The sequence below is a fragment of the Phycisphaeraceae bacterium genome (assembly GCA_019454185.1).
Taxonomy (GTDB): domain Bacteria; phylum Planctomycetota; class Phycisphaerae; order Phycisphaerales; family UBA1924; genus JAHBWV01.
Genome location: CP075368.1, coordinates 1495971 through 1726656, shown reverse-complemented (window position 1 = coordinate 1726656; position 230686 = coordinate 1495971). Strand labels below are relative to the sequence as shown.

Annotated in this window: 184 protein-coding genes, 2 tRNA genes and 1 pseudogene (1 of these 187 running past the window's edge); 109 read left to right on the top strand and 78 right to left on the bottom strand. The window is 63.7% G+C overall.

Annotated features, from left to right (window positions below):
- Positions 1 to 154 precede the first annotated feature (154 nt).
- Positions 155 to 985 carry a zinc metalloprotease HtpX gene (locus KF838_07315; GenBank protein QYK49655.1) on the top strand — a complete coding sequence of 277 codons (831 nt, stop codon included), beginning with the start codon at positions 155 to 157 and terminating at the stop codon, positions 983 to 985.
- 21 nt (positions 986 to 1006) lie between these two features.
- Here KF838_07315 and KF838_07310 read toward each other — a convergent pair whose 3' ends face one another.
- A complete protein-coding gene (locus KF838_07310) occupies positions 1007 to 1303 on the bottom strand; it encodes a hypothetical protein (protein ID QYK49654.1) in 297 nt (98 codons plus the stop codon).
- Between the two features lie 23 nt (positions 1304 to 1326).
- Positions 1327 to 2046, bottom strand: coding sequence for a hypothetical protein (locus KF838_07305; protein ID QYK49653.1), 720 nt, complete (start codon positions 2044 to 2046; stop codon positions 1327 to 1329).
- A gap of 1081 nt (positions 2047 to 3127) precedes the next feature.
- Here KF838_07305 and KF838_07300 point away from each other — a divergent pair.
- Positions 3128 to 3496, top strand: coding sequence for a hypothetical protein (locus KF838_07300; GenBank protein ID QYK49652.1), 369 nt, complete (start codon positions 3128 to 3130; stop codon positions 3494 to 3496).
- 60 nt (positions 3497 to 3556) lie between these two features.
- Here the strand turns inward: KF838_07300 and KF838_07295 are convergent, their stop codons facing one another.
- Complete coding sequence (locus KF838_07295) at positions 3557 to 3736, bottom strand: hypothetical protein (GenBank protein ID QYK49651.1); 180 nt, start codon at positions 3734 to 3736, stop codon at positions 3557 to 3559.
- Between the two features lie 26 nt (positions 3737 to 3762).
- Here KF838_07295 and KF838_07290 point away from each other — a divergent pair, with 26 nt between their 5' ends.
- From KF838_07290 to KF838_07280, 3 genes are all read left to right on the top strand, one after another.
- On the top strand, positions 3763 to 5454 hold the full coding sequence (locus KF838_07290) for a type I 3-dehydroquinate dehydratase (protein QYK49650.1): 1692 nt from the start codon (positions 3763 to 3765) through the stop codon (positions 5452 to 5454).
- A gap of 88 nt (positions 5455 to 5542) precedes the next feature.
- Positions 5543 to 7027: a metallophosphoesterase gene (locus KF838_07285; protein QYK49649.1), complete on the top strand. Its 1485-nt coding sequence runs from the start codon at positions 5543 to 5545 to the stop codon at positions 7025 to 7027.
- A 140-nt stretch (positions 7028 to 7167) separates the two neighbouring features.
- Positions 7168 to 8016 carry a transposase gene (locus KF838_07280; GenBank protein QYK49648.1) on the top strand — a complete coding sequence of 283 codons (849 nt, stop codon included), beginning with the start codon at positions 7168 to 7170 and terminating at the stop codon, positions 8014 to 8016.
- Between the two features lie 525 nt (positions 8017 to 8541).
- On the opposite strand, the gene KF838_07275 is transcribed toward KF838_07280, so the two are convergent.
- Together KF838_07275 and hppD are read right to left on the bottom strand one after the other, a co-directional pair.
- The gene (locus tag KF838_07275; protein QYK49647.1) at positions 8542 to 9489 is read right to left on the bottom strand and encodes a hypothetical protein; all 948 of its coding nucleotides are present in this window, start codon (positions 9487 to 9489) and stop codon (positions 8542 to 8544) included.
- Positions 9490 to 9557: 68 nt separating this feature from the next.
- Positions 9558 to 10820 (bottom strand): 4-hydroxyphenylpyruvate dioxygenase, encoded by a 1263-nt coding sequence (gene hppD, locus KF838_07270; protein QYK49646.1) that lies wholly within the window; start codon positions 10818 to 10820, stop codon positions 9558 to 9560.
- 332 nt (positions 10821 to 11152) lie between these two features.
- On the opposite strand from hppD, the gene KF838_07265 reads away from it, so the two are divergent.
- Positions 11153 to 11965, top strand: coding sequence for a hypothetical protein (locus KF838_07265; GenBank protein QYK49645.1), 813 nt, complete (start codon positions 11153 to 11155; stop codon positions 11963 to 11965).
- A gap of 24 nt (positions 11966 to 11989) precedes the next feature.
- On the opposite strand, the gene KF838_07260 is transcribed toward KF838_07265, so the two are convergent.
- Entirely contained in the window at positions 11990 to 13768 is a 1779-nt protein-coding gene (locus KF838_07260; protein ID QYK49644.1) for a hypothetical protein, read from the bottom strand.
- Positions 13769 to 13885: 117 nt separating this feature from the next.
- Between KF838_07260 and KF838_07255 the strand changes: the two genes are divergently transcribed.
- Positions 13886 to 15274, top strand: coding sequence for a tetratricopeptide repeat protein (locus KF838_07255; GenBank protein QYK49643.1), 1389 nt, complete (start codon positions 13886 to 13888; stop codon positions 15272 to 15274).
- Between the two features lie 27 nt (positions 15275 to 15301).
- Here the strand turns inward: KF838_07255 and KF838_07250 are convergent, their stop codons facing one another.
- From KF838_07250 to KF838_07235, 4 genes are all read right to left on the bottom strand, one after another.
- Complete coding sequence (locus KF838_07250; GenBank protein ID QYK49642.1) at positions 15302 to 15760, bottom strand: hypothetical protein; 459 nt, start codon at positions 15758 to 15760, stop codon at positions 15302 to 15304.
- A gap of 105 nt (positions 15761 to 15865) precedes the next feature.
- The gene (gene ahcY / locus KF838_07245; protein ID QYK49641.1) at positions 15866 to 17371 is read right to left on the bottom strand and encodes an adenosylhomocysteinase; all 1506 of its coding nucleotides are present in this window, start codon (positions 17369 to 17371) and stop codon (positions 15866 to 15868) included.
- A 102-nt stretch (positions 17372 to 17473) separates the two neighbouring features.
- Positions 17474 to 18490 (bottom strand): methyltransferase domain-containing protein, encoded by a 1017-nt coding sequence (locus tag KF838_07240; protein ID QYK49640.1) that lies wholly within the window; start codon positions 18488 to 18490, stop codon positions 17474 to 17476.
- A gap of 55 nt (positions 18491 to 18545) precedes the next feature.
- Positions 18546 to 19223: a hypothetical protein gene (locus tag KF838_07235; GenBank protein ID QYK49639.1), complete on the bottom strand. Its 678-nt coding sequence runs from the start codon at positions 19221 to 19223 to the stop codon at positions 18546 to 18548.
- 631 nt (positions 19224 to 19854) lie between these two features.
- Here KF838_07235 and KF838_07230 point away from each other — a divergent pair.
- The 4 genes from KF838_07230 to KF838_07215 all read left to right on the top strand — a co-directional run bounded on the left by KF838_07230 (position 19855) and on the right by KF838_07215 (position 24796).
- On the top strand, positions 19855 to 20280 hold the full coding sequence (locus KF838_07230; protein ID QYK49638.1) for a hypothetical protein: 426 nt from the start codon (positions 19855 to 19857) through the stop codon (positions 20278 to 20280).
- Between the two features lie 374 nt (positions 20281 to 20654).
- Positions 20655 to 21794: a hypothetical protein gene (locus KF838_07225; protein ID QYK49637.1), complete on the top strand. Its 1140-nt coding sequence runs from the start codon at positions 20655 to 20657 to the stop codon at positions 21792 to 21794.
- A gap of 53 nt (positions 21795 to 21847) precedes the next feature.
- Positions 21848 to 23293: an aspartate ammonia-lyase gene (locus KF838_07220; protein ID QYK49636.1), complete on the top strand. Its 1446-nt coding sequence runs from the start codon at positions 21848 to 21850 to the stop codon at positions 23291 to 23293.
- Between the two features lie 39 nt (positions 23294 to 23332).
- Complete coding sequence (locus KF838_07215; GenBank protein ID QYK49635.1) at positions 23333 to 24796, top strand: anaerobic C4-dicarboxylate transporter; 1464 nt, start codon at positions 23333 to 23335, stop codon at positions 24794 to 24796.
- Positions 24797 to 24990: 194 nt separating this feature from the next.
- Here the strand turns inward: KF838_07215 and KF838_07210 are convergent.
- From KF838_07210 to lnt, 5 genes are all read right to left on the bottom strand, one after another.
- Positions 24991 to 25064: transfer RNA gene (locus KF838_07210), tRNA-Asp, on the bottom strand.
- Between the two features lie 243 nt (positions 25065 to 25307).
- A complete protein-coding gene (locus tag KF838_07205) occupies positions 25308 to 25508 on the bottom strand; it encodes a hypothetical protein (protein ID QYK49634.1) in 201 nt (66 codons plus the stop codon).
- Between the two features lie 79 nt (positions 25509 to 25587).
- Positions 25588 to 26451 carry a hypothetical protein gene (locus tag KF838_07200; protein ID QYK49633.1) on the bottom strand — a complete coding sequence of 288 codons (864 nt, stop codon included), beginning with the start codon at positions 26449 to 26451 and terminating at the stop codon, positions 25588 to 25590.
- Between the two features lie 347 nt (positions 26452 to 26798).
- On the bottom strand, positions 26799 to 27860 hold the full coding sequence (locus KF838_07195) for a HEAT repeat domain-containing protein (GenBank protein ID QYK49632.1): 1062 nt from the start codon (positions 27858 to 27860) through the stop codon (positions 26799 to 26801).
- Positions 27861 to 27899: 39 nt separating this feature from the next.
- The gene (gene lnt, locus KF838_07190; protein QYK49631.1) at positions 27900 to 29594 is read right to left on the bottom strand and encodes an apolipoprotein N-acyltransferase; all 1695 of its coding nucleotides are present in this window, start codon (positions 29592 to 29594) and stop codon (positions 27900 to 27902) included.
- A 152-nt stretch (positions 29595 to 29746) separates the two neighbouring features.
- Here lnt and KF838_07185 point away from each other — a divergent pair, with 152 nt between their 5' ends.
- From KF838_07185 to accD, 5 genes are all read left to right on the top strand, one after another.
- A complete protein-coding gene (locus KF838_07185) occupies positions 29747 to 30976 on the top strand; it encodes a hypothetical protein (protein QYK49630.1) in 1230 nt (409 codons plus the stop codon).
- Positions 30977 to 31033: 57 nt separating this feature from the next.
- Positions 31034 to 32293, top strand: coding sequence for a tryptophan synthase subunit beta (gene trpB / locus KF838_07180; protein ID QYK49629.1), 1260 nt, complete (start codon positions 31034 to 31036; stop codon positions 32291 to 32293).
- A gap of 124 nt (positions 32294 to 32417) precedes the next feature.
- On the top strand, positions 32418 to 33623 hold the full coding sequence (locus KF838_07175) for a hypothetical protein (protein ID QYK49628.1): 1206 nt from the start codon (positions 32418 to 32420) through the stop codon (positions 33621 to 33623).
- Between the two features lie 279 nt (positions 33624 to 33902).
- Positions 33903 to 34610 carry a histidine phosphatase family protein gene (locus tag KF838_07170; protein ID QYK49627.1) on the top strand — a complete coding sequence of 236 codons (708 nt, stop codon included), beginning with the start codon at positions 33903 to 33905 and terminating at the stop codon, positions 34608 to 34610.
- Between the two features lie 84 nt (positions 34611 to 34694).
- Positions 34695 to 35537 (top strand): acetyl-CoA carboxylase, carboxyltransferase subunit beta, encoded by an 843-nt coding sequence (gene accD, locus KF838_07165; GenBank protein ID QYK49626.1) that lies wholly within the window; start codon positions 34695 to 34697, stop codon positions 35535 to 35537.
- A gap of 126 nt (positions 35538 to 35663) precedes the next feature.
- Here accD and rplS read toward each other — a convergent pair whose 3' ends face one another.
- Complete coding sequence (rplS, locus tag KF838_07160; GenBank protein QYK49625.1) at positions 35664 to 36095, bottom strand: 50S ribosomal protein L19; 432 nt, start codon at positions 36093 to 36095, stop codon at positions 35664 to 35666.
- Positions 36096 to 36443: 348 nt separating this feature from the next.
- Between rplS and KF838_07155 the strand changes: the two genes are divergently transcribed.
- Complete coding sequence (locus tag KF838_07155; protein ID QYK49624.1) at positions 36444 to 37931, top strand: arylsulfatase; 1488 nt, start codon at positions 36444 to 36446, stop codon at positions 37929 to 37931.
- Between the two features lie 71 nt (positions 37932 to 38002).
- Positions 38003 to 39868, top strand: a complete 1866-nt coding sequence (gene asnB, locus KF838_07150; GenBank protein QYK49623.1) for an asparagine synthase (glutamine-hydrolyzing) — start codon at positions 38003 to 38005, stop codon at positions 39866 to 39868.
- A 17-nt stretch (positions 39869 to 39885) separates the two neighbouring features.
- On the opposite strand, the gene KF838_07145 is transcribed toward asnB, so the two are convergent.
- Positions 39886 to 40752 (bottom strand): ABC transporter ATP-binding protein, encoded by an 867-nt coding sequence (locus tag KF838_07145; GenBank protein ID QYK49622.1) that lies wholly within the window; start codon positions 40750 to 40752, stop codon positions 39886 to 39888.
- 119 nt (positions 40753 to 40871) lie between these two features.
- Here KF838_07145 and KF838_07140 point away from each other — a divergent pair.
- Positions 40872 to 40944, top strand: a tRNA-Phe gene (locus KF838_07140).
- A gap of 145 nt (positions 40945 to 41089) precedes the next feature.
- Here KF838_07140 and KF838_07135 read toward each other — a convergent pair.
- The 3 genes from KF838_07135 to KF838_07125 all read right to left on the bottom strand — a co-directional run bounded on the left by KF838_07135 (position 41090) and on the right by KF838_07125 (position 44098).
- Positions 41090 to 41590, bottom strand: coding sequence for a hypothetical protein (locus KF838_07135; protein QYK49621.1), 501 nt, complete (start codon positions 41588 to 41590; stop codon positions 41090 to 41092).
- The gene (locus KF838_07130) at positions 41587 to 43473 is read right to left on the bottom strand and encodes a hypothetical protein (GenBank protein QYK49620.1); all 1887 of its coding nucleotides are present in this window, start codon (positions 43471 to 43473) and stop codon (positions 41587 to 41589) included. Before KF838_07130 ends, KF838_07135 begins: the two co-directional genes overlap by 4 nt.
- A 64-nt stretch (positions 43474 to 43537) precedes the next feature.
- Entirely contained in the window at positions 43538 to 44098 is a 561-nt protein-coding gene (locus KF838_07125) for an NUDIX domain-containing protein (protein QYK49619.1), read from the bottom strand.
- A 145-nt stretch (positions 44099 to 44243) separates the two neighbouring features.
- On the opposite strand from KF838_07125, the gene murC reads away from it, so the two are divergent.
- The 6 genes from murC to KF838_07095 all read left to right on the top strand — a co-directional run bounded on the left by murC (position 44244) and on the right by KF838_07095 (position 50204).
- Entirely contained in the window at positions 44244 to 45824 is a 1581-nt protein-coding gene (gene murC / locus KF838_07120; GenBank protein ID QYK49618.1) for a UDP-N-acetylmuramate--L-alanine ligase, read from the top strand.
- Positions 45821 to 46744, top strand: coding sequence for a UDP-N-acetylmuramate dehydrogenase (gene murB, locus KF838_07115; protein ID QYK49617.1), 924 nt, complete (start codon positions 45821 to 45823; stop codon positions 46742 to 46744). Before murC ends, murB begins: the two co-directional genes overlap by 4 nt.
- On the top strand, positions 46741 to 47697 hold the full coding sequence (locus tag KF838_07110; protein QYK49616.1) for a D-alanine--D-alanine ligase: 957 nt from the start codon (positions 46741 to 46743) through the stop codon (positions 47695 to 47697). The genes murB and KF838_07110 overlap by 4 nt, the downstream gene beginning before the upstream one ends.
- 132 nt (positions 47698 to 47829) lie before the next feature.
- Positions 47830 to 48783, top strand: coding sequence for a hypothetical protein (locus KF838_07105; protein QYK49615.1), 954 nt, complete (start codon positions 47830 to 47832; stop codon positions 48781 to 48783).
- The gene (locus KF838_07100) at positions 48780 to 49643 is read left to right on the top strand and encodes a hypothetical protein (protein ID QYK49614.1); all 864 of its coding nucleotides are present in this window, start codon (positions 48780 to 48782) and stop codon (positions 49641 to 49643) included. Before KF838_07105 ends, KF838_07100 begins: the two co-directional genes overlap by 4 nt.
- A gap of 93 nt (positions 49644 to 49736) precedes the next feature.
- Entirely contained in the window at positions 49737 to 50204 is a 468-nt protein-coding gene (locus KF838_07095; protein QYK49613.1) for a transcription elongation factor GreA, read from the top strand.
- A gap of 40 nt (positions 50205 to 50244) precedes the next feature.
- Here KF838_07095 and KF838_07090 read toward each other — a convergent pair whose 3' ends face one another.
- Positions 50245 to 52290, bottom strand: coding sequence for a DUF5110 domain-containing protein (locus KF838_07090; protein ID QYK49612.1), 2046 nt, complete (start codon positions 52288 to 52290; stop codon positions 50245 to 50247).
- Positions 52291 to 52521: 231 nt separating this feature from the next.
- Here KF838_07090 and KF838_07085 point away from each other — a divergent pair, with 231 nt between their 5' ends.
- A complete protein-coding gene (locus KF838_07085; GenBank protein ID QYK49611.1) occupies positions 52522 to 53331 on the top strand; it encodes a DUF4097 family beta strand repeat protein in 810 nt (269 codons plus the stop codon).
- A 146-nt stretch (positions 53332 to 53477) separates the two neighbouring features.
- On the opposite strand, the gene KF838_07080 is transcribed toward KF838_07085, so the two are convergent.
- Positions 53478 to 55796 (bottom strand): choice-of-anchor B family protein, encoded by a 2319-nt coding sequence (locus KF838_07080; GenBank protein ID QYK49610.1) that lies wholly within the window; start codon positions 55794 to 55796, stop codon positions 53478 to 53480.
- Positions 55797 to 55984: 188 nt separating this feature from the next.
- Here KF838_07080 and KF838_07075 point away from each other — a divergent pair, with 188 nt between their 5' ends.
- From KF838_07075 to KF838_07055, 5 genes are all read left to right on the top strand, one after another.
- Positions 55985 to 56821, top strand: coding sequence for a hypothetical protein (locus tag KF838_07075; protein ID QYK49609.1), 837 nt, complete (start codon positions 55985 to 55987; stop codon positions 56819 to 56821).
- Positions 56822 to 57019: 198 nt separating this feature from the next.
- Complete coding sequence (locus KF838_07070) at positions 57020 to 57667, top strand: hypothetical protein (GenBank protein ID QYK49608.1); 648 nt, start codon at positions 57020 to 57022, stop codon at positions 57665 to 57667.
- Complete coding sequence (locus tag KF838_07065; GenBank protein ID QYK49607.1) at positions 57664 to 58152, top strand: hypothetical protein; 489 nt, start codon at positions 57664 to 57666, stop codon at positions 58150 to 58152. The genes KF838_07070 and KF838_07065 overlap by 4 nt, the downstream gene beginning before the upstream one ends.
- 123 nt (positions 58153 to 58275) lie before the next feature.
- Positions 58276 to 60354 carry a S46 family peptidase gene (locus KF838_07060; protein ID QYK49606.1) on the top strand — a complete coding sequence of 693 codons (2079 nt, stop codon included), beginning with the start codon at positions 58276 to 58278 and terminating at the stop codon, positions 60352 to 60354.
- Positions 60355 to 60404: 50 nt separating this feature from the next.
- Positions 60405 to 63113: a glucosidase gene (locus KF838_07055; GenBank protein ID QYK49605.1), complete on the top strand. Its 2709-nt coding sequence runs from the start codon at positions 60405 to 60407 to the stop codon at positions 63111 to 63113.
- A 27-nt stretch (positions 63114 to 63140) separates the two neighbouring features.
- On the opposite strand, the gene KF838_07050 is transcribed toward KF838_07055, so the two are convergent.
- A complete protein-coding gene (locus tag KF838_07050; protein ID QYK49604.1) occupies positions 63141 to 64610 on the bottom strand; it encodes a sulfotransferase in 1470 nt (489 codons plus the stop codon).
- A 159-nt stretch (positions 64611 to 64769) separates the two neighbouring features.
- Here KF838_07050 and KF838_07045 point away from each other — a divergent pair, with 159 nt between their 5' ends.
- Positions 64770 to 66872: a glycogen debranching enzyme family protein gene (locus tag KF838_07045; protein QYK49603.1), complete on the top strand. Its 2103-nt coding sequence runs from the start codon at positions 64770 to 64772 to the stop codon at positions 66870 to 66872.
- Between the two features lie 221 nt (positions 66873 to 67093).
- On the top strand, positions 67094 to 70393 hold the full coding sequence (gene lptD, locus KF838_07040; protein ID QYK49602.1) for an LPS assembly protein LptD: 3300 nt from the start codon (positions 67094 to 67096) through the stop codon (positions 70391 to 70393).
- A 60-nt stretch (positions 70394 to 70453) separates the two neighbouring features.
- Here the strand turns inward: lptD and KF838_07035 are convergent, their stop codons facing one another.
- The 4 genes from KF838_07035 to KF838_07020 all read right to left on the bottom strand — a co-directional run bounded on the left by KF838_07035 (position 70454) and on the right by KF838_07020 (position 75406).
- Positions 70454 to 71935 carry a homogentisate 1,2-dioxygenase gene (locus tag KF838_07035; GenBank protein ID QYK49601.1) on the bottom strand — a complete coding sequence of 494 codons (1482 nt, stop codon included), beginning with the start codon at positions 71933 to 71935 and terminating at the stop codon, positions 70454 to 70456.
- A gap of 73 nt (positions 71936 to 72008) precedes the next feature.
- On the bottom strand, positions 72009 to 72578 hold the full coding sequence (gmhA, locus tag KF838_07030) for a D-sedoheptulose 7-phosphate isomerase (GenBank protein ID QYK49600.1): 570 nt from the start codon (positions 72576 to 72578) through the stop codon (positions 72009 to 72011).
- 96 nt (positions 72579 to 72674) lie between these two features.
- Complete coding sequence (locus KF838_07025) at positions 72675 to 73331, bottom strand: response regulator transcription factor (GenBank protein ID QYK49599.1); 657 nt, start codon at positions 73329 to 73331, stop codon at positions 72675 to 72677.
- On the bottom strand, positions 73328 to 75406 hold the full coding sequence (locus tag KF838_07020) for a PAS domain S-box protein (protein ID QYK49598.1): 2079 nt from the start codon (positions 75404 to 75406) through the stop codon (positions 73328 to 73330). The genes KF838_07025 and KF838_07020 overlap by 4 nt, the downstream gene beginning before the upstream one ends.
- A 179-nt stretch (positions 75407 to 75585) precedes the next feature.
- On the opposite strand from KF838_07020, the gene KF838_07015 reads away from it, so the two are divergent.
- From KF838_07015 to KF838_07000, 4 genes are read left to right on the top strand one after another with little or no spacing between them, the layout of a single operon-like run.
- Positions 75586 to 76194 (top strand): hypothetical protein, encoded by a 609-nt coding sequence (locus KF838_07015; GenBank protein ID QYK49597.1) that lies wholly within the window; start codon positions 75586 to 75588, stop codon positions 76192 to 76194.
- Between the two features lie 29 nt (positions 76195 to 76223).
- Positions 76224 to 76802, top strand: coding sequence for a hypothetical protein (locus KF838_07010; GenBank protein ID QYK49596.1), 579 nt, complete (start codon positions 76224 to 76226; stop codon positions 76800 to 76802).
- A 25-nt stretch (positions 76803 to 76827) separates the two neighbouring features.
- A complete protein-coding gene (locus KF838_07005) occupies positions 76828 to 78528 on the top strand; it encodes a tetratricopeptide repeat protein (GenBank protein ID QYK49595.1) in 1701 nt (566 codons plus the stop codon).
- Between the two features lie 51 nt (positions 78529 to 78579).
- Positions 78580 to 79041 carry a DUF1425 domain-containing protein gene (locus tag KF838_07000; protein QYK49594.1) on the top strand — a complete coding sequence of 154 codons (462 nt, stop codon included), beginning with the start codon at positions 78580 to 78582 and terminating at the stop codon, positions 79039 to 79041.
- Here the strand turns inward: KF838_07000 and KF838_06995 are convergent.
- From KF838_06995 to KF838_06970, 6 genes are all read right to left on the bottom strand, one after another.
- Positions 78979 to 80151, bottom strand: coding sequence for an aminotransferase class I/II-fold pyridoxal phosphate-dependent enzyme (locus KF838_06995; protein ID QYK49593.1), 1173 nt, complete (start codon positions 80149 to 80151; stop codon positions 78979 to 78981). The two genes, KF838_07000 and KF838_06995, sit on opposite strands and share 63 nt — an antisense overlap.
- 83 nt (positions 80152 to 80234) lie before the next feature.
- Positions 80235 to 81275, bottom strand: coding sequence for a hypothetical protein (locus tag KF838_06990; protein QYK49592.1), 1041 nt, complete (start codon positions 81273 to 81275; stop codon positions 80235 to 80237).
- A gap of 40 nt (positions 81276 to 81315) precedes the next feature.
- Positions 81316 to 81768 carry a Dabb family protein gene (locus KF838_06985; protein QYK49591.1) on the bottom strand — a complete coding sequence of 151 codons (453 nt, stop codon included), beginning with the start codon at positions 81766 to 81768 and terminating at the stop codon, positions 81316 to 81318.
- 53 nt (positions 81769 to 81821) lie between these two features.
- Complete coding sequence (gene murQ / locus KF838_06980) at positions 81822 to 82760, bottom strand: N-acetylmuramic acid 6-phosphate etherase (GenBank protein QYK49590.1); 939 nt, start codon at positions 82758 to 82760, stop codon at positions 81822 to 81824.
- Positions 82757 to 83845 (bottom strand): anhydro-N-acetylmuramic acid kinase, encoded by a 1089-nt coding sequence (locus KF838_06975; GenBank protein ID QYK49589.1) that lies wholly within the window; start codon positions 83843 to 83845, stop codon positions 82757 to 82759. The genes murQ and KF838_06975 overlap by 4 nt, the downstream gene beginning before the upstream one ends.
- A 14-nt stretch (positions 83846 to 83859) precedes the next feature.
- Complete coding sequence (locus tag KF838_06970; GenBank protein QYK49588.1) at positions 83860 to 85530, bottom strand: hypothetical protein; 1671 nt, start codon at positions 85528 to 85530, stop codon at positions 83860 to 83862.
- A gap of 138 nt (positions 85531 to 85668) precedes the next feature.
- On the opposite strand from KF838_06970, the gene KF838_06965 reads away from it, so the two are divergent.
- Entirely contained in the window at positions 85669 to 87666 is a 1998-nt protein-coding gene (locus KF838_06965; GenBank protein QYK49587.1) for an OPT/YSL family transporter, read from the top strand.
- A 140-nt stretch (positions 87667 to 87806) separates the two neighbouring features.
- Here the strand turns inward: KF838_06965 and guaA are convergent, their stop codons facing one another.
- Entirely contained in the window at positions 87807 to 89369 is a 1563-nt protein-coding gene (gene guaA / locus KF838_06960) for a glutamine-hydrolyzing GMP synthase (GenBank protein QYK49586.1), read from the bottom strand.
- Positions 89370 to 89516: 147 nt separating this feature from the next.
- Between guaA and KF838_06955 the strand changes: the two genes are divergently transcribed.
- From KF838_06955 to KF838_06940, 4 genes are read left to right on the top strand one after another with little or no spacing between them, the layout of a single operon-like run.
- Positions 89517 to 89882 (top strand): HEAT repeat domain-containing protein, encoded by a 366-nt coding sequence (locus tag KF838_06955; protein QYK49585.1) that lies wholly within the window; start codon positions 89517 to 89519, stop codon positions 89880 to 89882.
- Between the two features lie 31 nt (positions 89883 to 89913).
- Positions 89914 to 90402 carry an ATP-binding protein gene (locus KF838_06950; GenBank protein ID QYK49584.1) on the top strand — a complete coding sequence of 163 codons (489 nt, stop codon included), beginning with the start codon at positions 89914 to 89916 and terminating at the stop codon, positions 90400 to 90402.
- Positions 90395 to 90742: an STAS domain-containing protein gene (locus KF838_06945; GenBank protein ID QYK49583.1), complete on the top strand. Its 348-nt coding sequence runs from the start codon at positions 90395 to 90397 to the stop codon at positions 90740 to 90742. Before KF838_06950 ends, KF838_06945 begins: the two co-directional genes overlap by 8 nt.
- A 31-nt stretch (positions 90743 to 90773) precedes the next feature.
- Positions 90774 to 91634 carry an ABC transporter permease gene (locus tag KF838_06940; protein QYK49582.1) on the top strand — a complete coding sequence of 287 codons (861 nt, stop codon included), beginning with the start codon at positions 90774 to 90776 and terminating at the stop codon, positions 91632 to 91634.
- A 27-nt stretch (positions 91635 to 91661) separates the two neighbouring features.
- On the opposite strand, the gene KF838_06935 is transcribed toward KF838_06940, so the two are convergent.
- Complete coding sequence (locus KF838_06935; protein QYK49581.1) at positions 91662 to 92648, bottom strand: UbiA family prenyltransferase; 987 nt, start codon at positions 92646 to 92648, stop codon at positions 91662 to 91664.
- Positions 92649 to 92725: 77 nt separating this feature from the next.
- Between KF838_06935 and KF838_06930 the strand changes: the two genes are divergently transcribed.
- Genes KF838_06930 through ftsY form a run of 3 tightly spaced genes read left to right on the top strand, consistent with a single transcriptional unit; the run spans position 92726 to position 94788 of the window.
- A complete protein-coding gene (locus tag KF838_06930; GenBank protein QYK49580.1) occupies positions 92726 to 93259 on the top strand; it encodes a 6,7-dimethyl-8-ribityllumazine synthase in 534 nt (177 codons plus the stop codon).
- 15 nt (positions 93260 to 93274) lie between these two features.
- Positions 93275 to 93850, top strand: a complete 576-nt coding sequence (nusB, locus tag KF838_06925) for a transcription antitermination factor NusB (protein ID QYK49579.1) — start codon at positions 93275 to 93277, stop codon at positions 93848 to 93850.
- Positions 93847 to 94788, top strand: a complete 942-nt coding sequence (gene ftsY / locus KF838_06920) for a signal recognition particle-docking protein FtsY (protein ID QYK49578.1) — start codon at positions 93847 to 93849, stop codon at positions 94786 to 94788. Before nusB ends, ftsY begins: the two co-directional genes overlap by 4 nt.
- Before the next feature lie 21 nt (positions 94789 to 94809).
- Here ftsY and argH read toward each other — a convergent pair whose 3' ends face one another.
- The 7 genes from argH to hrpA form a co-directional block, all read right to left on the bottom strand.
- Positions 94810 to 96216 (bottom strand): argininosuccinate lyase, encoded by a 1407-nt coding sequence (argH, locus tag KF838_06915; protein ID QYK49577.1) that lies wholly within the window; start codon positions 96214 to 96216, stop codon positions 94810 to 94812.
- On the bottom strand, positions 96213 to 97433 hold the full coding sequence (locus KF838_06910; GenBank protein ID QYK49576.1) for an argininosuccinate synthase: 1221 nt from the start codon (positions 97431 to 97433) through the stop codon (positions 96213 to 96215). Before KF838_06910 ends, argH begins: the two co-directional genes overlap by 4 nt.
- Before the next feature lie 100 nt (positions 97434 to 97533).
- Positions 97534 to 98487: an ornithine carbamoyltransferase gene (gene argF / locus KF838_06905; protein QYK49575.1), complete on the bottom strand. Its 954-nt coding sequence runs from the start codon at positions 98485 to 98487 to the stop codon at positions 97534 to 97536.
- Between the two features lie 136 nt (positions 98488 to 98623).
- Entirely contained in the window at positions 98624 to 99478 is an 855-nt protein-coding gene (argB, locus tag KF838_06900; GenBank protein ID QYK49574.1) for an acetylglutamate kinase, read from the bottom strand.
- A complete protein-coding gene (argC, locus tag KF838_06895; GenBank protein ID QYK49573.1) occupies positions 99478 to 100554 on the bottom strand; it encodes an N-acetyl-gamma-glutamyl-phosphate reductase in 1077 nt (358 codons plus the stop codon). Before argC ends, argB begins: the two co-directional genes overlap by 1 nt.
- Before the next feature lie 77 nt (positions 100555 to 100631).
- Positions 100632 to 101078, bottom strand: a complete 447-nt coding sequence (locus KF838_06890) for a hypothetical protein (protein ID QYK49572.1) — start codon at positions 101076 to 101078, stop codon at positions 100632 to 100634.
- 83 nt (positions 101079 to 101161) lie between these two features.
- Positions 101162 to 105040 (bottom strand): ATP-dependent RNA helicase HrpA, encoded by a 3879-nt coding sequence (gene hrpA / locus KF838_06885; GenBank protein QYK49571.1) that lies wholly within the window; start codon positions 105038 to 105040, stop codon positions 101162 to 101164.
- 184 nt (positions 105041 to 105224) lie between these two features.
- On the opposite strand from hrpA, the gene KF838_06880 reads away from it, so the two are divergent.
- From KF838_06880 to pstA, 10 genes are all read left to right on the top strand, one after another.
- Entirely contained in the window at positions 105225 to 105476 is a 252-nt protein-coding gene (locus KF838_06880; protein QYK49570.1) for a hypothetical protein, read from the top strand.
- A gap of 132 nt (positions 105477 to 105608) precedes the next feature.
- Positions 105609 to 106628 carry a zinc ABC transporter substrate-binding protein gene (locus KF838_06875; GenBank protein ID QYK49569.1) on the top strand — a complete coding sequence of 340 codons (1020 nt, stop codon included), beginning with the start codon at positions 105609 to 105611 and terminating at the stop codon, positions 106626 to 106628.
- 139 nt (positions 106629 to 106767) lie between these two features.
- Complete coding sequence (locus tag KF838_06870; protein ID QYK49568.1) at positions 106768 to 107505, top strand: metal ABC transporter ATP-binding protein; 738 nt, start codon at positions 106768 to 106770, stop codon at positions 107503 to 107505.
- A complete protein-coding gene (locus KF838_06865) occupies positions 107502 to 108809 on the top strand; it encodes a metal ABC transporter permease (GenBank protein QYK49567.1) in 1308 nt (435 codons plus the stop codon). Before KF838_06870 ends, KF838_06865 begins: the two co-directional genes overlap by 4 nt.
- Positions 108806 to 110149: a metal ABC transporter permease gene (locus tag KF838_06860; GenBank protein ID QYK49566.1), complete on the top strand. Its 1344-nt coding sequence runs from the start codon at positions 108806 to 108808 to the stop codon at positions 110147 to 110149. The genes KF838_06865 and KF838_06860 overlap by 4 nt, the downstream gene beginning before the upstream one ends.
- A 49-nt stretch (positions 110150 to 110198) precedes the next feature.
- The gene (locus KF838_06855; protein ID QYK49565.1) at positions 110199 to 111716 is read left to right on the top strand and encodes a hypothetical protein; all 1518 of its coding nucleotides are present in this window, start codon (positions 110199 to 110201) and stop codon (positions 111714 to 111716) included.
- 15 nt (positions 111717 to 111731) lie between these two features.
- Positions 111732 to 113132, top strand: a complete 1401-nt coding sequence (locus KF838_06850; GenBank protein ID QYK49564.1) for a M48 family metalloprotease — start codon at positions 111732 to 111734, stop codon at positions 113130 to 113132.
- A gap of 193 nt (positions 113133 to 113325) precedes the next feature.
- The gene (locus KF838_06845) at positions 113326 to 114291 is read left to right on the top strand and encodes a phosphate ABC transporter substrate-binding protein (protein QYK49563.1); all 966 of its coding nucleotides are present in this window, start codon (positions 113326 to 113328) and stop codon (positions 114289 to 114291) included.
- A gap of 139 nt (positions 114292 to 114430) precedes the next feature.
- On the top strand, positions 114431 to 117013 hold the full coding sequence (locus KF838_06840; GenBank protein QYK49562.1) for an ABC transporter permease subunit: 2583 nt from the start codon (positions 114431 to 114433) through the stop codon (positions 117011 to 117013).
- The gene (pstA, locus tag KF838_06835; protein ID QYK49561.1) at positions 117010 to 118755 is read left to right on the top strand and encodes a phosphate ABC transporter permease PstA; all 1746 of its coding nucleotides are present in this window, start codon (positions 117010 to 117012) and stop codon (positions 118753 to 118755) included. Before KF838_06840 ends, pstA begins: the two co-directional genes overlap by 4 nt.
- A gap of 48 nt (positions 118756 to 118803) precedes the next feature.
- Here pstA and KF838_06830 read toward each other — a convergent pair whose 3' ends face one another.
- Positions 118804 to 120207, bottom strand: a complete 1404-nt coding sequence (locus KF838_06830) for a hypothetical protein (GenBank protein QYK49560.1) — start codon at positions 120205 to 120207, stop codon at positions 118804 to 118806.
- A 109-nt stretch (positions 120208 to 120316) separates the two neighbouring features.
- On the opposite strand from KF838_06830, the gene KF838_06825 reads away from it, so the two are divergent.
- Complete coding sequence (locus KF838_06825) at positions 120317 to 121024, top strand: gamma-glutamyl-gamma-aminobutyrate hydrolase family protein (GenBank protein QYK49559.1); 708 nt, start codon at positions 120317 to 120319, stop codon at positions 121022 to 121024.
- Here KF838_06825 and KF838_06820 read toward each other — a convergent pair whose 3' ends face one another.
- Complete coding sequence (locus KF838_06820; GenBank protein ID QYK49558.1) at positions 121025 to 121750, bottom strand: CPBP family intramembrane metalloprotease; 726 nt, start codon at positions 121748 to 121750, stop codon at positions 121025 to 121027. It lies immediately after the preceding gene.
- 128 nt (positions 121751 to 121878) lie between these two features.
- Here KF838_06820 and KF838_06815 point away from each other — a divergent pair, with 128 nt between their 5' ends.
- A complete protein-coding gene (locus tag KF838_06815; protein ID QYK49557.1) occupies positions 121879 to 123060 on the top strand; it encodes a thiolase family protein in 1182 nt (393 codons plus the stop codon).
- A gap of 135 nt (positions 123061 to 123195) precedes the next feature.
- On the opposite strand, the gene KF838_06810 is transcribed toward KF838_06815, so the two are convergent.
- A complete protein-coding gene (locus tag KF838_06810; GenBank protein ID QYK49556.1) occupies positions 123196 to 124044 on the bottom strand; it encodes a transposase in 849 nt (282 codons plus the stop codon).
- A gap of 323 nt (positions 124045 to 124367) precedes the next feature.
- On the opposite strand from KF838_06810, the gene KF838_06805 reads away from it, so the two are divergent.
- The 4 genes from KF838_06805 (at position 124368) to KF838_06790 (ending at position 129560) form a co-directional block, all read left to right on the top strand.
- Positions 124368 to 125216, top strand: a complete 849-nt coding sequence (locus tag KF838_06805; protein ID QYK49555.1) for a transposase — start codon at positions 124368 to 124370, stop codon at positions 125214 to 125216.
- Between the two features lie 475 nt (positions 125217 to 125691).
- Positions 125692 to 126639: a hypothetical protein gene (locus KF838_06800; GenBank protein QYK49554.1), complete on the top strand. Its 948-nt coding sequence runs from the start codon at positions 125692 to 125694 to the stop codon at positions 126637 to 126639.
- A 214-nt stretch (positions 126640 to 126853) separates the two neighbouring features.
- A complete protein-coding gene (gene aspS / locus KF838_06795) occupies positions 126854 to 128719 on the top strand; it encodes an aspartate--tRNA ligase (protein QYK49553.1) in 1866 nt (621 codons plus the stop codon).
- Between the two features lie 40 nt (positions 128720 to 128759).
- Positions 128760 to 129560: a PhzF family phenazine biosynthesis protein gene (locus tag KF838_06790; GenBank protein ID QYK49552.1), complete on the top strand. Its 801-nt coding sequence runs from the start codon at positions 128760 to 128762 to the stop codon at positions 129558 to 129560.
- Between the two features lie 13 nt (positions 129561 to 129573).
- On the opposite strand, the gene KF838_06785 is transcribed toward KF838_06790, so the two are convergent.
- Entirely contained in the window at positions 129574 to 130284 is a 711-nt protein-coding gene (locus KF838_06785; protein ID QYK49551.1) for an SDR family oxidoreductase, read from the bottom strand.
- A gap of 74 nt (positions 130285 to 130358) precedes the next feature.
- Here KF838_06785 and KF838_06780 point away from each other — a divergent pair, with 74 nt between their 5' ends.
- From KF838_06780 to KF838_06770, 3 genes are read left to right on the top strand one after another with little or no spacing between them, the layout of a single operon-like run.
- The gene (locus KF838_06780; GenBank protein QYK49550.1) at positions 130359 to 131948 is read left to right on the top strand and encodes an extracellular solute-binding protein; all 1590 of its coding nucleotides are present in this window, start codon (positions 130359 to 130361) and stop codon (positions 131946 to 131948) included.
- 54 nt (positions 131949 to 132002) lie between these two features.
- The gene (gene pyk, locus KF838_06775) at positions 132003 to 133547 is read left to right on the top strand and encodes a pyruvate kinase (protein QYK49549.1); all 1545 of its coding nucleotides are present in this window, start codon (positions 132003 to 132005) and stop codon (positions 133545 to 133547) included.
- Between the two features lie 57 nt (positions 133548 to 133604).
- Positions 133605 to 134894 (top strand): competence/damage-inducible protein A, encoded by a 1290-nt coding sequence (locus KF838_06770; GenBank protein ID QYK49548.1) that lies wholly within the window; start codon positions 133605 to 133607, stop codon positions 134892 to 134894.
- A 6-nt stretch (positions 134895 to 134900) separates the two neighbouring features.
- Here the strand turns inward: KF838_06770 and def are convergent, their stop codons facing one another.
- The gene (gene def, locus KF838_06765; GenBank protein ID QYK49547.1) at positions 134901 to 135461 is read right to left on the bottom strand and encodes a peptide deformylase; all 561 of its coding nucleotides are present in this window, start codon (positions 135459 to 135461) and stop codon (positions 134901 to 134903) included.
- 129 nt (positions 135462 to 135590) lie between these two features.
- Between def and KF838_06760 the strand changes: the two genes are divergently transcribed.
- Genes KF838_06760 through KF838_06750 form a run of 3 tightly spaced genes read left to right on the top strand, consistent with a single transcriptional unit; the run spans position 135591 to position 139950 of the window.
- Positions 135591 to 137111, top strand: coding sequence for a tetratricopeptide repeat protein (locus KF838_06760; protein ID QYK49546.1), 1521 nt, complete (start codon positions 135591 to 135593; stop codon positions 137109 to 137111).
- Positions 137112 to 137150: 39 nt separating this feature from the next.
- Complete coding sequence (kdsB, locus tag KF838_06755) at positions 137151 to 137936, top strand: 3-deoxy-manno-octulosonate cytidylyltransferase (GenBank protein ID QYK49545.1); 786 nt, start codon at positions 137151 to 137153, stop codon at positions 137934 to 137936.
- 34 nt (positions 137937 to 137970) lie between these two features.
- Positions 137971 to 139950 carry a CTP synthase gene (locus tag KF838_06750; GenBank protein ID QYK49544.1) on the top strand — a complete coding sequence of 660 codons (1980 nt, stop codon included), beginning with the start codon at positions 137971 to 137973 and terminating at the stop codon, positions 139948 to 139950.
- Between the two features lie 38 nt (positions 139951 to 139988).
- Here KF838_06750 and KF838_06745 read toward each other — a convergent pair whose 3' ends face one another.
- Together KF838_06745 and KF838_06740 are read right to left on the bottom strand one after the other, a co-directional pair.
- Positions 139989 to 140666 (bottom strand): hypothetical protein, encoded by a 678-nt coding sequence (locus KF838_06745; protein QYK49543.1) that lies wholly within the window; start codon positions 140664 to 140666, stop codon positions 139989 to 139991.
- A 260-nt stretch (positions 140667 to 140926) separates the two neighbouring features.
- Positions 140927 to 141973 carry a hypothetical protein gene (locus tag KF838_06740; GenBank protein ID QYK49542.1) on the bottom strand — a complete coding sequence of 349 codons (1047 nt, stop codon included), beginning with the start codon at positions 141971 to 141973 and terminating at the stop codon, positions 140927 to 140929.
- Positions 141974 to 142074: 101 nt separating this feature from the next.
- On the opposite strand from KF838_06740, the gene KF838_06735 reads away from it, so the two are divergent.
- The 3 genes from KF838_06735 (at position 142075) to gcvT (ending at position 144739) form a co-directional block, all read left to right on the top strand.
- Positions 142075 to 142563 (top strand): hypothetical protein, encoded by a 489-nt coding sequence (locus KF838_06735; GenBank protein QYK49541.1) that lies wholly within the window; start codon positions 142075 to 142077, stop codon positions 142561 to 142563.
- 64 nt (positions 142564 to 142627) lie between these two features.
- The gene (gene panC / locus KF838_06730) at positions 142628 to 143503 is read left to right on the top strand and encodes a pantoate--beta-alanine ligase (GenBank protein QYK49540.1); all 876 of its coding nucleotides are present in this window, start codon (positions 142628 to 142630) and stop codon (positions 143501 to 143503) included.
- A gap of 108 nt (positions 143504 to 143611) precedes the next feature.
- On the top strand, positions 143612 to 144739 hold the full coding sequence (gene gcvT, locus KF838_06725; GenBank protein QYK49539.1) for a glycine cleavage system aminomethyltransferase GcvT: 1128 nt from the start codon (positions 143612 to 143614) through the stop codon (positions 144737 to 144739).
- Positions 144740 to 144761: 22 nt separating this feature from the next.
- Here gcvT and KF838_06720 read toward each other — a convergent pair whose 3' ends face one another.
- Positions 144762 to 145469 (bottom strand): hypothetical protein, encoded by a 708-nt coding sequence (locus KF838_06720; GenBank protein QYK49538.1) that lies wholly within the window; start codon positions 145467 to 145469, stop codon positions 144762 to 144764.
- A gap of 131 nt (positions 145470 to 145600) precedes the next feature.
- On the opposite strand from KF838_06720, the gene eno reads away from it, so the two are divergent.
- The 10 genes and pseudogenes from eno to KF838_06670 all read left to right on the top strand — a co-directional run bounded on the left by eno (position 145601) and on the right by KF838_06670 (position 157956).
- Positions 145601 to 146902, top strand: coding sequence for a phosphopyruvate hydratase (gene eno / locus KF838_06715; GenBank protein ID QYK49537.1), 1302 nt, complete (start codon positions 145601 to 145603; stop codon positions 146900 to 146902).
- 50 nt (positions 146903 to 146952) lie between these two features.
- On the top strand, positions 146953 to 147525 hold the full coding sequence (locus tag KF838_06710; protein QYK49536.1) for an NUDIX hydrolase: 573 nt from the start codon (positions 146953 to 146955) through the stop codon (positions 147523 to 147525).
- Between the two features lie 9 nt (positions 147526 to 147534).
- A complete protein-coding gene (locus KF838_06705; protein ID QYK49535.1) occupies positions 147535 to 148569 on the top strand; it encodes a hypothetical protein in 1035 nt (344 codons plus the stop codon).
- A 148-nt stretch (positions 148570 to 148717) separates the two neighbouring features.
- Positions 148718 to 149821, top strand: coding sequence for a rhomboid family intramembrane serine protease (locus KF838_06700; GenBank protein QYK49534.1), 1104 nt, complete (start codon positions 148718 to 148720; stop codon positions 149819 to 149821).
- Between the two features lie 53 nt (positions 149822 to 149874).
- Positions 149875 to 151092 (top strand): annotated as a pseudogene (locus KF838_06695) (queuine tRNA-ribosyltransferase).
- 53 nt (positions 151093 to 151145) lie between these two features.
- On the top strand, positions 151146 to 151646 hold the full coding sequence (gene yajC, locus KF838_06690) for a preprotein translocase subunit YajC (GenBank protein ID QYK49533.1): 501 nt from the start codon (positions 151146 to 151148) through the stop codon (positions 151644 to 151646).
- Between the two features lie 109 nt (positions 151647 to 151755).
- Positions 151756 to 155205, top strand: a complete 3450-nt coding sequence (secD, locus tag KF838_06685) for a protein translocase subunit SecD (GenBank protein ID QYK49532.1) — start codon at positions 151756 to 151758, stop codon at positions 155203 to 155205.
- A gap of 9 nt (positions 155206 to 155214) precedes the next feature.
- Positions 155215 to 155874, top strand: a complete 660-nt coding sequence (locus KF838_06680) for a LysM peptidoglycan-binding domain-containing protein (GenBank protein ID QYK49531.1) — start codon at positions 155215 to 155217, stop codon at positions 155872 to 155874.
- A gap of 31 nt (positions 155875 to 155905) precedes the next feature.
- Positions 155906 to 156940, top strand: a complete 1035-nt coding sequence (locus KF838_06675; protein QYK49530.1) for an NAD-dependent epimerase/dehydratase family protein — start codon at positions 155906 to 155908, stop codon at positions 156938 to 156940.
- Between the two features lie 29 nt (positions 156941 to 156969).
- Entirely contained in the window at positions 156970 to 157956 is a 987-nt protein-coding gene (locus KF838_06670) for an SDR family oxidoreductase (protein QYK49818.1), read from the top strand.
- 92 nt (positions 157957 to 158048) lie between these two features.
- On the opposite strand, the gene KF838_06665 is transcribed toward KF838_06670, so the two are convergent.
- Positions 158049 to 158756: a hypothetical protein gene (locus KF838_06665; GenBank protein QYK49529.1), complete on the bottom strand. Its 708-nt coding sequence runs from the start codon at positions 158754 to 158756 to the stop codon at positions 158049 to 158051.
- A gap of 205 nt (positions 158757 to 158961) precedes the next feature.
- On the opposite strand from KF838_06665, the gene KF838_06660 reads away from it, so the two are divergent.
- Positions 158962 to 160302: an amidohydrolase family protein gene (locus KF838_06660; protein QYK49528.1), complete on the top strand. Its 1341-nt coding sequence runs from the start codon at positions 158962 to 158964 to the stop codon at positions 160300 to 160302.
- A gap of 108 nt (positions 160303 to 160410) precedes the next feature.
- Complete coding sequence (locus KF838_06655) at positions 160411 to 164223, top strand: DPP IV N-terminal domain-containing protein (GenBank protein ID QYK49527.1); 3813 nt, start codon at positions 160411 to 160413, stop codon at positions 164221 to 164223.
- Positions 164224 to 164228: 5 nt separating this feature from the next.
- Here the strand turns inward: KF838_06655 and KF838_06650 are convergent, their stop codons facing one another.
- Positions 164229 to 166070, bottom strand: coding sequence for a peptidylprolyl isomerase (locus tag KF838_06650; protein ID QYK49526.1), 1842 nt, complete (start codon positions 166068 to 166070; stop codon positions 164229 to 164231).
- Positions 166071 to 166487: 417 nt separating this feature from the next.
- On the opposite strand from KF838_06650, the gene KF838_06645 reads away from it, so the two are divergent.
- Complete coding sequence (locus KF838_06645; GenBank protein QYK49525.1) at positions 166488 to 168701, top strand: hypothetical protein; 2214 nt, start codon at positions 166488 to 166490, stop codon at positions 168699 to 168701.
- Positions 168702 to 168704: 3 nt separating this feature from the next.
- Here KF838_06645 and KF838_06640 read toward each other — a convergent pair whose 3' ends face one another.
- The 13 genes from KF838_06640 to KF838_06580 all read right to left on the bottom strand — a co-directional run bounded on the left by KF838_06640 (position 168705) and on the right by KF838_06580 (position 185179).
- The gene (locus KF838_06640) at positions 168705 to 169559 is read right to left on the bottom strand and encodes a hypothetical protein (GenBank protein QYK49524.1); all 855 of its coding nucleotides are present in this window, start codon (positions 169557 to 169559) and stop codon (positions 168705 to 168707) included.
- The gene (locus KF838_06635; protein ID QYK49523.1) at positions 169556 to 171322 is read right to left on the bottom strand and encodes a BatD family protein; all 1767 of its coding nucleotides are present in this window, start codon (positions 171320 to 171322) and stop codon (positions 169556 to 169558) included. Before KF838_06635 ends, KF838_06640 begins: the two co-directional genes overlap by 4 nt.
- A 5-nt stretch (positions 171323 to 171327) precedes the next feature.
- Positions 171328 to 172530, bottom strand: a complete 1203-nt coding sequence (locus tag KF838_06630; protein QYK49522.1) for a hypothetical protein — start codon at positions 172528 to 172530, stop codon at positions 171328 to 171330.
- The gene (locus tag KF838_06625; GenBank protein ID QYK49521.1) at positions 172520 to 173521 is read right to left on the bottom strand and encodes a VWA domain-containing protein; all 1002 of its coding nucleotides are present in this window, start codon (positions 173519 to 173521) and stop codon (positions 172520 to 172522) included. Before KF838_06625 ends, KF838_06630 begins: the two co-directional genes overlap by 11 nt.
- Entirely contained in the window at positions 173518 to 174579 is a 1062-nt protein-coding gene (locus tag KF838_06620) for a VWA domain-containing protein (GenBank protein QYK49520.1), read from the bottom strand. Before KF838_06620 ends, KF838_06625 begins: the two co-directional genes overlap by 4 nt.
- Entirely contained in the window at positions 174576 to 175607 is a 1032-nt protein-coding gene (locus tag KF838_06615) for a hypothetical protein (GenBank protein QYK49519.1), read from the bottom strand. The genes KF838_06620 and KF838_06615 overlap by 4 nt, the downstream gene beginning before the upstream one ends.
- Positions 175604 to 176521 (bottom strand): DUF58 domain-containing protein, encoded by a 918-nt coding sequence (locus tag KF838_06610; protein QYK49518.1) that lies wholly within the window; start codon positions 176519 to 176521, stop codon positions 175604 to 175606. The genes KF838_06615 and KF838_06610 overlap by 4 nt, the downstream gene beginning before the upstream one ends.
- A complete protein-coding gene (locus tag KF838_06605) occupies positions 176505 to 177491 on the bottom strand; it encodes a MoxR family ATPase (protein QYK49517.1) in 987 nt (328 codons plus the stop codon). The genes KF838_06610 and KF838_06605 overlap by 17 nt, the downstream gene beginning before the upstream one ends.
- A gap of 145 nt (positions 177492 to 177636) precedes the next feature.
- A complete protein-coding gene (locus KF838_06600) occupies positions 177637 to 179649 on the bottom strand; it encodes a hypothetical protein (protein ID QYK49516.1) in 2013 nt (670 codons plus the stop codon).
- Positions 179646 to 181835 carry a PqqD family peptide modification chaperone gene (locus KF838_06595; GenBank protein QYK49515.1) on the bottom strand — a complete coding sequence of 730 codons (2190 nt, stop codon included), beginning with the start codon at positions 181833 to 181835 and terminating at the stop codon, positions 179646 to 179648. The genes KF838_06600 and KF838_06595 overlap by 4 nt, the downstream gene beginning before the upstream one ends.
- Before the next feature lie 6 nt (positions 181836 to 181841).
- Positions 181842 to 183755 carry an HlyD family efflux transporter periplasmic adaptor subunit gene (locus KF838_06590; GenBank protein QYK49514.1) on the bottom strand — a complete coding sequence of 638 codons (1914 nt, stop codon included), beginning with the start codon at positions 183753 to 183755 and terminating at the stop codon, positions 181842 to 181844.
- A 51-nt stretch (positions 183756 to 183806) separates the two neighbouring features.
- A complete protein-coding gene (locus KF838_06585) occupies positions 183807 to 184139 on the bottom strand; it encodes a DUF3467 domain-containing protein (GenBank protein ID QYK49513.1) in 333 nt (110 codons plus the stop codon).
- 152 nt (positions 184140 to 184291) lie between these two features.
- Positions 184292 to 185179, bottom strand: a complete 888-nt coding sequence (locus KF838_06580; GenBank protein ID QYK49512.1) for an efflux RND transporter periplasmic adaptor subunit — start codon at positions 185177 to 185179, stop codon at positions 184292 to 184294.
- A 216-nt stretch (positions 185180 to 185395) separates the two neighbouring features.
- Between KF838_06580 and KF838_06575 the strand changes: the two genes are divergently transcribed.
- Positions 185396 to 188011, top strand: a complete 2616-nt coding sequence (locus KF838_06575) for a CHAD domain-containing protein (protein ID QYK49511.1) — start codon at positions 185396 to 185398, stop codon at positions 188009 to 188011.
- A gap of 29 nt (positions 188012 to 188040) precedes the next feature.
- Here the strand turns inward: KF838_06575 and KF838_06570 are convergent, their stop codons facing one another.
- Positions 188041 to 188814: an EAL domain-containing protein gene (locus KF838_06570; GenBank protein QYK49510.1), complete on the bottom strand. Its 774-nt coding sequence runs from the start codon at positions 188812 to 188814 to the stop codon at positions 188041 to 188043.
- A gap of 268 nt (positions 188815 to 189082) precedes the next feature.
- Here KF838_06570 and KF838_06565 point away from each other — a divergent pair, with 268 nt between their 5' ends.
- From KF838_06565 to KF838_06545, 5 genes are all read left to right on the top strand, one after another.
- Positions 189083 to 189703, top strand: a complete 621-nt coding sequence (locus tag KF838_06565; GenBank protein QYK49509.1) for an RNA polymerase sigma factor — start codon at positions 189083 to 189085, stop codon at positions 189701 to 189703.
- Between the two features lie 15 nt (positions 189704 to 189718).
- On the top strand, positions 189719 to 190945 hold the full coding sequence (locus KF838_06560) for a hypothetical protein (GenBank protein ID QYK49508.1): 1227 nt from the start codon (positions 189719 to 189721) through the stop codon (positions 190943 to 190945).
- Between the two features lie 183 nt (positions 190946 to 191128).
- A complete protein-coding gene (locus KF838_06555; protein QYK49507.1) occupies positions 191129 to 191431 on the top strand; it encodes a 50S ribosomal protein L35 in 303 nt (100 codons plus the stop codon).
- 124 nt (positions 191432 to 191555) lie between these two features.
- A complete protein-coding gene (rplT, locus tag KF838_06550) occupies positions 191556 to 191930 on the top strand; it encodes a 50S ribosomal protein L20 (protein QYK49506.1) in 375 nt (124 codons plus the stop codon).
- 115 nt (positions 191931 to 192045) lie between these two features.
- Positions 192046 to 192753 (top strand): site-2 protease family protein, encoded by a 708-nt coding sequence (locus tag KF838_06545; GenBank protein ID QYK49505.1) that lies wholly within the window; start codon positions 192046 to 192048, stop codon positions 192751 to 192753.
- 27 nt (positions 192754 to 192780) lie between these two features.
- Here KF838_06545 and KF838_06540 read toward each other — a convergent pair whose 3' ends face one another.
- Positions 192781 to 193791 carry an agmatinase family protein gene (locus KF838_06540; protein ID QYK49504.1) on the bottom strand — a complete coding sequence of 337 codons (1011 nt, stop codon included), beginning with the start codon at positions 193789 to 193791 and terminating at the stop codon, positions 192781 to 192783.
- Between the two features lie 67 nt (positions 193792 to 193858).
- Between KF838_06540 and KF838_06535 the strand changes: the two genes are divergently transcribed.
- Genes KF838_06535 through KF838_06525 form a run of 3 tightly spaced genes read left to right on the top strand, consistent with a single transcriptional unit; the run spans position 193859 to position 197151 of the window.
- Positions 193859 to 195157, top strand: coding sequence for a cofactor-independent phosphoglycerate mutase (locus KF838_06535; GenBank protein ID QYK49503.1), 1299 nt, complete (start codon positions 193859 to 193861; stop codon positions 195155 to 195157).
- 9 nt (positions 195158 to 195166) lie between these two features.
- Positions 195167 to 195895, top strand: a complete 729-nt coding sequence (locus KF838_06530; protein QYK49502.1) for a hypothetical protein — start codon at positions 195167 to 195169, stop codon at positions 195893 to 195895.
- 32 nt (positions 195896 to 195927) lie between these two features.
- A complete protein-coding gene (locus tag KF838_06525; GenBank protein ID QYK49501.1) occupies positions 195928 to 197151 on the top strand; it encodes an amidohydrolase family protein in 1224 nt (407 codons plus the stop codon).
- 50 nt (positions 197152 to 197201) lie between these two features.
- Here the strand turns inward: KF838_06525 and KF838_06520 are convergent, their stop codons facing one another.
- Positions 197202 to 198644, bottom strand: coding sequence for a UDPGP type 1 family protein (locus KF838_06520; protein ID QYK49500.1), 1443 nt, complete (start codon positions 198642 to 198644; stop codon positions 197202 to 197204).
- A gap of 125 nt (positions 198645 to 198769) precedes the next feature.
- On the opposite strand from KF838_06520, the gene rpe reads away from it, so the two are divergent.
- Positions 198770 to 199504, top strand: coding sequence for a ribulose-phosphate 3-epimerase (gene rpe, locus KF838_06515; GenBank protein QYK49499.1), 735 nt, complete (start codon positions 198770 to 198772; stop codon positions 199502 to 199504).
- Positions 199505 to 199627: 123 nt separating this feature from the next.
- The gene (locus tag KF838_06510) at positions 199628 to 200944 is read left to right on the top strand and encodes a nucleotide sugar dehydrogenase (protein QYK49817.1); all 1317 of its coding nucleotides are present in this window, start codon (positions 199628 to 199630) and stop codon (positions 200942 to 200944) included.
- Here the strand turns inward: KF838_06510 and KF838_06505 are convergent.
- From KF838_06505 to serS, 3 genes are all read right to left on the bottom strand, one after another.
- On the bottom strand, positions 200934 to 201449 hold the full coding sequence (locus tag KF838_06505) for a hypothetical protein (protein QYK49498.1): 516 nt from the start codon (positions 201447 to 201449) through the stop codon (positions 200934 to 200936). The two genes, KF838_06510 and KF838_06505, sit on opposite strands and share 11 nt — an antisense overlap.
- Positions 201450 to 201553: 104 nt before the next feature.
- A complete protein-coding gene (gene fmt, locus KF838_06500; GenBank protein ID QYK49497.1) occupies positions 201554 to 202567 on the bottom strand; it encodes a methionyl-tRNA formyltransferase in 1014 nt (337 codons plus the stop codon).
- Between the two features lie 34 nt (positions 202568 to 202601).
- Positions 202602 to 204008, bottom strand: coding sequence for a serine--tRNA ligase (gene serS / locus KF838_06495; protein QYK49496.1), 1407 nt, complete (start codon positions 204006 to 204008; stop codon positions 202602 to 202604).
- A gap of 99 nt (positions 204009 to 204107) precedes the next feature.
- Between serS and tadA the strand changes: the two genes are divergently transcribed.
- The 3 genes from tadA to KF838_06480 all read left to right on the top strand — a co-directional run bounded on the left by tadA (position 204108) and on the right by KF838_06480 (position 208247).
- Entirely contained in the window at positions 204108 to 205814 is a 1707-nt protein-coding gene (gene tadA, locus KF838_06490; protein ID QYK49495.1) for a Flp pilus assembly complex ATPase component TadA, read from the top strand.
- Positions 205815 to 205842: 28 nt separating this feature from the next.
- Entirely contained in the window at positions 205843 to 207321 is a 1479-nt protein-coding gene (gene rfaE2, locus KF838_06485) for a D-glycero-beta-D-manno-heptose 1-phosphate adenylyltransferase (protein ID QYK49494.1), read from the top strand.
- Between the two features lie 122 nt (positions 207322 to 207443).
- Positions 207444 to 208247 (top strand): DUF899 domain-containing protein, encoded by an 804-nt coding sequence (locus KF838_06480; protein QYK49493.1) that lies wholly within the window; start codon positions 207444 to 207446, stop codon positions 208245 to 208247.
- 344 nt (positions 208248 to 208591) lie between these two features.
- Here the strand turns inward: KF838_06480 and KF838_06475 are convergent, their stop codons facing one another.
- Positions 208592 to 209842, bottom strand: coding sequence for an amidohydrolase family protein (locus KF838_06475; protein ID QYK49492.1), 1251 nt, complete (start codon positions 209840 to 209842; stop codon positions 208592 to 208594).
- A 5-nt stretch (positions 209843 to 209847) separates the two neighbouring features.
- Entirely contained in the window at positions 209848 to 211671 is a 1824-nt protein-coding gene (locus tag KF838_06470; GenBank protein ID QYK49491.1) for a M61 family metallopeptidase, read from the bottom strand.
- Positions 211672 to 211859: 188 nt separating this feature from the next.
- On the opposite strand from KF838_06470, the gene galK reads away from it, so the two are divergent.
- Positions 211860 to 213059 carry a galactokinase gene (gene galK / locus KF838_06465; protein QYK49490.1) on the top strand — a complete coding sequence of 400 codons (1200 nt, stop codon included), beginning with the start codon at positions 211860 to 211862 and terminating at the stop codon, positions 213057 to 213059.
- A gap of 10 nt (positions 213060 to 213069) precedes the next feature.
- Here the strand turns inward: galK and KF838_06460 are convergent, their stop codons facing one another.
- Positions 213070 to 215181 (bottom strand): peptide MFS transporter, encoded by a 2112-nt coding sequence (locus tag KF838_06460; protein ID QYK49489.1) that lies wholly within the window; start codon positions 215179 to 215181, stop codon positions 213070 to 213072.
- A 332-nt stretch (positions 215182 to 215513) separates the two neighbouring features.
- Between KF838_06460 and rpsP the strand changes: the two genes are divergently transcribed.
- On the top strand, positions 215514 to 215837 hold the full coding sequence (gene rpsP / locus KF838_06455; GenBank protein QYK49488.1) for a 30S ribosomal protein S16: 324 nt from the start codon (positions 215514 to 215516) through the stop codon (positions 215835 to 215837).
- A 110-nt stretch (positions 215838 to 215947) separates the two neighbouring features.
- Positions 215948 to 216682 (top strand): tRNA (guanosine(37)-N1)-methyltransferase TrmD, encoded by a 735-nt coding sequence (gene trmD / locus KF838_06450; GenBank protein QYK49487.1) that lies wholly within the window; start codon positions 215948 to 215950, stop codon positions 216680 to 216682.
- Here the strand turns inward: trmD and KF838_06445 are convergent.
- Together KF838_06445 and thiE are read right to left on the bottom strand one after the other, a co-directional pair.
- Positions 216679 to 217914: an insulinase family protein gene (locus KF838_06445; GenBank protein QYK49486.1), complete on the bottom strand. Its 1236-nt coding sequence runs from the start codon at positions 217912 to 217914 to the stop codon at positions 216679 to 216681. The genes trmD and KF838_06445 overlap by 4 nt on opposite strands.
- 8 nt (positions 217915 to 217922) lie before the next feature.
- Positions 217923 to 219029 carry a thiamine phosphate synthase gene (gene thiE, locus KF838_06440; GenBank protein QYK49485.1) on the bottom strand — a complete coding sequence of 369 codons (1107 nt, stop codon included), beginning with the start codon at positions 219027 to 219029 and terminating at the stop codon, positions 217923 to 217925.
- A gap of 92 nt (positions 219030 to 219121) precedes the next feature.
- Between thiE and zwf the strand changes: the two genes are divergently transcribed.
- The 6 genes from zwf (at position 219122) to KF838_06410 (ending at position 224708) form a co-directional block, all read left to right on the top strand.
- A complete protein-coding gene (gene zwf / locus KF838_06435; GenBank protein ID QYK49484.1) occupies positions 219122 to 220684 on the top strand; it encodes a glucose-6-phosphate dehydrogenase in 1563 nt (520 codons plus the stop codon).
- A gap of 81 nt (positions 220685 to 220765) precedes the next feature.
- Positions 220766 to 221593, top strand: a complete 828-nt coding sequence (gene pgl / locus KF838_06430; protein QYK49483.1) for a 6-phosphogluconolactonase — start codon at positions 220766 to 220768, stop codon at positions 221591 to 221593.
- Positions 221590 to 222333, top strand: coding sequence for an RluA family pseudouridine synthase (locus KF838_06425; GenBank protein QYK49482.1), 744 nt, complete (start codon positions 221590 to 221592; stop codon positions 222331 to 222333). The genes pgl and KF838_06425 overlap by 4 nt, the downstream gene beginning before the upstream one ends.
- A 449-nt stretch (positions 222334 to 222782) precedes the next feature.
- Positions 222783 to 222938, top strand: coding sequence for a hypothetical protein (locus KF838_06420; protein ID QYK49481.1), 156 nt, complete (start codon positions 222783 to 222785; stop codon positions 222936 to 222938).
- Between the two features lie 177 nt (positions 222939 to 223115).
- Complete coding sequence (locus KF838_06415; protein QYK49480.1) at positions 223116 to 224204, top strand: hypothetical protein; 1089 nt, start codon at positions 223116 to 223118, stop codon at positions 224202 to 224204.
- 96 nt (positions 224205 to 224300) lie between these two features.
- Complete coding sequence (locus KF838_06410) at positions 224301 to 224708, top strand: DUF1801 domain-containing protein (protein ID QYK49479.1); 408 nt, start codon at positions 224301 to 224303, stop codon at positions 224706 to 224708.
- Positions 224709 to 224731: 23 nt separating this feature from the next.
- Here KF838_06410 and KF838_06405 read toward each other — a convergent pair whose 3' ends face one another.
- The gene (locus KF838_06405; protein ID QYK49478.1) at positions 224732 to 226237 is read right to left on the bottom strand and encodes a hypothetical protein; all 1506 of its coding nucleotides are present in this window, start codon (positions 226235 to 226237) and stop codon (positions 224732 to 224734) included.
- Between the two features lie 62 nt (positions 226238 to 226299).
- On the bottom strand, positions 226300 to 227562 hold the full coding sequence (hemW, locus tag KF838_06400; protein ID QYK49477.1) for a radical SAM family heme chaperone HemW: 1263 nt from the start codon (positions 227560 to 227562) through the stop codon (positions 226300 to 226302).
- A 134-nt stretch (positions 227563 to 227696) separates the two neighbouring features.
- On the opposite strand from hemW, the gene KF838_06395 reads away from it, so the two are divergent.
- The 3 genes from KF838_06395 to uppS form a co-directional block, all read left to right on the top strand.
- Positions 227697 to 228143, top strand: coding sequence for an FHA domain-containing protein (locus KF838_06395; protein QYK49476.1), 447 nt, complete (start codon positions 227697 to 227699; stop codon positions 228141 to 228143).
- A gap of 414 nt (positions 228144 to 228557) precedes the next feature.
- A complete protein-coding gene (locus KF838_06390) occupies positions 228558 to 229913 on the top strand; it encodes an adenylosuccinate synthase (protein ID QYK49475.1) in 1356 nt (451 codons plus the stop codon).
- An 80-nt stretch (positions 229914 to 229993) separates the two neighbouring features.
- Positions 229994 to 230686: the 5' portion of a di-trans,poly-cis-decaprenylcistransferase gene (uppS, locus tag KF838_06385; GenBank protein QYK49474.1), read on the top strand. 12 nt of this gene lie beyond the right edge of the window; 693 of the gene's 705 nt are visible here — the first part of the coding sequence; it begins with the start codon at positions 229994 to 229996; the stop codon falls past the right edge of the window.

Sequence of the window (230686 nt, the reverse complement as noted above, 5' to 3'; positions counted from 1 at the left end):
CGCAACGCAATCCACCGCCCACTCATCCAACGAAGAGAACAGCGAACAATCGCGCCGCACAGGCGTACTGCAAACCGAACGGGCAACACGCCGACACCCGCGTTGCCCGGAGCATCCGAACACGGATCAATGGTGTCAAAGGACTCGAGCAGCCATGACCGTACTCACAAACAACTTCAAGACCGCCATCCTCCTCGGCGGCCTCATGGGCCTCTTCATCTTCGTCGGCTCCATGTGGGGCCAGCAGGGGATGATCACTGGCCTCATCTTCGGCGGCATGATGAACGTCATCGCATGGTTCTTCTCAGACAAAATCGCCATCGCCTCCATGCGCGCCCGCGAAGTCACCGCCGAAACCGGAGGCGACTACTACCGCATGGTCGATGAACTCCGCCGCCGCGCCGGCCTCCCCATGCCCAAGGTCTACATCTGCCCGCACGACGCCCCCAACGCCTTCGCAACCGGCCGCTCGCCGCGCAAGGCCGCCGTCGCCGTCACGCAAGGCCTCCTCCAGGTCCTCGACCGCGACGAGCTCGAAGGCGTCATCGCCCACGAACTCGCCCACATCAAGAACCGCGACACCCTCACCTCCTGCATCGCCGCAACACTCGCAGGCGTCCTTGCCTTCATCGCCCAGTGGGGCATGCTCCTCGGTGGCGGCCAGAACCGTGGCTCAAACCCCCTCGCCATGTTCCTCACCATCATCCTCGCCGCCGTCGGCGCCGCCCTCATCAAGGCCGCCATCAGCCGCTCACGCGAATACGTCGCCGATGCCCATGCCGCCCAGATCGTCGGCTCCCCACGCGGCCTCATCTCCGCCCTTCAGAAAATCGAGATGTACGCCAAACGCATCCCCCTCGTCCAGCCCAACCCCGCCCAGAACAACCTCTTCATCATCGAGCCCTTCGGCGGCAACGCCGCCATCCGCCTCTTCGCCACCCACCCGCCCACCGAGAGCCGCATCCGCGCCCTCATGAACGGGTGAAATCAAGCGAGCAGGAATTGGTCAGCGGTATGCTTCCACGGTGCGAATCGTACCTTGCACCAGCATCGATCCGGTCCAGAACTTCTTGAGTCCTGCCGGGGGATGTGTACCCGCGACGATCAACTGGGTCGTCGACGGCATGGGACGGTTGTTGTCTTCCTCGAACTCGGTGCGATTGACCACGATGTGGTTCCGATCCGTCGCGACGACGCAGTCACGAAACCACGAGAAAGATTTGGTCTCTTCGTGATTCACCTCCGCGCTTGTCTGCTGGATCGTGAATGTTGCGGACATATCGACGTAATAAGTGCTCATCATGGGCCTCCCTTGGCAGTGGTTGTTCAAGGCGCTATCAGGCCGTTCTCCTGAAACACATTGTGCAGCACTTCGAGCTTGTCATCGCTATCGTTCGCACGCCTCCAAGTGATGAACCAGTCCCGCGCGCCGATGCCGCTCGCATACGCCTCGGGCGGGATCGTTTCGCCGGAGGCCTGTGCGAAGGCATCCAGGACGGCCTTGAGGGCTGCCGCGTCAAGGTTGGGAACGCGGTTTGCGATCGCGACCGAGACGCGCTTGCTCTTCTCGATGGTACTCTCAGGGGTGGGAGTAACAAGCGAGGTGCGCACGTTGTCAATCTTGACCTGCGCCCTCGATTCCTTCTGCCCGGCGTCCTGCTGGATGGTCTGCAATCCGCCGAGGAAGGTGCCCGCGTGGTAGTAGTCGTCGAGGTCGGCGAGCGCTCTGGTCAGCGGATAGTCGTCGTAGTTCTCGCTCACCAGCCCCTCGAGAATTCTTGCCCGCACAACCTTTCGTTGCGCGTTCATGGCGGCATACAGCGCCTTGACCGTCTGCTCGTAATAGAAGTGCTTGTCGTACGACGCCTTGGACCCTGTGACTCCTGCCGAGATGCCTGCGAGGATCCGCGTGGTGCCGCTGGGATCGAGCAGGGCTCCGGCCGTGTTGAGTCCGATGACGGTGACATCCGCCGCGAGATCGCCCGACTGCTTCTGTACCACGAACTCACGAACAAAAATCTTATAGTTAGCGTCGATCAGCGCCATGCGACCGTTGACAATGTCGTCACGGTCCTTCTTTCGATCCGCTTCCGGTTTCGTGTAGTGATCCGTGATGCGCGTCGCGGGCGCGTATTGTGTCTCCAACGCTTTCAAGTCGGCGGACTCATTCTCCGACCGCTTCGGGAAACCGCCCCGGGCACTCGCGCATCCCTGCACCATGGTCAGCAGACACAACGCAACAGCAAAGAACGTCGTGACACGAGCGTATCGCACAGCAAGCCCCTTTCCGAGGAAGTGCCAGCGAAAACGCACTGCTGGCTACGAGCCAATGGATTCTTTGGAACAACAGCAGAAGCACTGAAAACAGCAGGCAGTGCAAACGATGACCATGAATGGTACATCCCATCGCTCTGCGTCGCAAGTCGGGTAACGATCGATGATCGCATGCGATCGCATGGCTTGTATCCCCTTCCCGGACACACATTTAGATTGCTTCTTCGAGCTGTCCCTTTCCAGAGAATGCTCTCCGCGATGAACGGACAATGCGAACGTGCCCGCGCACCAACAGGCCGCCTCATGATGCAGGTCGGAGCAGCGAGATCATGTACCGCCATACAGCAGTCCCTCCCCCAGTCTGCCATCTGGCCATTTGCGATCTGCCATTTTCCTCCCTTGACTCCCCCTCACTGACAGACTGTTGTCAGTGCAAACCGACAAAAAACTTGCGTCCCTCAAGCGGATTCGTACGCTGCCCCCATGGCCGCGTCCGCGCCCAACCTCTCCCCAACCCTCGCCGAGGCCCACGCCCTCGTCCGCGCCATCCTCACGCGCAAACTCCCCTTCGCCCCTCTCGCGCACGCGCTTGGCATCTCCTCCGCCGAACTCACCACCCTCCTCAACTCGCCCACCGTCCGCCGCGAGATCGACGCATACGAACAACTCGTCATCTTCCGCGACCGCCTCTGCGGCATCCGCGAGCCCTCCATCGCCTCCATCCTCTTCCCCCAACACCAACCACCCGCCCAAGACACCGCCGCGTCTCACGAGCCCTCCGCACGCGACGCCATCCCGACTCTGCCGCGCGCCACCACACGCCCATCGCCTTCCGAAACTCGGAGCGAACCCCATGACACCGACCCACTCGACCCGCTCGTTCTCCGCGCCGACGACTGGCTCATCGCCGCTGATCCATCTCCTCATCCCGATCCTCACGCTCCTGCTGCTCCTCTCAACAACATCGATCCCGAGCCATCACTCGATCATCGCCCACAACACCCGCTCACAGATCCTCCGCACCCCGCCGCGCCTCAACCCGGAGCCGGTCGCGTACCTCATGCGCCCGATCACGTCCCCTCAGCGCGAATGCATCTCCTTCCAAAGACCCGCACCTCTCCCGTCCACATCACGCACCCGCCCAGCCGAGGCCACTCAAGGTCCCTGCCTTCCTTCCGCCATTCTCTGTCATCGTTCTTGTGCCCACTCCTCGCTTTCGTGACACTGAGGCCGCTGGCCTCAGCCGGCCGTGATCTCGGCAAACGCCCTCGCAGACGCAACGTCAACTCCCGCGACGGGCCTCCGCCGCGCCCGCTCTCTCGATCAGGTGAACCCATCCCTTCTTACTCGCCACTCGATCCGCCCTCGCGATCGCGGTGCTGTCGCTGCGCACGTACAGCTCAAGCGCGTCCCCGATCGAGGTCTCATCCTCCGAGCCGCACACACTGACCAGACGCAGCAACCGCCGCCGACCATACACTCGGCCCGATGACCCTCCTCTGCGTCCCCATCATGGTCCATGAGATCGACGCCGCCCTCGCCGACTGCGCCGAGGCAAAGCGGCTCGGTGCCCAGATCGCCGAGTACCGCATCGACCACATGCTCTCCGGCAGCCCCGAGGGCACACCCCCCGACGACCCCGATTCCCGCCGCGAAACCGACGAGATCATCCGACTCGTCCGCTCCTCGCCCCTCCCCTGCATCGTCACCTGCCGACCGACCTTCGAGGGTGGCCACTACGACGGCGACGACGCCTCACGCGTCTCGCTCTACGAGCGTCTGGCAACCATCGACACCCCGCCCCGATACATCGACGTCGAGCACGCAACCATCTCCCGCTCCGCCAACATCCGCCAGAAGGTCCTCCTCGCCGTCAACCACCCCGGCCAACTGCGAGGCCTCGACACCGCCCTCATCCTCTCATCTCACGACTTCGAACGCCGCCCCGCTGACCTCACAAGACGCCTCCTCACCATGCGCGACGAGCCCGCCGCAAAGATCCTCAAGATCGCCTACCGCGCCCGCTCACTCCGAGACAACCTCGAACTCTTCGACATGCTCCGCCACACCGACCGCCCCATGATCGCCCTCGGCATGGGCGAGTTCGGACTCATGAGCCGCGTCCTCGCCCCCAAGTTCGGCGCATTCCTCACCTTCGCCTCCCTCCGAGACTCCTCAGCCACCGCCCCCGGACAACCCACCATCACAGAGATCCTCCAACGTTTCAGGTTCAGATCCATCAACCAGCAGACCCGCGTCTACGGCGTCCTCGGCTGGCCCGTCGGACACTCCCTCTCCCCGCTCATCCACAACGCCGGCTTCGAGGCCGTCGGGCACAACGGCGTCTACCTCCCCATGCCCATCGCCGCACCCGAGGGCAACGCCGACGACAACGGCGCGTACGAGTCCTTCAAGGCCACGGTCCTCGAACTCATCGAGCACGACGCCCTCGACCTCTCCGGCGCAAGCGTCACGATCCCCTACAAGCAAGCACTCGTCCGGCTCGCCGGCGAGATGGGCGAGTCCCGCAACTGGTTCCTGACCCCCGCAGCCGCCGCCATCGGCGCAGCCAACACCATCGTCGTCCGCCGCGACCCCGGCTCGCCCCCATCCCGCATCACCATCGACAACACCGACGCCCCAGCCATCGCCGCGTGCCTCGCTCAGCAAGCCGGTCCCGTCGCGGGCAGACACGTCGTGGTCCTCGGAGCGGGTGGCGTTGCCCGCGCCGCGGCATACGCCTGCGCCGCCGCCGGCGCGAACGTCACCGTCACCGCCCGCCGACCGGAAGAGGCCGACACGCTCGCCTCCGACCTGCGCCGCTCGGCCAACCTCGACATCCGCACCATGCCGTGGGAGAGCCGCCACGAGGCCGCCGCCGATGCCTTCATCAACTGCACACCCCTCGGCATGCAGGGCGGCCCCGCGCCCGACCGATCGCCGATCGAGCCCGACGCCCTCACCAACGCCGACCCCGCATCCGTCGTCTACTTCGACACGGTCTACGCCCCGCTCCGCACCCCGATGCTCGCACTCGCCGAGCGCGTAGGCGCGCCCACGATCGACGGCGCATCCATGTTCGTCAAGCAGGGCGCAATGCAGTTCCAGATGTGGACCGACCGACCCGCGCCCGAAGACCTCTTCGACGGACTCGTCCGCGCCCGCCTCAACGCGACCTGACCCCGCTCCGACAAACACCTGCGACACGCAAGCCCATCGAGCCGAAGCACACGCAACCCGCCGAACGAGAGAAAGCCGGGAGGACGACATGAAGCAGGTCCACGGGTTGCCGGAACAGACCAAGCAGATCACCCTCCGGCTCGATGCCGCGGGTCGAGCCACGAGCGCGGCCCACGCGCTGGTCCTCCTCCTGTCGGTCCTGCTCACCCTCGGGGCGCACGCGCAGCAGGCGTTGCCGTCGTATCAGGAATGGCGTCAGACCTGCGAAGCGCTCCCCACCAATCGCGAACTCAAGGGCAAACTTCCTGAGGGCCGAGCCCTCGCGCTGCCGACCTTCGCCGACTTCGAGGCCGCGCTCGACGGCTTTCTCGAGGCCACACGCTCGGGGCCGCTCGGCAATGAAAGTGCCTGGGTCGGCGAGCGCCCCGACCCTGCGGCTTTCTTCGACACCTCACGAAGCTGGTTTGGTGGCGAGGAGGTGCCGTTCCAGCCCTACGCCGCAAAGCTGGTATTGCCGCCGGATGCGACGGTGCTGGTGATGGGCGACCTGCACGGCGATGTCCGTTCGCTGATGCGCGTGCTCGATGAACTGAACGCGCGGGGGATCCTCGACGGGTTCACGCTCCGCGATCCGAAGTGCTGGTTCCTCTTCCTCGGCGACTTCACCGACCGCGGCGTGTACGGCGTCGAGGTGCTGTACACGCTGTTCCGTCTGAAGATCGCGAACCCTGAGCGGGTGCAGCTCGGGCGGGGGAACCACGAGGACTTCAACATCGTGGCGCGGTACGGGTTTCTGGATGAGATCCGGGGCAAGTACGGGGCGGATGCGGACATCACGAAGGTGATGCGTGCGTACGACCGGATGCCGGTGGTGATGTATGTCGGCACCACGACGGATGTGCTCCAGATGAACCACGGCGGGATGGAGCCGGGGTACGACCCGCGCGGGCTGCTCGAAGCGGAGGGCTCGCCGCGATTCCAGTTGCTCGGGGAGTTGCGGCAGCGGACGTACCACGCGGCCCGGCCGGGGTGGCTGGGCGAGGATGCGGGCGCGCTGGCGGCGGCGGAGAAGCACTTCGCAGACTTCACGCCGGTGTCGCCGACGAAGCCCCGTGCGATCGGGTTTATGTGGAATGACTTCACGGTCTTCGGCGACGAGCCGGAGCTTGGCTACAACCGATCGGTGGTGTACGGCGCGGGGGCGACGCGGCGCGTGCTGGCGGATGCGAGCACAGAGCGCGTGCGCGTGCGGGGCGTGTTCCGGGCGCATCAGCACTCGGGGTCGTTGAATCCGCTGATGAGCCGCCTGATCGCGAGCGACGGCGTCTTCAGGCACTGGCAGGAGAGCGAGCGCAGCGCGGACGCGGGGAGGACGGTGGATGCGATTCGTGAGGGGCTGAGCCCGGAGGAGCCGCGCGCAGTCCCGGAGGGTTCGGTGTGGACGTTCAATGTCTCGCCGGACAGCGTGTACGGCACCGGGTGCGGCTACGACTTCGCAACGGTGGGTATCCTCACGCTTGCTCGCGAGTTTGAAGGATGGAGGATCCGGGTGGTGAGGGTGGAGGTGTTCTAATGGTGTGCCGCAAAGAGGCCCGAGCGCGAGAGCATTTTGCGCCATGTGTTCCAAGTGTTTCCATTGTGGAGACTTGCGCGATCTGATGGCTCATGCCATGCTCGGTCCCACTGGTGGAGCTGCCAGACAGGAGACCGAGCATGGACAACGCGAGTTGGAGGGTGTTGGCGGCGAGCGTGCGGAAGCTGGATCGGAGCCCGCGTGGCGGTCGCTTCACCTTCACCGATGCGGACATCGTGCTGACCTTTCTCTGGGCCGTCTTGCACCGACGACCCACCTCCTGGGCGTGCCGACGCGATGCATGGCCGTTGTGGCGGCGTGGTCGATTGCCCTCGCCAAGCAGGATGAGCCGGCGGCTGAGAACCACCAGCGTCCAGGCGTTACTTGCCGCGGCGGAGGCGGAGAATCTGGTCTCTGCATCGGGAGCGTTGGTGCTGGCTCTTGACGGCAAGGCCCTGCGCGTCGCCTCGCACTCCGGAGACCGGACCGCGACCTTCGGCGCATGGGGACTGCGCGGCTACAAGCTCCATGCGATCTGCGATCTCGCGGGCTCGATCGTCTCCTGGCGTCTCACGCCCATGCACTGCCATGAAGCAGTGATGGCCAAGCGGATGATGCGAGACATGGAGTTGAACGGGTATGTGCTGGCCGACTCGAACTACGACAGCGTGAAGCTCTATGAACTCTGCGCGTGCAAGGGCGGACAACTGGTGGTTCCGCGGAAGGACTGCCGCGTGGGTCGCGGCGTGCGGCGGTCCGGAACGCATCCGGACCGCCGTCGAGCCATCGACATGCTGGAGCAGAGCATGACGGGCTTCGGCAGGGGCCTGCTGTCACTCCGGCGCGTGATCGAGCGTGTGTTTGCACGCCTGGAAATGACCCACCATGTGGGGCTTATCCCGCCGCACGTGCGCGGCATCGAGCGGGTCCGTCGATGGATCCAAGCCATCATCATCCTTGATCGACACACACAGGCAATGAAGCGATGACGCAAAAAGCTCGCGAGTGAGGGCGTCGATGGTGATCGACGTCTACGGGTCGTCGCGTGCGCGCACGCAATCACGCCCTCACCGGATATCCGTTTGCGCAGCTTCACATCTGGCCATCTGCCCAAGTGGAGACAGAGCCGGGCCCGTCCGGGCCACTCCACCAAGGATGCGCCCTTCGGGCGGGGGAAGCCGCTACGCGGCCACATGTACCCGGGGCGACGCTTGGGGCTTCGCCCCGTCGCCCCCCCACATTGCCCCGGGCTCCGGCGCTTGCGGCACTTTGGGCCTCAGGAATGAGGAAGGGAGCGAGCCGCGATCACGTCGTGGTTTGGCGGATGGCGACGAAGTCTGTTGTTCGAGTACGGAACTTCACCCAGAGCGGGGTATTGGTTTGTAGCACCGCGCAGAAAGAAACTGCAGCAACTTGCTGTACGATCGGTCGTCATACCGTCGGGGGACGCTTTGAAATGATCGTAGTGGTGTATGGCATTAGAGTTCCCTTTCCTTGTGGGCAGAACCCAACGGTCATTGTACGGCTGAATTAGCCTTGAGTTCAAGTAGTTTCTGCCTCACCGACGTCAGGTCCGGATCGTTGACCGCCAAGTCCCAGTTTGTCGGGTCGATATGTGCTGAAGCCGCAATATCGGCCAGCACATCGTCATCCGTGTACTTCTCGGACTTGCCTTGCGCTTTGCATGCAATTCGGTACGCTTGCTTCGTGCATGCGCGGTTGTAAATCGATTTTTCGTGCCTCGGATCGAGACCCAGTGCTTTATCGAAGAGTGCGATCGCGGTTTCGAGCGTGCTCAACTGCACCTTCTCGGGGGTGACTGGCGGATCCATTGAGTATGCAATCGCAGTCGCCAGGTTGCACAGGTCGTCGCCTGTCTCGCCGTACTTGTGAATGATGGCGCGAAAAACTGCTTCCGCCTGCTCAAACTTCCCGGCATCCAGATATGAGACGCCCTCTGCTCGCTGGCTCGCTCTTGCGGAATCAATGGCATCGGTCCGCCGCTTCTCGTCAAGCTGGGCTTTCAACCGCTCGCTTTCTTTGGTCAGCTGATTGAGGCGATTGAGCAGTTCCTGCGCCTGACGATCTAGGATGGCTGGACCGGCATATCCGGAGATGACCGAGATCGCGATCAGGCGAAAGAGATTGTTCTGATTTATCGAATTTACATTCCCGAGCACATTGTTGAGGTCGATCGCGAGCAAACTGGTGATCACGAATCCCACACACGCGGCGCTGAGAGCACCCAGGTAGCAATCCGCGATCCAGCCGATCTGAACTGGTTCGGACTTGCCATGGCCGCGGAGCTTGTGCACGGGCGGACTTGCGGACGCCATCGCGCGGCCAATGCCTCCCGCGCCGCCACTCACAAGCACTATCGCAAGAAGGAAGAGAGTGTCGACCATCGCACCATACCTGGTCAGGAGAATAAAAAGGAGCGATCCAAGCAGATCGAGGAGCATCGCCAGTTCATCCTATCAAAACTCTTCGTCAGGCACGCTGTTTGTGGATTGGTTCAGGAACAAATGTGTTACAGATTCCCCCGCTTCTCCTGCTCGAGTTCGAGAGCTTCGAAGAGGGCCTTGAAGTTGCCCTTGCCGAAGGACTGGGAGCCGCGGCGGCAGATGATCTCGAAGAAGAGCGTGGGGCGGTCCTGGAGGGGCTTGGTGAAGAGCTGGAGGAGGTATCCCTCATCGTCGGAGTCGACGAGGATGCCGAGCTTGCGGATCGCCTCGTGATCCTCGCGGACGGCCTCGTGCCCGTGCTGCTTGAGCATGCTGTTCACGCGGTCCCAGACCTTGTCGTAGTAGGCATCGGGGAGGGTGAGGAAGTCGACGCCTCGTGAGCGGAGGGCGGCGATGGAGTGGAGCTCATCATCGGTGCGGAGGGCAAGATGCTGGACGCCGGGGGTGTTCATGTGCCAGTCGAGGTATTCCTGGACCTGCGACTTCTTCTTGCCCTCGGCGGGCTCGTTGATCGGCATCTTGATGAGGTTGTTGCCGCTGGCCATGACCTTGGACATCAGGGCGGAGTACTCGGTGGAGATGTCCTTGTCGTCGAAGTGCTTGAACATGGAGAACTCGAGGACGTTCTCGTAGAAGGCGACCCAGTGGTTCATCTTGCCCATCTCGACGTTGCCGACGAGGTGGTCGACGTACTTGAGGCCGCACGGGTTCTTCTTGTTGTAGTCGTTGATGGCGAGGATGGAGGAGCCGGCGCCGAGCTGGGGGGCGCATGCACCGGCGGCGGCGCAGGAGCCGTCGATGTGGCGGAAGCGGGGCATGAACCTGGCGCCCTGCTTGACCTTTGTGAGCTCGTACGCGCCGGTTCGAGAGACGAAGGTGTGGACGCAGCGGCCGTAGGTACGGATGGAGGCGATGGTGACGGTGCCGTGCTCGTCGCGGAGGGTGCGGGGCTCGCCACCGGGCGCGGCGGTCGCGCCGTTCTTGATCGCGCGGTCGAAGGCCTTCTCCGCGTCGAAGACGGTGAAGGCGACGTCCTTGACGCCGTCGCCGTAGAGGGCGACCTCGGTGGAGGCGGGGTGCTCGTAGGTGAGGCCGCTGGTGAGCAGGAAGCGGATGTTGCCCTGGGTGAGGAGGTAGTGGGCGGCGTCGCGGGAGCCGGTGGTGAGATCGCAGACCTGCTCGATCTGGAAGCCGAAGCAGTGGGCGTAGAAGAACGCGGCCTGCTTGGCGTTGCCGACATGGAAGCGGACGTGATCGACATCGATCAACTGGAGGGGATCGGTCGAGGGGTTCACTTTGCCGGCGGGGGCGGGGGAGAGGGTGGTCATCGGAGGGGCTCCGGGAGCCCGGCCGCGGACGGCCAGGCAGGGGTGCTCTGGCAAATACAAGAGAATCGTATCCGAGCCAACGGGCATATCCCGCACCCCAGGTGCTCTATTCAAGAACTATTCCAATGTGGTAACAAGACTGGGGCGCATAAGGTGCCAGCCGCCTATCGGTTCCGGCTGCGTGCAACTCACGGGGAGGGCGGCTAGACTCATCACCCTGAACTTTTGACACTGGCTGGCGGATGTCAGGCGAGGATGCCGAAGATCCCTGGTTGGTGGGTTGGTCGGGCTCGCCGCATGATGCGTCGGACCCGGTACGAGGATTTGGATCGATGGGACAACCGAGCGAATCGCTCTACTTTGGTCCGTACCGGCTCGTGAGGCCTCTTGCTCCGAGCGCGTTGGCTGAGCGGTGGCTCGCGCTTCACGAGAAGAAGCAGAGCAGCCATGTCGTCCATCGGTTCCCTGTCTGTCGCGCGAAGCCGGAGCAGCGTCGCGTGCTCGCGGCACTTGAACAGGGCCAGACCCTCCATGCTCCCCACGTTCTTCCGATTGAGCTCTTCTCTCTTTCGATCACTCAGCAGCCGTGCGCGGTCACCCCTTATACGGGCAACCACGAGGGCATCCTGACCCTCTTGAACCTGCTGGAAGCCAAGGGTGGCCGGATGGCCGGTCCTGAGGCGGAGCGGGCGATGCGTCACCTGCTGGAGGCCAGCCGCTCAGCCCACAACGCCGGGCAGTTGCACGGGGAGTTGGGGTGGGCCGAGGTCTTGGTCGATCGGCACGGCTCGTGTTCGGTTGAGTTCTACGGCCTCAGGCGTCGCCTCGGTCTTGTCGCCGGCCCGGTGTCGGAGCTGCGCCGTGATGAGGTGCGTTCGATCATCGAGATGGGGTACCGCCTGATCACCGGGCTGAGCCCCGATGAGCCGAGGATCTCTCCGACGCGCCTGAGCAAGCGTCTTGAGTCCGCGTGGGACGCCTTCTTTGACACGGGCCTCAATGCCGCGGGCGGGTTCGAGACCGCCCAGGACGCGATCTCGGCACTGCCATCGAGCAGCCGTGACCGCGACCGTCAGCAGCAGCCGAGCACGGTTCGCGTTGTGCTGAGCAGGTTTGGTTGGGCCGGGTCCCAGCGTCAGGGCTGAATACCAAAGCCGAGAACCTCTGGCTTACCGCGGTCCGTCGCCCGTTGGGGAGACCGGGTTGGTTGGTGGAACGCTGTCCTCGCTGGGTGTCGGGCGAAGCAGCGGCCTCGGGCCGGTCAGCACACGGGCCTCGATCGCGGCGTAACGTGCCAACTGGTCGGACGAGAGCCCCGAGCCGAATCGCTTGAGGAACTCGTCGGAGATATCCGGCCCCTGCGGCTGCGCGCCGAGCAGGTCCAAGGCGTCGAGCCAGTGCTCGGGCGTGGACCCCGCAAGCCCGGGATCGTCGAGCCGATCGAGCCAGACGAGGGAGACGGTGCGGACTCTTCTCAGCCGCTCCTGATCCGGTTCAGGCAGCTCATTTTCGAGCGGATCGGCTCGATCGGCGAGGGAGAGGGCACGTCCTGGCCGTGAGAGGTTCAGTTGGGCCTCGGCGAGACGGACGAGCGAGCGAGCGTGCAGCACCGCCAGTTCCGGCTCTGTGGGCATGGGCGTGTTGGCGAACGAGCCGAGGAGGGCTTCGACAAACGGCGCGTTCCGTGAAGACTCGTCGGCGGCGAGGATCAGGGTGCGCGTGTCCATCCCGGCCGTGACCTGCGATGCCGCGGCGAGGCGTGCTTCTTCTGTGGCGAATGTGAGTGCTCTGAGGAGCAGCAACCCCTCGAGCGAAGCCCGGTGCGAGGCAATCGCACGCACGGCGATGTCTACGAGCGAGGTGTCCTCGATGGCTGCGAGCACGATGTCGTCAACGAAGGGCGGATGCCTGGAGAGGGCCTCGGCCGTCGCGATCCTGATCGCCGCTTCGGGCGAGCGGAGGAGTGGGATGAGAGTGCGGCGGTCGGCATCGGTGCCCACACGAGCGAGCAGCCGGACGCCGGGCGCGCTGAGCGTGTTCACAGCGCGGGCTCGGAGTCTGGATGCCGCTACCTCGCGATCTTCGGCAGAGAAGAGCTCCGCACGATCGAGCGCGAGGCCCGCCTGGGAGGCGGACTCGCGAGCGGCGGACTCAGCTCCGATCCACCTGAGGGTGGGCTGGACGAGGCGAGGTGTCGGGTAGCGTGACGCGGCAGAGAGCAGCTCTGCAACGACCGAGGCATCCGTTTCGAGTTCGAGCGCTTCGGCGATGCGATTCTCAAGCCCTGGTTGAGCGAGACGGTTCAGCAGGCGTGCCGCTGCGGCCCGAACCCGGCCATCGGGTGCGTTGAGGAGGTCGACCAGAGCAAAGCCAACTTCGGGCGCGATGCGCTCGGCATCGGCCAATTCCTGATCAACGAGGGTGAGGCCGAGCGTACGGAGTTCGGGCAGATCGTCGCGCAGCAAGCTGACCAGAAGATCGCCGTGCTGTTCCGGGGGGGTCGCGTCGAAGAGGCGGCGCATCGCCAAGACGAGACGCTCGATGAGTGCGGCACGATCGGCGCGAGCGGCATCCTGCTGTGCGGCGGGCGCCGCGCCCTGTTCCGGTCTGACGGGTTCGAGAGGCGCGGGTCGTGGCTGGGAGGCGTTCTCGGTTGCCTCGAAAGTTGTCTCTCTCAGTCCGTCCCGGAGAGCCGCCTGGTCATCATGCTGAGTGGTGGATGCTGAATCGAGGGGGGCGGCCGGGCGGTCCTGGCCTGGTTGCCCAGCACCAGCACCGTCGGGGCGGTTCGATTGCGGCGTGTGGGAATGGGGGTGGGCGGAATGGGGGTGGGCGGTGATCGCTGCGCAGGCGGGCTGGGTGGAAAGCAACAGGAGGGCCGCGATGCGGATGGGTGTGTGCCATCGCGATGGCCGCGAGGGGGTGAATGTGGGATCGGTTCGGTACATGCGTCGATATGGGAAGCGTGGCCAGCTCTTGATGGTACACTTTGATCGGAGCGATTCTCGCTTCGGCGTGAAGCGGAGTTCGTGTCTGTGTGGATGATGGTCAGCCCTTTGTAAGCCATGAGCGACTGGCAAGAGGCAGAGCAGCACGTCGAGCGTGCGCATGAGCATTACGAGGCCGGTCGTTGGGAAGACGCCGCGGCTGAGTTGCGTCGCGCGCTCGCGCTGAATCCATACCAAGCCGAGTGGCACTTCAATCTGGGTCTGACACTGGACGCCGCCGGTCGCCATTCTGATGCAGCGGTGAGTTTCGGGCGGGCGTCCGATCTCTCTCCTGAGGATGTGCGGCTGGCTGTGATGACTGGTTCCAGTCTGCTCAGGGCGGGCCAGGTCGAGCAGTCTTTGTCGTGGTTTGAGCGTGCGGCGAATGTCGATGGGGCGGACCCCGCCTCGTTCGTGCATCGGATCGAGGCGTATGCACGCCTCGGACGGTTCGACCAGGCCGAGTTGATGTTCTTTATGGGCCAGCAGACGGCACCGGACTGCGCGGAGTTGTACGCGTCGATGGCCGAGGCTTTGATGGATCAGGGGCAGTACGAGCGTGCGGTCTGGTGTCTCCGCGAGGCGGCGCGGCTCGAGCCCGAGATGCCGCGGGTCGAGGCGCGTCTGGCCGAGGCGTATGCCGCGACGGGTCGTCACGAGCGAGCGAGGCAGCTTTTCCTGAGAGAGCTGCGGCGTGATCCTGGCGATATCGAGACGCTGCTCGATCTTGGATCGTTGTTGGTCGAGATGAACCGGCTTCCGGACGCGGGCGAGAAGTTTCGGCGTGTCTTGGAGATCCAGCCCGATCATGCGGAGGCGCATTTCCGTCTCGGCGATCTCGCGGAGCTCATGGGGAACGCGGCCGAGGCCATGGTCCATTTCGACATCGTGCTGCGGCTGAACGATGGGTACCCGGGGGTGAGGCGTCGTCTCGCGTCGCTTATGCTCGATCGTGGTGATGACGGCGATGCCGACGAGGCGAGGCGGATGCTTGAAGCCGAGTTCACGGCGGCTGGACCGGGCGGTCCTGCGCCGGCCGACGGCGAGGACGACGTGTCGCGTGAGGCGTTCGGCACGCTCCTGCTCGATGCGGGTCTGCCGAATCAGGCATCGGAGATCTTCCGCTTGAGCACCGTTCGTTCTCCTCTCGCGGCCCGCTCGTGGCACCTGCTTGGTGTCGCGAGGATGGAGGCGGGAGAACTCGACGAAGGGATGGAGCATGCCAGGCGTGCGCTCCGGCTTGATCCGTCGCTGGTCGCGCCGATGCACAATCTCGCGATGGCGCATCTGCAACTTGGAAACTTCAGGCGAGCCCGATACTGGGTCAGGCAGGCGCTGAGGTCTGAGCCGGATGATTCGGCACTCAGGCGGCTTCGTCTGCGTCTGAATCTTCACAGCGTCGGTGAGGCGATCGTCGCGGCATGGCGTGTCGCGGTGAGGCGGCGTCCGGAATGGAATGCTGGCTGAAGCGTCGGGAAGATGCGATGCGTCGCCTCAGCGGCGTCTGGATCTGGCTCTGGTGAGGTACGCGTCGATTGAGAGCCGCCCTGCGCCCAGAGCCAAGAGCATGATTCCAACAACCAGGAGCGCGGCCGACCGGCTGGTCGAGTCGAGTGCGCGGGCGGTTCCGAGCGTGCCGACCATGTTCCAGCTGGCGAGCATGCTTCCGACAGCGATGAAGGCCGGGAGCACTGCGATGCGAGTGGCCAGACCGATGATGACAAGCACAGCGCAGCACGCTTGTGTCCATGCGAGCGCGTGCATGGTTTGTGAGGGGATGTATCCGCTGAAGAACGGGCTCAGGCAGCGCTCGATTCGTGAGACGCCGAGATGATGATTGACGCCCAAGGCCCGGATCGCGTCGAGCATCAGGTCGGCTCCGAGCCAGATGCGAGGGAGCAGCAGCAGCGCGTGGGCGCGTGTGTTCAGCAGCATGTTCCTTCGTCGAGCCATTCGGGGACATCGTAGAGCGAGGCGCATGACAAAGGCCCCGGCGCTGGTGCGTCGGGGCCTTTCTCTGGTCACGGTTCGAATCAAGCGGGTTTGGGACGCGGAGGATCAGTAGCGGTAGTGATCGGGCTTGTACGGCCCATCAACCGGGACGCCGATGTAGGCGGCCTGCTCGGGGGAGAGCTTGGTGAGTTTCACGCCGAGCTTGGCAAGGTGCAGGCGAGCGACCTCTTCATCGAGTTTCTTGGGGAGGACGTAGACCTTCTTCTCATACTGGCTGGTGTTGCAGTGGAGTTCGATCTGTGCAAGGATCTGGTTGGTGAACGAGGCGGACATGACGAAGGAGGGGTGTCCTGTCGCGCAGCCGAGATTGAGGAGGCGGCCTTCGGCGAGGATCAGCACCGAGCGAGCGGGCTTGTTGCCCGATGCGGGGAAGACCCACTCGTCGTACTGGGGCTTGATGTTCACTCGCTTCACGCCGGGGATCTTGGCGAGCCCGGCCATGTCGATCTCGTTGTCGAAGTGTCCGATGTTGCCGACGATGGCCTTGTCCTTCATCCTCGCCATGTGCTGGGCGGTGATGATGTCCTTGTTGCCGGTGGTGGTGATGAAGATGTCAGCGGTCTCGAGGAAGTCCTCAAGGGGCGCTACCTGGTAGCCCTCCATCGCGGCCTGTAGCGCGCAGATGGGGTCGATCTCGGTGACGATCACGCGGCAGCCCTGACCCTTGAGCGACTGGCAGCAGCCCTTGCCCACGTCGCCGTAGCCGCATACGACCGCGACCTTGCCGGAGAGCATGACGTCGGTGGCGCGATTGAGCCCGTCGAGGAGCGAGTGCCGGCAGCCGTAGAGGTTGTCGAACTTGCTCTTGGTGACGCTGTCGTTGACGTTGATGGCGGGGAAGAGGAGGGCGCCGGACTTGTGCATTTCGTAGAGGCGGTGGACGCCGGTGGTTGTCTCTTCGGAGACGCCCTTGATGGCCTTGCCGATGCGCGTCCAACGCTGGGGGTCGGCGGCGAGCGAGCGCCGGAGTGTGTCGAGGATGACGCCCCATTCGGCGGAGTCGGTCGCCGGGTTGAAGGCGGGGACCTTGCCGGCCTTCTCGTACTCGGTTCCCTTGTGGACGAGCAGGGTGGCATCGCCACCGTCGTCGAGGATGAGGTTCGGGCCGGAGCCATCGGGCCAGGCGAAGGCCTGCTCGGTGCACCACCAGTATTCCTCGAGCGTCTCACCCTTCCATGCGAAGACGGGCGTGCCCTTGGGATTGGCGACGGTGCCGCCCGTTTCGGGACGTCCGACGACAACCGCTGCTGCTGCGTGGTCCTGGGTGCTGAAGATGTTGCAGGAGACCCAGCGGACATCCGCGCCGAGAAGGGTCAGGGTCTCGATGAGGACCGCGGTCTGCACGGTCATGTGCAATGAGCCCATGATCTTGGCGCCCTTGAGGGGCTGCTTGCCGGCATAGCGCTCGCGGAGCGCCATGAGGCCCGGCATCTCGTGTTCGGCGAGACGGATCTCGTGGCGACCGAATTCGGCGAGGGAGAGGTCTTTGACCTTGAAGTCGAGTTTTGCGGCGGTGGGGGAGTTGGTCGGCTTGGTGAGAACTGCGGTCATGCGGGCCTCCGTGTGTGTTGCGTGTGAGTGGTTTCTCGCCGAAGTGAAGCGTGGATTCGATGGATCGGTTCCTGAAGCGGCTACTGATCCTTTCAAGCCGGGTCAGTCTGGTGAGACGCGAGCGACGGCGACGAACAGTCCGGGACCTTTCGCGTCGGGCTCGCTATCAAGGGGTCTGACGACGGTCGAGGCGAAGCCCGCATCCTTGCAGAGCTTGTGCATCGATCTGGGTGCAAAGCCCAGGTGCTTGTGCGCCATGGTGTGTCGGTACTCGGCCCGATCGTGCTCGAGCATGTCAACGATGAGCGCGACGCCGCCGGTTCCGGATGCGTGATCGCCACGGAGGATGCGGCGCATCTCCCGGAGCGCGTCGAGCGGCTCCGGCACGTGGTGGAGCACGAGCACGCTGACGATGGCATCGACAGAGGCGTCATCCAGCGGGATGTGTTCGAGCGTCCCTTGGTGGAACGAGACGTTCGAGAAGCCGGAGAGTCGCTTCTTCGCGGCGGTTAGCATCGGCAGCGACTGATCGACGGCGTGGACACGCTTGACGTTGGGTGCGAGTAGTTCTGCGGCGTTCCCCGTGCCGCACCCGAGGTCTGCGACAGTCCAGCCGCTCGGGATGAGCGAGAGCAACGCTGCGGGTGTGAACCGGTCTCCGAACCAGTCGGATCTGATCCTGTCCCACTCGCCGACGACGCGGCCGAAGAACGCCTGAGGGTCTGCATCTCGCTGGGCGAGCACGGCGCGGAGGCGTCGGGCGTCTTCGGCGAGGTCTCCACTCTCCGGCAACTGGTCACGGATAGCGAGCCAGAGGGATCGGGATTCCGCCGGAAGGTCGTCGAGAATGAGTCGGTAGAGCGTTGCGGTGCCCGCGGCCCGGCGGAGAAGCCACTGCCCGTCCGCGAGGATCTTGAGATGGCGGCTGACCGTCGACTGCGGCAACTGAACGATCTGGGCGATCTCGCCGACGGAGAGTTCTTCCTGCTCCAAGATCCGAAGCACGCGTAGGCGCACCAGTTCCGACACGTCGGAAAGCCGATCGGTAATCGATCGCGTCGGCGCGGGGCGTTGCGCTATGGTCTTGGGCTGGGTTGATCTCTGGCCGGAGCGTTTCATCCGTTTATCCGGATGAATGGTAGAAGGCCGACGGGCCGCGTCAAATCGGTTGTTCTCAGATGCGCTCTGCGGGTGGCAGGGCGTAGGACGGCCCGGGCACCTTGCCGAGTTCTCTGAGGCGGGCGGTCGCCTCGGGGTCGTTGGGTCGGAGCCAGAGGATCATCCTGAGCCTGTCTGTTTCTTTGTCAGCCGCGCCGATCGTGCGATAGAAGTTTGCGAGTTCCCACTGTGGGCCGAGGTTCTGTCCCCGATCGAGGCGTGCAGCGGCGAGGAAGGCGGCCTCGGCCTCGTCGGCGGTGCCGACGCGCGCGAGATATTGACCGAGCAGGATGTGGTCTGCGGGGCGCTGGCGGAGGGCGGCCTCGCTGCGGAGGAAGGCGAAGAGACCGTCAAGGTCGTTCGACTTGAGCATCGCCTCGGCGAGGGTGGCGGAGTAGTCTGTGTTGGCCGGATCGACATCGTGGCAGATCGACGCATTTTCGCGGGCCAACTGCGGATCACCGGAGGCCAGATACGCCTTGGCGAGCTTGTGGCGGACAACGGTGTCATAGGGCTTGCGGTCGAGGTATTCGCGATACTCGACGACGGCCTGCGAGTAGTTGCCACGGACATACGCCTCGTTCCCCGCGGCGTGTACCACCGGGAGCGCACGCTGATTCGAGCATCCGGCTGCAACCGAGAGGAGCAGGAGGCCGGCCGTGGCGAGGATTCGGGCTGAGGCGGTCTGACGCATGTGTCGGACTCCGAGTTCGGTGCCGCACCGGCACATCGTGCGCCGGCAACAGCGGGGGGCAGATGCTATCAGCATCGACCGATTCGGGCGATGGAACCCAGTCACGGGCAGGAATCGGCCCGGGTGGTACCCTCAGGGTATGAGCCGGATGGTTTTGCTCGAACACACGCAGCCGGACGGCGGCTTGCACTTCGACTGGCTTTTAGACAGGATCCATCCCGATTCTCTTCTGAGGCCTCCGGAGAGCCCTTTGGTCTCGTTCCGTCTGCGGTGGCGGGCCGACACTGTGATGCCGGCTGGGCAGTGCTTGCTCGAAGCGGAGCGAATGAAGGACCACAGACCGTTGTACCTTCACTATGAGGGGCCGCTCAGCGGGGGGCGCGGGAGCGTCAGGCGGATCGCAGAGGGGGAAGTAGTCTCGCTCATTGAGGGTGAGGGGTGGATCGAGTTTTCTTGTCGATGGAGTGATGGCGGTCCTGTTCACGGGTGGCGCGGGGATCTGGTCGGGGGGGATCTCTGGGTGTTCGAACGGTGCTGAGCGTCGGGTGGATTTCTGGTATCATGTCGTCGGCTTGAGATTCGATGTGTGGATTGACAACAGGAGCTGTGCGACGCGAAAGGGGGTCATTCGATGGACCAGTTGTCGTCGGGTTCCGGTGGGTCGGAGTCGCCGAGCGGCGATGGGCCGCAGCCGGTCATTCGCCCGGTCGTGCCGCAGCCCGTATCGAAGATTCAGCACGTGCCGCCTGCGGGATCGATTCCGGGCGCGGGTCCTGGGACGGCCCCGAGCAAGATCAAGGCGTTCGAGCAGAAGCTGATCAGCGGCAAGCACGAGGAATCCTGGCAGCGTTCGCCGAACGTGACGGGGACTGGCGCTATCCACGTCAAGAGCTTTCACTGCAAGCTGACGGAGGAGGCGCTTCACTATCTCGATCAGCAGATCAACGAGTGGCTGGATGCGCACCCGCAGTACGAGGTGAAGTTTGTGACGACGGCTGTGGGTGAGTGGACGGGCAAGTTGAAAGAACCGAACATGATCGTCCAGGTGTGGGTCTGACGCTTCCATGGTGCCGCTTTGCGAACAGAGACTGAATGGGCCATCGCTTCCGGATCGGCGCGAATCCGGCGTGTCTTTTCCCATCTTTGCGTGGTCGTCTTTGAAGCCAGTGACCGGTGGAGATGGGTGATGTCGAGTCGTCCTCGCCTTGCGATCTCGTCGGAGGTGCTGTCTTGGGCAGATCGACTGATCACTCTCTGTGCGGACCTGATGAGCAGAACGCATGAAGAGGCGGCCCGATGACACGCGAATTCGATTGTTCTGTGGTTCGCGGTGCCGGGAGGGTTGCGCTTTGTGTTGTCGCAGCGGTCGGCATTTGGTCGCGTGCTTCCGCGCAAGAGGCCGCTCCCGCAGAAGTGACACCCCCCGCGCGAGTGTCGACCAGGCCGACCGCATCGTCTGAAACGAGCGTCTTTGCACCGACCGCGATCGAGCAGGAGCTCGAGCAGATTCGGCCGGGGGTTCGCATCAAGCGTCGGTTCGACGAGATCGCCGAGGAGACCAACATCCGGCTCGGTCTTGCGCACACGATTCTCTTTCAGCAGGCGACGGGCGGGCCTGGTCGCCGCAGCGGCGCGGCGGGCGACCTCGACATTCTCGCCAAATGGACGCTGATCGGCGCGGGCACGAAGGACACCGGTATCCTCGCGTTCGCCTCCGAGTATCGATACCAGATCGGCGACATGCCCCCGGGCTCGCTCGGAGGCGAGATCGGCACGCTGGTGCCGACCACCAACGGTTTCGGTGAGCGACCATTCATCATCAAGGAACTCTACTGGGACCAGCGGCTGTTCGAGGATCGATTCCGTTTTGGGCTGGGACGGATCGACCCTGAGAATATCTTCGGCTCTCATCGGCTCCAGAGCGCGAACACGTTCTTCCTCAACAAGGCGTTCTCAGGGAACGTTGCCGTTCCTTATCCCGGCCCGGGGCTGACCGGCGCGGCACAGGTCAAACCGACAACGTGGTCTTTCGTCACTGCGGGGATCACCGATGCCAACGGCAAGGCGACGATCGGGAACTTCGAGGGGTTCTTTGAGGATGATGAGTTCATGTACTTCGTCGAGGGAGGACTGACGCCGACCTTTGATGGTCTCGGTCAGGGAAAGTACAAGCTCTCCCTCTGGCACATCGACGAGCGAGAAGATGCGAGTAAGCCGTCCGATGACGGCTTTACGCTTGCCATGGATCAGGACCTTGGGGAGCGATTCCTCGCCTTCGCGCGTTACGGCCATGCAGACGGCGATGCGACGGGGATCACGGATTCCGTGCAGGGTGGCGTCGGCATCAAGGACGTGCTCGGCAAGGAGAACATGCTCGGGATCGCGGCGGCGTGGTCAAAGCCGAAGGTTGATGACAAACGAGATGAGAAGGTTGTCGAGGTCTTCCAGAGGTTTCAGGTGACCGAATCGGCCCAGATCACGGTCGGCGTCGAGGTGATCTTCGATCCGAGCAACGCGCCGGACGATGACGTCGTCGGCGTCTTCTCGGCACGTCTGCGGCTCTCATTTTGAGCGAGCGACTCAAAGGCACGAACGCACGAAAGGTGCGAGGAAGGACGATGGAGATGGCTGCGAGAAAGAAGGCCGGTGCGAAACGGGGCGCGAGGCGAGGCGGCGGCAAGCGGATCGAGCACGATCTGCTCGGCAAGAAGGCGATCCCCGCCAACGCGTACTACGGCGTGCAGTCCGCGCGGGCGATGGAGAACTTCGCGATCTCAGGCGTCAAGGTCCACGCGTATCCGGTGTTCATCAAGGGGCTGGCCATGGTCAAGATGGCCGCGGCCAGGGCGAACCATGAGTGCGACCCGAAGGCGATGCCGCGACGTGTCCTGCGCGGGATCGAGGCGGCTTGCCAGGACCTGATCGACGGAAAGCTGCACGAGCAGTTCGATATCGACGTCTTCCAAGGCGGTGCGGGGACTTCGACGAACATGGCTGCGAATGAGGTGATCGCGAACCGAGCGCTCGAGCACATGGGCCATCGCAAGGGTCAGTACGAGTACTGCGACCCGCACGACCACGTGAATCTCGCGCAGTCGACAAACGACGCGTACCCGAGCGCGCTTCATGTCGCCATCATGCTCGGCAACGACGATCTCGTCGCCGAGATGGAGCGGCTTGTGGGCGCGTTCCGCAGGAAGGGGCGACAGTTCGCGAAGATCGTCAAGATGGGACGCACGCAGTTGCAGGACGCGGTGCCCATGACCCTCGGGCAGGAGTTCGACGCGTGGGCGGACAGTCTCACGGATGAGGTTCACACGCTCCGTGCGGTCGAGGCGATCCTCTGCGAGGTCAACATGGGGGGCACCGCGATCGGCACCGGGCTGAACGCGCCGAAGGGGTACGCTCGCAAGTGCGCCCGGCATCTGGCGCGCATCACGGGACGTCCGATCCGTCTTGCGGACGACCTGGTCGAGGCGACGCAGGACACGCAGTCTTATGTGCTGTACGCCTCGGTGCTCAAGAGCATGGCGATCAAGCTCTCCAAGATCTGCAACGACCTGCGTCTGCTCTCTTCCGGCCCGCGCGCGGGTCTGAATGAGATCAACCTTCCCGCGATGCAGCCCGGCTCCTCGATCATGCCCGGCAAGGTCAATCCGGTCATCCCGGAGGTCGTGAATCAGGTCTGTTTCCGGGTGATCGGCAACGACCTGACGGTCACGCTCGCCGCGGAGGCCGGGCAGTTGCAGCTGAACGTGATGGAGCCGGTGATCGCGGCGTGCATCTTCGAGTCGCAGGTGCTGTTCATCAACGCCGCGGCGTCCCTGCGCGTCAACTGCGTGGACGGCATCACGGCGAACGCCGACGTGTGCAAGCGGCTGGTGGAACAGAGCATCGGCATCGTCACCGCGCTCAACCCAGTGCTCGGCTACGACAAGTCCACCGAGCTCGCGGCCGAGGCGCTGGCGACCGGCAAGGGCGTGGTCGAGCTGGTCCGCGAGAAGAGGTTGCTGACCGAAGCGCAGATCCGCTCTGTGCTCGATCCGCGACGCATGGCGGGCACGATGTGACACAACCGGACGGAGCGTCGAGTCCCCAAGGGAGGCCGCATGATCTGGGCAGAGTTCCTCGTGGTGATCGGTGCGATCGTAATCGGGGCGCGCGTCGGCGGCGCGGGACTGGGAACCATGGCAGCCATCGGCCTCGCGGTCCTCGTCTTCGGCTTCGGGCTTCCTCCGTCCTCGCCGCCGGCGACGGTGCTGGCGATTGTGTTGTGCGTCGTGACTGCCGCGGCGACGATGCAGGCGGCGGGCGGGCTTGATCTGCTCGTCATGATCGCTGAGAAGGCCCTGCGTGCCAAGCCCAAGTACATCACGTTCATCGCGCCTGCCGTCGCCTATCTGTTCACGTTCTGCTCCGGCACGGGGCACGTCGCCTACGCGATCCTCCCCGTCATCGCCGAGGTCGCCCGCAAGGCCGGTATCCGCCCGGAGAGGCCGATGTCGATCAGCGTGATCGCATCGCAACAGGCGATCACGGCCAGCCCGCTTGCCGCCGCCACCGCCGCACTGCTGGCTCTCCTCTCGAAGAACGACACCATCGGGCTCGGACAGATCCTCATGATCTGCATCCCGTCGACGTTCATCGGGTGCATGCTCGGCGCCCTCTCCGTGTACAGGAAGGGCGTCGAACTGAAGGACGACCCGATCTACAAGGAGCGTCTGGAGAAGGGGCTTGTCGAGGAGCCGAAGGAGCAGAAGAAGCTCGAGGGCCGCGCGCGTCGGAACGCGATCGGGTCAGTCGCGACGTTCCTGTCTGCCGCGGCGATCATCGTCGTCTTCGGTCTCTTCTCCGACCTTCGCCCGACGTACACGGTGACGCCGCCGAAGGAGGCGGGGTTCAGCCCGACGCTGGTCTCGAGCGCGATCGCGAACCTGAGCGATCCCGAGCGCCTGGACGAGACCATCACGCGTGAGCAGCTCAAGGCGCGGCTGGAAGAGGTCCGCGCGGAAGAGGCCAAGCCCCGTGAGGTCAAGGTCGAGATGGCCGTGCTGATCCAGATCGTGATGCTCAGCGCCGCAGGGATCATGATGCTCGCGTTCGGGGCGCGGGCCGCCGATGCCGTGAAGACGCCCGTGGCCATCGCGGGTGTTGTGGCAGTCGTCTCCATCGCCGGGCTCGGTTGGATGGGCAACTGCTTCTTCGACGGGAACAAGGCCGAGATCATCGGCTCGATGTCGGAGATCATCAAGGCCCACCCGTGGGTCTTCGCGATCGGGCTGTTCGGGCTGTCCGTGGTGCTCTTCAGCCAGGCATCGACTGTCGCGGCGTTGATGCCGGTCGGCATTGCCCTCGGGCTTCCTGCGGGCACGCTGATCGCGATGTTCCCCGCCGTGAACGGTTACTTCTTCCTGCCGACCTATGGCACGATCGTCGCGGCGATCGCATTCGACCAGACCGGGACGACCCGTATCGGGAAGTTCGTGCTTGTCCACAGTTTCATGAGGCCGGGCCTCGTGGCGACGGTCTCCGCCGTCGGCATCGGGCTGGTGCTCTCAAAGGTCGTGATGTGAGAAGGAGGGGTGGGTACGGCACCGGTTGAGCCACATACTCGGGTGACCTGTAGATGGCCGTCTTCGACTTCTACCGCTGCGTGGCGGGACGCGATAACTTGCGAAACGCGCTCGCGTGATACCTTGACATGGGATTCCGGAAGAGATTGCCAAATGAAGAACGCCCCCGGCATCATGCCAGAGGCGTTTTCAAACGAGGCGGACGGGACTCGAACCCGCAACCACCGGATCGACAGTCCGGTACTCTAACCAATTGAGCTACCGCCCCAAACGCTTGTCCATCCGCGGCTGGCAGCCGCGAATGCAGGAATCAATGTAGGCCTCTGTTTCACGCTGTCAAGGTTCTTGCCTCGAAACATGGGCCGGTCCGAGAAAGTGCTGGCAACCGACACGAACGCTCTCAAGTCCCACGCCCTGGATGCGTTGCTCGCATGCCGATCCCGTCGGGTGGGGAACGGGGGAGGCGGCTCTTGGGGCGTGGCTTGGATCAGCCCGTTCCTCGGGCGGCCGGTTACTTGGGCAGTGAGATGCGGCCTTCTTCCTGGATCTTGAACGCGCTTCCATCGGGCCCGATCTTCGAGCCCTGCATGAAGACCATGACGCACGCCGCGAGCAACGCCGCACAGGAGAGGAACAGGAGGGCGGTGAAGACGTCGGGGCTTGCCCCGCGTCGCGACTTGCCTCCCGGCATTTGCATTCCGAACTGGTTCATCGAGCGTGTCTCCGATCCATCGCACGCGAGGGACGCGTGCATCCGCGAGTCTCGCGGTCGAAAGGGTCGTTGGTCGTACTCAACGCAGGCGGCTGATCACCGTGTCGCCGTTCATCACCTCGACCTTGCGTCCGAGGAGATCAACGCGACCGATGGCGTGGTTGAGATCGGTCTGGGTGATGACGATGTGGCCGATGAACTCGGTCCCGCGTCCGATGTACATCTGCATGTTGTCGCGGATACGGTCGTTGCTGCCGGCGTTGATCTTGGCGTAGATCGCGCCGGAAGAGGGATCCTTCTGGATCGACTCGATGCGAGCCGTGATCAGCGGGCCGGTATCGACGAAGGTCGTTGCGGACTCGCTGGAAGAGGAAGCGCCGACGCCGCCCTGAGCCGCGGCGAGCGAGGTCTTGACTTCCGTCAACTGCTCCTGGAGCGAGCGGAGGGTCTGCTCGAGCACCTCACGACGGGACTCAAGGTCGTTGATGCGATCTTCGAGTTCGAGCTCACGCCGGCGGAACTGGATCTCGTTGTCGCGGAGGGCGGTCACCTCGGTGCGGTATCCGTCGATTAGTTTCGACTGGGTTCGCGCGGTCTCTTCCAGCACCTTCGTCTTGTTGGAGATCTCGTCACGCTGGGCCATCGCCTCGCGACGGCCGGCGATCTCGCGGGCGTTCGAGGTCTGAAGCTCACGGATATCCGCATCCTTCGCGGCGACCGCGTTGGCCAGATCTGAGAGCTGCTGATTGAGCCGCCCGCGCTCGGCGCTGTAGGCAGACTGCTCCGACGCTGCGGAGTCCACCGCCGACTGGCGCCGGACCTGCTCGTTGGCGTAGTCGGCCTTGATCCGGTCCGCGTTGACCGCAAACGCCATGGTCAGGCCTGCGAGCAGGATGCTCAGGACCGCCGCGAACACGACAAAGATCTTCGAGAGAATGTGCACCTTCAACTCCTGTCAAGACACCTTCAACACACGACGAGTGCCGTGTGTTCTGTCCCGCCCCTCGGTCCGGAGACTCCGCGAGCGCGGAGGGGCATCAATATATGCCCGCTCTCTGCACGTGGACGACCCGAAGGGCCCGACAATCTCCTACATCTTACCGAACACGACGAACCACTGCTCAGGAACACCGAGACCCCCGACGAGCCGACTGTGATAACGCCCCGCCACGCGGCTGTCAACCGCAGAGCGAGGCCAGATACGCCTGCTACCCACGTTGGGATTCATCCAGACCGGAGACGGCAGCTGTTCCGGGGTCTTTGCCTCAGCCATGGCAACAGGAACCGGGGTCAGCGCGAGGTGATTTTGAGGATGGCTGCGGCGGCCGCGACTCGGACGTTTCCCTCCGGGTCGTCGAGCATCGACGCCAGGGTGGGGAGATTGTCGGGTTGTCCGGTCTCGCCGTAGACGGAAGCTGCCTGGGCGCGGATCGCGGGCACCTCATTGGCCTTGAACTCATCTGCGATGAAGGAGCCCTCGCGCCGCCCCATCTTTGCCATCGCGCTGGCGAGGGCGAGACGAACCTCGGCGGGCATCCGCTGCCCAGTCTCATCGCGATAGGCATCAAGGTAGATGAGTTGATCGATCGCCCCGCGGTCTCGCACCTCGCCGATGATCTGCACCGCGAGCGCGGCCGCCTCAAGCTCCTGGGGGCGAGAGGGGTAGAGCGCGGCACGGATCGTCTGAACCTGCGCGGTGTCGCCGAGTTTCACGAGTGCCTCAGCAATCTGGAGGTGCATCAGTCGCATCTCTTCAGCCGAGGCCAGTGGCATCTTTTCGAGCAAGGCCTGACGGAGCATCGCTGTGGCGGACTTGTTCCCCAGTTCGCCGAGCACATAGGCAGCGTGAGATCGAACGCGCGGCGATGGGTCAGCGAGGAGCGCCTCGGCGAGCATGCTCGGTGCCGCGGGCTCGCCCAACCGCATGAGCGCGTAGTTGGCGGAGAGGCGCACAAAGCCGGATTCATCTGTGAGAAGGGGGGCGACGGAGGACGCGAGTGAGCGGATCTTCGCCCTTCCGACGCACATGGCGGCGACGCTGCGGACACCGAGGTTCTCGTCTTTCAGCCCGAGCGCGACGAGCGGCTCCAGGCGTGTCGGTGCCTGCAGCATCCCCTCGATCGCGTTTGCTCTCATCTGCGGGAGGGGCGACTGCACCGCTTCGGTCAGCACATCGATCGCCTTCTCGCGAATCTCCGAGCGACTCACCGCCGTGACCACCGGCCTCGGCTCAGTCGTCGTCGATGGCCCGGTCGAGGCGGATCGATCGCCACACGATGCAAGTCCAAGTGAGGCAAGAGTGCCCGCGATGGCTGCCAGACCGCTGCACGCACGCTTCGAGAATGATCCCATGTGTCGTGGTCCCTTCCGATCATCCGAACCCTGAATGGCCTACTCCGGGCTGGCCTCGCGTTTGCTTCTACGCCCGAGTATTGCGGGCGCACAGATCAACACCAGGCACGCTGCGCCAACAACCCACGGCGCGACCCAGCCGCCCCGAGCATATACCGATACGCCCTCAACGATCGGCAGTTCGCCGCTCAGGACACCATCGATGTCGTGGGTCTTCGTTGAGTTGTTGACGCCTTTGGCGACCAATCTTCCCCGATGATCGATGAGTGCGGATGTTCCGGTGTTCGCCGCCCGGGCCATAGGGGTCGCCAGTTCGAGCGATCTCCACCGGGCTCCGAGCAGGTGCTGGCCCCGGGCCATCGCGAACGAGTTGAACCACCCGTCGTTCGTGCCGTTCACGATCACGTCGGCCCGGCGGTGGCCACTTTCGTAGACCAACCTGCGGCACGCGTTTGGCATGGTCGCTTCGAAGCAGATCGGTGCAACGAGTCTCAGGGAGCCCCCTTCGGCTCTGGGCGCGACAAGTACGGTTCGCTCCTTCCCCGCCGACAGGTTGAAGGGCATTCCGTATGCGCCGAGGGCCCTGACACGCGCCTGAAGCCAGGGCCAGTATCGGATGCCGGGCATGACCTCTCCGAACGGGGTGAGCACCATCTTGTCGTACACGCCCGCGACCTCGCCACCGACCACGAGAAAGACGCTGTTGAAGGTTTCGTCGGCGTCATAGGTGATCCCGCCTTCGGGCGAGTCCTTGATCCGCAGATTCGTGTAACGCTCCGAGCCCACCAGCAGCGGCACTCCCAGTTCGGACTGGAGTGACGCGGTTGCCTCGGCGAACTCCCACGCGCTGAGCGCGAACGGCTCGCCGACCGCAGCGGGAGGAACCACCTTGTAGTACACGCCGAAGTCTCGTTCGGCCTGGATCGTCGACGGCTGCATCGAACGCCCGGGCATCATGCTCTCCGGCCAGACGATGAAGGCGGGATTCTCCGCCGCCGCCTCGCGTGTCTGCTGCATGAGCGTTCGCATCAGCTCGACCATCTCCCACGGTGTGGTGGGGGTGCGATTGTCCTGGCGGCTGTTTGTCTGGATCACCGCGACCCTGATTGTTTCCGATGGCGATGGTGCCGGCAGCACGCTCAATCCGACCCATGCCAGCGAGGTTGCGCCGATGGCGATCGATGCCGCACGAGTCCGTCGCTTGATGACGGCGTCGCCGATGGCACCAGCCAGAACCGCGACGAGGCCGGAGACGCCGTATGCCCCGATCACGCCGCCCGGCGAAGCGAGCGAGGCCACATCGATGAGCGGGTGCGCGACGAGATGCCACGGATACCCACCCAACAGGATCTCGCCCCTGATCGTCTCGACGAGGCACCAGACGAGCCCGCACGACGCGCCGAGCCCGAGCCGCGGCATCCGGCGGACCAGACGGGCAAGCAGCCAGGTTGTGGCACCCGAGAATGAGGCGGAATACAGAACCAGGGGCGGAAAGCCGAGTTCTGAGACGTTGACAACCCAGGCATGCTGCATCGCCCAGGCGGGCAGTGTCCCGACGACAACGCCCAGAGATGCCGAGCCGACTCGGTCGATGCCCCGGCCGACCAGCATCACGATCGCCAGGGGCATCAGGATCGTCGCTGGCCAGAATCCGACCGGCGGAAACGCGAGGACAAGCCCGATCCCGAACGCCAGCCCACCCAGCACACCCGTTCGGAACTCTCGCCAGTCCATGCGCGCTCGTCGAGCGTTCACTGTTTCACCACCATCTGCGACTTCTCGTCGGCCCATGGGGGCGATGTTACGCCGGAGTCGTCGGCTGGCGTTGTTGGTCGAACGGCGTCAGAATACCCCGCCACGCTTCCGACTCGTGGACGGAGTTCAACATGCAGATTCTCAAGCCGCTGCTCGGCATCGCGATGCTCGCCGCTATCGCATGGGTCCTCTCTTCGGATCGCCGCCGTTTCCCGTGGCGACTTGCGGTGATCGGCTTCACGATCCAGATCGTGATCGCCGGGGCGTTTCTCTCGTTCCCCCCCCTGGTCACGCCCGTCGACTACGCCAGCCGATTCGTCGCGGGCGCGATCCGTCAGGCCGACCACGGCATTGTCTTTCTCTTCGGACCTGAACTCGCCCGGGCGGACGGACCGTGGGGGTTTATCTTCGCGATCAAGGTTCTGCCTGTGATCATCTTCTTCGCGGCATTGATGGCCGTGCTCTATCGCATCGGTCTTATGCCACGGATCGTCAACGCCATGGCGTGGCTGCTGCACCGCACGCTGGGCGTCTCCGGCTCTGAGGCGCTTGTTGCGGCGAGCAACGTGTTCGTCGGCCAGACCGAGGCCCCGCTCTGCGTCAGGCCCTACATCAACACCTTCACGAAGGCGCAGATCATGACGCTGATGACCACCGGCTTTGCGACCATAGCGGGGTCTGTGATGGCGGCATACATCGGCATGCTCGGCGGCGATTCGCAGGACTCGCAAGCCCTCTTCGCCAAGCACCTGATGACCGCGTCGCTGATGTCCGCGCCCGCCGCTCTCGTCATGGCGAGGATCATGGTGCCCGAGACGCAGACCGTGCAGGACACGCCGACCAGCATCCGACCCGAAACGCTCGGGACCGGCATCCTCGACGCCGCGGCCCTCGGGGCATCCGACGGCTTGAAGCTTGCCCTGAACGTCGCTGCGATGCTCGTCGCGTTCGTGTCACTGATCGCGCTGGTGAACTGGCCCTTGAACGCGATCGGCACGTCTCTTGAGCAGATCCTGGGTCATGCGCTTGCGCCCGCTGCGTGGCTGATGAGCATCGACGAGGGGCAGCGCATCCTTGTCGGATCGCTTCTTGGCAAGCAGATCGTCGCGACGGAGTTCGTCGCCTATGTCTCGCTTCACCAGGCGATGATCTCCGGGGAGATCGGTCCTCGGAGTGCCCAGATCGTGACGTATGCATTGTGCGGGTTCTGCAACCTGCCATCGATCGCGATACAGATTGGCGGGCTGACGGCTCTGGCACCCGAACGCAGGGCGGATTTCGTCTCCATCGGTCCCCGGGCCATGGTCGCGGGGGCCCTGGCCTGCTGGAGCACGGCCTGCGCTGCCGCGCTCTTTCTCTGACGACGCGATCTGAACGCCGGGGCCGGCGTGGCTCTTTGCGCTATCCTCTCTGACGCCATGAGCACGATCAGCAACGACCTCCAGACGCCTCGACCACCGCTCATCAGTGAGGTTCCCGACGAGCGGGGCCGATTCGGCCAGTTCGGCGGGGCGTATGTGCCCGAGACGCTCGTCTCCGCGCTCGAGCAGCTCATTGACGTGTACGACCGCGTCCGCAGCGACGAGCGATTCTGGGATGAGCTTCGCTCGCTTCTCACCACATACGTCGGCCGCCCGACGCCCCTCTACTTCGCGCAGCGGCTCACGAAGCACGCCCGCAAGGGTGCCGATCGCACCAAGGGTGCCGAGATCTGGTTCAAGCGCGAGGATCTGGCGCACACCGGTGCTCACAAGATCAACAACACCATCGGGCAGGGCCTCCTCACCAAGAAAATGGGCAAGCGCCGCATCATCGCGGAGACCGGCGCGGGGCAGCACGGCGTCGCGAGCGCAACAGCCGCGGCGTTTCTCGGCCTCGAGTGCGATGTCTACATGGGCTCCGAGGACGTGCGCCGCCAGAAACTGAACGTGACGCGCATGAAGATGCTCGGCGCCAACGTCATCGAGGTGAATTCCGGCTCGCGCACGCTCAAAGACGCGACCAACGAGGCGATGCGTGACTGGATGGGGTCTGTCGAGCACACGCACTACATCATCGGATCGGTCGTCGGGCCGCACCCCTTCCCGATGATTGTTCGCGACTTTCAGTCCATCATCGGGCGAGAGTGCAAGGGCCAGTCCATCCGGCAGCTCGGCAAACTACCCGAAGCGATCGTCGCCTGCGTCGGCGGGGGATCGAATGCCGCGGGCATCTTCTACGACTTTGCGGATGACAAGGGTGTCCGACTGATCGGCGTCGAGGCGGGCGGCAGATCGCGCGAGCCCGGGCAGCACGCCGCGCCGCTCTCGCTCGGTTCGCCCGGCATTCTCCACGGCTCGCTCTCGTATGTCCTTCAGGATGCGAACGGCCAGACCGCCGATGTTCACTCCTGCTCCGCCGGGCTCGACTATCCCGGCGTCGGGCCTGAGCACGCGTACTGGAAAGACAGCGGGCGCGTCGAGTACACCACCGCCACGGACGACGAAGCGCTCGACGCGTTCCTGCTCACCGCGAGGACCGAGGGGATCATCCCCGCGCTTGAGACATCGCACGCGATCGCGCACGCACTCAAACTCGCCGCGACGATGCCCGGCGAATCCCGGATCGTCGTGAACCTCTCGGGGCGAGGCGACAAGGATGTGGAAGAGGTCGGGCGACTGCTGGCGATGCGGTCCTGATCGATCGGCAGTATGAAGATTCCGCGGCAGGGTGTCCACCCCATTTATTTTGGTGAGGTGGTCGTGTTACCGTGATCTCACGTTGCTGTGTGTTGCAAAGTCACTTTGCTTCATGGAGGTTCGCATGCTGATGCTTCTGATGACGATCGCCTCGTTGTCCATGCCGCTCAAGAACGATGGGCATCTCGTGATCTACCCCAAGATCCCGGGTCTGACGTACGAGCAGTTGAGAACCCGGGACGACGGGACGGTCGTCGCGGCCTATATCCCGCCCCGTCCGGATTCTGTGGTCGATCTCGATGCGGCGTTTGCTGTCTTTGAGGGTGCGCCGTACGTCGATGTCGTCGAGGGTGTGACGTGGGAGATTGTCTCTACGGATCAAGAGCACGAGTTCGCCACGATCAACGAGTTGGGGGAGATCACCTTCACGGATTCCGGGCGAGTGCGTGTTCGAGCCACGTTTATGGGGATCGTCTCTGATGAGATGCGGGTCACATGGTCGCAGACGAGCAAGGTGGGGCCGTGGGATGAAGAAGGCCCCGGCGGCCCGAGTTCGCCAGGGCCAACCAACGAACAGACTGGTGCCGCTGTGCGCAACGGAGTTGGATCGCTTGAACAGCGGTATGGTCACATTATCTCACCATTATTTAGCAGTGTGGCATTGAGTACCAGCATCCAGACGAATAGCGGGACGGCATGGTACAGTGCTCTTCCCGGTAGTTATCTTGGCAGTTCGGGAGTTGCAGCTGCGTACGGCAACGGAGCACGTGAAACACCGGGTGGCGGCGTCTACGTCTCTGGACCTTTGATTGTCGTGGCTGACAGTGTCGCTGCCGCGATTGTTGCTGATGGCCTGACAGATGCGAACGGGCACTTGACCGAGAACGGACAGACGATCATCCACGAACTCCTCCACGCCGTTCTTGACCAGTTCGGCATCAAGATGTCCGAAGCACTGGAAGAAGCACTGGCGCACGCCTTCGGTGAGTTGCTTGCCAACAAACTCATGGACCTGACCGACAGACTGGAGAACGCCGCCCGCAACGGGGCGACGAAGTTGGATCAGAGTCGGATCGCCGCGCTCATCCAGAGCATCATCGAGGAACTGAGAAAGATCAGGGCGCAGGCCAAGAACGCGAAAGACAAGCGGGCACTCGATCTGGCATTCACGCTTCTGAACCTCGACGATCGTGATGGCGATGGTGTTCCCGACATCATCGAGGACATGATCGATCGTCTCTTCCCCGAGAGGCCCGAGTGGCTGGAAGAGATCCTCAGAAAGTCCGTCGTCGAGGATGCGGGCGATCCCATCGAGATCGTCCCGGATTGAAGTGGTTGCCTGTGCTTTCGACATCGTGAACACCACCCCCCTGCCGAGGGTGGTGTTGTTTCGCGGCTTTCTCGATTCAGTACGCCTGTGCCGCGCACACCTGCGGACCCTCCCCCTGTACAGCGCGTACTCAGACGAAGACGTGATCTCTTGTCCACAGTCGGGTTTCGTTGTTAGTGCTGACTTACGCTGGCTTTGCGATCGACACCAGTGGGGGGCTACACTCGGATCTCGCGTCGGGAAGCGGCGCGTGGGTGCGATGCTTGGCCGGGCGGCAGGATGCCGCGAAGACCGGGGGCATCGCGGGCGTCGGAGCCCGGTGAGTGCATCATCCTGATGGCGAAGGTCACCGACATCCAGATTCTGATTGCTCGCTGCGGGCCCACGGCATGGGACGAGGGGGGGCGCCTGTGCGGCGGTGGCACCGATCTCCCTGTCTGCCCGGCCGGTCACGAACACCTCCAATCCATCGGCGAGCGGCTCTCTGGATCGACGCTGGGTGTGGTGGTCTGCGGACCCGATGCCGCGAGCCATGAGACGGCGAGAGTCATCGCCGCGGCCACGGGGGCGCGGGTCAAATCTGCGGACGACCTCGGCGAGGTCAGTCTGGGGCTGTGGGAAGGTCTGCTCGTCGGCGAACTCGAAGAGCGATTCCCGACCGTCTACCGGCAATGGAAGGACGATCCGACAGGCGTTCTGGTTCCCCAGGGCGAGAGCGTCGATGAGGCCCGGGAGCGTCTGATCAGCGCACTTGCGCGCCTCCTGAACCGCACGAGGGGTGTCGGAAAGGGCGTCGGCGTTGTGCTGCGCCCGATCTCATACCTGATCGTTCGATCGTGGCTGCGCGGCGAGGGGCTTGCCGATTCGTGGCAGAACCCGTCGGAGGTTCCGCCGCTCGAATGGCATTGTGTGCCGAAACTCCGAATAAGGCGTGACGGTGCGGAGACGCTGCCGGGTCCTGCCGGCTCGCGTGCGAAGGCGTCCTAGGTCGATGTTGATGAGTGAGCAGGGATGGTCCTTGGTGTGCCCCGAGGGGCGGCCAGGGCTGAGAAGCAGGGAAAGAGCGGAACGATGACACGAGCGGCATCCAGAACGTGGAACGAGATCAAGACACCGAAGCGGTCGGCGATCCCCGAGGGGCTCTGGCTCCGTTGCCCGGGATGCAGCCGCATGATCTATCGCCGGCAGATGGAGGCAAACCTCCACGTCTGTCCGGAGTGCGCCCATCACTTTCGGATCGGCGCGGTGGAGCGCATCCGCCAGTTGACGGACCCCGGCTCCTTCCAGCCCATGTTCCGTGGCCTTGAGCCGACGGACCCGCTCGGCTTCCGCGATCTGAAGACCTACGCCGATCGCCTCCGCATCGAGCAGGAGAAGACCGGGCAGGTGGATGCTGTACAGGCCGGGTCGGGCTTCATCAAGGGCCGCGAAGCGATGGTCTGCTGCCTTGATCTCACGTTCATGATGGGGTCGATGGGCAGCGTGGTCGGCGAGACCATCACGCGCACGATCGAGACCGCGACGGAGCGGAACCTGCCGCTCATCGTCGTGAGTTGCTCCGGTGGTGCTCGCATGCAGGAGTCCGGGCTGTCGCTGATGCAGATGGCAAAGACGAGCGCGGCTCTCGCTCGCCACGACAACGCCGGCGGGCTCTTTATCAGCGTTCTCACCGATCCGACCACTGGCGGCGTCACGGCGTCGTTCGCGATGCTCGGCGATGTGATCCTCGCCGAACCCGGCGCGCTCATCGGCTTTGCAGGCCCCCGCGTCATCCAGCAGACGATCCGGCAGGAGCTCCCGGATGGCTTCCAGCGATCGGAGTTCCTCCTCAAGAGCGGGCTCGTCGATCGCGTGGTCGCTCGTGCCGAACTCCGGAGCGAGATCGCGCGGATCATCGACTACAGCGGCAAGTAAACCCGCGGGCGACTCGCTGCGCCGAGCCCATCGGATCAAGTCCACACAGTATGAAACAGGCCCGACGCTCGCGCCGGGCCTGTTCTGGTTTTGTGCTTTGTCGATTCGATCACGCTCGAGCGCGGATCACGCCTCGGCCGTTGCAGTGGCTTGTGCCACCGGCGGCTTGAATCCGATCACGCCCTCGGTGTGCTTGATGCCGCGGCGGCGATCACGCAGGCGACGGCTCTTGCCGACACGTTCACGCAGGTAGTACAGCTTGGAGCGTCTCGCGTCGCCGTGACGGATGACCTCGATCTTCGCGATCAGCGGCGAATTCAGGGGCCACACACGCTCAACGCCGAGATCGTCGACGATACGGCGGACCGTGATCATCTCATTGGTGCTGGAGCCCGAGCGTGCCATCAGCACGCCCTGGAACACCTGAACGCGCTCCTTGTCTCCCTCGACGATGCGGCAGTGAACGCTGACCGTGTCGCCGATGCTCAACGTCGGCAGGTTCTTCTTCAGACTCTCCGCCGTCAGTCCTTCGATGATCTTCTGGGTGCCGCCAAGCATGCTTGAGTCTCGCTTGATTCAGTGTCTGTTCGAATGAGCCGAGGCGACGCGTTGCACGCAGGCACACGCACCGCTCGACGTGGGACTGAAACGTTAGGACCATGTCCAAGCCGTTTCTAGCACCTACCCGAACCGAACACATCCCCACTCCGAAGCGGGGCAAGCCCCGTTCGAGACCCCGCCGATCAGATCGAGCTGGCGTACCCGGGACCAGCAGGTGCTCGCCTCCGAGTCATACCCAAGCTTTCGAGCAGACCGCCTCCCAACCCCGAAGCACGCCTCCGCAGCAATGACGCGATGGAATCGACTCCCACTGTACAATCGGGGCCCTTCATGGAGGTCCACCGAATGGTCAGATCTGTCGAGCTTTGTACCCCTCGCAAGTCGTTCGGATCTGCACTTGCGTACTTGGTCGGTTTGTTCGTGACCGGTCTGGTTGCGTCGTCGGCGCTCGCGGGCGGCGAGACCTCACAGGTGGCTCCCCGCCCTCACATCGTCCACATTGTTGCAGACGATCTGGGCTGGAAGGACGTCGGCTTCAACGGGTGTAGCGACATCAGGACGCCGAACATCGATCGGCTCGCCGGTGAGGGTGCCGTGCTCTCGCAGTTCTACACCCAGTCGATGTGCACGCCGACGCGTGCCGCGATGCTGACCGGGCGCTACCCCTATCGCTACGGGCTTCAAACCGCGGTGATCCCCTCCGTCTCCGCCTACGGGCTTGACACCGAAGAGTGGCTGATGCCCCAGGCCATGAAGGAAGCCGGGTACACCACCGCCATCATCGGGAAGTGGCACCTCGGGCACGCCGACAAGAAGTGGTGGCCCCGCCAGCGCGGCTTCGACTACCAGTACGGGGCGATGATCGGTGAACTCGACTACTTCACGCACGAGGAGCACGGCGTGCTCGACTGGTTCCGCGATAACGAACCCGTCGTCGAAGAGGGTTACACCACCACGCTCATCGGCAAGGACGCCGCACGCCTCATCGAGAATCACGACAAGTCCGTGCCGCTCTATCTCTACCTCACGTTCAACGCACCCCACACGCCGTACCAGGCCCCGCAGGAGTACATAGACCGATACCCCGACATCGCGGAGCCTACACGACGCATCTACGCAGGCATGATCTCATGCCTCGACGACGAGATCGGTCGGGTCGTCAACGCACTCGAACGCGCCGGCATGCGCGAACGCACCATCATCATCTTCCACAGCGACAACGGCGGCACCCGCAACGCCATGTTCAGCGGCGTCATGACCGACATGAGCAAGGTCGTCCTCCCGTGCGACAACGGGCCGTACCGCGAGGGGAAGGGGACGCTTTTCGAGGGCGGGAGCCGCGTCTGTGCGCTCGTCAACTGGCCGGGGAAGATCGCAAAGGGCCGTGTGGACGGGATGGTTCACGCCGTCGACCTCTTCCCCACGCTCGCGGCACTCGCCGGGGCACCCACGACCAGAAGCAAGCCCCTCGACGGCCTCAACGTCTGGGAAACCCTCTCACGCAACGCTCCCTCACCCCGCGACGAGATCGTCTACAACATCGAGCCGTTCCGGGCCGCGATCCGCCAGGGCGACTGGAAACTCATCTGGCGGACCACGCTCCCCCAGAGCGTCGATCTTTACAACCTCGCGGACGATCCTTCGGAGACGAACAATCTCGCCTCGAAGTATCCCGATATTGTCGAGCGGATGAAGGCCCGGATCGATGAGCTCTCGCGCGATGCCGCGAAGCCCCTCTTCCTCCTCGACCAGTTCAAGGTCATCCAGACCAACATGAAGGGCGAGCCCGTGATGCCCATCGACGATGGGTTCGGCACGGGCGACACGCGCTGAGTCACCTCGAATGTCGAACTTCGGTCCGTTGCCTCCATAAACAGGCCGCCGCACGCCGATGATGCTGCACGATGTGCGGCATCCTCGGAATCGTGCGCGGAGCCGGTGCCCCGGTCACACTGACCGACGCTCAGGTTGTTGCCATGCGCGATCGCATGGTGCATCGCGGGCCGGACGATGCGGGGCTTGAGCGTCTTGGCAGCGTCGTCCTCGCCCATCGACGGCTGAGCGTCATCGATCCTTCGCCCGCCGGGCACCAGCCGATGCGCTTCGACAGCCCTGCCGGGCGAACCCGGGGCTGGCTCGTCTACAACGGCGAGATCTACAACGATGCCGAGCTTCGTCGGGATCTCTCGCGCGAAGGTGTCGCGTTCGCGACTTCGTGCGACACCGAGACGCTCGGGCGATGCTGCGAGCAGTGGGGGCCGGGCATCGCCGCCGCTCGCGTCCGAGGCATGTTCGCATTCGCGTGGTACGACCCGCACGCAAGGACCCTGACCCTCGCCCGCGACCCGATCGGGATCAAGCCGCTGTACTACACGCTGCTCTCGGTCGCTGGCATCACCGAGCTCGTCTTTGCGAGCGAGATCGGTGCCATCCTCGCTCACCCCGGCGTCCGCGCCGCGCCCGATCCCATCACCGTCAGCGCCTACCTCACGACGATCCGAACCACGCTCGGACCGCGAACTCTCTACGAGGGCATCCGCGTTGTCCGCCCCGGCCAGGTCCTGACCTTCGACCTGAGCGGCGCGTCGCTCCCACTCGCACACGCCGCGATCGACACGCGTCAATGGAGCGCGAACGCCGATCCCGAAGACGGCACGACCGAACGCGTCGTCCGCGAGAGCGTTCGCGTCCACCTTCGCGCGGACGTCCCGACCTGCGCCCTGCTCTCCGGGGGCTTGGACAGCTCTATCGTCGTCTCGACTGCTCGTCGGCACGTCGACGTGCTCCGAACGTACTGCTCCGGCGCACCGGAGGCCGAGGGCGTCGGCGGCTCAGAGGACTTCGCCTTTGCGCGGCTCGTCGCTTCCCGGATCGGCGTCGTCCACACCGAGGCCCCCGTCACACGCCGGATGTTCCAGGAGCGATGGCCCGCGATGGTCGAGCGCATGCGCACGCCTCTGGGAACACCCAACGAGGTGGCGATCAACGAGGTCGCCAGAACCCTCCGCGCCGATGGCCACGTCGTCGCCCTCAGCGGCGAGGGTGCCGACGAGTTCTTCGCCGGATACGACACGCCGCTTTCCATGGCCCTCTTCCACGTCGAGCAGGGAGACCACGATCCCGGCCTCTTCCAGCTCAACGCCGCTGCCTGGGTCCCGCTCAACGCCAAGCCCGGCCTCCTCAACCCCGGCTGGTGGTCGAGTGCCGAGCGCGACGAGGAACTCGTCGCGGCGTACAGGTCCGAGTTCGCCGCCGTGAGCGACGAAGCCGCAGGCGAAGCCGAGTACCGCGGCCGCAATCTCGACCCCCTCGAGTGCCACCTGCGCTTCCATCAGCGGATCAACCTGGTCGGCCTGCTCCAGCGCCTGGACTCCGCCACGATGCTCGAGTCGGTCGAGGGTCGAACGCCCCTCGCCGACGTCGTCGTCCGCGCCCACGCGTGGTCGCTGCCGATGGCTCGGAAGTTCACGGAGACTCGCGCCGCGCCCGGCGCAAGCCCGCTGACCCGTACCAAGATCGCTCTGCGCGAGGCCTTCGCAGACGCCCTGCCCCCGGAGGTTGTCGAGCGTAAGAAGGCCAGCTTCCCGCTGCCGTTTCAGGCGTGGGTCTCGGATCAATCGGAGTCGATCAGACGGTCGGCGTTCCTGCGCGAGATCTTCACTGATGCCGCGATCATGACGGTCGCGGAGCGGCCGAGCGAGTTGTGGTCGCTGGCGTGGCCGATGGCGAACCTCGCGATATGGGGAGAGGCGATGTGGGGAGCGGCGTAGCGAAAGCTGCCAGAGAGTCATGAAGTCGCGAAGTCACGTGACGGGACCGCGCTCAGCAGGGCGCGGGTGTAGGGGTCGGCAGGGGAGTTCAGGACGGTGTCGGTCGGGCCGGACTCGATGATGCGTCCCTCGCGCATGACGGCGATGCGCGTGCAGAGGTGGGCGACGACCTCGATGTCATGGCTGATGAAGAGGTATGCGAGCCCGCGCTCGCGTTGCAGGTCCATGAGGAGGTTCAGGATCTGGGCCTGGACCGAGACATCCAGTGCGCTCGTCGGCTCATCGCAGACAATCAGCGAGGGTTCGAGTGCGATCGCTCGCGCGATCGCGACTCGCTGTCGCTGGCCGCCGCTCAGTTCGTGTGGGTATCTCTCCGCTGCGTCAGCGGGCATGCCGCAGCGTTCGAGGAGTGTGAGCGCGCGGTTCCGGCGTTCGGCACGGGATCCGACGCGATGGATCTCGAGTGGTTCGGCGACACAAGCGGCCACGGTCATGCGCGGGTTGAGAGAGCCGCCTGGGTCCTGGAACACGATCTGGGCTGAGCGGCGCAGGTGTCGAAGCCGTGATGGAGGGGCCTTGCTGATGTCGTGGCCGGAGAGGCGGATGCGCCCGTGGGTCGCGGGGATAAGGCCGAGTGCCGCGCGGCCGAGCGTTGTCTTCCCGGAGCCCGATTCTCCGACAACACCGAGTGCTTCGGCTCTGTCGAGCTGGAAGGAGACCCTGTCGATAGCACGATGGGCTTGACGCCCGGGGCCTCTGGCCGGGAATTCGACGACAAGATCTTCGACGGCGAGCAACGGACCTTCCGACCGGGCCTCGGCCCAGTCTCGGGTGTTCCCTATGTGAGAGGGCAGGTCCGAGATTGTCGGTTCGGTCCGGTGCATGTGCCTCAGATCGTATCGAGGGGGTGCAATCAGATAGGGAGCTCTCCGAATCGCCTTGACGGGGGGCGGGGGCGTGGTATCGTTGGGTCCTGCAAGCGACGCCCTTGGGCGTGCGCGGCGGGCAGATAGCTCAGTTGGTAGAGCACCGCACTGAAAATGCGGGGGTCGCCGGTTCAAGTCCGGCTCTGCCCATTGGTTCGGATTCCACGGTCTCTCATACGATGCGACAGCCAGCCAAGCCCGCAGGATTCTGCGGGTTTTTCGTTTGGGCGTGCTTGTGTTGCCGGATTTGTTGCCGCCTGTTCGCCGGTCGCCCGCGTCCAGTCTCCGTCGGTAATCAGATCTGGCGGACTTTGATCTGTGAACCGTCGGCGTGGGTGACGCGGACGGATGAGCCAGCCTTGATCCAGCCGCTCTCGGCGAGGACATCGAGGCGTCTGTCGCCGATGTGCGCCATGCCGACCGGGCGGAGGTCTGTGATGGCTTGCCCTTCCATGCCGATGATCGCGAGGCGTTCGGCCTGTTCGAGTTTCTGAGTCTCCTGGGCCTGCGCGATGTCCTCTTCAGAAGGGGAGCCGATGAGCCGCCTGCCGATCGGCGTGTTCGGCCAGATCTTGAGCATGAACCCGCCGAGGATGGGGCCGACAACAAGCACGGCGAGGGAGCCGATGAGTCCCCAGGTCGCGTCGTATCGGAAGAGGCAGACGATGCCCGCGACAGCGACGACGGCTGAGGTGACGGCGATGACGCCCGCGGAGGGGATAAAGACCTCGAGCACGAGGAGGAACGCGGCAACGACGAGCAGCACAATGCCCCAGATGAGCAACGCTTCGTTCATACGGTTTCGCCTTCTCCCCGGGGCGCATCATCCAGAGCGACAGCGATGCGGAATGGTGTTGCTTCGACGACTCGGACCTGGGTTCCTGATTCGAGGAATCCGAGATCGGAGACCACATCGACCACCCGGTCGCCGATCATGGCGCGTCCTGCCGGGCGGAGCGGTGTGAGCGTGCGACCCGTCTGGCCGATGCGGATGCCGATGCCATCGGTCGGATCCATGGCGAGGATCAGTTCGTCGGTGTCGCTGGTGTTGCTGAGGACGAGTTTCGAGACGATCGGGAGCGAGCCGAAGTGCTTCCCGATGAAGTACATCGCGACGACGGCGGAGAGGGATGAGAGGAGGATGGTCGCGACGCCGTAGAGCAGATCGTCACGCGCTCCGGGCGAGTCGGGGAAGAGGTGTCCCGGCTCTTGTCTGACGAATGTGCCGACGAGCCCGCCGAAGAGGCAGATGAGGCCGATCACGCCGAAGACCGTGAAGCCGGGGAGTACGAAGATCTCGATGGCGACGAGCCCGATGCCGACGATGATGGCGGCGACTTCCCACCAGCTGGCCATGCCGATCATGAGCGGGGGCCCGACGAGGCAGACGAGCGCGACCGCCGCGATAGCGCCGGGGAGGGCGACGCCGGGGTGCGTCAGCTCGATGAAGAGCGAGATGAGGAAGACGACGATGAAAAAGCCCCGTACTACGGGGTTGGTCATCCAGAAGACGATCCCTTCGGACCAGGTAGCGTTGAGGCGTTCGACGTTCGTGGCACCGAAGTAGGCCTTGAGTTGCGAGTCGGTCTTGATGGTCTGGTCGACGAAACCGAGGTGGACGAGGTCGCTGTGCTTCATGACGACGGGGCCGGCACCGTCGGAGACGTACTCCACGAGGGTGTATCGGCCTCTGTCGGACTCGCTGAAGAGAGGGCGGCGCGAGCCGAGGGTCTGAGGGTTCGAGACCTCCTTCGCGATCGCAGCGAGCGCGGGCGAGGCAGGGCGGTAACTTGTGTCGGGAGAAGCGAGGCCGGATGCGGGTCCTGATGTTGGGCCTGATGATGGGACTTGCGGAGTAGGGGACGCGGCATCGGGCGTGCCGGTCGGCGACTGGGGCGTCGGACCGGGGAACGAGGGCATCTTCTGGGGGTTCCCCGTCGCCTGGGCGGAGACGAGTCTCGGGCGTGATGTCGGAGGGGTGTCGTTGAACAGGATCGCGTATTCGGCGCGGTCGATGCAGAAGCGGGCTCCGGTCTGGGTGTCTTCGACGAGCCAGAGTTCGACGCCGCGGCTGACGATTCCCTGCACGAGGTACTCGTCGTAGCCGTTCCGGCGCGCGGAATCGACGACTTCGGCCATGAGCGGGGAGAGTATTTTCTGGCGTTCATGCTCGGGAAGCTGGTTGAGCATGCCGAGGGCGTTGATCGCGATGGGCAGCGCATCGCCGAGTGTCGCGGGGTCGCTTGCAACCATCGTCCGGCAGGCGAGAGCAATGATTGCGCCGCCGGAGTAGGCGTTGGGGCGCACCCATGCGACGGTGTTCGGGATGCTGGACGCCTTGATGGCATCGCAGATTTCGAGGACGGTGCCGACCTCGCCTCCGGGCGTGTCGAGTTCGACAACGAGGGCATCGGCTCCGGATGCCTCTGCTTCTGCCAGTCGCCTCTTGAAGCTCTCGGCGGTGATGCCGGAGCGGATCTCTCCCTTGATGGTGATGATCGCGACGTTCTTGGCCTGCCTGCTCGCGGGGATCGCGGTCGGCGATACCTCGGGGGAGGCGACCGGCTGGGCGTGGGTCAGGTGGATGCTCAGCAGGGAGAGCAGCAGGGCGATGGCTGCGACCATGTGCCTGAACGCGCGATGATGACCCGAGTTGGTGCGGCTCGTCCCGTTGAGCATGACAGACTATAGATCGGAGCGGAGCGAGACCGGTTGCAGAGATCGTGCGGCGATGTTGAGAAGATCAGCCATGCGGGGGGCGTTGCTGTTCGACCGTCCAGCTGAGTTGGGTGCCGGAGCAGTCGATGTGAACGGCAAAGAAGCCGGGCTCGGGGGCAGAGCCCGTTGGTTCTGCCTGCCGAACGAGTGGCCAGATGATGTGCCGATCGGTCTCTGGGATGGGCAGCGAGTCGATCTGATTCAATGCAAACCAGTCGAGACGGCCCTCGCGGATGTCCTGGGCGGGGACCTCGACGGGCCCCATGACGCGGTAGTAGAAGAGGAGCCAATGGCCGCGGCCCTCGAAGGCCCTTTCCGAGATCAGCCCGACCAGACGCAGACGATCGATGGGCACATCAATGCCCGCCTCTTCCATGATCTCTCGTTGGGCGCATTGGGCGGGTGATTCGCCGCTCTCGACGTCGAGTTTACCCCCAATGGGGGAGCAGAGACCGAGGTTCGGCGACTTCAGGCGTTTGAGGAGGAGGATTCTGCCCTGAGCATCGCGCAAGTCGCAGAGACAGGCGAGGCGATAGGGGAGGGGGTGAGCCCCTGCCTGGTCTGGTGCTGCTGCGTTCGGCGTCATTCGGGTGGTCTCGCGGGTCGTGGGAGGTAGGGAAGGAGAGGGTAGCGGCTGTGAGGGTGAGCGAGCGGGGCTGGTGGGGGCTGGCTGATGGGGCGAGGCGTGTCGCTCTTCACGCTGGGCCGACACGCGGGCCGATACCCTTGAGATGCGAACACTGCTTGCGAGAGAGACTCCTGGAACCAAGCCGATGCCTCCTTCACTTCCTGCCGATCGGCGTCAGCTGCCCCCGTTCGACGTGAAGGGGAAGCATGTGTACATGGTGGGGATCGGCGGGTGCGGGATGTCGGGCCTGGCGCGTCTGCTCGCCTCGCGGGGCGCGATCGTCAGCGGCTCGGACACAAGCCGATCCGATGTGACATCGGAGCTGGCGTCTGCGGGCATGGAGATCGGGTTTGACCAGCAGCGAGGCGCGCTGCCGGAGCGGTGCGATGTTGTGGTTCACTCCGCGGCGATCAAGCCGGCGCATCCTGAGCTGATCGCGGCTGTCGAGCGTGGGGTGGCGACGCTGTCGTATGCCGAGGCACTCGGCAGGTGCATGATCGGCAGGACGGGGGTTTCGGTGGCGGGGACGCACGGGAAGTCCACGACGACGGCGATGCTGGGGATCGCGTTGACGGATGCGGGGCTCGATCCGAGCGTGATTGTCGGGGCGGTGTCCTCGCAGCTTGGAGCGGGCGCGTGCTCGGCTCCGCAGCGTGCGATCGGGTTTCGTATCGGCGCGGAGCGCGTGCCCGATGGCGGGCTCCAGGGGCGGCCGGGGATTCTGGTCGCGGAGGCGTGCGAGTTCAATCGATCCTTCCATCACCACTTCCCGACGGTCGCGTCGATCAGTTCGGTCGAGGCGGATCACTTGGACGTCTACGGGACGCTCGATGCGGTGGTGGAGTCGTTTAGAGAGTTTGCGATGCTGCTGCCCCCGGCGGAAGAGGGCGGGCTGCTCTTGATTGCTGATGAGGGAGCGCACAGGCGCGAGATCACGGCGGGGCTGCGCTGCAAGGTGCAGACGATCGGTTTCTCTCCGGCGGCTGACTGGGTCGTCTGGCTCGATTCATCAACTGGGCAGGTGACGCTGTCGCGCGGGCGTGAACCTGTGGCGCAGTGGACGAATCGGGTGCCGGGCGCGCACAACGCGATGAACGCGGCGACCGCGTGCGCGATCGCGATCTCACTCGGAGCCGATCCGCGGAAGGTCGAGCGGTCGCTGTCGGAGTTTCGGGGGATCGATCGACGCATGCAGTTTCTGGGTGAGAAGCGATTCGATGGGCATGTTGGTACGGTGCGCGTCTATGACGACTATGGGCACCATCCGACCGAGGTCGAGGCGACGCTGCGGGCGATTCGCGATCACGAGAGGCCCCAGGAGCGAGGCGGGCGGCTTGTGTGTGTGTTCCAGCCCCACCAGCACTCGCGGACGCGATTCCTCCTTGAGGAGTTTGCGTCGGCGTTTGGTCAGGCGGACATCGTGATCGTGCCGCATATCTACTTTGTGCGAGACTCGGAGGTCGAGAAGTCGCGTGTCTCGTCGCAGGATCTGGTCGATCGCCTGAGGTCGAGGGGCGTGCACGCGATGCACCTGTACCCGTTCGACGCGATCGTTGAGCACTTGCAGAATCTTTGCAAGCCGAATGACCTAGTGATCGTCATGGGTGCTGGGCCGGTGTATCAGATCGCGCACGGCTTTCTCGGGAGCGGCCCCGCGGTGAGCGGCGGGGGGGCGGGTGCATGAGCGTGGCAACCGAAGACGCGAATACTGTTGTGATCGAGCGCGATGCGCCCTTGTCCACGTGGTTCGGGATCGGGGGGCGTGCCGATCGCCTCGCGCGCCCGGCGAGCGTTGAGGATCTGTTGCATTGTGTGAGGTTGGATCCTGCGCTGCGTGTGCTGGGTGACGGCGCGAATCTCCTGGTGCATGACGACGGCGTCTTGGAGCTGGTCGTGTGCCTGAGCGATCCGTGCTGGGAACGGATCGAGATCGATCAACGGACCGGGCGAGTCGTTGCGGGCGCGGGGGTGTCGCTGCCCCGACTGATCAAGGCGACGATCGAAGCGGGGCTGGCAGGCCTTGAGGGGCTCGGCGGTATTCCCGCGACAGTCGGCGGGGCCGTGATCATGAACGCGGGGGGGAAGTTCGGGCAGATCGGCGATGCGGTGCAGGCGGTGCACGCGGTTGATCGCGCGGGTATCGAGGTCGTGCGCGATCGGCGGGAGATTCGCTTTGATTACAGGCGTTCGGGGCTGAATGAGCTGATCGTGACGTCTGTCGAGTTCATGCTCTCGCCTTCGGATCCGGCGGCGTTGAAAGCGCGTCACAAGGAGGTCATGGAGTACAAGAAGGGGTCGCAGCCGCTGGCGGCGGATTCGGCGGGTTGCGTCTTCAAGAACCCGTTGCTTGATGCGGACCTTGAGGGGATCGGCGCGAGAGGGGCGCGTGTCTCTGCGGGGCGACTGATCGATCTTGCGGGGTGCAAGGGGATGAGCGTCGGCGGTGCATCGGTGAGCGAGAGGCACGGCAATTTCATCGTGACATCGCGTGGGTGCCTCGCTGCGGATGTGCTCGAACTGATGGAGCGGGTTCGGGCGCGTGTGGCAGATCGTTTCGGTGTTGTGATCGAGCCGGAGATCGTTGTGTGGAGGCGAGACCGGTGAAGCATGTTCTGGTGCTCGGTGGTGGGCCGGATCGCGAGCGAGAGGTGAGTCTCAACAGTTCGCGGGCGATTGCCGATGCGCTGGAGCGGTTCGGGTATCGCGTGCGCTATGAGGTGATCGAGCGGATCGGGGTTCGGGAGCTCCGTGCATTACCCGGCGATGTGGTCTTTCCCGCGTTGCATGGGGCGTTCGGTGAGGGCGGGCCCCTGCAAGAGATCATGGAACTGGATGGGCGTCCGTATGTCGGAAGCCGGGCTCGGGCGGCACGGGCCGCGATGGACAAGCTGGCATCGAAGCTGGAGGCGGCCCGGCTGGGCATCCCGACGGCGGAGGCGTGTGTGGTCAATCGGAGCGACTTCGGGCTCCCGATCCCGATTCCGCTGGTGATGAAGCCGGTGCATGACGGATCGAGCGTTGGCTTGCACTTGTGCGGGGATGATGCCGCGTATGAGCGTGCGCGGCGCGAAGTTGATCGTGATATCGATCAGAACCCTGGTCGGGCGTATCTCGCGGAGCGGATGATCCGCGGACGCGAGTTGACGCAGACGCTGATCGCAGCGGATGCTGACGGCGGGGATCTTGAGGCGATGGACGCGATCGAGATCATTCCGGCTGAGGGCGCGTATGACTACGACGCCAAGTATGTGCGCAACGACACGCGGTACGTGGTGAAGCCCGAGCTGCCGGGGGGGCTTGCGGGGGAGCTTCAGGCGTGGTCGATGCGGCTGGCCCGCAGCATGGGTGTGAGGCATGTCTGCCGCGTGGATTTCCTGCTCGAACCGGGCGAGGACGGTGTGCGTCCATGGTTCCTTGAGATCAACACGATGCCCGGCTTTACGGACCATTCGCTGGTGCCGAAGGCGGCGGCTCATCGCGGGATAGACATGGGTGCTCTCTGCGACCGCCTGGTCAGGGCGGCTTCTCGGGACCACAAGCCGAGTGGCGGGCGGTGAGGGCCGGGCTTTGGGCGGGTTGGTGGCGAGGTCGGCAGTGGGAGTTGGGGAGAAGCGAGCGACCTCGCCGATACACTGTTCCCCGGTTCGTCGTGTCCGGGTTCATGATCTGTCGGGGATGGAATCCTGCGCATGGGACGTCTTTCGAGCCAATCCGGCGGTCTTCTCGGGCGACTTGAGGCGCTGGCGCGTGCCGATTCGAAGGCATGGCTGCACATGGCGAGCGTCGTCGGCATGTTTGTCATCGGAGGAGCCCTCGGGCTCGCGGCCTTGATTGCTCTCGGCAAGATCGAGGGAATCGCGGTTGGCAAGCTGGCAACCAAGCCCCCTGCGCTCGCGTTTGAGTGGCCTCGGATCGAGGGTGGATCGACGGATGCCACGTGGATGCCTTCGGCTCTTCGCCAAGATCTTGAAGCGCTCGCGATCGGGCAGATCGCGCTGGATGACCCGTTGAGCGGAGCGTCGCTCGCGAGGATCGGATCGGCACTCTCGCAGACCGGGTGGTTTGAGGGCGCGCCGACGCTGAGGCGGAGCTTCAGAGGTGAGCAGCCGATTATCTCCATCAGCGGCACGTGGCGCACGCCTGTCGCGGTGGTCAGATACGACGGCCTTGATTATCTTGTCGGGAGCGGCGGCGTGTTGTTGCCCGCGCGGTATAGCCCGGGGACTTCGGGCATGCCGCTCGTGGTGGGTGTCTCCGAACCCCCGCCGACCCGGGAAGGCACTGGTGCTCTGGGTTTCGGCGCACCATGGCCGGGACGAGAGGTTGCGGATGGGCTTGAGTTGCTGAGACTCACGTCGATGATGCCGTTCTCGAACCAGATCGCGGCGGTCGACGTGGCCCGTCATCGTGAATCAAGTCAACTCGAGTTCATCACGGATCGCGGGACTCGTGTGCTCTGGGGCGGTGCGCCGTCGAGGCCGCTGCCCGGCGAGATCCAGACCGAGGCGAAGGTCGCGCTGCTACTCGATATCGTGAGGCGATTCGGGCGGGTGGATGCGGGTCAGAGCCGGATCGAGATCTTCAGCGATCGCGTCGTGATCGATCGGACCGCATCGGCCATCGCCACGGCGCCGCCGTCATGATCGATCCTCTGGACGGTCACGCGGCGGAGAGCCAGGATCGTTTTGAGCCGGGGGACGTTGACGAGAATCCTCCGGCTGAAGACGACCTTGCTGACGCTGACGCGTTGCAGAATGCGTACATCGCGCGAGCGAGATCCAGCGAACGGCCCTGGCCGCCCAAGCCGGGCGTGTTTGTCGCGCTCTGGCCTATCTACCTGCTGGTCGCGGGGTTCGCGGCGGCGTCTCCTTATCTGATGGCCCGATACGCGGACGACTCGATCGTCATGCCTGCGATCCGATTCATTCTCTGCGCGTACACGATCGGGCTCACGGTCATGCTACCGATGGTGCGGCTGACGCAGCATCGCTCGGCGGATCCGATCATTGAGGCGGGGATGGATGCGTTCTCTCTGATGCTGCCCTTGCAGCCGCTGATCTGGTTCACGGTTGCGCCGCCGGTGGGGATCGGGTACGCACGCGTGCTCGCCATCGATCTGACGATGGGTTTCTGGACAGCGATCATCGCTGCATGGGTGGCGATCACGCTGGCTCACGAGATCAAGCGGGGAGAGTCGCGGAACCACGTGAGGCGGTCCGCGGCGATGGCGGGGATTATCGGGGTTCAGATGCTTGTTCCGCTTGCGGCCGCGGTGTGTGCATCGCTGGGTCTGGCGGTGCATGCGGGCTTCTGGATGTTGTCGCCGGTGTCCGGCGTGCTGCATCTGGGGTCTGATCCGCGTTCACCGGTCGGCGGTGAGGAGTGGCTGGGGGTTTGCTCGATCGGGCTGGTGGCCGTTGGGGTATGGTGGATCGCGCTCGCCGAGCGTCGTAGTGTCCTGTGTCTTGGGAGGGGTCAGGAACCGACCCGGGACGCTGTCTAGTCGGATCCGTCCGTGAATGCGGCCGCCTGCCAGCCATGAGGCATCGGCCCCTGTCGTTTTTGGTGTTGCAGTCAATTCGTATCGGAGCAACGCATGGACATCATGACACCTGAAGAGCGTGTGCAACTCGAGGTGCGACTCAACGCGTTGCTCGCGAACAGGTCGGCGATCTCTGAGAGGATCGCGGAGGCGCGGGCGCTGGGCGACCTCAAGGAGAATGCCGAGTACCACGCGGCGCGTGAGCAGCAGGGCATGGAAGAGGCGGAGATCCGCCGGCTGGAAGAGCGTCTGGCGAAGGCGCATGTCATCAGCACCGACCTGGGTAAGACGACCGGGCAGGTGTTTCTCGGCAGCACCGTGAAGCTTCGTGAGGTCGATTCGGGCGAAGAAGAACTCTACAAGCTCGTCGGCGATGCGCAGGCGGGTCTCGACTCTGAGATCATCGAGGTCACGGTGACGAGCCCGATGGGTGAGGCGCTCTTCAAGGCGAACGTCGGCGAGACGATCAGGGTGCGCACACGGCGCGGGCTGAAGGCGTTTGTTGTCGTGGAACTGGTCTGAGCTGGTTCCGCGTTGCGAATCCGGTTCTTGAGAAGCCGATTCAGCAGAAGCGATCAAGCGGGATCGACCACGATTGGTCGCGGGCGTTGTCGCAGCGCACCTCGCACGTTCGCGCCTCGCCCGAGATGAACACCACAAGCCGCAGCGTACGGGGGTGTTGTTCCCACTCGCCCGCCGTGATACGCATGCTGACCTGTATGGCATCGCTTCTTCTGGTGGACTCGATACGAGTCATGCGGGATGCGCCCCGAGTGTGCTCGTGGCCGTCGCCGGCGTCTTCGTAGAGCGATCCGGAGGCGTTCCCGTGTTGATCGTGATGGATGAAGAGTGTGAGCGGATCGGCTGTGCGCTCGCCGGAGTGCTGCATCGCGGGCCCCACGGGCAGGATGTGCCCCTCGCGAAGATGCAGATCGGGCAGTTCCGGGTCTTCGCTCTCTATGACATCGAAGCGGGCCCACTCGCCCGCCGGGAAGGGTGAGACGCACGGGCCATCGTCTGTCACGGCGCAGCGAACGAGCACCGACGGCCCGAGCAGGAACGAATCATCGGCGGTGCGAAGTGCGGGGTCGGCCGGATCGGCAAAGAAGAGCGGGCGAACGATCGGGAGTCCGCACGCCGCGGATTCGTGTGCGAGCGTGTAGAGGTACGGGAGGAGGCGATATCGGCGCATGATCGCGCGTCGGCATGTTGCTTCGACCTGTGGTCCCCAGGACCACGGCTCGTGCTCTTTGGTCCAGACATCGGTGTGTGCGCGGCAGAAGGGGAGGAGCGAGCCGACACCCATCCATCGTGCGAAGAGTCTGCCGCTCGCGTTCCCTTCGAATCCGCCGATATCCGGCCCGACGAGTGGCTGTCCCGAGAGCCCGAGATTAAGGGCCATCGTGATGGACCAGCCCAGGTGCTCCCACGTTGAGGAGTTGTCGCCCGTCCATGTTGCGGCGTGGCGATGCGTGCCGAGGAAGCCGGAGCGTGTGAGGATGAACGGGCGGGAGTCGGGTCTCAGACGCTCGACACCTTCTCGCGTGGCACGGACCATGAGTGTGCCGTAGACGTTGTGGAGGCGTGCGTGCGTGGTCGGGCCGCCGAGCTCGGGATCGGCGAGATGCACGTTGTCCTCCGGCATGGTCCGGCCGGGGCCGTCGAAGATGGCGGGCTCGTTCATGTCGTTCCAGAAGCCGTCGGCTCCGAGTTCGATGAGCGGCGCGTACAACGATCCCCACCATTCACGCACGCGTGATCGCGAGAAGTCGGGGAATGCACAGGCGCCGGGCCAGACCTGGCCGTGGTACTCGTCTCCCGTTGAGGTTGAGACGAACATGCCCTGCTCATGGCCGGATGCGTAGGCGTGGTACTCGGGATCGACCTTGAGGCCCGGATCGATCATCAGCACGGTGCGTAGGGAGCGATCGTGGAGGTGGGAGATGAGCGAACGCGGATCAGGGAAGCGTTCCGGATCGAACGTGAAGCTGCGATTGCCGTTCATGTAGTGGATGTCGAGCCAGATCACATCGCAGGGGATGCGGCGGAGTCGCATCTCGTCGGCGATACGGCGCACCTCGGCGTCGGGGTAGTAGGAGTAGCGAGACTGGTGGTATCCAAGGGCCCAGAGCGGCGGGAGCGAGATCCGACCGATCAGGTGCGTGAGAATCGTGAGAACAGATTCTGGAGTGTCGCCCTCGATCGTGTAGACAGGAAACGCGGCGTCCTCGACGTGGACAATCAGCATTCCATCAGAAAGGGCGGCACGGGATCTTGCGGGAGTGTCCCAGAGGATGCCGAAGCACGTGCCATCGCGCCGGACACCCATGACCCACGGGTGGGATTGATAGAGGGATGGGGTCTTCTCGTCGTACGCGTAGTGATCGGCGTTCCAGAGTGTAACGCGTCTGCCGTTCCGTCGGAGAGGGCCGGCGTGCTCGCCGAGTCCGTACAGGTCGCAGCCAGCGGGGAGGGCGACGCGCAGCGTGCGGCGAGGCCGTCCCCGGCGTCTACTCGCCCTCCAATGGACTCGGAACGCCGATGCATCTCCCGAACTCTGCATCTCTTGCGCCGACCTGATGATGCAGTGTGAAACGCGCTGCGGCATCGGCCCTGCGTGCGGATCGAGGTGTCGATAGATACCTTTGCCCACGCTGTGGGAGGTCGAGACTGTGGCTCGGGATGCGGATCTGTGGGCGTCCATGCCGTGGATTCAGGTGTGTTCGACGAACGAATCATGATCCGGGTATCCTCACGCCGGACGCAACCGGGAAATCTCCGGGGGCGGAATCCGACAGAGGTGGACCGACGCTTGCTGTCGGTCTAGGGAGATCAGGTTATGCAGACTCTGACGCGAGCGGCCGGATTCGTGCTCGTTCCCCTTGCTCTGGCGCTTGGCGCGGGGTGCAATCCCCTGAGCCCATTGGTGGAGCGTCGGGCGACCTTTGAGCTTGCTCCTGCCGGAGAGGCCCCGCTCGAAGCGAGAACTGTCAACGGGGCGATCAAGGTCTCCGAGGGCACGGATCAGAAAATCGTCGTCCATGCCGTGATCAGGGCGCGTACCCAGGAACGAGCGGACGCGACAACGGTGATCGCGACGTCGGACTCGAACGGCTCGTTCGTGATCTCGCCCCAATGGCCGGGTGAGCGGATGACGAACGAGGGATGCTCGCTCGAGATCGTGACGCCGGACGTGAGTTCCATCGCACTTGTCACTTCAAACGGCGCGATCACGCTGGGCGGCTTGAGCGGATCGGCCCGCCTCAGCACCTCGAACGGCGCGATCAAGGTCGATGGCTTCACGGGTGCTGTCGATGCTTCGACATCGAACGGGAGCGTCACGATTGTCGGTGCAACCCACGGCGTTTCCGCCCGTTCGTCGAACGGCAATCTGAAGGTCACGATGGCAGATACGTCGCCGGGTCCGGTCGTGCTCTCTACTTCGAACGGATCGATCGAGCTCTCGGTCGGCAGTGCGTTCACAGGGAGTCTGTCGGCGACGACGAGCAACGGAACGGTGGGGATCTCGGCGCCGAATGCGAAGGACATAGTCACGAGCCGTGCCAAGGGCTCGGCACGGTTCGGCGATGGAGATGGCACCTCGGTGCTGAAGTCTTCCAACGGCTCGATCTCAGTCCGCGGGCGCTGACGACCATCGTGACGTGTTGGAATTCTTGGTCGGTAGTCTGCGGCCAAGTCCGATTGTGTTCCAGGGAAAGAAAGCGGGCGGGCACCCTGTGAAGGAGGCCCGCCCGTTCCGCAATCTGTGATGATTCTTCGAGGATTGGCCGCCGCTCAGCAGCCGGTGCCGAACGCGTCGAGGAAATCGAGGAAGTCGAGGATATCAACGAGGGTGTCACCGTTGAAGTCCGCGTCCGCGACGCCGCCGCACGGACCGGGCTGGCCCGAGCATGCGCCGAAGTCGTCGAAGAAGTCGAGGAAGTCGAGCACGTCGACCTCGTTGTCGCCGTTGTAGTCCGCGGGGCATGCCGGCGGCGGGACGCAGACGATGGTGCGGACGGTGAAGTCATCGACCGCGGCCTCAACGATCGAGCCGGGGTCGAGGTCCGACGCACGGAAGCGCATACGCACGGTCGAGGTCGGTGCGACAAAGTCACCGACGTTGAACTCGTGGAAGTTCCAGCCGCCGGAGGCCTGCGGACCCGTGGGGCCGACGGTCTCGACGGTTGTCCACGTCGAACCGTTGTTGTTGGAGATCTGGATGACGAAGGTGTCGGTGTTGGGTGCCGCGCCCTTGTCGTTGGAGTACCAGCGCCAGTATGAGATCTTTGCGGCGGTAGCACCGGCGAGATTGATGACGGGGCTGACGAGGGTGGTCGTGCCTCCATCAACGTCGTACGTGCCGATGCTGGAGCCCGCGCGACCATCGGTGACCCAGCAGTTCACGCCCGGTGCCGGGGTGGTGTCGTCTTCCGGCTGTGCTGCGGTTCCTTGTGGGTCCATGCGGTTCCAGATGCCTGCGGTGGCGTTGTCGCCGGCGGCACCGACGGTCCAGCCGCGGTTGATCTCCATGTCGTCCTCGAAGACGATGTCAACGCCGGTCGCGACGAGCGCGTCGACGGCGGCGGTGGTGTATGGGCTGTTATCGATGGCGCGGGCCGCGACGCGATAGGTCACTGCATCGAAGCAGGACTGCGCGGGGATCACGGCTCTCCAGGTGTCATCCGGCTGGAGTGTCATCGGGATCTCCAGTTGGGAGCCGCCGTTGACCTGATAGCGGAGGACCACGGTCGTTGGGTCGAGTTCTTCGGTGCCGACCTCTGTGATCACTGCCGTGATCGGCGTATTCTGGCCGGGTGAGAGCGTCGTCGGAGCACCCTGGAGCGCGATTTCGAGCTTGGGCAGGGGATCGTTGCCCTCTGCGAGCACGAAGAGGCCGCGCTCGATATCGGAGAGCACGATGATGCCGGAGGCGAAGTACGGGTAGTTCGTCCAGTTGCCGTTGAACTGGAAAGAGTCGGACCCGGGGTATGTGTCGAAGTACGCGATCTCGACGGGGCTGGTGCGGTTGCTGATGTCGAAGACGCGAAGGCCGGAGCGGTAGTTCGACTCGTAGAGCTTGTCGCCCTTGATGTACAGGTTGTGATCGATGACGCTCAGGCCGTTGCTGAACGTGCCGACGAGCACGGGGCTTGCGGGATTGCTAACGTTGAAGATGCGGGTGGTGCAGACGGAGACGGATGCGCCCTCGTCCAGCTCGTCGTTCATGTAGAGGTATTGCTTGTCGTCGGTGAGCCAACCCTGGTGGGAGTAACGCACGCCGGAGTAGTTGATGCCGCCGATGCGGGTCATGCTCGCCTTGTTGGTGACATCGATCACGTCGATACCGGCGGAGCCGGTGTAGCAGAAGGCGATCTCACGGCCGGCGTAGGGGCCGCTGGTGTAGGTGACGACCTGGGCCTCGTGGACGTATCTGGTAGACCACGAGCCGACGATGATCGGGTCGGCGGGATTTGCGAGGGAGACGGCGACGAGGCCGCCATTCGCGATGTTCGCGCCTGCGAGATAGAGGAATCCGGAGTCTTCGTTCGAGGCCAGCGTGTGGGTGGTCGTGTGTCCGAGCTGTGTCTTGTTCTGCACGAGCGTGACGACGCCGTTGTCGATCTGGCTCATGTCCATGACCTGGATGCCGGCTCCGCCCTCGCTGCCTCCGTAGGCGTAGTGGCCGATCACCTTCACGCAGTGCCAGAGACTGTTCGGGCCTGTGACATGACCGACGAGGACCGGCGCGCCGGGGTCGGTCACTTCAACGAAGCCGAAGCCGTTGGAGAGCCCGATGATCGCGTACTCGCGTCCGGACGGCGATGTGTAGCCCCAGATGTCGTTCGCTGAGGTGGGAGACCCCGGGAACAGATTGAGCGGCATCCAGGCGTACATCTGCATGTTGAGCTTGTCGAACGTATCGCGCGTGACCGCTCCGCCATCCCGCGACGCGAAATAGCCAGGGCCGTAAACGGGCGGCTGCACGTCCTGCAACTTCCGCCAATCCTCGTCTGCGTGAGCATTCGAGACGGTGACAAGACTGGCGCACGCGATGATCGCGAGATCTCTCGCGATGCGACCTTGGTGAGCGATGCCGATACGTTGTCTCATGGAACTCTCCGTGCCCCCACGTCGAGTTTCTTGGCGTCTGAAAATCGGTCCTTGAAAACCTGAATTCCAGACCAACGTACCAGAGAGGTACGTACCCTACAAGCGTGACGTGAAGTCGGACAGATACGGCTTCTATTCGAGTTGGTTCCTTGGAGCGGCCTGTGCAAGCACGATCCAAATCGAAAGTAATGCGTCTGATTCGATCGCTCTGCGGGTTCGCCGCGGCGGGTGTGCTGTTATCGAGCCACGCCGCAGGTCAGGTGACTGGCGGCGAGAATGCGGGATCTCAAGGCATCGGTCAGAACGTCGGTCCCGAAGTTCCCCAGCTTCACTTTCTCGTGATCAATGACAGGCATCTTCCCCGAGTCAGGGTGGAATGGGAGGGGGCGGGTTCGAAGCCGATCGTGATCGAACGGGAGCTGGAGTACACGGCTCCGGCGATGCGAACTGATGTCGGGCACAATCTGGAGGTCTTCGTCGCGCTCGGTGGTGCTCGCCTCGATCGCCAAGCGGGACATCCGGACGGTGCGATCGTGCGAGTGGGGCTCTACAAGGTTGATGCCGCCAAGCCGTTCTTCGAGGGGCTGGAACGAGACTCGGTGGTTGAGGTGAAGGTCACCAACGTGGTCTTTGACAAGCCAGCTGTCGCACGGCCCGAGAGTGGCGTGCAGCACATCAAATACTCGCCCGAGGGGCTCGCTGAATGTGGGCTGTCGGGGGCTGCGTTCGAGCTCTACAACACGGCGGACCCCTCCGATAACCTCAACGGAAGCATCACGGATGAGAACGGGCGGATGGGTGCGCTGGTCGACGGCGATTCCGAGTTCACGGTGACTCTGGAGCCCGACGGCTCGTACACGATGGTGGCACGGATCCGGTACAGCATGCTTCGGCACATCCTCGATCCGTGGCAGTTGACCAAGCCCGGAACTTTCCTCGAACCCGTCCACTTTCACCTTGAGTTCGAGGCGATTCCGCAGCTCCACGTGCCTGAGTCCCTCCGTCCGATACCCCTCGATGAGTAATGGCTTCCCCTGCTCGATTTTGCTAAGTCTCTGTGGCAAAGCGGCTTGGGTCGATTCTCGCGTTCGTGTACACTCTGCCGGATCGAGTACTTACGAATTCGCGCGCCGGGCGCGGTGTTCTCGATCTACCTGTCGCCGGACGCAGCCACCCACCGACCGATGACCCAGCAAACCAAACAAGATGTGTTTCCTCCGACCATGAGCACATGGATCGCACTTCGCATGAGCGACGGTGTCGAGGGTCGGAACGAGGTGAATCGTCACATCATGGCGGTCTACGACTGGCCCCTTCGGGTGTACTTCATGGGCACGTCCGAGCGGTGGCTCGGCGAGCCCGACGACATCGTCGGAGGGTTCTTCGCCGATCGACTGAGCCGATCGGAGTTCCTGCACGAGTGGCGAGCCAGCGGGATGCGTCTGAGGCGCTGGCTGATGAACGCTTTCTGTTTCTATCTCATGGAGATGCGTCGGGCGCGGGCTCGTGACCGACGGGCCGGCGAGCTCGAGCACGAGCCGATCGTCTTCAACGGCAGCCCCGAGGCGGCGGTGGATCGGGCCTTCCGGGTCTCGCTTGTTCGTGAGGCGCTGCGCGTGGCGCAGGAATCGTGCGAAGACAGCGGGCTGGCATCGCACTGGAACATCTTTGTCGCGCACTACCTGAGCGGAAGAGACTACGCCGATCTCTCGAGGGAGTTCGTGGTCACGCCCGAGCGTGCGGCCGTCATGGCCCGCACCGCGGCGCGGAAGTTCAGGGCTGCGGTTCGCGAGTTGCTCGCGGGCGACGGCACGCCAGACCAGGAAGTCGACCAGGAGATTCTGTCGCTCATCGAGGAGCCCACATCATGACATCCTCTGGACAGACATCGCACATCAGCGTGTACGACTCCATCGGCGAGTCGCAGGCGTCGACGCTGCTGAGACTCGGGCTCTTGGGGCCGCGTCGCCCGATCGATGATCTCGCCGACCGTCTCGCCGAGCCCGGAGCGGCGCACTGGCTTGACAGCGTGCTCGAGATCGGCACGACCGCCTCGATCGGGAAGCCGCGGTCGATCCTTCTCATGGGCGAGACCGCTCTGGCGGATCTCGTGAAGGTCAAGGACGAGGGGAAGCGGCGCTACAGGATGGCGGATACCGCCGACGGACGGCTCGGCGGGCTTGCGATTTACTTCGTGGCGATCGCCAGCGGGCTTGTCCACCACAAGCAGAATATCTGCAGCCGCCCTCCGGACGTGCTGCACGCGGCGTTGCTCGATCTCGCGGCCGCCGCAACCGGACACTGGAGCGACCTGCTCACGCGTGCTGCGGCGACAGCGCGAACGCTTGCAACCTGAGACGATCAAGCCGCGTTCAAGAGAGTCCACGGTTGGGGCCCCGCCATGACGGTCGGTGGCGGCAGTCCTAACCTACGGCCCCGGGCCTGCGAGGCGCGGGACCTTTCTCTCTGGAGTGCACGCATGCGGCGGTTCATCATCGGGTGTGTTGGGGCCATTGTCGGCTGTCTGGCATTGTCGTTCACGTCTCCTGCAGCCGCGGATGAGGGGATGTGGCTCCTCACCTCTCCTCCTATGGAGACCCTGCGCTCCAAGTACGGCTTCGAGCCGAGCGCTGCGTGGATGGAGAAGATGCAGAAGTCCGCTGTGCGGTTCTCGACCGGGGGCTCGGGCTCTCTCGTGTCGGCGAACGGCCTTGTGATGACCAACCATCATGTGGCATCCGACATGCTCTCGAAGTTGAGCGATAAGGATCGCGACATCATGCGGGATGGGTTCATGGCAGCGAGCGAGGCGGAGGAACTCGCGTGCCCGGATCTTGAGCTCAACGTCCTCTGGACGATCGAGGACGTGACCGAGCGCGTGAACGCGGGGACAGAGGGGATGTCCGCATCTGACGCGGGTGCGGCGCGCCGACGCGCGATCTCGGCGATCGAGCAGGAAGCGGGCGAGCGGAGCGGCCTGCTCTGCCAGGTTGTGACGCTCTATCAAGGGGCGAGGTACCACCTGTATGCGTACAAGCGATTCACCGATGTTCGACTTGTCTTTGCTCCGGAGGAGGGCATCGCGTTCTTCGGCGGCGACACCGACAACTTCGAGTACCCAAGGTACTGCCTCGACGTTGCCTTCTTCCGCATTTATGAGGATGGCAAGCCGTACAAGCCCCAACACTACCTTGCGTGGTCGCGCGATGGCATTGCGGAGAATGAGCTGGGCCTTGTCTTCGGGCATCCCGGGACGACTCGGCGCCTCTTCACTGTCGATCACCTCAAGTTCGTGAGAGACATGCAACTGCCGCGGCGACTGGCGCAGCTGTGGAGAAGAGAGGTCCAGCTGACGAATTTCTCGAACCGCAGCCCCGAGCACCGCAGGATCGCACGCGAGGATTTCACGGGTGTGCAGAACTCGAGGAAGGCCCTCGCCGGGCAGTTTGATGGTCTGCTCGATCCGGCCGTGATGAACGAGAAAGCCAGGGCAGAAGCCGCACTCAGGTCCTGGGTGCTGCAGGATCCTGATCGTACCGAGGCGTGGGGGAGCGCGTGGGACGAGATCGCTGAGGCGCAGAAGCGTCACGCGGCTTTCTTCAATGATCGCTCGATGGATCTCTCCAGCTCGACGCTGTTTCGCACTGCGCTGCACCTTGTCAGGATGAGCGATGAATTGCCGAAACCATCAGGCGATCGCCTGCGTGAGTACCGGGACTCGGGGCTTGAGTCACTGAGGTTCCAGCTCTTCTCGCCGGCACCGATCCATGAGGCGCTCGAGATCGACATCTTGAAGTCAGGTCTCGCGCTGATGGCCGAGACGCTCGGCGGCGACCACCCGGTCGTGCAGCTCGCGCTCGCTGGCAAGAGCCCGCGTGCAAGGGCAGAGGAACTCGTCTCGGGCACATCCCTCCTTGCTGTCGAGTCGCGCCAGAGATTGGCTTCCGGAGGCAGCGAGGCGATCGCGACCTCGACCAATCCGATGATCCGGCTCGCGGCCGCGCTCGACCCCGCCCTTCGGCGATACCGCACTCGGTTTGAGAACGAGGTCGAGTCGGTCGAGCGACAGGCGTATGCCAAGATCGCTGCGGCCAAGTTCGCCTTCCAGGGGGACAGCGTGTATCCCGATGCCACGTTCACCCTTCGCATGTCCTTCGGACCGGTGAAGTCGTACATCGAGGCGGGCGAACAGATTCCCGCCTTTACGCAGCTCAGCGGCACCTTTGAGCGTGCCGCGGCACGTGCCGGCGATCCGGCGTTCGCCCTCCCGCAGCGCTGGATCGACGCGCAGAAGCGGATGAAGGGCGACGTCCCGTTCAATTTCGTCATGTGTGCCGACATCATCGGCGGCAATTCCGGCTCGCCGGTCGTCAACACCAAGGGCGAGGTCGTCGGGCTGATCTTCGACGGCAATCTCCAGTCTCTGCCATGGGCTTTCGCCTACGACGAGCGTGAGGGCCGCGCGGTCAGCGTGGATTCACGCGGCATGATGGAATCGTTCAAGTCGGTCTACAAGGCGGATCGTTTGGTGAGCGAGTTGCTGGGCGGAGCGAAGTGAGGCGTTGACGGGTTGACGCGTACGGAGCGGCACGCCTGTACACTGCACGCATGAGTGACGCTTCGTTGTTCCAGGCGGAGTTCGATCGGCTCGCTGACGACGCGACGAGGAAGCGATTCTGGAAGCGATGGGGTCCGTACCTGGCGGAACGCCAGTGGGGCACCGTGCGCGAGGACTACTCGCCGGACGGGAACGTCTGGGGGTACTTCACGCACGATCACGCCCGCAGCAGGGCGTATCGGTGGGGTGAGGATGGCCTGCTCGGCTTCACGGACAGGCAGTGCCGGCTCTGCTTCGCGGTCGCGCTCTGGAACGGCAAGGATCCCATCCTGAAGGAACGGTTCTTCGGCCTGAATGGTCACGAGGGGAACCACGGCGAGGATGTCAAGGAGTTCTATTTCTACACCGACTCCTCGCCCACACACTCCTATTGCTCAGCGGTCTACAAGTATCCACAGGCCGAGTACCCGTACCAGCGGCTGATCGACGAGAATCGGGCAAGGTCACGCGAGGAGCCGGAGTTCAACATCGAGGACAGCGGGGTCTTTGACGAATCAAGGTACTTCGACGTGAAGATCGAGTACGCGAAGGACTCGCCGAACAGCATGCTCATCCGGGTTGTCGCAACCAATCGCGGCCCCGATCCGGCCCCGATCTGGCTCATCCCACAGCTCTGGTTCAGGAACACGTGGGCGTGGGGACCTACGAGCGACGGTGATCCTGTGCGCCCGACCCTGCGTGGTGAGGGGAGCGATCAGGTTGTGGCCGACCATCCGGAGCTCGGCATGTACCGCTGGGTGATCGAGGGGCCGAGTGAGCCGCGGATGATGTTCACGGAGAACGACACGAACATGCGACGTGTCTTCGGTGTTTCGGACGCGGGCGGCTACGCCAAGGACGCGTTCCATGAGCACGTGGTCTCCGGCAGGGCCGATGTGATCAATCCTGAAAGAGTGGGGACCAAGGCCGGCGCGATGTTCCAGCGCGTGCTGGCTGCGGGCGAGAGCGTCACCATCAAGATGCGGCTGTTCGACGAGTCCGAGCGAACACCGACACCGGGCCTAGGGGAGGATTTCGAGAGCACGTTCGCGCGTCGGATCGCAGAGTGCGATGCCTATTACGCGTCTCGTGTCTGGCAGGGGCAGACGCCGGAGGATGCGCTGGTCGTGCGTCAGGCGTATGCGGGGTTGTTCTGGTCGAAGCAGTACTACCACTACGTCGTCGCGGACTGGTTGAAGGGGGATCCGCTCCAACCCCCTCCGGATCCCCGGCGTGCGAGCGGGCGGAACTCCGATTGGTCGCACCTGTTCAATCGCGACATTATCTCGATGCCGGATACGTGGGAGTATCCGTGGTACGCCGCGTGGGATCTGGCGTTCCATTGCGTGGCTTTCGCGCGAGTGGATCCGCACTTTGCCAAGGACCAGTTGCTGCTCTTGCTGCGTGAGTGGTACATGCACCCGTCCGGGCAGATCCCGGCGTATGAGTTCGCGTTGGGCGACGTGAATCCGCCGGTTCACGCGTGGGCGTGCTGGCGTGTGTACAAGCTGACGGGGCCGAAGGGCGGTCGAGACCGGCTGTTTCTGGAGCGGGCATTCCAGAAACTGCTGATGAACTTCACATGGTGGGTGAATCGCAAGGACCCGCACGGGAAGCACCTTTTCTCAGGCGGTTTCCTGGGGCTAGACAACATCGGCGTGTTCGACCGATCCGCACCGCTGCCCGGAGGCGTGGTGCTCGAACAGGCCGACGCGACGGCCTGGATGGCGTTCTTCTGCACCACGATGCTCGCGATTGCGACCGAACTCGCGAAAGAGAATCCCGCGTACGAGGACATCGCATCGAAGTTCTTCGAGCACTTCGTGGCGATCACCGACGCGATGAACACACTGGGCGGCGATGGCCTCTGGGACGAGAAGGATGGGTTCTACTACGACCAGTTGAGACGCGACGATGAGACGCTGCCGCTCCGCGTGCGATCGCTTGTCGGGATCATCCCGATTCTGGCGGTTGAGGTGCTCTCAGACCGCGAACTCGATCGGCTTCCCGGCTTTCGGGCCAGGACCGCGTGGTTCCTCAAGCACAGGCCCGACCTCGCGCAGCATGTTGCGTGCATGGAGGCGTCGGATGGCGAGTCTGTTCTGCGGCTCCTGGCCATACCCAGCCGCGACCGGCTGAAGCGTGTGCTGCGGTATCTTCTCGACGAAGAGGAGTTTCTGTCACCATTCGGCATCCGCTCGATGTCGAGAGTGCACAAAGAGAACCCCTATGTCTTCGATCGCGGTGAGCATCATCTCACAGTCGCCTATGTTCCCGGCGAGTCGAGCACCTCGATGTTCGGGGGGAACTCAAACTGGCGCGGCCCGGTGTGGTTCCCTTTGAACTATCTCATCATCGAGTCTCTCGAGCGTTACCACTACTTCTATGGCGAGACGCTGAAAGTCGAGTTTCCGACGGGATCGGGCAGAGTCTGCGATCTGCGAGAGGTGGCCGATCACTTGCGAGCCAGGATGATCTCGCTCTTCCTCCCCGACAAATCCGGTAAACGCCCATGCCACGGCGATGACGAGAGATTCCGGAGCGATCCGCACTGGAAGGACCTGCTCCTGTACCACGAGTATTTCCACGCAGAAACAGGCAAGGGGCTTGGCGCGAACCACCAGACTGGCTGGACCGCTCTGGTGGCGCAGATGTACCAGGATCTCGCGAAGAAACTCGCCAAGCGCGGGAGTGTCGCTGCGATGCCGGGTCAGGCGTGAGGCCGTTGCACGGCCCAACGGGGCCTCTCATGGAGTGGGCTGTTGGTCTAATGTCTCGAGCAGCGGCTTCAAATGGCTCTCGTAGTGCTTCCAACGGCCGATGGATGAGGTGAAGAGCGGCCTGTGCACCTGGCCCGCGCTCGCGGTTCGGACGTGGCGCTTGAGGGCGTGGAAGTTGAGGACGCACGGCACCCACGGCACGCCGACGTGAGCGAGCATCAGACGTGACACACGCTCCAGATCTTCGACGAGTTCTTCGTAGCGTACCTCGAGCATCGAGATGCCGATCGTGGTGCTCCAATGCCTCATCAGTCGCTGGTAGGCGATGTGTTTCTGCCCGAGCGCGACCAGATCCCGCGTGTACGAGTGGCCGCTGCCGAAATTCTGGAAGTAGCAGGAGAGGCACGTGTCACGTGCATCGCGCACGCAATGGATGATCGTTGCACCGGGAAGCAGCTTGGTGATCGGTCCGAGAATGGTGTAATTGCCCGGGAGCTTGTCCACGACCCGTGCCTTGCCAGGAGATCGTGATCGCATCATCTCGAGGTACTGGCCGGCTGTGCGTCTGGCCTCGTCGAGCGGCCACGCGTTCTGGCGGAGGTGTTGCTCGATCCGCGGGAGCGCGGGGCTCTCACCGATAGTGCCGATCTCGGGATGCGATGTCAGGATCTGCTCAACAAGACTTGTGCCGCTGCGAGGCATGCCGACGACAAGCACTGGGAGTGGATCGGTGATCTCTGTCGAGGGTGTCGCGTTGTAGCGAGCTTTGTTCCACTGCGCGATCGTCTGGGCGAAGTCGTCCTGTGCCGGGATGGGGCCGCCGGCTTGCGCGCTCAGCATCGCATGCTCGAATGCTTCGTCATAGCGTCGCTCGGCGTCGAGCAGGTGAGCGAGCTGTGTGTGCGCTGCGCGAGCCAGCGGAGCGGGCACCGTTCCCCCACGGAGATGGCGGAGCAGCAGGTCGATCGCTTCGGCTGAACGTCCGAGTTCGCGGGAGATCGTCGCAAAGGCGAGCACGCACGAGACGTCTGTCGGATGCGCTTGCATCGCGGCATCGATGATCGGAGCCGCGTCTGCTGCGCGTCCCTGGGCATGGAGAAGCGTGACCTTGCCCCGCACCGCCGGGGGAAAGTGGGGGCGCAGGGAGAGGGCCTTGTCGAGGGCGTTGAGCGAGCCGTCGATATCTTCGAGTGCCCGCAGCCCGTTTGCGAGGTCGCACCACGCCTCCGGATGAAGGCAGCCGCCCTGGCACAGTTTCCGCAGGATCTGCGTGCCCCGTTCGATTGACCCGATTCGGACGAGTGACGCGCCCAGGATGTGCAACAGCCCCTCGTTGGCGGGAGTTGCGCCCAGCGCAATCTGCGCGAAACGAGCGGCATCCTGGAAGCGTCCAGAGTTGTAGCACTCGATGGCTCGATCGCGGGCATCGGTGGGGCGCATCCCTGCGGGCTGCGTCTGGCGTGGCGTGTGGCCTTCCGGGTTGTTCTGTGTCACCATCCGGGCTCCGGCTTCCGCCCCGATCCCTGAGAAGACGAGTTCCAGGGGCGAAGCTCAGGCGTTGGCAGAGAATAGAATAGTCGCGACGCGGCGATGCGCGTCCGAGATGAGTTCGCAAGCGCGATCGGGTGTCGTTCCACTCCGCATGGAGGACCTTCGATGACCCGCAGAGAGAGTCCAGCCCGCCGAGCGAGCGAGGGCGTCGATGGCAAGACCACGATGCAGGGGCAATCGTGCGCGATCGACGACCGTTCGGAGTGGATCGAGCCGGATGGCTTGGGCGGGTATGCCTCTGGCACCGCGACCGGCATCAATACACGCCGATACCACGCGCTGCTCTTGGCATCGGCTCGACCGCCGGTTGATCGCTATGTACTCGTGAACACGCTCGAGGCGTGGATCGAGTGCGGCACATCGGTCTATCCGCTGACATCGCAGCGGTACGCGCCGGGTATCACCCACCCGCTTGGCACGACACCGATTCGGGGGTTCAGCATCGATCCGTGGCCGACGTGGGACATTCAGCCCGCGCCCGGAGTGCGCATCAGGCACGAGCGTTTGGTTCGCCACGGCGAGCCCACGACACTGCTGACATGGTCGCTCATCGACTCGGACTGTTCCGCCCAACTTGTCGTGAGACTGTTGATGAGCGGGCGCGACTATCACTCGCTTCACCATGCCAACGCCGCGTTCCGCTTCGATTCGGACATCTGGGGTGGCAGGATCCAGTGGGAGCCGTACGCTGGTATTCCGCCGATCGTGGCGATCACGAACGGTGACTATGAGCATCGACCCGATTGGTATCGCGGCTTTCAGTACGAAGAAGAGCGGTCGCGGGGCCAGGACTGCGTCGAGGATCTCGCTTCTCCGGGTGTGCTGCGCTGGGATCTGTCTCAAGGGCCTGCTGTGCTCGCGCTCTCGGCAAAGGTCGATGACGAGCCCCACGAGTGGACACCGAAGGCCGCTGTCCTGCTCGCTGATCGCATCAAGCAGGCGGAACGGACTCGCCGCGCAGCGTTCAACGGGTCGCTGCATCGAGCCGCGGACGCCTACATCGTTGTTCGACAGCCCTCACCCGAGGTTCGCGCCGGCAAGACGATCATCGCGGGGTATCCATGGTTCACGGACTGGGGTCGTGACACGTTCATCTCTTTGAGAGGGCTTTGCCTGGCGCGTGGCGCTGAGCGGCTCGACGATGCACGCGACATTCTGCTGACCTGGGCGGCTCTTGTCTCAGAGGGGATGCTGCCCAATCGCCTTCCCGACCACGGGACGGAGCCGGAGTACAACGCGGCGGACGCTTCGCTCTGGTTCGTTCTCGCGGCGGGTGCGTATCTCGGCGTTTCCAGAGAGCCGAAGCATGCCGGAGCGGAAAGCCGCAAGACGATCATCCGGGCGATCAGAGAGATCGTGGAGGGGTACTCAAAGGGCACACGGTACGGCATCGGGCTCGATCAAGACGGCCTCATCCGGGCAGGCGTCGCGGGCGTTCAACTGACGTGGATGGATGCGAAGGTGGGCGACTGGGTCGTGACGCCTCGTATCGGCAAGCCCGTCGAACTCCAGGCGCTCTGGCTCAACGCGCTGCGTGTCTATGCAGAGGTATCGGGCGCGGAACACCCCGCGTTCGCGAGTGGGATGGAGTCATTCGCCGAGCGGTACTGGGATGAGCAGCGGGGGTGGCTCTGCGATGTCGTCGATGTCGATCACAAGCCGGGTGCTCTGGACGAGTCGTTGAGGCCGAACCAGCTCTACGCGGTGGGGGGGCTCCCGCTCGCGCTCGTCGATGAGTCGATCTGCGCTCGCGTTGTAGAGCGCGTGGAACGCGCCCTGATGACGCCGAAAGGCCCTCGTTCCCTCGCTCCGGATGATCCGGGCTATCGGGGTCGGTACGAGGGAGACCTCTGGGCGCGCGACGGTGCCTACCACATGGGCACGGTCTGGCCCTATCTGATCGGGCCATTCGTCGACGCGTGGGTTCGTTCGAGGGGCGGCACGCCCGAATCCAAGCGCGAGGCGCGGGAGCGATTCCTCGATCCACTCCTCGCGAGCATGGCGTGCGACGGTCTGGGGCACATCAGCGAGATCGCCGATGGCGATCCTCCACACACCGGGCGTGGATGTCCTTTCCAGGCCTGGTCGGTTGCCGAGGCCCTCCGCCTTGATCGGGATGTGCTGTGCATTGAGGAGGCGGCTATCGGCAAGCGAGCGAAGGACGAGCGGAAAGTCCCTGAGAGACGGATAGTCCCTGAGAGACGGTGAGATGTGATGCCAGGGGCTGGCTTTGGTGCCTCGATCTTGCGAGAGTGCTGGCGGTTCACAGGTCCTGCTCGCGAGCCCACCACCGGCCTGTACCCGTATTCCGGGATGACCAAGTCTGGAATCGGGTCTGGAGTTGTGATTCCACCTCTGGCACCGTAGCATCCGCACCTCCCGAACCACCGCATCGGATGCGAACACGGCGGGATTGACTGAGGGTCGGTGTGCCTCCCCGTTCTCGATTGATCACAACGCTCGCCCGGTCTATGCCGCTCTTTGTCGGTCTGGCGGTCGGTCTTGAGATGGGTGTCGTTGCCCTCGCTCAGCCGATCGATGCTGCGGTGCCGCCGCAGGCGGATGGATCTCGCATCACCGGGCGCTCGTTCGCGGGGATTCGTCTGCCGCTCGCGGCGGTCTCTGGACCTGTCGAGTTCAGGGGGCAGCGGATCTGGACCTGGTCAGAGCCGAGCGAGTCAGCCGGTTTCGGCGAAGCGGGCTTGGGTCCGGTGACGCGGGTGCTGCTCAAGGGTGACGTCCGTGTCGTGCTCGGTACATACGAGTTCGACGCCAAGGGGGCCGCGGTCTGGATCCAGAAACTCCGCCCGGACAGCGTCACCCCCGAAGGGACGTATCAGGTTTATGTGTACTTCGACCATGTGCGCACGCCCGCGGCCGATGCCGTGTTCGCCGTCTCGGCGGATCGGCTTCCGGTTCGGGGCGTGATCACGACCGATGCCGTCTCCCTCAAGGGGGACCGGATCGATCGTTCCAGACCGAGTGATCTCCTGATCGCTGAGGGCGAGTCGACGCTGCGTGAGCAACTTGTCGCGATCGTCTCGCCGCCTCGCCCGATCCCGCCACCTCTGCGGAGGCCGGCGCGTGAGGGCGATGTTGTCGATGGTCCGGCAGAGCGGCTCGCGGGGGGCGACGATGCGCTTCTCCCTCCTCCTGGCGGTCGTGAGCCGGTCGAGCCGGACCCAAGCCGAGGTCAGGAGCCGTCCGGGGTTCCTGCGCCGCGGTCCCGCGTGCTGCCTCCGGCGCGTCAGGTCGCAGAGATACCTCCATCGGACATTGGTCCGGTCGTCGAGGCGGTCGATGCGCTCGGACCGGGGGAGCGGTCAGAGGCGATCGCGCCGGGCAAGGGGCTCATCACGTTTTCGACGGGGCGAGCAGGCGATGTGTCGATCGTCACGAGCGAAGAAGAGAATGTCGTTGTCTTCTCGTCGCCTCTCGTCGTGCAGTACACGGATCGGGCCGGGGGCAGGTCGATTCAGATCAGCGCGGATCGCGGCGTGGCGTTCCTGAAGCCGGGCCCGTTGACCCAACTCGCGACCGTTGACGCGGACACCGTCCGGGGCGTCTATCTCGAAGGGGGCGTGCAGGTGATCGGTGAACGCCCATCCGGGCGCGGGTCCGATCGCTACATGTTCCGCGGCCCGTCGATGTTCTACGACTTCCAGGCCGATCGCGCGATCACGCTCGACGCGATGTTCTGGACCTATGACTCGGAGCGTTCCTTGCCCTTGTATGTGCGGGCGAAGGCGCTCAAACAGGAATCTGCGAACCAGTGGAGCGTGCAGAGCGCGAAGGCCGCGAACACGGCGTTTCTGAATCCTCAGTTGTCGCTCGGCACGTCCAGCATCACCATCTCAAGACGCGAGACTCCGGCCGGCTCGGAGACGTATGCGGACGCGAGAAACATCACCGGCAACATCGGGTTCATGCCGGTCTTCTGGTTCCCTCGATACCGAGGTGATCCGTCCTCGATCCCGATCCGCGAGGTCGCGCTCGACGGCTCGTCTGGTTCCGGCGGCGCGATCAAGACGACATGGGACGCCTACGCGCTGCTCGGTCTCGAACGCACCTCGGGCGTGGATGCTGAGATCGCGCTCGATTACTACTTCGAGCGAGGCCCGGCGATCGGATCGACGATCGACTGGGACACCGCCTCGACCCAGGGCAGCATGTTCGGCTATCTCGTCGCGATGGACATGGGACAGGACACCCTCAAGGGAGGTGCGAAGAAGGACTTTGACGAAGAGACCCGCGGCATGCTCCTCATCGAGCATCGGTGGGAGATCAACGACCAGTGGTCGGTTCTGCTCGACGGCGCGTTCATCTCAGACGAGACGTTCATCGACGGGTACTTCGAGTCGATGGGCGAGACCCGGCGCGAGTTCGCATCCAGCGCGACCGCGCGACGCCTCGGAGAGAACTCGCTGCTCACGATCCAGGCCAAGGGCAACATCAACGACTTCATCGCGAACGAGTATCTCACGCAGAGCCAGGGGTACAACGTCAGCAAACTCCCTGAGGCGACGTATGTGCGTGTCGCCGACGACCTGCTGCCGAACATCGCTCCGGGCCTTCTCTCGTACCACTCCGAGTACCGTCTCGGGCGGATGTCGATGCGATTCAGCGAGTCCACCGGCAGAGACCTCGGTTACTCAACGGTGGCCAAGTCGCAGCGTGCGTTCGGGTTCGGGCCCGACGCCTCGTTCGCGGACACGCTCGAAGATGCCGGGTATACCGAGGACGCCGTGATGCGTCTCGATTCACGCCATGAGATCGACACACGCCTTCGCTTCGGCGCGATCAACGTGCAGCCGTTCATGGTCGGACGGGTGACCGCTTACGACGATTCGTTCGACGAGTTTTCGCCCGGCAACGACGATGAGACACGGCTCTGGGGCTCGGTCGGCGCTCGCGCATCGACCTCGTTCCAGCGGGTGAACAACAGGATCGACTCCGCGTTCTTCGACATCCACCGCGTGCGCCATATCGTCGAGCCGAAGGTCACGTTCTGGACCGCCGGAACGAACACCGAGGCCTCGAATCTGCCCGTCTACGACGGAACCGTCGAGGACCTTGCAAACGGCACCGCGATGCGGCTCGGGCTCGACCAGACCTGGCAGACGCAGCGGGGCGGCGCGGGTCGATGGCACACGGTCGATTTCCTGACGCTCGACGTCGAGTACGCGACGTTCTCGGATGATGCGGACAGGAAGAGCCCCATCCGACGGTTCATTGATTATCGTCCCGAGTACTCGCAGCCCGGAGAGTTCTTCCAGATCGATGCAACATGGCAGGTGACGAGTGCCGTGGGCATCGGCGGCAACATGATCTACGACCTCGAACTCAATCAGCCGGCGCGGGAGTCCGCCGGCGTGACGCTCCAGCACAACCCCGACCTTACCTCGTACCTCGAGATGCGATATATCAACGTCGAGGACACCACCTTCGTGAACGCCGGTGCGATCGCGAGGGTCACACAGAAGTACATGGTCGGTGTCAACGTTGCCTACGACACCGAGCGTGGCGATTTCCAGACCACATCCCTCACTGTCTACCGCGAGATGCAGTCGCTCATTCTCCAGGGCCGTATCGGCTACAACAACATCACCGGCGAAACCAGCGGCGGGATCAACATCTTCCCCGTAGGAACCAAGGGGCGAGGCCTGCCCGTGCAGGCCGTCGGCGCGACGGATGTCCGCTACCTCGAACGCGAGACGGTTGTCCGCTGACGGCACCAGCAAACTGTCGCGGCACCATCACACGTTCGCGGCGTTCTGATCGGCTGTCCGTCACTTTTTGGATGACGAGGCCTTCTTCGAGCCCTTGTTTGCGCCCGTCTTCGATGCGGGCTGCTTGGACTTTCCGTTGGCGAGCGTGTGCCCGTTTGTCTTGGTGAGAGACGAGGACGGCGTGTTGGGAGCCCACACGTTTGCTTCGGAGCGATGCTCGAAGACGGGCACCTTCTCGCCGCTTCCTGACGCGTGGCCGTTGGAAGACTCGGATGACGCGATCTTGATCTGCCCTGAGGTCAAGCCGGGGAAGTGCTCGCCCTGCCACGAGGCGGGGTACTTTTCATCGTCCATCTTCAGCGCGGCCTTGGTCGGATGGAGCGGCCGGAAGGTGTCGCACATCACCGCCAGTTCGCCCGTGTAGGTCGCGCTGAGCGAGGCCTCGATCGTGCCGGGGTGCGGGCCGTGCGGAATCCCCTGCGGATGCGCCGTCAGCGAGCCGACCTCGATCCCCTTGCGGCTGCCGAAGTTCCCCTCGACGTAGTAGAGCACTTCGTCCGAGTCGAGGTTCGAGTGGTTGTACGGCACCTTGATCGCCTGCGGGTGGTAGTCCAGCATCCGCGGACAGAACGAGCAGATGACGAAGTTGTGGGCCTCGAACGTCTGATGGATCGGCGGCGGCATGTGGAGCTTGCCGGTGATCGGCGCAAAGTCGTCGATGTTGAAGATGTAGGGGTAGTAGCATCCGTCCCACCCGACGACGTCGAGCGGGTGGTAGTGGTACATGTACGAGTGAACGAGGTCGCGGGCCTTGATCCGCACCTCGAACTCGCCCTTCTCGTCCCATGTCAGCGGGTACTCGGGGATCTTCAGATCACGCTCGCAGTAGGGCGAGTGCTCGAGAAACTGGGCGGTTTGCTTCGACACATACCTCGGGGGCGGGCCGATGTGCGATCCGTTCGCCGTCTCAATGAGCAGGACGCGACCGTATGGCGTGTTCTGGATCGATGGCCCGCCATCTGTCGGCTTTCCGTCCGGGCCGTTCTTCCGCTTGTCCCAGATGATCGTGTAGATCACGCCCTTGGGAATGATGATGTAGTCCTTCGGGCCGAACTTGAGTGTGCCCATCATGGTGTGGCAGACGCCGGAGCCGAAGTGAACGAAGAGGCACTCGTCGCCCTGGCCGTTCTTGTAGTGGTACTTCATCTGCTCGGCGGGATTGCAGACGGCCATCTCGCAGTCGCTGTTGCCATACAGCACCACGCGCCCCGTGACCCAGTCGCCCTTCGGGGCCATGCGCTGGCCGCCGGTCATGGTGTGACGCATCCGCATCACATCCTGCTCGACGTACTCAACGGCCGTCGAGTACAGCTTCTTCCAGCCGTAGACCTGCGTGGGCGGGTGGATGTGGTACATCGTGCTCGTCGGCCCCGTGAACCCCTCCGTGCCGAACAGCTCTTCGGAGTACAGCACCCCGTCAGGGCGTCGGAACTGGACGTGGCGCTTCTGCGGGAGCAGGCCGAGCTTGGTGTAGTACGCCATGGCGTTCTCCTCTGGACTCTGTCACGGACCGAATCGGACAATAAGGTATGCTATTCGCGAAGCACCCCGACTGTCACTTCCTCGCATAGCCGAGTTCGACCTCGACCAACTCAACCAGAATGTGCAAGACCAGCATATGGATCTCCTGGATCCGGTCTGCGGTCAAGCCGGGCGCGATGATCTCGTGGTCACACACGCCCTTCAGCCGTCCGCCACCCCGTCCCAGCAGAGCCACCGTCGCCATCTTCCGCGACCGCGCCGCCTCCACCGCGAGCACGATGTTTGCCGAGTTCCCGCTTGTCGAGAGCGCGATCAGAACATCACCCTCGCGGCCGAGAGCTTCTACCGCGCGGCTGAAAATCCGCTCGAACCCGTAGTCATTCGCTGTGCAGGTGATGTGACCTGGCTCGGCAATCGCGATCGCGGGGAGCGCGGGGCGATCGTCGCGGAACCTACCCGTGAGTTCTTCAGCGAAGTGGACCGCATCAGCGAGCGATCCGCCATTGCCGCAGATCAGGACCTTGCCACCCTCCCTGAAGCGTCCCGCGAGCAACCCCGCGATGCCGGAGATGCGCGCGGAATTCTCGCCGTCCGAGCAGAACTCTTGCAGCGTTCGTTGAGCAGATTTGAGGGATTCGAGCATCGCGAAAGCGTAGACCCGAACGCCTCGGAGCAGCAGCCGGAGCACCCCGGAAGCAGCGTGTCGTATCGGCGGATCGACGATCGGCCAGACCCTCTCTCAGGGTTCGGCCAGCCCTTCCCGGATCGCGAATCTGGCGAGCTCGACACGGTCGTGGATATCGAGTTTCATCATCAGGTTGGTGCAATGGTTGTCCACGGTCTTGACGCTCAGCGACATGGTTTGAGCGATCTCTTTCTTGGACATGCCACGCGCCAGGTAGCGAAGAATCTCGAGCTCACGGGGAGTGAGGGTCTCGACCCGGGTCTTCGTTCCGTCTCCGAGTCGGGCGCCTTCCTGCCCGATCACCATGCGAGTCTGCACCTGCTCCGAGAAGCAGACGCCGCCGCCCGCCGCGACACGGATCGCGGCTTCGACCGTCTGCGGGGGCTCCCCCTTGGTCAGGTATCCGGAGGCCTCGACGGCGAGCGCTTCCTGGATATAGCGATCGTGGAAGAACGCGCTCAGGAAGATGATGCGTGTCAGGGGGCAACGGGCTCGGATGGTGCGTGCCGCGTCGAAGCACGAGAGGCCGGGCATGTCGATATCCAGAACGAGCACGTGCGGCTCATGCTTGAGGCACGCCTCGATCGCTTCTTCGGCGTTTGTGACGTCGCCGAGGACGCCGATATCGTCCGTGGCGTTCAGCCACGCCGCGAGAGCACCTCTCACCATCGTGTGATCATCCGCGAGGACGACCCCGATCGGCTTGCTCATGGCATCCCTCCGAAATCTGCCTGTTCTGACATCATGGTTCGCACCGCTCCGCACAATGTCGTCACCGCGTACGGCTTTTGCAACTGTCGCGTGCATGGATCGGTCTCCACCGCGTGTCCCTCGCTGACCAGAAGCACGGGCCCGAGCCATCCGGATTGCCTGAGATCCGCGATGCTTGATGCTCCGAGCGTCTGCCCGAGGTCCACGACAACACCATGTACGCGGGAGGATGACGCGCGGACGCGTTGAATCAGGTCTTCTGCCGTTCCCACCTGTACAACGCTCAGCCCATCACCAGCGAGCGCGGTGGCGAGGATCTCGCGTATGTGCCTGCTCTGAAAGGCGAGAACCACCGTCTTACGCTCGGCCGAGCCGTCTGCATCCGATGGCACTAGGGTTGTTTCCTGGGGTGGCTTCACGAGCGGCAGTCTGATCATGAACTCCGCACCATGGCCTCGGACGGAGGTCGCGCGGATCGCTCCGCCATGATCCTCGATGATTCCCTTGATGATCGAGAGGCCGAGCCCCGTGCCCTGTCCCTTCGGCTTGGTCGTGAAGAACGGCTCGAAGACGCGTGCGAGGATCTCGGGCGGCATCCCGTGGCCCGTGTCGCGGACGATGAGCACTGCCTCGCCGGCACCCGCAGCGTTCCGCTCGACACTGACTTGGACCGCGAGGTTCCCTCCCGAGGGCATCGCGTCTCGTGCGTTCAGCGCGAGGTTGAGCAGCGCCTGCTGCAACTGCACGCTGTCCGCATACACCCACGCCACGCCGCGCTCGGGCACCAGGACGTCGAGCTCGATCGAACGGGGCAGCACACGGCGAAGCATCTGGCTCGCTCGCCCGACGAGCATCGCGAGGTCGACGTGCGATCGGTCCGCAGACCCCTTGCGTCCGAGAGACAGAAGGAACTTGGCAACGCCTCGTGCCTGCTGGGCCGTGAGATCGAGTTCCTCGATCACCTCTGTCGCGGGGTGGGCATCGCCCACGCGGATCCGCGCCACGGCGATCTGTGAGAACATCGCGGTCAAGAGGTTGTTGAAGTCGTGCGCGACACCGCTCGCCAACTGGCCGACAGCTTCCATCATCTGCACGTGCCGAAGCTCGGTCTCAAGTTTCAGCCGGTCGGTCTCGTCCGTGATCAACGCGACAAAGCCAGCCGCACGCGGTTCGGCCCACGGTTGCGAGATGATGTGTGGCTCAAGATCCACACGGATCCGGCGTTCGCCCAAGGTCGGATGATCGAACGACCGCATGAATGAGACGTGCTCGCACGAGAGCGCACCGTCGATCGACTCAGAGACCTCCGCGAGCGTCTGAGCGTCCAGCACCTGCTCCAGTGTGCGGCCGACGATCGTCGAGAGCGGACGCCCGAGCCATTCGGCGTGATGATGATTGGCGAACCGCACCAGGCGATCGGTATCCACATACGAGATCAGCACCGGCAGGGCGTCCGTCACCAGACGCAGCTGCGCCTCGCTCCGCTCCAGTTCTCGCTCGGTACGGATTCGCTCGGTGATGTCGGACGCCGTGCCCGTGGCACCGATCACACGTCCCTCTGAGTCGCGCAGGGCCGCGACGTTGAACGCAAGATCGACCAGAGACCCATCGGCGCGCCGATGCCTCCTGACGTGCCCGATGCACGGCTCGCCTCGCATCGCCCTGATCAGCATCTCAGCGTCCCCGTTGCCCTTTCCATCCTCCGCACGCTCCATCATCGTCGTGCCGATTAATTGAGCCGGGTCGACACCGTAGATCGTCCGTGCGGCGTCGTTGACGAAGGTCCACTCTCCCGAAGCATCCACCGACCAGATCAGATCCTGGGCCGTCTGCACCAGCGTTCGATAGCGTCGCTCGCTCTGGGCGAGGGCGGCGATTGCCCGGCGCTCACGTGCCAGAAGGCCGCCTGGAGCCACCATCACGATCCACACCAGACAGACAAGCCCCGCGCCGACCACGCCCAGCCCGATGTCGGGGCTCATTGCCTGTGCGACCACGATCGACATCACGACCGTCACGACGATCACGATCAATCCTGGCAGAAGCAGAGCGCGGGTTCTTCCCAGTGGTTCCATACGCGTCAGACTCGCCCCTCTGGCTACCGCAGTCCCATACTCTTCGAGATCGGTTCGGAGTCGGTTCTGTCCATCATGCCACTCTCGGTCCACCAGGGCAAGCGACAGCGTGCATGAGAAACTTTCTGACGGCTTATCCGTATCATTTAGTAGGTGCTAACAACAGACCGGAGGTCAACATGGCTGCCAGATTCACAGTCTCGATCACAACCGGCATGCTCGGCATGCTTCTCACGCTCTCAGGGTGTGCGTCGAACAACCCGCCACGCGGCACGCCGTCCGGGCGCGTCGATGTCGGGCAGTCTACCCCCGCCGAGGCCAGAGACGTACGCGTCCTCCCCGCCGACTACATGGAATTCGCGGACCAGTTGGCGAGCGCCCTCGTCGCCGATCTTCCGACCGTTCCGGCATTCAACCAGGGTGTTCGCTCGACCATCGTGTACGGCGACATCATGAACAAGACCGTCAACATCTCCTCCGCCGAGTTCGAGCTCGTGCGCGAGAAGATGAAGAACCGCCTGATGCAGTCACAGACCTTCCGCCAGAACTTCCGCTTCCTCATCTCCAAGGCCCAGCTCGAAGAGCTGCGCGCGATGGAGACCGGACCCGCGGGCGCCGCAGTGGGTGATCGCATCGACCAGGCCTCCACGTACTTTCTCAACGGCACGATGTACCGCGTCTCGCGCGGCGACACCTCGCTCTACCTGATGACCTTCCAGCTCGTCAGTTTCACGAGCGGCGAGATCGTGTGGACCAAGGACTACGAGAGCAAGCGGTGGGGCAGCTGAGCCCTCGCCCGTTCCTGGAGAGAGCGTTGATGCAATCCCGAACACTCCAGTTGAAGGCCATGGTCATCGTGTGCGCGTGCGCGGGGTTGCCGATGGGGTGCGCGACCATGCAGCAACGCTCCACGCGGCTCACAACGGAGGACGTCAAGGAGATGGCCGAGCAACTGGCGGCAAGCATGGCTTCAAGCGACTTCCTCCGTGATCGCAGCCCTCAGTCTCCCCGAATGGTCGTCGCCCTCGATCGCGTGGAGAATCTCTCCTCAGATGTCGTCCCTGTCTCGGAGCAGTGGTATCTCATGGAGCGCGTCCGTGCCTCCACGCCTCTCGCGTCGCTCGGGACACAGCGGAATATCGGTTTTGTGATCCCGGTCGAACACCTCAACCAGTTGCGAGATCGTGTCGGTGCGGAAGCCGCTCTTGCCGGTGCCGGCCGCGCGCCGACTCACGCCATGCGAGGCGTGCTCCGGAGCGTGACGCGGGCCTCGGGCGTCTACCGCACGGATCTCTACTCGTTCGAGACTCGCGTGATCGACCTCGAAACCGGCCGCATCGAGTGGTCGGACTCTTTCGAACTCAAGCGTGCGGCCGTCGGCCTCGCGTACGACTGACAGGAACCGCCGGATGCGCTGCCTCGTGCCGAGAGCAACCAGAACCGATGCGGGCCGCGTTGTCGCGTGCCTTGCCGCGATGCTTCTGGTTCTCTCGGGGTGTGCGGGGAACCGGGTGGATGAGTCATATGCCTTGCGGGTCGATCGGGGCGAGTTCGCCCGTGCACGGGGTTATCTCTACAACCGCAACGCCGCTGCTTCTCCGAGACTCTCGGACAAGCAGCACCTGCTCGATCGACAGCGGCTCCTGATGGTTACGCTCGCCGACGGTCTCCCTCGCCACGCCGAGTCGCTCGCCAATCGTGTGTACGAGGTGCTCCGCATCCAGGGGCTGAACGCCGACAAGACCGTGCCGAGCGTCGTGCTGCACGAGGGTGTGCGGATCTGGAAGGGCGAACCGTTCGAGCAGGCGATGGCGTACGCCTACGTTGCGATCCAGAAGGGCTCGATAGGTGATTGGGGGAACATGCGGGCCGCCGCGGAGAGTTCGCTGTTTCTGCTCCGCGACTTCGGTGTGAACGAGAAGGGCGAGCGCCTCTCGACGCTCGAGATCGCCCAGCGTGCCGCGGCGAAGGGCGACGGTGGAGACGAGTTCTTCGACAACGGCTATGTCGTCGGCGCTACCGACTTCGCGCTCGGGCACGCGCTCCTGGGCATCGCGGCGCACGCACTTGGGCGGACGGAAGAGGCGACGGATCACTTCCGAAGAGCCGTGGAGATCCGTCCCGACCTTGCCCCCGCCTTCGACGAGATCACGAGCGGCCGAGCCGACACGGTGCTGATCGTCGATGCCGGTCGTGGACCATCAAAGGTCGCGTACGGACCGGACGGCGCACTCGCAAAGTTCCAGCCGCGCACGCGCAGCGACACTAGGCCCCTCCATGTCTCCGGCGACGCACTCGGCGAGCGGCGGATCGCGCAGGCATCCGATCTCAACCTCATGGCTGCCGACCATATGTGGAACAACCTCGAAGACGCGCGCAGGGCAAAGAGCACGCTCGGCACCGCGCTCCTTCTCGGCGGCGTGATCGTGGCAGCGGGTGTCGATGACGACAGCGGGACCGCGCAGATCATCGGCATCTCCGCTGCCGCGCTCGGTGCTCTCATGAAGGCATCCGCCGCGGCTGACCTCCGCCATCTCGAGTCTCTCCCTCAGCGAACGTACATCGTGCCTCTCCAACTTCCGGATGAGGGCGCGACGGTGCGGGTTCGCGTCGGCGATCTCGGGCAGACCGAACTTGCCCTCGCGGGCCTTCGTCAGCCCGATCGCTCCCGGGCAGAGCGGCTTCAGATCCGTTACGTGCGACTGCCCACGGTCTCAACACCGCTCACGTGGATGGTCTCAGGCGAGATCCGGTACGGCAATGATGCGTGGCCAGGAGACGTGCCCGGCGACGATCTGCCGTTCATCCTCGGGGGGCGTTGCGTGCGAGTGCCCACGCACGAGACCATGGCCAGATACCACGCCAGAGGGCGGCTGCTCGGGCTCACGCTCGCCGACTTGCAGGAGTTGTATCGTGCCGAGGGAATCACCGTCGACCCCGACGATGAGCTCGAACGAGTCGGCGTCCACATCCTCGAAGGCGGACGCTCCCTCGCATGTCCGCAGGCAGGCACCGCCGGCTTCGCACGTCTCTTCGGTCAGGAGCATCCGGCATACACCCCACGGTCGCGCGAGGTCCGAGAGCTCGCCGCGAGAATCAGGAATCAGGGCACAGCACCCTGACATGAAGCGCAAGTCAGTGTGAGTCACACGATCATCAAAGGAGTTCACGCCATGCACGCTCATTCAATCAAGGACCACCAAGCCCCGGTGCGCCGCTCGGTCAGGGCGATCGCGCTCGGAGCCATCACCATCTCGGCTCTCTCACTCGCGTCCTGCAAGACTTCTGACAAGCCGCCGCCCGGCGCGATGGCCGATCCCGTGCTGATCGAGAACTACCCCTCGGTGGTCGCGCTCGAAGGGCTTCAGCCCTACATCGGTGTCTCCGCGCCGGTCGAGACCCGCACGCCCGGCCAGCCCCTCGCCGTGCAGGTGCCGGTCCGCGCGCTGACCAACGGAGCCGAACTCAACGTGCAGTACCGCTTCTTCTGGTTGAACGATCAGCAGGTGCCGGTGCAGGAGGATGGCGAATGGCGCTACATGCGCATGCCGGCCCGGTCGCAGGTCTTCATGTCAGGCAACGCCCTCGACACGCGGGCTACCCGTTGGAGACTCGAGATCCGTCCCGCCAGATAGACACGTCCCGTCCCCACGAGTGCCCGTAAGCCCCATCGCGGGCAGCCGTCTGGCGAAGGCGTCCGCCAGACGGTCGATCTGGTCGGTGGTGTGCGCCGCGTTGACGACGATGCGGAAGAACATATCCGCAGGGCCGTTCGGATAACGGATGAACGGAGCGAGGATGCCCTCGTCGAGCATCGAGCGATGCACGCTCTCCATTCGCTCATGCGTGTCGAGCACGAACGCGAAGATCGGGATCTGGGCGCTCCCATGATCCGCCCGCAACGGGAGCCCGATCGCTTCAAACGCTCCGCGGAGCCGGGCGGTATTCGATCTGAGCCGCTCGATCCTCTCGGGCTCTGCCAGGACGATGCGCAGGGCCTCATGCGCCGCCATGGCGATGGCTGGCGGGATAGGCGTCGAGCACCTGTAGATCCCCGACGCGCTGCGCGCCAGTTCCACGAACCACGCCGCTCCGGCGATGCACCCGCCGTATGAGCCGAGCCCCTTCGCCAGTGTCGTCGTGATGATGATCCGGGGGTCGGTCAGCTCGTAGTGCGAAACTGTGCCGCGGCCATCCGGCCCCAGCACGCACACGCCGTGGCAATCGTCCACAACCAGCAGCGAACGCTCGTTCGGCAAAGCCGCGAGCAACGCCGGAAGCTTTGCGATCGCGCCATCGCTTGTGAAGACCCCGTCAGTCAGGATCGCCACCGCGCCAGATGGGTCGGCATCTGCGTGTCGCCTGGCGAGCACAGCTGCGGCCTCCGTGTCCCCGTGCGGGAACGTGACCACAACCAGGCCCGCGCTCCGTGCGGCATCATGCACCGAGTGGTGGCTCTTGGCGTCGATCAGCACCGTGCGGAATCTCGTGGCCAGTGCCTGAGCCATCGCGATGTTGGCCGTGTACCCATCCGCGAGAAGGAGCGAGCGTTCGGTGCTCAGAAACTGGGAGAGCGCGGTCTCAAGATCGTCAAAGGCCGTGGTGTTCCCCGTCGTTTCGCGTGAGGCCGTCGTCGAGAGACCGTACCGATCAAGGCCCATCCGTACCGCCTGGAGCACACGCGGGTCGTTGGCCAGCCCGAGGTAATTGCAGCCGGCGAAGGCGAGCATGGTTCGGCCCTGCATGGTGGCGCCTGTGGCGGTTGAGCAATCGATCGGTAGTCGCGGCATCCGTGGCCTTCCAGATCTCTCAGTCGGTGGGTGCGAATTCAGGAAAGGATATGGTGAGCCGGACGCGAACCCGGCAACGGTGTTGTGGCAGATATCGCCCGCACAGGTCGCACCGTCGCCATGGTGTGCAGTCCGGGTGGGGCGTCGATGATGCACTGAAGCGAGTTGATCACGATATTCGTCGTTGCCAGGTCGCCGTGGACACCTCCGCGAAGCACCAGGTCGATCGGCGGCTCCGCGTCGATCCGGATCCGATCGTGCGGGTCCGGCTGGCCGATGGCCGCGATGAACTCAAGCCGGATGATGTCGCGCCCGTTCAGCATGCCCCGCGCGATCTGTTGGACTCCGGCGGCTTGCCCCGGCAGGATCTGTCCCAGTCCACATTCGAGCGGAGTGCCCGCGATCACCGGCTCGATCGACTCGGTCCACGCATCGATCCGCACTCCGAGGTAGTGAGCCACGAAGTGCAGAGATTCGCCGAGCCCGACGTGGCGCAGCGAACCGTCCGCGCACCGCTTGGCGAACTCCTGAGGCGAAAGCCCGGCTCCGATCTTCTTCTGGAACGGCACCCTTCGCGTGGTCGCGTCCTGCACTCGCTCGATCACCGCGCCGCGGACATCAGCGCACACCGCGCTCGCCACAACGGGCAGCGTGTCCATGAGGAACCCGGGGTTGACGCCTGTTCCGAGCAGTCTGCCGCCGGATTCTCTCGCCAGAGCGTCGAGTTCTGCCGCCAGCTCGCGGTGCCTCAGCCACGGAAAGAGCAACTCCTCGCACGTGCTGACGATCGCTGTGCCAAGCCCGAGCAACTGCCTGAAAGTTGGCGCACATGCAGCCAGCGACGATGAGGTCGAGACAATCGCAGCATCGAAGCCCTCATCCAGGGCGAGCTCGTCAATCGACCCGACAACGACCGGATCGATCGCCCCATGCTCACGCACCAGATCAGAGAGTCGCTTCCCTCGGATCGCGGGGTCCGGATCTATCGCGCCAGCAACAACGCCGACGCCCGAGCGGTGCAGAGCCTCAACGATCATCCGGCCCAAGGGGCCGACACCGACTTGCAGAACACGTCGCATGCGAGTCTCTTCTCCGCGTGCCGCGATGCCGCTGTGCCGATCACGGCGTTGGATCAACAACGTCAAAGATCCGCATCGACTCGACTCGCGGAGCCCATGATTTCACGAGTTCCACGTGTCCCTCGTGATCGATGTACGCCATGTACCCCTCGGCCGAATCGAACCCGACGTAGAGCCCAACGTGGTACGACCCGTCCACTGTCGAGCGCCCCGTGTCCAGGTGCGTGCCGCAGAAGTACGAGACCACAGAGGGGATAGTCGCCAGGAGGCGATCAGAGTCCGCGATCAACGCTTCAGCGTCCGACGCGTCCCGCAACGTGATCAGCACGATGTGGTTGATCACCGCGGGTCTGGGCGCTCGCGTGGCCTCGACCACTCTCGTGCCGCGTTCGGCCGAGGGCTGTGCAAACACGACAAGTGCAGACGCGAGCGGTGCCGCGAGCAACGCCACCATCGCCGTCACGACGCTCGGAGAATGACGTCGTTTGACCATGCACCACGCTCCAGAGTGCGAAGAATCGGCTCGCCGTATACCACAATCGACAATTACATTGATCGGATCGGCGGGGCCTCGGACAACACAACGTCGAGACGCCCCCCCGACACGCCGAGCATGGCTTCCGCAGCGGTCGAATCCACCCCCAACCGACCCATCACGATCGCAACCTTGGCCGAGCCCTGCGCCCGGTCGAGCAGCGTGATTGCGCCGTGACGATCGACCCCGGTCAGGGTCGAGACGATCCGTGCCGCTCGGTCGCGCAACTTGTCGTTGGAAGCCCGTAGGTCCACCATGAGATTCTCGTAGACCTTGCCCGACTGGATCATCACCGTGGTCGAGATGGTGTTCAACGCCAGCTTTGTCGCCGTTCCCGCTTTCATCCGCGTCGAGCCGGTCAGGACCTCCGCACCAGTCTCCAGCACGATCAGGTGGTCTGCACACGCTGGCTTTGGAACATCGGAACAGGTAATGAGTGATGCCAGCGATCCGGGTGCCGCGTGCTTCGCAAGTCCAATCGCTCCAAGCACATAAGGGGTCGTGCCTCCCGCCGCCAGCCCGACGACTGAATCGTCATCCGTCAGGTGGAGCTTCGCCAGCGAGTCCCTCGCCCCGTCGGGGTCGTCTTCCGCACCTTCAGACGACTTTCGTAACGCTGCGTCCCCGCCGGCGATGATCCCGACAATCCGCCCCGCATCGACCTGAAAGGTTGGCGGGGCCTCAGAGGCATCTAAGACGCCGAGCCGTCCTGATGTGCCCGCTCCCACATAGATGAGCCGCCCTCCCCGCCGAAAGCGTGGCACAATGTCCGCGATGAGCGCGGTCAACGCCGGCTTTGCCCGTGCCATCGCCTCGTGGATACGCCGGTCCTCGTTCGTGATGAGATCCACGCATCCGGCAATCGAGAGCGTGTGCAGCGACATCGAGTCCGGGTTTCGTTGTTCCGTCGATACCCATGACCTGTCCGGAGGGAGGCGAGCGTCGCTCATGGCAGCACCCAGCATCCCGAGATGGGGGGCGGCACCGAGCCACACCCAGTCACCTGGGGCAGTGTGATGGGAACCCGATCCTGGCAGAGCGCACCAAGCACCGCGATCGCCAGCGGCTCGCGGTAGGTGCTCGATATCCCAAGCTCGTCCGCGAATCTGACGGTAGAGGGCACCGCCGCCAGTCGGATCGCTCGAACCAGCGCCATGTTCTTTGCGCCCCCTCCCGCCAGCAGCACCGTCCCCGCGCCCCTGACCGATTCCGCGACCGCCCGCCCGATCGCGGCGCATGCGGTCGCGGCCATGTCCTGAGCCCGCACCCGCAGCCGGTGCGACTCGATCCACCCCATCACCTCATCGCCCGTGCCCAAAGAGCGCCCGGCCATCGATTGCTCGCTGAGGATCGCAAGGAGCCCGTCGAGGGCTTCGGGATCGATCGTTCCGGAGAGGGCACTCATCCCGCCCTCGTCGTACGCCTTGTCCATCGTCGCTCGTGCGATCGCATCGAGTATGTGGTTGCACGCGCACACGTCCCGACCCCCGATCCGCCCGATCTGCACCCCGCCTTCTCCGACGCCGGTCGTCACGTTGCAGAAACCTCCCAGGTTTACGACCGCCGCCGAGGTGGGGAACTCGCGCAGCAGGATCGCGTCAGAAAGAGGCGTGATCGGCGCACCCTGCCCGCCGCTCGCAAGGTCCGCCGCCCGCAGGTCGAACACCACGGGCACGCCGAAGGTGTGCGCGATCGGCGATGGATTGATCATCTGCCAAGAGAGCGGCGGCGCGTGGTACACCGTCTGGCCGTGCACCGCGATCAGGTCGCACTTGTCACCGCTCAGCAACTCGGTGATCGCACGAACGTGTGCCGCCGCCAGCCCCTGTGCCAGTTCGGTGAATCGCGCCGCGGAGAGTGGACGCTGCTCGGCCGCATCGCGAAGCCCCCTCGCAAGATCACCCATCGGCCGAGAGATCCCACGAACGATGAACGCCCGAAGGTCGAGCCCGCGTCCCTCGATCGCGACGAGTGCGGCATCGATCCCGTCGATGCTCGTCCCTGTCATGCACCCAACGACCAGACGACGCTCCATGCTCGCGTGCTCCCTCAGTTCGATGGAACGGTAGTGGGGGAGCTGCCATCATGCGGCTTCTCCGGTTGCCGCGTGCTCCGTCTCTTCCCGCTTATGCAGACCACAAACGAGGCCGCGAATCCGATCGTCAACTGCCAGGGAAAGGCGAGCTTGAGTTCGCCGAGTCGCCAGTCGTCGGCGATCTCCGGCGTCGGTCCCAGCCCGGGGACAAACGCTGTCCAAGCCCCGATCCACGCCGGCTGCAGTGCCGCGACCGCAACAAACCCGACAAGGATCGCCGCCAATGCGGACCCGGAGTTCCCGCGTCTGGTGAGGATCGCCGCAAGGAAGACGGCCAGAAGACCCGCGTAGGCAAAGGTCATCACACTCAGAGCAAGGTCGATGAGCAGCAAGCCCCCTGTCCGCTGCCACCACACGCAGAAGCAGGCGAAGCCCCCGACCAATAGCCCCGCGACCATCACGAACAACCGGCCCGTCCGCACCTCGCTCTTCGGCGAAGCGTCCGCCTTGCCAAGCCGCTTCCGGAGCGGCAGGTACAGATCCGCGTACAGCGACGCCCCCATCGCGTTCAATCCCGAGTTCAGCGTCGAGAGTGCCGCGGCGTACAAACCAGCGATCGTCAGCCCAGAGAGGCCCGCTGGGCCGTGATCCACAATAAACCTGATGAACACGCGGCTGCCCGCAGGAGGCCCCGCGCCACCCGTCTTGTCCCGTGCGCCTTCGGCCAGCATGTCGGGCCGATGGTGGAAGATCCAGAGCAACGAACCAATACCAAGAAACAGCGCGATCAGCGGCACCTGCAGGATCACCGCCGCGATCGCCGACCGCCCGCCCGACGCGGGTGTCTTGCACGTGAGCATCCGCTGCGCCATGTCGTGGTCTGTGCCATATGCCGCGAGGTACAGGAGCGTCATCCCGATGACCGATGCCCAGAGCGTGTACGCCGCCGCGGGGTCACCGGAAGCGGAGATGATGGTTGCCTTCGCCGTTCCGCGTGAGGTCGTCTGCTCGCCGAGCGTGCGCCAGATCTCCGGTATGGAGGCGTCGATCCGCGTAAGCAGGATGGCGACCACGATTCCCGCCGCTGTCACAAACACGGCGGTTTGTGCGATATCGGTCCAGATGACCGATCGCACGCCCCCGATCAAGGTGTAGACAATTCCGACTGCGGTCAGGGCACCGATCGACATCAAGAGGTGCGACAAGTTCCCTGAGTCTGGCGAGTCGCCCCAGATGATCATGGCCGCGGGGATCGCCGCGATGTAGAGCCGTGCCCCGGATGAGAAGACTCGCCCGACCAGGAACGCGATCGAGGCAGCCGTCCTCGCGCCGGGTCCGAGTCGCTGTTCGAGCAACCCGTAGACCGTCGTCACATTGGCCCGGTAGAAGGCGGGGATGAAGACGAACGCGACGACCAGAATCGCCAGGATCGCTCCGATGTTCGCCGCCAAATACGTCAGGTCCCCCGCATACGCCATCTCCGGCACACCGACAAAGGTCGCCGCGGAGATGGCCGTCGCCGCCGTGGAGACCGCCACCGCCCATGCCGGCATCGACCGCCCCGCAAGGAAATAGTCTGAACTCGACCGCTGCTTCTTGCGAGAGAACCACCACCCGGTCCCGATCAGGAGGGCCGCATACCCGGTGAGGCCGAGCCAGTCGAGCATGGTGAAGCGATCGGTCATTCGTATCCGGATTCAGTCGGTGTCCGCGTCACACCCCTCACTTCGCTCTATCGGTCCAAGTCCGGGGAGGGGCTACACCGGTTTCTCTCTGCCGATCGCGTTGCAGACCGGCCGCCCCTTTCCTAAACTGGCGACCCCATGGCAATGAAGCAACTCAGCGACGAACAGATTCGTGACTGGTCTCTCGAGCAGAAGGACCGCTGGTGGCTTGAGAACGTCTTCCGCGGCAACATGCCCCAGCTCACCATCCGATCCGCGTTGATGGGCTTCATGCTCGGCGGCATCCTCTCCGCCACGAACCTCTACGTCGGAGCCAAGACCGGCTGGTCGCTCGGTGTCGGCATCACCTCGGTCATCCTCTCATTCGCGTTCTTCAGGGTTCTCCAGAGAACCGGGCTCGCCAAAGAGTTCACGATTCTCGAGAACAACTGCGTCCAGTCAATCGCGACGAGCGCGGGATACATGACCGCGCCGCTCATCTCCTCCCTCGTCGCCTACATGATCGTCAGCGAGCACATCATCCCGTGGTGGCAGATGATGGCTTGGAACATCGTCGTCTCGGTCCTCGGCGTCCTCTTTGCCTTCCCGATGAAGCGACGCTTCATCAACGATGAGCAGCATCCCTTCCCTGAGGGCCGCGCGTGCGGCGTCGTTCTCGACGCCCTCCACTCCGCCGAGGCCGCCTCCGGCATGGTCAAGGCCCGCATCCTCGTCGTCACCGCCGCCGTCGCCGCGTTCCTCAAGTTCATCCAGGCGCACGCCATTCAGGAGTGGATCCAGCACCGCCTCCTGAAACTCAAGTCTGAGGTGGTCTCCTTCCCGGAACAGCTCGGCGACCTGATCGCCGCAGGATGGACAAAGGTCTTCGGTGCCGCACCATCCATTGGCGGCGTAGATCTCCGCCAACTCACCCTCAATCCGACGCTCGAGTTCGCCTTGATTGGCGCGGGCGGTCTGATGGGCATCAAGGCCGGCATGTCGCTGCTCATCGGGGGTCTGATCAACTACGCGATCCTCGCCCCCATCATGATCAACATGGGCGAGATCCCTCCCGCCCGCATCATCGCCGAGACCGGTGCGAGCGTCTACAACTTCCGCACCATCACCACCTGGGCCCTCTGGCCTGGCGTCGCCTGCATGGTGTTTGCCTCGTTCACCGCGCTCTTTGCGAAGCCCCAAGCTTTCGTGGCAGCCTTCTCTGCACTCACGGGAAAGAAGAAGAAGGCCGGCTCGGATGTCCTCGGGCACATCGAGCTCCCACTCTGGATATCGATCGTCGGCGTGCCGATCGTCAGTATCGTCGCCGCCTTCATGGCTCAGTACTTCTTCGGTGTGAAGTGGTGGGTCTGCCTGGTCGGGCTTCCGCTCGCCTTCATCCTCGCGCTCGTCGCCGCGAGTTCGACCGCACTCACGGGCACCACGCCCGTCGGCGCGACCAGCAAGGTCACGCAGCTCTTCTACGGCATGGTCGACAAGGGCAACATCCAGACCAACCTCGCAACGGCAAGTCTTACTGCAGAGGTCGTCTCGAACGCCTCCAACCTGCTGATGGACATCAAGCCCGGCTACATGCTCGGCGCGAAGCCGCGCCAGCAAGCCATCGGCCATGTCATCGGCATCATCGCCGGATCGGTCGCGAGTGTCCCGCTCTTCTTCATCCTCTTCGTGCGTGGCAACAAGGCCGTTGACACCTCAACCGCCGAAGCGACCGCCGCGACGATTGCCAACATCCAGAGCGATGCGTTCCCCATGCCCGCCGCCACAATCTGGAAGGCCGTCGCCGAGGCGCTTACGCAGGGAATCGGCTCGCTCCCGGTGAGCGTGCTCTGGGCCGCCATTGTCGGTTCCATCGTCGGGCTCACGCTCGAACTCGGGCGCATCTTCTCCAAAGGCAAGTTCCCGCTCTCACCCGTCGCCCTGGGGCTCGCATTCGTGATCAGCTTCGAGTACATCTTCGCGATGTCGCTCGGCGCCATCATCTTCTGGTTTCTCGGCGTCGGCAGAAAGCCGAAAGACCCGCTCGCACCCAAGTCCCTCTGGGTCGAGAATCACGAGCCGATCTGCGCGGGCGTGATCGCCGGAGCCGCCCTTATGGGCATCCTCGACGCCGTCATCGCCGCGTTTGTGTTGAACTGACGAAACTGAAATCGCTACCCGGAAACGAGACCGGATTCGAGATCAACCACTTGCGCCGGCCGATGTACTCGGCCGGCGTTTCTCCGTGATTCAACGTGCATGAGACCTTGGGGCACGAGCCACTTGGCTCGTGCAACTCTTTACTCCCACTCGATCGTCGCGGGCGGCTTGCTCGAGATGTCGTACACCACGCGATTCACGCCCCGCACCTCGTTGATGATCCGGTTCGAGATCGTCGCGAGCACATCAAACGGAATCCGCGCCCAGTCCGCCGTCATGAAGTCCTGGGTCTCCACGGCCCGGATCGCAACCACGCTGTCATACGTCCGCCCGTCACCCATGACGCCCACGCTCTTGACTGGCAGCAGCACCGCGAACACCTGGCTCGTCCGCCGGTACAACTCGTTGGCGACGATCTCCTCCAGCAGGATCTCATCGCAGTCACGCAGGATATCCAGCCGATCCCTCGTCACCTCGCCCAGCACCCGCACCGCAAGCCCCGGCCCGGGGAACGGATGCCTCCACACGATCTGAGACGGAATCCCCAGAACCTCACCCAGTTGTCTCACCTCGTCCTTGAAGAGGTTCCGCAGCGGCTCGATCAGCTTGAACCGCATGTCCGCCGGCAACCCGCCCACGTTATGGTGAAGCTTGATGTTCGCCGATTGCCCCGCGTGCCCGTGCCCGGACTCGATCACATCCGGATAGAGAGTCCCCTGCGCCAGATACTTCGCGTTGCCGACCGAATCCGAGGCCTCATCGAAGACCTTGATGAATCGCGCCCCGATCCGTTTCCGCTTCTCCTGCGGGTCTGTCACCCCGGCAAGATCCGAGAGGAATGCCTCCGACGCATCCGCCACGCGCAGGTCAATCTTGAAGTGATCCTTGAATGTCGCCTCGACCAGCTCCCGCTCATTCTTCCGCAGGAGACCGTTGTCCACGAAGACGCAGGTCAGTTGCTCGCCGATCGACTCGTGCAATAGCACCGCCGCAACCGAAGAGTCCACGCCACCCGAAAGCCCGCAGATCACGCGATCGTTCCCCACCTGCTCGCGGATCCTCGTGATCTCCTGTTTCGCGAAATCCGCCATCTTCCAGGTCCCGGAAGAGCGGCAGACCTCGAAGAGGAAATTGCGAATAATCTCCCCGCCGTGCGGCGTGTGCGTGACCTCCGGATGGAACTGCACGCCGTAAAAAGTTCTCCCGCCCTTCACAAGTCGCACCGCCGCCTGAGGGCAGGTCGGTGTGCTCGCGAGCGTCTCGAATCCCGCTTCGCCCAATCCGGTCACCTGATCCCCGTGCGACATCCACACGCTCGTCTTGCCGGGGATCGCCGCGAGAAGATCCGATTTGTCCGTCACCGTCAGGTTGGCCCGACCAAACTCGCGATGCCCCGCCGGCGACACCTTTCCGCCCATCGTCTGGCACGCCAGTTGCATCCCGTAGCAGATACCGAGCACGGGGATTCCAAGATCAAAGATCGCCGGATCACACCTCGGCGCGCCCGCCTCGTACACGCTCGAAGGACCACCCGACAGGATGATCCCCTTCGGGTTCATCGCGCGCACTTCCGCCAGCGAGATGTCCGGCCTCACCATCATGGAGAAGACCCCCGCCTCACGCACGCGCCGGGCGATCAACTGCGCCGTCTGCGAACCGAAATCGAGGACAATCACGAGTTCGTCATGAACACGCTGCGCCATCTGCGGGCTCCTTGACCGATCGCGGCCCCTGCCGCGGGAAGGGGCAAGGGTAGGAACCCAGAAGAGGAGGTCCAAGCCAACATTCTCGGACCTCCGATCAGGATTCGGCGAATCCGAGCCCGCGGGTGTACCATCCAAACGGTGAGAATGGAAATCGCGACTGCCCTTGGCCTCTCCCTTCTTCTCCCCGCCCTCGGTGCGTGCACGAAGCCCGTGCCCAAGGGCTTGGACTCGTACGACCCGACCGGGCGGATCGAAGCCATGCTCGAAGTCGCAGCCAAGAACGACACCTCAAAGATCCCCCAGTTGATCAGCGCACTGGATTCGGACGACAGCGCGGTACGCCTGACGGCCATCCGAACTCTGGAACGTATGACAGGACAGACACTTGGATATGATCACGCCGCTCCCGAACGCGAGCGTCGGGCGGCGACGGACCGATGGGTAGAGTGGTACCAGGGTCGAACCGCCGACGGTTCGATGCCTTCCGAAGCGCGGCGTCAAGGACTGTGAATCCCCGCCGAGCCCGATCCCGGGAGCCCGTATGAGCGACAAGCCCCATGTCCGCCTCGAGATCCTGAGCAACCCGCTCTATCTGTGCGGGGCTCGCGAGCTGGTCTCAGCGGTCGCCAAGCGTCTCTCGTTCGACGAAATGGCCTGCTGCCAGATCGCCCTCGCCGTCGATGAGGCCCTCTGCAACGTGATCCGCCACGGGTACAACCGACAATCGGATCGTCCGATCTGGCTCAGTCTCTATCCCGAGGGGCCGGTCGATCGGCCCGAAGTCCTGCGAATCGTCATCGAGGACGAGGCGAAGCAGGTCGAGCCCGACGTGATCAAGAGCCGTGACCTTGAAGACGTCCGCCCCGGCGGGCTCGGCGTCCACATCATCAAAGAGGTGATGGACGAGGTAAGATACGAGAAGCGAGGGGAAGCGGGAATGCGTCTCACGATGTCGAAAAAAGTCGTGCAGCCCAGCGGCACAGATGCGGGTGCTCCTTCAGCGTCGTGCACGGGGTGTCATCATGGCTGATGCAATGTCGATCGACATCCAGATTGAGAAGCGAGAGACCTCGATCGTCGTCTCTCCGCGTGGCGACCTCGACATGAGCCGCTCTCCCGCGCTGCGTAACACACTCAGAACCGCACAAGGCGACAAGCCCAAGACGCTCATCGTGAACCTCGCCAGCGTCGAGTACATGGACTCGTCGGGGCTTGCGACGCTCGTCGAGGCGATGAAGAACGCCAAGAACAATAGCACGAAGCTCGTTCTCTGCGCCATGAACCAGAAGGTCAAGGCCCTCTTCGAGATCGCGCGCCTCCACAACTACTTCAATATCGTGTCGTCGCTCGACGACGCGGTCGGCACATGATCCGCCGCATGAAGCAGCGTATCACACGAACATGACGCCACAGGAAACGGACACATCCACGCACCGACCGGCCCGGCTCAGCAGAGCCGCGGTCGCGACGCTCGACGCCGTAGGCAATCGTGTCCTGGGCACCCTCTCCCATATCGGCGACCTGCTCCTCCTCTTTCTCAACGCGATCTCGCTGTTCGCCAAGAGCGCGGCCGATCGCAAGGCAAAGCGAGGCAGTTCTGCCCTCGTCATCCAGATCGTGCGCGTCGGCGTCCGGTCGATCTTCATCGTCAGTCTCGTCTCCGGCTGCGTGGGGCTCATCCTCGCGCTGCAACTCGCCCCGCCTCTCGACGGCTTCGGCCAGCGCGACCTTGTCGCCAACATCGTCGGTGTCGCCGTCCTCCGCGAACTCGGCCCGCTCATCGGGGCGATCGTTCTCACCGGCTTCGCCGGCGCATCCATCGCCGCCGAGATCGGCACCATGGTCGTCAGCGAAGAAGTCGAAGCGCTCGAAGCCCACGCGCTCAACCCCATCCGATTCCTCGTAGTTCCGCGTGTCTTCGCTACGATCCTCAGCATGTCCGCGCTCGGGGTCATTGCCAGCCTCGTGTCGATCCTCGCATCCCTCGCCGTCTCGGTCATCGTCCTCGACATCCCTGTCAGCACCTACATCGACAACACGCTCAACCAGGCCAAACTCGTCGACTTCGTCACCGGCACCCTGAAAGCAACCGTGTTCGGTGCGCTCATCGGCGTCATCGCGTGCGGCAACGGCCTCAAGGTCACCGGCGGCGCGGCCGGCGTCGGAAACGCCACGACCAGCACCGTCGTCCAGTCGGTCGTCGCGATCGTCATCGCCGACCTCGTCTTCACCGCCATCTTCTACGCTCTCAAGCTCGTCTGAGACGCCCCGCACAATCAGCGTCCGCTCTCACCGCCGGTAGCCGATCGGCTGTTCGGCGAGACCGTACAACTCGCGAAGCACCGTCATCCCCACAAGACTCACGCCCGCAACGCCGACGAGCAGCCACGCGGAACTCGCCGCATGGGTGCTCCCATCTCCGAACAGCCACGCCGCCCCGTACAGCGGCATCCAGAGCGTGCCGTATCGAACCACACGCTCCGCCTGCCTCGCCGGCACGCCGGGCCGACGCAGCCGTGTCCACACGAACACGCCGAACGCCGCCGCAACCGGCACAACCCAGCCGAGTGAGCCCGGCTCGACCCAGTCGGGCCAGACCGATCCGTTGTTCCTCCGAGCGGCCCACCACGCCAGTGCCGCCGTCCAGAACAACCACCCCGCCCCGACGGCGATCACCGCCCGACGAGACAACGCGGGCACCTTCTTTCCCACGACGTGCGCCACCGCCGCAACACACAGCGCGTGTGTCATCACGACCCATACCGGCCACAGGAAACGCAGCCCGATGTTCGGCACCAGCATGTGACCCGCATAGACAAGCCCGAGCACAACCAGCCCGACCCCCGGCACGAACCGCGCCGCGAGCGTGTATACCAGCACCACGATCGTCAGCCCGAGCGTCAGGATCACCGCCGACGTGCCGAAAGCGGTCGAGCCCAGCAACGCCGCCGCAAGCGAGGCCGCGACGATCGCGATCCCGAGCGCGGGGCTGATCCGTCCCGCCGCCATCGGTCGCTCGGGCTTCAGCACCTTGTCGCGCCGCAGATCCACCAGATCGTTCAACGCCGCGCCGAACGCGTACAACCCGACGGCCGCCGCCGCCCCCCCCAGCAGCAGGAGCCACAGCGGCTCGTGCCGGACCGAGACCCCGCCCGTCTCCTCCCCGTTGGCCCGTGACCAGAGCACCACGAACCACACGTTGCCGATGGCCGCGAATCCCGACGTCACACGCGTGAGTCGGAGCACCGGAGAGACGGATGACAGGAGTGTTCGCACTTCCCCATCGTATCTTTCCTTCAGGACCCCGTGCCGCAGGGATGACCCTCGTTGGATGCTGCTCTACGATCGGCCTCATGACGCCCCAGCCCGCAAACGCCCTCACGCCCCGGATCGCGGTGGTGGTGAGCCGCTACAACGCGACCGTGACCGATCGATTGCTGGAAGGCGCGATCGCGGAGGCCGAACGCCGCACCGGGTTCATTACCGACATCTGGCACGCGCCCGGGTCTTTCGAACTCCCCGCCCTCGCCGACCGCGCTCTCGCAAGCGGGAAGTACGACGGCGCAGTGACGCTCGGTTGCATCATCAGGGGCGAGACAACCCACGACCAGCACATCGCAAACGCCGTCGCACAGGGCGTCGTCGAGGTCTCACTCAAGCACGGCATCCCCGTCACGCTCGGAGTCCTCACCGTCAACACCCCGGAGCAGGCATCCGAGCGTGCAGGCGGCAAGCACGGGAACAAGGGCGCGGACGCGATGGGGGCCCTCATCGACGTGCTGAGCGTCATCGGCCGGGCACGGTCCATTACTGCCCTCGAGAACCGACCGTCCCAGACCTTCGCTATCGCATCAACCATCAACGACAAGGCATCCGGCTCCGTCTGAGCCCAAGGAGTCCGAGTGAGCGTCAAGAAGGATCTGCGTCGGATGGCCATGGAGGACGTGCTCGTGCTGGGCGACGGCGATGCCTCGCTCGCGCAGGAAAGCACCGCCGAGGACGCTCTCGCCTCGCTCGCCCCCCAGGAGCGTGAACGCGTCCTCACGATCGCGGCTCGACGGCTCGCCTTCCAGGTCCTCTTCGAACTCGACAGCAGACGCGCCGAAGACGCCTCCGAGGCCGCATCCATCCTCTCCCGCGCCCGAGGCATCACCCCCGAGCAGGTCGAGGCCCTGATGGTCCTCGTCTCTGGCGCATACAAGTGTCGGAAAGAAGCGGACGACGCCTTCCAGAAGATCGCCCCTGAATGGCCCTCTCACCGCATGGCCCCGGTCGATCGGGCGATCCTCCGCCTCGCCCACTACGAGATGACAGCCACCGAGACCCATCCCCGCATCGTCATCAACGAGGCCGTCGAGCTGGCCAAGTCGTTCAGTTCGGAGAAGTCGCCCGCGTTCGTTAACGGGCTCCTCGACCGCGTGATGAAGGGAGCCGGGCTCAGCGACAAGAAGGGCACCTCGGAAGACGAACCGGCATGAAGTTCCTCAAGACCATCATCTCGAAACTCGGGCAAGGTCTCGCCAAAACGCGCGACACCTTCGTCTCCGGCCTGCGCTCCGTGCTGCTCGGTCGCAAGCTCGACGAAGAACTGATCCAGGAGATCGAACGCCGACTCCTCCAGGCCGATGTCGGCGTCCAGGCCACGACGAAGCTGATCGACTCCATCCGCGCCGACTACAAGGCGGGAACGCTGAGCAAGGGCGAAGACGTTCTCGAGCACCTGAAGCGTGAACTCAAGGCGATGTGGCCACCCGCCGATCGCGAGCTGCGCCTTGCCCCCGCGGGATCGCGCCCGACGGTGATCCTCGTCACCGGCGTCAACGGCGCGGGCAAGACCACGAGCATCGCCAAGCTCTGCCACACGCTCCGCTCGCAGGGAAACACCGTCCTCCTCGGCGCGTGCGACACCTTCCGCGCGGGCGCGGTCCGACAACTCGAGATCTGGGCCGAGCGTCTCGGTGTCGAAGTCGTCAAAGGGCAGCAGGGGGGGGATCCCGCCGCAGTCGCCTTCGATGCCTGCGCCGCAGCCAAAGCCCGGGGCGTCGACGTTCTCATCCTCGACACCGCGGGGCGCCTCCAGACACAAGACCCCCTCATGCGTCAACTCACGAAGATCCGCTCCGTGATCGGCAAGCAGATCGAGGGCGGGCCTCACGAGACGCTGCTCGTGCTCGACGCCACCGCGGGCCAGAACGCGCTCCGCCAGGCCCAGGAGTTCGACAAGGCAACCGGGCTCACGGGCATCTTCCTCTCGAAGCTCGACGGCACCGCCAAGGGTGGAATCGTCGTGGCGATCAAGGAAGCCACGTCGATCCCTGTCAAGTTCATCGGTGTCGGCGAGACACCCGAGGATGTCCAGCCCTTCGACCCGGACGCGTTCGTCGAAGCCATGTTCTCTGAGCAGTCACCCGGCTGATACACACGCCGCGAGCGTCGATCACGACACCCCGAGCGTCTTCCGCCACGCTTCAATCGCCTCACGCACGCGCGCCGGGGCCGTCCCCCCGAGCACGTCCCGGCGTGTCAGCACGGCGTCCAGTGTCAGACGCGCATACACATCGCTGTCGATCTGCGGATGATGTTTCTTGAACGTCTCTAGCGACAGATCCTCAAGCGAGCACCCGCTCGCCAGCGCCTCACGCACAAGCTTCCCCGCGACCTCGTGCGCATCCCGGAACGGAATCCCCTTCTCCACGAGATAATCCGCCAGCTCGGTCGAGTTGGCGTGTCCGCCCCTGGCCGCCCGCTCGCACGCATCGAGATTGAACGTCGTCCGCTCCACAACCCTCGCAGCGATCCGAAGGAGCAGCGACAGCCGGCGCATCGAATCGAACACCGGCGGCTTGTCCTCCTGCATGTCCTTGTTGTACGCCAGCGTCAAGCCCTTCAGCAGAGTCAGAAGATTCGTGTAGTTCCCGAGCGCACGCCCGACACCCGCCCGAATCAACTCGAGGGCATCCGGGTTCTTTTTCTGAGGCATGAGCGACGAGCCGCTCGTCACGGAATCATCCAGTGTGATGAACGCAAACTCGCCCGTCGCGAAGATGATCATCTCCTCCGCCAGACGCGACAGGTGCATCGAACACACCGAGGATGCGTGCATCAGGTCGAGCGCAAAGTCCCGGTCCGACACGGCATCGAGCGAGTTCCGCGTTGGTGCCGAGAAACCAAGCCGTTTCGCGAGTTCGCTCCGATCGACCGGGAACGTCGTGCCCGCAAGAGCCGCCGAACCCAGGGGCGAGCGTGCCGCCATCCCGCGAGCCGATTCGAGCCGCTCGATATCGCGTGCCAGCATCTCAACATACGCGAGCGCCCAGTGTCCGATGGTCACGGGCTGGGCCCGCTGAAGGTGCGTGTACCCGGGAATCGGGTCCGAAGCGTGCTTCGATCCGATCGCAACGAGCGATCTCTGCAGCCCCTTTACCTCGGTGATCCGATGCTCGCACTGCTCGACAACCCAGAGACGCAGGTCGGTCGCGACCTGATCGTTGCGGCTCCGCCCCGTGTGCAGCTTCTTTCCCAGCGAGCCCACCCGCTTCGTCAGTTCCTGCTCGACCCACGAGTGAACATCCTCCGCGCCGCTCGACAGCGGAGGCGACGGGATCGCCGCTGCCTCTCTTGAAAGCTCCTTCAGCGCCGCTTCGATCTTCGAGACTTCATCCGCGGACAGAACGCCCGCGCCGCCCAGCGCGTGCGCCCAGGCGATCGAGCCCCTGATGTCCTGCTGCACCAGTTCCCAATCCACACCGAGCGAGTCGTTCACGGCGCGGAACAGTTCATCCGCCTCACCCTCGAAGCGGCCGCCCCACATCGCGGCGGGTTTGCCGCCGGAGTCCTGGCTCAATGGACCGCCTCCGCCTGAAGCGCCTGCGAGCCGGCGATGCGTGCCGGAAGATGCCAGAGCCGGTTGAATCCCTCGGCGTGCTTCTGGTTGTACACCTCGTCGGCTCCGAACGTCGCATACTGCTCGGCGTAGAGCGAGTTGTCCGACTGACGCCTGATCGCCGTCGCCGATCCCTTGTAAAGACGCACGACGACCTTGCCCGTCAGACGCTGGGCGATGTTGTCCGCGGCCGCCCAGAGCGCCTCGCGCAGCGGCGTGAACCAGCGCCCGTTGTAGACCTGCTCGCCGAACAGCAGCCCCAGATGCTCACGGAAGTGGAGCGTCTCGCGATCGAGCACCAGGTGCTCCACGCCGCGCATCGCCTCGACAAGCACCGTGCCGCCCGGCGTCTCGTAAAGTCCGCGAGACTTCATCCCGACAAGCCGGTTCTCGACCAGATCGATGCGCCCGACACCGTGCCTGCCCGCAATCGTGTTGAGAGCCGCAACCATCTCCTCGCCCGCAAGGTGCTTCCCGTTGAGCGTCACCGGGCGCCCTTTCTCGATGCCGACCGTGACGTCCTCGGCCTTGTCCGGCGCCTGCTCAGGGGAAACGGTCATCGTCCACGCATCCTCGGGCGGCGCGTTCCACGGGTCCTCGATCCCCGCGCCCTCGTGCGACATGTGCCACAGATTCCTGTCGCGGCTGTAGATCTTCGTGAGCGATGCCGTCGTCGGGATGTTCCGCTTCGCAAGATACCCGAGCAGGTCCTCCCGCGAGCGGAGATCCCACTCCCGCCATGGCGCGATGATCTTCATGTCCGGCGCGAGCGCGGCATACGCGCCCTCGAACCGAACCTGATCGTTCCCCTTGCCCGTGCATCCGTGCGCGAGCGCGTCCGCGCCCACTTTCCTCGCACAATCGACCTGCCCCTTCGCAAGAATCGGCCGTGCGATCGCGGTGCCGAGCAGATACTTCCCCTCATACACCGCGCCGGTGATCATCGTCGGATAGACATAATCCTCAACGAACTCGCGACGCAGATCATCGATGTAGCACTCGCTCGCGCCGGTCCGGATCGCCTTCTCGCGGATCCCCTTCAACTCCTCTTCACCCTGGCCGACATCGCCCACATAAGCGATCACCTCGCACCCGTAGTTCTCAACAAGCCACGGGATGACAACGGTTGTATCAAGACCGCCCGAGTACGCAACCACGACCTTCTTCGCTTTGGACATTGCTCGCTCCTGCGCGGCTCATTCGCCGCGGTGCATCACTGCTGTCGCCATTCTCTGACGCCGAATCATTGGCATCGCATCACGCTGCCGCACGAACCACTTACGCCTGCTGACCCATGAGCTTGGCCAGAAGCGCCATCTGCACGTGCATCCGGTTCTCCGCCTGGTCGTACACAACCGACGAAGCCGAGTCGATGACCTCGTCCGTCACCTCGATGTTCCGGTTCGCCGGCAGGCAGTGCATGAAGTACGCGGGCCTGAGCCTCCCCTTGCTCGCGAGCGCCATCAACTCCGCATCGACCTGGTACCCCTGGAACGCCGCGAGACGGAAGGCCTGCTGCGACGCCTGTCCCATCGAGACCCAGACATCCGTGTACACCGCGTCGTGCCCCTCGACGGCCTCGACGTCGTTCGTCACGGTGATCTTCGCGCCGGACTTCTGCGCATGCGCCATGGCCCCCCGCAGCACGTCGAACTGCGGCTCAAACCCCGGAGGCGTGACGATCGTCAGATGCGCGCCGAGCATCGCGCCGGCAAGAACCAACGAGTGCGCCACGTTGTTCCCGTCGCCCACATACGCGAGCTTGAGGGCCTCGTCGGATCCGACGTGCTCCCTCAGCGTAAAGAAATCCGCCAGTGCCTGGCACGGATGGTGCATGTCCGAAAGGGCGTTCACAACCGGCTTCGACGAGTAGAAAGCCAGCTCATCGAGAATGCTGTGCTTGAACACACGCGCGACGATGCAATCGACCCACCGCTCGAGATTCTTGGCGTAGTCCTTCACCGACTCTCGCTCGCCGATCTTCACAGAGGCGTGGTCGTAAAACATCGCATGCCCGCCGAGGCGTGCCACGCCCACCTCGAACGACACCCGTGTCCGCAGCGACGGCTTCTCAAAAAGCATGATCACGCTCTTCCCGCTCAGCACGCCCCGGAACTCCCCGGGCGTGGCCTTCATCGCCGCCGCTGTCTCAAAGACCTGCCGAACACCCTCGCCGCCGAGTTCATCGAGTGTGAGCAGGTCCGTCGCCTTCGTTGCCGCAATCGTCGTCATGTGCCTTCGCCTTCTGTCTCGTGTTCGCCGCTCAAATCCGCGGCATGTTCATCTCGTTCGACGTCCCGCCCCGTCGTCATTCGGCGAGGGGGACCGCTGGTTCAATCTCGTGGTTGCTTCTGAGTTCAGGCCCGATCTACACCGAGCGCGTGCCCGCCGGCTCGGCAAACACCGGCCGTCGTCGCGGCAAGACGCACGTGCCCGCCTTCAACCCGCGTGCAAGATCCGAGATGATCTTCGGATTCTTCCAAGAGGCAATGACAGTGGGGGCGCCCGACCTGTCCGCCGCATCCACCGCCGCCCGCGCCTTGGCGATCATGCCGCCGGTGATCACGCCGCTCGTGATCAAATCACTGACGCCCTCTGTCGAGATCTCCGTCACAACCTCGCCGTCAGGGCCCTGAATTCCTGCGACATCGGTCAGCAGGATCAGTCGATCCGCGTTGAGATTCAGGGCGAGCCCCGAAGCCGCATCATCCGCGTTCACATTCAGGGGCACACCGTCATCGCCGATCCCGATGCACGATACCACGGGCAGGAATCCGCTCCGCAGCAGCGCGAGCAGCGCGGACCCATCCCCGCCGGAGACCTCGCCCACCCTCCCCGGATCGAAGCTGAACTTCTTCGTCTTCTTGCAGTCCGCAACGCCCGCAGAGCCGAGCGAAACGCCGACAGGCCTCGCGCCCGCCACACGTAGCGCGCCGACCAGCGCGACATTCACACGCCCCGCCAGCACCGCCGTTATCTCCCACACCTGCTCCGGAGGTGTGATGCGGATCCCCTCGCGCCGCTCGCTCGCCATGTTGAGGGCCGCCAGGTGCCGATCGACAAGCACGCCGCCGCCGTGGACAACGACCAGCCCACCCGGCGCGGACTTGGCGAGCTTCGCGACGGCCTCCCACAGCGTGCCGTTGGCCGCCGGTTCATCGATCGCAAGCCCGCCCAGTTTGAGAACGATCGGGCCGCCCCGCCCGCTGCTCTTGATGGTCATCACGCACCCCCCTTGCTCGCCAAAGCCGTCGCGCCCAGCCCGTCATCCAGCAGCCCGAGATGCTCGGGCAAACCGTGCATCACGTTCATCGCCTGAATCGCCTGACCCGACGCCCCCTTCACGAGGTTGTCGATCGCGCTCACAACGATCAGGTGCCCGTGGCACTCATCCACAGCCCAGTTCAGGTCGCAGAAGTTCGTCTGACGCACACCAGCGACCGAGGGCCACTCCCCCTGTGGAAGCAGACGCACAAACCGCTCGTGCGCGTACATCTCGCGATACAGCGAGTCGATCCGCGCAGCCGTCCAACCCGGCCCAAGCTCAACGTGGATGGTCGCGAGGATCCCTCGGTCGTATGCGCCGAGATGGGGCGTGAACACCACACCCGTGCCCGCGTGCAGTTCGATCTCCGGAGCATGGCGATGATTCAGCACGCCGTACGGCTGGAGACTCACCTCTCCGAACGTCGTCCTCGCGTTGGGGGTGCGCCCCGCGCCCGAAACACCGCTCGTCGCGTCGATGATCGGCCGCGTTCCGATCCGGATCGCGCCCGCCTTCACCAACGGGTGGATCGCCAGGATCGACGCCGTCGGATAGCACCCCGGGTTAGAGGCCAGCGAGGCGTCCCTCAGCTTCTCTCGGTTGATCTCGACCAGCGCGTACACCGCGTTCTCGAACCACTCGGGCCGATCGGTGGAGTGCCCGTAAGTCGTCTTGGTCAGGGCCGTGCTCCCGAGCCGCCACGCGCCCGAGAGGTCGATGACACGCTTCCCGGCGTCGATCAGCCGCGGAGCAAGGGCGATGCTCGTCTCGTGAGGCGTCGCCAGGAAGACCACGTCCACATCCGCGTCGCACAACTCGCGCTCATTCAGAGCCAAGATCGACATCCCGACCCGGCCGCGCAGGCGCGGAAAGAGTGTCTCGAAGGACCGCGGCTCCGCCTTCGCCCCCGACGCTCCCTCAGACCCGAGCAGCGACACAATCCGCGCATGAGGATGCCCGAGCAGCCGCTCAACGAGCTCGCCCCCGGTGTACCCGCTCGCGCCGACGATCGAGATGTTCAGGAAGTCCCTCAAGGTGCCGTCAACTCGCCGTTCAAAGTGCCGTACATGCCGCCAACCCACGCCGCTGAGATCTATCCCTCTGTCGCGTCCTACGCCAACCCGCCCAGCGACCGAAGCCGGTGGACGAGCTGCACCGCCGCACGCTCCGAGCGTGTCGCGATGAAAATCGTGTCATCCCCCGCAATCGTCCCGATCACCCCCTGGGGCGGCGAGCGATCCAGCTCCAGCGCCACCACGTTCGCGTGTCCAGGTCCGGTCTTGATCACCACCATCGTCGCCCCGCGATCGACGTTCTTCACAAACCCCCGCAGCGCACGCTCAAGCCCCAACTCGTTGCCCGTCGGATTCAGCACCGGAAGCACATACCCGTCCGGCCCCTTCACCGCCCCGATCTCACGCAGATCCCGCGAGATCGTCGCCTGCGTCGCCTTGATGCCGTGGCGCCCCAGCAGTTCCGCCAGTTTCTCCTGGCTCTCGATCGGCCCCCGCCCGAGCATGTCGTGGATGATCTCTCTGCGCCGGTGCTGCTCGTCCATGCATAAGTATACAATACGTGAATATCTGGGTCAAGCGTCCGGTCGGGTCGCGGCCTTCCGCATGCCCCTCGCCCCGCCTCCCGTCACGCCCGCACCTCTGCCCATGCCTGTTCCAGACGCTTCGGCGAGACCGTCTCCGCTGTCCCCAGTTCCTGCGCGAACAGCGACACCCGGAACTCCTCCAGCATCCAGCGAAACCGATCGAGCCTCATGTCAACGATCCCCCGTTCACGGTGCGTCAGCACACGCTCGACCAGCCGACGCTCATACGGAGCGATCTGCTCCGCCATCCGCGCGTCACGCTGAAGCCCGGCATTCCCGAGCTTCATCAGCCGGTGCTCGCCCGACCTGATATACCGAGGCAGATGCACGAGCCGCTCCCACGGCGTCATCACCAGAAATCCCTTATAGATCAGTGTCGTCTCCCAGCGATCGACCTCGGACACCACATGCCGAAGCAGCGGCGCGTTCATCCCCGCGATCCGCAGCCGGAGCGACTGATGAGCCCTCAGGATCGCCCCGACAGTCTCGACCACCTCCGATGCGACCGAGTCCACCCTCGAATAACCAGTCGCTACACGCTCCCGGAAATCCCGCTCTGTCCGCGCGATGTCGCCCGCCGGCATGAACGCCCGATACGCGATCAGCCACAGCAGATCCCGCTTCAACTCCTCCGCGTTCCCGATCGTCGCATACGCAAGCGCGAGCGTCTGCAACCCCGGAAGCAGCCGCTTTAAGTTCGAGAATGAGCCCGGCGTCTCCAGCATGTACAGCCGTGGGAGCGCGATGCGCATCGCCTCCGCGGCCGCGTCCGCGCTCGGCAGCACCCGCAGCGCAACGTTCTTCCCCTCATCCACAAGCGCGGGGAACGCCTCCGCCGCCACGCCCCCTCGCTGCACGCGCACCGAATCAGGCAGATCGCCGATGTCCCAACGCTCCACACGATCTCTGTTGAAGCTCCCCGACGCCATCGACGCCAGACTCTTCCGTACCCGATCCTGCAAACCACGCTTGAGCGCGACCGGATCACGCCCCTCTCCGATCGTCTCGCCGTTCGCATCGACCACACGGACGTTCATCCGAAGATAGTCGGGCAACGCCCGCTCGATCTCGTCCAGCGACGGCGCCGGAAACTCCGCCAACCTCGCCATCTCATCCCTCACCACATCCGCAAGCCGTCGCTTCCCCCGCCCCGGCGAAGCGAGCACACGCTCCGCGAGCGCGGGCGCGTCATAGAGCCGCCGCAACTGCTTCGGAAGCGCCTTCACGATCGCCAGAACCTTCTCACGAACCATCCCCGGCACGAGCCATTCCAGCCGCGCCTCATCCAATGCGCCAAGCGCCTCCAGCGGCACAGTCACAGTGACCCCGTCCTCCGTGTCCCCCGGTTGGTACACATAACTCAGTGGCAGCTCCAGCCCCTCTCCCGGCAGCCGCTCGGGGTACATCTCATCATCAACGCTCCCGGCATCCCGTCGCAGCACATCCTCATGCGACATGAACAGCCGGTTCTGATCCTCTCTCGCGCCCCGTGCCCACCAGCGTTCGAGCGACGGAACATCATGCACCGCCGCCGGCAGCCGCTCGTTGTAGAACCCGTACAGTGTGCCCGCATCGACCAATAGATCCCGCGTGCGCGCCCTCGCCTCAAGCCCCTTGGCGTCCTCGATCAACGCGCGGTTGCGGCGGATGAACGGCACGCCCGATCGAACCTCACCCTCCACCAGACCCTGCTGGATGAAGATCGCCCTTGCCTCTGGTGCATCGATCTTGCCGAAGTCCACACGCCGTCCCGACACCACCTCGAGCCCATACAGCGTCGCCTTCTCGTTCGCGAGCACACGCCCCTTCCGTCCATCCCACATCGGGTCGCTATGGCTCCGCTTGAGCAGGTGCCCGCCGAGTTCCTCGATCCACTCAGGATTGATCCTCGCGCACGTCCGGGCGAACAGCCGCGTCGTCTGCACAAGCTCCGCAGCCATGATCCACCCAGGACGACGCTTGCTGATCCCGGATCCCGGATGTATCACAAACTTCAGCCCGCGGCAGCCCGCATACTCCCGATCCTCCTCCTTCTTCCCCACACTCGTCAGCAATCCCGTCAGCAGCGCGCGGTGGATCAGGTCCGGCTTGTCCGGCGCGGAACTGTCCCTCACACCCATCTCCAGCACCAGCGAACGCAGCTGCTTGTGGATGTCCTCCCACTCGCGCAGGCGAACGAAGCTGATGAACTTCTCCTTGCACATCTTGCGAAACTTGCTGTGCGAGAGGTGCCGCTCCTGCTCGCGAGCAAACCTCCACAGCCCGAGGATGCCGAGAAAGTCCGACTCCTCATTGCGAAACTCAAGGTGCGCCGCGTCCGCCTTCTCCGCCAGTTCCATCGGACGCTCGCGCGGGTCCTGCACTGACAGAGCCGCAGCGATCACAAGCGCCTCCTCCAGACACCCCTCGTGCTCCGCCGCAAGGATCATCCGTCCGACGCGCGGATCGATCGGCATCTTCGAGAGCCGCACGCCGATCTGTGTCAACTCCCCGCGATCGTCCGTCGCTCCGAGTTCTCTCAGCGTCTCGTATCCGTCGCGAATCTGGCGTGAATCCGGCGGATCGATGAACGGAAACGCCTCGACCGAGCCGAGACCGAGCGCCTTCATCTGAAGAATCACGCTCGCAAGGTTCGCACGCTGGATCTCCGGGTCCGTGAACCTGTCGCGCCCGAGAAAGTCCTGCTCGCTGTACAGCCGGATCGCCACACCCTCGGCCACACGCCCACACCGTCCCGATCGCTGGTTCGCAGACGCCTGAGAAATCGCCTCAATCGGCAGACGCTGCACCTTCGACCGCGCGTTGTACCGGCTGATCCGCGCCTCTCCCGCATCCACCACATACCGGATACCCGGAACCGTCAGCGAAGTCTCCGCGACGTTCGTCGAGAGCACGATCCGACGCCCGCCGTGACGGTTGAAGACACGCATCTGCTCGTCCGCAGACAGCCGCGCATACAGCGGCAGGATCTCCGTCTGCGGCGGATGGTGCTTCCTCAGCGACTCCGCCAGATCGCGGATCTCGCGCTCGCCGCTCAGAAACACCAGAATGTCCCCCGGCCCCTCCTTCGCAAGCTCGTGCACCGCATGCAGCACGCCCGTCTCAAGGTCACGATCCTCCTGCACCGGCGCTCCATCCAGATCTGCGTGCGCCTCCGAGACCAGCGGGCGATACCGGATCTCAACAGGGAACGTCCGGCCCGAAACCTCGATGATCGGTGCTGGCGTCCCCTGCCCGTCCTTGAAGTGGATCGCAAACCGCTCTGGATCGATCGTCGCCGATGTGATGATCACCTTCAGGTCCGGCCTCCGCGGCAGCAGCCGCCGAAGGTACCCGAGAAGAAAATCAACATTCAGACTCCGCTCGTGTGCCTCATCGATAATCAGCGTGTCGTACCTGTCCAGCATCCGGTCGCCCTGCGTCTCCGCGAGCAGAATGCCGTCGGTCATCACCTTGATATACGTCTGAGGAGATGTCTTGTCACCGAAACGAACCTTGTACCCGACATCCGATCCCACAGCCGAGTTCAACTCCTCCGCAAGACGCGCCGCAACACTCCGCGCCGCGATCCGGCGCGGCTGCGTATGCCCGATATACCCATCGACCCCACGTCCCAGCGACAGGCAGATCTTCGGCAACTGCGTCGTCTTTCCCGACCCCGTCTCGCCGCACACGATCACAACCTGATGCCTCGAAATCGCCTCCGCGATCTCCTCTCGCTTTGCAAGCACCGGCAGGTCCATGTCGAATGAAGGGCGTGGGAGGCGCCTCGCCCGTTCCTGGCGTCGTGCGATCGCCAGATCGATCTCGTGCCCGAGCGATGCGATCGAATCCCTGGCCTGCCCCGGCGACCCCCCTCGTCTCTGTTCCCCTCGCTTGCCGCGTCCCCCCTCAGGGCGCTCAATCAGACGCAATCTCAAGCCCAGACGCCTCCTGTCCGCCCTCGTGCAGAGTTCAAGGTTGGCTTCAAGTTGGCGTAGGTGCTCCGACACGCAGCAGATTTGTAGCGTCCCGACCGACACTCTGCCGGTCCAATCCGTTGGCACTCGTGGTAGATCTTCTCACGCGACAGACTTCCACGCCCCGAGCGGCGAATGATCACCCATGACAGCCGCATCCAATCAAGGCGAGGCATCGAGCGTTGCGATCCCCCGGGAACTCTTCCACGAACTGAACAACCGACTCTTTGTCATCCGGCTCGGTGCGGCAACCCTTCTCGAAGCCGATGAAGCCGCGAACTCCTCCTTTACACGCGATCGGCTCAAAGCCATCGCAACAGCCGCTGAAGAGGCCGACGCATTCATCAAGCGACTCCAGGCCACTCTCCGCACTGCTGACGACACGCCGACTCCTTAGGACTGACCAACCAATCCAACACGGACCGAGCCGCTGGCCATCGCTCCTTGCACTCAACCGTAGCCAATGCTACAATTGGGCTCCGGGCCGCTCGTGGCCCGCTCCTCTCAATCCGAGAGGTAGGAGCAGCCCATGTACTCGACACCACGATTCCTCCACATACCTCTCCCCGCGATCACTCTCGCTCTTGTCGGATCCCTTCTCGCACTCGCCAACGCCGCACTCGCTTCCGCCCAAGCCGCCGAGCCGCAGCCGACGGTCGTCGCCACGACCGGCATGGTCGGCGACATGGTCCGCGAGATCGGTGGCGACCGCATCCGTCTCACAGTGCTCATCGGCGAGGGAGTGGATCCCCACCTCTACAAGCCCACCCGCACCGACATCGCCGCGCTCGCCCGTGCCGATGCGATCTTCACCAACGGCCTGCAACTGGAGGGCAAACTCGCCGACACCCTCAAGCGAATCGCCTCATCCGGCAAGCCCGTGCTCGCAGTCGCCGAGTCCCTGCCCCGTGAACGCCTCCTCTCGCCCGACGGCGCAGAAGATCATCCCGACCCGCACGTCTGGATGGATCCCGCCCTCTGGGCCGAGGCGATCCCCGCCGTGCGCGACACCCTCTCCACGCTCGATCCGGAAGGCCGCCTCCTCTACGAACAGCGAGCCGCCGTATACGCCTCGCGCCTCACCGCGCTCGACGCCTACGCCGCGCGTGCCATCGCAACCATCCCGGAGGCCTCGCGCGTCCTGCTCACCGCTCACGATGCCTTCGGCTATTTCGGCAGGGCCTACGGGCTCGAAGTCCGAGGCGTGCAGGGCATCTCAACCGAATCCGAAGCCGGCGTGCGAGACATCGAACGCCTTGTCGATCTCATCGCGTCGCGGAGCATCCGAGCGATCTTCGTCGAGTCCACCGTCTCCGAAAGAAACATCAACGCCATCATCGCGGGTGCAAGAGCACGTGGCCACACCGTCCGCGTCGGCGGCTCCCTCTTCTCCGACGCCATGGGCAAGCCCGGCACCTGGGAAGGGACATACATCGGCATGATCGATCACAACGTCCGCACCATTACCGAAGCCCTCGGAGGCACTGTCCCGGAAGGCGGACTCCGCGGCTCAGGCGAACCCTCTCCACGCAGCGACGATCCCCACTGACTTCAATCACCCGCCGAGCAAACGTTCCCACGCGCCCCGAGCAAGCCCAATGGCCAACGAGTATCGATCAAACTCACCCGGCTCTCTCCTGTTCGATCGTCCCGAACATTCGGCCGACAGCCCTCTTTCGGTCCATGCCATGACCGTCGCTTACCAGCGGAAGCCGGTCCTCTGGGATGTCGACTTCGACGCGCCCCCGGGCTCGATGATCGCCATCATCGGACCGAATGGTGCCGGAAAGAGCACATTCATCAAGGCCTGCCTCGGACTCGTCAAGCGTGCCTCCGGCATCGTCGAGTTCTGGGGAAGCCCGTACCGTGCCGCCCGATCACGCGTCGGCTACGTCCCGCAGCGCGAGGCCGTTGACTGGGACTTTCCCGTCACTGTCATGGATGTCGTCTGCATGGGGCGCTACGGTCGGGCCGGCTGGCTCAGACCCATCTCGCGTGCCGACAGGCAGGCCGCGTCCGAGTGCATCGATCGCGTCGGACTCTCCGGCTTCGAGTCGCGTCAGATCAGCCAACTTTCGGGTGGACAGCAGCAACGCGTCTTCCTCGCCCGCGCTCTCGCCCAGGAGGCCGATCTCTACTTCATGGACGAACCCTTCGCCGGCGTTGATGCCGCCACAGAGAGAGCGATCGTCCGGCTGCTCCACGACCTCCGAGCCCGCGGCACCACTGTCATCTGTGTCCACCACGATCTCCAGACCGTCGAGGCATACTTCGATCACGTCGTACTCATGAACATGCGCATCGTCGCCAGTGGCGCCGTCTCCGCCGCCTTCACTCCCGAAAACCTGCGACGCACCTACGGGGGACGGCTGACCCTGCTCGCCGAAGCGAGTGAGGCAGTCGCAAGGGCGGAGCGAGGCACGTGATCAGCCGGCCCGACAACTCAGGCACATGGGCCGCGATCATCGAAGCGGCCACATTCCGCGCGGGCCACAACACCACCCTCGTCCTCATCGGCGCGACACTGCTGGGAATCGCCGCCGGCCTGGTCGGCGTCTTCGTGATGCTCAGGCGACGCTCGCTCATCTCCGACGCCGTCGGACACGCCACGCTCCCAGGCATCGCGACCGCATTCATCATCGGAAACGCGATCGGCATGGACGGCCGATCCATGGCCGTGCTGCTCCCGGGCGCAGCCATCGGCGCGGCCACGGGTCTCCTCGCGATCCAGTGGATCGTGCGGGCCACACGCCTCACCGAAGATGCCGCCATCGGCGCGGTGCTCAGCGTCTGGTTCGGCGTGGGCGTCGTCCTGCTCAGCGTGATCCAGACCATGCAGGTCGGCAACCAGGGCGGATTGAAGACCTTTATCTTCGGGCAGACCGCCGCGATGAGCACGACAGACGCCAGACTGATGGGCGCCGTCGCCTTCGCCTCCATCGCGGTCGTGGCCCTGCTCTTCAGACGCCTGCGCGTCGTCGCCTTCGATGAGGCATACGCAAGGTCGCTCGGTGTGCGAGTCGGCCTCATCGATGCCGCCCTGATGGCGCTGGTCGTCACCGTCTGCGTCGTCGGTCTACAGGCCGTCGGACTCCTGCTCATCGTCGCGCTCCTCATCATCCCAGCCGCCGCCGCACGCTTCTGGACCGATCGCCTCCTCCCGCTCGCCGCGCTCAGTGCCGCTGCCGGCGGCGCGTCCGCCTTTGTGGGCTCAGCCATCTCCGCCTCATTCACGCGCGTCCCGGCCGGGCCCGCGATTGTCCTGGTCGCCGGCGCGATCTTCGTGCTCGGCATGCTGCTCGCGCCCAGCCGTGGACTCGTCGCAGGACTCATCCGACAACACAGCGTCCGCACACGCATCCAGGCCGATCACGCCATGCTCCACCTCGCAACCGTCGGCCCCATGCCCATCGAAGCGGCCCTTCCGCCCGGTCTCAGCGGGCTCCTCGCGCGGGGCATGCTCCAGCGCAGGGGCCTTGTCCGACGCGATGAACGCATGGTCGCCCTCACCGACGCAGGGCTCGCCGCCGCACGACTCGCCGATCGGCGCAGACGCCTCTGGCGCCTCTATCTCATCCGCCACGCCGATATCGCCGCATCCCACGTCGATCTCACCGCCGACGCCGTCGAGCACGTCGTCGACCCCGCTATTCTCGCCCGGCTCGAAGCCGAGATCGCCGCAGAAGACGCGCTCGATCCGCCGACCCAGTGGCCGGGGAGGGACACATGAGCCCCGCCCTCCACGAGTTCCTCTCGATCGATCTCGGCCCGATCCTCGCCGCGACGTTCGCCTGCGTCTCGTGCGCTCTGCTCGGCAACTTCCTCGTCCTCCGTCGAATCAGTCTCATGGGCGATGCCATCTCGCACGCCGTCCTCCCCGGGCTCGTGCTCGCGTTCATGATCACCGGCACGCGTGATCCCCTCGCGATGTTCATCGGAGCCGCCGCCGCAGGAATCCTCACCGTCGGGCTCGTCGAAGCGATGCGCAGATACACACGCATCGAACCCGGTGCCGCGATGGGCGTCGTCTTCAGCGTGCTCTTCGCCCTCGGCGTGCTCATGCTCGAACGCGGAGCCGGCAGACAGGTCGATCTCGATGCCGACTGCGTGCTCAACGGCGTGCTGGAAGCCATGATCTGGTTCGTGCCCGATCAGTGGTCCCAGGTTCTCACATGGAACGCCATCGCCTCGCTCCCGCGCCAGGTCTGGACACTCGCCATCGTCGCAGCGGTCGTCTCCATCCTCGTCGCGGCATTCTTCAAGGAACTCCGCATCGTCTGCTTCGATCCCGGACTGGCGACCTCGCTCGGCTTCCCCGCATCGGCTGTCAACGGCGCTTTCATGGTCCTCGTCGCGTGCGTGACCGTCGCCTCGTTCGAGGCGGTCGGCTCCATCCTCGTGATAGCCATGCTGATCTGTCCGCCCGCAGCAGCACGGATGCTCACCGATCGCCTCCGCTCACAGGTCCTCACCTCCGTGCTCATCGCCGCATGCTGCGCTGTCGGCGGCTACACGCTCGCAGCGTTCGGACCGGGCTGGATCGGCGCATCCGGCTCCGTCAGTGCATCCGGCATGATCGCCGTTGTCTCGGGCGTCGCGATGGCATCAGCCATGCTGCTCGGTCCGCGCCATGGTGTGATCGCTCGATCGGGCAGACGAGCAAGACTCGCCATCACCATCGCCTCAGAAGACCTTCTCGCATGGGTCTATCGCATGGAAGAGCGAGCCCGGCCCGCCAACATCCAGCGGGCCGCCGAAACCATCGGCTCAACGGGCATGACCCTGAAACTCGCCACGGCTCGCTCCACGCGGCTCGGCCTGCTGAAATCCGAGAACGGCAACCTGCGCCTCACCGACACAGGACGCCGAAGCGCCACAGAACTCGTCAGAACCCACCGACTCTGGGAGTCCTACCTCGTCGAACGAGGCGGCTTCGCGCCCGACCACGTCCACGATGCCGCCATGCGCCTCGAACACGCCGTCGATCCCGAGCGTGGCGTCCGTCTCGAACCCCCAGAGCCCAGCACGCCCCTCGATCCGCACCAGCGACCGATCCCGCCCCGGTCGTGACCGGCGCCAACGCGATCACTCCATCACAACGCTGCTAAACTCCGCCACCATGAAGCGATGCGCGAACCTCATGCTGTTCCTCGCCATACCGATGCTCCTCGTCGGCTCCCTCTCGCTCGGCGGATGCTCCTCCTCCGCGCAAGAGAACGACTCGCTCACACGCGTCCGCGATCCCAAACTCTCACCGCAGCGTCGCGCAGACGCCGCCGTCCTCGCATGGGCCGATAGCGACCCCGCCAGCGGCACCGGCCTTGAGCGAGACGCCGTCCGCAAGTCCTTCAAAGACCTCGCATGGTCCTCGAACGTGCCGTGGATTGTCCGCCTGGCTGTCATCGATCAGTTGATGAATGACACCGACCCGGAAGGCCTCGCAGACAGCCGCGCCATGGCCAGACTGCTCCTCCCCAACGAGCAGAGCCGACCGATCGCCACCTATTTATGCAACCTCAGCGCGGAACGCGGCTGGACCGATATGACCCCAGCCATCATCCGCCAATGGGCAACCGATCAGCCCGAAGAGCCCGAGCCAACCCGCGTCGAACGCCGAGCCATCGAGCGACTCCACCCCGGCGTCGATCCCGCCCGTGTCGCCTTCGATGTCTTCATGAATCCGCAGACCGATCCCGGTCCCTACAAACTCCGCTGGGATCTCCGAACCCGCGCCGCCGCGTGGGATGTCCTCGCGCGGCTCGATGCCGACGGCTCCCTCCGTGCCTCGCTCGTCTCCGCCCAGTCCGGCGTCGAGTTCCCGAAAGACGATCGAACCCTCAACGACCTCCGCGCCTGCTACACCGAGATGCGCGTCGTCCCCCGCAACGGCGAGGAACTCCGCTGGCTCGACAATCTCCGCGATCCCGCCAAGCGTGCAAACGCCGCGTGGTGGGGGAGCGCACGCTCCGCCGTCTCAACGCTCCGTGATGACCAGTTAAAAGGGCTCCGGCTCCTGCACCTCGAACACGTCCGCTGGGCCGCCGCCAAACGCCCCGACTGGCTGCGTGCCTCCCGAGAGGAACTCCTCTCCGAACTCCGCACACGCCTGCAGGGCCGCAAGATCTACGAACGCGCCGTCGGCGTCGATTACACCAAGCAGATCCCCGAACGCCTCGACCGCCAGGAAGCCAATCTCGTCTGGGGAGATGTCCTCGTCCTCCTCGTGCTCGACGATGCCATCCGTGAGACCGCCGTCCGCGACGCTCTCTATTCCCAGATCGCCATGGACAGAGCCGACACAACCACCGAGTACGGAGGCATGATCTCCGTCGCAGCGAGCGAGGCGTTCCTCGTCACGATGTACCCGCCCCGCCCCAGCAATCGCCTCGGTGATCGCAAGTTCGTCGCCTCCGAAGACCTTATCTCCGCCAGCGACCGCGCCCTCGCCCACTACCACTTCCACGTGCAGAGGTCTCAGAACCGCGAGTACGCCGGACCCAGCGAGGGCGACCTCGACTACGCCGCCCGCCTCGGCCGCGCCTGCATCGTCCTGACAAGCATCGACGAGAACACCCTCAACGTCGACGCGTACTTCCCCGGCGGCTATGTCGTTGATCTCGGCGAACTGACTCGGTAGCCGCCCGCACGCCCGATGATGATGTTCATCCCCATCCTCGTCCTGATCGCGATCATGTCGCGCATGGGACAGGGTTCGCCGGTCCTCTCCGAACGCATCGGAGACACCAACGCCGCCCTCCTCTCGATAGCACTCATCATCACACCTTCCATCCTCGCCGCGGCCATGACCGCGCTCTGGGTACGCACCCTCGATCGCACCGGTAGCTGGGCCATCATCTCACGCATCGCAAGGGCTCACTGGCTCGCGCAAACCGCGTGCGGCATCGCCACCGCCGCCGCCATCTCCTGGATCGGCTGGCTCGATGTCATCCGCGCCTCGATCGGCGACTGGATCCTCCTCGACGAGATCATCGCCGCATCCCCCTGGGCTCTCGCGACCGCGATCCTCGCCATCACCTCATACACCGTCGATCGCCGTCTCCGTGTCGCCGCGACGATCCGCGAACTCGACTCCGGCCAGAGCGTCTCGCGCCTCGTCGGGCTCGGCCCGTGGATCGTGATCCGGCTCCGCGAGGCCGTGCTCTGCAGCTTCCTCCCCGGACTCCTCTTCCTCGGCTGGCTCGAAGGCGCGGGCACCGCCATGCTCGCCATCGATCAGCTCTGGCCCGGCTCGATGCTCCTCCCCTCTGAGGTCGGCTCCCCCTCCCTCACGCCCTTCGCAGAGGGCATCATGATCGCCGGCGCGATCGCGCTCGCCGCGATGGCTCCGATGCTGCTCGCCAGAATCCTGCCGACCGTTCCTCTTCGATCCGGTCGCCTCGTAGAACTCGTGCGAGAGATCTGCCGCATCCACCGCGTCCGCCCGATCCCGCTGCGCCTCTGGCGTCCCAGCGCAGGCCAGGCAAACGCAATGGTGATGGGCATGATCCCCGGCTCACGCGCCATGCTCGTCTCAGAGCGCCTGATCGAAGGGATGCAAGAGCCCCTCCTCGCCGCCGTCATCGGTCACGAAATCGGCCACGTCCGCCGACGCCACATCCCCTGGCTCGCCGGCGCGGTCCTCGCGACCTCGATGTGCATGCAGTGGATCATCGGTGAGGGAATCGGCGCCTTCACGATCATGGCCATCGTCGCGGTCGCCGGTCTCACGAGCCGACGCTTCGAAGCCCAGGCCGACCTCCTCGCCGTCGAATCGCTCGAACGCATGGGCCTCCCGCGCGACGCCGCCTGCGCCGCAATGATCGCCGCACTCCATCGCGTCGCAGAACTCAACGGCATCTCCCCATCCCGACGCGACTTCCTCCACGGCTCGATCGAAGCCCGCATCACGCGCCTCGCCTCCATCCCCGCAGATCCCGCCGAAGCCCTCCGCATCCATCGCAACGCCGCATGGACGCGCCTCGCCATCGCCGCCGCACTCATCGCCTCCGCCGTGCTCTGGGCATTCGCCTCACACATACCGGGGATCGGATGACCACATGGATGAAGCGGAGGGGCCGGGAGGGCTGAATTGCCCGCATCCTTGTGAAGGACATCGCGCGTTCTTCGCGCGTCCTTAACCAACCCCCGCGACGACCTTCTTAACATTCGCCCGTCAACAAAGGCACATCGTCGGGGTGTCCGGCGGAGCCGACAAACTCGATCCAAGCGATCAAGGAGTGCGACCAATGAGGAAACTGTTAGGCCTGTTCGCGGCCATGGGAATGGTTGCCGGCATCGCCGCGGCACAGGGCGTCAAACTCGACCCCACCCTCCCCAAGTACACAAAGGTTGATGGCGTCTCGGGCACCGCCAAGAGCATCGGCTCCGACACCATGAACAACGAGATGGCCCTCTGGCTCGAGGGCTTCAAGAAGTACTACCCCAACGTCAACGTCGAGATCGAGGGCAAGGGCTCCTCCACCGCGCCCGCCGCCCTCATCGCCGGCACCGCCCAGTTCGGCCCCATGAGCCGCGCCATGAAGAGCAGCGAGATCGATGAGTTCGAGTCCAAGTTCGGCTACAAGCCGACCGAGATCGCGACCAGCATCGACATGCTCGCCGTCTACGTCCACAAGGACAACCCCATCAAGTCCCTCACCATGCAGCAGGTCGACGCCATCTTCTCCTCGACCCGCAAGGGTGGCTACGCCACCGACATCGTCACCTGGGGCGACCTCGGCCTCACCGGCGAGTGGGCAAACAAGCCCATCTCCCTCTACGGCCGCAACTCCGCCTCCGGCACCTACGGCTACTTCAAGGAAGTCGCGCTCTTCAAGGGCGACTACAAGCCCTCCGTCAAAGAGCAGCCCGGTTCTTCCTCAGTCGTCCAGGGCGTCGCCAGCGACAAGTTCGGCATCGGCTACAGCGGCATCGGTTACATGACCGCCGACGTCCGCGCCGTCCCCCTCGCGCCGGATACCTCCACCCCCGCCGTTGAGGCCTCTCCCGAGAACGCGTACTCCGGCGAGTACCCCCTCGCACGCTTCCTCTACCTCTACATCAACAAGAACCCCTCCGAGCCCCTCGATCCCCTCCGTCGCGAGTTCCTCCGTTACGTCCTCAGCTCCGAAGGCCAGGCAGACGTCATCAAGGACGGCTACTACCCCCTGACCGCCAACCTCGCCAAGCAGCAGGCCGAGAAGCTCAAGTAAGACATCCTGACGCTCGCTCTCCGCGGCAGCACCGCCGTCGCTGAAGCGAACGAACAGATCATGTACCATATCGAGCGGGCGGCTCTCGCTGGGCCGCCCGCTTCTTTCCAGCAGGAACGAGCCCTCCCCGGAGCGATCAATGCCTGATGACAACGGGAACCGGCCCCACAGCCGAAGACGCACGCACTGGAGCGTGCCGCTCATCGACAGGGCAGCGGGTTCCATCATCAGCATCGGCGGCTTCCTTGTCATCGCCGCCGTCCTCCTCGTCTGCGTCTTCCTCGCCCTTGTCGCCATCCCCCTCTTTGGCAGCAGCGATGTCGGGCGCGAGCGCCGCTTCGTCGTTCCGGGCCTCGGCTCCGATCCGCGCGCCGTCCGCGTCGATGAATACATGGCCATCGCCTGGGTCCTCGGCGAAGACTGGTCAGTCCGTCTCCTCCGTCCCGACACCGGCGAAATGATCGACCGTATAGAGCCCTTCGCCGACGCCATTCCCACCGCCGCTTCTATCGACGTTGAGCGATCAGACGCCGTCTTCGGCTACGCCGACGGCACCATCAGGCAGGCCCAGTTCCGATTCGCCTCCCAGATCCTCTTCAGAGACTCCATCCCCGATCAGGCCCGCGCTCTGAAACAGGGCGATCGGATCGCCGCCGACGGCGCGGTCTATGAAATGGTCGCCGGCGGACAGGTCCGTGCCCAGCGATTCGAAGCCGTCTTTGAAGAGCCCACCAAAGCCGCATCGTCCGGCATCCTCCTGATTGACGAAGCCCACATTCCCAGCGGCTACGTCATCGCCGCATTCACAGAGAACGGCGACCTCGTCACCAAGAGCGTGACCAAACGAACCAATCTCATGACCGGCGTCGTCACGACCCGGCTCACCGGCGCAGAGACTCCCATAGAACTCCCACCCGGCATGGGATCCCCCGAACGCCTCATGCTCACAGGCAACGGCGACTGTGTCTTCCTCATCTGGTCGGACGGAACCACACTCCGCATCGACACACGCGACATCAACAAGCCCGCGATCGCCGAGCGACTCGATCTCACACCCGACCCCGGCGTAGAGGTCACCTCCGCCGCATTCCTGCTCGGACGCTCCTCCCTCCTCGTCGGCGACTCCGCCGGACGCCTCTCCCTCTGGTTCCGCACCAAGCCCGCCGATGCGGGCACGATCGACGGCGTCATCCTCCGCCTCGCCAGGCACTTCGATGGCGATGGCACACCCGTCGTCGCCATCGGGCCATCTGCACGCAAGCGCCTCATCACCTTTGCCAGCCAGGGCGGCACGATCGCCGCATACTTCTCCACCAACGGCAAGCAACTCGCACGCATCTCCACACCCGGCGTCAGATACGACTCCGTCGGCATCGCACCCAAAGGCGATGCCGTCGTCGCAGTGGCGGGCGAAGAAGTCCGCGTCTGGCCCTTCCAGTCGAAGCACCCCGAAAGCTCCGTCGACGCGATGGCTGGGAAGATCTGGTACGAGGGCTACAACGAGCCGCAGCACATCTGGCAGTCCTCCAGCGGCACCGACGACTTCGAAGAGAAGTTCGGCCTCGTCCCGCTCGTCTTCGGCACCATCAAGGCCACCGTCTACTGCATGCTCTTCGGCCTCCCCGTCGCGATCCTCGCCGCCATCTACACCAGCGAGTTCATGCCCCGACGCACTCGCGCAACCGTCAAGCCCATGATCGAGATGATGGCCAGTCTCCCGAGCGTCGTGCTCGGCTTCCTCGCCGCGATCATCTTCGCCCCCTTCATCGAAGACGTCGTACCAGCCACCCTCGCCGCGCTCATCCTCGTCCCGATCTCCCTCGTCCTCGGCGCATGCCTCTGGCAGATGCTCCCCAGAACCATCGGAATCCGCCACGCATCCAAACGCCCACTCGCCATGATCGCCATGGCAGTTGTGGCCATCGCAGTCGCCAGCCGCCTCGGCCCGCTGGTCGAACGCCTCCTCTTCACCGGCGACCTCAAGGCGTGGCTCACAGGAAACGTCGGATCGCCCGCCCCCGGCTGGATCGTCCTCCTCTCTCCCCTCTGCATCATGAGCGGCCTGCTCCTCAAGGGGCGGATCCTCGAAGCGTGGGCAAGACGTCCCGGGGCCGCACGCACGCGCCGCCTCGTTGCCGCCATGGACTTCGCGCTCTTCTTCATCACCATCGTCGCCGGACTCCTCGCCGCATACGCCCTCGGAAGCGTCGTCGGCGCGCTCGGCTTCGACCTCCGGGGTTCCGTCGTCGGCACCTACGTCCAGCGAAACGCCATGATCGTCGGCTTCGTCATGGGCTTCGCCGTCATCCCCATCATCTACACCGTCGCCGAAGACGCCCTCAACGCCGTCCCGGAACACCTCCGCGCCGCTTCACTCGGCGCCGGCGCAACGCCCTGGCAGACCGCATGGCGCATCATCGTCCCCACCGCGATGAGCGGCCTCTTCTCCGCCACCATGATCGGGTTCGGACGAGCCGTCGGTGAAACCATGATCGTCCTCATGGCCGCAGGAAACACCTCCATCATCGAGTGGAACATCTTCAACGGCTTCAGAACCCTCTCCGCGAACATCGCCGTCGAACTCCCCGAAGCCGTGCAAGGCAGCACCCACTACCGCATGCTCTTCCTCGCCGCCCTCGTCCTCTTCATCATGACCTTCGTGGTCAACACCGTCGCCGAAGTCGTGCGCCAGCGATTCCGCAAGAGGGCGTTCCAGCTATGAGCACCACCGCCGACAACCCCACACCGCCCGCGCCCCTGGCAAGAGGAGGCCGAGACGGCCTCTCGCTGATCGCCGAGGGCCAGATGATGGTCTGGCTCACCGGAGGAGGCTTCGTCATCTCCCTCACCATGATCATCTGCCTGGTCGGCCTCATCATCTGGAAGGGATCGACCACATTCTGGCCCGCGCCCGTCACACAACTCTCCCTCCTCGACGGCCGTGTCTTCGCGGGCGAGGTCACCCGAGACGAGATCTACACGCCGCGCGAATCAGAGATCGAAGCCCTCGGATCCGACCACGCACCCGCCGCTCAAGCCGCGCTCAAGGAAGCAGGAGGGGAGTCCCGCCGCCGCCTTCTCAGAACCGGCAATTTCGATGTCTCAGGCAGCCACTTCAACTGGGTCAGCCAGTTCCAGATCAAAGAAGAAACCAAGCCGGAGTGGATGCTCGTCGTCGAGCGTCTCTCCTGGGGCCGCTTCTACGGCGAGCCCGCTCGCATGCTCATCGACGGTGTCGCCGTCGCCGAAACGCCCGAGAGCGTCTGGAGTGCCTTCCGCGAACATCACGACGCCCGTCGCGACGCCTGGCGCAAGCAGGTCCACATCGAACGCCACGCCCTCGGCGCACTCAACCGACAACTCGAGGCGGCCCGCCTCGAATCGCGCCGCATCGAATCAAAGCACGGCAGCGGCTCTCCCCAGCACACCGCCGCCCTCGCGAGCGCGCAGTCCCTCTCCGAAACACTCGCGCCCGAATACGCCGCCTTCCAGAGCCAGATCGACGCCATCAAGGCCGAGGATGCCCGCTTCGACCTCATCCTCCGCACCGCCGATGGAACCGAAAAATCATTCCGACTCTCCGAGATCGTCCGCATCTACCCCGCCAACCGCCTCGACCGCGCCGACAAACTCGGCATCTACATCTCCCGATGGAAAGAGTTCCTCTTCGACGAGCCCCGAGAGGCAAACAGCGAGGGAGGCGTCTTCCCCGCAATCTTCGGCACCGTCACCATGACGCTGCTCATGTCCGTAGCCGTCGTCCCCTTCGGCATCATGGCCGCTCTCTACATGCGCGAATACGCCCGGGGCGGCCTCGTCATCAGCGCGGTCCGCATCGCAGTCAACAACCTCGCCGGAGTCCCCAGCATCGTCTTCGGCGTCTTCGGACTCGGGTTCTTCTGCTACTTCGTCGGCGGAGGCATCGACAACCTCTTCTACAAAGAACGCCTCCCAAGCCCCACCTTCGGCACGGGCGGCATCATGTGGGCCTCGCTCACCCTCGCCCTCCTCACCCTCCCCGTCGTCATCGTCGCCACCGAAGAAGCCCTCGCCGCCGTCCCCAGATCCATGCGCGAGGGCTCCTACGGCTGCGGTGCCAGCAAGTGGCAGACCATCTGGCGCATCGTTCTCCCCCGAGCCATGCCCGGCATCATGACCGGAGCCATCCTCGCGATGGCACGCGGCGCGGGCGAGGTCGCCCCACTCATGCTCGTCGGCGCAGTCAAACTCGCCCCCGAACTCCCTATCGACGGGGTCTCCCCCTTCATCCACCCCGAGCGCAGCTTCATGCACCTCGGCTTCCACATCTACGACCTCGGGTTCCAGAGCCAGAACAGCGAGGCCGCAAAGCCCATGGTCTTCACGACCACGCTCCTGCTCATCCTCATCATCGTCACACTCAACCTCGCCGCGATATGGCTCCGCGCCCGCCTCAGCAGACGATTCAGAGCAAGCCAGTTCTGATCGGTCGAGCCCGGCAAAGCCGCATACACCCGCGGCCGCGCCGCAAACTCAAGACCCCGTCGCCGGGATCTGCGCGACCCACGAAGCCAGCCCCTCAGGAATCAGGTACGTCCGCGCGACCCGCCCCGATCGCATCACCAGCTGCGCCCGCTCCCCGCCCCTCTCAAGGAACACAAAGCACTCCTCGATCGTCTGCCCCGAAAGCCCGATCAGCCGCATCGGCAACCCGCCCGGCAGCGCATCGTCGCTCTCAAGAACTGTCGTCTTGTCGGCAACCACGCTCGACGCCAGCTCAACCAGCGACTCAACCCCGATCCGATCCCGCTCCGTCGCGGGCGCATCCGCGCCGCCCTCCGATCGCGTGCTCATCCACCCCGACGCGGCTCTCACAAACCCGCCCTCACCCGAACCCCCCGCAAAGAACACAACCCCCCCGACATCCGAACTCGGAATGTCGATCAGCGTCCTCGCCAGGTACGCCTCAACCGCCGCCGGAACGCTCGCCAGCCGCTCATTCGGAAGCTCAACGATCACCGGCCCGTGCACCACGCTCCTCCCTCCCGAGCCGTCGATCGCCTCTCTCCCGATCTTCGCAATAAACGATCCACCCTGCGGCGCGGCCCCGCCCAGTTCCAGCGACCACACGCTCCGCGACCGCTCACCCGTCTCCGGATCCAACGCCGACGTCTCGATCGTCAGCGCGACCTGGGGCTGCTCCGGGAACGCCCCCGGATCACTCGCCGCCGAATCGATGAACCGTGCCGCTTCCATCGACTGCAACGCCCGGATCACAGACGCGATGCTCCCGCTCTCCGCCCGCGCCTGGATCGGCGAACGCATCCCCCAGCGATTCCCGATCCGTGCGAGCTCAATCGTGTGCGTCGGCATCGCGATCCGGATCACCACCGGGTCCGGAGCCAACCCCGGAAACACCCGCTTATCCCGCCACCCCGCCGGTCCCGCGCCCGCCAACGCCCGACGCAGCGCATCGTCGATCAAGAGCCGCCTCCGCTCGCTCCCCTCTTCAACCTCCACTAGCGATCGCCCCGCCAGCGATGCCGTCTCGATCCGCAGCACCGCCGCCACACTGCCCCCACGGTTCCGCAGCTCGATGCTCGTCGCATCATCACCAATCGCGCCGCTCGGGGCTCGAACCCCCGTCGTTCCCGCCATCACGCGCAAGAGCGCAGGAATCCGCCCCGGCTCGATCGGCCACGGCGCAGAGCCCGCCTCCATCAACCGCCAGACCCCGGCATCCGCCCCCAGCACCAACTCCGGGCGCCCCGCACTCCGGATCGTGATCGTCCCGATCTCATCCAGCGATCCGCCCAGCAGCCGCACCGTCTCAGGCGCGACGACCGCACGCCCCGATGCAAGCCGATCCGTGATCGTCGCTCCCAACGCGAACACCGCGGCCAGCACCAACCAGATCACAGCCGCTCGAGTCGTCATGCGCGGAGTGTACGCAAAGACTCCCTCCCCGTGCACGCGCGCCAAGGGCCGTCGCACACGCAACAATCACGCCACCCTCGCGTCACAACGCGTGACAGGAGCCCTCGCGATGCGCGCCGCCGACACTCGCCCAAGCCCCCTCATCGGCGTCACCACCGATCTCATCGACCGCAACGGACGCGACACCTGCATCGCAACAATCGCATACGCACACGCCATCCGCCGCGCCGGCGCAACCCCCGTCATGCTCGCCCCAGACCACACACTCGTCGAGGCATACACCCACTCGCTCGACGGCCTCGTCCTCACCGGTGGCGACGATCCATCCATGGAGCCCTTCGGCGCCAAGACCCACCCCAAAGCCACGCCCCTCCACCCCGCTCGTCAACGCTTCGAAAGCGACCTCATCCGCGCGATCCGAGACACAAACCCCGGCCTCCCCGTGCTCGGCGTCTGCCTCGGCATGCAGATGCTCGCACTCCTCGCAGGCGGCACCATGGATCAACACCTCCCCGACTCCCGCGCCGACGCCTCACGCCATTGGGAAGGCACCCACGAGATCATCCCGACAGACCCCTCCCAACTCCCCCCCTGGGCAACACTCTCACGAGGTAGCGTCCTCAGCCGCCACAAACAAGCCGTCACCGACCCCGGATCCATGCGCGTCATCGCGACCAGCGACGATGGACTCATCGAAGCCATCGCCGATCCGAACCGCCCCTTCATGCTCGGCGTCCAGTGGCACCCCGAACGCACCGAAAGCGATCCCCTCGGCCACGATCTCTTCCGCCGCCTCGTAGACGCAGCACGCGCCTGATCACCCGTGCGCCGCCCCGCTGTAGAAGTACCTCCCGATCCCGATCGTGAAGACCAGGCATCCATACAGCGCGTGATCGATCCACGACGCGAGCGTCGACCGTGATCGATCAAACGTCCTCGCAAACAACACGCCCCCGATCACGCACAAACCCACCGCAAGCCAGTTGTGGAACACAACGTGCGCGTGCCCGAACGCCACCGCGCTCGCGCCGATCATCGCCCATCGCCCGCGAAACAGCGTGCGATACCGATGGAACATGAACGCCCGCCAGATCACCTCCTGCGGGTACACGCTCACCAGCGGATAGAAGACCATGATGATCAGCCACAGCGTCGGACGCTCCCGTGGCAGCGACAGAAAGATCGGCTCCCCATCCGTCACCACGTCGAACGCATACACCGCGCCCGCCAGCAACGCCCCCAGCACACCGAAAATCGCCAGCAAGCGGCCCAGCTCCCGCCTCATCGCGCCGAAGTTCCGGAGCGTCCGCCGCTCAAACGTCGGATCCAGAAGCAGCACCGCAAGCGTGTACGCAAAGAACGCCCACAACGCCGGAAACAGCAGCCCCGGGCTCCGCACCGCGAAGAAGTACACCAACGGGCCCACGAAAAAAAGCAGTCCCAGCTCCGCCGCCAGCACCCAGCGAGGCAACTCCCCCGCGCGACGCCACACGCCACGCCCGATCAAACTCTCTGTCGGCTCTCTTTCCATATCGTGCGGCATTCGTGCGGGGACAACTCTCCGATGCAGCCGCCTAGAGTACGTCAAGCCGGCCATACATCTCTTGTATCCACGACGGAATGGTTCGTCAGGTCCCGGCCGGTCGATTCCCATCGAGTTGGAGAACCGCAATGTCCAGGCAGCCCGTCATCGTCGCCGCGAAGCGCACCCCGATCGGCAAGTTCTTCGGCGGGCTCTCCAAGGTCCCCTCGCCCGTCCTCGGCTCATACGCGATCAAGGCCGTCTTCGACGCCACCCCCGCCCTCAAAGACAAAGTCGACGAGGTCATCATGGGCTGCGTCCTCCAGGCAGGGCTCGGCCAGAACCCCGCACGCCAGGCCGCCGTAAAGTCCGGCCTTCCGACCACCATCAGCGCCCAGACCATCAACAAAGTCTGCGGCTCCGGCCTCCAGGCCGTCATGCTCGCCGCACAGTCCATCAAGGCCGGTGACAACAACGTCGTCATCGCCGGCGGCTTTGAGAACATGACCGCCGCGCCCCACTTCGCCAATGTCCGCGAGGGCGTCAAGTTCGGCAACGCCGAGATGAAAGACCACATGCAGTTCGACGGGCTGACCTGCGCCTTCGAGGGCTGGGCCATGGGCAACGCCGCCGACCACATCGCCCAGAAATACGCCATCTCCCGCGAGGACCAGGACCGCTTCAGCGCCCAGAGCCACCAACGCGCCGCCGCCGCCACCAAAGAGGGCTGGTTCAAGAACGAGATCGTCGCCCTCACCGGCGAGCAGTGCATGGACAAGAAGTCCCCCGGCGTCTCCGCTGATGAGGGCATCCGCGCCGAGTCCACCGCCGACGGGCTCGCCAAACTCCGCGCTGTCTTCACCAAGGACGGCACCGTCACCGCCGGAAACGCCTCTCAGATCTCAGACGGAGCCGCCGCCATCGCCGTCTGCTCCGCTATCGCCGCTGAGGAAATGGGCCTCAAGCCCATCGCCAAGATCCTCTCATATCACACCCACGGCGTCGACCCGAAGGACATCTTCGCCGCCCCCATCGGCGGCATCAAGGGCGCTGTCGATCGCGCCGGACTCAACATGTCCGACATCGACCTCTTCGAGATCAACGAGGCCTTCGCCGCGCAGGTCCTCTGCAACATCAAGGAACTCAAGATCGACGAGTCCAAACTCAACATCTGCGGCGGCGGCATCGCCCTCGGACACCCCATCGGCGGCTCCGGCGCACGCGTCCTCACCACTCTCATCCACCAACTCCACCGCACCGGCAAGAAACGCGGCGTCGCCGCCCTCTGCCTCGGTGGTGGCAACGCCGTCGCCATGGTCGTTGAGGTCTGACCCGTCCCGCAACGGCCTCATCCCGCGCAGAGCTCTTCCCCTCTCCCCGCGTTGCTACCAACCTCCTACAAGCACCTTCCACTCAGCAAAAGCAACGCCCTCAAAAGGGAGCCCCGGGCGCAAGAGCTTTTTGCGTCATCGCTTCATTGCCTGTGTGTGTCGATCAAGGATGATGATGGCTTGGATCCATCGACGGACCCGCTCGATGCCGCGCACGTGCGGCGGGATAAGCCCCACATGGTGGGTCATTTCCAGGCGTGCAAACACACGCTCGATCACGCGCCGGAGTGACAGCAGGCCCCTGCCGAAGCCCGTCATGCTCTGCTCCAGCATGTCGATGGCTCGACGGCGGTCCGGATGCGTTCCGGACCGCCGCACGCCGCGACCCACGCGGCAGTCCTTCCGCGGAACCACCAGTTGTCCGCCCTTGCACGCGCAGAGTTCATAGAGCTTCACGCTGTCGTAGTTCGAGTCGGCCAGCACATACCCGTTCAACTCCATGTCTCGCATCATCCGCTTGGCCATCACTGCTTCATGGCAGTGCATGGGCGTGAGACGCCAGGAGACGATCGAGCCCGCGAGATCGCAGATCGCATGGAGCTTGTAGCCGCGCAGTCCCCATGCGCCGAAGGTCGCGGTCCGGTCTCCGGAGTGCGAGGCGACGCGCAGGGCCTTGCCGTCAAGAGCCAGCACCAACGCTCCCGATGCAGAGACCAGATTCTCCGCCTCCGCCGCGGCAAGTAACGCCTGGACGCTGGTGGTTCTCAGCCGCCGGCTCATCCTGCTTGGCGAGGGCAATCGACCACGCCGCCACAACGGCCATGCATCGCGTCGGCACGCCCAGGAGGTGGGTCGTCGGTGCAAGACGGCCCAGAGAAAGGTCAGCACGATGTCCGCATCGGTGAAGGTGAAGCGACCGCCACGCGGGCTCCGATCCAGCTTCCGCACGCTCGCCGCCAACACCCTCCAACTCGCGTTGTCCATGCTCGGTCTCCTGTCTGGCAGCTCCACCAGTGGGACCGAGCATGGCATGAGCCATCAGATCGCGCAAGTCTCCACAATGGAAACACTTGGAACACATGGCGCAAAATGCTCGCAAGCCCGGGGTGCTGCGTCTCAGCACCACAACGAACATCCGCTTCAGGCACCTTCCACTCAGCAAAAACAACGCCCTCAAAAGGGAGCCCCGGGCGCGAGAGCATTTTGCGCCATGTGTTCCAAGTGTTTCCATTGTGGAGACTTGCGCGATCTGATGGCTCATGCCATGCTCGGTCCCACTGGTGGAGCTGCCAGACAGGAGACCGAGCATGGACAACGCGAGTTGGAGGGTGTTGGCGGCGAGCGTGCGGAAGCTGGATCGGAGCCCGCGTGGCGGTCGCTTCACCTTCACCGATGCGGACATCGTGCTGACCTTTCTCTGGGCCGTCTTGCACCGACGACCCACCTCCTGGGCGTGCCGACGCGATGCATGGCCGTTGTGGCGGCGTGGTCGATTGCCCTCGCCAAGCAGGATGAGCCGGCGGCTGAGAACCACCAGCGTCCAGGCGTTACTTGCCGCGGCGGAGGCGGAGAATCTGGTCTCTGCATCGGGAGCGTTGGTGCTGGCTCTTGACGGCAAGGCCCTGCGCGTCGCCTCGCACTCCGGAGACCGGACCGCGACCTTCGGCGCATGGGGACTGCGCGGCTACAAGCTCCATGCGATCTGCGATCTCGCGGGCTCGATCGTCTCCTGGCGTCTCACGCCCATGCACTGCCATGAAGCAGTGATGGCCAAGCGGATGATGCGAGACATGGAGTTGAACGGGTATGTGCTGGCCGACTCGAACTACGACAGCGTGAAGCTCTATGAACTCTGCGCGTGCAAGGGCGGACAACTGGTGGTTCCGCGGAAGGACTGCCGCGTGGGTCGCGGCGTGCGGCGGTCCGGAACGCATCCGGACCGCCGTCGAGCCATCGACATGCTGGAGCAGAGCATGACGGGCTTCGGCAGGGGCCTGCTGTCACTCCGGCGCGTGATCGAGCGTGTGTTTGCACGCCTGGAAATGACCCACCATGTGGGGCTTATCCCGCCGCACGTGCGCGGCATCGAGCGGGTCCGTCGATGGATCCAAGCCATCATCATCCTTGATCGACACACACAGGCAATGAAGCGATGACGCAAAAAGCTCGCGAGCCCGGGGTGATGCATCTCCGCACCATAACGAACATCCGCCCTCTCGCTGCGAAGCAGCGTGCTGCGGTAGCCAGGGGTGCCGCGCAGTCCCGAAGGGACAAGCAAACCCCTGGAAGGCAGGCCGCGCAGCGGCATCCTTCATGGAGCGGCGCACGCCGCGGCTCTGTTTCTATTTGGCCCTTTGATGCTTTAACTCTTTCCTCCCCGAGGAGGTGCGGAGGGGTTGTGGGGGCTCCGCGCGTGCATCTCCTATTCGGCCCGTGTCTATTCGCTCATTTCTCCCCCTTGACTTTCTTCACTGACAGACTGTTGTCAGTGACATCACGCGCACTCACGCCATCTGCGCACCCAAACACCCTCACTCACAGATTTCTCTCACCAACCCCCTTGCATCACGCCGCCCAGCTCGTATCTTCCCAAGCATGGTCGCCCACACCGCGACAACTCACGCATCCCCCATGCCATCGAAGTCCGCTCCGGACTTCGATGCTGCATCGCCCACAGCACCCGATCATGATGCCGGCTCTCCTCTTGCTACTGACCCGCCTCGGATCAGTGCGCTCTCTCCCTCTGCCTCTTCCGGATCCCCCTCTTCCCCATTGCCTGCCCTCCTCCACGCCTTCATCGAGGCCCGTTTCAACATCGCAACGCTCCTCGCCGATCCCCGTTTCTCCTCAGACGAGATCATCGCCTTCATCTCCGCGCCCGAAACCCAGTCCAAACTCGCCGACATCGCCAAGGTCGCCCACCTCGGCCTGACCATCCGCGCTGCCGAGGCGCGCCAGACCGCCATCGCCACGCTCGAAGAGGTCGCGAAGAACGCCGAAGACCTCGTCGAGAAACGCCGCGCTGCCTCCGCACTCTTCCGCGCCACCGCATCACCCCTTGTCCCCCTCGCCGCCGCGCAGCCGCGCGACAAAGAGCCCGCCCCGGAAAAGCCCCGCCCCCGTCCGGTGCTCATCTCTCACCCCGAGATCCAGCCCCGCGCCGCCGCCATCGCCGTTGTCGAATCCCTCCGACGCGTCAACACGCCCGATCCCAACTCCGGCTATGCCACCCTCGCAGAGTTCTGCGAACGCAGGATCTCCCTCGATGGCCGCGTTGTCGAGGTTTCCAATCCCGATCAACTCCGCATCGATCTGAAAGACACATCCATCGCACATGTACCGGACGCACTGCACAGCGGCCCGTGGATCTGCGACCCCCTCCCGGAGCCGGGGGCGGTCCAGCACACCGAGCGATACTCGGTCAACGCCAAACAACGCCGCTTCAAACTCCACATCCACTTCCGACGCCACCCGCCCAGACAGCCATACCCCGAAACCCCCGAACCACTCCCCCCGCACCGCTCCCTCAGTCGCAACGAGTGCTGGCTGATTCACTCCATCACCACCGAGTCCGTGTAGCGGCGATGGGTTCCTGATCTCGCGCCAAGCCGATCCCTACCGATCGCGCCCGCCAGACACGCGCCCCGCGCTCCCGACGCACAACCTCACATCCCATCGCCGGTGACGGCCCACGTCCGTCCTACACTTTCGCCCGCGCGCAAACAGTGCGTTCCCCCATGGATGGGGACGACACACACCGCCGCGCAACACTCGGAAAGGCGATCGGCAACACATGCTCCGGCGAACCCACACGTGCGGCGAACTCCGCGAATCACACGTCGGCCAGACCGTCCGTCTCAACGGATGGGTAAACGGATACCGGGGACACGGCACCGGCCTCGTCTTCATCGACCTCCGAGACCGCTACGGACTCACCCAGGTCGTCTTCGACGGCGAAGACCTCCCCAAAGACGTGCTCGAGGTCGCCGACCACCTTCGCAACGAAGATGTCGTTGCGATCGAAGGTAAAGTCCGCATCCGCGTCGGAGGCGAGAACCCCAAACTCATCACCGGCAAGATCGAGGTCGTCGTCACATCCCTCGAAGTCCTCAACAAAACCGCCAACCCGCCCATCCTCCCCGACGACGGCACCTCCGGCGGCAAAATGGCCAACGAAGAACTCCGCCTCACGCACCGCTACATCGATCTCCGCCGCCCCCGCGCCCAGCAGATCCTCGGTGTCCGCCACAAGGTATATCAGACCACCCGCCGCTACTTCGATGAGAACGGCTTCCTCGAAGTCGAAACCCCGATCCTCTACAAGAGCACGCCCGAGGGCGCGCGCGAGTTCCTCGTCCCCAACCGCCACATTCCCGGCTCTTGGTACGCCCTCCCGCAGAGCCCCCAGCTCTTCAAGCAGATCCTCATGGTCGCCGGTTGCGACCGCTACATGCAGATCTGCCGCTGCTTCCGCGACGAAGACCCCCGCGCCGACCGCCAGGCCGAGTTCACCCAGATCGACTTGGAGATGTCCTTCGTCCGACGCGAACACGTCATGGAGATGATGGAGGGCTTCGTCCGCCGCCTCTGGAAAGAGATCGCCGGCGTCGAAATCCCCCCCATGCAGCGCATGACCTATCGCGAGGCATTGGAGCGTTTCGGCATCGACCGCCCCGACACACGCTACGGGCTTGAGATCACGGACATCTCCGACATCGCCGCCAAGACCGATGTCGGCTTCTTCAAGGATGTCCTCGCCAAGGGCGCGGACCGCCCCAAGTACAGCTCCCACCGAGGCGTCGTGAAGGCGATCCGCGTCCCCGGCGGTGGTGGGGGGGCCGAGAAGCTCACCCGCAAGATGACCGACGGCTACAACGAGTTCGCCCGCTCTTTCGGCGCGGGCGGCGTCGCCGTCGTCAAGGTCAACGCCCAGGGCGTGTTCGAGACCGGCATCGCCAAGTTCCTCGAACCCGTCAAGGCCGACCTCTTCGCCGCCCTCGGCCTCCAGCCCGGCGACACCGTCCTCTTCGTCTCCGACCTTTACAGCGTGGCCACCAAGGCACTCGGCGAGCTCCGCCAGAAGGTCGCCCGCGACATCGGCATCGTCCCCAAGCCAGGCGCGGAGGGCGGCCCCTGGAACTTCCTCTGGGTCATCGACTTCCCCATGTTCGAGCGTGACAAAGAGTCGGTGGGGGGGAGCCGCTGGGTCGCGATGCACCACCCCTTCACCAGCCCCAACGACGACCAGTTGGAAGCGTTCGTTAAGGCCGACGTCAACGATGAGGACACGATCGCACAGATCGTCTCCGCCGGCTACGACATCGTGCTCAACGGCCAGGAGATCGCGGGCGGCTCCGTCCGCATCCACGACCAGAAGGTCCAGAGCAAGGTCTTCCAATTGCTCGGACTCTCGCCCGAGTCCGCGAAGGAGAAGTTCAGCTTCCTGCTCGAAGCCCTCCAGTTCGGCGCGCCCCCGCACGCCGGCATCGCGTTCGGCCTCGACCGGCTCATCATGAACTTCGTCGGCACCGACAACATCCGCGATGTCATCGCCTTCCCCAAGACCCAGACCGGCCAGGACCTCATGACCAAGGCCCCCAGCCGCGTCACGGATGAGCAGTTGAAGGAATTGCACGTCAAGAGCACATGGAACGGCTGATCGCTGGCCAGCATCATCGACCAGCCCTGAGGAGCAACAGATGCACCTGCAGTTCTTTCAGGTCGATTCCTTCACCCGACGCGTCTTCCACGGCAACCCTGCCGGAGTCGTCCATCTGGAGAGTTGGCTGCCGGATGAACGCATGCAGCAGATCGCGGCGGAGGCCAACCTCTCCGAGACCGCCTTCGTCGTTCGCGCCGGCGGCCCCGGAAACGGCGAGGCACGCTACCACATCCGTTGGTTCACGCCCTCGGTTGAGGTCGAACTCTGCGGCCACGCAACCCTCGCCGCGGCACACGTCCTCTGGCATCACGTTGGCGAGCGTGCGCCCCGCATCGTCTTTGACAGCAAGAGCGGCCCGCTGCCCGTTCGGCGTGAGGGCGATCTGACCGTTCTCGACTTCCCCTCACGCCCCGGCGAGCCGATTCCCGTGACCGACGAGCTCACGGCGGCGTTCGGGCGTCGTCCGATCGAGGCCTTCGAGAGCCGCGACATCATGGCTGTCTTTGATACCAAGCGTGAGGTTCACGAGATGGTGCCGGACATGGCGAGAGTCGCCGCGTTCGACGCGGTCTGCCTGATCGCCACCGCGCCCGGCGCGGGACACGACTTTGTGAGCCGGGTCTTTGCGCCTCGTGTAGGCATTCCCGAGGATCCCGTGACCGGCTCTGCCCATTGCACGCTCGCGCCGTACTGGGCGAAGCGGCTCGGCAAGTCGAAGGTGACGGGTCATCAGGTGAGCAGGCGTGGCGGCGAGCTCTTCTGTGAGGTCGCCGGCGACCGCGTGAAGATCGGCGGACACTGCGTGATGTATCTTGAGGGCCGGATCTGCGTGTCTTGATGATCGAGGGCGATTACGGGCTGGGTACCAGGATGGTCCTGCCGTTGTCCGCGTCGCGGGTGCCCAGCACGCAGTCCGCGATGACTTGCGCGACCGTTTCGGGCGCAAGGGCTTTGGCCCGAGGGAGCGATCTTTCAGGGATGATCGAGCGGAGCATGTCGGTCTCAACCGCGCCGGGCGCCACAGCGAAGGCCTTGATCCCGACTGACGCACCCTCCTTTGCGATGGACTTGACCATCAACTCAACGGACGCCTTTGCAGCGGCGTACGCGAAGAATCCGGGGAAGGGATCGACCGTTGCGATCGATGACACGTTGACGATCCTGCCCGACTTTCGGGAGGCCATGTGGGGCCATGCCGCGAGGATGAGGTCGGCCGGGCCAATCGCGTTGATCTCGAAGGTCTGGCGGACAAGGTCAGGTGTGTGCTTGGCGATGGGGGTGAGCGGGGCGTAACCGGCGTTGTTGATGAGAGCGTCGATTCTGGATGTCGCACCAGCGACATGGCGGATAAGAGCGGCGCAGGACTCAGGTTCGCCCACGTCGGTCGGCACGCAGTGGTGCTGGCCGGGGGTGAGGGTGTCGCGGGCTTCGGTCAGCATCTGCTCGCGTCTGCCGGCGAGAACGATGGTCCAGCCGGCAGCGGCGAGGATTCGGGCGGTGGCGAGTCCGATGCCTGAGCCGGCTCCGGTGACGATCGCGACTGGGGATGACGATTCGGACATGGGTGCTCGCTTTGCATGAGGTTGGAAAGGGTGATTGTGCCTACGCGTTGGCTCCGCCTTAGACTTCACCCGATATGCTCGCCCGGATTCTTGTCATCCTCGCGTTTCTCGGGATTGTCGGCACGCCGATCGCGGTTCGCTTTGGTGCGAAGAACGCGCCGGATGATCGCAAGGATGCCGCACGCCTGATTGTGGTGACGCCTCACGTGCAGCAGATCATGATGGAGTTTGATCGGCTGTTCGACGAATGGCATACGGAGAAGTACGGCCAACGTGCACGAATCGAGACGCGGCGTCCTGGGGGGACGAGCGAGATCCTGAAGATTCTCGAGGCCCAGTTCGTGGCCGCAGGTCGCGCGGGGAAGATCAGGATCGGTGAGGATGGTTCTCCGGTTGTGGAGCGAGGGGCGATCGATTTCGATGTGATGTTCGGGGGCGGGAGTTATGACCACGGTCGGCTCAAGAGCGGGGTCAAGGTCCGGATCGGCGGCGGTGAGGATGTGATCGTTCCGATCTCGGAGCCGGTGGGCTTCGAGCAGGCGCGGCTCGATGAGTGGTTCGGTGAGAACCGGATCGGCTCGGGGTTTCTGTACGACCCGGAGCAGTACTGGATCGGGACCGCGCTCTCCAGTTTCGGCATCGTGTACAACCGAGAGGTGCTTGCTCGGTTGGGTGTGCCTGAGCCACAGAGTTTCGAGGACCTCTGCGATCCGAGACTGGCGGGGTGGATCGCGTTGTCGGATCCGCGTCAGTCGGGGAGCATGACGACGTCTCTTGACGCGATTCTGAACTATTACGGCTGGGAGCGTGGGTGGCGTGTGCTGATGGCGATGTCGGCGAATGCGAGGTCATTCACGAACATGTCCACGAAGCCGCCGATCGATGTTGCGCAGGGGGAGGCGGCGGCGGGGCTCGCGATTGATTTCTACGGAAGATCGCAGGCACAGGCGGTGATGCGTCCCGGGGAGACATCGGAAACGAGCCGCGTCGGGTTCAGCGACCCGGCCGGAGCGGTGTACATCGATGCGGATCCGGCGTCGGTGATGCGGGGTGGTCCGCAGCCGGAGATGGCCCGGAGGTTCATCGAGTTTTGTCTGACCGAAGAGGCGCAGGCGCTTTGGCAGTTTCACGCGACGGGGAGCGCGGCCGGGAAGACCAATCCCACGGGCTGGAACGGAGAACCGATGGGGCCCCGTCAGTACGAGCTGCGTCGGATGCCTGTCCGGCGCGTGATGTATGAGAAGCACATCCACTCGTTCGTTGATCGTGTGACGCCGTTTGAATCGGCCTCGTCGGTTGAGACGAGGGGGTGGAGGACGGCGATTCCGGTGATGATGGGTGCGTTCGGCATCGACTCCAGCCGCGAGCAGCGTGAGGCGTGGCGTGCGATCTCTCGGGCCAAGTCCGAGGGGAGCGAGGTTTCCCCTGAGACGATCGCGGAGATGGAGAGGTTGTTCTTTGCGATGCCGGACCATGAGATGCCGGACGGCAGCGTGCTTGCATTTGCTCCCGAGCATTACAGAGCGATCCGTGAGAGTTGGCGTGATCCGAACCATCCGGGTTGGCTGCAGCGTTCGGAGTTGTCGTATCGTCGGCAGTTCGTTGCGAACTATCGGCGTGTGGTTGAGTTGGGGACTTCGGGGCGAGTCGGCGATGGGCGTTGAGTTTCTGTGTGCGTGTCGGGGGGGTAGTGCGGGTGGGAGGGTGCGGAGTTGACTATGAACGCTACGCAGGAGTCACGCCAAGGGGGGGCTCGGCCAATCGCTGCGCGGATCGTCGCCACGCTCGGTCCGGCGAGCGAGTCGTCGGAGGTTGTTGCGAAGCTCATCCTGGCGGGAATCACGGTCTTTCGGCTGAACTTCTCGCATGGCGAGTTTGCGGCACATCTCGCGCGGCTTCAGACAGTGAGGAATGTCGCGCACCGGCTGGGGCGCCCGACTGCGGTGATGGGCGATCTGCAGGGGCCGAAGATACGTGTCGGGAAGGTCGCTGCTCCGGGGCTGATGCTGGAAGCGGGCCAGGATGTCGTGTTCCGGGTTGATATGAAAGAGGCGGCGGTAGAGAAGGGCGTTGTCGTGTTGCCGACGACGTATGCCGCGATGGTGGGAGAGGTGGCTCCGGGCCAGCGGGTGCTGATCAATGACGGTGCGATTCGGATGCTCGCGGTGGAGGCGGATCTCGGTCGTGGCGAGTTGCGGGCACGGGTGACGAATGGCGGGCTCGTGACGAGCGGGAAGGGGATCAATCTTCCGGAGAGCGATGTCAAGGCGCCGGCGATCACGGAGCGCGACTGGGTGTGTGTGGAGTGGGCGGTCGAGAACGGGTTGGACTTTCTCGCGCTGTCGTTCGTGCGAGAGGCGAGTGAGGTTCTGGAACTCAAGGAACGGCTGTCGGGCATGTGCTCCGTGCGGTACGACGTTGACAAGTCCGGGCAGGGGGCTTCGATCCCGGTGATCGCAAAGATTGAGAAGCCGCAGGCGGTCGCGAATCTCGATTCGATCGTGCAGGCGGCGGACGCGGTGATGGTCGCGAGAGGTGACCTCGGCGTAGAGATGGACATCGCGAAGGTGCCGGTGGTTCAGCACAGGATTCTCGCGGCGTGCGGGCAGTGGGGGAAGCCGTGCATCGTCGCGACCCAGATGCTCGAGACGATGACAGAGAACGCCTCGCCGACTCGCGCTGAGGCGAGCGATGTTGCGAACGCGATCTTCGACGGGGCGGATGCGGTGATGCTGTCTGGCGAGACGGCGGTGGGCAGGCATCCGGTGCTGGTTGTCGAGACGATGCGGAGGATCATCGAGGCGGCCGAGGAGCAGGTTCTCAGCGAGTTCCGCGATGCGAAGCCGCCGACACGGATGATCGAGCAGAGGTATCGGACGGCGGCGCTGGCGCACGGCGCCTGGTACCTTGCCCGTGACCTCCAGGCGAAGGCGATCGTCTGCTGGTCTGAGAGCGGCGGGAGCGCGCGTTACCTTTCGCAGACAGGGTTTGCGGTTCCGATTCTGGCGTACTCGTCGAGCGGACGATCGACGAGACGGATGGGGCTGCTCCGTGGGGTGACGGCGATCGAGTGCAAGCCGCCACCGACCGGGCGGCTCGGCGATTGGGCGACGCTGGTGGAGAAGGACCTGCTGGCTCGCGGATGGGTCAAGCCGGGTGATTCGGTGATTCTCATGGCGGGGAAGCCGCTGGGCGTCGCGCGAGTCGTTGATTCGATGGCGGTGATGACGATCGGGGATCCGACGAGCGGTTTCCGTGCGTGAGTTTGAGCATGGTGTAGATTGAATCTGCAGCTTGCCTGCGTGCGAGTACGCTTGTGCATGGCTGTGAAATCAGAGAGCGTGGCGATTGTGTCGATCGGCGACGAACTGGCGATCGGACAGTCGCTTGACACTAACTCGAAGTGGTTGAGCGGGAAGCTGACCGAACGCGGACTGACGGTTGTTGAGCATGTGACTGTGCCGGATGACCTGGAGCGGCTGGTCGCGACCCTCAGGCGTCTGACGCAGACGTGCTCGAAGATCGTGGTCACGGGGGGGCTCGGTCCGACAGAGGATGATCTGACGAGGGAGGCGGTGGGCTTGCTCCTCGGTGAGCGGTTGGTAGAGGATTCTGAGTCGCTGGAGGCGATCCGAGCGTGGTTCGCGGCGGCGAAGCGGACGATGCCGGAGCGGAACCGGGTGCAGGCGCTGAGGCCTGAGTCGGGCGTTCACCTCTCGAATCCGAATGGCACAGCTCCCGGGCTGCGAGTCTTGTTTGAAGGGACGACGATCTGGTGTCTTCCGGGGCCACCGGGAGAGATGCACCCGATGTTCGAGCGGGTTGTTGATACGGAGATTCAGCCGCCTGAAGGCCGGAAGATCCGGACGATGGTGTTTCAGACCATCGGCGTGGGTGAGTCGGATGTGGCGGGTCGGCTCGGTCCGCTCATGAGCAGGGGTCGCAATCCGCTGGTTGGAACGACGGCTTCAGCCGGGATTGTGAGCGTCAGGGTGAGGTATGAGGGTGGGGATACCGAGGATGAAGTGGCGCGGCTGCTCGATCAGACGTCGGCGGCGGTTCGCGACGCCGTGGGAGATCTGGTCTTTGCTGAGGGAGGGGGCTCACTGGCCGAGATTGCTCTGGAGAAGCTGCGGCGCGTGGGTGGTCGGCTGGCGACGGTTGAGAGTTGCACGGGTGGGATGCTGGGCCAGAGTCTGACGGCGGTCGCGGGCTCGTCGGATGTGTACGTCGGGGGGTGGGTGACTTACAGCAACGAGATGAAGAGTCGGCTTGTCGGGGTCGATCGGGGTGTGATCGAGAGGCACGGGGCGGTCAGCCGCGAGGTCGCTTGTGAGATGGCGATTGGTGGGCTGTCTCGGTCGGATGCGGATCATTGCCTGGCGATCACCGGGGTTGCCGGGCCTGGGGGTGGGACGGCGGAGAAGCCGGTCGGGACGGTGTGGATCGGGCTTGCATCGCGCGAGGGAGGAGTCGATTGTCGTCGATTCCAGATGCGGGGGGAGCGGGACTCTGTCCGTCAGTGGTCGGTGTCGAGCGCGCTCGGGATGCTGGTGCTCCGCCTTGATGGGCGGAGCGGGGTGCGGCTCTTGCGTCAGGCCGAGGCGTAGGTCTGGTCAGTGTGCGGCCCGTTCGAGGTCTTTGATGGCGCGGCGAGCGCGGAGCCGTGAGAGTTGTGACATCCGGTCGAGGATCAGGACGCCGTCGAGGTGGTCGGTTTCGTGCTGCCAGCAGCGTGCCAGGAGCCCTTCGGCCCGGACAGAGAACTGGCGTCCCTCAAGATCGAGTGCCGTGATCGTGATCCGGGGGGGGCGGAGGACTTCGCCAGAGATATTCGGGAGGGAGAGGCAGCCCTCGTCGTAGGGTTCGACGATCCCCTCGGGCTCGGAGAGGACGGGGTTGATGTAGACCGTGGGGCTTAGGGTCGCGGTGACTGGTGCGGCCGAGGCGGAGCGTCCGTCTTCGGGGTCCTCTGGTACATGGGCGACGAACATGCGCCAGGAGAGCCCGACCTGCGGCGCGGCGAGACCGATCCCCTCGGCCTCGTGCATGAGCGAGATCATCCTGCGTGCGACGTGGCGGACTTCGTCGGTAATGGAGGTGATTTCGGTGGCCCGGCGACGCAGCACGTCTGCCGGGTAGTTGACGATTGAGAGTGTTTCGGGATCAAGGGACATCGGCCGATCGTATGAAGCGAGAGGCGGTCCATCCGCCGGTAGGGATACGTTGTACAATCCGGGCCGGACTTTCGGGCGTGGACGCCTCGATACCTTGTTTGGCGCCTCAGGTGCCGTTGGACGTACAGCATGGGCTTGTTTGGGAAGAAGAAGGACGAGACGTCGCAGGCGTCGTCAGCGACGGGCACGAAGCCGGCCTCCGAGGGGGCTGCGGCTGGGTCTGGTACGGACCCTGAGCCGGAGAAGGCGCAGCGGTTCTTTGATCGGGCCAAGACGGTCCATCAGACCGGGAGCTACGAGTACGCGATGCAGCTGTGGCTGCAGGGGTTGCGGTTTGATCCTGGGAGCATGTCGGGGCTGGAGGGGTACTTTCAGTCGGCGACGCTGCACGCGGAGAAATCCGGGGGGAAGATCAGCAAGGAGACGGCGAAGGTCTTTGACGGGAAGTCCCCGGTTGAGAAGTTCCTATTGACGGTGCTGGCGTGGTCCATGAAGATCAAGGATGCGTCGTTGGCGGTGAAGTCGACGGAGGCCGCGGCGGGGCTTGAGCTTGCGGAGACGGCATTCTGGATCGGCGAGAAGGCGCTGGTGCTGAGCAAGGGGGAGGCGAAGCCGAAGAAGGAGAACTTCACGCGGCTGCTGGAAGCGTTCGCGAAGGTTGGGGCGTACGACAAAGCGGCCGAGGCGGGTGATGTTGCGCTACGGCTCGATCCGGGTGATGGAGATCTGTCCGGACGTGTGCGGAATATGTCTGCGCAGTCGACGATGGCGAAGGGTGGGTTCGATCAGACGGGGAAGGCGGGGGGATTCCGGGCGAACATCAGGGATCTCGACAAGCAGCGTCAGTTGGAGGATGCGGACCGCATCGTCAAGACAGAGGAGACGATCGATCGCCTGATCGCGGATTCGGAGGAGGCGTACGCAAAATCTCCGGGTGATCTGGCGGTGATCGGAACGTACGCCAAGCGTCTGCGTGAGCGTGGTCGTCCAGAGGATGAGGAGACCGCGTTCAGAGTGCTGAGCAAGGCGTTCGACGAGACGAAGCAGTTCAGGTTCCGCCAGGAGATGGGGGATATCCGTCTGCGCAGGGCGTCGCGTGCGCTGAGAAAGCATGAGGAGGCGGCGGCGGCGAATCCCGAGAACGCCGAGCTTGTAGAGAAGGCGAGTCAGGCGCGGACCCAGTTTCGCAAGATGGAGATCGAGGAGTACAAGCTCCGCGTCGCGTCATACCCCACGGATCTCGGCCTGAAGTATGATCTCGGGCGGAAGTACTTTGAATCAGGGCAGTATGAGGAGGCGATCGCGCTGTTTCAGGAGGCGCAGAGCGATCCGAAGCTGCGCGGGCAGGTTCTGGGCATGCTCGCGGAGTGCTTCCTGAAGATCGAGTGGCTGGATGAGGCGATCCAGACATATCGGCGCGCGATCGAGGTTCTGGGTGAGATGGGTTCGCCGACCGTCCTGCTTGAGCTGAGATATGGTCTGGTGATTGCTCTGCAGGAGAAGGCGACGAAGGAGCGAGACGCGGATTCGGCGGTCGAGGGGTTTCGGCTTGCGTCTACGATCGCGATCCAACAGATCAGCTATCGCGACGTGAGAGTCCGGCGCGAGCAGTTGAAAGCACTCGTGAGCGAGCTCGGCGGGAAGTTGTGAGCCGCCCTGCCGGGTGGTGAGTGATGTGCGGAGGGTGTGATGGGATCGGGAGCGGGTGCGGTTGTGTTGATTCCTGCCCGGCTCGGGTCGACGCGCTTTCCAGGGAAGGTGCTCGCGTCCAAGACCGGAAGGCCGCTGATCTGGCATGTCGCGACGAGGGCCGCGAGGGTTCAGGGTATCGCGAGGGTGGTTGTGGCGACGGACAGCGAGCAGGTGGCTGCGGTTGTTCGGTCGTTTGACATCGAGACGGTGCTGACGGGTGAACATCCCAACGGGACGAGCCGGCTGGCTGAGGCCGCGGCACGGCTGGGGCTTCCTGATGAGTCGCTGATCGTGAATGTCCAAGGGGATGAGCCGGAGATCGATCCGGAGACTATTCAAGCGGCTGCGGACGCGCTGGTTGGTACTGGGGCGGAAGTCGGCACGGTGGCATCGCCTCTCGGACCTGATGAGGATCCCGCGAACCCGAACATTGTGAAGGCGGTTGTGGGGTGTACGGGGCTTGCGCTGTATTTTTCGCGAGCATTGGTGCCGCATGATCGCGATGCAGGCCTGGGTGTGGCTGATGACGGGGGTGCTGCCCGTCCGCTGAAGCATGTGGGGATCTATGCGTATCGGGCGGGGTTTCTCCGGACGTATGCGACGCTTCCGTCGACGCCGCTTGAGCTGACAGAGAAACTAGAGCAGTTGCGGGTGCTTGAGCACGGGTACCGGATCGGGGTGGCGATCCGAGAGTGTCACTCACAGGGGATTGACACCCCGGAGCAGTACGAGGCATTTGTGCGGCGGTGGTGGTCGAAAGCGGAGAGTGATCCGGATTCGTGACTGGACGACTTGAGTCGGTTCGTTACGATGTCCTATGCCAAGCGGACGTGAGCGGATGAGCACTTCGTCGCAGGGACAGGGTTTGGGGCAGGGGGAATCGGGTCGATCCGAGCCGCCTGCCGAGAAGGGCTGGGGCGCGTCGCGTCGGAGTGGCAACGCCGGCGGAAAGGGCGACCTGCTCTCGTCGCTGGCTGAGACAACCACATCAACGGAGCTGTATTCACCGGTTCCGGACGGGTATCAGCGCGGGCGCCATCGGTACGTGGTGGTGCTTGGCACGGTGATGAGCGGTCTCGGCAAGGGGATCTTCGCGTCGAGCGTGGCGAAGATGCTGAAGGACAAGGGGCTGACGGTCGCACCGATCAAGATGGAGGGGTACCTGAACATCGATTCGGGGACGCTGAATCCGTATCGGCACGGCGAGGTGTTCGTGCTTGATGACGGCACCGAGTGCGACATGGACCTTGGCACGTATGAGCGGATGCTCGATCAGAACCTGACGCGGTGGAACTTCACGACGTCTGGGCAGATCTACTCGGAGATTCTCGATCGCGAGCGGCAGGGCGTGTACCTTGGACGTGATGTGCAGATGATCCCGCATGTCACCGGAGAGGTGAAGCGGAAGCTGCGCGAGCTTGCGATGCGCGGGGATGGAAAGAAGCCGGCGGATGTCGTGCTTGTTGAGGTGGGCGGGACGGTCGGCGACTATGAGAACGGTTTCTACATCGAGGCGCTGCGTGAGCTTGCGTTTGAGGAGGGGCCGGGCTCGACGTGCTTTGTCGCGTTGACGTACGTGATCGAGCCGAAGGCGCTGGGCGAGCAGAAGAGCAAGGCGGCGCAGCTGGGCATCAAGCGGCTGATGGAAGCGGGGATCCAGCCGCAGATGATCGCGTGCCGCGCAACGAACGAGGTCACGCACACGGTTCGCGAGAAGATCGCGATGTTCTCGAACGTGCCGATGCGTCGTGTGTTCTCGATGCACGATCGTCCGAGCATCTACACGATTCCCGAGGAGATGCGAGCGGACGGGCTGGACCGTGAGATTCTCTCGATCCTCGAGATGCACGACCGGGTTGATGTGGTGCAGGAGGATCGTTCGCGAGCGAGGTGGACGGCGTTCACGCACTCGCTGACCGCGTCGCACGATCGCAAGGTGACGATCGGTATCACGGGCAAGTACGCGGCGCTTCGGGATGCGTACGCATCGATCGACAAGGCGCTTGAGCATTGCTCCGCCCACCTGAAGTGCGACATCGAGCAGAAGTGGATCGACACGACGGAGATCTCGCCTTCGAATGTTGCGACGCAGCTCGCGGGTCTTGACGGTGTGATCGTGCCGGGCGGTTTCGGCGCGAGGGGGGTTGAGGGGAAGATCGCGTGTGTGCGGCACTGCCGCGAGAATCTGATCCCGTATCTTGGTATCTGCCTGGGATTCCAGGTCGCGGTGATCGAGTACACGCGGAACGTGCTGGGGCTCAAGGATGCGACGAGCACGGAGTTCGATCCTTCGAGCGACAATGCGGTGATCAGCGAGTTGCCGGACCAGAAGAAGATCGAGGGTCTCGGGGGAACGATGCGTCTTGGTGCGCAGGACGTGCAGGTGATGCCCGGAACGCTTGCGTCGTTCCTCTTCGGAGGGAAGACGAGCGTTCGTGAGCGTTTCCGGCACCGGTACGAGGTCGATCCGAAGTACATCGAGCGGCTTGAGGCGCACGGCATGGTCTTCTCGGGGCGTCACCCCAGTCAGCCGATCATGCAGATCATTGAGTTGGCGCAGCCGGGGACGGCGAGCACGCAGGGGCAGGAACAGAACACGCACCCATACTTCATCGGCGCCCAGTATCACCCGGAACTGACGAGCAGGCCTCTGACGCCTCAGCCGCTCTTCATGGGTCTGGTTGCTTCGGCGATCGGCAGGAAGATGGGTGATCAGCCGGAGTCGAGGGCGGTCCGAAAGACCCCCGAGCTCGTCCGCTGGTTGCGTGAAGGGCCTTCGTCGCTGCAGGGAAGCTGAGTTCGGGATACTGGGTTGGTGCGTGCTGAGCGAGCGGCTCAGCGTGCTCGATCGGCGTGCCGCATGACTTTGGCGCAGTGCAGCAGGATGAGCGCGGAGCGTTTGTCCGGGCGGCCACGTTGCACGCAGGCGTTGTGCACGAGTGTCTGTGCGTGCAATGCAGCGTCGGGGTGCTGGTCGGCGAAGAGGGCGAAGGCGTGGAGTGCCCAGGGGCGGTTCGTGCCGTTGTCGGGCTGCATGTTGTCGAGGTGCCAGAGGACCGATGAGAGGCAGCGGTTCATCACTTGCCCGTCGTTCCGCGTGACCGCGAACGCGGTGAGGGCGTGGAGTGATGAGAGTTCGACCTCGGTCCATGCCTCGATTCCCTGCTCGCGGAATGTCGGCGCGAACGGCCCGTCAGCGTCGATGAGGTCGGCAGGCAGCGGCGAGCCGGGTCGAGCGAGGGACTCCCAGATGGTGAGATCCGGACGAATAAACAGTGATTCGGCAAGGTTCTGGGTGAGCGTGGCCGGTGAGTCTGAGGGGGTGGGGATGTCGAGAAGATGGGCAATCAAGGGGAGATCGGTTGGAAGTCGGCTCTGGTTCTCGTCTCGGAAGGAGACGGCGAACGCGAGGCGCGCATGCGGCGTTGACTCCGGCGATTGAGGGAGTTCGGGAACAACGGGGTTCGCCAGAGATTCGAGATGTGTAGCCCAGATTCTGAAATCGATGCTCACGGGTGGAGGGTATGTCTCTGCAAAGATTCGGCTGTTCGCAGTACGGTCGTCTTTTGCCGGCGCGGGCGTGCTGGTAGATTACGACGCCGTGGAGAGAGTTCTTGAATGGTGGAGACGCTACACGCGTGCGCGATGCGTGATGTGTGGCGACATGGGCAGGGGGCTCCAGCGGCGGCGCTGGTGGGCAACGTATCAGTGCCCGTGTTGTGGGGGTGATCTGTACGCGCGGCCGCCTCGATCGCTCGCGAGCATGGAGGGGTTCAGGCCGAGTTGGGCTCTTTTGTTCGCGATGCGAAGTCTCGTGCGGTGTCTGTGGAGCGGGTGGGCGGTTCGTGACACGCGGCCGTCTCGAGTCCGGCGACCCGCCGCATTCTCGGCTGGGGCTGATCGATCGGGTTCTCGATCCCGCGAACGGCTCGGACAGGAAGATCGGGCCGACTGAATCTTGTGTATCCCTCGGCGCGGGTGGGGCTTGCGGGTGCCCTGGTCGGGTGCCAGAGGTGGAAGGCGGGGATCGATGCGACGGCGATTGCCCATCTGAGTCCGCCTCGCTGGTGGAGGCGGCGTGCGAGATCGTCGTCGTCGTAACCGTACCCCGTGTACTCCTCGTCGTAGCCGTTGATCTCGATGAGTGGGCCGAGGCGCACGGCGTGGTGGCCACCGAGGAGCTTGGGCTTGTGTCGCTTGCCGATCAGGGGCAGCCAACGCTTCTGCCAGAGTTGGCGTTTGTATCGGGCGTCGCGGGCTACGAGTGACTGTGCCTGCTCACTGTTCGGCGTCAGGAGGGCGGCGGCGTCCTGGGGTGTGTTCAGAAAGAGGTCGGCGGTAAGTAAGCCGGTTGCGTCCTCGGTGAGGTTGATTCTGTAGGGAACAACGACGTCGGCTTTGTTCTCAAGGTGCCGCTGGTAGGACTCGATCGCATCGGGGGCGAGGGCCATGTCGCCGTCGATGACGATGAGGAGGTCTTCGGATCGGCCTCCGTGAGAGAGGATGGCGCGCACCCCGTTGTTGCGCACCTGGTTCAGGCGAGCTCGGCCTTGGTGGGGGCGTGAGACATGGAAGAGCGGCGGGGGGGGGCGATTTGAACGGGCAATCGACGCGCAGACTCTCGGCCATACCTGGTCGAGGAGCTGTTCGATCTCGGTGCTGGAGACATCGCACGTGACTGTGACGGCGTCCGGGAGCGGGGAGAGGATGCTGAGAGACGCGAGGCAGGTGTCGAGGTGGCGTGTTGTGTGCGTGGCAATCAGGAGGTGTACCTGTGGTCCTCGTCGTCCGGTAACTTCGTTGTCGCCGCCACGGGTCATGCCTGCGCAGTGTAGGGAGGCGGGGTGCGATGGCTGATCGAGCGGTTTGGAGCATTGCGGATCCGCCGGTGTCGATATGTGATACATGGGAGTGATCCACCATGAAGCCCGCGGACTCTGAGAAGCAAGTCAGTTTCCTGGATGACGACGAGCCGGTCTCGTCGTGGGTTGCGCCGCCGCCTTCATCGAGTGAGGGGAGGCGCTCGGTTGAGGGGGAGGTCGCATCGAAGAAGCCCGGGAGTGGCCCTTCGCGTTCTCGAAAGGGGCATCGGTTCGAGGCGGAGCTGGATGTCGCGGAACTGGATGATCGAGGCCGCCCGGTGTCGACGTGGGGGGCCCGGGGGCGTGAGTTGGATCGCTCGGTGCTTACCTTCATGTCTCGGCGGATGTGCTATCCGGGGCGGCTGGTTGTTGTGGCGGTCCATCTGATCGATTCGACGCCGGTGCCTCTGTTCGGCAGGGTTCGGGCGTGCGAGTACGAGGGCGATGGGTTGTGCCGCGTGGAGCTGGATCTGCTTGAGGTTCCGGAGGATCGGCCGATCCGCGACTGGCTCGACGCGATCATCCGGCGGCTGAGCGCTGCTCGGTAAGGAATGCAGGCCAGTTTGGATGGGGGCTTGACTCCTGGGGTGATGGCCCCGGACTCTTGTGTGCATGCGTGTGCTCCGTACAGCGGGTGAGATGGAGAGCTGGCTTGACGGGCTCGGATGGGCGTCGTCGGGTGGTCCTGTTGTGGTTCCGACGATGGGTGCGCTGCACCTGGGGCACGCGAGTCTTGTGGAGCGTGGCGCGGCGATCGCGCGCGAGCGTGGGACACGGGCGGGGTGCGTCGTGTGGGTGTTCGTGAACCCGACGCAGTTCAATGACAGATCGGATCTTGACAGGTATCCGAGGACGCTCGAGAGTGATGTCGGTTTGAGCGAGCGTTGCGGCGCGTCGGCGGTGTTCGCTCCGGACGCCGATGTGGTGTATCCGCCCGGGGTAGAGATAGACATTCCGGCACTTCCCGCTGTGGCGACAGAGCCGGGGCTTGAGGATCGCTTCAGGCCGGGGCACTTCGCGGGTGTGTGCCAGGTCGTGAAGCGGTTCTTTGGATTGATGCGTCCATCGGTTGCGATCTTCGGGGAGAAGGATTGGCAGCAGTTGCAGGTCGTGAGGGCGATGGTTGCACAGGAGTGCTTGGATGTTGAGATCCGTCCTTCGCCTACGGTGAGGGAATCAGACGGGCTCGCGATGAGCAGCCGGAATCGATTTCTCGATCGAGCGGATCGCGACAAGGCCTTGTCGCTGCACGCGGCGCTCGTTGCGGCCTCTCAAGCGGAGTCGGTCGGGGACGCAGAGCACGCGATGCAGGATGTGCTTCGGTCTCGAGGGGTCGAGGTTGAGTACGCTGTCGTCAGAGAGGCGGAGACGTTGAAGGTCGAAGAGCCCTGGAAGAGGCGAGAGGCGGGCGGCTCACGCGCCTTGATCGCGGCGAGGGTGGGGGCGGTGCGGCTGATCGACAACTGCGACTGGCTTTCCGGCCCTTGATGCGGAATCCATGCGGGGGTGGCGATGCGGGGTCGGCCGGTGTAGCGTGTGGGCCACGCGTCGAGCGTTCTTCGGTCGTTGCCGTACGAAACCGTCAGGAGTGAGCCCTTGCAGCGGACACCATTGCATGACTTTCACGTTGAGTATGGCGCGAAGATGGTCGACTTCGCCGGCTGGGAGATGCCCATATACTACTCGGGCATCCACGAGGAGCACCACCAGGTGCGCAGCTCCGGCGGGTTGTTCGACGTCTCGCACATGGGGCGGCTGCGGTTTACGGGACGGCACGCCAGGCGGCTTCTCGAGCGGCTTTGTACGCGTCGGATCGGCGACATGAGCCAGGGGCAGTGCCGCTATTCGCTGATGTGCAACGAGAGTGGCGGTGTCCGTGACGATGTGATCGTGATGCGGGTCGAGGAGGATGACTTTCTCGTCGTGGTGAACGGCGCGAACCGCGAGAAGATTGTCGGGCACGTGGAGAAGGTTCGGGCTGCGGACAATCTCGTCGCGAAGGTCTCAGATGACACACTGTCGTCGGCGATGGTCGCGTTGCAGGGTCCGAAGGTGATGGAGCTGATCTCGCGGGTCAGTTCTGAGGTTCCGACGCTGAAGCGTTATCGATTTGCGATCAAGAACCTGGTTATCGCGAAGCTGATTGTGAGCCGCACGGGGTACACGGGAGAGGATGGCGTAGAGGTGATCCTGCCGGCGGGGATGGTGGGGCTTGCGATGAAGCTGCTGCTGAAAGACGTGAACATGAAGGAGGCGGAGGCGCGGGTGAAGCCGGCGGGGCTCGGGGCTCGCGACACGCTGCGTCTTGAGGCCTCGATGCCGCTGTATGGTCACGAGCTGGGCGAGGAGATCAACGCGCTCTCGTGCGGCGTTGACTTTGCGATCGCGATGGACAAGGACAAGGAAGAGGGCGGTCTGCCGTTCGTGGGCCAAGATGCCCTTCGGCGGACGCGCGACGAGGGGGGGCCGAGAAGCAAGCTGGTCGGGATTGAGATCGAGGGAAGGCGAACGGCGAGGCAGGGGAACGCGGTGCTCGTTGCTGGACGAGGCGTGGGCACGGTGACGAGCGCGTGCCTGAGCCCGACGCTCGGCAAGCCGATCGCGATGGCTTTCCTGGAAACGGCCGCCGTGGCCGATGGTGCGGGTGTGCAGATCGACACTGGCCGGGGCGTGCTTGAGGGCCGTTTGGTGCCGATGCCTTTCTACAAGGCGCCGAAGCAGTGAGATGATCGGCGGGGCGATGCGGTCAGTCTGATGCCGGTGGGATCTCGACCCAGTGGCCTTCCTGGTGGCGGACGATCGTGCCCGTGGCGAGGTAGAGGACCTGCTCGGCGATGTTGGTGCAGTGGTCGGCGATGTCTTCGCATCGGGTTGCCAGTTCGTGGATCACGAACGCGAAGTCAACGGACATCTTGCCAGAGGCGATCTGGTCTTCGGCGTTGCGGAGCAGCGCGGCCTTGAACGCGGCGACTGCGTCCTCGCTCTGGAGCACGACCTTGGCGAGGCGTGCGTCGGTGCGATCGACGGCGAGCCCGACATCTCGGACGATGCCGACGACGCTGTTGGTCATCACACGCAGTGTCGGGGGGCAGACCGGCATCGCGGCCGGCACACGGGAGACGGCTTCGGCGATGGCGACTCCGACATCGGCGATACGTTCGAGTTCGTTGTTGACCTTCACGATCGTCAGAACGTGGCGGAGCTGGAGTTGATCGAGCTGTGCGCCCTGGCTTGTCGCGTCGGCGAGGAGCGAGACCGATGCCCGCTCGAGCTCGACATCGATGCGATCGATCTCGTCGTCGAGCCGGGGGACGGAAGCGGCCCGCTGTTGATCGCGTGAGAAGAACGAATCGAACGCGCACTCGACCAATGCCTGTACGCGGCGTGCCTGTGCCGCAAGGTCTTGGCGGAGTCCGTCGATCCGATTCGCGAAACCTTCGGGTGTGGTTGGCATAGGGGTGTTCTGTAGCGTGATCTTACCCGTTTGCGAGCGATCGGGGCGCACCGGAAGTCGAGGAAGCGACCTAGTCTTGTCACTCGCTCGGCGTGCCGCTCTGTGCCGCGGGCATATCTGGAGGTTTTCACATGCCCTTTGACATCGAGTTTGTCCACGCACGCCAGATTCTCGACTCTCGAGGAAACCCGACGGTTGAGGTCGAGGTCGCGTTGAGCGGCGGCACGGTCGGTCGGGCCGCGGTGCCGTCCGGCGCGTCGACCGGCGAGAACGAGGCGGTCGAGCTGCGTGACGGTGTGGCTGGGGTGTACCTCGGCAAGGGTGTGCTGAAGGCCGTGGAGAACGTGAACGACCGGATCGCGGAGGCGGTCGAGGGGCTGGATGCGCGCGATCAGGAGGGGATCGATGCGTTGATGATCGAGATGGACGGGACGCCGAATAAATCGGAGCTTGGCGCGAACGCGATGCTCGGGGTTTCGATGGCGTGCGCCCGTGCCGCGGCGGATGCCTCGGACTTGCCGCTGTTCCGGTATCTCGGTGGGACTGGTGCGCGGACGTTGCCGGTTCCGATGCTGAACATTCTGAACGGCGGGAAGCACGCGGACAACACGGTGGATTTCCAGGAGTTCATGGTGCAGCCGTGGGGCTTTGAGACGTTCGATGAGGGGCTGCGGGCGGGTGTCGAGATTTATCACGCGCTGAAGAAGGTTCTGCACGGGCGTGGGCTTTCGACGGCGGTCGGCGATGAGGGCGGATTCGCGCCGAATCTCAAGGCCAACGAGGATGCGTTGAAGATCATTGAGGAGGCGGTGGGGAAGGCCGGCTATAAGTGGGGTGAGCAGGTGTTCGTCGCGCTCGATCCGGCGGCGAGCGAGTGCTGGACCGAAGCGGCGAAGGACGGCAAGCAGGGGTACAAGCTGTTCAAGAGCAGCCAGGAGATCCTGACCAGCGATCAGATGGTGGATATGTGGGCCGAGTGGTGCCGCAAGTATCCGATCCGGTCGATCGAGGACGGGCTTGCGGAGAACGACTGGGCGGGATGGAAGAAGCTGACGGAACGGCTCGGCAAGACGACGCAATTGGTCGGCGACGACTTGTTTGTGACGAATCCGAAGTTCCTCGAGCGTGGGCTTCGCGAGGGATGCGCGAACGCGATTCTCGTCAAGGTGAACCAGATCGGAACGTTGAGCGAGACGTTCGCGGCCGTAGATCTGGCGATGCGGAACGGCTATTCGGCGGTGCTCAGCCATCGATCGGGGGAAACCGAGGATTCGACGATCGCGGATATCTGCGTCGCGACGAACTGCGGGCAGATCAAGACCGGGGCTCCGTGCCGTTCGGACAGGAATGCGAAGTACAACCAGCTGATCCGGATTTCGGAGATCCTCGGGGATCAGGCGGTGTACGGCAGCCGGACCTGGCGGCGGGGTTGATACCCGGGGTGGATCGGCACCGTGAGACGGAGTCTCGGTACAATCCGGCAATGGAATCCACGGCACGCATGGATGGTTCGCCGGGTCGGGTTGTCTCTCGGGAGACCATCCACCAGACGCGCAAATTCTCGTATGAATCTGTCACTGTCGAGCGTGGCAGCGCGACCTATGAGGTTGCTGGCATCAAGCATCCGGGCGCGGTCGTGCTGCTTCCGATCATGGACACGCAGGACGGTCGGGTTGTGGTCATGATCCGCAACTATCGCCCGTTACTGGGTGAGCACGGCAAGGTGATCTGGGAGTTGCCGGCTGGCACGATTGAGCGGGGCGAGCCGGTCGAGGTGACAGCGCACAGGGAGTTGGTTGAGGAGACCGGCTATTCGGCGCAGCATCTGGCGCCGATCTGTCGCTTCTACACGACGCCAGGGATGACTGATGAGATCATGTGGGCCTACGCCGCGCACGGACTTGTCCATGTGGGCGCACGTCCGGAGCCGGATGAGTGGATGACGATTGAGCTCGTGCCCGTTGCGCGTGTGCTTGCGATGATCGAGAGCGGCGATCTGGCCGATGGGAAGTCGATTGTGTGTCTTCTGGCGGCGGCGCGTCGGGGCATGCTGTAGGAACGAGCCATGGGTTGGCAGGATCGGGACTATCAGCGGGGCGGCTCTGGCCGGGGGAACTGGCTGAGGCGTGTCTTTGGCGACGGAGAGAATCCGTTTTCGTGGGCGGTGCCGCTGTTCACGGCGTTCCAGATCCGCGTCAAGGTCCACGTCCTCTTCATTCTGCTGATCATCATGAAGCTGATCTGGTCGGCTTCGAGCGCGACCATGGGTGTCGGCCACATGCTGATGGGTATGGGGTTGCTGTTTGTGTTGGTTCTGCTGCATGAGTTCGGGCACTGCTTCGCGTGCCGCTGGGTTCAGGGTGAGGCGGATGAGATTCTGATGTGGCCACTTGGCGGGCTTGCGTCGTGTAACCCGCCGCGCCACTGGAGGGCGCACCTGGTGACGGCCGTGGGCGGGCCGCTGGTGAATGTGGTGCTTCTGCCGGTGCTTGGGGGCCTGCTGCTGGCGTTTGGTCAGGGGTGGGGGAGCGTGGTCTTCAACCCGTTCCAGCCGCGTGTTCCGCTGGGGATTCTCGACAGTTGGGGTATGGTTGCGCTGTGGTGGGCGTACTACACAAATCTGATTCTGCTCGCGTTCAACGTGCTGTGCCCGGTCTTCCCGCTGGATGGCGGGCGGATTCTTCAGTCGCTGCTGTGGGCGAGGATGGGGTACGAGCGTTCGATGGATATCGCGACGCGGATCGGGCTCGTCGGAGCCGCGGGCTTGTTTGTGCTCGGGATGGTGGGCGGCCAGACCACGTTGATGGCGATCGCTCTGTTCGGTGGGATGACATGCTGGGTCGAGCGGAAGCGGATGGCATTCATGGCTGATGGGGGGGGATATGCGATGGCCGGGATCCGGTCAGAGGCGAGCCGTAGGGAGCAGGCGGCGTTCGACAGAGCTGCGAAGAAGCAGGCGGCCCAGCGTGAAGAGCGGGCGCGGCTTCAGCAAGAGATCGACCGGATCCTCGGGAAGATCTCGCGGGAGGGGATGGCGAGTCTGACGAAGAAGGAGCGGCAGACGCTCGAGCGTGCGTCGAAGCCGGGTGCCGAGAGGTAGGACAGGTTTCGGCCTGAACGTGGGTTCTACGTCGGATCAGGGTCGATCGCCGATATCTGCTGAGGTCAGGGCACGCGATGCGGAACCCCGGTCAACAATTGGCCGACGCATCTCATGGTTGCTATTCGGAACGGAGGTCGGGATCGGCATGGGCATCAGCGATCGTGATTATGCACGCCATCCGGGGAGGGCTCGCGGCTCGACATCGGGCCGGATGCGTCTTGGCGTCGGGTCGCTGAGACTGTTGTCCTTCAACGCGTGGCTGATCGGTCTGAATGTCGCGATCTTCGTGCTGGGGATCCTGCTTGCTGGGAGGGGCGTGCCTGTCCTGATCGAGCGGAGTATCGATCCGAGCACCCCGCCGAAGGCGAAACTGGTGATTCTCGACCAGATGCTGACGACCGGTGGGCAGCCGGTTGCGCCGGGAACGCCGGTTCCTTCGTCGGGGTACTTTCGGCGTCCGATTCTGATCGAGGGTACGAATCAGATCGTCGGGACTGCGCTGTACCAGATGATGGATCCGCTGACGGCATTCGGGCACTTTTCAACATATCAGGGGTTTCAGCGGGTGGAGGTCTGGCGTCTCGTGACGTTCCAGTTCCTGCACGCGAACTTCGCGCACCTGCTGCTCAACATGCTCGGGTTATACTTTTTCGGTGGCACGGTCGAGAGGAATCTGGGGTTCAAGAAGTACGCCGCGTTCTACCTGGTGTGCGGTATTTTCGGCGGCTTGGCGTATCTCTTGCTGAATGTGCTGGGCAACGTCTTGCCGTTCCAGATTCCCGGGCTGCTGTTCCATGCGACGATGATGCCGCTGGTCGGAGCGTCCGCTGGGGTGTTCGGTGTGATCGTTGCGTGTGCGTATCTTGAGCCCCGCGAGAGCGTGCAGTTGCTGTTCATCCCGATCGGGATTCCGCTTCCGTGGTTCGCGTACGGGTATGTGCTGTTCTCGATTCTGAATCTGCTGTCGGGCGGGAAAAATGCGGGCGGCGATGCGGCGCATGTCGGTGGGGCGATCGCGGGGTATTACTTCATCCGCCATTCGCACCTGTTGAGGGATTTTTTCGATGTGTTCACTGATTCGCGAAGGCCTCAGGGGCAGCGAGGGCGAGGTGGGGCGGGTGTGGACGCGGAGCGCGAGATCGATCGGATACTTGCGAAGGTGAGGGCGACCGGTGCGGACAGTCTGACGGGTGCTGAGCGACGCACGCTGCGATCGGCGACTGCACGCGGGCGCGGGGCTGACGCGTGAGTTCCGGACCGCTGCGATTTCAGGTGCTCTCGCGTTGCGTTGAATCGCGTGCGCGTGTGGGGCGGGTTGAGACGCTGAACGGCGCGTTCGATACGCCGGCGTTCATGCCCGTCGGAACGCGGGGATCGGTGAAGGGCGTGCTGCCTCAGCAGGTCGCGGCGACGGGTGCTCAGATCTTGCTGAACAACACGTATCACCTGATGCTGCGTCCGGGTTCGGAGCTGATCTCACGGCGTGGAGGTGTGCACCGGTTCATGGGCTGGAACGCGCCGATCCTGACGGATTCGGGCGGGTATCAGGCGTACTCGCTGGCGGCGATGAATCGCGTGGATGATGACGGGGTGACGTTCAAGTCGATCGTTGACGGCTCCGAGGTGCGTCTGACTCCGGAGCGTGCGATCCACGTGCAGAACGAGTTGGGCGCGGACATCATCATGGCGTTCGATGACTGTCCGCCTTCGATCGATCCGGCGGTGGCTGCGCCGGAGCAGGAGCGTCTGTTGCAGGCGACGAGCCGGGATGAGCGAGCGCAGGGTGGGAAGAAGCGGGGCCGGGCGTACGACCACGCGGCGCGTCTGGATACTGCCAACGAGAGGACGATCCGTTGGCTTGAGAGATGCGCGAGGGCTCATGGGCGTGTATCTGAGCAAGCGCTCTTCGGCATTGTTCAAGGGGGCACGGACCTTGATCGGCGGACGTGGTCAGCCGAACGAGTCGCCCAGATCGACCTTCCGGGTTATGCGATCGGCGGCGTGGCGGTGGGCGAGTCTGGGGATCAGATCGCGAGGGTGGTACGGCACACCGCGCCGCTCTTGCCCGAGTCGAGGCCTCGATACCTGATGGGTGTGGGGTATGAGCGGGACATCGTGGAGGCGGTTCGTGCGGGCATCGACATGTTCGATTGTGTGCTGCCGACACGGAACGGTCGGAACGCAAACGCCTTCACGCGCGCCGGGCAGATCCGGCTCCGGAACCAGCGGTTCGCAGAGGATGACGGGCCGATTGAGGATGGGTGTGACTGCTACGCGTGCAGCCCCGGGGCGCATGGCTGGCCACTGCCAGGAGCGGTCGGTGGTGGAGGGGGCGTATTTTCTCGCGCGTACATACGGCATCTGTTCATGGCGGGGGAGATGCTGGGGCCGACGCTGGTGAGCATCCACAACCTAAGGCACTTCCAGCGTTTGATGGCGGATATTCGCTTCGCCATCGCAGGGGGCGGCTGGGCGGGATTTTTCGTTCGGTGGCCTGTGGCTGCCGCCAAGGTCGACTGATCGCCCCTAACATCGCTCTTGCGGAAGTTCATCCCGCAGGAAAGGTCTTCCACATGTCCGATGTGATCTCGATGTCTTGGGTTGGCCAGATCGGTTCGTCGCAGGCGATGGCGATGCAGGATGCAGCGGCTGGGCCGGGCTGGGCACCTTCGACGGCGGCTCCTGGCACTGGGGAGCAGCAGCCAGTCGGCCCCCGAACCGGGGCGGCCCAGCAGGGTGGCGGCTCGTTCTTCATGACCATGATCGTCCTGATGCTGGTCATGATGGTATTGATGACCGTTTTCTCGGGTCGGAAAGACCGGAAGCGGCGTGAGCAGCTGATCTCTTCGCTCAAGAAGAACGACAAGGTGCAGACCGTGGGCGGGATCATCGGGCATGTTGCCGAGGTCAGAAACGACGAGGTTGTGCTCCGAGTGGACGAGAACTCGAATGTGCGTCTGCGATTTGCGAAGGCGGCGATCACGGGTGTGATTCAGTCGTCCGGGGGCACGGATCGGGCTGTAGAAGAGAAGCCCAACGCCTTCCAGCGTGAGGCGACCGGGGCCGGTGCCTGACCGTTTGACAGCGCGTGCCACCGGGCGTTCGGTTGCCGGTGGGCTATCCTTTCTGCCCGGTCTTGAGGGGGTCCGTGTGGCCCTATACCTGTACACCTGAGCGGTCTCTATGCGTCACATTCTCCGCAACGCGATCTTCTCTCTTGCCATCCTTGTCATCGCCGTTTCGGCGATCTTTCCGGTTGATAAGAACATCCGTCTGGGCAAGGACCTGCGCGGCGGCGTGAGTCTTGTCTACGCGGTCCAGATCAGGCCCGGCGACGACGCCAGGGATGTGCTGAATCGGACGATTGAGGTTCTGAAGAACCGCGTCGATCCGAACGGCATGATGGAGATCTCGATGACCGCCCAGGGGCGGGATCGCATCGAGGTCACGATGCCGCTGCCGGGCGAGCGTGTCAAGCAGCTGGCCGCGGCGTATGAGGCGAAGCTCGCTGCGGTGCGGGCGAGGATGGTGACGGCGGCGGATGTTGATCGCCTTGCGCGGCTGGCACCGACTGAACGAGCGTCGGAGATCGCGAGACTCTCTGCCGGGGATTCGGCGCAGGCGGCGAGACTCGAGCGAGCGGCGGCGGCGTTTGACGCCGCTTCTACTTCGCGGGAGAGCTTGCGGCGTGCGGAGGCGGAGGGGCGTCCGGAGTCGGAGTTGGATGACCTCGCGGCAGGGGTCGCGGCCGGCGAGCGAGAGTACGAGTCGGCTCGTGCGGAGACGGTGCGGGCGAATCTGTCTGCGGAGGACATCCGGCAGGCGCTCTCGCTGAGCAACAGGACTCGCACGCTGCAGGGCGAGGATGGCACCTTTGTGACGCTTCCGAGCCCTCGGGCGCGTGCACTGACACGGATTCGAGAGCTTCACCCTGAAGCAGGGTCGCAGCTGGACGAGGTTCTGGCGGCTTACGCGACGCTCGAATCTGAGCGGCGCACCCTTGATGATTCGAGTGATCTCAAGCGTCTGCTTCGAGGTGCGGGCGTGCTCTCGTTCCGCATCGTGTGCGATGTCGGCGAGCACCCCTCCGAGCAGTCTCTGCGTGAGGAGTTGAGGAGGATCGGGCCTCGGAACGCGAAGGCACCCGATGCCGGTTGGTACAAGATCAACCAGTTGGAGAACTGGTATCAGAACATCGCGCAGCAGCGTGCGATGGAGCAGGACCCGGCGTCGTACTTCGCGATTCAGCGGGGGATGGTCGCGGAGGCGTACGACGGCGAGGTCTATGTTCTCTGCTGGAACACGCGGACGACTCGCCTCACGCAGGAGGATGGGCCCTGGGGCGTGGCGAGCGCGTACGCGAGCCAGGATGACATCGGTAAGCCGGCGATCAGTTTCGTGATGGACGCTCGGGGCGCGGTGCGACTCGGGGATCTGACACGAGACCATGTCGGCGACAAGATGGCGGTGCTTCTCGACGACGAGGTCTACACCGCGCCGGTTCTGAACAACCCGATCTCAAAGACCGGGATCATCATGGGTGATTTCTCCCAGGCGGAGATCACCTATATCGTGCGAGTGCTGACGGCTGGGTCGTTGACGGCTCGCCTCTCGCCGGAGCCAATCAGCGAGAACACGCTTGGTCCGGAGCTTGGCGCTGACAATCTGCGTCAGGGCGTGAGCGCGGGACGGATCGCTTTGGCTGCGATCGGCGTGTTCATGATCGTCTACTACTTCTTCTGCGGCGGTATCGCGGTCTTTGGTCTCTGCTGCACGGCCGTGATCGTTGTTGGTGCGATGGCGTTGAACAGGGCGGCGTTTACGCTTCCCGGTATCGCGGGCGTGATCCTGACGTTCGGCATGGCGGTCGACGCGAACGTGCTGATCTTCGAGCGTATCCGCGAGGAGCTGCAGCGTGGCGAGGACATGCGTACGGCTGTGAAGCTCGGCCATGCCAAGGCGTTCAGCTCGATCTTTGACGGCAACGTGACGAACCTGATCGTGTGCGTCGTGCTGGCGTACACGGGCACGCCGGAGATCAAGGGGTTCGCGATCACGCTGGGTATCGGCGTTGTGGCGACGCTCTTCTCTGCGTTGTTGATCACGCGGACGATCTTTGATGCCGCGGTCACGTACGGCGGGTGGCGGGCGACATCCATGTTGCCGATGGCGATCAAGCCGATCGGCCGGATACTCAGCCCGAATATTGACTGGATCCGCCTCCGGGGTATTTTCCTCGTCTTCTCAGTTGTGTATGTCGGGCTCGGGATCGTCATGATCGCGGTGCGAGGCGAGCGAATGCTCGACACCGAGTTCAGGGGCGGCGTGCAGGTCACGCTTCGGTTCGGGCTCGCTGATGAGCAGGTGTCAACACGTCACACGATGACCCGGCGCGAGGTCGAGGAGCGTGTGCGAGGTATAGGTGAGCGAGCGGGAGAACGCAGTTCTCTGGCGCAGATGCGATCCGCGGAGGTGCTTCCGATCAATGCGGAAGACGACGGCGTGACCTCCAGCACGTTCATCGTTCGAACGACCGTGACCGATCAGAACTCCGTTGTTGAATCTCTGACGACGGCGTTCCAGGATGTGCTCGACGTGCGTCCTTCTCTCTCGTTTGATCGCGATGAGGTCGCGGGCGTCAGAGATGCGCCGGTGTATCAGGTTCTGTTCCCGAGGTTGGGCGACAGCATCGATCGTCCGGGTCTTCTCGACGACGTCACTCCCTTCCTCGGCGGCGTTGCGATAGTTCTTGAGAACCTGAGCCCTCCTCAGTCGCTTGAGGACATCAAGGATCGTCTGGAATCACTCCGCGGTCAGCCGGACTTCTCGGACACGACGTCACGGAAGCGCGATGTGCTGGTTCTGGCGGGAACGCCCGACGCTGTGACGGGGGCGGTCGTGCTTGTGCATGATCCCGCGACGAGCGCGTTCGATAACCCCGACCAGTGGTGGACGACAGTCGCGACACGCGAGTGGCGGCTTGTTGTCGAGTCGCTGACAACGCCGACGACTCTCGCGGAAGTGCGGAGTTTCAGCGCCGCGGTCGCTGAGAATTTCAAGGCGAAGGCGGTTGCGTCGATCCTTCTGAGCATCCTGCTGATCGCGATCTATATCTGGGTGCGATTCGGATCTGCTTTGTACTCTGCGGCTGCGGTCGCGTGCCTTTTCCATGACGTGCTGACGTGCGTGGGATTTGTCGCGCTCGCCGAGGTCCTGTGGGATATTCCCTCGCTTCAGCCCGCGCTGCAGTCACTGGGCATCATGCCGTTCAAGATCGACCTGAACCTGATCGCCGCGCTGTTGACGATCATCGGGTACTCGCTGAACGACACGATCATCATTATGGACCGCATCCGTGAGAATCGAGGAAAGGTCGCGTTTGCGAGCCGCGACGCGATCAATAACGCGATCAATCAGACGATCAGCCGAACGGTGATCACATCGGGCACGACGCTGATGGCGATCGTGATTCTGTACGCTTTCGGCGGCCCAGGCGTGCGAGCGTTTGCGTTCACGATGCTTGTCGGCGTGGCGATCGGCACGTATTCATCGATCGCGGTCGGCGCACCGATTGTCTGGTCGAAGAAGTCCGAGCGTCTGAGCCAGAGGAGTCTGAGCGGCACCAAGTCGTGAGAGGTCGGCATGGACGCGATCCGGCGAGCGAGCATCGGGTTCGGCTTTCTTGTCGCGGTCTGGATACTTGTCTATTGGTGGTGGCAGCCCTCGTCGAGCAGGATCGCGTTCGATCCTGAGGCGAGTGCCGCGAAGCTTGTCGAGGGGCGGCCGACCGACGCGCCGTCTGCGGGGGAGCCGGTGCGATTGCCCGTGGTTCAGCAGACACCTGCGCCGCCCGTTGTTGCACAGCCCGCCCCCGAGCGGCGAGTAGAGCCGACGCAGGGTGTGCTAGCTCCTCGGTTCCGGCCCTACACGGTCCGCAGGGGCGACACGATGGAGTCGATCGCGTTGCGGCAGATGGGCTCGCGTGATCATGCGTCGGCACTATCGAGGGCCAACCCGCTTCAGGACCCGACTCGGCTGCGCGAGGGGATCACGATCCAGATTCCACTCGATCCTACGAATATTCAGGGGAGAGAGGTTCGGGCTGAGCCGCGTGCTCCTGCTGTGGGCGGGGGCACTGAGTATGTCGTGAAGCCGGGCGACACGCTTGCCGCCATTGCCCAACGGCATTACGGGTCGTCATCGCGATGGAAGGTGATCCTTGACGCGAATCGTGATCGTCTGAAGGATGAACGCTCATTGAGGCCCGGGCAGACGATCATTCTTCCGGCTCAGCCGCTCTGACGCGACGGTTCGGGCCTTCTAGGATCGTTCGATGGGCAACGCGAGTGCATACATCGTGACAGGCGGGGCTGGTTTTGTCGGCTCCAATCTTGTGGCTCGGCTGCTCCAGAACGAGCCCGGAGCTCGCGTGGTGGTCGTGGATGATTTTTCGTCGGGTTCTTACGCGAATCTCGTGGAGATGTGCCGCCGGCATGGTCAGCGTGTGTTCTCGGGCGAGGTGCTCGCGTCCGGGTGCGACGAGATCGATTGGGAGACACTGATCGAGGACACGTCGCCGTTGGCGGTCTTTCATCTCGCGGCGATCACGGACACGACAGTCGCGGACGAGCGTCGGATGATCGAGCAGAACTCTGAGGCGTTCCGCCCGATCCTTGGTGCGTGTCTCCAGACCGCGACGCGATTGGTGTACGCGTCGAGCGCGGCGACGTACGGCACGCCGGACGAGGCGTCTGAGCGGAAGGCGTTTCCGATCGAGGCCGCGGGTTGCCCGAATAACGTGTATGGATTCAGCAAGTGGTTGATGGAGTGTGACCACCGCGCCTGGGCGGAGACACACCGCGAGGAGGTCGGACAATCTCCATGGGTAGTCGGCCTTCGGTACTTCAATGTGTTCGGGCCGGGCGAGGCGAGGAAGGGACGGATGGCGTCGATGGCGTACCAGCTGTGGGCGCAGATCCATGCCGGTGGGCGGCCTCGGCTCTTCCGTGACGGAACGCAGGCGCGCGATCAGGTTCATGTTGATGACGTGGTTGGTTGCACGCTCGCCGCGGCGGGGCTCGGCGAGAAGAAGCGTCCTGTGCCGGGCGTCTACAACGTGGGGTCCGGAACGGCGACGGCGTTTGGAAGCGTTGCGGAGGCGGTTCGGAGGGGTTGCGGGCTCGGTGTGGATGAGCAGCCCGTCGAATTCTTCGACATGCCGGAGAACATACGGGCCTTTTATCAGGATTACACGTGTGCCGATCTGTCGGCCACGATATCGGGGCTCGGTTTTACTCCGAGCATCGACCCGATCGAGGGAGTCGAGGCGTACGCGCGTTGGTTGTGCGCGTCGTCGCGAAGGAACTGAGGCACGCATCGCCCGGTACTGCATGGGCGTTGGAGAGATCGCCAGTGAGTCTGAAACGAATTCTCGTGACCGGCGGTGCCGGCTTTCTCGGCTCGCATCTCTGCGAGCGTCTGGTCGATCAGGGTCACGATGTGATCTGCATCGATAACTTCTTCACGAGTCAGAAGTCGAACGTGGAGCATCTGCTCCCGCGAAAGAACTTCGAGCTGATCCGCCATGATGTGACGCATCCGCTCTGGCTGGAGGTGGACGAGATCTACAACCTCGCCTGCCCTGCGGCTCCCGGTCACTACCAGTACAACCCGATCAAGACGATGAAGACATCGGTGATGGGTGCGATCAACGTGCTGGGCATGGCAAAGCGGTGCCGCGCAAAGGTGCTCCAGGCGTCTACGAGCGAGGTGTACGGCGATCCGGACGTTCATCCTCAGCCGGAGAGTTATCGCGGGAATGTGAATCCGATCGGTCCTCGGGCGTGCTACGACGAGGGGAAGCGTGCGGCTGAGACGCTGTTCTTTGATTATCACCGATCGAATCGTGTGAACATCCGAGTGGTGAGGATCTTCAATACATATGGCCCGAGGATGCATCCATTCGATGGGCGGGTGGTCTCGAACTTCATCCGCCAAGCACTTGTCGGAGAGAGCATCACGCTGTTCGGCGATGGCCAGCAGTCTCGATCGTTCTGCTACGTAGACGATCTGATTGAGGCGATGATCCGCATGATGAACGGGCCGGACAGCTTTGTCGGGCCTGTGAACATCGGCAACCCGCACGAGTTCACGGTCCGCCAGCTCGCGGAGATGGTGATCGAGCTGACGGGTTCCTCATCGCAGCTTGAATTGAAGCCGCTTCCGGCGGACGACCCGCGCCAGAGGCAGCCGGATATCACGCTCGCGAGGCAGCATCTCGGCTGGGAGCCCGGTGTGTCGCTGCGAGAGGGCCTGAAGCGGACGATCGAGTACTTCCGCTCGATCCGCATGTCGGACTTCAGGGCTCCGACCCCGAATTTCTGACGGTCAAGCGCGGTTTCTCGCAAAGAGAAACGGCCCCCGGAGATCCGAGGGCCGCTTCGTCGTGTCATTCTCGTTTACCGATCGTTGGGCGATCAGCGACGGCGGCGTGCAGCGAGCATGCCGCAGAGGCCCGCGAGCATAGCGGTGCCGGGGGCGGGGACGATGGTGTAGGCGAGGAAACCGCCGGAAGCTGAGGGCATGCCCCAGTTGTCGGTGGCGTAGTCTGAGCGTGAGAGGTGGTCGATGCCGGGGTCGCCGCCGCCACCACCCGAAGTAACGACATCGAAGAGAACGACATCGCCAACGCCGAGACCGAGGGTTGCAAGGGAAACGGAGAAGCGTTGGTGGCCGGCTGCGTGCTGAGAGTCGTCAGAGCCGGAGAGGCCAGAGATCAGAGACCAAGAAGAGCCATCGTGTGACCAAACCTGACCACCGATGCCGGAGCCGCCGTCGTTAGCCCAGGTGCCGACCCAGTGGCTGATCGTGGTGCCCCAGTTGATGGGGCGTGGTCCCCAGGGGTTGTCGGTTGCGGTGCCCGCTCCGGTGTTCATGGCGACCATGTAGTTGCCCCATGAAGTTGCATCGAGATCCGCGTTAAGGCGGATGTCAAAGAACAGATCCGTCGCGTCGTTGGTGACTTCGACCGAGACGATGTCCAGGTGGTTGAAGCCCTGGCTGGCGAAGAAATTGTGGAGGTCTCCGCCACCGAGATGGTTCCCCACGTTGTCGTTGTACACATCGGCGGAGGCAACTCCGGCGATGGCGGCGATGGAAGCCGCAGCAAGCACACACTTCTTCATGTCACTCTCTCCGATTGGTGTCTGCCCTCGTCCGACACGGACTGAGGGTGTTCAACAGAGAAAGTACAGGTTTAGGGCGTAGAAAGCAACCTGTTGTGTGATAAAGAGATGAGGATTGGAAGGGTGTGATTCTGGACGTTTATGCAGTGGTGGCAGCAGCCGGCTCGGATCTGTTATGCTGGCTAGGGACGCAAGGAGTCTGTCAATGTCACGAAGTGTGGGCTGTTGGTTGGTGGGGGTACTCGCATCGATCATGTTCGGGTCATGGGGGGGTGCTCGTGCTGAGGGTGCGGACCAAGACGTGCTTGTGATACGGTGCGGTTGGCTTCTGGCTGAACCTGGCCAGCCACCGATCAAAGATGCGGTTGTCGTGGTGCGGGGTGGATTGATCGAGAACGTCGGGAGGGGTGGGGATTCGATCCCCCAGACTGCCCAGATTATCGATCTTGCCGATCAGTTTGTGCTGCCGGGCTTGATCGACTGCCACGTGCATCTTTCGACGGAGTTCACTGCTGACATCCGTTTGAGGATGCTGCAGGAATCCGATGCCGATCGAGCTTTTCGGGCGCTGGAGAATGCTCATAAGACTCTGCTGGCCGGATTCACGACGGTCCGTGACGTCGGCTCGTCTGGTGATGCAGTCTTTGCACTTCGGGATGCGATTGAATCGGGGAAGGTGAGTGGTCCCCGTGTGCTCGTCTCTGGAGAGGGGATCACGCCAACTGGGGGACACGGCGATGACACGAATGGATTCAGAGACGACCTGTTTCCGGTGCCGACTCCGGCGAACGGGGTTGTGGATGGCGTGGATGCGTGCCGCAGGGCGGTGCGTCATCAGGTGAAGCGGGGTGCGGATTGCATCAAGCTGACGGCGACGGGAGGGGTGCTATCGAACATCGGCGCGGGCACTGAACAGCAGCTCTTTGCCGATGAGTTGCGTGCGATTGTCGAGACGGCGCATCTTCTCGGGAAGCGGGTGGCGTGTCATGCGCATGGCACGCGAGGGATCAAGGCGGCGGTTCTGGCGGGTGTGGACTCGATTGAGCACGGGACGTTTTTGGATGATGAGGCGTTGGAGCTGATGCGAGAGCGCGGCACGTACCTCGTGCCGACGATCATCGCGGGCAAGACTGTGGAGGAGAACGCCGCGGTTCCAGGGTATTACCCAGCAGCCGTCGCTGCGAAGGCGAGGCAGGTGGGGCCCGTCATCCAGGAGGCGTTCGGGAGGGCCCATCGCGCGGGTGTGCGGATCGCTTTCGGGACGGATGCCGGTGTGTGTGCTCACGGGATCAACGCCCGGGAGTTTCTCTACATGACGGAGGCGGGGATGTCGGCGTCGGATGCGATCGTGAGCGCGACAGTGAATGCCGCGGATCTGTGTGGGCTGACCGGGGTGGTTGGTGCGATCAGGCCGGGAATGGCGGCGGATCTGATCGCGACGGCGACGAGCCCGCTCGATGATGTGCGCACGCTTCTCGACGTCAGGTTTGTGATGGTTGGGGGTGTGGTCGTGAAGCAGGGCGGGGCTTCACTGCTGCGTCCATGATGTGGGCGCGATCACATGTGCGGCCATGGTCAGCACAACGGATTCTTCGGCAGGCGGTATCCTCTACACACTCGACGCTCACGTCGGCGTCTGACGGAGACTTTCTCGATGCTTCGAACAATCACTGCGGTTACGGCTTCGGTCTTCCTCGGCTTGTTCGCGTGCCAGGCATATGCCCAGGCCGAGAGTGATGGGGGACTGGATCCTGCCTTGCTCACCGAGGCGGAGCGGAGCGGGTTTGAGCGCACGACGAAGCATGATGATGTGCTTGCGTTGATGCGTGCGATCGCTGAACAATCAGAGCGTGCGACGGTCATCACGATCGGCGAGACTGGAGAGGGTCGCGAGATCCCGATGCTGGTTCTGGGGAAGGAGCCGATAGCGGACGCGGCGGGCGCGAAGGGGGCAAATCGTCTTGTTGTGCTGCTTCTCGGCAACATCCACGCGGGAGAGGTGGAGGGTAAAGAGGCGCTGCTGATGCTCGCTCGCGAGCTTGCACTCGCTACAGAGCCGGGTGTGCTCGAGAATCTGGTCGTTCTCGTTATTCCGAACTACAACCCGGACGGCAACGAGCGAATCGATGCGAAGAACAGGGCGCATCAGGCAGGGCCGCCGGGCGGGGTCGGGATCCGTGAGAACGCGCTCGGGCTGGATCTCAACCGTGACTTTGTCAAAATGGATGCGCCAGAGACGAGAGCGCTCGTGCGTGTGTTCAACGAGTGGGATCCGGCGATCGTTGTGGATTGCCACACCACGAACGGCTCGTTCCATCGGTACACGCTGACCTATTCGTCGCCTCGCCACCCGGCTGTGGACGAGGGGATTCGCACGTATGCGTCGGATGTGCTGCTGCCTGCGGTCGATCAGCGTGTGCTTGAGACGACCGGGTATGAGACGTTCTGGTACGGCGATTTCGCGAACGAGCACACGGAGTGGCGGTCATACCCCGCGATTCCGCGTTACAACGAGGGATATGTCGGGATGCGGAACCGCATCGCGTTGCTCTCGGAGGCGTATGTCTATGCGCCGTTCAAGGATCGGATCTTGTGTACCAGGGCGTTCTGCGAGGAGATTCTGCGGTTTGCCTCGTCGAATCAGCGCAAGATCCGAGATCTCATCGCGAAGGCGGATGAGCGGACGATCAAGGCGGGCGAGTCGGGATCGGAGATCGTACTGAGGGCGGCAGCGGAGGCATTCGAGGAGCCCGTCACCGTCCTGGGATATGTGGAAGAGATGCGTGACGGGCGCAGCGAGCGCACGGATACACATCGGGAGTATGAGGTGCGACGGATCGATCGTTGGGTGCCGACGCTGACGACGCAGCGCGCGCCTGCGTATCTGCTGCCGCCCGCGATGACGGAGTTGGTGCAACGGCTTCAGCGGCATGGAATCAGGGTCGAGGAGACACGGGAAGATATCGAACTCGACGTGATCGTTCAGCGACTGGACCGGGTCGTCAAAGGAGCCAGGCCGTTCCAGGGGCGGACGCTGGTGGCGATCGACTCGGTGGAGGCGGAGGGGATGCAGCGTGTGCCTGCGGGGTGGTGGCTGGTCTCGACTGCGCAGCCGCTCGGTACGCTCGCGGCGTACCTGCTTGAGCCGATGGCGGAGGATGGGCTTGCGGCGTGGGGGTTGGTTGATGGAGTGGAGGAGGGGAACGAGTATCCTGTTCTGCGGGTTGCGAGCGCGACGCCGATCCTGAGTCTGGGGGCACCGGCGTTGCCCGAGGATCAACAGACTGATCTGCCTCTCACCTATGAGACGGTGTATGAGAAGCGTCCCGCTCCGGACCTGGCGGGTTCGCCGGTGGGCGGCTTGAACTGGCGGGATGATGGCGAGCACTTTCTTCAGCGGAAGGATGGGAAGACGTGGCGGGTTCATGCCGCGACCGGGCGGATGGAGTTGCATGCTGAGGATCGCGTGATGGCGGGGGCGCTCGCCAAGATTCCTGTTCTTGATGCGAGGACCGCGGACCGGTTGTCTACCAGCGGCTCTCGTCGATTCACGGCGTCACGCGACGCGTTCTTTGTCGAGCACGAGAACGACCTTTACTACTGCAAGATGGACGGATCCGTTGCGGTGCGGCTGACGAGTTCGCCTGAGCGTGAGGAGCTGGCGACTTTCAGTCCTGACGGACGCTTTGTGGCATTCGTTCGCGACAAGAACCTGTGGATGGTCGATGTCGAGACGCAGACGACTCGGCAATTGACGACTACAGGGGCGGGGTTGGTTGAGTGCGGCAAGGCCGGCTGGGTGTACTTCGAGGAGTTGTTCAACAGGAACTGGCAGGCGTATTGGTGGAGCCCTGACTCTTCACGCATCGCGTTTCTTGAGACGGACAGCACACGCGTGCCCGAGTTTGTCATTGTGGATGACAATCCTGAGCCGCAGAATGTGGAGCGGACGCGATATCCGCGTGTCGGCGAGCCGAATCCTGATGTGAGGGTGGGGATCGTGACGATTGCGGGAAGCGAGCCGCGTTGGGTGGATCTGAGCGCGTATGAGGCAGGCAACTACATCGTTCCTGGTGTGGCGTGGCTGCAGGGTGGTTCGCGATTGCTTGTGTGCATCCAGGATCGCTTTCAGACGTGGATGGATGTCACTGCGTGCTCGAACACGGGCGGCCGTCCCGAGACGCTTTGGAGAGAGACGACTGGTGCGTGGGTTGAATGGCAGGGCGAGCCCCGTTTCCTCAAGGATGGTTCGTTCCTGTGGATAAGCGAGCGGACTGGTTGGAAGCACGTGTACAAGGCCGATCGCGACGGCAAGCGGGTCGAGCCGGTGACGTCTGGGGACTGGGAGGTGCGTTCGATCGCTCGCGTTGATGAGGAATCGGGGTGGCTGTATTTCACAGGCACCGCCGATTCGCACATCGCCGAGAATCTCTACCGGGTTCGGTTCGATGGCACGGGGATGGAGCGGCTCACGCGGGAGCCGGGTCATCACAGCGTCTCGGTTGCGCCGAAAGGGGAGTACTTCATCGACACGTGGTCGACGCATGCGACGACTGCGCGGGTCGCCCTTCGAGGGATGGATGGGGAGATTGTCCGGATGCTCGACACGAATCCCGTGCGAGATCTCGTGAAGTACAGGCGGGGTGCGTATGAGCTTGTGCAGATCCCGGTCGAGCGGGAAGGGCGTGAGCCGTATGTGATGGAAGGGAGCATCCTGTATCCGCCGGGGTTTGATCCTGAGAAGGTATATCCGGTCTGGTTCCAGACTTACGGCGGCCCTCACGCTCCGACGGTGCGAGATGCGTGGGGTGCTTTGTTGTGGGAGCATGTGCTGGCACATGAGGGGTTTATTCTGTTCAGGGCCGATCCGTACTCGGCGAGCGGTAAGGGGGCGCGCTCGGCGTGGACGACGTACAAGCGCATGGGTGCTGCTGAGTTCGAAGATGTGCGGACAGCGATTGAATGGATCAAGTCTCGTCCGTATGTCGATGCGTCTCGGATCGGGATGCACGGGCACTCGTTCGGCGGCTATCTCACCGCGTACTGCATGACTCGCTCGGACTTGTTCGCAGCGGGAATCGCGGGCGCGCCGGTGACGGATTGGACGCTGTACGACACCATCTACACCGAGCGGTACATGCTCACGCCGCAAGCCAACCCGGATGGCTACAAGGAGACGAGCGTCGTTGAGGGTGCGAAGAACCTGAGCGGGCGTCTTCTCATCGCGCACGGCACGATGGATGACAATGTCCACATGCAGCACGCGATCCGCCTGATCGACGCGTTGCAGAAGGCGAAGAAGCAGTTTCGCGTGATGGTGATGCCCGGATACCGGCACGGGCTCTTCGGCGATTTCTACCGACGGATGATGTACGAGTTCATTATCGAGATGCGGGATAGCCGCCCGGCGGAACGCCCTGAGCGTTCATCGGAGTCTGATGGCGGAGTGGCGATCCGCTCTCGCTGAAGCGATCAGACGACAGTCGCGATGGAGGAGAGGTCCTCCATCGACCATGTCTGTCCGGTGACGGATCCGAAGTAGCGGACGACCTTGCCTCCGGGTCCTCGGCCGACGATGCTTGTGATGCCGTCGCCGCTGGCGGTCGCGCTGAGTTCGCCCGAGAGGGCCAGGGGCGTTGTGGAGGTTGAGACGATCGTGGTGACGTTCTGGACCCGCCAGAGATTTCCGGGTGCTCCCGGGACCCACCAGAAGACGACGACGTCGTTGTCGGTGGTTCGGGCAGCGATGTTCAGGCCGCCGGATGGCGTGTTGAAGGATGTGATCGACTCGCCGAAGACCGCGGGTGCCGAGATCGAGCTGGTCAGATTGGAGACGACCCACGTCCCTTCGAAGCGCGGAATCCACCAGGTGATCTGGAGGTTTCCGGAAGAGTCAACGCCGGCGAGGTTGATGCCCTTCCATGGCGTGAGATAGACGGAGAGTCCGCCGGAGAGAGCGGGGGCACCGGTGATGGTGCTGAGATTCGAGAGCACCCACTGGCTCATGCGAGGGCCGCGCCAGATGGTCTGGATCTGGCCTGCGGAGTCGAGTCCGGCGATGTGCCAGGCGTCCCACGCGGTGGAGTATGCGATGAGACGGCCCTGGAAGTCAGGTGTGGTGGCATTGATCGCACGGAGATCGTCGGAGAGGTTCTTGAAGTTCCAGCGATAGCCGCCGCCGGAGAGAACGGTCACGGTCTGCTCGTATTGAACAACATCGCCGTTCGCCATGACGCCGACGATGCGGAAGACGTTGTTGCGCGTGGCGTTGGTTTTCCACTGCGTGATCTCGGAATCGATGATGCCCGCGCCGGAGATCTCTGATGTGAGGTTGCGGGTTGTCCAGACGCCCGCGGCGGTGTTGGTGTAGAGGAGGAGGCCGCCCGATGTCGGGACGGCGGCGTAGAAGCGGCTGTCCTTGGGGTCACGCCATGTGACGAGGTTCTTGCTGGGCGTGGGGAGCGTCTGGTCGCGGTCGGGATCGACGGCGACCCATTGGGATGAGCCGCTGAGACGCTGGTAGATCGTGGTCTGCCCGAACTCGTTGAGCACGGCGACGACGGCGGTCCCGTTCGGGCCGGCCGATACGTTCGGAACGGCGTTGAGCAGGGAGGTCAGGACGCCCTGGGGGGTGTGGATCACGACCGCGTCGTTGATGTAGACAAACCATGATTCGTCGACGGCACCGGCTTGGGGATCAAAGTTCTCGGTGACGGGTGTGGTGGTAAAGGGATTGCCGAAGTTCACGATCTGAAGGCCCGCGATCGCCTGGACGACTGCCCATGAGTCGTCGTCGTAGACCTGGGCAAAGACCGTGAAGCCGCCGTTCTGATTGTTGAGATTGGAGGAGTTGTCTGAGAGGTTGAAGAAGAACTGGCTGGTGGCGGAGTTGGGGTCGCCGTCCTGCTTGGCCATGGCGAGCGTGCGGGCGAGGTTCGAGCGGCCGTACTCGTTCTGGATCTTGCCGTTGTGGACGACATCGCCGAGACCATCTTCGGCCGTGTATGAGTAACCGCCGCCCTGGATCACGAAGTTGGTTGCGTGGCGATGGAAGAAGGACCGGTCGTATCGATCGTTCTGGACGAGCGTCAGGAAGTTCTGCACGGTGCCTGGCGCGATGGTGTCGAAGAGCTCGATGCGGATGCTGCCCATCGTCGTCTGGAGTTCGACGATCGTGTTGTTCGGATCGAAGGCGAACGGCGCGGCGAGCACGACGCGCTGCTCGAGTGTTTCGAGTGTTTTTGCTTTGGCTTGCGAGTCGGAGAAGTTGCCGATGCGGCTCTTCGTCGCGCGCAGAATCAGATCGCGGGCCATCGTTCCCTCCGGTCATCACGCTGGGGACTCGTCGCGCCGGGGCGACCAAGCTGCCACTCTCGCCTGTCGAGCGGCACGTCCCCCCGTCTCTTCTGTATCCTTCCCTGTATTCGGCTGCCGAGTCAAGTTGGATGCCGTTCGGGGGTTGAGTTTCGTCTGTCGGCTTGTCGGATGATGGGATTGTTCGGCTGGGAGCATCCGGCTCTGATTCTCGGGCGTTCTAAGGGGGGATAGCTCGTAATGCGGTTTGTCTGCGAACGTTTGCTACTTCGGCGTGCTTATTCTGGTATGATGATGGGGGCTTGTGAGGGCGGGTACGCAACGAGACCGGGGAACTCATCCTGTACGCGCGCATCGGATCTCGCCCGATATCGGGTGGCGTGCGGGCGGCTGGATGAAAGCAGCAGGGAGTTCGAGATGTCAGGGGTTTCGAAGCACGAACGGTGTCGTGGGGCCGAGTCCACATTCGGGGTGGAGGGATTAGAGCCACGCCGCCTGCTTGCGGGGTTTGTCGGCATCGGGTTCGACCGTGCGGGCACAACTGTTGATGCGATCATCGTTGAGGGTGATGCGACCCCGAGCGGGCTTGCTACGGGGCAGCTCTTTGTATCCGGAACCTCCGGACGCTCACCCGGGACGGCCCTCACGCGGGAATGGGTGGAGCAACGGGATGGGGGGGGGCTCTTTCTCCGCCCGACGATCGGGACCGACGGCCGTGATATCGAGATCGGGGCGAACTTCTGGTCTGCCAATGGCTTTTCGGCCGGGTGGTATGCCGGGGTGGATACGGCTCCCGGCGTCGGTCAGCTTCAGTACATGATCTCCAGGCCGACGGCGGCGACGCAGGCGGATCTCGCGGGGAACTGGGCGTGGACCTCGTTCCAATGGAATCCCACGACCGGTGCTGCGACGGTTCTGAATGGAACGCTCTCGATCTCAGGGAACTTCATCGTCTGGTTCGCGACGGCGATCGGTGCCCCCCCGGTCGCACGAACCACAGAGATATCGACGTCGGACTCCAAGGGCGGGTTCCTGACGAGCCGCGGCGAGCATGTGTATCTCAGTGGTGACAAGTCGGTTTTGCTGACGGTGGATATGCGTGAGTCTGATGGCGACCTGTTCATCGGCATCGCTACGCGTGCCGATACGACCGCGACAGTTGCTGAGGTCGCCGGTGGGTATCGCTTCGGGATAGCCGCGGCGAGCGTCGCTGCTCAGCAGCTCTTCAATACGGGCACCGCCGGTATTGGAGCACAGTTCCTCGATTTGCGCGGGAACGGAACGGCGGTTGTTTACGGGCTTGCGGACTACGACGCGGGTGATTTGAGCGGGGGAGTCGCGGGAACATGGACGCTGAGCGGCAGCACGGTTATCCTGAGACTGACCGGCTCGCCTGCGGAGGTTCAGTTCACGGTCGCTCTCAATGGATCGACCTTGACACCGTTTGCAATGATCAGCCAGCAGGGCGTTCAGAGCCGCGTGGCTGGCGTGGCGACGCGTGCGGCGCCGGCATCGGCACCCGCGCAGACGCTCCTTGGGAGTGATGCGATCATCGCGGCGGGCAGCGGGCGTCCGTTTGCGTATGTGCTCCGCACAGACGGGGTGTGGCGGGCGATTGACCTGATTGCGGCGTCGGGCGGGAACGTTCCTCAGACGAAGCCGAGTACTCAGATCGTGATGTGGACCGATCCGAAGGACGGCCTGCAGTATGTCGCTTCCGCGACGCTGGACGGTCTGTATCTCTACCGCGAGGGTGCGGATCGGCAGTGGACGGTGCGGAACCTGACGACTGAGATCTCGGGCTCGCAGGTGATCCTGAGCGGGATCACGCAGTTTGTCTCTCGCGACAACGCGAGACAGGTGACGATCGCCGGACTGGCGGCGGATGGCGATCTTGTGATGTACCGCCAGACCGGCGCGTCGACAGGCGGGAACTATGCCTATTCGTTCAACGATGTTGCTGACGAGTTTCTGAGGCCGCTCGGTCGAGAGATGCCGGTCTTTGTCGGCGGGCTGGTCAGTTATGTGACGCCATGGAACGGCCAGAATATCGCGGGTCTGAATGCGAGCGGGCAGATCGAAGTGATCTGGAACAGCGCGAGGACTCAGGGGTACTGGGTGCTCTCCAACCTGAGCAACATCACAGGAGCCCCCCCGTTCACCGGCGGTCTGACGGTGTATCAGACACGCTGGAGCGGCATCAACATCGTCGGGGTCAACGAAACCGGGCAGGTCGTCACGACCTGGTGGATCCCTCGGTTCGCGGGTTTCTGGGCGACATCGAACCTGACCACGATCGCGACGGGGCCCTTGCTCGCGGGAGAGTCTGTGGTCGCGTTCCACACACCTGACGGCGGCCTGAACATCGCGGGCATCAAGAGCAACGGCGAGGTGACGCTCTATTGGTGGGTGCCGAACTCGGACAACACGTGGAAGATCCGGGAGTTGACGCAGGGTGACACGGATCTTGTACCGCGTCCGACTGGCGAGCTTCGCGCGCAGGTGCTTGCAGATGGATCGGTGAACATCTTCGGACGAGCGTCTGACAGGTCGCTGATCCGCACCTTCTGGGAGCCGACGCTGCACCCGGACAACTGGTTGATCCAGAATGTCAGCAGCATCTCGATCTGATCGTCAACCGGCTGAACGGATCTCGGGCGATCTCGAACGCTCTGGCGGGTGTGGCGGCTTGACGAGTTCGACGGCGTATGAGGGCAGCCATGTCTCGCGCCCGTCGGCGAGACGAACCCGCATCCATCCGTCGCGCTGTTCCAGCACGTTCAGTTCGACTCCGGGGCGCAAGGGTGTTGAGAACGTCGGCTCATAGACGACCACGCTCGGGCCGTTTCTGGCGGTGATACCATCGACAATCACAACGCCGGAGCGTTTGCCGTCGTGTGTGCCCTTTTCCAAGAGGATGAGGCCGCCAACGACTCCGGCGACCAGCCCGAGCGAGACACCAATCGGTCTGAGTATCTGGTTGGGTCTGATCACGTTCCAGCAAGCAACGATCCAGGCAGCGACGTAGAACCCGCCGAAGCAGAGCAGCATCACGGATGCGGGGACGAATGCACGCCACGAGGTCAGTGCGGCGGTGATGCGGGAACGGTTGGATGCTGGGACATGCACCTGCACCCGCTCCCTCGCTTCTGCCAGACCCGAACGCACGGCGTGATCATGGGGGCGGAGGAGATCGGCCCGGCGGAAGCAGAGCACTGCGCGGCCGATGTCGCCGCCGAGGAGGTAGGAGTTTCCTGCATCGATCAGGAGATTCGGATTGCTGACCCCGAGATTCGCGATCGATTCGTAGATTCGTGCCGCATCGAGAAAGGTCTCGCCGGCCATCGAACTTGCTGCCTCTCGCTCGCGGAGCCCGGTCTCGAATCGTGCGTCGGCGGTTCGCAGCAGTTGCTCGGCTTGATCGAGCCCCTGAGCCCGCGCCGTGAAGCTCAGCAGCGAGGCCAGCATGAGAACGATCAATCTGCTCATGATGCGGCCTCCGATCCTTTGCGTAGCGTGCGGCTGAGCGTCTGCATCGCTTCCCGGATTCCGGGAGTCGGTTCGACGCTTCTTCCGGTGTGCTCGAAGCCCTCGGCCTGCTTCATGCACGCCGTGAGAAGCGCCAGCTCAGGGGTGGAACTGCTGGTTCCGAGAGCCGCGAGGTCCGCGCTCGTGACTGCCTCTGGTGCGATGCCGGTGTGTGCAGCAACGAAGATGCGAACTGCGTCTGTCGCACGGGCGGGGTCGGATCCTGCTCGTCTGGCCAGTGAGAGCGACTTTGAGAGCATGCGACGCCTGCGTCGGGCATCTGGGCTCTCTCGGCGATGGATGGCAGTGCCCGCCCAGAGAAGTGCCCAGAGCGAGGGTGGGGCGATGAGGAGAGCTCGTCCTGCCTGAGATGACAGGAAGCCATCAAGGTCGGTGTCGTAGTTGGTGAGTCGGTCGGAGCTTGAGCGGTTGGCGTTCAGACGGAGCGGCGCGTCGCCCAGAGATTCTCTCGCTCCCGGTGTGAAACGCCCGACGGCGTCTGCGGCAGTGACCTCACGCGATGCCTCGATCTTCAAGGGGATCGCCCGGCTGAGACTCATCTTGTATGTGGCGCTGGAGGGATCGAACCAGTGGAGCCGAATGGGCGGGAACTCAGAGATCTCTGAGGACTGTGGGCGAACCGTGATGCTGTAGGTGCGGGAATCTCCGCTGACGCCACCGTCGACCCAGCCCTCTCTGCCGATCCTGAATTGTTCCGCGATGTCGTGCTGGAGTTCGATCCTGGGCGGGTGAAGCCGATCAGCGGGGAGTGCGCCGCTGAGACGAATGGTCAGATTGATCGGATCTCCTATGCGTGCGGTTGGTGTCGAGAGTGAGGCTTCGATGCGTCCCTCTCCGACGATGCCGCTGAATCCTGATGGGCGTCCTGCATCCGGGAGCGGGCGGATCTCGAGGTTGAGTGGATTGGATGCGACGGCGAGTCTCTCGTGTGGTCGGCTGCGATCGAGCGTGAGCATGAATGTGATAGGGCCGACGGTCCAAGTCCCTGCATTCTCGGCGATCAATTCCATCGGCATGGTGAAGGCGATTCCGGGGCCCGTGTAGCCCGGCAGATTGAAGGCGGTTCCGGTCGCTCCGAGAAGCGGTATAGACATCGTTCGGTCGTTCGGCGTGGGTCGGCGCTTTCCGGGAATCGCGATAATGCCACGCGGGAGTGAGTCACCGATGAACTCGCCCGTGTCGGGCATTCGGGAGCTCTCGAAGATGACATCGAGAGGAATCGCCTGTCCGACGTACGCTGTGATAGTGCGTGGCTCGATCCGGAGCGTCGCAAAGTCTGCGGTGGGCCGGGGTGAAACAAGGATCTGGACAGGGTTCGTGCGGTACTGTGCATTCCCTATCGTGATGCTCGCTGAGGGCACCGTCAGGGTGCCGGTACGAGTCGGCTGCATCTGATACTGGAATGAGGCCTGTTGACGCACGTCCCGGCGGATCACTCCGTTTGAGATCGTTTGCTCGGTGAACGAGCCCCGAGAGGCGAATGGTGTGCCGATGAGAAACTCGTCGGTCGGATCGAATTCGGGCGTGCGGGCCTCAAAGGCCTCGCCGAGTCTTTCGATCTTGATGACGACAGTGAGTGCAGTGTCGAGAAAGATCGACTGGGTATTGACCTGCACGGAGATGCTCGGTTCTTGCGCACGGGCACTCGTTGCGAGCAGCGAGGCGAGGGCAGCGATCAGGATGAAGATGGTTTGCTGGGTCATCGTGCTCACCAGTCTTTCTCTGTCGGGAGCGGCGGGCCGCGGCGGACGCGATTCGCTCTGTCACGGATCTCCTTCTCGATCAAGCGGCGAGCAATCGGGTCGCCATCCTGGTCGCCGAGCCGATCGACCTCGCGAGGCGGCGTGGGTTGGGGTTGCTGGTCCTGTCCTTCGCGATCGCTCTGTCCATCTGGCTCGTTCCCCTGCTCGCCACCCTGCTCTGACTGACGCTCGCGTGGCCGGCCTTGTTGGGATCCCTCGCCGTCCTGAGAAGACGCTTGCGTGAGCCGTTCGGCTGCCTCTTCCAGCTCATCGGCCGCATTCTCCTGTCGCGGAGCGGCACGCCCCGGTCTTATCTGCTCAAGATCTCGCTGGGCACCACCCTGGTTGTGCATGGCCTCTTCGATATCGGCTATGGCTTCCGACATCTCTGTCTGGCCCGGATCATCCCGAGGCGTTTGTGCGAGTTGGTTCATGAGTTCAGAGAGCAGCTCACGAGTTTCCTCTGACAACTGCTCCTGCTGGTCCTTTGCCTGACGAGTCGTTTCGGATCCAATCGAGCTGTCCTGCTGCATCTGCTCTTCAGCGGCACGGCTTCGTTCCGAGGCCTCGCGCTGGCGGTCTGCGAGATCTTTGAGTCGCTGCGCGAGCTCTTGGAGCTGCTCGTTGCGCTGCTGCCGTTCCTGGTCTTGCTGCTCGATCTGTTGACGCAGTTGCAGGGCCGCGAGGCGGGAGCGTTCGATGTTCTTGGCGGCCTCGACGTCGTCGGGGCGTACATCGAGGACGGACCTGTAGAGCCGCGCGGCATGTGTGAGCTTCGTGATCGCGGCTTGTGGGTCGCTCTCGGCTGTCGCCATCGCGTCGTCAAAGGCCAGACGCGCAAGGTTGAACCGGGCGTTTGCCCTGATCTCGTCAGACTTTGCGTTGATGTCCGCCATACGAAATGACTGTTTCGCACGTTCGAGATCGCCAAGCGCGACGTGGATCAACGCCTCGTTGTAGCAGATCTCTGCGGGGCGGTCCGGAGTCGGGGGGAGAGTTGAGTAGGTGTGTGCCGCCTCGTCGAAGTCCCTTCGCGCGTACGCGCGGTTTGCGCTCTTGATCGTTGAGCGAACGCGCGAGCTCGACGGAGGATCAGCGGCGGCTGGAGTGGGGGGCCAGCACGCGGCGATCAACCAGACTGCGAGCAGCATGTACCGTTCAGCGATCACGGATGAGCACCTCCAGCAGGAGCAGCAGGAACGCCGCGATGAGAGGTATCTGGAAGAGTTCTTCGTATGTGGTGGTCTTGTCGGCAACGATCTCTTGATTGCGGGCGGACAGAGAGAGGTCTCTGTAGACTCGATCGAGTTGGAGATCACCGGTTCCGACATTCAGGAAGACCCCGCCCGCGGATGCCGAGGCGATGTCGGCGAGCAGACGCGGCATGAGGCGCGAATACACCCGCTGTCCGCCGTATGTGACGAATTCGGGGCTGCCACGTTCGGATTCGGAGGGGATGGGCGCTCCATCAGACTCGCTGCCGATACCGATGGTGATGATCCGGATGCCTCTCGCGGCTGCGACTTCTGCCGCCTGGATGGGGAAGCTCTCCTGGTCCTCTCCGTCGGTGAAGAGCAGGATGTCCTTGTGACGGCCGGACTGCTCGACGAAGACTTCGTTGACGGTCTTCCGGATCGCGTCGCCGATCAGTGATCCGCCGCGCGGAACGGATCTAGGAGAGAGATCCTCGAGCTGCATGAGAAAGAAGGCGCGATCGAGCGTGAGCGGGCACTTGACGGATGCGCTGCCGGCGAATGCGACCAGCGCAACACGGTCGCCCTGCAGGGTGGCGAGCATGTCCTTGATCCACAGCTTGGTGCGTTCGAGACGATTCGGTGCCAGGTCCTGTGCGAGCATGCTCCGCGAGACATCGACCACGAAGACGATGTCCTTTCCTGATGCGGTTGTTTCCTGCTCGATCGGCTCGCCTCGGGGCCTTGCCATCGCGACCGCAAGACACGCCACCGCGCTAGAGACCAGGATGAGAGATGCGAGTCGCCGGCGTTTCAGGCCGGCCGGAACGATGCGTTTGACCAGGGATACATCGCCCATGCGCCGGAAAGCGGCGTGGCGCCTCCACGCGGCCCAGATGTAGAGGAGCACAATCGCAGGGACGAGCATGAGGAGCGACAGATGCTCCGGAGCGCCGATGGGTGTCATGGCAATCTCCTGAGAAGTGTGCTCGCGAGGAAGATCTCGATGCCGATGAGCCAGAGCGCGGCGTTGACAAGGGGAGGGAATCGTTCTTCGTAAACCGTGCGTCTCTGGGACGTGACCGAGACCTTTTCAAGGCGGTCGATCTCTTCGTAGATCTCTCTGAGAGACTCGGCGTTTCTAGCGTTCCAGTATCGGCCGCCCGTGCGGTTCGAGATCGTGGTGAGTGTTCGCTCATCGACGTGGTCTCGAATCGGAATAGGGCGTCCGTCCATTCCGGAGATGAAGACGACACCCCCGGTGCCGCCGATGCCGATGGAGTAAATCTTGATCCCCCATTCGGCGGCGAGCCGTGCCGCTGGCTCGGGGAGGATCTCGCCGCGGTTGTGCTCGCCGTCTGTCAGGAGGACGATGATCTTGCTCTTGATTCGGAACTCAGGGCTTCGGTTCGCATCGCTGAGGGCTTTGATCTGTTCCTCTGCTGATCTGAGTCGCGAGGCGGCGAGGGCGAGAGCGTCTCCGATGGCGGTGCCGCCTTCGGGGAGGGCTGGCGGAGCGAGCTGGGTGCTGTTTGCCAGATCGACAACGATCTGGTGGCTGTGCGACAGAGGGGCGAGCGTGTCAGCATATCCCGAGAAAACGATCAGCCCGATCAGGTCATCGGCACGGCCCTTGAGCTGCTTGCCATCGCCGAGGATGAAGTCTTTCAGGACTCGTTTGACAACTTCAAGCCGCTCGTAGGACCGTCCTTCGAAGGTCATGGGCGCGCCCATGCTGGCGGAGCGATCGATCACGAGTTGGATCGCTACGCCTTCCTTTGATGTCTCGATGCGGCCGGTGAGCGTCTGTGGGCGTGCGATCGCTACAGCGATCAGGCAGAGTGCAGCGAGGCGCAGAGCAAGCGGTGCCCAACGCAAGAACGATCGAAGGGAGCCGAGGCCGCGTAGCCCGGCCGCGCCCGGCATGACGATGGGTGGGGGGAGAGAGAAGGGACGGAGCGCGACGATGGCCGCTGCGAGCAGGATCAGGGCGAACGCCCAGGGTGAGTGGTAGATGGAGGTCATGCGGCCACCTCCGATTCGGTGAGGTATCGAGTGGGTACAAAGGTAGAGAGGTCGTCGAGAGCTCGGTCAGTTCGTGAAAGAACGTCGGTGACTCCGGCGTGTGATATGTCGGAGCCGGAGCAGAGCATGCGTTCGATATCAGCCATGAGATCGATGAGTCCCGGGATCTGCGAGAGCTGTGGGCAGCGATCGAGCAGTTCCAGTTCTGTCATGGCGTGCGCGGGGACCTCTGTTCGTTCTGAGATTCCGAGGCGGAGGAGACGAGCACATGTGCCGATCGCCCGCGATCGTTCGGTTGGGCTCATGCTTGGCGCCTGGAGCACGAGGGTTGCGATTGTCTTGCGTGAGCCGGCGATCCTCGGCGCACGGAGGCGTTTGCGGATGATGACGACCGCAGCTCCGGCAACCACCAAGATCACGATCAGGCCTGCGACTGCACCTGCAACTGCCGGTCGGACCTGGTGCCAGATCGGTTCTCCCGCTGGCGGGGGCATTGCTGCGGCACGAAGCTCCGTGACGGCGATGGGATCGTCCGGCTGTAGAACGGAGTTGATCGCGACGGGGATCGGATCAGTCGCGACGTAGCTCAGAGTGCCGGCGTTGGCGTCACGGATCGCGAGTTTGACTCCTGGAGCGAGTGCGGAGCCGGGTAGACCAGGCTCAAGAATGGCGGTCCAGCGTTGTTCAACGACGCCATCCAGGCGTTTGATGGCGGGCAGACGGACCACTTCGAGCACTTCGAGTGACTGATGGCCTGTGAGTTCGGGTGATGAGAGCACCAGACCCGCCTTGGCTGTTGTGCGGATATCGAGCTGAAGGAGCTCGCTCGTCGATGCCTCGCGTCTGTCGATGGTGGTAGAAAGGAGTATGCCGTCGCCCTCAGCAACCTGTGTCGGTGGCGTGGGTGTTGCTGGCTGGGCGGTGTCGGTCGGGCGCGAGCACGCCTGCGCCATGGAGAGACAGATTGCGGCGATTGCGACGGGAAAAAGACGGGTCCTGTGAACGAAGAAGTGGCGAGCGTCACTCATCGGCGTCGCTCCCTTCGACGAAAGTACGCCGCGAGTTCCGGGACGGCGGATCTCTCCGTAGAGAGCGTGACGCGATCGACCCCCGAAGAAGCGAGATGGGCTTCGCGTCTGTCGCGGTCCGCCAGGCGTTGCGCGGCGTATGCACGCGTGCCGCGTGAGCCGAGATCGATCGTTCGTGTTGCACCAGTTTCGGGATCGACGACATCGACGAGACCGACCGAGGGGAACTGGAACTCGCGGGGATCGTTGACGGAGATTGCTACAACATCGTGTCGCCTTGCGAGCACTGAGAGCTGGGTGTTGCAGGGTGGACAATCGAAATCGGAGATGAGGAAGATCACGCTACGCCTTCGCAGCATGTGGGCGAGATGGTCGAGCGCGGGACGGAGGTCCGTGCCTCGGCCGGCGGGAGCGTGCGCGAGGAGGTCGCGCATGAGGCGTTGGCAATGCGACGTGCCCTTCTTCGGAGGAACGAACTTCTCGACGCGATCCGTGAAGAGCAGCAGCCCGACACGGTCCTGATTCTGGCTCGCGGCCATGGCGAGGATGGCGGCGGACTCGATCTCGAGGCGGCGTTTGGTCTTTCCGGTGGTGCCGAACATGCCTGATCGCGAGAGGTCGACGCAGACCATGGCGGTGAGCTGGCGTTCTTCAACGAACCTCTTGATGAAGGTCTTGCCGGTTCTGGCGGTGACGTTCCAGTCGATCGAACGGACGTCATCGCCCGGCTCGTATTCTCTGACCTCGGCAAATTCGATTCCGTGCCCCTTGAACGCCGAGTGGTACTCGCCCGTGAACAGGTCGCTGACGCGTCGCCGGGTCATGACGTGGAGGCGTCGAACCTCCTTCGCCAGGTCGGCGGGAAGCGGCGCGGGCTCGGCGGCATCGATCGGGTGTCTATGGGAGCGGAACATGGTCAAAGATCCGCTGGACAATCTGTTCGGAGGAGATCTCTTCGGCCTGTGCCTCGTAGCTTGCGATCACTCGATGGCGGAGTACATCCATCCCGATCGACTTCACGTCGGCGGGGGTGGCGTACGGCCTGCCCTGGAGGAACGCGTGGGCGCGGGCCGCCATGGTGAGCGAGATCGAGGCACGGGGGGATGCGCCGAAGGAGATCAGGCGAGCGATGTCCAGCCCGTACTCCTTCGGACGGCGTGAGGCATGGACGATGCTGACGATGTACTCCTTCACGCGATCATCGACGTGGATCTGATCGACAAGGCGCCGGGCGGCGGCGATCTGATCAGTCGTGACCATTGCTTCAACTTTGGTCTTCGGCGCGCTGGAAGCCATGCGATCGACGATCTGTCGCTCGTCTTGTTTCGACGGGTAATCGACTCGAAGCTTGAGCATGAAGCGATCGACCTGCGCTTCGGGGAGGGTGTAGGTGCCCTCTTGCTCGATCGGGTTCTGCGTCGCGAGCACAAGGAAGGGATCGGGAAGCGGGTATGTCGTTTCTCCGATGGTGACGTGTCGCTCCTGCATCGCTTCCAGCAGCGCACTCTGGACCTTGGCTGGGGCTCGGTTGATCTCATCGGCCAGCACGATGTTGGCAAAGACAGGACCCTTGCGGGGCGTGAAGGTTGAGTCCCGCGGGTTGTAGATGAGAGTGCCCACCAGGTCCGCTGGCAGCAGATCGGGCGTGAACTGGATGCGGCTGAACTTCGCGTGGATCGCGTTCGCCAGCGTGCTCACTGTGAGGGTCTTGGCCAGACCCGGAACGCCTTCAAGCAGCACATGCCCATTGCATAGCAACCCGACGAAGAGGCGCTCGACCATCGTCTTCTGCCCGACGACGACCTGGGATATGGCGTCGGTCAGGGTCCGGATTGTCGTTGCATGTGCTTCGATTTGAGGTGTGAGGTCAACCGTGTTCGCCATTCGTCTGGCCTCCTGCCGCCAATGGTACCGTAGCCGGGCGGAATCGCTGCTCGGCGTCTGACTTTGTGATGACATTCTTGCCGGTTCCCGTCGCGATGGATGCACCATTGCGATGGAGAGTTTCTCAGACGGTCCGGGGGATATGTCAGCGGTTCTGTCCCTTGAGCGACATGTCCATGTTCGCCTCTGACTTTGCGAGTTCCATCCGAATCGTTGCGGACCTGCTGGCCGCGCTCGACTGTGACTGCCACCAGAGGAGCCGCCCGGCGATGTCACGGAAGGGAGGCGGTGCGGCACGGGTCATGGCGACCAGAGGACGAATCCCGAACCGTCTGATCACAGGGTCCTCGAGGCAGACGAAGGCCTGTGCGGAACCCGGATCGCCCTGTCGGCCGGAGCGTCCGAAGAGCTGTCGATCAACGCGTCGTTCATCGTGACGTTCTGTCGCGAGGACTGCCAGTCCTCCGGCTTCGCGGGATCGTTCGTCGAGGCGGATGTCGGTGCCGCGTCCTGCCATGTTCGTCGAGACGGTGATTGTCCCTGAGATACCGGCAAGAGCGACGATGTCTGCTTCCTCTGCTTCGCGGGTCGCGTTCAGAACGCGGCAGTCGACGCCGCGGGCTGCGAGCATCGATGCGAGCTGATCCGAGGTCTTGACAGCTCTGGTGCCGATGAGGACGGGCTGGCCTCGCTGTCTGAGAGCGATGGCATGATCAGCGACAGCGTCGAGCTTTGCTTGCTCGGCGAGGAAGACGCGGTCGGCCGATTCCTTTCTCGCGATAGGGCGATGGGTCGGGATACGAACGATTGGAAGGTGGTATGCACGCCAGATCTCGTGCCGGACCTCCCACATGGTGCCGCTCATCCCGCACAGGCGTGCGTAACGACGGAAGTAGCCGTGGTATGAGACTCGTGATGTGGTGCGCCGCGGCTCGGTCACCTCGATACCCTCCTTGGCCTCGATAGCTTGATGGAGTCCGAGTTGCCACTGCCGCCCCGGGAGGATGCGTCCGGTGGACGGGTCCACGATCTGCACCTCACCATTGGTCACGACGTAATCGTCGTCGCGATGGAAGAGGGCGAGGGCGGTGAGTGCCTGTACGACGAGTTCCTCTCGCCTTCTGGGCCCTCGCCAGAACTCCGGAAGGTCTCGGGCGAGCTCGTCAAGTCGCGTCCGGCCTTCGGGTCGCATGGTGACGCGGCGCAAGCGTCGATCGACGATGAAGTCGGAACCCTCATTCAGTTGGGTCGCGATATGGCGTGCGGCCTCGTAGATCTCCTGGCGTGAGGCGCGGACGTCCTGACTCTCGCTGGCGATGATCGCGGGAGTGACTGCCTCGTCGATCAGGATGCTGTCCGCCTCATCGACGATGCAGGCGTAATGCCCGCGTTGCACGATGGAACGGCTCCATGGGCCACTTGTGCAGGCGTGCTCGCCGAGCGACTCGAGAAGGTGCGGCACCATGCGGGGAGAGTGGGGCGATTTCAGGCGGTCTCGCAGATAGTCAAAGATCAGTTGTTTGTCTGCGACATAGGTGACGGACTTCGCGTATGCATCTCGCCGCTCATCTTCTTTCGAGGCGTCTTGAATCACACCGACATCAAGACCGAGCGATTCAAAGACCGGGCTGAGAGTCTCGGCGTCTCGTCTGGCGAGGTAGTCGTTGACGGTCGCGACGTGGACCCCGCGCCCTTGCCATGCGAGGATCGCGGCGGGAATGATCCCGGTAACGGTCTTGCCCTCGCCGGTGGCCATCTCCACGCAGTTGCCCGCACACATCGCGAGCCCACCCATGATCTGCTCCGGGTGGAGGGTCAGCCCGAGACGGCGGCGGATCGTTTCGACGATCGGAGCGGCTGCGCGATCGGTCGTCACTGCTGAGCGCGAGTGACGCAGAACTTCATCGCGTCGCTCTTCGAGCAATGCGAGCAGAGCGGCGTCGGAGTGTGTGCGAAGGGACTCGGCATCGAGGCGCACACGCTGCGCGCGGGCGGCAAGCCCGCGATCGGCTCTCATTCGGGCGATTCCACCTCTTACCCACTCCCCGACAGAGTCGAACCCCTTGGGCGGAGGGTCCCGCCGGATAGGGCGAGAGAGCGCGGACCAGAGGCGTGGATCGTCTCGAATCGGCTCGATCTGCAAGTTCGCGATGCTCATGCACCAAACCTGCTCATCCAGAACTGCGTGGCGCGTCGCAACCACTGGGTCATCAGCGGCGAGTCGCCTACGCCGAAGCGGACTCTGACTCGTTGGCCCGCCATCACGCCGTCGGGCAGGTCTGTGGAGGCGAGATCGACCCAGAACTGCGGGGTAAGAGCCGCGATGGAGTTCTCGCCGCTGCGTGTGGCAACGATCTCACCGCCTGCTGCGGAAGAGACCGCGGGGTTCTCGATCTCACGCGAGCCGATCGGAGAGACGCGGAGGAGCGTCGCTGACGCCACATGGGACGCCATGCCTCGGATCTTCACGGAGGCATTGATGCGTTCTTGTGCAGCGAAAGCGTGCCCGAACTCGCGGTCATCAACCAGTGTCCGTATCTGGAGTTGATCCAGCGAGGAGACATGTGCGAGCAGTGTTCCCTTCGATATGTAGCTGCCGAGGAGATCGTCCCAGTCCGCCCCGCTCGCGCCTGCCGCAAGGACAATCCCATCCGTCGGTGCGACGAGCGTGAGCGAGGCGACGCGTTCCTCGGCTCGGCGGAGGGCCTCGGTCGCGACCCGAACGTTTGCGTCGGCTGTTCTTGCTTCCGAAGGCGATTTCATGGCCGCTTCGTCGCGGGCAGTGATGGCCTGCGCGAGTTGAGCAGCAGCGATTGTGCGGGCCGCTTCGACCTCTGCGTTCTCGAGTCTCAGGAGCGGCTGGCCGGATCGTACATGGTCGCCCACACGGACCAGAATGTCTGAGACATATCCGCTTTCGAGGGTGCGTATGCCGCGGTGTTCGGTTGGCACGATCCATCCCGGGGCGTAGATGCGATCCTGAACCGGGATGATGCCCACGGCGACCGCTGCCACCACGAGTACTCCAATGACCACACCATTCGCCCTGGCCCGCCGTCCGAGCAATGCGGGTGACCATAGCAGGTAGCCGATCCCCTTCAGGACCGGCCACACAAGCATCAGCGAAGCGGCGAGGACAGCCAGAACCAATCCAAGGGAGGAGTACTGCGTGCTCACGGCCAGGCAGATGGAAGCAGCGATCAGTACTCGATAAGGAAGCGACAGAAGGCCGTATGCCAGAACGATCGCGGCTTCGCCCGGTGAGGTGACAGCTGGTGGCTTTGTGGTCTGCACGCTGAAGGCGTATCGAACGACTACGTACTTGAGCATCTCGACGGCGCGTTGGGCGAGGTTGGGGATGCCGAGCAGGTCGCTGAGAATGTAGTAACCGTCGTATCTGAGCAGCGGATTCAGATTGAACAGAAGCGTTGAGACGCCGGAGACGATCATCACGTTATAGCAGATCGAGCTCAGCACGCCGGGCTCAGAGTTGGCCCAGAGGATTGCGGCTCCAGCGGCGATCACGCTCTCGAAGAGGACGCCGGCCGCTGCGACGAGGATGCGGCGCCACGTCTCGGTGAACCGCCACGAGCTGGTTGCATCGCAATATGGAAGCGGAAGGACCAATGCGACGAGCATGAGCCCGATCTCGGTGCAGCGGCCGCCCATCGCCTTGCAAGCCATGGCATGGCCGAGCTCGTGGACCGCGCGAAGCACGATGAAGACACCGGCCAGGATTGCGAGGTTGCCGGGGTCGAGCAGGGAATCGAGGCGCAACTCTCGTGAGAATCGATCGACATTCGTGGCGAGCGACCAGATCGCAGCGACGGCGAGGGCGCACCAGAGGCCGAGCCCTGTCCAACTAAATGCCCACGCGTACAGGTGGCGGCTCTGTTCGAGCCAGCGGTCGGGATTGATCAAGGGGATACAAGCAAAGAGCCCGTTTCCGTGGCGCTTTCGCCTGCGGTTCTGCACTTCGCGTGCCTGTCGATGCTCGAGCATGTCAGCCCAGATCGGAACGTCGCCGATCAGCAGCCCTGAGCTGTCGAGCTGGGCGAGGAGCTCGATGCACTCTTTCTGCGTCGGGGATTCGTCCCCGAGTTGGGCAGCGCACGCTTCCCAAGCGTCATCGACGGTGCGGTTCCCGTCGAGCATGCCTGCGAACCGGTACGCGGGCTCGGACATTCTGTGGTATGTGCCCGTCGCGGGTTCTTCGAGGACGTACGCGATACCTCGCCCGAAACGCTGGCGTGTGACATGGACGTGGGGGCTCAGTCGGGGGCGGCTCTTCGCGACCCGGTACCAGGTGTCACAGAACGTTGGTGTGATCCGACGCTCGAACATGGCCAATCACCACCATAGCCGTAGGCGTATCTCATCGACAATCGGTCGAGTCAGCATCGTGAGGCCGGTCGTCCATCCGCTTTCGAGGCGCACATGCCCACGCATGCCCGGCTGAAGGAAGCGATCGTGCTCGAGCACATCCGCTTCGGCCGTGTAGATATTCGCGCCCTCGGTGGGCTCTGCGGATGGGTTGATTCGCACGATGCGGAGAGGGATGCGTGTGCCGGGCGAGGCAGAGGTTGTCATCCATCCGGATTGTCCCGGTCTGACCCGACCGATGTCGCGCTCGTCGATCTGTGTCACGACCATACGGTCCGGCGTGACGATCTCAAACAGAGCGGTTGTCGGCTCAACGCGGGCCCCGAGAAAGTCACGAAGATCGCCTCTGCTGATCTGTCCTGCGATCGGCGCGCGTATCTCGGATCGAGTGAGGTAGCTCCGCAGCAGGCCGATCTTTGCCTCGGTTTCTTCGACGCCTTTGGATGCGCGGCGCCATGCTGCGAGGTCGCCGGTGGCGTGTGCGCTGTCCCGCTCAGTGGCGAGCGTCTCGCGACGACCGATCTCCTGCTCAAGTTGCAGGGAGAGTTCCGTGGTGTCCATCCGGCCGATGACATCTCCCGCTTGGACAAAGTCGCCGGGGCGTACCAGGGTCTCGGAGAGGTAGCCGGAGAACGGAGGCGGGATCGTTCTCGTTGTGACCGCTCGCACCTCCGCGGTTGAACGGACCCGGTCTGGGATCGGTATCGCCGCCAATCCGGCGAGAATGAGCGCGAGCAACAGGCAGACGGCTTTCGCGGCCGTATGTCTCGGGCCGACGGCGGCTCGTGCCAGATCACCGACCCGGTCTCTTGCGACCGCGAAGACTCCCCGGTCTGCCAACCGTCTTGTGTGAACGCACGGGCCGATGAACTCTGCGAGCAGTCGCAGGAGCGAGATCGCACCAGCGGGGAAGGGATCGTTGCTCGCACGCTCCAGGACCAAGACGCCCACGAGATCGCCCTCGATACGTAGAGGCAAACTGACGATCGCGGATGGACCGGCCTTCATCGAGAGGAGTTCGTGCGAGCGAACGACCCGACGCGTCATGGGCGACTGCTCCGCGTGCTCGGGCTGCGGGTACTCGAGCTCGACATCTTGTGCCGCACACTCTTCCATCGCGGACTCGATGGGCTCTGCTGCCGGGGCCTTTCGATCGATCGTGTCGGTGCCGCTCATGCCGACAAGGCGGACGGAGTCGCCACGCACGAGTCCGAGGGAGACCCTGACGCAACCGAATCGGCGTCGCAGCTCGTGGCAGAGGATCGCGCAGACTGCACTGGTGCTCTGGCCCTGGATGGAAGCATCGAGGAGTTCGAGTGTTTCTCGCAGGCGAGCTCTGCCCTCGGCTTCGCGCAGGGCATTCTCTCGCCAGAGGTAGGTTTCGAACGCGCTCGCCGCGAGCGATGCCCTGAGGCCTGCCTCTGAGGCGGCCCGTCTGTCACTGCCTGCGATGACCAGCGCCGAGACGCCCTCCACAGCCCCCTCAGCGATCAGCGGGATGAGCACGGCCAGATGTCCGCGATCGGATCGGTAGACGGAATCATCTGGATCAACGCTGACTGGCTCGATCCGAACTCTTGGCGTGCCTTCCTCCATTGAGACGATGGAAGGCGCGTGCCGATCGATCACGTGTGAGACGGCCCGGGACCAGGCGCGGTGAAGCGGCCGCTCCGGGTCTTGGTGTATCGCGACAGTGCCGGCCTGCCGGCTCGGTGTCGCGAAGAGCCAGATCAGCCCCGCGTCTGCGTGTCCGAGCGCGATCTGGCGTTTGAGCAGCGAATCCAGGAACGACACGAGCGGAGCCACATCGGACGCCTCTCGAGGGGGGGCATCCGCATGGCTCCGCTCCGGTGATCCGACGGCCGGGGTCTCAGCGCTCATGCGCGAGCTCCTTGCCAGTGTCGTTTGATATCACGCCAGCTCGCTTCTCGCTCACTGAGAGAGCTTCGGGCCGTCGCCATCCTGACGGCTGACAGGGCCAATCTGGATCTGGCCGTTCCTGTCTTCGTACTGGCGCACGACCTGCCCGAGACTGATGGCCAGACGCTTTGCGCCGGCCCAGTTCATGATCACGCGGCTGCCCACGTTGAACATAATCGCCTGCTGGTTCTCGGCGACCTGCATGGGGAGGTTCATGCCGAAGTCCATCACAACCTCGTCCGCAGTTGTCGAGGTTCTGATCGTGTTCGCATAGGTCGTGTTCATCTTGGACTCGTCGATCCGGAGCTGAATCTGACGAGACTGGTCGTTGCCGGCTTCTGACATGGGACTGTCCTTTCCTGAGTGGATGAGATCGTAACGGTTTGTGTCCGGTGCTTCGGGCCAGCGTGAGCAAGGCCGCCGCTCGCAGCTCGACAGGGCGCACGGCCGAGTCGAGATCTGTCTCCGGGGTGGTCTGAACAGTAGACATCGCCTTCTCAGGGTCCAGCACGTTTTCCGCTTACCCCAGAGGGTGAAAGGAACATCACGTTTCCGTGCAGGCCGCTTGGAAGGTCACGGTCGTTCTCGATCTCGATCCTCACCTGGACCTGCCGCGCCCCCGCGTGCCCGGTAGGGGAGATGAAGATCACGCGTCCGGTCTGTTCGGCGTCTTCGGCGAGATCCTGCCAGAGCACACGGGCGGTGTCGCCGACCCTCAGGCGCATGGCCTCGCGTGTCGGCACGTTGACTTCGAGCCAGAGCGGGTCCGTCGCCACGATCGTCAGGACCTTGGTCTGCTCGTCGGCGGTCTCACCCTTTCGCTTGTGAACCTCAAGAACGACCCCTTTGATCGGTGAAACGACTCGCATCTCGTCGAGTCGTGCGAGTTCCCGTTCCAGTTCGATGCTCGCCTCGGTGAGTCTGAGCCGCGCAGAGTCGAGCGCGATCTCTGACTGTCCGAGTTTGAGTCTGGCGTCTCGAACCTCGTTCTCACTTGCGCCGCCCTGTTGATTCGAAGCGGTGGTCAAGCGAACCTCTTCCGCCCAGTGATCGCGCAAGAGCGACGCGTTTCGGACGTTCGAATCGTCGGTTGATGCGATCCTTGCCAGCTCGATCGTGCGTCGCTGGACGGCATCTTCGAGCATGAGCAGCTCGTCTCCGGGTGAGACCTCGTCACCTGGCTTCACCAAGACCCGATCCACTCTTCCGCGCACGGCAACGGCGAGTTCACGGAAGTCCGACGGGCGGGATATGGCTGGGAACGGCCCGAGCAGTTCTTCCGAGGGTTGGTGGGCGGCACGCGTCGTCGCGAGACAGCCCATGGCTGCAATGACTGGCAGAGTCCACAATCGCCACCGGATTCCCGGTCGCCCTTCGAGGTCCATCAGGATGGTCTCCATCGGTCCCCACTGGCATGCCTCGCACGCCCCTCGGACGCGCCGGCATGACACCACGCCGAACTATCTTCGCATCGTAGCGGGCTCTGTTCCACTCCCGTATGCGAATGCGTTCATTACCCAAACAAACCGTGAAGATCCTTCGCTGTTTCTTCAAGAGATGCACACAGGCATGTAGCATGTACTGTTCACAACGAGGCGTGCATGACCACGAAGCCCGGCCATCCGGCAGTCCAGATCGGTGCGGCATTCCCGGCTGAGATCGCGGCAGCCGCGATCATCAACTCGCACGGCACTTCGGTCATTGGGGCGGCGCGTGAGGCGAAAGCCGACCGGCTTGGTAGACGATCCACGCACGAACTCCGCACGGCGTGCCGCAGGATGGATGAAGCGGCCAGCGTCTTTCTTCCATGCCTGAATGACCGGGTTCTGCCGCGGCTGGCTCGCGAGGTCGTTGCGATCAGGAAGGCTGCCGGCAAGGTCCGAGATTGGGACATCTTTCTTGACGCGGTGAATGCTTCGGCGCGTCAGGGCGGCGTGCTGAAGCGGAAGGAGCGGCGTGCACTGGTTGATGCGGTCAAGCACATACGGCTTCGCAAGGTAGAGAACGCGGCAAAATCGATCGGCAAGGCCCGTTTGGCCGGAATCGAATCGCTGATCGGGCGACTGGAGAGAGACGCATTCCAGCCCGATGGCGAGTCGCGGCTTTACAGCGATGTAGCGGTCAATGCGATCACGCGCAGGAGCGAGGATGCGAAGGAGCATTTGGCGAGCGTTACCGGCGCGAGTGTTGAGTCGATCCACTCGCTCCGCATCGCTGCACGAGGGCTGCGTCATGTGCTTGAGATCACACGCGCATGCACTCCCGCGCATCTCTACGAGCGTGCGGCATCGGGGCTTGATGACGAGCTCGAGTCGCTCGGGCACCTCGCGGATCTCTCTTCGGCACGCGCAACCCTCGCGGCGAGTCGTCATCGCCTGGAGCGTTCGTGCGCGGAGGGTGTTGAAGCACTTGATGCCTGGTTGGTCGCTTCCGAGCAGTCGAGTCTTGAATCTGCACTGGCACGCATCGAGTCGGGCAATCTTGCTCGACTTGTCTCGGAGCTGCAATCGTGGGCGGATGAGGCCCGTGGAACACCCCTTTTCGCGAACGCAGATCCGGCGGCGAACGCGGTGGCGCTCGTTCCGACCCGGGCCGATCGATACGCGGTTATCGATGTCGGGAGCAACAGTGTCCGCTTGCTGGTGGGCGAGTTGCTCACGGATGGAACGTACCGCGTGCTCGACGACGAGAAGGAGAGCACCCGTCTGGGACAAGGGCTGATGTCCACGGGGATGCTCTCCGCGCAGTCGATGCTTCGCACGGCTGAGACAATCGCGAGGATGAGGGGGATCGCGCAGGGGTACGGGGTCTCTCGACTGCGGGTCTTCGGGACTTCAGCGACGCGTGATGCGACGAACCAGCGTGAGTTTCTCGCGCTCGTGCGAGAGCTGGCGGGTGTCTCCTTGGAAGTGCTGAGCGAGGAGGACGAGGCGAGGGCCGCTCATCGGAGTGTCGCGGCTGGCTTCGACATCGGTGAAACCCCGACTGCGGTGGTCGATATCGGGGGCGGGAGCACGGAGATCGTGCTCTCGACCAAGGGGGCGATAGAGCACCTCTGCTCGATCCGGATGGGAGCGGTCCGTCTGACAGAGATGTTTGTACCGCACGATCGAGAGAAAACGGTGCGTCGCATGCGCCGGTATGTGCGCCGAGCCCTTGAGCTCGCACTGCCGGAGGTGCCGTTTGCGCCGAATCTGGTCGTAGGCACCGGCGGGACCTTCACCTCTCTCGCTGCGATAGCGAGTGTGCGTTCTGAGTCTGTCGCCGGTGCCGAAGGAACGGAATTGAGACGATCCGAGGTCCGGCACCTGCTCGACCGCCTCGGTGATATGTCGCTGCGCGACCGCATGCGAGTTCCGCGTCTGAACCCTGAGCGGGCGGACATCATCGTTGCAGGAGCGGCGATCGCCGAGGGTGTGCTGAGGCATCTCAACGCGAATCGGCTTCGGGTTCATGATCGGGGGATCCGCGATGGGATCATGCTCGAAATGATCTCCGAGACGGAACGCCCGTCCGTGCCGGCAAGCGGCTCGCGTGCCATGTCCGCAGCAAGGCGGTTTGCCGAGGGGTGTCGTTACGAACGGGAGCACTCGGAGCATGTGGCGATGCTCTCCCTGCGGCTGTTCGATCATCTGCTGCGGGCGGATCTGCTTCCGCGAGGCGTATCGACGAACGAGTGCAGGACGCTTCTGGAAGCGGCTGCCGTGCTCCACGATGTCGGCTATCTGATCAATTACGCAGGGCACCACAAGCACAGCATGCGGCTGATTCTGAACAGCGCGATTCCGGGCTTTACGAAGAGGCAGATCGGCATCATCGCGAACATCGCACGGTATCACCGCCGGGCCGAACCGTCCGGACGTCATGGGTCGTACAAGTTGCTCTCGCGCCCTGATCGTCGGATCGTCAAGGCGTTGGCGGCGATTCTCCGTGTCGCAGACGGACTCGACCGCGCTCACACACAGCTTATCAGCGATATCTCCCTCCGCACGAGATCGGGTGCCGACGGCTCACGCGAAGCAACGCTGGTGGCCATCGCGAGCGAACGCCCGACCACAGACCTTTGGGGCGCAGAGCGAAAGGCCGCGCTGTTCGAGCGCGTCTACAGGGCCCGGCTGCGGTGTCTCTGGGAACCGGTCGAGTCCCAGCCGAAGAGCACCGTCGAACAGCCGACGGCCAAAGATCGTTCGCGCCAGGTTGCGTTGCGAATCGTGTGAGCGATCGCTCAGGGCCTTTCGGTGTGTCGTCATGCGTCGAATTGCAGTGTCTTCGCGTACCCCATGCTCATCGCACGCTCGAACTCGTCGATCGGTGTCGCCTTGCTCCAGTACCACCCCTGCCCATAGTCCACGCCGGCGGCGCGGAGGAAGAACGCTTGTTCTTTCGTCTCGACACCCTCGGCGGTCAACCGAACCCTGAGCGGTCCGGCCAGGGCGACGACGCCACGAAGAAGCCGCTCCGCCGTCACGCTCTTCAGCAGCGGCTGCACCTGAGAGCGATCGATCTTCAGAATGTCGAACTCAAGTCCCATCAGTTGAGCCAGACCGCTCTGGCCCGTTCCAAAGTCATCAACGGCCACGCGGATACCTGCTGCGCGCGACCTCGCGAGCGCATCTCGGCCGACATCGGTCAGCGCCTGGCGTTCGGTGATCTCCGCGACGAGGCGTGTCCTGTGCCGCTCCATCCCAGAGGCGGCCATGATCCGGGCGATGTGCCCTGTTCCAAGCACAGAGGGCGGCACGTTGACGCTCATATAGAAGCCGGGCACACGGTCGAAGAGAGGCGAAGCGTCTTTCACGAGGCAGTCGAACAGCCGTTCCATCATCTCAACAACCGCGATCGGATCGTTCTCGATGCGGTCGATCAGGCCGTCTTGAGCGGGCGAGACGAGCGAGCCGTCTGGAGCCACGAACCGCATCAACGCCTCCGCACCCGCGACCGCCCCCGTCTGCAGGTCAACAACCGGCTGGTAGTGCATAGTCAACGGGGGCACGACCACACGCATCTCGGCATCACTCATTTTCTCAGCGTACAGCATCTGGAACCCCGCTGCTGGGAGCCGATACCGCGGATCACCGGCCCTTTCCGATCTCATGCTCAGGAGGTGATCTGGGGTAAACCGTCACCCGACGTGGTCAACGGCGAGGGATGCGCCGTTGCCGAGCAACTTGCCTTGGTTTGGTTCGATCCCGAACAGTCTTGATCCCGTACACTCACCGTGCTGGGGTTGCCCGGGAGGCGGGGTTCCCGGCGATAGACCCCTAAAGACCTTTCCGGACCATGCCGCGGTGCCCAATCTGAACGCACAACCGACCGACGAAGCACTCTTTGAGCGGTACCGGGGTGGAGACACCCAGGCGTTTCGGACGCTCATCGAACGGCATCACGACGACTTACTGGCGTTTTTGTTCAGGTTAGTGGGGGATCGGCAGGCCGCGGAGGATGTCTTCCAGGAGGCCTGGGTCCAGGTCCACCTCTCTGCGGATACGTTCGACCGAGAACGCACATTCCGACCATGGCTTTTTACGATCGCCGCGAACAAGGGGCGGGACTACCTCCGTAAGAAGGGGCGGCGGCAGACGGTCGATCTGTCGGCGCCGGTTCGTCAGGACGGCGATGGGACGGCGACATTTGTGGATCTTCTGGAGGTGGATATACCTCCTCCTGATGCTTCGATGCAGGCGAGTGAGCGGGACGCCATGGTACAGCAGGCAATACAGAGCATGTCGCCGCAGCTCCGAGAGATTCTGCTACTTGCGTATTTCCAGCGTCTTTCCTACGCACAGATCGCTGAGGACCTTCAGATCCCGCTTGGAACGGTCAAATCGAGACTCCATGCGGCGGTTGCGTCCTTTGCGCAAAGGTTCGGGCAGGTCTCACGGAGCGCATCAGATCAAGAGCATTCCTAAAGGATGTTGAGCGGCATGAGCGACACGCATTCGCATGATGGCGTACTGCCGAGCGAGCCAGATCGGCTCGCGATCGACGCCCTCGTTGAAGCCGGCTGGGAGCCAGATCGAGTCGATCCGGTCCTGCGGACACGAGCCGCGAGAATCGCTCAGGCACTCGGCTTCCTCTCGTGCTCGAAAGTGCGATCTGACAACATTCTGGTGGACGTCGCCTTTGCCCGGGCCATGCGAGCGAAGGGGCATGCCGACGCTTCGGTTCCGACGCTGCACCCCGCAGATCAGGAGGCCATGGATGCGTGGGTGATCGCGGGCTATGACTCGACACGGGTTCCCGGCTCGCTCCGGTCTCGCGTTTCTCAGCATGAGAAGATCGGACGGCTGCTTGTTGATTCCGCTCCGGCGGGCACGAATGCATCCTCTTTGATCGAGCGGACCTTGCTCGCTGTTCAGGGAGCCGAGTCGCAGCGTGTCGGGCGTCTCCGTGTCGGCAGCGATATCGCGCCGCGTCGTGGGCGGCTGAGGATCAACGATCTGGTGACGGTCGCCGCGATGCTGCTGATCGGGGCCGCAGTTGCGATTCCCGTGATGTCGAGCACCCGTGCCCACATGCAGCAGACGCTCTGTCAGGCCAACCTTGGTTCCACAGCACTGGCGTTCTCTTCCTATGCCGCTGACAACCGCGATGTGTTGCCGATCGCCAATGCCGGATTTGGCGGCGGGAGTTGGTGGGATGTCGGCAAGGGGAGGGACAGGTCGAATTCCGCGAATCTGTTCTCGCTCGTCGCAGCCGGATATGTGGATCTCCGCGATTTGTCATGCCCTGGGAATCCGGAAGCACCGACGGAAACCGGCCAGACCTCGGGATTTGACTGGCGTCGTCTGGAGCAGGTCTCTTACTCGTATCGTCTGATTCCGGCCGGCGCGGCTCCAAGAGTCCACGACGATCCCCGCTCGGTCATTCTCGCCGACCGGTCGCCGGTGGTGTTGATGGCTGTTCGAGGCCAGCCGGTGCACCCTGAGGCAAATTCTCCGAACCACGACGACAGGGGGCAGCACCTGCTTCGTGGCGACGGGTCTGCGACCTGGGCCAAATCTCCTGTCCTCGCCGAGACGGTTGACAACATCTGGCTCCCCCGGTCGATCGAGGATCGAATCCGAGCGATCCGCGGGCGTTCCACGATCGAGCCCATCCGCGGCAATGAGCTCCCATCCCATGCGATGGATGTCTTTCTGGGGCCGTGAGCCGTTCAAAGGACACGGGTGTCCTCTGTGAGCGGTTGGGTCGTGTGAGGTCGGTCTGATCAAGTTGCCTTGCTGTTCGGGCTTGGGGTGTCTAACCTTCCCCTCCCCATCCCGGGTCGCCGGAGGGATTGTTGTCTTGTCGCAAGCACAACCGGGCCATTGCTCCGGTGAAGGATTGGCGCCATGTCCAAGAACAAAAGCCATAAGGGCTTGTTGAAGCGGATCCGGGTCTCCAAGACCGGGAAGATCCGTCACAAGTCTGCGAACTTCAAGCACCTTCGTTCTCACAAGTCGGGCAAGCGTCTCCGCAAGCTGCGCAAGGGCAGCTTCATGGCGAGCGCCGACAGCAAGCGGCTTGAGAAGCTGCTCTTCCGGCGTCTGCGTGGGCGTACACAGCCCCGGGCGGCGCTGCGTCGCAGCCCATCGCCCGCGGAGAGCAAGGCGAGGAAGGAAGCCCGGGCCGCTGAGGCATCCAAAGCGAAGTGATCTAACAGCATGAGCCCGAGCGTGTCGGGCTGTTGTCGTGGTTTCGGTGACTCACACCGGCCCGCCGGGCACAAGTCGTCGGCTTTCGTCGGCGCCCCGTCGGACAAAGAAGAGGAGTTTCGGCATGCCTCGCGTTCGCAAGGGTTCGGCCAAGACCAAGATGCGGAATCGGATTCTCCGGAAGGCCCGCGGGTACTACGGAGTCAAGAGCCACCACCTGTACCACGCCCGGAACGCGATCGTGCGTGCGGGTGTGTACGCGTATCGCGATCGTCGGGCCCGCAAGCGCGACATGCGCTCGCTGTGGATCACGCGTATCACCGCGGCCTGCCGCATGCGTGGTACCCGGTACTCGCTCTTCATCAACGGCCTGAAAATGGCTGGTATCAACCTGAACCGCAAGATGCTGAGCCAGATCGCGATCGAGGATCCCAAGCTCTTCGACACCATCGTTGAGAAGGCGGTCAAGGCCTCGCGGGCTGTGCCTGCCAAGTCCTGATGGATTTCATCGGTTTCTGAATCGACCAAGACGCTCGGCACATGCCGGGCGTCTTGTCATTCCTGACCACGTGCTATGCTGGGTCGTGGGGCGTTTCTGACACGGAGGTCACGGCATGGATTGGTGGTGGGCAGGGCGCATGCTGGAGAGCAACCCCGTTGCTCTGGTCTCATGGGTCGTCGTGGTGATCGGCTCAATCGTGCTGCACGAGCTCGCGCACGGCTGGGTGGCGACGCGGCTCGGGGACGACACGCCCCGGCTCAGCGGGCATCTCACGATCAACCCCCTTGTTCACATTCCGCCGATGGCATGGCTGCTCTTTGCCTTGTTCGGCTTCACCTGGGGCCAGATGCCGGTGAATTCTGCACGGCTTCGCGGACGGTATGGTGACGCGATCGTGTCGCTGGCTGGGCCGTTGATGAATCTGCTGATCGCGCTCGGAGCGATCGTCGCGCTGTGCCTGTGGATCGGCTTCGGTCAGGGGCATTGGGTGCAGGGTTTCAGATTCGAAGAGCCGCTGTTCACCAACACGGCGAGATTCTGGATGTACGCAGTCGTGCTGAACGTCATTCTCTGCCTGTTCAACCTGCTGCCGGTGCCGCCGCTGGACGGATTTCGCATTGCTGCGAGCGTCTTTCCGCCCGTTCGAAGGATGCTCGACACCGAACGGGGAGCGCAGTTCGGGCTGCTCGCGTTTGTGCTGCTCTTCTTCTTCGGCGCGAAGTATGTCGTTGGCTTTGGCGCGTCGATCGGCGGAGCGGCCATCGGCATCGCGATGGGGATTGTGCTTCCGAACGCGGATCTGCCCACGTTTCGGGTGTGAGTCGAACGCGTTGCGGGAGCGGCTCGGTTAAAGCATTCCGCACATGGGATAGAGCATCCTCGCTCCGACGTTCGCGTCCCACTCCGGCTCGTCTGGGCTGGGGGAGGGGCAGACCTCGACCAGGTCAAAGCCGACGACCCTGCGTCCGGATTCCTTGAGTTTCCAGAGCAGGTAGGTTGCCTCATTGAACGAGAGCCCGCCGGGCACTGGCGTGCCGGTATGCGGGCAGTAAGCGGGGCTGAGCCCGTCGATGTCGAACGACACGTGCACCTTCTCCGGGAGTGCATCGATGATGCGCTTGCACAACCCGTCGAAGGGAGTACCGGCCGCTCGTTCCTCGAACATGGCTTCGTCATAGAAGACGGCGCAGCGGGAGCCGTGGGCACGGGCGAACTCGACCTCGCCGAGGCCGAAATCGCGTATGCCGACCTGTACAAGTCGAGAGACGCCGGGGATTCGTGAGAGCACGTTGTGCATGATCGAGGCGTGTGACCACTGGAAGCCCTCGAACGCATCGCGAAGGTCCATGTGGGCATCCAATTGGAGGATGCCGATGTCCTTGTGCATCTCGGCCAGGGCCTTGATCATGCCGAACGGCGTGGAGTGGTCGCCACCGATGAGACCGATCTTCTTGCCTGCGGAGAGGAGCGATGTGGCTTGCTTGTAGACAAATACGTTCATTTCCTCGCTCGCCATGTTGACGCGTGCGACATCCTGCTCATCCCCGGGCTCTGCGCCACCCTTCTCGATGATGGGGACCGCGATCTCGCGTGCCTCGGCAGAGAGCCGCGCGATTCGCTCATCGGGACGGAGCATGTGGATCCCGCGCTCATAGATCTTCCCGAAGCGACGATGGAAGAGATCGACCTGCGATGAAGCGGCGAAGATCGCTTCCGGGCCGTGGGCGGTTCCGTTGCCGTAGGACGTGGTCGCGTCGAAAGGGACAGGCAGGAGAACGATCTCCGCATCATCAAAGAGGTGGGGGAGTCCGAAGATGCCGGAGCCGGGTTTGGCCGCTGCGTCGGGATCAAAGTGCATGGGTTGCTCCAGTCGGGCACTTGAGTGGGCGGGTGTCTCGCGAATCGGTTCAGCGTATCCTCTCGGCGTGAAGTATGTGATCGTCATTCCGGATGGGGGCGCGGACCTCCCGATCGACTCGCTCGGTGGCAAGACGCCCTTTGAGGCGGCACACATGCCCGTGCTCGCCGATCTGGCTCGGGCCGGACGCGTCGGGTGTGCAGCAACAACGCCGCCACGCTTCGAGGCGGGGTCCGACGTCTGCTCAATGTCTTTGCTCGGGTACGACCCCGACAAGTATCACACCGGTCGCGCCCCGATCGAGGCTGCGGCGTTGGGGCTCAATCTCGGGCAGAAAGACTGGATCTTCAGACTGAACCTTGTGACGACGGGCGACCCGGGGAGCGGCGACGCCGGGCTGATGCTGGACCATTCGGCCGGTGCGATCAGTGATGCCGAGGCAAGGACACTCGTAGCGGATCTGATGGAGCATTGGGGACGTGTGGCACCGTTGGATGTGGAAGGGCTTTCACTGACTCCGGGTGTCTCGTACAGGAACGTTCTGGTTGATCATGCAGGGCGGAGCTACAAGGGCGTCGAGACGACCCCGCCACACGAGATCCCGCGTCTGCCGTGGGCAAAGCACGTGCCGCGCGGTGGGAGTGAGTCGGGGCGGTTGTTGCGGCTGATGTTGGCTTCGGTCGATTTTCTCTCGACACATCGGGTGAATCTGGCAAGGCGGGAGAAGGGCCAGAGGCCTGCGACTATGGCCTGGATCTGGGGGCAGGGTACGGCTCCGTCGCTTCCTTCCTTTGAGTCACGTTTCGGGATCAGAGGTGCGATGATCACGTCCGTCGATCTGCTGGCAGGTATCGCGGCACTGATCGGATGGGATCGCCTGCACGTTCCGGGGCTCACGTCATACCACGACACTGATTATGCGGCACAGGGGAAGGCGACCTGCGAGGCACTCGATCGGTACGACGTTGTCTGCTGCCATGTTGAATCGCCCGACGAGCTCTCTCATCAGGGAGACTGGCAGTCGAAGGTCGCTGCACTGGAAGCGATCGACGAGCAGATCATGAAGCCACTCGTCGAGCACCTGCGGACGTTCGGCGATCCGGATGTTGATCCGAGTGCGCCGGGCTGGCGGCTCCTCTACATGCCCGACCATTACACGCTCGTAAGCACTCGAAAGCACGACGCGACACCCGTGCCGTTCCTTGTCGCCGGCGCATACGTGAAATCGGCGGTGTCGAGGCCTTTCACAGAGGCAGCGGCTCTTTCAAGTGATCTGAAGATCGAGAACGGCCACGACCTGATGGAGTACTTCCTGCACGGCGGCCTGGCGCGTGTGCGTCCGATCGGCACACGAACCACATCCTGAGGTATAGCAGTGGACGAGATCAGGAAGAGCGAGATTGGGTCCGGTGCGACTGGCGATGGCACTCACGAAGAGCGCGATGAACTTGTGCCCCTTGCCGATCCGGAGGAGCATGGCAGCATCAAGCCGCCGCCGGTCGCGACTGCGCCTCAAGGCGTTGAGGTGAGGACGCCGACGGTTGTGAAGGAGCGGTACGTCGGCGACGCTTCTGGTGCGGCTGTTGGAACGAACGCCGCGGCAACTGCGCCGGCTGATACGACAGAGATCCCGCCAATTGTCAGGCCCGGCTTCCCCGGGCCCAACACGCTCATTATCTCGGCAGGGGTTCTGACTCTCGGGGCGGTCGGAATGGCTGGGTACTTTGCGCCCTCCCACGCGATCGCACGTGGCCTTGCCACGCTCTATGACATCGCTGTTCACACGGGAACGGGTATCGTCGCCGTCATGATTGCCGCTGTGTTTACGGAGAGGCGATTCAGCGAAGCAAAGGTTGCGTCAGCGAGGATGTTCTTTGCGGTCTCGCTCCTGTACGCCGTAGTCAGTTCAAACATCCCGATCCCTACAAAGATCGACGAGTGGGTCCTCGGGCTTGCGGCATACACGCTCGCGCTGTGGGGGCTCTTCCGCTTGCCCAGGCATGAGCTGACCGTGATCGGCGTCACGCACGCGGGCCTCTGGTTGATTGTCAAGTTCGGTGCTGAGCTCAACGCGTTCATCGCCTCGCGTGCGGCGGCACCCTGATGAGTGAAGTCCGTACCATCTCCGGAACCTTGATGCTGCAGGATGGACGCGGGGGAGTCCGTCTCACGCGCGGCACGCTCCGAGTCGCCGACGGATTGATCCAGCGAGTCTCCGAGGGTGTTGTCGATCCGCGCCCTGATCTTGGCGGTGAGCATGCGATCATCATGCCCGGTTTCGTTGATGCACACATGCACCTGCCCCAGTTCGACTCGATCGGTATCGACGGGTTCACACTGCTGGACTGGCTGGAACGGGCGATCTTCCCGGCAGAGTGCGCTTGGGCGGACCCAGATGTCGCTGGTGAGGTCGCGACACGTGCGGCACAATCGTTGCTGTCGTTCGGGACCACATCGGTATGTGCTTATGGAACTGTGCACCACGACGGAACCAAGGCCGCGATCGAGGCGGTCGCTGCTACCGGGATGCGGGCGATGGTGGGACAGGTGCTCATGGATAGGAACGCCCCGCCTGAGCTGTGCCGCGGGGCGACGCAGTTGGTGCGAGAGGCAGCATCGTTGACGGAGTGGACGCGCGGTCTCGCGGCATCGAATGGGTTGCGGGTCGAGCACTCGATCAATCCACGGTTCGCGATCTCGTGTACGCCACAGTTGCTCACGGGGGCCGGGGAGGTGATAAGGCGACTCGATGCACCGATGCAGACTCACCTCTCCGAGAGTGTGCCAGAATGTGAGGCGATCGCACGCCTGTTCGATGAGCGGTCGTATGTCGGTGTCTATCAGGATGCCGGTTTGCTCGGACCCCGGTCCATTCTGGCGCATGGGGTATGGCTCGATGTAGATGAGCGGTCGATACTTGCCGCGACGCACTCCATCATCGCGCACTGTCCGACCGCAAACATGTTTCTTCAGTCCGGAGACTGTAATCTGGGGGCGCTCGGACGATCCGGCGTTCGACTGGCGGTGGGGTCGGATATCGCGGGGGGCAACGAGCGATCGATGGTGCGTGTAGCTCGTGCGATGATCGAGACTTCGAAGCGTGTTGCCGCGAGCACGGGCAAAGGTGGTGTGATCGCGCCGAGCCGGGCATGGTGGATGATCACATGCGGGAATGCGGATGCGATCGGCTGGCCGAGGACCTCGCGGCTCGAAACGGGTGCCGAAGCCGATGTGCTGGTAGTTAAGCCCGATGTTCGGTGGCAAGAAGCCGTCGATCCATTGGGTACTCTGCTCTACGCGTGGGACGATCGGTGGATCGAGCAGATACTCGTCGCGGGCGAGGGCGTGATACGCCGGTAAACCGCGCGCGGCAGCACAGGGTGCACTCCTGATGCCAGCACGAAGGGAGTTCAGAGTACAAGCGAAGTGCCGCGCGCAATCTTCGTGGGGAGACGTGCCGAACTCAAATCGGAGGGTTCGAGCGCGGTGCTTGCGGATATCTCGATCGTGCAGTCCGGCTCACCGGCGTCGTTGAGCGGGACATCGATTCCGACCGATCTGAGCCAACGTGTTGCTCTGAGCGTCTGGAGTTTCGTGCAACTCTCGGGGCTGTCGACACCGCTCGCGTTCTTGATCGGCGCAAACTCCTCGATGCGATCCGTCTCATAGACAATCGAGGCACGGCAGAGGGGTAGCGCGTCGAACACGAACCGCTCGAGTTTGATGCCGTTCGGGGATACAGGATCGATTCTCGCGCCGGTGGCCGGATCGATGCAAGGGACTTTCTTCTCTGCGCGGTGAAACGGGAGCGAGAATGCCGGATCGGTTGCCAGCCGTTCGATGAATGCAACTCCCATGACGTGAACAGCGATCGAACCCGCGAGGAATCGCAGCGAACCGTCGGGCATCCTCTCACGTTGAAGGTCCATCGGGAGGTCGGAGTATTCGATCACCTCGGTGCGCCCCCCGGACGAGCAGAAAAGCCCAAGCTTCTCCTCGGGATAGGCCTTCGGGATCATCTTGCTCGACATCTCTGCAGAAGAGTCGGCGGGCGATGAGTGGAGCCCGATGAAGACCGGATCGATCACGCGGACAGTGGCGTTGTCTACCTGGAAGTAAGACAGCGTGGTGATGCCCCGCCGTTTCATATCGGCGATCGCTCCAGACTTGTGCAGAGCGGTGATGGAGCCGCCGTGGCCATCCGGGTTCGTGGCAATCTCAGAGGGGGAGGACATCAGCACACGCCCGGTGGTCATGTCGAATGAGGGCATGACACCCTGCTGGAAGCACATGACGCTCTCAGCCGGAAGACCGAAGGAGTTGTGACGAGTGAAGAACGCGACCGTCGCGTCATGATTGAGCGGGCTGGTCATGATGTACCACGGGATGACGTGCCCGGATCGCTTCGACCACGCGGCAATCTGCTCCGCAAAGAGCTGGAAGAGGGGCTTGCGGCTCACGCCACCCGCCGGATAGCAACCCTTGGGTCCGTCGTATCCCAGACGTGTCCCCTGGCCGCCTGCGACGGTGAAACAGGCGACCGCCCCTGAATTGATGAGCTCAAGTCCGCGCGCCCGGGCGCCCGCCTGATCCCAGGGACGCGCCGAGCCCGTGGTGTTATTCGGAAAGTACGGTGCGGGTTGGAGATCGGCCGGAAGTGTGAATGATGGCTTGTGCATCACATAGTTCTCAATCAGCGAGGGGATCTCCTCAAGATTGAGTGACAGAAGCTGGGCAAGGAGCGAGGCACGCTCGGCATCGGAGAGTCGGTCATACGCCGCGAGGATGTGGGATTGACCGACCCGATCGATGCGTGAGACAAGTTCAGCAGGTAGTGCAATGGTGGCTGGCATGTCGCGGCTCTCCGTTTCTCCCACGGGGGGGGGGGGGGGGGGTGATCCACGCTCATCCTAGCGATTTCGAGGGATCGGTTCCGGACCAACGGCCCGGCTTCTCCGGTGGAGATACGCTCTGAGCGATGCCTCCACAGCCGCCATCATCGGGACAAACGGGTGCCTTCGGGCGTGGCTCTGTCACAAATCTCCTCACGCGCTCGTCGGGAAGCACGCTGGCGGCTCCGTCGATTCTCGCGGCGGACTTCGGACGTATGGCTGAGTGGTGCGGGCGAGCGGTCGGGGCGGGTGCGAAGGTGTTGCACGTCGATGTGATGGATGGGCACTTTGTTGACAATCTCACGATGGGGCCGGACATGGTCAGGGCGCTGCGAGCAGAACTGCCGCAGGTGTTTCTCGATGTCCATCTGATGGTTACGAATCCGGAGCGATTCGTGGAGCCATTCGCGAAGGCGGGTGCTGACCATATCACGTTCCACGTGGAGGTTGCGCCGCCCGGCGAGCTCCGCGCTCTGGCCGACGCCGTTCGTGCGATGGGGACGACGGCCGGGATTGCGATCAATCCGCCGACTCCCGTGGATCGGTTGTGGCCGGTGGCCGATGCGTTCGATCTGACGCTGGTCATGTCCGTGAACCCCGGCCGAGGTGGGCAGGCGTTTATTGCCAAGACACTCGAAAAGACACGCGCTGTGCGCGAGCGGTACGGGACGGGCATGCGGGTTGAGATGGACGGGGGAATCGGGCCGGGCACCGCCCGCCTTGTGCGGGATTCCGGGTGCGATGTCCTTGTCGCGGGCTCGTCGTTCTTCGGCCAGCCGCCCGAACGATGGGCGGGAATCCTCGACTCCCTTCAGGACTAAGTGACAGGCCCATGGTCCAATTGGTTGCACCGCGAGAGCGTCCCCGCATTACACTCTAGATCGGATGTCTGAGCTGCATCGCGGGAACCACCGGAGCCACAGCAGATGGAAACGCAAGCGGGCATGCCAGAGGCGGAGCGGCTGATCGCCCGCTTCAGCGCGAAGCAGGCGACGGTGGGCATTGTCGGGCTGGGGTATGTGGGTCTGCCTCTTGTGAGAGCGATGCACGGCGCCGGGCACCGGGTGGTCGGGTTCGATATCGATGAGTCAAAGGTGCGGATGCTCCGTCAGGGTCAGGCGTATCTGAAGCATCTCGGCGACGAGTTGGTTCAGATCCTGGCGTCCTCGGATCGATTCATGCCGACCTCGCGTCCCGGAGATCTTGCGGGGTGCGATGCGATCGTCCTGTGTGTGCCCACGCCGCTGGGAGAGCATCGCGAGCCGGATCTTTCATATGTCGAGCGATCGACCGAGATGGTCGCTAGCGTGCTGCAGAAGGGCATGCTCGTCTCGCTGGAATCAACGTCGTATCCCGGCACAACCCGGGAGATCTGCCAGACGATTCTTGAACGGGGCGGGCTTCGATGCGGGCGGGACTTCTTCCTTGTCTTCAGCCCTGAGCGAGAGGATCCCGGACGGAAAGACATGGAGACACACCAGATCCCGCGCCTCGTGGGCGGGATCGACGAGGTTTCCACCAGAGTCGGCGTCGCGCTGTACTCATCAGCCGTGGAACGCGTGATCGCGGTCGAGAGCGCGGAGGTTGCGGAGAGCGCGAAACTGCTTGAGAACATCTATCGGGCCGTGAACATCGCGCTCGTCAACGAGCTCAAACCCGTGCTGACGGACATGGGGATCGACATCTGGTCCGTCGTCAGGGCCGCTTCCACCAAGCCGTTCGGTTTCCACCCCTTCTACCCCGGCCCGGGGCTCGGGGGGCACTGCATCCCCATCGATCCCTACTACCTCTCATGGAAGGCGCGGGCGGCGGGCCATGTCACGCGGTTCATCGAACTCGCGGGAGAGATCAACTCCAGCATGCCTCGGCTGGTTGTCGAGCGGGCGTCTCGCGCCTTGAACGATCGCGGCAAGCCCGTTAAGGGCTCAAGGGTGCTGGTGCTTGGGATCGCGTACAAGCCCGATATCGACGATATCCGTGAGACTCCGGCCGCAGAAATCATCACGCTGCTCCAAGAACGTGGCGCCGTGGTCTCGTATCACGACCCGCATGTCGCCAGGTTCCCCTCGATGCGGAACTACACGCTGGATCTAGCGAGCGTGCCCCTGACGGCAGAGATGCTGGCGCACGCGGATTGTGTCATGATCGTGACGAACCACGCGGCTGTTGATTATGGGCTTGTCGCCAAGCACGCGACGCTGATCGTGGACACGCGTGATGCGATGCGGGATCATCCCGGGCCGAATGTGGTCAAGGGGTGATGACGATGGAGCTTTGCGGCGAGTATCTCTGCTGATACGGCTCAAGCTCAGCGGGCAACGCCTTCAGTCCTCGCCGCTTGGCTTTGTCCACGGCGTACTTCAGCGAGTTGTGCATGCGCCGACGGACGCTCTCGGTGACGTTGAGGCCATGAGCCTCCATCTCTCGAATGGCGTAGGCCCACGCGTGGTACTCCTCGAGGCAGCGGGGCTTGTACACGTTGAAGCCGATGGCGTGGTGTCCGATCTCGTGGAGGAAGACCGCCGCGGACATCGGTCCTTTGGGGCGCGGGGCCTCGATCAGGCGTGAGACTCGGCCGTCCCGATACTCGATCTGCCATGCGATACCGGACATACTGGTGCGCCACTTTCGAACGCGCACGCCGTAATGCGAGAGCTTGGCCTCGACCATCGCGTCGTACTTGGATTGCATCGTGTCGCGTCGTGAGACCGGCGCGGGCTTCGTCTCGCGCTTCGCGCGATTGTGTGCCGGTGCTTGCCTGGACACTGGCGAGGACGCATCAGAACGCGTACGAGACGCTGGCTTTCTGCGCTGCTTCTCTGGTTGTGTCAGCCCAAGCAGATCCCAGAGCGTCTCGAACATGCGCCCCATCATCCGGCCCCCATGTTGGAGCGAGTGAGGCGTTCGGCCCCTGAGAGACGGCGCCCGCGGGCGAAGTCGGGCCAGGCCATGATCCGCTTCCCCGCGGGCTGCACGTCGATCAGACGCACGGTGGACCCGCTGCCGCAGGCGACCACGCCAGTTTCGGGATCGAGAATCAACCCGGGTTCGACTGCGCAGCGGTCAACAGGCGTCACAACTCGTGATTCGGAGCGAGAAGCATCTGATTGCACCAACGCTCGGCAGAGCTTGAGTGATTCAATGGGTTTGCCCTCAGGGCCGAGGAGCGTCATGGTGACTCCCGGCCATGGGCTGAGCCCGTTGATCCGGCGGGCACACACGGCGGCATCTTGAGCAAAGTCCACGTATCCATCGGCGCGAGAGAGCTTGGGAGCGAGTGTGACAAGCGACTCGTCCTGGACTTTGCGGGAGAGTCTTCCGCTCCGAAAGTCACGAAGCACGCGAAGCACGAGTTCGGGACCTTCCGCGCTGAGCCGGTCGTGGAGTTCGCCGGCAGTTTCGGCGGAGCCGATCTCCGATCGAGACGAGGCGAGGACCTCGCCCGCATCCATGCGTTCCGCGAGGGTGATGACGCTGTTTCCCGAGTGTGTGTCACCTGCAAGGATCGCCGCGTTGATCGGGGCCGCTCCGCGCCAACGAGGCAGAATAGAGGCGTGCAGGTTGATAGCGAAGATGCCGTCGAGAAGGCCCGCGCCAAGTTTCTGCCCGAAAGCGATCACAACCCATGCGTCGGCGTTCCAGTTCCTGATCTCTGCAACGACTTCGGGCGCGTTGCATTTGGTGGGCTTCAGCAGGGGTACATTGGGGAGTTCCGCCGAAGCAGCCGCGCCGATCGGTGTCGGCGTGAGTGAGGTGCCGCGGCCTGCGGGTTTGTCGGGCTGTGTGACGACCCCTGCGAGTGTGTGCTCTCTGGCGAGTGCGCGGAGCGTCGGCAGCCCGAACTCACCGGAACCGAAGAACGCGATGCGCATGGGGTTGGTCATGTCGGCCTCCTCCATGAGGCGCTCGGGCGATCGCTCAACCGATGCGTGCCATGCCGTTCATGTAGGGGCGAAGAACATCCGGAATCGTGATCGAACCATCTGCGTTCTGGTACATCTCGAGGAGAGGAATGAGGATGCGAGGGCTCGCGGCGACGGTGTTGTTCAGCGAGTGGCAGACAACGGTGTCGCCCTTGCCTGCTGAGCCGCCGGGGCGATACCGCATGTTGAGGCGACGGCACTGAAAGTCGTAGAGACGGCTCGCCGAGTGCGTCTCTCCGAACTCGCCCGAGGGCGTGCCGTCGGAGGCGTCGCCTCTGCCGGGCATCCAAGACTCAATATCAACCATGTCCGCGTTCTTCACACCGAGATCGCCTGTGCAGCACTGGAGAAGGCGGTAGGGGAGCCCGAGGGATTGCAGGAGTTGCTCGACGTATCCGATCATCTTCTTGTGCCATTCGCGGCTCTCGGCCTCGTCGGCGCGGCAGATGACGACCTGCTCGACCTTATCGAACTGGTGGATGCGATAGAGGCCTGCGGTGTCCTTGCCCGCTGCCCCTGCCTCGCGTCTGAAGCATGTGCTGACGGTGACGTATCGCAGCGGGAGCGAGGCCTCGTCGAGAATCTCATCCATGTGCAGGCCCATGAGCCCGACCTCGCCGGTACCGGTCAGGTACGAGTCGCTTGAGCCGCCTCGGTTCTTCTCGTCGACGAGATAGGCCTGCTCGCGTCCGGCGGGGAAGAATCCGGTGCCGATCATCGCTTCCTCACGGACGAGCACGGGGACACTCATCGGGGTGAAGCCGTGTGAGTGGACCATCGTGTCGAAGGCGTAGCGGAGGATCGCATTGTGCAGGAGCATCCCCGCCCCCGTGAGAATGTACGAGCGTGTGCCCGCGAGCTTGACGCCCCGCTCGAACGACACGAGGTTGTGCTTCTCGATCAGTTGCAGGTGCGTCAGCGGCTTAAAGCCCCTATTCGCCTCGAACGACTTGCTCAGGTCGAATCCCGGAGGGCTCCAACGCTGTAGTTCGATGTTGTCCTCGCTGCCCTTGCCGACAGGGACATCTGGATCCGGCGGCAGCGGAACCTGGAGCAGGAGGTTCTGGAGTTCGGGATCGAGAGCCGTGATCTCTGCCTCGATCGCGTGCGATGCCGACTTCAGAGCAACGGGCTTGGCGGAGAGAGCGTCGATCTCTTTCTGGATCGCGTCCGCCTCGGCTCCGTGCTTGCCCTTGAGCGACCCCTTGAGCTTCCCGATCTGCGGCCCGATCTCTTTGGCCAGGCGGTTCTGCTCGGCCCGGAGCTTCTCGAACTCGGACTGAAGAGCACGTTTGCGTGCGTCGAGTTCGACGATCCTCTCGATGTCGATGAGAACGTTCTTGGCCTTGGCACCCAAGGCATAGTGGGCGGGATTCTCACGGAGTTGCTTCAGGTCGATCATGGGTCGGTCATGGTAGACGGGGGGAGGAGCATCTAGGAATTTCACTCCAGGGTACTGCAGGACCCGCTGAACACGGCCGGGGCATTCGTATACACTGGCATGCAGCGATCCCAGAAGACCAAGCCCACGGCGAAAGAGAGTGAGCGTGCGGCGATCCGCCGGATGCTCTCAGAGACCCCGACAGCACCCATGCCAACACCGGCCGCGAACACACTCCAGATCCGCCCCCTCACGACCCGGGGGCGTCCCGTGCCGCTCGGGGCTGAACCGATCTCGATCGGCAGGCATCCCGATAACACGTTTCCCCTTAAGGACGAGCGAGCGAGTCGCTTTCACTGCGTGATCGAACCCGAGAGCGGCGGTGCGTTACGGGTACGGGACCTTGGTTCCCGGAACGGGACGAAGGTCAACGGCGACCGGGTAGACGTGGCGACAATCGTCTCCGGGGACATCGTGAAGGTCGGAACGCACGAGTTCCGAATTGAGTCGATGGAGGCCGCAGCATCTGCCGATTCTCACGACGGGTCTGGCGCGGCGTGGGAGCGAACGCTCCGTGAGATGGTGAAGAACCTTGCGCCGGATCTCCCTGTTGAAGAGACGATCCAGGTTGTATCAGCAGACGGGAAGCCGTCGGACATCGTTCTCGGGGAGGCGGACGGGCCGAAGGCCGTTCGGCTGCTGCTCACGCTCTCAGGTCGGGCGCGGGCTACGGATATTCACCTTGAGCCGAAGGGAGAGACGTTCCACGTTCGCATGCGGATCGACGGCCAGATGACCTGGGTCGTCGAGTTGCCGAACAGGATCGGCGAGTTGGTTCAGGGCGTGATCAAGGCCGCGTGTCTGATGAAGACGCTCGGACGAGATGCCGTGATCGACGGCGCGTTCTCGGCACGCTATCCGGATCGGCGCGTGGACTATCGGGCATCGTTCACGCCGAGCATCCATGGTCAGAAGCTCGTGCTGCGAATTCTGGACCTGCGCGACATGCCGCGTTCCATCGCCGAACTTGGCATGGCTCCCTACATGCTCGATCGCATCCGGCGGACGTGCATGCAGGATGCGGGGTTGCTCCTGGTCTGCGGGCCGACCGGATCGGGTAAGACGACCACGCTCTACAACGCGATCCGAGAGATCGATCGCAACACCAGAAACGTCGTGACAATCGAGGATCCGGTCGAGTACCGGCTCGACGGCGTCACGCAGATCCCGATCGATGAGCATCGGGGCAACTCGTTCAACGGGTTGCTGCGTTCCGTGCTCCGGCAAGATCCTGACGTGATCTACGTCGGAGAGATCCGCGATGAAGAAACGGCACGCACAGCGATGCAGGCGGCCATGACCGGGCACGTCGTCTTCTCCACGGTACACGCGAAGGAAACGATCTCCGCCGTCTTCCGGCTGCTCGATCTCGGCGTCGAACCCTATCTCGTCGCAAACGCGCTCGATCTTGTCCTCGCTCAGCGTCTGTTGCGAGTCCTCTGCGACAACTGCAAGACGCCGGTGCCCCTCACGCCCGGCCAGATCACCCGAATGGGAAAGGGGCATATCCAGGGCGCCAAGCCGTTCCACGCGGTCGGGTGCGCAAGGTGCCTGAAGACCGGCTTCAAGGGGCGAAGGGCCATCTTCGAGCTTCTGGATTTCAACACGGAACTCAGGGACATCGTTCTCAAGGCACCCGGCGTACAGGCCATGCGCAAGGCGATCGAGGCGGGACACTTCACCACCCTCGCGCAATCCGCCTATCGCCTGGTCTGCGAGGGACATACCTCGATCGATGAGGCCGAGAAAGTCGCGGGCGGCGTCTGAGGGCTTGTGGTCCCTAACATCACCCCGCATGGATCTTCTGCTCGGGCACCTCGACCGCTGGAAGCCCTTCAACGCACTCGTTGTCGGCGACTTCATGCTGGACCAGCACCTCTATGGCGATGCCGAGCGGCTCTCGGCCGATGCCCCTGTACCGATCCTCCATGTGAGACGACAGACGAGCAACCCCGGTGGTGCGGCCAATGTCTGCCTCGATCTCGCGGCTCTCCGAGGCACTGTCCGCGCGTGCGGCGTGATCGGCACAGACCAGCACGGCGACATCCTCAGGCATGCCCTTGTCGAACGAGGTATCGACGCGTCCGGACTCGTCGCCGACTCGTCTCGGCCGACAACGGTCAAGCAGAATCTCATCGGGCTTGCTCAGGCCAGGCATCCGCAGAAAATGTTCCGCGTGGACTTTGAGTCGCGAGACCCCTTGTCCGCGGCAGCCGCAGAGTCACTGCTCGCCCGTGTGCGAGACTCGCTCGATTGGGCCGAGGTTATCTGCATCGAGGATTACGCCAAGGGAGTCTGCACAGAACAAGTCTGCCAGGGCGTGATCGAGATGGCGCGGCGTCTCGGAAAGCCCGTCTTCGTTGATCCTGCCCGGCTCGACTCCTATTCGCGTTACCGTGGCGCGACGGTGATCACACCGAACCGGACCGAGGCCGAGGTCGCGACCGGCCAGCGAACAGACGGCGAGGCAGACGTGGCGCACAACGCAACCCTTGCCCGAACGCTGCTTTCTGCCGTCGAGTTAGACGCTGTTGTCCTGACGCTCGATCGCCACGGGGCCCTTCTCCTTGAGAGGGATGGCGACCCCGTTTCCATACCTACCGTGGCGAGGAAGGTCTACGACGTCACTGGCGCTGGCGATATGTTTCTTGCGGGGCTGGCCGCGGCACGCGCAAACGGCTCCACATGGAGCGATGCGGTCCGCTTCGCGAACGCAGCGGCAGGGCTTGAGGTCGAGATCTTCGGCGTAGAGCCCATTCCCATCGAGCGCGTACACCACGCGGTCCTGGAGCAGGCCGCACGTACACGCGGCAAACTCCGAACCATCGAGCAGGCAGAGATCGAGGTGCGGGCGAGACGGGCATCCGGGCAGAAGATCGTCTTTACGAACGGATGCTTCGACCTGCTCCACGCGGGCCACGTCGATCTGCTCGACAAAGCCGCGACGCATGGTGACTTTCTCATTGTCGGGCTGAACAGCGATGCCTCGGTCAAGCGACTGAAGGGGGCGGCAAGGCCGGTCAATTCCGAGGAGGATCGTGCCCGAGTGCTCGGTGGCCTCGGGTGTGTCGGGGCCGTTGTCGTCTTCGATGAAGACACGCCTATCGACCTCATAAAGCGGCTCAAGCCAGACATCCTCGTGAAGGGCGCTGACTACACCAAGGACAAAGTGGTGGGGGGCTCCGATGTGGAATCCTGGGGCGGGAGCGTCGTCCTGATCGACCTTGTCGAAGGCAAGAGCACGACGGGCATGATCAAGCGCATGGGGGGGTAAATCGCCACGATCAGCGCAGTGCAGTGAAGGGAAGAGCCGCGGCTTGACATATGCCATAACAAGAATATATAGTCTGCCCGACGCTGCTCGTGCGATCATCGCGCAGCCGGAGGCGATACCAGATGCAGGCCGATTCCTCTTCAAGCACCGATAGCGGTTTCAAGTCCCAGCGGGTGGTGTCGCGTGACGAGTGGCTCCGGGAGCGTCTGTTACTCCTTGCCGAAGAGAAGGAACTGACACGCCGACGCGACAAGGTCGCCGCTCGGGTTCGATCGATGCCGTGGGTACGAGTGGATAAGCAGTACGTCTTTGACGCGACACCCGAATGGGGCAGCAGACTCTCGCTCGCGGATCTGTTTGGTGCGAGGTCGCAGCTCATCGTCTACCACTTCATGTTCGATCCGACGTGGTCGCAAGGGTGCAAGTCCTGCTCTTTCGTCGCCGACCACTACAACGGCATCGTCGTGCACCTTGCACACAGAGACATCTCATTCATCACAGTGTCGAAGGCGCCGATCGACATGATCGAAGCGTTCCGCGTACGCATGGGATGGTCCTTTCCCTGGGTTTCCGAGGCGAGAAACGGCTTCGGGCGAGACTTCGGTGTCTCCTTCACCGACAGCGAACTCGCCGATCCGACCAGTCTGTACAACTACAACGCCAGGCCATACCCGATTCGCGAGCTCCCGGGCGTCTCGGTCTTTACGAAGGACTCACGCGGCAGCATCTACCACACCTACTCAACCTTCGCGCGCGGACTTGAGGACTTCCTTACAGCATACCGCTACATCGATATCACACCCAAGGGGCGCGATGAGGCAGAGGGGGGAGGCATGGGATGGCTTCGGCACCATGACCGATACGACGGATCGGCTTTCGTCGATCCGTGGGCGGAGCGTCCGGGGATCACCGGCCCATCTCTTTGAAGCGAGGTCGTGATGTGTGGCCGTTGCGACTGTTCAGAGAAGAGCGTGACCAATGAACCCGCCGCTGAATCATCGGTACCCGGTCCGGAGCAACGCTCCTTGCCGTCTCGATTCTTCGCAGCTCTCGTGTGGGCGCTGCCACTGGCCGTCTTGGCGCTCGTTCCCAAGTGCCCGGCATGTATCGCGGCGTATGTGCTGGTGCTGACAGGTCTCGGGATCTCGCTCCCCGTTGCCGGAATTCTTCGTCTCACATTGATCACGCTCAGCATACTCGCGATCGTCTGGCTATTGGCAAGAGCCACACGATCAGCGATTCGTGGACGCGTATTGCTTGCACGATAGGGCTACGCAGGGTCGGACGCTGCGACTTCGTAGCCGTTCCTCAGCACAGCGAGAGGGCGAGGCCTGGTCCTGACCGCTTCCGCAGCTGACTCCACAGGCAACACCACAAGATTCGCACCACAGCCGGGTGAGACGCCGTAGCCGGATATTCCCATGATCCGTGCCGCATTCGCGCCTACGCAATCGAACGCGTACTCGATGTCATTGGGCAGCGAGAGGTGGTCTACATGGACCAGCATGTGCGCGATGTCGAGCATCTGCCCCGTTCCGAGCGGATAGAACGGATCCTTGATGCAATCCTGTCCAGCGCCGACGGTCACCCCACTCGTCCGAAGCTCCGAAACCCGGGTCATGCCGCGCCGCTTCGGGTACCGGTCAAACCGCCCCTGCAGATGCATATTGACGCACAGGTTGCAGACGACGTGCATGCCCGCATCTGCGATCATCGAGATAACCTTGGCCGCATGGACGTCGGAGTGCGACGCCAGCGAGCACACATGCGAAGCGGTGACTCGTCCTGCCCATCCCGGATTCGCGAGCGTCAACGCCGCGAGCTCCTCCACGCATCGCGACTCCGGAGCGTCTGTCTCGTCGATGTGGCAGTCGATCGGCGCATCAAACTCCTTCGCCAACTCGAACAGGATCTCGCAGTGCCGGCGAGAATCTGTTGTTGTACGCTCGTTGTGCGCGATGCCCCCGATCGCGTCGCACCCCATGCGCATAGCCGCAGCCATCTGCTCGCGAGCACCCGGATCTCTCAGGATGCCGTCCTGCGGAAAGACAACGATCTCGATCTCGCACAAGTGCTTTGTCGCCTCTCGAGCAGCCAGAACACCCTCAACAAGTCGAAGGCCCGCGTTTGTCGCAACATCCACGTGCGTGCGGATGAAACCCGTGCCGAAAGAGACTTCCTGGTTGATCGCCCGGATGGCCCGATCGCGGACATTCTCGGCCGTGACCGCTCGCTTCGCTTCCGACCAGAGCCCGATCGCCTCCACAAGCGTGCCGGATCGGTTCTCGGGCACCATATCGAGCGAATAGGCCAGATCCAGGTGCAGGTGTGGATCCACGAATGACGGACAAACGATGCCGCCCGAGGCATCGATTACCCCGCCCTCCACATCGTCTGCACGCTCTTTCCTGCCGCCATTTGAAGCAGTGATGTCAGATATCGCTGCGCCATCCAACGCGATATCGAAGAGGCCCTCGCGCCCCCGCAGCCGCGCATTGACGATCCGATCGATCTGACGCATCGCGTTCACTCCGATTCCTTCGCGCCAGGCACGGCGCCAGTCTCCTCTGTGTCGTTCTTCGATATCGTTGGCTTCTTCAGCCAAGCGTTGAACGCCGCCTGTTGTGCGTCGGATGGGTCTTTGACCTTCTTGATCTTGCGGGTGCCTACAGGCCTCTCTCCGGGCGTGATCCTGAACTCCATCAGCTCATCGCGGCGAAGCAGCGAGATTCTGGCTTCTGTGCCGAGTTCGAGAAGATCGACCCGTGAATCGAAGTCCGACGCCCTCACCCGCACGCCGTTGATCGCGATGATCTCATCCCCGGGAATAATGCCGGCATCGAACGCCGGGCCGTCTGTCAGGACGTTCGAGACCCTGGCCATGCCGGAGGCATCAGCCACTCGGATACCCACATACGGCCTCATCTCACGCACGCGTACGGGCTTAGGAGTCTCCGTGTCCGGCTTGGGCGGCTCGTGCATCTGTTCCAATCCAACGACTGCGAGAGCGCCAGAAATGTCCATCGCCTCAGTACCGAAGATGTGCGCATCAAACCACGGCTGCCACTCCAGCCCAGTCCGCTCCTCGATCAGCGCGACCATGTCCGCGCTCGAAAAGCCGCCGTTCGACAACGGGTAGCGGCGGTACATCTCCCGCATCATCTCGTCCAGATCCTGCGTGTTGTCGGTGCGGCGTCGGATCTCCATGTCCAGCACAAAGCTCGCAACCGCGCCGACCGTGTAGAAATTCACGGTCGAGTTCGGCGCATCCGGCGACGGCCTGTTGAACTTGATCCACGAATCGAATGAAGACATCTCGAGCGATTGCACACGTGATCCCGGCGTATCGATGTACGTGCCGATCTGGCCATTCAGAATCTCGAGGTAGTCGCTCTCTTTGATCTGTCCGACGCGTGCCGGAATCAGATCGTCGTAGTACGAGGTCGTTCCCTCCGCAACCCACAGCAGGTCTGTGTAGTTCTCACGCTGGTAGTCATACGGAACGAGTCCCTCGGGTCGTAGCTGCTTGACATTCCACGTGTGAAAGAACTCGTGCGCGGTCAGGCCGAGGAATCCTCGGTATGACCTTGCAGAGTCGAAAACAGCGGGACTCGCCTGCATGATCGTGCTATTCAGGTGCTCCGTGCCGCCTCCCGCGCCGGGTGCGATGTGAATCAGGAAGACGTACCGCTCATACGGAGTATCGCCGAAGATCGCGATGCACTCATCAACGATCTTCTTGAAATCATCCTTGAGTCGCTCAGGGTCGTATGACACGCCCCCCGCACCTTGTGCCCAGATCGCGATCTCGTGGGGTTTCCCGTCGCTCTCGAAAGACATGACCTCAATCTCGCCGATCTCGATCGGCGAATCCACCAGCACGTCATAGTCCGGCGCCAGCAGCACGCGTGGCTCGCCCTCGACGCTTCGAAGCCCGCATGCCACCCGCCAATGTTCCGGTGCATGCACCGTCACCTTGAGCGGCATGTGACGCATCTTCGGGCAGTAGAGAAAGACCGCCGACCCCGATAGAAAGGCGTGCGTGGCATCGACGTGTCGTGTTCGGTCCCCGAGCGAATTGCAGTACAGCCGATAGCGAACATGAACCTCTGTCGCGTCTGCGCTGGCAACGCGCCAGGTCGCTCGGTCATACTTCCGCATGGAAAGGGACGTTCCATTCCCGTCGGTCGCTTCGATGGCTTGAATCCCGCCCGCCAAATCCAGAATCTGGTAACGGCCCGGACGCCACACCGGCATCGCGACGTCGAGCTCGTTCCCCCAGACTTCGCGCCCGCCGCGCAGCACCATCGTGATGACGATCGTCTGCGTCTGCGGCTTCGAGATCTCCACGATGTACTCAACCAGAGGACGCCCGCTGGGCTCCGCTCTTCCCCAGGCTATTGGTGAGAATGAGGTACAGATCACGACGAGCCACGCGGCCATGAAAGGCCAAGCGGCACATGAAGTTCGTATGCAGTTCGCCATGAAAGCACTGTAGCGTTTACTGGCCGAGTTTGCTCCGCGATATCCTCCGTAGTATGGGTGAAGACACGTTCTCGACCGCAGTCGCCGCGTACTCCCGATGCTTTGGAGGCACGCCCTCGCACGCCGCCCGCGCGCCCGGCCGGGTTAATCTGATCGGCGAGCACACCGACTATTCAGAAGGGCTTGTTCTGCCCATGGCGATCGACCGGGGCTGCAACTGCGTGGGACGTGTCGCTTCAGTTCCCTCTCCCGCCGATTCCGCGAAGATCCGCATATGGTCGGAGAACGAGCAATCGCTCTTTACCTTTGATGCGAACAGCATCGGTCCCGGATCCTCATGGCGTGGCCGGGGCTGGTCTGCTTACGCCGCAGGTGTCATCGCGAGCATCCGCGATCTCGCCGCTCGTCCTCTCCCGTCCCTCGACATCGCAGTAGCGGGGGATGTGCCCTTGGGCGCAGGTCTCTCAAGCAGTGCGGCATTCGAGGTCTCACTCGCAACGATCATCTCGGAGCTCTGCGGTCTCGATCTCGATCCGACCGCCCTCGCACGGGTCGCCAGAGCCGCTGAGCGGGGCTATGCAGGCGTCCCGTGCGGCATCATGGACCAACTTGTTTCCGCGGTCGCTCGGCAGAATCACGCACTCCTGATCGATTGCCGTGATGAACAGACCACCCCGATCTCGCTTGGTACGCTCGGCGATGCCCGAGTGCTCGTGATCGACTCGACAGTGAAGCACGCTCTGGTCTCGGGCGAGTACAAACGCCGCGCAGATGGCTGCGCCGAGGCCGCTCGAATCCTCGGAGTCCGAGCGCTCCGCGATGCGTCGCTCGTCCTCATCGCGAGCCATACTGAAGCACTCGGTGACGAGCTCACTCGCTATGCTCGCCATGTGGCGACCGAGAACGCACGCGTCACCTCGTTCGTGACCGCCCTTGCCGCACGCGATCGTGCCGTGCTCGGCCCGCTCATGCTCGCCTCCCACGCTTCACTCCGCGACAACTACCGCGTGTCCTGCCCCGAACTCGATGCGATCGTTGAAGCGGCGATCGACGGATCGAGCGGCACGTCGGGAGTCCTCGGCTGCCGCATGACCGGGGGCGGCTTCGGCGGCTCCGCCGTCGCCCTCGTCGAGCCCCACGCCATCGATGCGTGCATCGAGCGAGTCGAAAGAACGACAAAGGACCGGTTCGGCATCGCGCCCCGGTCCTTCATCGTCACGCCGAGCGAGGGCGCCCGAGCGTGGTTGCTCTAGCAGAGAGCGATCAGTGCGCCGCTGCATCCGTTGCGCTGGATTCGCGACCGCCGATCAGTTTCTTGAGTATCGGAGAGAGGAGGAAGATCACAAGCGATGCTCCTATTGAGGAGACGACAAACAGCATGAAGAAATCTGCCTGCCCGCCGAAGCTCCACGGCATCTTAAGCTCGCCGCGTTCGATCCTCTCAACCTGTGCCGCGATGAGGCCACCTCCGAGATTCGCGATGAATGACGAGACGAACCAGATGCCCATGAGCAGCGACACAAACCGCGCTGGCGCTGCTTTCGTGACATAGGAAAGCCCCGTCGGCGACAGACAGAGCTCGCCCACCGTGTGCCAGAAGTAGGTCATGAATATCAGCATCATGGATGCCTTGGCTACGCCTCCCTTGGCTACCACGCCTGCCCAAAGCATGAACAGATAGCCGCATCCGAGGAAGAAGAGGCCCAGTGCGATCTTGACAGGCTGGCTCGGATTCATCTTCTTCTTGCCGAGTGTGGTCCAGATCCCCGCAAAGAGCGGGGCGAGCATGAAGATCAGTCCGGCGTTCACGGACTGGAACCAGGTCGCCGGGACCTCAAATCCTCCGACCTTCCGGTCGGTGTTCTGCTCGGTGAACACATTGATGCTCGATCCCGCCTGCTCGAACGCGAGCCAGAAGAAGGCATTGAAGAACATGAAAATGAAGATCGTGATGACGGGACCGCGGTCCGCGGGCTCGTTCCGGAGAGTAAAGTGGATGATCCAGCCCAGAATCCCGACGAGGACGACCGCGATCAAAACCAGAGAGAGTATCTGGTTCTTACGGATCGCCCCCATCGCCTCGTTCAGACTCGCCAACGCCCCGAAGTGATACGCCGCCGCGAACGCCGCGGACGCAACGAGAGAACCAATCAGGAACATTGGCGTGAGACTCGCGGTGCGGGTGCTCGGCGCATCGCCGATGCCGTGTAGGTACTTCGGCTTTCCGATGACATAGAGGGCAAGCCCGGCGAGCATGCCGACCGCCGCAGACCCGAATCCCCAGTGCCAGCCCACCTTCTCGCCGAGTGTGCCGCAGACAAACGCGCAGATGAACGCGCCGAGATTGATACCCATGTAGAAGATCGTGAACGCGCCGTCGCGTCGCGGATCCCCCTGCTTGTACAGCTGGCCCACCATCACCGAGACCGTTGGCTTGAAATGGCCGGTGCCGAGCACGATCACGGCCAGCCCCATGATGAACAGACTCATCCCCGTGCGGCTGTGCGCCATCTCGCCGAATCCCGAGATGCCCAGGATGATGTGCCCGATCGCGATGAGAAGCCCGCCGACCAGCATCGAGCGGTGCGTGCCGATCAGCTTGTCGGCAAAGATGCCGCCGAGGATCGGGAAGAGGTACGCCAGCCCGGTGTACCAGCCGTAAAGAACGGATGCCTCGGATTGCAGCCAGTTCCGTCCGCTATCGTGCGTGTTCGCTGCGATGATGATCTGAGTAGGAGCCGCGCCAGCGCCGAGTTCGGACTGGGGCTTCACGTCGGTCGTGACGCCGCCCGGGCTTCGATTCACCGTGAAGTAGCTCGAGTTGTTTCCATCTCTCGCCACGCTCACGCGGCAGCGGACCGTCGCCGATCCATTGTTGATGATGTTGTACCGAACCTCGGTATTGGTGAACGAACCCTTTTTACCGGATTCACCCGCCATCACAATCGGCCAGGTATCCGGCTCCTCGTCCACAACCCACTCAATCTCTTTGGGCTTGTCGGGCTTCGGGACGGGTTTCAGACGCTGCAGAACCAGAGAAGGTGTACCCGAAGAAACGCCGGGAATGGCCTCAGGGAGTGTCTCGCTCGTCGGCCCTGCCACGATCGAGAACTGCCTGACCTGCAAAGCGTCAACAACCTTGATATCCGCGGCGTTCAACTCCGCGAATTCGATCGTGTTCGTGTGCACCCCCGGCTTTGATTGGTGAGCCGCCATCACACTGATCAGATACAGCATCAGCAGGCCGCGCATGCCGTAGTAGCTGAATCGTTCCCACATCTCAACCAAGAACAGAAGGAAGAGCCCCTTCGGATGCCCGAGGATCGTCCCGCCTTCGGAATGGTCTGGATTCACGCCGCCGTTCATCATGCTCATCGTCTGATCCTGCTCATGTCCGGTCCGCTGCTGTACATGCCGCGATCTCTGTTTGTCCAGGCGTACTCAAGCCTGTCCCAGCCCCGCGACCACTTCTAGCTGGCAAGACCCGGATTGGCCACAGAATACAGCCAAACCCCGATTCTCGCACCCGACCACCCCTTCCGTATCATCCCCCAGTCCCGGCGTATCCCCCGCCCCCTTGCTCTGTCCCATCCGACGCCTACACTCTTGACCCTGCTCGGAGCCCGTTCGCGCCCCAGCGAGCCAGCCCCGGGTCGTACAGATCGACTTCTCAGGACATTGGAGACTCGTCCGTGGTTCGAATCCGCATGCAGCGCTTTGGCCGCCACCGTCGCCCCTTCTACCGCATCTCCGCGATCGATTCGCGCACCCGTCGCGATGGCCGCGTGATCGAGCAACTCGGCTGGTACAACCCCACCGAGACTGACGCCTCCAAGCAGATCGAGCTCAACGGCGAGCGGGTCAAGTACTGGCTCAGCGTCGGTGCGCAGCCCAGCGACACCGTCAAGGCTTTCTTTGCCAAGCACAATCTGATCGACCAGGCCGCATGGAAGGCCGAGCATCAGGCCAAGGTTGCTCGCGTCGAGGCCGCACGTGCCGCGAAGCCCGCCGAGCCCGAGAAGAAGAAGTAAGCCCCGGCCATCGAGGCAACCATCCGTGCTTCCGCGGCCCGCCCCTGGCGGGCCGTTTCGTTTTTGCCCGCTGCCATCCCGACGTCCGCCTGCATTCAATCACACACGTCATGCCGATCCGCTTTGACATCCTCACCACCTTCCCGGAGATGTTCGGCACAGAGCCCCCTGCCGCGCTCGCCATCAGCATCCCGGGACGTGCCCGTCGTGCTGGCTTGGCAGACTGGCACGCCACCGACATCCGCGCCTTCGCGGACAACAAGCACAGGAAAACCGACGACCGTCCGTTCGGAGGCGGCCCGGGCATGGTGATGATGTGCCAGCCCCTCTGGGACGCCGCCATGGCCGCCGAGTCTCTCGACCCACGCCCAGTCACGCGGATCCTGATGACACCTCAGGGCCGCCGCCTCGATCAGCCCCTCGTCGAACAACTCGCGACCAAGCCCCGCCTGCTCATCATCGCCGGACACTACGAGGGCATCGACGAACGGGTCATCGAGCGTCTGGCTCCCCTGGAGATCAGCGTCGGCGACTACGTCCTCAGCCAGGGCGAACTCGCCGCCATGATCATGATCGACGCCATCACGCGGCTCATCCCCGGTGTGCTAGGCGATGAGGGATCCGCCGTGGCGGACTCCTTCAGCCCCGTCGGCCCTGCCGGGCTGCGCCTCCTCGACCACCCGCACTACACCCGACCCGCCGAGTGGGATGGACGCCCGATTCCCGAGATTCTGACCAGCGGCGACCACGCGAGAGTAGCCCGATGGCGCCTCGATCAGGCGATGGCTCGCACACGCGACCGTCGTCCGGACCTGTTGCCTCCGGACGCAGGGAATCCAACCTAAGCCCCGGCGGGTGCGGCCGGTTCGAGTCTTCCGACCGTCATTCTCGAGATCGGGTACGCCGCGGCAACCGCTCGCAGATCCGCAAGCGTGACGGAGTTTATCCGCTCGAGTTCCTCCTCAAGCGTGCGATACTCACCCAGGAGCGTCCAGAGCCGCCCGATCCGGTGCATCCGATCGTGCGGGCGTTCGCCCCCGAGGGTAACAGCCGTCGCGAGCTTGTTCCGAAGACGCATCAGGTCGTCTTCGGTCAGAGAATCCGAGAGTTTTGCGATCTCGCGTTCGACGACCGACCAGCACTCTGTCGCGCTGTCCGGGTCGCACGAGCAGTAGACGTAGTACTCACCAGTGCCATCGTGCGGGTCGTGAGCCGCCTGTGCCTCGTCGGCGAGCCCTGTCTCGATCAACGCCCAGTGCAGGCGGCTGTTGTCCGACCCTCCCAGGATCTGCGCCAGCATCGCCGCTGCGTAGCGTCGCGGGTCCTGCGCGCTCGGCGCGAGCGACATACCGAGCATGTACGCCCTGCTCACTTTCTCGTCTCGTATCTCGAACGACCCCTCCCAGATCGGGGGCGACTTCGAGTCCCGCAGCGCTCCCGTGCGGGGCCACGACGCACAGAGAGATTCGATCTGCTTCACGGCAGAGCCAAAGTCCACCCGCCCCGCGAACGCGACGGTCGTCGTGTCCGCGGAGTATCGGTGGTTGAAATACCCCGCCATCTGGTCGCGTGAGAGCGCGGTGATCGTCTCGTTCGTACCGAGAACGCGGTGCGACATCGGGTGATTCGGATAGTGCCGCTCCACGCACGCTTCATACAGAACCCAGAAGGGATTGTCCTTGTACATCGCGATCTCTTCGAGGATGACCCCCTTCTCCGTGTCAAAGTCGCTGACACGCAGGGCAGGACGCATCATCTTTCCCAGCAGTTCCGTCGCGGCTCCAAGATGCTCCGGGAGCACATGCGCGTAGAAGCACGTCATCTCGTTGCTCGTGAACGCGTTGTTACGGGCCCCGAGCTCGTCAAATCCCCGATTGATATCGTCCGCAGAGAGCGTATCGGTTCCCTTGAACATCATGTGCTCAAGGAAGTGGCTCACACCCATGACGGTCGGCGACTCATCACGCGCGCCGGTGCGGACGAAAAACCCGCACGCCGAGGTGTGCGCGTCCGGGTCGCACTCGGCGATGATCGTCAGGCCGTTCGGGAGAACATGCTTGTGAAAAGTGATCGGCATGGGTGACTCTATCGGCTCTTGTGGTGGACTCGCTCTTCAGAGCGGTGTGGATCGGACTCGCCGGCGTTCAACGCGTTCCAGAGCAGGCGACACACCGCCTCCGGGTCTTTGTCGCGGCACACCACCGAGGATACCGCGATACCCCTGCAACCACGCGCGACCAGTTGGGGCAGATTCTCCGGCGTGATCCCCCCAATCGCCAAGTGTGGTGCACGGGACGCCGCGGCATCCGCAAGGTACGCCGAGAGGTACTCGGGACCGTGCGTGACCGGCTTGTCCTTTGTCGATGTCGCAAACATCGGTCCGACTCCGCAGAGATCGGCGCCCATGGCCACTGCGGCCCGCGCCTCTTCGATCGTGCCCGTCGATACGCCGACGAGTGCTCGCTCGCCGACGACCGTACGAGCATCCGCGGGCGTGAGATCCCCCTGTCCGACATGAACGCCGTCCGCCCCCGCGAGCCGCGCGATGTCCGGCCTGTCGTTGACGATGACAAGCGCTGGAGGAGCCAATCGGTCGCGGATCTCCATGACGCATCGGACACGAGCGAGCAACTCTCGGTCGCTCATCTCCTTTTCTCGTACCTGGATCATGTTGCATCCCCCGGCGAGCGACGCCTCGGCCACGCTCTGCCACGGGAGGACGCACATCGAGCCGGTAAGAAGCACGCACAGGCGCACCCGTGGAATCGCGGGCTTCGCGAGCGCGAGCACGAGCAGTCGTTCAACCGTGTACACGCTGTAGCGGGCTCGCTCAAAGGGCCCGCTCTCGCTGTTGAGGGCCTTGGCCGCTTCCTCCATCGAGCGAAGGGCTTCTCCCAGCCGTGAAGCGTTGGAACGTACCAGATGGATAAGGTCCGTCCGGGCGGTCTCGCTCGGTGTTGAGATCGAGGTTCCGACATCCCCCGGTGTGTCCCGGGCCTCCAGCAGCAAGAGCGGGTCGTTGCTCTGGGCTGTGAGCGTGCCGATCGCCTCGACCAACGCGTGGCGCAGGCGTTTCAGCTCCTCAGAAGCAGCACCATCGTTCAGCGCGAATCGCGCAATGTCCTCGAGCACACGCAGGCCCTCTCTGGCCCGGTTGCCGTTCGCGTCCAGAATGCGGTAGAGGGGGTTCATGGGCTCGTCAGGGTCATTTCTCGTCCGAGGACTACAGATTCGGTGATCAGGTCGTCAACAACGGTAGCGCGGCGGTCCGATAGCATTGTGCCATGGCCATCTCCCACTCAGCCCCCCACGCCGCCGACCCCTGTGCGATCGTGATCTTCGGCGCCTCAGGCGATCTGACGAAACGCAAGCTGATCCCCGCCTTATACGAGCTGTACACACGAAACCAGTTGCCCGAAGGCACTTTTGTCGTCGGGACCAGCCGCACGGCCATGTCGGACGAGGCCTTCCGGGAATCGATGCACCCTTGGGTGAAGGACAACGCCAAGGGGTTCGACGAGGGAAAGTGGGGGGCGTTCGCTCGGAAGCTGCACTACCACGCCGGCGACGGCGCGACACGGGAGCTTTACGCTACGCTCACCCCGCGTCTGGCAACCATCGCACAGACTTTCGGCAGCTCCAAAGCCGACGGCCAGCCCAACGTTCTCTATTACCTCTCCGTCGCGCCCGCGCTCTACGAGCCGATCATCGGCGCGATCGGTGACGCGGGCGTCGTTGCTGAAGGCAAGAGGTGGTGCTCGCTCCAGCCGGAGCAGACGGCGTGGCAGCGCATCATCGTCGAGAAGCCCTTCGGCAACGACCTTCGCTCCGCCAAGTCACTGAACATGGCCCTCGGGCGGGTCTTCGAAGAGGATGCGATCTACCGGATCGACCACTACCTCGGCAAAGAACTCGTGCAGAATCTGATCGTGCTGCGATTCGCCAACGCGATCTTCGAGCCGCTCTGGAACCGCAACCACGTCGACCACGTCCAGTTGACCGCCGCAGAAACCCTTGGTGTCGGGTCCCGAGCCGCGAACTTCTACGACCAGGCTGGGGCCGTCCGTGACATGATCCAGAGCCACCTGCTGCAGGTACTCGCCCTTGTCGCGATCGAGCCCCCGAGTTCATACGACGGAACGGCGATCATGCAGGAGAAGATCAAACTCCTGAACATCACCAGGCCAATCCCGCATGACGGGATCGAACGCCACGCCTCGCTGGGCAGGTATGGACCCGGCCCAGGTTCCGAGCCCGCTTATGTCGGCGAGGACGGGGTCGATCCCTCCCGCGGCACCGAGACCTTCGGCGCAATGCGAGTGGAGTTCGACAACTGGCGATGGGCAGGCGTGCCCTTCTATCTTCGATCGGGCAAGAAAATGGCCCGCAAGCTCACCGAGGTCGTCGTTCAGTTCAAACGCCCGCCCATCAACGTCTTTGAGCGCTTCGGCCAGCCGGCGACCGACTTTGCCCCCAACCGTCTTGTGATCAACATCGCACCGACCGAGGGGATCTCCCTTCGTGTGCTCGGCAAGGTGCCGGGCGCGAACTTCCGCATCGAGAGTGCGAAACTCGATCTCGACTACCACAAAACCTTCGGTGGCGAGCCGATCGAGGCCTACGGCCCGCTCATCCTTGATGCCATGCGTGGCGATCGCACCCTCTACAAGCACCGCGACGAGGTCGAGGGCGGCTGGCGGCTCTGCCAACCCATCATCGAGTCCGAATCGCTTCGAAAGGGAATCGAGACCTACACGCCGGGTTCGTGGGGGCCGCCCGGCTCGGATGCCATTCTCGCCCGCGAGGGCCGATCCTGGCACAACCCGGCCCAGCACGAGACGCGCTAGCAGCCCGTCTCGAATCGATTGCCGCGGAATCAGTCGTTGACGGGGTGGCGTCGGACGCCGCGCCACGCCACAATACGCCCGATGTCCGAGATCTACGACGTCGTACCACGCCCGCCCATGCCGAACCTCCCCGGCGGCGTGGTCCTGCGCGAGAGCGTGGACGAACTGATCGACGCCATGATCGCGGACCTCCTCGTGCACGCCAACGGCTGTGTGCGTGCATTCGGGGACTTTCATCTGGCCCTCTCCGGCGGCTCAACACCCGAGCCGTTCTACCGGCGGCTCATGTACGACCCCGCCTGCCGCGAGTTTCCCTGGAAACGCACCCACCTCTGGATTGTCGATGAACGACGCGTCCCGTTCGAGGACGACAAGTCCAACTTCAAGATGATCCGCGAGACGATCGTCGCGCAATCGGATATCCCGGCAGAGCAGGTCCACCCGATGCGGGCGACCGAGCCAGACGCCGACGAGGTGTACGAGCGTGCGCTCCGTGAAGTGCTGGAGTGGCGTGAGAAGGGGCATGATCGTCTTGATTACGTCCTCCTCGGCATGGGCTCAGACGGTCACACCGCAAGTCTCTTCCCGAACTCCCCCGCACTCGACGCCCCCCGCGATCGCCTCGTTGCGATCAACGCGGGGCCGACCGTGACGCCGCCGGATCGTGTGACGATGACGTACACGCTCCTCAACGCCTCACGCTTCATCGGCGTCATGGTCACCGGATCGGGCAAGCGAGCGACGCTCACGAAGATCGCGGCTCGGCAGGTCGGACCGCGCCAGATGCCGATCCTCGGCGTTCGACCGCTCGGCGGCGAGCTGCGCTGGTACATCGACGAGGCCGCCTGCCCGACGCCGGACACGGCCGGCGACAGCGGCAGCGCCGCCGGCGCGGCGGGTGAACAGTGAGCAACCTCTCCGTCGAGCCCAACCCTCGCGTGACGCTCCGCATCGCGTACCGCGACGACGACCTCATGGTCGTCGAGAAACCCACCGGCATGCCGACCCAGCCCGGCAAGGGCCACACACGCGACACGCTCTTGAACGGGCTCTTCGGGATCGAGGAACTCGGTGCCAAGCTCCAGAACCTCGGGCGCGATCGCGACTTCGGGCTCCTCCACCGGCTCGACCGACCCACCAGCGGCCTCCTCCTCGTCGGGCTCCGCCCCCGCGCCTACGACGCGATGCGCGACGCCTTCGCCAAGCGACAGGTCAAAAAGTTCTACTGGGCCGTCGTCGCCAAGGGACCCGCCCACGACAGCGGCCTCATCAAACGCCCGATCCTCGAGGTCGAGGACGAGCAGAAACTCGCCCGCATCTCGCCGAAGGGCAAGCCCGCGATCACGGCGTACCGCGTGCTCCAGCGCGTGGTCGGCATGGCGCTCGTTGAGTGCCGCCCCCTCACCGGCCGCCTCCACCAGATCCGCGTGCACATGGAATCGATCGGATGCCCCGTGCTCGGCGACAAGGAATACGCCCCCCGTGCCGTCGCCGAGGCCGCCCGCCGCCTTGCGCTCCACGCCCATCGCCTCTCGTTCACCCACCCGGTCACGGGCGAGAAGATCGACGTGCGGTCGAAGTGGCCGAGCGACCTGCGCGGACTGTTGAGGAGTAACGGGATGACCGTCCCCAATTCCGCCTCACAGTAGAATGAGAGGTGCCAATGACACCCTATCGATCGCGAGCATAAGCTGTTGATAACTAATGATTTGCGCTGCGGCGAGGCTCGTTGGCCAGCGAGAATCCTTGAGCCTATTATCGAGTAGGTCGCGTTCGTAGAGGACGCGGGTGCCTGCGGGGAGTCGCTCGCAGGGAAGAGTGTTCGAGTTGTCAACTTCGAGCCGGCCACCGAGAACAACTCGGCCCGCAACTCGAAGCGACCACCTCGGAGCGAAAGCTCTGACCAGGGTTAGCAACTTCACAACCACTCCTCCATAATAGCTATCGTCGTTCAGACGCGCGGCGCGCCGAAGCGAAACCACAACGCTAAGGCAGAGTAACATCCCACTTCGGTGGCGTGAGTAAATGTCCGGAGCACACAGCGGGCGCCGCAAGCCCCCGTGCTCCGGACTGTGCTTTTTGGGAATATTCTATTCCTATGCCCAAGAACTCTGAGCCGGAATGGTACAAGCCCCGCAAGTACATCCACTTCGATGCACCGTTATCGGTATCAGATGCTGTTGCACTGACCACCGATCCAGAAGCGATCGCCAACAGGGCATTCTGGCCGTTGATCAGCTTCAGTATTCGTTAGCGACGTTGGAAGAAGGACACGAAGAGGTGGAAGGTGAAAGCGCGTCCGATCGCATACGCCTCCCACGCTGACGCCCATATCTTCTCCTACTACTCGTGGAAGCTCCGGGAGCCCTATGAACGGCTACTAGAACTGACATGCCTATCCCCATCTGTGCTAGCGTATCGAAAAATCCCCGTGAGTAGCGAGCTTGGTGCCAAGGGCAAAGCCAGCTTTCAACATGCGGCTGAGGCATTCAAGGCAATCGTGACGACGGGTGAGTGCGACGCAGTGGCGATGGACATTGAAAAGTTCTTCGACAGCATACCGCATACGGCCCTCAAGAGGAGTTGGGCCAAGCTACTGAACAAGCCGTCGCTGCCCGCAGACGACTACGCAGTGTTCAAGGCCGTCACGGAGTTTGCGACGGTTCCTCTTGCTCAAGTTCGCAAAGCTCGCGGCCTCGGCAAGCGACGTTTCGCGAAAGAGCGAAGTATCGCGATGACTTCTGAAGAGTTCGATCGAGAAATACGCAAGCGAGGGCTGATCAATGTCAATCGCGCTGAAATGGGGATTCCGCAAGGGTTGCCCATTAGTGGCTTGCTCGCAAACATTGTGATGTTCGAGATCGATGAGGTGATGGTCAAGGCGGCGGCAGCAGAGGGAGGTAGTTACCGTCGTTACAGCGACGACATTCTGATCATCGCACCGCGTGGACGAGCAGCGGATTTGGAAGCCGTGTTCAAGAAACAGCTTGCTTTGCTGCCATTGTCCGTACAGGACTCCAAGACTTCGCGGGTGAGATTCCGTAAGCGTTCGAGCGGATCGCTTGTGGCAGTCTCAATGGACAGTCACGGACAAGAGGGGAACGCGGGAGTTGCATTGCAGTATTTAGGGCTTGAATTTGATGGACAGAACGTATTGATTCGTCCTCAAACGCTCGTCAAGTTTGGCAAGCGTATGCGTCGATCAGTCGACCGAGCTCGGCGTGCGGCATTGAGGTCAATGCGCCGTGGGGGACCTGCGAAGATCAACAGGCGAGACCTGTACGCGCGTTATTCGCACTTGCGACCCCATCCAGAGACGCCGCCCAAGCGGCGTCCAAGAGGATCCTTCATGAACTACGCATCACATGCCGCGGACGCTGTGGCCGAAATAGGCGGTGATACGAGCATCGACCAGCGGATTCGCATTCAGCTTCGTGGCCAATGGAGTCTGCTGCAGCGGCTGATCGCCAACGCCGAGAAGTCTTTGTCTGCGCCGATTCCCAAGAAATCAAAGCCGTGACAAGCGCAGATCGATCTGGACCGCGGACGCTAGCGTCTTGAGCCGCAGTTGAATCGCCAGAAGGCCGGCATTGCCAGGACCAAAGCAGGAATACCCATGGCCATCCACCCGGACATCCTCGCCTACAACGCGTCGCAATCCGAGACTGACCAGCCCATCTGCGACACGCTCAGCAAGGCGATCGACAAGCACCTCAAGGGCGCCGAGTGCAAGATCTGGCACCGCCACCCCGTCTGGTTCCTCGACGGCAACCCCATCGTCGGGTACAGCAAGCTGAAGGACTGCATCCGGCTCATGTTCTGGAGCGGCCGGTCGTTCGATGAGCCGGGGCTTGAGCCAGAGGGCGGCTTCAAGACCGCATGCGTGAGGTACACCTCCGCCGACCAGATCGTCGCCAAGGACCTCAAACGCTGGCTCGCCAAGTCCGCCGTGATCCAGTGGGACTACAAGAACATCGTGAAACGCAAGGGCAAGCTGGTTCGGCTCAGACAGTCCACCGCCTGAACGCCCGTCGTGCCGTCGTGCCGTCACGCAGCCGAGTGCTGCGCACGCTTCGCTCTGAACACGCCGAGAACCGATGCCAACACAACGATGCCCGCCAGCCCGATGACCAGCATCGCGATCAGCATCACGCCCATCCTGAACGCGCGATCGAGCAATCGGTTCGCGGAATCCTCAGCGTTCTCGAGCCGTTGCTCGATCACCGCGAGGCGTGATTCGACCAGGTCCGGATTCGTCGCCGAGACCAGTGCCTCTGCGAGAGTGCCCAGCCGATCCGCCGCGAGCGTGGTCTGCCTCATGGCCTCGGTATAAGCGGCCAGCTTCGCAGTTGCCGAGCCCGGCTCGGATGGCTCGTCAAGCCCGAGAGCCAGCGCCAACTCTGTCCCGCTCATCGCTGCTTCTCTGACGCTCTCGGCCAGCGTCGTAGACGCTCCAACGAGCGTATGCAAGTCCGCAATGACTGCGCCGAGACGCTCCTGCTCCGAAGCGAGTTGCGAGATTGTCGCCTCCCGCTCCGCACGAAGAGCCGCGGCCGCCTGCTCGATCGCCGCACGTCGCTGCGTGTCGATCGTGCCGTCGAGACTCTCCATGATGGCGCGACGCTCGGTCGCGAGCACGTTGGGAAGTTGCTGCCGAAGTTCCGCGAACTCATCCGACAGTTTCGTGATCGCGTCGGACGTCGACGCCACGTTCGCGAGAATCTGGCGTGCCTCCGGTTCGCTGATCGTGTCGATATAGAGCAGCTCCGCCTGCCAACTGAGCAGCATCGGCGCGCGTTGGAGATAGAACATCGCCCGCTCGGCAAACAGCCGTGTCTGTTCGATCTCGCGAGTCGTCGGGTCCAGTCCCGAGAGCGGGTCAAGAAACAGGAATCCGAGCACGTTGGAAGGTCGGCTCGGACCCGCCTGCCCGGTCGTGACCTGGCGAGCATCCGCGAAGTCCGAGAGTCGCACATACGCCGCATAACGGCGTGTCGGATTCTCATCCAGCCATTGCTGGATCAGCCGATCGATCTCCGTGAGCTGCTCCTTCGTCAGCGAACGCTCGGCGAGCCCTCTGATCTGCGACTCAGAGGACTCAAAGACCGCTCGAAGTCTGTCTGCCTCCGCCCCGTATCTTCCCGGCACGATGTTGCGTTCGATCAGCGCGCGTTGCAGCGAGATCATCACAAGCATGTCAACGAGCGCGATACGAGGGTTCTGGGCCGCTGCGATGATCGTCGCGCCGTGCGCCACGGTGAACTTCAACCGATGGGCGATCGTTCGCGACTCGAGCGATGATGGCGCAACCTCGAGCTGGTCGATCGCCTCCGCCAGGCGAATGGTCATGTCGTCCGCGAAGTCCATCACCTCGGATTGCACACGCCTCGCATCCTGGAGCGTCATCGACGCCGAAACCGCCACGGGCTGCGCTGCACCCGCATAACTCGAAGGACGAGGTTCAGAACGGGCACCCGGCATGGAGCACGATGCCGCTCCGACGATCGCGATCGTCGCACAGGCGAACAGAGTCTGGCGGATGTGGTGTCGCACACTCCATTCTTTGGGCTAGTCGCGCCTCGATCAACCCGGTGCCAGCCCTTGGTCATGCTCGGTCAACGGGCCTCCGATGCTCTCAAGAGGTCTCTCGCGATCCGATCAACAAGCAGAAAGCCTTGCTCGGTCGGCGCAATCCGAGCCCCGCTCCGCATCAGGTGCGACGAGCTCGTGTAGCGTTCGATCACGCGCCACACATCTGCTCGAATCGCTGGCGAGATCTCATCCGCACGCGCGAGAGCCGCGTCCAGATCCAGCCCCTCTGCAAGCCGCACGCCCGTCATCAGCATCTCGCCGAGAGCGCGCCGTGCATCGGGCGGCTCGTGCTCGACAATCGCCGCGAATCCCCCATCATCCGATTCCAGATACTCATCCAGTCGTGGAACGTTCTTCCAGCGATGGCCCGCGAAATACCCGCTCGCAGAAGGCCCCGCCGCGAGCCACTGGTCCTGACGCCAGTACGCCATGTTGTGGCGGCACTCTCCGCCCGGCCTCGCGAAGTTCGAGACCTCGTACCGGATGAGCCCGACCGAAGAGAGCCGCTGCGCGACATGCTCAAACATGTCCGCCTCAAGGTCTTCCTCAGCGCGAACAAACTCCCCCCGCGAGAGGCGAGCGGTCATGGCCGTGCCCGGCTCATATGTCAGCGTGTACGCGGAGAGGTGCTCCGTCCCGAGCGCGAGCGCCGAATCAAGATCGCGGTCTAGGTCCGCCAGAGTCTGGCCTGGGATCGCGTAAATCAGGTCAAGGGATTGACGCCCGATTCCCGCAGCGCGTGCCGACTCGATCGCACGCGGCACCGATTCCGGATCATGATGCCGCTCCAGCGTCCGCAGGTGCGCCGCATGGAACGACTGCGCACCCATGCTCACCCGGTTCACATATCCAGATCGCAGAAGCCCCAGCAACTCCGGCGTCGCGGTGTCGGGGTTGCACTCGACGGTGAACTCTCCCAAACCTGTCCGCATGTTCTCAAGATCGAAAGCGTCGCGCAGCGTCTCGAGCAGGTCCTGCCAGTGATCCAGTCCGAGCAAGCTGGGCGTTCCGCCACCTATGAAAAGTGTCCGGAGGGGAAGGCCCCCCGCGTTCGGGGCAATCGCTCTCAACTCGCGTATCAACCGCTTCGTGAACTGGCTCTGCCGGTCCCGAGTATCCACGATCGAATAAAAATCGCAGTAATGACACTTGTGCGAGCAGAACGGGATGTGAATGTACAGCGAGCGTGCCGCGGCACGTTCTAGGGGGGGTGAAGACCCTAAGAATGGGCGGGAAGTCCCGCTCGGACGTTGCCGGATGACCCTGAGTTCGGTATGGTCCTGCATCGTCGTGCGTCCGGTCGTAAGCGGCTTGGGCGGAATTGTGAGCCCGTTGGTTCCCTTATGCCTCCATCGTGGAGGGGGGTGGACTGGTGGAAACGAGTCTGATTCTTGTCCGTCCGGGTTCGCAGAAGCGAGAGGTGCCCCTGAATCGCGCCAAAAGCGTGATCGGTCGCCGCGACGACTGCCAGATCCGTATCCCTCTCAGCAGCGTCTCCAGACAACACTGCGAGCTGGTGAACGATGGAACACGCCTGAGTGTCAGGGACCTCGGGTCCTCGAACGGTACATTCGTGAACCGTCAGAAGATCGTGGAACAGGCGTTGAAGCCCGGCGATCTTCTCGCCGTAGGGCCGTGCGTCTTCGTTGTACGCATCAACGGCCAGCCGGACGAGATCGATCCGAACGCAGGCCAGCTCGGGGCCGCGCCGGTGCCGGGTCAGCGCACGCCCTCCGGGGCTGACGCAAAGACCGTCTCGTCGAAACCCGGCGTCGCGGCCACATCCATCGAAGCAAACGAGGGAAGCAGCGAGTTCGGCTTTGATTTCGATCTGGATGACGACGACGACAGCCAGCCGAAACTCTGAAGCCACGACGATGCAATCACAGACGCAGCTCTCAGCTCCGAACGAACGGTCGATCAGGCCGCTTTGTCCTTGGACTTGCCGGATGGCACGACCGCTGCGTCCTTCGGTGCCGCTGGCTTCGCTTGTGCAGCCGGCTTCTCCGGTATCCGGATGACCGTTCCGCACGACTTGCAGCGAACGGTTTTCCCCCTCGCGATCGCAGGGACAGACAAGACCTTTCGGCAGGTCAGACTCGGGCACATGATCTTGACGTGAGCGTCTCCCATCACCGCACTGATCGGCCACACACCCGTCAGGGCTTAGCCGACACCAGCTCGAGGTCCGATCTTTCTCCCTCTCACGCGCGGTTCTCGCGGCTCACGCGGAATGCGCGAGTTATTCGGCTATTGTTCTCGGTCCTCCATGGAGATGGCGATGCCAGAATCGAACGAAACTCGCTCCCCGGGATCATGCACCGCCGTCGTCGGACTGCAGTGGGGAGATGAGGGGAAAGGCAAGGTCGTCGATCTCCTCGCCGAGGGCCACGACGCGACTGTCCGGTACAACGGCGGAGCGAACGCAGGCCATTCCGTCGTCGTCGGTGGCGAACGCTACGCCCTGCACCTGATCCCCTCTGGAATCCTCGCCAAGGGTAAGCTCGCCGTTGTCGGCAATGGTGTCGTCGTTGATCCCGAGAAACTGATCGAAGAGATCGACGGACTCGAAAGAAGAAACGTCGACGTTTCTGGGCTCGTGATCTCGAATCGAGCCCATGTCGTGCTCGATTACCACAAGATCGAAGACGCGCTCCGAGAGGATCTTCTCGCCGCCGCGAAGGGGAAGAACGCCTCCGGCAAAGACTCCGGCCCGGGTCAGATCGGCACAACCCGCCGAGGCATCGGCCCTGCCTATGCCGAAAAAATCAACCGTGCCACCGCCCTGCGAATCGGCGACCTGCTCAAGCCCGACGTCGTCAGAGAGCGCATCGCGCTCGCGTGCGGCGTCAAGAACGCGATGCTCCAGGGGATCTCCGGTTCCTACACGCCTCTCAACCCGAGCGACATCGCCGAGCGTGCCATCGAATGCGGCAAACGCATCTCTCCTCGCATCCGTGATACCACCTACCTGCTTCACGACCTGCTCGGCGAAGGGAAGCGTTTGCTCTTTGAAGGCGCGAACGCCACGCTGCTCGACGTCGACCACGGCACCTTTCCATTTGTCACCAGTTCAAGCTGTGCGGTTTCTGGGATAGGTCCCGGCACGGGTGTCCCGCCCAGCCGCCTCTCCCGCATCATCGGCGTTGCAAAGGCCTACTCGACGCGCGTCGGGGCCGGTCCCATGCCGACAGAGCTCTTCGATGCCGTCGGCGAAGGCATCAGGACTCGTGGCCGCGAGTTCGGCACCACAACCGGCCGCCCGAGAAGAGTCGGCTGGCTCGATCTTGTCGCTCTTCGTTACAGCGTGATGATCAACGGAGTGGACGAGATCGCCCTGACGCTCCTGGATGTCCTTCCAGGCGTGGAGCGGCCTCGTGTCTGCACCGCCTACAGGATCGGCGACTCCAAGACCGATCGGTTCATTCCTGACGGCGCGTCACTCGCCACCGTCGAGCCCGTCTATCAGGATCTCCAACCGATCGAGCAAGGGCTGGCGGCCTGTCGCACCTTCGACGACCTCCCGCAGAACGCACGCGCATACATCGAGTGTGTCGAGCGTTTCGTCGGGGCTCAGGTCACGATCGTCGGTGTCGGCCCCGGCAGAGAGCAGACACTGGTCCGGGAGCGCAGGTGATGCACCGCTCGCCCGAGCCCCTTCCGTCACCATTGCCCGGTGTTCCACTGGATCGCATCCCGAGGCACATAGCCATCATCATGGACGGAAATGGTCGCTGGGCACAGGCACGTGGGCTGCCCCGCTCCGAGGGACATCGCGCCGGAGCCAAGTCTGTTCGAGCGGTCATCACCGCCTGCAAGCCGCTTGGCGTGCGATACATGACCCTCTACTCGTTCTCGGCAGAGAACTGGACCCGCCCGAAGGAAGAGATCGACGCCCTGATGGAACTCTGCGTCCTCTACTGCCGCGCAGAGCGAGACTCCCTCGTCGCAGAGGGCATCCGAGTCCGTTGGATCGGTGAACGAGAAGGGCTCCCGTCCACCGTCAGAGACGCTCTCGAAGACGTCGAGCAAGCAACCGCACACGTTACCGGCCCAACTCTTGTGCTGGCCATCAACTACGCCGGACGCGCAGAGATAGCCCGGGCCGCCCGCATCCTCGCTCAGGACGTGGAATCCGGCCTGGTTCGTTCCAGCGAGATCGATGAGCGTGTGTTCGCGTCGCGCCTCTTCGCCCCCGATATCCCCGATCCCGATCTGCTCGTCCGGACAGCGGGGGAGATGCGAGTGAGCAACTTCCTGCTCTGGCAGATCAGCTACGCGGAGATCCACGTCACACGAACTCTCTGGCCGGACTTTGCTGAGTCCGATCTTCACACGGCAATCCGGGACTATGCTTGCCGCCAGCGAAAGTTCGGAGGGCTGCCGGACCCGCTCGCATCGAGTACACGC

What these genes read in the sequence shown, in the direction of transcription:
- KF838_07315 (QYK49655.1), top strand. Translation starts at nt 155, where the DNA reads ATGACCGTACTCACAAACAACTTCAAGACCGCCATCCTCCTCGGCGGC.
- KF838_07310 (QYK49654.1), bottom strand. Translation starts at nt 1,303, where the DNA reads ATGATGAGCACTTATTACGTCGATATGTCCGCAACATTCACGATCCAG.
- KF838_07305 (QYK49653.1), bottom strand. Translation starts at nt 2,046, where the DNA reads ATGGCGCTGATCGACGCTAACTATAAGATTTTTGTTCGTGAGTTCGTG.
- KF838_07300 (QYK49652.1), top strand. Translation starts at nt 3,128, where the DNA reads ATGACACCGACCCACTCGACCCGCTCGTTCTCCGCGCCGACGACTGGC.
- KF838_07290 (QYK49650.1), top strand. Translation starts at nt 3,763, where the DNA reads ATGACCCTCCTCTGCGTCCCCATCATGGTCCATGAGATCGACGCCGCC.
- KF838_07285 (QYK49649.1), top strand. Translation starts at nt 5,543, where the DNA reads ATGAAGCAGGTCCACGGGTTGCCGGAACAGACCAAGCAGATCACCCTC.
- KF838_07280 (QYK49648.1), top strand. Translation starts at nt 7,168, where the DNA reads ATGGACAACGCGAGTTGGAGGGTGTTGGCGGCGAGCGTGCGGAAGCTG.
- KF838_07275 (QYK49647.1), bottom strand. Translation starts at nt 9,489, where the DNA reads ATGCTCCTCGATCTGCTTGGATCGCTCCTTTTTATTCTCCTGACCAGG.
- hppD (QYK49646.1), bottom strand. Translation starts at nt 10,820, where the DNA reads ATGACCACCCTCTCCCCCGCCCCCGCCGGCAAAGTGAACCCCTCGACC.
- KF838_07265 (QYK49645.1), top strand. Translation starts at nt 11,153, where the DNA reads ATGGGACAACCGAGCGAATCGCTCTACTTTGGTCCGTACCGGCTCGTG.
- KF838_07260 (QYK49644.1), bottom strand. Translation starts at nt 13,768, where the DNA reads ATGTACCGAACCGATCCCACATTCACCCCCTCGCGGCCATCGCGATGG.
- KF838_07255 (QYK49643.1), top strand. Translation starts at nt 13,886, where the DNA reads ATGAGCGACTGGCAAGAGGCAGAGCAGCACGTCGAGCGTGCGCATGAG.
- KF838_07250 (QYK49642.1), bottom strand. Translation starts at nt 15,760, where the DNA reads ATGGCTCGACGAAGGAACATGCTGCTGAACACACGCGCCCACGCGCTG.
- ahcY (QYK49641.1), bottom strand. Translation starts at nt 17,371, where the DNA reads ATGACCGCAGTTCTCACCAAGCCGACCAACTCCCCCACCGCCGCAAAA.
- KF838_07240 (QYK49640.1), bottom strand. Translation starts at nt 18,490, where the DNA reads ATGAAACGCTCCGGCCAGAGATCAACCCAGCCCAAGACCATAGCGCAA.
- KF838_07235 (QYK49639.1), bottom strand. Translation starts at nt 19,223, where the DNA reads ATGCGTCAGACCGCCTCAGCCCGAATCCTCGCCACGGCCGGCCTCCTG.
- KF838_07230 (QYK49638.1), top strand. Translation starts at nt 19,855, where the DNA reads ATGGACCAGTTGTCGTCGGGTTCCGGTGGGTCGGAGTCGCCGAGCGGC.
- KF838_07220 (QYK49636.1), top strand. Translation starts at nt 21,848, where the DNA reads ATGGCTGCGAGAAAGAAGGCCGGTGCGAAACGGGGCGCGAGGCGAGGC.
- KF838_07215 (QYK49635.1), top strand. Translation starts at nt 23,333, where the DNA reads ATGATCTGGGCAGAGTTCCTCGTGGTGATCGGTGCGATCGTAATCGGG.
- KF838_07205 (QYK49634.1), bottom strand. Translation starts at nt 25,508, where the DNA reads ATGAACCAGTTCGGAATGCAAATGCCGGGAGGCAAGTCGCGACGCGGG.
- KF838_07195 (QYK49632.1), bottom strand. Translation starts at nt 27,860, where the DNA reads ATGGGATCATTCTCGAAGCGTGCGTGCAGCGGTCTGGCAGCCATCGCG.
- lnt (QYK49631.1), bottom strand. Translation starts at nt 29,594, where the DNA reads ATGGACTGGCGAGAGTTCCGAACGGGTGTGCTGGGTGGGCTGGCGTTC.
- KF838_07185 (QYK49630.1), top strand. Translation starts at nt 29,747, where the DNA reads ATGCAGATTCTCAAGCCGCTGCTCGGCATCGCGATGCTCGCCGCTATC.
- trpB (QYK49629.1), top strand. Translation starts at nt 31,034, where the DNA reads ATGAGCACGATCAGCAACGACCTCCAGACGCCTCGACCACCGCTCATC.
- KF838_07175 (QYK49628.1), top strand. Translation starts at nt 32,418, where the DNA reads ATGCTGATGCTTCTGATGACGATCGCCTCGTTGTCCATGCCGCTCAAG.
- KF838_07170 (QYK49627.1), top strand. Translation starts at nt 33,903, where the DNA reads ATGCCGCGAAGACCGGGGGCATCGCGGGCGTCGGAGCCCGGTGAGTGC.
- accD (QYK49626.1), top strand. Translation starts at nt 34,695, where the DNA reads ATGACACGAGCGGCATCCAGAACGTGGAACGAGATCAAGACACCGAAG.
- rplS (QYK49625.1), bottom strand. Translation starts at nt 36,095, where the DNA reads ATGCTTGGCGGCACCCAGAAGATCATCGAAGGACTGACGGCGGAGAGT.
- KF838_07155 (QYK49624.1), top strand. Translation starts at nt 36,444, where the DNA reads ATGGTCAGATCTGTCGAGCTTTGTACCCCTCGCAAGTCGTTCGGATCT.
- asnB (QYK49623.1), top strand. Translation starts at nt 38,003, where the DNA reads ATGTGCGGCATCCTCGGAATCGTGCGCGGAGCCGGTGCCCCGGTCACA.
- KF838_07145 (QYK49622.1), bottom strand. Translation starts at nt 40,752, where the DNA reads ATGCACCGGACCGAACCGACAATCTCGGACCTGCCCTCTCACATAGGG.
- KF838_07135 (QYK49621.1), bottom strand. Translation starts at nt 41,590, where the DNA reads ATGAACGAAGCGTTGCTCATCTGGGGCATTGTGCTGCTCGTCGTTGCC.
- KF838_07130 (QYK49620.1), bottom strand. Translation starts at nt 43,473, where the DNA reads ATGCTCAACGGGACGAGCCGCACCAACTCGGGTCATCATCGCGCGTTC.
- KF838_07125 (QYK49619.1), bottom strand. Translation starts at nt 44,098, where the DNA reads ATGACGCCGAACGCAGCAGCACCAGACCAGGCAGGGGCTCACCCCCTC.
- murC (QYK49618.1), top strand. Translation starts at nt 44,244, where the DNA reads ATGCGAACACTGCTTGCGAGAGAGACTCCTGGAACCAAGCCGATGCCT.
- murB (QYK49617.1), top strand. Translation starts at nt 45,821, where the DNA reads ATGAGCGTGGCAACCGAAGACGCGAATACTGTTGTGATCGAGCGCGAT.
- KF838_07105 (QYK49615.1), top strand. Translation starts at nt 47,830, where the DNA reads ATGGGACGTCTTTCGAGCCAATCCGGCGGTCTTCTCGGGCGACTTGAG.
- KF838_07100 (QYK49614.1), top strand. Translation starts at nt 48,780, where the DNA reads ATGATCGATCCTCTGGACGGTCACGCGGCGGAGAGCCAGGATCGTTTT.
- KF838_07095 (QYK49613.1), top strand. Translation starts at nt 49,737, where the DNA reads ATGGACATCATGACACCTGAAGAGCGTGTGCAACTCGAGGTGCGACTC.
- KF838_07090 (QYK49612.1), bottom strand. Translation starts at nt 52,290, where the DNA reads ATGCCGCAGCGCGTTTCACACTGCATCATCAGGTCGGCGCAAGAGATG.
- KF838_07085 (QYK49611.1), top strand. Translation starts at nt 52,522, where the DNA reads ATGCAGACTCTGACGCGAGCGGCCGGATTCGTGCTCGTTCCCCTTGCT.
- KF838_07080 (QYK49610.1), bottom strand. Translation starts at nt 55,796, where the DNA reads ATGAGACAACGTATCGGCATCGCTCACCAAGGTCGCATCGCGAGAGAT.
- KF838_07075 (QYK49609.1), top strand. Translation starts at nt 55,985, where the DNA reads ATGCGTCTGATTCGATCGCTCTGCGGGTTCGCCGCGGCGGGTGTGCTG.
- KF838_07070 (QYK49608.1), top strand. Translation starts at nt 57,020, where the DNA reads ATGAGCACATGGATCGCACTTCGCATGAGCGACGGTGTCGAGGGTCGG.
- KF838_07065 (QYK49607.1), top strand. Translation starts at nt 57,664, where the DNA reads ATGACATCCTCTGGACAGACATCGCACATCAGCGTGTACGACTCCATC.
- KF838_07060 (QYK49606.1), top strand. Translation starts at nt 58,276, where the DNA reads ATGCGGCGGTTCATCATCGGGTGTGTTGGGGCCATTGTCGGCTGTCTG.
- KF838_07055 (QYK49605.1), top strand. Translation starts at nt 60,405, where the DNA reads ATGAGTGACGCTTCGTTGTTCCAGGCGGAGTTCGATCGGCTCGCTGAC.
- KF838_07050 (QYK49604.1), bottom strand. Translation starts at nt 64,610, where the DNA reads ATGGTGACACAGAACAACCCGGAAGGCCACACGCCACGCCAGACGCAG.
- KF838_07045 (QYK49603.1), top strand. Translation starts at nt 64,770, where the DNA reads ATGACCCGCAGAGAGAGTCCAGCCCGCCGAGCGAGCGAGGGCGTCGAT.
- KF838_07035 (QYK49601.1), bottom strand. Translation starts at nt 71,935, where the DNA reads ATGGCGTACTACACCAAGCTCGGCCTGCTCCCGCAGAAGCGCCACGTC.
- gmhA (QYK49600.1), bottom strand. Translation starts at nt 72,578, where the DNA reads ATGCTCGAATCCCTCAAATCTGCTCAACGAACGCTGCAAGAGTTCTGC.
- KF838_07025 (QYK49599.1), bottom strand. Translation starts at nt 73,331, where the DNA reads ATGAGCAAGCCGATCGGGGTCGTCCTCGCGGATGATCACACGATGGTG.
- KF838_07020 (QYK49598.1), bottom strand. Translation starts at nt 75,406, where the DNA reads ATGGAACCACTGGGAAGAACCCGCGCTCTGCTTCTGCCAGGATTGATC.
- KF838_07015 (QYK49597.1), top strand. Translation starts at nt 75,586, where the DNA reads ATGGCTGCCAGATTCACAGTCTCGATCACAACCGGCATGCTCGGCATG.
- KF838_07010 (QYK49596.1), top strand. Translation starts at nt 76,224, where the DNA reads ATGCAATCCCGAACACTCCAGTTGAAGGCCATGGTCATCGTGTGCGCG.
- KF838_07000 (QYK49594.1), top strand. Translation starts at nt 78,580, where the DNA reads ATGCACGCTCATTCAATCAAGGACCACCAAGCCCCGGTGCGCCGCTCG.
- KF838_06995 (QYK49593.1), bottom strand. Translation starts at nt 80,151, where the DNA reads ATGCAGGGCCGAACCATGCTCGCCTTCGCCGGCTGCAATTACCTCGGG.
- KF838_06990 (QYK49592.1), bottom strand. Translation starts at nt 81,275, where the DNA reads ATGCGACGTGTTCTGCAAGTCGGTGTCGGCCCCTTGGGCCGGATGATC.
- KF838_06985 (QYK49591.1), bottom strand. Translation starts at nt 81,768, where the DNA reads ATGGTCAAACGACGTCATTCTCCGAGCGTCGTGACGGCGATGGTGGCG.
- murQ (QYK49590.1), bottom strand. Translation starts at nt 82,760, where the DNA reads ATGAGCGACGCTCGCCTCCCTCCGGACAGGTCATGGGTATCGACGGAA.
- KF838_06975 (QYK49589.1), bottom strand. Translation starts at nt 83,845, where the DNA reads ATGGAGCGTCGTCTGGTCGTTGGGTGCATGACAGGGACGAGCATCGAC.
- KF838_06970 (QYK49588.1), bottom strand. Translation starts at nt 85,530, where the DNA reads ATGACCGATCGCTTCACCATGCTCGACTGGCTCGGCCTCACCGGGTAT.
- KF838_06965 (QYK49587.1), top strand. Translation starts at nt 85,669, where the DNA reads ATGGCAATGAAGCAACTCAGCGACGAACAGATTCGTGACTGGTCTCTC.
- guaA (QYK49586.1), bottom strand. Translation starts at nt 89,369, where the DNA reads ATGGCGCAGCGTGTTCATGACGAACTCGTGATTGTCCTCGATTTCGGT.
- KF838_06955 (QYK49585.1), top strand. Translation starts at nt 89,517, where the DNA reads ATGGAAATCGCGACTGCCCTTGGCCTCTCCCTTCTTCTCCCCGCCCTC.
- KF838_06950 (QYK49584.1), top strand. Translation starts at nt 89,914, where the DNA reads ATGAGCGACAAGCCCCATGTCCGCCTCGAGATCCTGAGCAACCCGCTC.
- KF838_06945 (QYK49583.1), top strand. Translation starts at nt 90,395, where the DNA reads ATGGCTGATGCAATGTCGATCGACATCCAGATTGAGAAGCGAGAGACC.
- KF838_06940 (QYK49582.1), top strand. Translation starts at nt 90,774, where the DNA reads ATGACGCCACAGGAAACGGACACATCCACGCACCGACCGGCCCGGCTC.
- KF838_06930 (QYK49580.1), top strand. Translation starts at nt 92,726, where the DNA reads ATGACGCCCCAGCCCGCAAACGCCCTCACGCCCCGGATCGCGGTGGTG.
- ftsY (QYK49578.1), top strand. Translation starts at nt 93,847, where the DNA reads ATGAAGTTCCTCAAGACCATCATCTCGAAACTCGGGCAAGGTCTCGCC.
- KF838_06910 (QYK49576.1), bottom strand. Translation starts at nt 97,433, where the DNA reads ATGTCCAAAGCGAAGAAGGTCGTGGTTGCGTACTCGGGCGGTCTTGAT.
- argF (QYK49575.1), bottom strand. Translation starts at nt 98,487, where the DNA reads ATGACGACGATTGCGGCAACGAAGGCGACGGACCTGCTCACACTCGAT.
- argB (QYK49574.1), bottom strand. Translation starts at nt 99,478, where the DNA reads ATGACCATCAAGAGCAGCGGGCGGGGCGGCCCGATCGTTCTCAAACTG.
- KF838_06890 (QYK49572.1), bottom strand. Translation starts at nt 101,078, where the DNA reads ATGGACGAGCAGCACCGGCGCAGAGAGATCATCCACGACATGCTCGGG.
- KF838_06880 (QYK49570.1), top strand. Translation starts at nt 105,225, where the DNA reads ATGACAGCCGCATCCAATCAAGGCGAGGCATCGAGCGTTGCGATCCCC.
- KF838_06875 (QYK49569.1), top strand. Translation starts at nt 105,609, where the DNA reads ATGTACTCGACACCACGATTCCTCCACATACCTCTCCCCGCGATCACT.
- KF838_06870 (QYK49568.1), top strand. Translation starts at nt 106,768, where the DNA reads ATGACCGTCGCTTACCAGCGGAAGCCGGTCCTCTGGGATGTCGACTTC.
- KF838_06860 (QYK49566.1), top strand. Translation starts at nt 108,806, where the DNA reads ATGAGCCCCGCCCTCCACGAGTTCCTCTCGATCGATCTCGGCCCGATC.
- KF838_06855 (QYK49565.1), top strand. Translation starts at nt 110,199, where the DNA reads ATGAAGCGATGCGCGAACCTCATGCTGTTCCTCGCCATACCGATGCTC.
- KF838_06850 (QYK49564.1), top strand. Translation starts at nt 111,732, where the DNA reads ATGATGATGTTCATCCCCATCCTCGTCCTGATCGCGATCATGTCGCGC.
- KF838_06845 (QYK49563.1), top strand. Translation starts at nt 113,326, where the DNA reads ATGAGGAAACTGTTAGGCCTGTTCGCGGCCATGGGAATGGTTGCCGGC.
- KF838_06840 (QYK49562.1), top strand. Translation starts at nt 114,431, where the DNA reads ATGCCTGATGACAACGGGAACCGGCCCCACAGCCGAAGACGCACGCAC.
- pstA (QYK49561.1), top strand. Translation starts at nt 117,010, where the DNA reads ATGAGCACCACCGCCGACAACCCCACACCGCCCGCGCCCCTGGCAAGA.
- KF838_06830 (QYK49560.1), bottom strand. Translation starts at nt 120,207, where the DNA reads ATGACGACTCGAGCGGCTGTGATCTGGTTGGTGCTGGCCGCGGTGTTC.
- KF838_06825 (QYK49559.1), top strand. Translation starts at nt 120,317, where the DNA reads ATGCGCGCCGCCGACACTCGCCCAAGCCCCCTCATCGGCGTCACCACC.
- KF838_06820 (QYK49558.1), bottom strand. Translation starts at nt 121,750, where the DNA reads ATGCCGCACGATATGGAAAGAGAGCCGACAGAGAGTTTGATCGGGCGT.
- KF838_06815 (QYK49557.1), top strand. Translation starts at nt 121,879, where the DNA reads ATGTCCAGGCAGCCCGTCATCGTCGCCGCGAAGCGCACCCCGATCGGC.
- KF838_06810 (QYK49556.1), bottom strand. Translation starts at nt 124,044, where the DNA reads ATGGACAACGCGAGTTGGAGGGTGTTGGCGGCGAGCGTGCGGAAGCTG.
- KF838_06805 (QYK49555.1), top strand. Translation starts at nt 124,368, where the DNA reads ATGGACAACGCGAGTTGGAGGGTGTTGGCGGCGAGCGTGCGGAAGCTG.
- KF838_06800 (QYK49554.1), top strand. Translation starts at nt 125,692, where the DNA reads ATGCCATCGAAGTCCGCTCCGGACTTCGATGCTGCATCGCCCACAGCA.
- aspS (QYK49553.1), top strand. Translation starts at nt 126,854, where the DNA reads ATGCTCCGGCGAACCCACACGTGCGGCGAACTCCGCGAATCACACGTC.
- KF838_06790 (QYK49552.1), top strand. Translation starts at nt 128,760, where the DNA reads ATGCACCTGCAGTTCTTTCAGGTCGATTCCTTCACCCGACGCGTCTTC.
- KF838_06785 (QYK49551.1), bottom strand. Translation starts at nt 130,284, where the DNA reads ATGTCCGAATCGTCATCCCCAGTCGCGATCGTCACCGGAGCCGGCTCA.
- KF838_06780 (QYK49550.1), top strand. Translation starts at nt 130,359, where the DNA reads ATGCTCGCCCGGATTCTTGTCATCCTCGCGTTTCTCGGGATTGTCGGC.
- pyk (QYK49549.1), top strand. Translation starts at nt 132,003, where the DNA reads ATGAACGCTACGCAGGAGTCACGCCAAGGGGGGGCTCGGCCAATCGCT.
- KF838_06770 (QYK49548.1), top strand. Translation starts at nt 133,605, where the DNA reads ATGGCTGTGAAATCAGAGAGCGTGGCGATTGTGTCGATCGGCGACGAA.
- def (QYK49547.1), bottom strand. Translation starts at nt 135,461, where the DNA reads ATGTCCCTTGATCCCGAAACACTCTCAATCGTCAACTACCCGGCAGAC.
- KF838_06760 (QYK49546.1), top strand. Translation starts at nt 135,591, where the DNA reads ATGGGCTTGTTTGGGAAGAAGAAGGACGAGACGTCGCAGGCGTCGTCA.
- kdsB (QYK49545.1), top strand. Translation starts at nt 137,151, where the DNA reads ATGGGATCGGGAGCGGGTGCGGTTGTGTTGATTCCTGCCCGGCTCGGG.
- KF838_06750 (QYK49544.1), top strand. Translation starts at nt 137,971, where the DNA reads ATGCCAAGCGGACGTGAGCGGATGAGCACTTCGTCGCAGGGACAGGGT.
- KF838_06740 (QYK49542.1), bottom strand. Translation starts at nt 141,973, where the DNA reads ATGACCCGTGGCGGCGACAACGAAGTTACCGGACGACGAGGACCACAG.
- KF838_06735 (QYK49541.1), top strand. Translation starts at nt 142,075, where the DNA reads ATGAAGCCCGCGGACTCTGAGAAGCAAGTCAGTTTCCTGGATGACGAC.
- panC (QYK49540.1), top strand. Translation starts at nt 142,628, where the DNA reads ATGCGTGTGCTCCGTACAGCGGGTGAGATGGAGAGCTGGCTTGACGGG.
- KF838_06720 (QYK49538.1), bottom strand. Translation starts at nt 145,469, where the DNA reads ATGCCAACCACACCCGAAGGTTTCGCGAATCGGATCGACGGACTCCGC.
- eno (QYK49537.1), top strand. Translation starts at nt 145,601, where the DNA reads ATGCCCTTTGACATCGAGTTTGTCCACGCACGCCAGATTCTCGACTCT.
- KF838_06710 (QYK49536.1), top strand. Translation starts at nt 146,953, where the DNA reads ATGGAATCCACGGCACGCATGGATGGTTCGCCGGGTCGGGTTGTCTCT.
- KF838_06705 (QYK49535.1), top strand. Translation starts at nt 147,535, where the DNA reads ATGGGTTGGCAGGATCGGGACTATCAGCGGGGCGGCTCTGGCCGGGGG.
- KF838_06700 (QYK49534.1), top strand. Translation starts at nt 148,718, where the DNA reads ATGGGCATCAGCGATCGTGATTATGCACGCCATCCGGGGAGGGCTCGC.
- yajC (QYK49533.1), top strand. Translation starts at nt 151,146, where the DNA reads ATGTCCGATGTGATCTCGATGTCTTGGGTTGGCCAGATCGGTTCGTCG.
- secD (QYK49532.1), top strand. Translation starts at nt 151,756, where the DNA reads ATGCGTCACATTCTCCGCAACGCGATCTTCTCTCTTGCCATCCTTGTC.
- KF838_06680 (QYK49531.1), top strand. Translation starts at nt 155,215, where the DNA reads ATGGACGCGATCCGGCGAGCGAGCATCGGGTTCGGCTTTCTTGTCGCG.
- KF838_06675 (QYK49530.1), top strand. Translation starts at nt 155,906, where the DNA reads ATGGGCAACGCGAGTGCATACATCGTGACAGGCGGGGCTGGTTTTGTC.
- KF838_06665 (QYK49529.1), bottom strand. Translation starts at nt 158,756, where the DNA reads ATGAAGAAGTGTGTGCTTGCTGCGGCTTCCATCGCCGCCATCGCCGGA.
- KF838_06660 (QYK49528.1), top strand. Translation starts at nt 158,962, where the DNA reads ATGTCACGAAGTGTGGGCTGTTGGTTGGTGGGGGTACTCGCATCGATC.
- KF838_06655 (QYK49527.1), top strand. Translation starts at nt 160,411, where the DNA reads ATGCTTCGAACAATCACTGCGGTTACGGCTTCGGTCTTCCTCGGCTTG.
- KF838_06650 (QYK49526.1), bottom strand. Translation starts at nt 166,070, where the DNA reads ATGGCCCGCGATCTGATTCTGCGCGCGACGAAGAGCCGCATCGGCAAC.
- KF838_06645 (QYK49525.1), top strand. Translation starts at nt 166,488, where the DNA reads ATGTCAGGGGTTTCGAAGCACGAACGGTGTCGTGGGGCCGAGTCCACA.
- KF838_06640 (QYK49524.1), bottom strand. Translation starts at nt 169,559, where the DNA reads ATGAGCAGATTGATCGTTCTCATGCTGGCCTCGCTGCTGAGCTTCACG.
- KF838_06635 (QYK49523.1), bottom strand. Translation starts at nt 171,322, where the DNA reads ATGACCCAGCAAACCATCTTCATCCTGATCGCTGCCCTCGCCTCGCTG.
- KF838_06625 (QYK49521.1), bottom strand. Translation starts at nt 173,521, where the DNA reads ATGACACCCATCGGCGCTCCGGAGCATCTGTCGCTCCTCATGCTCGTC.
- KF838_06620 (QYK49520.1), bottom strand. Translation starts at nt 174,579, where the DNA reads ATGACCTCCATCTACCACTCACCCTGGGCGTTCGCCCTGATCCTGCTC.
- KF838_06615 (QYK49519.1), bottom strand. Translation starts at nt 175,607, where the DNA reads ATGAGTGACGCTCGCCACTTCTTCGTTCACAGGACCCGTCTTTTTCCC.
- KF838_06610 (QYK49518.1), bottom strand. Translation starts at nt 176,521, where the DNA reads ATGTTCCGCTCCCATAGACACCCGATCGATGCCGCCGAGCCCGCGCCG.
- KF838_06605 (QYK49517.1), bottom strand. Translation starts at nt 177,491, where the DNA reads ATGGCGAACACGGTTGACCTCACACCTCAAATCGAAGCACATGCAACG.
- KF838_06600 (QYK49516.1), bottom strand. Translation starts at nt 179,649, where the DNA reads ATGAGCATCGCGAACTTGCAGATCGAGCCGATTCGAGACGATCCACGC.
- KF838_06595 (QYK49515.1), bottom strand. Translation starts at nt 181,835, where the DNA reads ATGTTCGAGCGTCGGATCACACCAACGTTCTGTGACACCTGGTACCGG.
- KF838_06590 (QYK49514.1), bottom strand. Translation starts at nt 183,755, where the DNA reads ATGAGCGCTGAGACCCCGGCCGTCGGATCACCGGAGCGGAGCCATGCG.
- KF838_06585 (QYK49513.1), bottom strand. Translation starts at nt 184,139, where the DNA reads ATGTCAGAAGCCGGCAACGACCAGTCTCGTCAGATTCAGCTCCGGATC.
- KF838_06580 (QYK49512.1), bottom strand. Translation starts at nt 185,179, where the DNA reads ATGGACCTCGAAGGGCGACCGGGAATCCGGTGGCGATTGTGGACTCTG.
- KF838_06575 (QYK49511.1), top strand. Translation starts at nt 185,396, where the DNA reads ATGACCACGAAGCCCGGCCATCCGGCAGTCCAGATCGGTGCGGCATTC.
- KF838_06570 (QYK49510.1), bottom strand. Translation starts at nt 188,814, where the DNA reads ATGAGTGATGCCGAGATGCGTGTGGTCGTGCCCCCGTTGACTATGCAC.
- KF838_06560 (QYK49508.1), top strand. Translation starts at nt 189,719, where the DNA reads ATGAGCGACACGCATTCGCATGATGGCGTACTGCCGAGCGAGCCAGAT.
- KF838_06555 (QYK49507.1), top strand. Translation starts at nt 191,129, where the DNA reads ATGTCCAAGAACAAAAGCCATAAGGGCTTGTTGAAGCGGATCCGGGTC.
- rplT (QYK49506.1), top strand. Translation starts at nt 191,556, where the DNA reads ATGCCTCGCGTTCGCAAGGGTTCGGCCAAGACCAAGATGCGGAATCGG.
- KF838_06545 (QYK49505.1), top strand. Translation starts at nt 192,046, where the DNA reads ATGGATTGGTGGTGGGCAGGGCGCATGCTGGAGAGCAACCCCGTTGCT.
- KF838_06540 (QYK49504.1), bottom strand. Translation starts at nt 193,791, where the DNA reads ATGCACTTTGATCCCGACGCAGCGGCCAAACCCGGCTCCGGCATCTTC.
- KF838_06525 (QYK49501.1), top strand. Translation starts at nt 195,928, where the DNA reads ATGCTGCAGGATGGACGCGGGGGAGTCCGTCTCACGCGCGGCACGCTC.
- KF838_06520 (QYK49500.1), bottom strand. Translation starts at nt 198,644, where the DNA reads ATGCCAGCCACCATTGCACTACCTGCTGAACTTGTCTCACGCATCGAT.
- rpe (QYK49499.1), top strand. Translation starts at nt 198,770, where the DNA reads ATGCCTCCACAGCCGCCATCATCGGGACAAACGGGTGCCTTCGGGCGT.
- KF838_06510 (QYK49817.1), top strand. Translation starts at nt 199,628, where the DNA reads ATGCCAGAGGCGGAGCGGCTGATCGCCCGCTTCAGCGCGAAGCAGGCG.
- fmt (QYK49497.1), bottom strand. Translation starts at nt 202,567, where the DNA reads ATGACCAACCCCATGCGCATCGCGTTCTTCGGTTCCGGTGAGTTCGGG.
- serS (QYK49496.1), bottom strand. Translation starts at nt 204,008, where the DNA reads ATGATCGACCTGAAGCAACTCCGTGAGAATCCCGCCCACTATGCCTTG.
- tadA (QYK49495.1), top strand. Translation starts at nt 204,108, where the DNA reads ATGCAGCGATCCCAGAAGACCAAGCCCACGGCGAAAGAGAGTGAGCGT.
- rfaE2 (QYK49494.1), top strand. Translation starts at nt 205,843, where the DNA reads ATGGATCTTCTGCTCGGGCACCTCGACCGCTGGAAGCCCTTCAACGCA.
- KF838_06480 (QYK49493.1), top strand. Translation starts at nt 207,444, where the DNA reads ATGCAGGCCGATTCCTCTTCAAGCACCGATAGCGGTTTCAAGTCCCAG.
- KF838_06475 (QYK49492.1), bottom strand. Translation starts at nt 209,842, where the DNA reads ATGCGTCAGATCGATCGGATCGTCAATGCGCGGCTGCGGGGGCGCGAG.
- galK (QYK49490.1), top strand. Translation starts at nt 211,860, where the DNA reads ATGGGTGAAGACACGTTCTCGACCGCAGTCGCCGCGTACTCCCGATGC.
- KF838_06460 (QYK49489.1), bottom strand. Translation starts at nt 215,181, where the DNA reads ATGAGCATGATGAACGGCGGCGTGAATCCAGACCATTCCGAAGGCGGG.
- rpsP (QYK49488.1), top strand. Translation starts at nt 215,514, where the DNA reads ATGCAGCGCTTTGGCCGCCACCGTCGCCCCTTCTACCGCATCTCCGCG.
- trmD (QYK49487.1), top strand. Translation starts at nt 215,948, where the DNA reads ATGCCGATCCGCTTTGACATCCTCACCACCTTCCCGGAGATGTTCGGC.
- KF838_06445 (QYK49486.1), bottom strand. Translation starts at nt 217,914, where the DNA reads ATGCCGATCACTTTTCACAAGCATGTTCTCCCGAACGGCCTGACGATC.
- thiE (QYK49485.1), bottom strand. Translation starts at nt 219,029, where the DNA reads ATGAACCCCCTCTACCGCATTCTGGACGCGAACGGCAACCGGGCCAGA.
- zwf (QYK49484.1), top strand. Translation starts at nt 219,122, where the DNA reads ATGGCCATCTCCCACTCAGCCCCCCACGCCGCCGACCCCTGTGCGATC.
- pgl (QYK49483.1), top strand. Translation starts at nt 220,766, where the DNA reads ATGTCCGAGATCTACGACGTCGTACCACGCCCGCCCATGCCGAACCTC.
- KF838_06420 (QYK49481.1), top strand. Translation starts at nt 222,783, where the DNA reads ATGCCCAAGAACTCTGAGCCGGAATGGTACAAGCCCCGCAAGTACATC.
- KF838_06410 (QYK49479.1), top strand. Translation starts at nt 224,301, where the DNA reads ATGGCCATCCACCCGGACATCCTCGCCTACAACGCGTCGCAATCCGAG.
- hemW (QYK49477.1), bottom strand. Translation starts at nt 227,562, where the DNA reads ATGCAGGACCATACCGAACTCAGGGTCATCCGGCAACGTCCGAGCGGG.
- KF838_06390 (QYK49475.1), top strand. Translation starts at nt 228,558, where the DNA reads ATGCCAGAATCGAACGAAACTCGCTCCCCGGGATCATGCACCGCCGTC.